Source organism: Dehalococcoidia bacterium (genome assembly GCA_030018455.1).
In the GTDB taxonomy this organism is placed as follows: Bacteria; Chloroflexota; Dehalococcoidia; order DSTF01; family JALHUB01; genus JASEFU01.
In genome coordinates, this window is record JASEFU010000001.1 from 229,174 (window position 1) to 459,859 (window position 230,686).

At 65.2% G+C, this 230,686-nt stretch carries 204 protein-coding genes, 12 tRNA genes and 3 rRNA genes (2 of these 219 running past the window's edge); 91 read left to right on the forward strand and 128 right to left on the reverse strand.

All coding sequences use genetic code 11. The features are described 5' to 3' along the window. Positions 1-837 carry the 3' portion of a DUF1015 domain-containing protein gene (locus tag QME71_01135; protein ID MDI6856911.1) on the forward strand. Its footprint begins 444 nt before the window's first position, so only the last 837 of its 1,281 coding nucleotides appear in the window; the start codon falls outside the window, past its left edge; it ends in the stop codon at positions 835-837. A 20-nt stretch (positions 838-857) separates the two neighbouring features. Here QME71_01135 and serA read toward each other — a convergent pair whose 3' ends face one another. Continuing rightward, positions 858-2,435 (reverse strand): phosphoglycerate dehydrogenase, encoded by a 1,578-nt coding sequence (serA, locus tag QME71_01140; GenBank protein ID MDI6856912.1) that lies wholly within the window; start codon positions 2,433-2,435, stop codon positions 858-860. A gap of 34 nt (positions 2,436-2,469) precedes the next feature. Beyond that, a complete protein-coding gene (locus QME71_01145) occupies positions 2,470-3,513 on the reverse strand; it encodes an alanine--glyoxylate aminotransferase family protein (protein ID MDI6856913.1) in 1,044 nt (347 codons plus the stop codon). A gap of 294 nt (positions 3,514-3,807) precedes the next feature. Here QME71_01145 and selA point away from each other — a divergent pair, with 294 nt between their 5' ends. From selA to QME71_01185, 8 genes are all read left to right on the forward strand, one after another. Continuing rightward, positions 3,808-5,169, forward strand: coding sequence for an L-seryl-tRNA(Sec) selenium transferase (selA, locus tag QME71_01150; protein MDI6856914.1), 1,362 nt, complete (start codon positions 3,808-3,810; stop codon positions 5,167-5,169). Between the two features lie 96 nt (positions 5,170-5,265). Then, positions 5,266-6,345, forward strand: coding sequence for an AmmeMemoRadiSam system radical SAM enzyme (amrS, locus tag QME71_01155; GenBank protein ID MDI6856915.1), 1,080 nt, complete (start codon positions 5,266-5,268; stop codon positions 6,343-6,345). A gap of 15 nt (positions 6,346-6,360) precedes the next feature. Further along, positions 6,361-7,737, forward strand: coding sequence for an AmmeMemoRadiSam system protein A (gene amrA / locus QME71_01160; GenBank protein MDI6856916.1), 1,377 nt, complete (start codon positions 6,361-6,363; stop codon positions 7,735-7,737). 272 nt (positions 7,738-8,009) lie between these two features. Further along, the gene (locus QME71_01165; GenBank protein MDI6856917.1) at positions 8,010-10,382 is read left to right on the forward strand and encodes an endonuclease MutS2; all 2,373 of its coding nucleotides are present in this window, start codon (positions 8,010-8,012) and stop codon (positions 10,380-10,382) included. Between the two features lie 543 nt (positions 10,383-10,925). Further along, a complete protein-coding gene (locus QME71_01170) occupies positions 10,926-11,636 on the forward strand; it encodes a hypothetical protein (GenBank protein ID MDI6856918.1) in 711 nt (236 codons plus the stop codon). Positions 11,637-11,865: 229 nt separating this feature from the next. Next, positions 11,866-12,672 carry an alpha/beta fold hydrolase gene (locus QME71_01175; protein MDI6856919.1) on the forward strand — a complete coding sequence of 269 codons (807 nt, stop codon included), beginning with the start codon at positions 11,866-11,868 and terminating at the stop codon, positions 12,670-12,672. A gap of 250 nt (positions 12,673-12,922) precedes the next feature. Further along, positions 12,923-14,251, forward strand: coding sequence for a replication-associated recombination protein A (locus QME71_01180; GenBank protein ID MDI6856920.1), 1,329 nt, complete (start codon positions 12,923-12,925; stop codon positions 14,249-14,251). Positions 14,252-14,374: 123 nt separating this feature from the next. Further along, positions 14,375-15,658, forward strand: a complete 1,284-nt coding sequence (locus tag QME71_01185; protein MDI6856921.1) for a right-handed parallel beta-helix repeat-containing protein — start codon at positions 14,375-14,377, stop codon at positions 15,656-15,658. A gap of 23 nt (positions 15,659-15,681) precedes the next feature. Here QME71_01185 and QME71_01190 read toward each other — a convergent pair whose 3' ends face one another. The 4 genes from QME71_01190 to QME71_01205 form a co-directional block, all read right to left on the reverse strand. Then, the gene (locus QME71_01190) at positions 15,682-16,275 is read right to left on the reverse strand and encodes a CoA pyrophosphatase (protein ID MDI6856922.1); all 594 of its coding nucleotides are present in this window, start codon (positions 16,273-16,275) and stop codon (positions 15,682-15,684) included. Positions 16,276-16,291: 16 nt separating this feature from the next. Beyond that, positions 16,292-16,366 (reverse strand) — tRNA-Ile (locus QME71_01195). A 63-nt stretch (positions 16,367-16,429) separates the two neighbouring features. After that, positions 16,430-18,049, reverse strand: a complete 1,620-nt coding sequence (locus tag QME71_01200) for an MDR family MFS transporter (GenBank protein ID MDI6856923.1) — start codon at positions 18,047-18,049, stop codon at positions 16,430-16,432. 76 nt (positions 18,050-18,125) lie between these two features. Continuing rightward, positions 18,126-18,611, reverse strand: coding sequence for a MarR family transcriptional regulator (locus tag QME71_01205; GenBank protein MDI6856924.1), 486 nt, complete (start codon positions 18,609-18,611; stop codon positions 18,126-18,128). Positions 18,612-18,809: 198 nt separating this feature from the next. Here QME71_01205 and otsB point away from each other — a divergent pair, with 198 nt between their 5' ends. Both otsB and QME71_01215 read left to right on the forward strand, forming a co-directional pair. Then, positions 18,810-19,664, forward strand: coding sequence for a trehalose-phosphatase (gene otsB / locus QME71_01210; GenBank protein ID MDI6856925.1), 855 nt, complete (start codon positions 18,810-18,812; stop codon positions 19,662-19,664). Between the two features lie 122 nt (positions 19,665-19,786). Continuing rightward, positions 19,787-21,331: a trehalose-6-phosphate synthase gene (locus QME71_01215; GenBank protein ID MDI6856926.1), complete on the forward strand. Its 1,545-nt coding sequence runs from the start codon at positions 19,787-19,789 to the stop codon at positions 21,329-21,331. A gap of 2 nt (positions 21,332-21,333) precedes the next feature. On the opposite strand, the gene QME71_01220 is transcribed toward QME71_01215, so the two are convergent. From QME71_01220 to QME71_01230, 3 genes are read right to left on the reverse strand one after another with little or no spacing between them, the layout of a single operon-like run. Beyond that, a complete protein-coding gene (locus QME71_01220; GenBank protein ID MDI6856927.1) occupies positions 21,334-21,825 on the reverse strand; it encodes a universal stress protein in 492 nt (163 codons plus the stop codon). Positions 21,826-21,836: 11 nt separating this feature from the next. Beyond that, positions 21,837-22,157: a winged helix-turn-helix domain-containing protein gene (locus tag QME71_01225; protein MDI6856928.1), complete on the reverse strand. Its 321-nt coding sequence runs from the start codon at positions 22,155-22,157 to the stop codon at positions 21,837-21,839. Continuing rightward, a complete protein-coding gene (locus QME71_01230; protein MDI6856929.1) occupies positions 22,111-22,554 on the reverse strand; it encodes a hypothetical protein in 444 nt (147 codons plus the stop codon). The genes QME71_01225 and QME71_01230 overlap by 47 nt, the downstream gene beginning before the upstream one ends. 190 nt (positions 22,555-22,744) lie before the next feature. On the opposite strand from QME71_01230, the gene QME71_01235 reads away from it, so the two are divergent. Continuing rightward, complete coding sequence (locus QME71_01235; GenBank protein MDI6856930.1) at positions 22,745-25,039, forward strand: sodium-translocating pyrophosphatase; 2,295 nt, start codon at positions 22,745-22,747, stop codon at positions 25,037-25,039. Between the two features lie 78 nt (positions 25,040-25,117). Here QME71_01235 and QME71_01240 read toward each other — a convergent pair whose 3' ends face one another. Continuing rightward, the gene (locus QME71_01240) at positions 25,118-25,777 is read right to left on the reverse strand and encodes an MBL fold metallo-hydrolase (protein ID MDI6856931.1); all 660 of its coding nucleotides are present in this window, start codon (positions 25,775-25,777) and stop codon (positions 25,118-25,120) included. Between the two features lie 374 nt (positions 25,778-26,151). On the opposite strand from QME71_01240, the gene QME71_01245 reads away from it, so the two are divergent. Continuing rightward, positions 26,152-27,330, forward strand: a complete 1,179-nt coding sequence (locus QME71_01245) for an HD domain-containing phosphohydrolase (GenBank protein ID MDI6856932.1) — start codon at positions 26,152-26,154, stop codon at positions 27,328-27,330. 3 nt (positions 27,331-27,333) lie between these two features. Here QME71_01245 and QME71_01250 read toward each other — a convergent pair whose 3' ends face one another. Beyond that, a complete protein-coding gene (locus QME71_01250) occupies positions 27,334-27,678 on the reverse strand; it encodes a cyclic-di-AMP receptor (GenBank protein MDI6856933.1) in 345 nt (114 codons plus the stop codon). A gap of 42 nt (positions 27,679-27,720) precedes the next feature. Beyond that, positions 27,721-27,945: a YtxH domain-containing protein gene (locus QME71_01255; GenBank protein MDI6856934.1), complete on the reverse strand. Its 225-nt coding sequence runs from the start codon at positions 27,943-27,945 to the stop codon at positions 27,721-27,723. 218 nt (positions 27,946-28,163) lie between these two features. Between QME71_01255 and QME71_01260 the strand changes: the two genes are divergently transcribed. Further along, entirely contained in the window at positions 28,164-29,459 is a 1,296-nt protein-coding gene (locus QME71_01260; protein MDI6856935.1) for a glycine--tRNA ligase, read from the forward strand. 137 nt (positions 29,460-29,596) lie between these two features. Here QME71_01260 and QME71_01265 read toward each other — a convergent pair whose 3' ends face one another. The 3 genes from QME71_01265 to QME71_01275 all read right to left on the reverse strand — a co-directional run bounded on the left by QME71_01265 (position 29,597) and on the right by QME71_01275 (position 34,010). After that, positions 29,597-31,837, reverse strand: coding sequence for a glycosyltransferase family 39 protein (locus QME71_01265; GenBank protein MDI6856936.1), 2,241 nt, complete (start codon positions 31,835-31,837; stop codon positions 29,597-29,599). After that, positions 31,834-33,477, reverse strand: coding sequence for a glycosyltransferase family 39 protein (locus QME71_01270; GenBank protein MDI6856937.1), 1,644 nt, complete (start codon positions 33,475-33,477; stop codon positions 31,834-31,836). Before QME71_01270 ends, QME71_01265 begins: the two co-directional genes overlap by 4 nt. Before the next feature lie 323 nt (positions 33,478-33,800). After that, positions 33,801-34,010, reverse strand: a complete 210-nt coding sequence (locus tag QME71_01275) for a molybdopterin-binding protein (protein ID MDI6856938.1) — start codon at positions 34,008-34,010, stop codon at positions 33,801-33,803. Positions 34,011-34,184: 174 nt separating this feature from the next. Between QME71_01275 and QME71_01280 the strand changes: the two genes are divergently transcribed. Next, positions 34,185-35,198: a DNA recombination protein RmuC gene (locus tag QME71_01280; GenBank protein MDI6856939.1), complete on the forward strand. Its 1,014-nt coding sequence runs from the start codon at positions 34,185-34,187 to the stop codon at positions 35,196-35,198. A 378-nt stretch (positions 35,199-35,576) separates the two neighbouring features. Here the strand turns inward: QME71_01280 and QME71_01285 are convergent, their stop codons facing one another. From QME71_01285 to QME71_01350, 14 genes are all read right to left on the reverse strand, one after another. After that, positions 35,577-35,864 (reverse strand): ferredoxin family protein, encoded by a 288-nt coding sequence (locus QME71_01285; protein MDI6856940.1) that lies wholly within the window; start codon positions 35,862-35,864, stop codon positions 35,577-35,579. Between the two features lie 128 nt (positions 35,865-35,992). Continuing rightward, the gene (locus QME71_01290) at positions 35,993-36,451 is read right to left on the reverse strand and encodes a cupredoxin family copper-binding protein (protein ID MDI6856941.1); all 459 of its coding nucleotides are present in this window, start codon (positions 36,449-36,451) and stop codon (positions 35,993-35,995) included. Between the two features lie 152 nt (positions 36,452-36,603). Then, positions 36,604-38,313 carry an adenine deaminase gene (gene ade, locus QME71_01295; GenBank protein MDI6856942.1) on the reverse strand — a complete coding sequence of 570 codons (1,710 nt, stop codon included), beginning with the start codon at positions 38,311-38,313 and terminating at the stop codon, positions 36,604-36,606. Beyond that, entirely contained in the window at positions 38,310-38,843 is a 534-nt protein-coding gene (hpt, locus tag QME71_01300) for a hypoxanthine phosphoribosyltransferase (GenBank protein MDI6856943.1), read from the reverse strand. The genes ade and hpt overlap by 4 nt, the downstream gene beginning before the upstream one ends. Before the next feature lie 121 nt (positions 38,844-38,964). Continuing rightward, on the reverse strand, positions 38,965-39,060 hold the full coding sequence (locus tag QME71_01305; GenBank protein MDI6856944.1) for an AURKAIP1/COX24 domain-containing protein: 96 nt from the start codon (positions 39,058-39,060) through the stop codon (positions 38,965-38,967). A gap of 92 nt (positions 39,061-39,152) precedes the next feature. Then, positions 39,153-39,332, reverse strand: coding sequence for a hypothetical protein (locus QME71_01310; protein MDI6856945.1), 180 nt, complete (start codon positions 39,330-39,332; stop codon positions 39,153-39,155). 432 nt (positions 39,333-39,764) lie between these two features. Continuing rightward, positions 39,765-42,689 carry an excinuclease ABC subunit UvrA gene (uvrA, locus tag QME71_01315; protein ID MDI6856946.1) on the reverse strand — a complete coding sequence of 975 codons (2,925 nt, stop codon included), beginning with the start codon at positions 42,687-42,689 and terminating at the stop codon, positions 39,765-39,767. A 167-nt stretch (positions 42,690-42,856) separates the two neighbouring features. After that, positions 42,857-43,492, reverse strand: a complete 636-nt coding sequence (locus tag QME71_01320) for a hypothetical protein (protein MDI6856947.1) — start codon at positions 43,490-43,492, stop codon at positions 42,857-42,859. A gap of 298 nt (positions 43,493-43,790) precedes the next feature. Beyond that, entirely contained in the window at positions 43,791-44,429 is a 639-nt protein-coding gene (locus QME71_01325; protein ID MDI6856948.1) for a haloacid dehalogenase, read from the reverse strand. A 15-nt stretch (positions 44,430-44,444) separates the two neighbouring features. After that, entirely contained in the window at positions 44,445-44,780 is a 336-nt protein-coding gene (locus QME71_01330) for a zinc ribbon domain-containing protein (protein MDI6856949.1), read from the reverse strand. A gap of 16 nt (positions 44,781-44,796) precedes the next feature. After that, entirely contained in the window at positions 44,797-45,171 is a 375-nt protein-coding gene (locus tag QME71_01335) for a zinc ribbon domain-containing protein (protein MDI6856950.1), read from the reverse strand. Then, complete coding sequence (locus QME71_01340; GenBank protein MDI6856951.1) at positions 45,172-45,915, reverse strand: PD-(D/E)XK nuclease family protein; 744 nt, start codon at positions 45,913-45,915, stop codon at positions 45,172-45,174. 2 nt (positions 45,916-45,917) lie between these two features. Further along, positions 45,918-46,310: a YraN family protein gene (locus tag QME71_01345; GenBank protein ID MDI6856952.1), complete on the reverse strand. Its 393-nt coding sequence runs from the start codon at positions 46,308-46,310 to the stop codon at positions 45,918-45,920. Further along, positions 46,307-46,954 carry a ribonuclease HII gene (locus QME71_01350; GenBank protein ID MDI6856953.1) on the reverse strand — a complete coding sequence of 216 codons (648 nt, stop codon included), beginning with the start codon at positions 46,952-46,954 and terminating at the stop codon, positions 46,307-46,309. The genes QME71_01345 and QME71_01350 overlap by 4 nt, the downstream gene beginning before the upstream one ends. Before the next feature lie 149 nt (positions 46,955-47,103). Between QME71_01350 and QME71_01355 the strand changes: the two genes are divergently transcribed. The 6 genes from QME71_01355 (at position 47,104) to QME71_01380 (ending at position 51,587) form a co-directional block, all read left to right on the forward strand. After that, positions 47,104-47,316 carry a tautomerase family protein gene (locus QME71_01355; protein ID MDI6856954.1) on the forward strand — a complete coding sequence of 71 codons (213 nt, stop codon included), beginning with the start codon at positions 47,104-47,106 and terminating at the stop codon, positions 47,314-47,316. Between the two features lie 161 nt (positions 47,317-47,477). After that, entirely contained in the window at positions 47,478-49,430 is a 1,953-nt protein-coding gene (gene ftsH / locus QME71_01360) for an ATP-dependent zinc metalloprotease FtsH (GenBank protein MDI6856955.1), read from the forward strand. Positions 49,431-49,615: 185 nt separating this feature from the next. Beyond that, entirely contained in the window at positions 49,616-50,014 is a 399-nt protein-coding gene (rplU, locus tag QME71_01365; GenBank protein ID MDI6856956.1) for a 50S ribosomal protein L21, read from the forward strand. Positions 50,015-50,026: 12 nt separating this feature from the next. Further along, positions 50,027-50,299, forward strand: coding sequence for a 50S ribosomal protein L27 (gene rpmA, locus QME71_01370; protein ID MDI6856957.1), 273 nt, complete (start codon positions 50,027-50,029; stop codon positions 50,297-50,299). Further along, entirely contained in the window at positions 50,296-50,496 is a 201-nt protein-coding gene (gene rpmE / locus QME71_01375) for a 50S ribosomal protein L31 (GenBank protein ID MDI6856958.1), read from the forward strand. Before rpmA ends, rpmE begins: the two co-directional genes overlap by 4 nt. 83 nt (positions 50,497-50,579) lie before the next feature. Further along, on the forward strand, positions 50,580-51,587 hold the full coding sequence (locus QME71_01380) for a DUF1385 domain-containing protein (GenBank protein ID MDI6856959.1): 1,008 nt from the start codon (positions 50,580-50,582) through the stop codon (positions 51,585-51,587). Between the two features lie 21 nt (positions 51,588-51,608). On the opposite strand, the gene QME71_01385 is transcribed toward QME71_01380, so the two are convergent. The 18 genes from QME71_01385 to QME71_01470 form a co-directional block, all read right to left on the reverse strand. Then, the gene (locus QME71_01385) at positions 51,609-52,001 is read right to left on the reverse strand and encodes a DUF2304 domain-containing protein (GenBank protein ID MDI6856960.1); all 393 of its coding nucleotides are present in this window, start codon (positions 51,999-52,001) and stop codon (positions 51,609-51,611) included. Further along, the gene (locus QME71_01390) at positions 51,998-52,735 is read right to left on the reverse strand and encodes a glycosyltransferase family 2 protein (GenBank protein ID MDI6856961.1); all 738 of its coding nucleotides are present in this window, start codon (positions 52,733-52,735) and stop codon (positions 51,998-52,000) included. The genes QME71_01385 and QME71_01390 overlap by 4 nt, the downstream gene beginning before the upstream one ends. 20 nt (positions 52,736-52,755) lie before the next feature. Further along, entirely contained in the window at positions 52,756-53,463 is a 708-nt protein-coding gene (locus QME71_01395; protein ID MDI6856962.1) for a class I SAM-dependent methyltransferase, read from the reverse strand. After that, entirely contained in the window at positions 53,397-54,791 is a 1,395-nt protein-coding gene (locus tag QME71_01400) for a glycosyltransferase family 39 protein (GenBank protein ID MDI6856963.1), read from the reverse strand. The genes QME71_01395 and QME71_01400 overlap by 67 nt, the downstream gene beginning before the upstream one ends. Positions 54,792-54,794: 3 nt before the next feature. Further along, entirely contained in the window at positions 54,795-56,159 is a 1,365-nt protein-coding gene (locus QME71_01405) for a glycosyltransferase family 39 protein (protein MDI6856964.1), read from the reverse strand. Between the two features lie 279 nt (positions 56,160-56,438). Then, positions 56,439-58,901: an ATP-dependent Clp protease ATP-binding subunit gene (locus tag QME71_01410; protein ID MDI6856965.1), complete on the reverse strand. Its 2,463-nt coding sequence runs from the start codon at positions 58,899-58,901 to the stop codon at positions 56,439-56,441. Between the two features lie 132 nt (positions 58,902-59,033). Continuing rightward, positions 59,034-60,782: a S1 RNA-binding domain-containing protein gene (locus QME71_01415; GenBank protein MDI6856966.1), complete on the reverse strand. Its 1,749-nt coding sequence runs from the start codon at positions 60,780-60,782 to the stop codon at positions 59,034-59,036. Between the two features lie 131 nt (positions 60,783-60,913). After that, a 5S ribosomal RNA gene (gene rrf, locus QME71_01420) occupies positions 60,914-61,030 on the reverse strand. Between the two features lie 92 nt (positions 61,031-61,122). After that, positions 61,123-61,197: transfer RNA gene (locus QME71_01425), tRNA-Met, on the reverse strand. Positions 61,198-61,244: 47 nt separating this feature from the next. Next, positions 61,245-64,250, reverse strand: a 23S ribosomal RNA gene (locus QME71_01430). A 232-nt stretch (positions 64,251-64,482) separates the two neighbouring features. After that, positions 64,483-64,558 (reverse strand) — tRNA-Ala (locus QME71_01435). Positions 64,559-64,606: 48 nt separating this feature from the next. Further along, positions 64,607-64,683, reverse strand: a tRNA-Ile gene (locus tag QME71_01440). Between the two features lie 166 nt (positions 64,684-64,849). Then, a 16S ribosomal RNA gene (locus QME71_01445) occupies positions 64,850-66,353 on the reverse strand. The 16S, 23S and 5S rRNA genes sit together here with 3 tRNA genes alongside, the layout of an rRNA operon. Before the next feature lie 210 nt (positions 66,354-66,563). Next, entirely contained in the window at positions 66,564-68,051 is a 1,488-nt protein-coding gene (gene tilS / locus QME71_01450) for a tRNA lysidine(34) synthetase TilS (protein MDI6856967.1), read from the reverse strand. A 201-nt stretch (positions 68,052-68,252) separates the two neighbouring features. Then, on the reverse strand, positions 68,253-68,612 hold the full coding sequence (locus QME71_01455) for a septum formation initiator family protein (GenBank protein ID MDI6856968.1): 360 nt from the start codon (positions 68,610-68,612) through the stop codon (positions 68,253-68,255). A gap of 92 nt (positions 68,613-68,704) precedes the next feature. Further along, the gene (locus QME71_01460; GenBank protein MDI6856969.1) at positions 68,705-69,340 is read right to left on the reverse strand and encodes a histidine phosphatase family protein; all 636 of its coding nucleotides are present in this window, start codon (positions 69,338-69,340) and stop codon (positions 68,705-68,707) included. Between the two features lie 4 nt (positions 69,341-69,344). Next, the gene (locus QME71_01465) at positions 69,345-70,034 is read right to left on the reverse strand and encodes a TIGR03936 family radical SAM-associated protein (GenBank protein ID MDI6856970.1); all 690 of its coding nucleotides are present in this window, start codon (positions 70,032-70,034) and stop codon (positions 69,345-69,347) included. Positions 70,035-70,036: 2 nt separating this feature from the next. Then, complete coding sequence (locus tag QME71_01470; protein ID MDI6856971.1) at positions 70,037-71,353, reverse strand: hemolysin family protein; 1,317 nt, start codon at positions 71,351-71,353, stop codon at positions 70,037-70,039. Between the two features lie 186 nt (positions 71,354-71,539). Between QME71_01470 and QME71_01475 the strand changes: the two genes are divergently transcribed. From QME71_01475 to QME71_01500, 6 genes are all read left to right on the forward strand, one after another. Beyond that, entirely contained in the window at positions 71,540-73,183 is a 1,644-nt protein-coding gene (locus QME71_01475) for a methylmalonyl-CoA mutase family protein (GenBank protein MDI6856972.1), read from the forward strand. Positions 73,184-73,259: 76 nt separating this feature from the next. After that, on the forward strand, positions 73,260-73,670 hold the full coding sequence (mce, locus tag QME71_01480) for a methylmalonyl-CoA epimerase (GenBank protein MDI6856973.1): 411 nt from the start codon (positions 73,260-73,262) through the stop codon (positions 73,668-73,670). Next, on the forward strand, positions 73,660-74,016 hold the full coding sequence (locus tag QME71_01485; GenBank protein ID MDI6856974.1) for a hypothetical protein: 357 nt from the start codon (positions 73,660-73,662) through the stop codon (positions 74,014-74,016). The genes mce and QME71_01485 overlap by 11 nt, the downstream gene beginning before the upstream one ends. Continuing rightward, positions 74,017-74,430, forward strand: a complete 414-nt coding sequence (locus QME71_01490; protein ID MDI6856975.1) for a cobalamin B12-binding domain-containing protein — start codon at positions 74,017-74,019, stop codon at positions 74,428-74,430. Continuing rightward, on the forward strand, positions 74,411-75,367 hold the full coding sequence (gene meaB, locus QME71_01495; protein MDI6856976.1) for a methylmalonyl Co-A mutase-associated GTPase MeaB: 957 nt from the start codon (positions 74,411-74,413) through the stop codon (positions 75,365-75,367). The genes QME71_01490 and meaB overlap by 20 nt, the downstream gene beginning before the upstream one ends. A 184-nt stretch (positions 75,368-75,551) precedes the next feature. Next, a complete protein-coding gene (locus tag QME71_01500) occupies positions 75,552-76,535 on the forward strand; it encodes a hypothetical protein (GenBank protein MDI6856977.1) in 984 nt (327 codons plus the stop codon). An 11-nt stretch (positions 76,536-76,546) separates the two neighbouring features. Here QME71_01500 and QME71_01505 read toward each other — a convergent pair whose 3' ends face one another. The 3 genes from QME71_01505 to QME71_01515 all read right to left on the reverse strand — a co-directional run bounded on the left by QME71_01505 (position 76,547) and on the right by QME71_01515 (position 81,484). Next, positions 76,547-77,221, reverse strand: a complete 675-nt coding sequence (locus QME71_01505; GenBank protein ID MDI6856978.1) for a response regulator transcription factor — start codon at positions 77,219-77,221, stop codon at positions 76,547-76,549. A 204-nt stretch (positions 77,222-77,425) separates the two neighbouring features. Further along, positions 77,426-80,080, reverse strand: coding sequence for a hypothetical protein (locus QME71_01510; GenBank protein MDI6856979.1), 2,655 nt, complete (start codon positions 80,078-80,080; stop codon positions 77,426-77,428). 75 nt (positions 80,081-80,155) lie between these two features. Continuing rightward, on the reverse strand, positions 80,156-81,484 hold the full coding sequence (locus tag QME71_01515) for an MFS transporter (GenBank protein ID MDI6856980.1): 1,329 nt from the start codon (positions 81,482-81,484) through the stop codon (positions 80,156-80,158). A 213-nt stretch (positions 81,485-81,697) separates the two neighbouring features. On the opposite strand from QME71_01515, the gene QME71_01520 reads away from it, so the two are divergent. Genes QME71_01520 through QME71_01535 form a run of 4 tightly spaced genes read left to right on the forward strand, consistent with a single transcriptional unit; the run spans position 81,698 to position 85,123 of the window. Beyond that, positions 81,698-82,375, forward strand: coding sequence for a metal-dependent transcriptional regulator (locus QME71_01520; protein MDI6856981.1), 678 nt, complete (start codon positions 81,698-81,700; stop codon positions 82,373-82,375). An 8-nt stretch (positions 82,376-82,383) separates the two neighbouring features. Then, positions 82,384-82,626, forward strand: coding sequence for a FeoA family protein (locus QME71_01525; GenBank protein ID MDI6856982.1), 243 nt, complete (start codon positions 82,384-82,386; stop codon positions 82,624-82,626). Positions 82,627-82,636: 10 nt separating this feature from the next. After that, positions 82,637-84,844, forward strand: a complete 2,208-nt coding sequence (gene feoB / locus QME71_01530) for a ferrous iron transport protein B (GenBank protein ID MDI6856983.1) — start codon at positions 82,637-82,639, stop codon at positions 84,842-84,844. Next, positions 84,845-85,123 carry a FeoC-like transcriptional regulator gene (locus tag QME71_01535; protein ID MDI6856984.1) on the forward strand — a complete coding sequence of 93 codons (279 nt, stop codon included), beginning with the start codon at positions 84,845-84,847 and terminating at the stop codon, positions 85,121-85,123. It begins immediately after the preceding gene. Positions 85,124-85,253: 130 nt separating this feature from the next. Here QME71_01535 and QME71_01540 read toward each other — a convergent pair whose 3' ends face one another. From QME71_01540 to QME71_01550, 3 genes are all read right to left on the reverse strand, one after another. After that, positions 85,254-86,153, reverse strand: coding sequence for an ABC transporter permease (locus QME71_01540; GenBank protein ID MDI6856985.1), 900 nt, complete (start codon positions 86,151-86,153; stop codon positions 85,254-85,256). An 11-nt stretch (positions 86,154-86,164) separates the two neighbouring features. Further along, entirely contained in the window at positions 86,165-87,127 is a 963-nt protein-coding gene (locus QME71_01545; GenBank protein ID MDI6856986.1) for an ABC transporter permease, read from the reverse strand. Between the two features lie 70 nt (positions 87,128-87,197). Then, the gene (locus tag QME71_01550) at positions 87,198-89,558 is read right to left on the reverse strand and encodes a CoA transferase (GenBank protein MDI6856987.1); all 2,361 of its coding nucleotides are present in this window, start codon (positions 89,556-89,558) and stop codon (positions 87,198-87,200) included. A gap of 521 nt (positions 89,559-90,079) precedes the next feature. Between QME71_01550 and QME71_01555 the strand changes: the two genes are divergently transcribed. The 3 genes from QME71_01555 to QME71_01565 all read left to right on the forward strand — a co-directional run bounded on the left by QME71_01555 (position 90,080) and on the right by QME71_01565 (position 93,555). Then, a tRNA-Val gene (locus QME71_01555) sits at positions 90,080-90,156 on the forward strand. A gap of 382 nt (positions 90,157-90,538) precedes the next feature. Next, a complete protein-coding gene (locus QME71_01560) occupies positions 90,539-92,914 on the forward strand; it encodes an MEDS domain-containing protein (protein MDI6856988.1) in 2,376 nt (791 codons plus the stop codon). Between the two features lie 167 nt (positions 92,915-93,081). Next, positions 93,082-93,555 carry a universal stress protein gene (locus QME71_01565; GenBank protein ID MDI6856989.1) on the forward strand — a complete coding sequence of 158 codons (474 nt, stop codon included), beginning with the start codon at positions 93,082-93,084 and terminating at the stop codon, positions 93,553-93,555. Between the two features lie 67 nt (positions 93,556-93,622). On the opposite strand, the gene QME71_01570 is transcribed toward QME71_01565, so the two are convergent. From QME71_01570 to QME71_01580, 3 genes are all read right to left on the reverse strand, one after another. Further along, entirely contained in the window at positions 93,623-94,303 is a 681-nt protein-coding gene (locus QME71_01570; protein ID MDI6856990.1) for a hypothetical protein, read from the reverse strand. A 313-nt stretch (positions 94,304-94,616) separates the two neighbouring features. After that, the gene (locus tag QME71_01575; protein ID MDI6856991.1) at positions 94,617-94,970 is read right to left on the reverse strand and encodes a hypothetical protein; all 354 of its coding nucleotides are present in this window, start codon (positions 94,968-94,970) and stop codon (positions 94,617-94,619) included. 218 nt (positions 94,971-95,188) lie between these two features. After that, positions 95,189-95,587, reverse strand: coding sequence for a carboxymuconolactone decarboxylase family protein (locus QME71_01580; GenBank protein MDI6856992.1), 399 nt, complete (start codon positions 95,585-95,587; stop codon positions 95,189-95,191). A 241-nt stretch (positions 95,588-95,828) separates the two neighbouring features. Between QME71_01580 and QME71_01585 the strand changes: the two genes are divergently transcribed. The 5 genes from QME71_01585 to QME71_01605 all read left to right on the forward strand — a co-directional run bounded on the left by QME71_01585 (position 95,829) and on the right by QME71_01605 (position 101,658). Then, entirely contained in the window at positions 95,829-97,307 is a 1,479-nt protein-coding gene (locus QME71_01585; GenBank protein ID MDI6856993.1) for a CoA-binding protein, read from the forward strand. A 67-nt stretch (positions 97,308-97,374) separates the two neighbouring features. Continuing rightward, positions 97,375-98,145 carry a glucose 1-dehydrogenase gene (locus tag QME71_01590; protein MDI6856994.1) on the forward strand — a complete coding sequence of 257 codons (771 nt, stop codon included), beginning with the start codon at positions 97,375-97,377 and terminating at the stop codon, positions 98,143-98,145. Between the two features lie 66 nt (positions 98,146-98,211). Continuing rightward, a tRNA-Asp gene (locus QME71_01595) sits at positions 98,212-98,288 on the forward strand. A gap of 214 nt (positions 98,289-98,502) precedes the next feature. After that, positions 98,503-100,077, forward strand: coding sequence for a carboxylesterase family protein (locus QME71_01600; GenBank protein ID MDI6856995.1), 1,575 nt, complete (start codon positions 98,503-98,505; stop codon positions 100,075-100,077). 36 nt (positions 100,078-100,113) lie between these two features. Then, complete coding sequence (locus QME71_01605) at positions 100,114-101,658, forward strand: carboxylesterase/lipase family protein (protein ID MDI6856996.1); 1,545 nt, start codon at positions 100,114-100,116, stop codon at positions 101,656-101,658. 245 nt (positions 101,659-101,903) lie between these two features. Here QME71_01605 and QME71_01610 read toward each other — a convergent pair whose 3' ends face one another. From QME71_01610 to hisF, 13 genes are all read right to left on the reverse strand, one after another. Further along, positions 101,904-102,431, reverse strand: coding sequence for an ester cyclase (locus QME71_01610; GenBank protein MDI6856997.1), 528 nt, complete (start codon positions 102,429-102,431; stop codon positions 101,904-101,906). Positions 102,432-102,785: 354 nt separating this feature from the next. Next, positions 102,786-104,039: an acyl-CoA dehydrogenase family protein gene (locus QME71_01615; GenBank protein MDI6856998.1), complete on the reverse strand. Its 1,254-nt coding sequence runs from the start codon at positions 104,037-104,039 to the stop codon at positions 102,786-102,788. 104 nt (positions 104,040-104,143) lie between these two features. After that, positions 104,144-105,346 carry an ABC transporter substrate-binding protein gene (locus QME71_01620; protein MDI6856999.1) on the reverse strand — a complete coding sequence of 401 codons (1,203 nt, stop codon included), beginning with the start codon at positions 105,344-105,346 and terminating at the stop codon, positions 104,144-104,146. A 103-nt stretch (positions 105,347-105,449) separates the two neighbouring features. Beyond that, positions 105,450-106,784 (reverse strand): ABC transporter substrate-binding protein, encoded by a 1,335-nt coding sequence (locus QME71_01625; protein ID MDI6857000.1) that lies wholly within the window; start codon positions 106,782-106,784, stop codon positions 105,450-105,452. 101 nt (positions 106,785-106,885) lie between these two features. Then, complete coding sequence (locus tag QME71_01630) at positions 106,886-108,148, reverse strand: ABC transporter substrate-binding protein (protein MDI6857001.1); 1,263 nt, start codon at positions 108,146-108,148, stop codon at positions 106,886-106,888. A gap of 133 nt (positions 108,149-108,281) precedes the next feature. Continuing rightward, entirely contained in the window at positions 108,282-109,610 is a 1,329-nt protein-coding gene (locus QME71_01635; GenBank protein ID MDI6857002.1) for an ABC transporter substrate-binding protein, read from the reverse strand. Positions 109,611-109,865: 255 nt separating this feature from the next. Further along, a complete protein-coding gene (locus QME71_01640) occupies positions 109,866-110,978 on the reverse strand; it encodes a branched-chain amino acid ABC transporter permease (protein MDI6857003.1) in 1,113 nt (370 codons plus the stop codon). A gap of 1 nt (position 110,979) precedes the next feature. Further along, positions 110,980-111,858 (reverse strand): branched-chain amino acid ABC transporter permease, encoded by an 879-nt coding sequence (locus tag QME71_01645; protein MDI6857004.1) that lies wholly within the window; start codon positions 111,856-111,858, stop codon positions 110,980-110,982. Positions 111,859-112,023: 165 nt separating this feature from the next. Continuing rightward, positions 112,024-113,253, reverse strand: coding sequence for a CoA transferase (locus QME71_01650; GenBank protein MDI6857005.1), 1,230 nt, complete (start codon positions 113,251-113,253; stop codon positions 112,024-112,026). Further along, a complete protein-coding gene (locus tag QME71_01655) occupies positions 113,250-114,476 on the reverse strand; it encodes a CoA transferase (GenBank protein MDI6857006.1) in 1,227 nt (408 codons plus the stop codon). The genes QME71_01650 and QME71_01655 overlap by 4 nt, the downstream gene beginning before the upstream one ends. 214 nt (positions 114,477-114,690) lie before the next feature. Continuing rightward, on the reverse strand, positions 114,691-115,011 hold the full coding sequence (hisI, locus tag QME71_01660) for a phosphoribosyl-AMP cyclohydrolase (GenBank protein MDI6857007.1): 321 nt from the start codon (positions 115,009-115,011) through the stop codon (positions 114,691-114,693). Then, the gene (locus QME71_01665; GenBank protein MDI6857008.1) at positions 115,008-115,466 is read right to left on the reverse strand and encodes a PaaI family thioesterase; all 459 of its coding nucleotides are present in this window, start codon (positions 115,464-115,466) and stop codon (positions 115,008-115,010) included. Before QME71_01665 ends, hisI begins: the two co-directional genes overlap by 4 nt. Positions 115,467-115,477: 11 nt before the next feature. Beyond that, positions 115,478-116,236 (reverse strand): imidazole glycerol phosphate synthase subunit HisF, encoded by a 759-nt coding sequence (gene hisF / locus QME71_01670; protein ID MDI6857009.1) that lies wholly within the window; start codon positions 116,234-116,236, stop codon positions 115,478-115,480. Positions 116,237-116,491: 255 nt separating this feature from the next. On the opposite strand from hisF, the gene recA reads away from it, so the two are divergent. The 6 genes from recA (at position 116,492) to QME71_01700 (ending at position 122,320) form a co-directional block, all read left to right on the forward strand. After that, on the forward strand, positions 116,492-117,556 hold the full coding sequence (recA, locus tag QME71_01675; GenBank protein ID MDI6857010.1) for a recombinase RecA: 1,065 nt from the start codon (positions 116,492-116,494) through the stop codon (positions 117,554-117,556). A 70-nt stretch (positions 117,557-117,626) separates the two neighbouring features. Beyond that, positions 117,627-118,256: a regulatory protein RecX gene (locus QME71_01680; GenBank protein MDI6857011.1), complete on the forward strand. Its 630-nt coding sequence runs from the start codon at positions 117,627-117,629 to the stop codon at positions 118,254-118,256. A 129-nt stretch (positions 118,257-118,385) separates the two neighbouring features. After that, the gene (rny, locus tag QME71_01685) at positions 118,386-119,918 is read left to right on the forward strand and encodes a ribonuclease Y (GenBank protein MDI6857012.1); all 1,533 of its coding nucleotides are present in this window, start codon (positions 118,386-118,388) and stop codon (positions 119,916-119,918) included. A 79-nt stretch (positions 119,919-119,997) separates the two neighbouring features. Next, a complete protein-coding gene (locus tag QME71_01690; GenBank protein ID MDI6857013.1) occupies positions 119,998-120,774 on the forward strand; it encodes a TIGR00282 family metallophosphoesterase in 777 nt (258 codons plus the stop codon). Continuing rightward, positions 120,764-121,612, forward strand: a complete 849-nt coding sequence (locus tag QME71_01695) for a PHP domain-containing protein (protein MDI6857014.1) — start codon at positions 120,764-120,766, stop codon at positions 121,610-121,612. The genes QME71_01690 and QME71_01695 overlap by 11 nt, the downstream gene beginning before the upstream one ends. 168 nt (positions 121,613-121,780) lie before the next feature. Further along, a complete protein-coding gene (locus QME71_01700; GenBank protein ID MDI6857015.1) occupies positions 121,781-122,320 on the forward strand; it encodes a hypothetical protein in 540 nt (179 codons plus the stop codon). Positions 122,321-122,676: 356 nt separating this feature from the next. On the opposite strand, the gene QME71_01705 is transcribed toward QME71_01700, so the two are convergent. The 8 genes from QME71_01705 to QME71_01740 all read right to left on the reverse strand — a co-directional run bounded on the left by QME71_01705 (position 122,677) and on the right by QME71_01740 (position 126,885). After that, positions 122,677-123,261 (reverse strand): hypothetical protein, encoded by a 585-nt coding sequence (locus QME71_01705; GenBank protein ID MDI6857016.1) that lies wholly within the window; start codon positions 123,259-123,261, stop codon positions 122,677-122,679. A 104-nt stretch (positions 123,262-123,365) separates the two neighbouring features. Beyond that, positions 123,366-123,442 (reverse strand) — tRNA-Arg (locus tag QME71_01710). A 53-nt stretch (positions 123,443-123,495) separates the two neighbouring features. After that, positions 123,496-123,581 (reverse strand) — tRNA-Leu (locus QME71_01715). Positions 123,582-123,599: 18 nt separating this feature from the next. After that, positions 123,600-123,676, reverse strand: a tRNA-Val gene (locus QME71_01720). A gap of 166 nt (positions 123,677-123,842) precedes the next feature. Continuing rightward, positions 123,843-124,658 carry a 4Fe-4S ferredoxin gene (locus tag QME71_01725; protein ID MDI6857017.1) on the reverse strand — a complete coding sequence of 272 codons (816 nt, stop codon included), beginning with the start codon at positions 124,656-124,658 and terminating at the stop codon, positions 123,843-123,845. Then, complete coding sequence (locus QME71_01730; protein ID MDI6857018.1) at positions 124,655-125,245, reverse strand: hypothetical protein; 591 nt, start codon at positions 125,243-125,245, stop codon at positions 124,655-124,657. Before QME71_01730 ends, QME71_01725 begins: the two co-directional genes overlap by 4 nt. Before the next feature lie 18 nt (positions 125,246-125,263). Continuing rightward, entirely contained in the window at positions 125,264-126,514 is a 1,251-nt protein-coding gene (locus QME71_01735) for an isocitrate/isopropylmalate family dehydrogenase (protein MDI6857019.1), read from the reverse strand. Positions 126,515-126,810: 296 nt separating this feature from the next. Then, a tRNA-Met gene (locus QME71_01740) sits at positions 126,811-126,885 on the reverse strand. Between the two features lie 93 nt (positions 126,886-126,978). Here QME71_01740 and pabB point away from each other — a divergent pair. After that, on the forward strand, positions 126,979-128,265 hold the full coding sequence (gene pabB / locus QME71_01745; GenBank protein MDI6857020.1) for an aminodeoxychorismate synthase component I: 1,287 nt from the start codon (positions 126,979-126,981) through the stop codon (positions 128,263-128,265). 24 nt (positions 128,266-128,289) lie between these two features. Here the strand turns inward: pabB and QME71_01750 are convergent, their stop codons facing one another. Beyond that, the gene (locus QME71_01750; GenBank protein ID MDI6857021.1) at positions 128,290-128,670 is read right to left on the reverse strand and encodes a hypothetical protein; all 381 of its coding nucleotides are present in this window, start codon (positions 128,668-128,670) and stop codon (positions 128,290-128,292) included. A 176-nt stretch (positions 128,671-128,846) separates the two neighbouring features. On the opposite strand from QME71_01750, the gene QME71_01755 reads away from it, so the two are divergent. Continuing rightward, positions 128,847-129,662, forward strand: a complete 816-nt coding sequence (locus tag QME71_01755) for an aminotransferase class IV (GenBank protein MDI6857022.1) — start codon at positions 128,847-128,849, stop codon at positions 129,660-129,662. A gap of 50 nt (positions 129,663-129,712) precedes the next feature. Here the strand turns inward: QME71_01755 and mscL are convergent, their stop codons facing one another. Together mscL and QME71_01765 are read right to left on the reverse strand one after the other, a co-directional pair. Next, a complete protein-coding gene (gene mscL / locus QME71_01760; GenBank protein MDI6857023.1) occupies positions 129,713-130,126 on the reverse strand; it encodes a large conductance mechanosensitive channel protein MscL in 414 nt (137 codons plus the stop codon). A 102-nt stretch (positions 130,127-130,228) separates the two neighbouring features. Beyond that, on the reverse strand, positions 130,229-130,501 hold the full coding sequence (locus QME71_01765) for a TMEM165/GDT1 family protein (protein ID MDI6857024.1): 273 nt from the start codon (positions 130,499-130,501) through the stop codon (positions 130,229-130,231). 148 nt (positions 130,502-130,649) lie between these two features. On the opposite strand from QME71_01765, the gene uvrC reads away from it, so the two are divergent. Beyond that, positions 130,650-132,488 (forward strand): excinuclease ABC subunit UvrC, encoded by a 1,839-nt coding sequence (gene uvrC / locus QME71_01770; GenBank protein ID MDI6857025.1) that lies wholly within the window; start codon positions 130,650-130,652, stop codon positions 132,486-132,488. A 102-nt stretch (positions 132,489-132,590) separates the two neighbouring features. Here uvrC and QME71_01775 read toward each other — a convergent pair whose 3' ends face one another. Then, complete coding sequence (locus QME71_01775) at positions 132,591-133,790, reverse strand: carboxypeptidase regulatory-like domain-containing protein (GenBank protein ID MDI6857026.1); 1,200 nt, start codon at positions 133,788-133,790, stop codon at positions 132,591-132,593. Positions 133,791-133,842: 52 nt separating this feature from the next. Continuing rightward, entirely contained in the window at positions 133,843-134,577 is a 735-nt protein-coding gene (locus QME71_01780; protein ID MDI6857027.1) for a DUF72 domain-containing protein, read from the reverse strand. Between the two features lie 123 nt (positions 134,578-134,700). Between QME71_01780 and QME71_01785 the strand changes: the two genes are divergently transcribed. The 7 genes from QME71_01785 (at position 134,701) to gap (ending at position 141,837) form a co-directional block, all read left to right on the forward strand. Continuing rightward, on the forward strand, positions 134,701-135,366 hold the full coding sequence (locus tag QME71_01785) for a protein-L-isoaspartate(D-aspartate) O-methyltransferase (protein MDI6857028.1): 666 nt from the start codon (positions 134,701-134,703) through the stop codon (positions 135,364-135,366). Between the two features lie 155 nt (positions 135,367-135,521). After that, a complete protein-coding gene (xerD, locus tag QME71_01790) occupies positions 135,522-136,436 on the forward strand; it encodes a site-specific tyrosine recombinase XerD (protein ID MDI6857029.1) in 915 nt (304 codons plus the stop codon). Between the two features lie 37 nt (positions 136,437-136,473). Then, positions 136,474-138,384, forward strand: a complete 1,911-nt coding sequence (locus tag QME71_01795) for an immune inhibitor A (protein ID MDI6857030.1) — start codon at positions 136,474-136,476, stop codon at positions 138,382-138,384. A gap of 38 nt (positions 138,385-138,422) precedes the next feature. Then, entirely contained in the window at positions 138,423-138,935 is a 513-nt protein-coding gene (locus tag QME71_01800) for a TIGR00725 family protein (GenBank protein ID MDI6857031.1), read from the forward strand. Next, positions 138,925-140,238: a phosphopyruvate hydratase gene (gene eno, locus QME71_01805; protein ID MDI6857032.1), complete on the forward strand. Its 1,314-nt coding sequence runs from the start codon at positions 138,925-138,927 to the stop codon at positions 140,236-140,238. Before QME71_01800 ends, eno begins: the two co-directional genes overlap by 11 nt. 224 nt (positions 140,239-140,462) lie before the next feature. Then, the gene (locus tag QME71_01810; GenBank protein MDI6857033.1) at positions 140,463-140,777 is read left to right on the forward strand and encodes a heavy metal-binding domain-containing protein; all 315 of its coding nucleotides are present in this window, start codon (positions 140,463-140,465) and stop codon (positions 140,775-140,777) included. A 46-nt stretch (positions 140,778-140,823) separates the two neighbouring features. After that, positions 140,824-141,837, forward strand: a complete 1,014-nt coding sequence (gene gap, locus QME71_01815) for a type I glyceraldehyde-3-phosphate dehydrogenase (protein MDI6857034.1) — start codon at positions 140,824-140,826, stop codon at positions 141,835-141,837. A gap of 60 nt (positions 141,838-141,897) precedes the next feature. On the opposite strand, the gene QME71_01820 is transcribed toward gap, so the two are convergent. Genes QME71_01820 through QME71_01835 form a run of 4 tightly spaced genes read right to left on the reverse strand, consistent with a single transcriptional unit; the run spans position 141,898 to position 147,972 of the window. After that, complete coding sequence (locus tag QME71_01820; GenBank protein ID MDI6857035.1) at positions 141,898-142,896, reverse strand: lysylphosphatidylglycerol synthase transmembrane domain-containing protein; 999 nt, start codon at positions 142,894-142,896, stop codon at positions 141,898-141,900. A gap of 1 nt (position 142,897) precedes the next feature. Next, entirely contained in the window at positions 142,898-144,079 is a 1,182-nt protein-coding gene (locus QME71_01825) for a glycosyltransferase (protein MDI6857036.1), read from the reverse strand. Between the two features lie 5 nt (positions 144,080-144,084). Next, positions 144,085-145,257 carry a glycosyltransferase family 2 protein gene (locus QME71_01830; protein ID MDI6857037.1) on the reverse strand — a complete coding sequence of 391 codons (1,173 nt, stop codon included), beginning with the start codon at positions 145,255-145,257 and terminating at the stop codon, positions 144,085-144,087. 27 nt (positions 145,258-145,284) lie between these two features. Continuing rightward, positions 145,285-147,972, reverse strand: a complete 2,688-nt coding sequence (locus QME71_01835; protein MDI6857038.1) for a glycosyltransferase family 39 protein — start codon at positions 147,970-147,972, stop codon at positions 145,285-145,287. Between the two features lie 310 nt (positions 147,973-148,282). Between QME71_01835 and QME71_01840 the strand changes: the two genes are divergently transcribed. The 8 genes from QME71_01840 (at position 148,283) to QME71_01875 (ending at position 156,696) form a co-directional block, all read left to right on the forward strand. After that, positions 148,283-152,992 carry a DUF2298 domain-containing protein gene (locus tag QME71_01840; GenBank protein MDI6857039.1) on the forward strand — a complete coding sequence of 1,570 codons (4,710 nt, stop codon included), beginning with the start codon at positions 148,283-148,285 and terminating at the stop codon, positions 152,990-152,992. Between the two features lie 90 nt (positions 152,993-153,082). Continuing rightward, positions 153,083-154,405: a signal recognition particle protein gene (gene ffh, locus QME71_01845; GenBank protein MDI6857040.1), complete on the forward strand. Its 1,323-nt coding sequence runs from the start codon at positions 153,083-153,085 to the stop codon at positions 154,403-154,405. Between the two features lie 46 nt (positions 154,406-154,451). Beyond that, entirely contained in the window at positions 154,452-154,733 is a 282-nt protein-coding gene (gene rpsP, locus QME71_01850) for a 30S ribosomal protein S16 (protein ID MDI6857041.1), read from the forward strand. A 22-nt stretch (positions 154,734-154,755) separates the two neighbouring features. Beyond that, positions 154,756-154,989: a KH domain-containing protein gene (locus QME71_01855; GenBank protein MDI6857042.1), complete on the forward strand. Its 234-nt coding sequence runs from the start codon at positions 154,756-154,758 to the stop codon at positions 154,987-154,989. Positions 154,990-155,059: 70 nt separating this feature from the next. Further along, entirely contained in the window at positions 155,060-155,614 is a 555-nt protein-coding gene (gene rimM, locus QME71_01860) for a ribosome maturation factor RimM (GenBank protein MDI6857043.1), read from the forward strand. Positions 155,615-155,665: 51 nt separating this feature from the next. Next, positions 155,666-155,740: transfer RNA gene (locus tag QME71_01865), tRNA-Ala, on the forward strand. Positions 155,741-155,816: 76 nt separating this feature from the next. Next, positions 155,817-156,470, forward strand: coding sequence for a hemolysin III family protein (locus QME71_01870; GenBank protein MDI6857044.1), 654 nt, complete (start codon positions 155,817-155,819; stop codon positions 156,468-156,470). A 150-nt stretch (positions 156,471-156,620) separates the two neighbouring features. Next, a tRNA-Arg gene (locus QME71_01875) sits at positions 156,621-156,696 on the forward strand. Positions 156,697-156,803: 107 nt separating this feature from the next. On the opposite strand, the gene QME71_01880 is transcribed toward QME71_01875, so the two are convergent. From QME71_01880 to QME71_01915, 8 genes are all read right to left on the reverse strand, one after another. Then, positions 156,804-157,202: a response regulator gene (locus QME71_01880; protein ID MDI6857045.1), complete on the reverse strand. Its 399-nt coding sequence runs from the start codon at positions 157,200-157,202 to the stop codon at positions 156,804-156,806. 40 nt (positions 157,203-157,242) lie between these two features. Then, complete coding sequence (locus QME71_01885) at positions 157,243-157,644, reverse strand: response regulator (protein MDI6857046.1); 402 nt, start codon at positions 157,642-157,644, stop codon at positions 157,243-157,245. Positions 157,645-157,702: 58 nt separating this feature from the next. Continuing rightward, a complete protein-coding gene (locus QME71_01890) occupies positions 157,703-158,620 on the reverse strand; it encodes a methylenetetrahydrofolate reductase (protein ID MDI6857047.1) in 918 nt (305 codons plus the stop codon). After that, a complete protein-coding gene (locus QME71_01895; GenBank protein MDI6857048.1) occupies positions 158,617-160,056 on the reverse strand; it encodes a HAMP domain-containing sensor histidine kinase in 1,440 nt (479 codons plus the stop codon). The genes QME71_01890 and QME71_01895 overlap by 4 nt, the downstream gene beginning before the upstream one ends. 226 nt (positions 160,057-160,282) lie before the next feature. Further along, positions 160,283-160,984 (reverse strand): methylenetetrahydrofolate reductase C-terminal domain-containing protein, encoded by a 702-nt coding sequence (locus tag QME71_01900; protein ID MDI6857049.1) that lies wholly within the window; start codon positions 160,982-160,984, stop codon positions 160,283-160,285. A gap of 12 nt (positions 160,985-160,996) precedes the next feature. Beyond that, on the reverse strand, positions 160,997-162,193 hold the full coding sequence (locus QME71_01905; GenBank protein MDI6857050.1) for an NADH-ubiquinone oxidoreductase-F iron-sulfur binding region domain-containing protein: 1,197 nt from the start codon (positions 162,191-162,193) through the stop codon (positions 160,997-160,999). Positions 162,194-162,220: 27 nt separating this feature from the next. Then, entirely contained in the window at positions 162,221-162,658 is a 438-nt protein-coding gene (locus tag QME71_01910; GenBank protein MDI6857051.1) for an NAD(P)H-dependent oxidoreductase subunit E, read from the reverse strand. Continuing rightward, complete coding sequence (locus QME71_01915; protein MDI6857052.1) at positions 162,659-163,339, reverse strand: 2Fe-2S iron-sulfur cluster-binding protein; 681 nt, start codon at positions 163,337-163,339, stop codon at positions 162,659-162,661. A 137-nt stretch (positions 163,340-163,476) separates the two neighbouring features. Between QME71_01915 and QME71_01920 the strand changes: the two genes are divergently transcribed. Then, complete coding sequence (locus QME71_01920; GenBank protein ID MDI6857053.1) at positions 163,477-165,210, forward strand: PEP-utilizing enzyme; 1,734 nt, start codon at positions 163,477-163,479, stop codon at positions 165,208-165,210. 70 nt (positions 165,211-165,280) lie between these two features. Here the strand turns inward: QME71_01920 and QME71_01925 are convergent, their stop codons facing one another. Beyond that, positions 165,281-165,775, reverse strand: a complete 495-nt coding sequence (locus QME71_01925) for a MaoC family dehydratase N-terminal domain-containing protein (GenBank protein ID MDI6857054.1) — start codon at positions 165,773-165,775, stop codon at positions 165,281-165,283. 38 nt (positions 165,776-165,813) lie between these two features. Beyond that, complete coding sequence (locus QME71_01930) at positions 165,814-166,998, reverse strand: acyl-CoA dehydrogenase family protein (GenBank protein MDI6857055.1); 1,185 nt, start codon at positions 166,996-166,998, stop codon at positions 165,814-165,816. A gap of 327 nt (positions 166,999-167,325) precedes the next feature. On the opposite strand from QME71_01930, the gene QME71_01935 reads away from it, so the two are divergent. Beyond that, complete coding sequence (locus tag QME71_01935; protein MDI6857056.1) at positions 167,326-168,675, forward strand: ABC transporter substrate-binding protein; 1,350 nt, start codon at positions 167,326-167,328, stop codon at positions 168,673-168,675. 103 nt (positions 168,676-168,778) lie between these two features. Here the strand turns inward: QME71_01935 and QME71_01940 are convergent, their stop codons facing one another. Beyond that, a complete protein-coding gene (locus tag QME71_01940) occupies positions 168,779-170,371 on the reverse strand; it encodes a long-chain-fatty-acid--CoA ligase (GenBank protein ID MDI6857057.1) in 1,593 nt (530 codons plus the stop codon). A gap of 216 nt (positions 170,372-170,587) precedes the next feature. Here QME71_01940 and QME71_01945 point away from each other — a divergent pair, with 216 nt between their 5' ends. The 6 genes from QME71_01945 to QME71_01970 all read left to right on the forward strand — a co-directional run bounded on the left by QME71_01945 (position 170,588) and on the right by QME71_01970 (position 177,461). Next, positions 170,588-171,070, forward strand: coding sequence for a low molecular weight protein arginine phosphatase (locus QME71_01945; protein ID MDI6857058.1), 483 nt, complete (start codon positions 170,588-170,590; stop codon positions 171,068-171,070). A 163-nt stretch (positions 171,071-171,233) separates the two neighbouring features. Next, the gene (locus tag QME71_01950) at positions 171,234-172,382 is read left to right on the forward strand and encodes a thiolase family protein (GenBank protein MDI6857059.1); all 1,149 of its coding nucleotides are present in this window, start codon (positions 171,234-171,236) and stop codon (positions 172,380-172,382) included. A 3-nt stretch (positions 172,383-172,385) separates the two neighbouring features. Continuing rightward, positions 172,386-173,558, forward strand: coding sequence for a thiolase family protein (locus tag QME71_01955; protein ID MDI6857060.1), 1,173 nt, complete (start codon positions 172,386-172,388; stop codon positions 173,556-173,558). A 19-nt stretch (positions 173,559-173,577) separates the two neighbouring features. After that, positions 173,578-174,048: a Zn-ribbon domain-containing OB-fold protein gene (locus QME71_01960; protein ID MDI6857061.1), complete on the forward strand. Its 471-nt coding sequence runs from the start codon at positions 173,578-173,580 to the stop codon at positions 174,046-174,048. Positions 174,049-174,083: 35 nt separating this feature from the next. Next, on the forward strand, positions 174,084-175,613 hold the full coding sequence (locus QME71_01965) for a long-chain fatty acid--CoA ligase (protein ID MDI6857062.1): 1,530 nt from the start codon (positions 174,084-174,086) through the stop codon (positions 175,611-175,613). Between the two features lie 318 nt (positions 175,614-175,931). After that, a complete protein-coding gene (locus QME71_01970) occupies positions 175,932-177,461 on the forward strand; it encodes a 4-hydroxyphenylacetate 3-hydroxylase N-terminal domain-containing protein (GenBank protein MDI6857063.1) in 1,530 nt (509 codons plus the stop codon). A 119-nt stretch (positions 177,462-177,580) separates the two neighbouring features. On the opposite strand, the gene QME71_01975 is transcribed toward QME71_01970, so the two are convergent. The 15 genes from QME71_01975 to QME71_02045 all read right to left on the reverse strand — a co-directional run bounded on the left by QME71_01975 (position 177,581) and on the right by QME71_02045 (position 193,284). After that, positions 177,581-178,645 carry an alpha/beta hydrolase gene (locus tag QME71_01975; GenBank protein MDI6857064.1) on the reverse strand — a complete coding sequence of 355 codons (1,065 nt, stop codon included), beginning with the start codon at positions 178,643-178,645 and terminating at the stop codon, positions 177,581-177,583. Positions 178,646-178,804: 159 nt separating this feature from the next. After that, a complete protein-coding gene (locus QME71_01980) occupies positions 178,805-179,533 on the reverse strand; it encodes an ABC transporter permease (GenBank protein ID MDI6857065.1) in 729 nt (242 codons plus the stop codon). Then, positions 179,530-180,486 (reverse strand): ABC transporter ATP-binding protein, encoded by a 957-nt coding sequence (locus tag QME71_01985; protein ID MDI6857066.1) that lies wholly within the window; start codon positions 180,484-180,486, stop codon positions 179,530-179,532. The genes QME71_01980 and QME71_01985 overlap by 4 nt, the downstream gene beginning before the upstream one ends. Then, entirely contained in the window at positions 180,483-181,394 is a 912-nt protein-coding gene (locus tag QME71_01990) for a hypothetical protein (protein ID MDI6857067.1), read from the reverse strand. The genes QME71_01985 and QME71_01990 overlap by 4 nt, the downstream gene beginning before the upstream one ends. Beyond that, positions 181,378-182,304, reverse strand: a complete 927-nt coding sequence (locus QME71_01995; protein MDI6857068.1) for an ABC transporter ATP-binding protein — start codon at positions 182,302-182,304, stop codon at positions 181,378-181,380. The genes QME71_01990 and QME71_01995 overlap by 17 nt, the downstream gene beginning before the upstream one ends. A gap of 100 nt (positions 182,305-182,404) precedes the next feature. Beyond that, positions 182,405-183,070 (reverse strand): phosphate signaling complex protein PhoU, encoded by a 666-nt coding sequence (gene phoU, locus QME71_02000; GenBank protein MDI6857069.1) that lies wholly within the window; start codon positions 183,068-183,070, stop codon positions 182,405-182,407. A gap of 12 nt (positions 183,071-183,082) precedes the next feature. Continuing rightward, positions 183,083-183,937, reverse strand: a complete 855-nt coding sequence (pstB, locus tag QME71_02005) for a phosphate ABC transporter ATP-binding protein PstB (protein ID MDI6857070.1) — start codon at positions 183,935-183,937, stop codon at positions 183,083-183,085. A gap of 7 nt (positions 183,938-183,944) precedes the next feature. Beyond that, on the reverse strand, positions 183,945-184,826 hold the full coding sequence (pstA, locus tag QME71_02010; GenBank protein MDI6857071.1) for a phosphate ABC transporter permease PstA: 882 nt from the start codon (positions 184,824-184,826) through the stop codon (positions 183,945-183,947). Next, complete coding sequence (gene pstC, locus QME71_02015; GenBank protein MDI6857072.1) at positions 184,823-185,770, reverse strand: phosphate ABC transporter permease subunit PstC; 948 nt, start codon at positions 185,768-185,770, stop codon at positions 184,823-184,825. Before pstC ends, pstA begins: the two co-directional genes overlap by 4 nt. Positions 185,771-185,850: 80 nt before the next feature. Next, a complete protein-coding gene (locus tag QME71_02020; protein ID MDI6857073.1) occupies positions 185,851-186,780 on the reverse strand; it encodes a PstS family phosphate ABC transporter substrate-binding protein in 930 nt (309 codons plus the stop codon). A gap of 111 nt (positions 186,781-186,891) precedes the next feature. Continuing rightward, complete coding sequence (locus QME71_02025) at positions 186,892-188,652, reverse strand: ATP-binding protein (protein ID MDI6857074.1); 1,761 nt, start codon at positions 188,650-188,652, stop codon at positions 186,892-186,894. Next, a complete protein-coding gene (locus QME71_02030; protein ID MDI6857075.1) occupies positions 188,645-189,325 on the reverse strand; it encodes a response regulator transcription factor in 681 nt (226 codons plus the stop codon). Before QME71_02030 ends, QME71_02025 begins: the two co-directional genes overlap by 8 nt. A 544-nt stretch (positions 189,326-189,869) precedes the next feature. Next, positions 189,870-192,029, reverse strand: coding sequence for an aryl-sulfate sulfotransferase (locus QME71_02035; protein ID MDI6857076.1), 2,160 nt, complete (start codon positions 192,027-192,029; stop codon positions 189,870-189,872). A gap of 304 nt (positions 192,030-192,333) precedes the next feature. After that, a complete protein-coding gene (locus tag QME71_02040; protein MDI6857077.1) occupies positions 192,334-192,678 on the reverse strand; it encodes a hypothetical protein in 345 nt (114 codons plus the stop codon). Positions 192,679-193,086: 408 nt separating this feature from the next. After that, positions 193,087-193,284, reverse strand: a complete 198-nt coding sequence (locus QME71_02045) for a hypothetical protein (GenBank protein ID MDI6857078.1) — start codon at positions 193,282-193,284, stop codon at positions 193,087-193,089. A 189-nt stretch (positions 193,285-193,473) separates the two neighbouring features. Between QME71_02045 and QME71_02050 the strand changes: the two genes are divergently transcribed. From QME71_02050 to QME71_02105, 12 genes are all read left to right on the forward strand, one after another. Further along, a complete protein-coding gene (locus tag QME71_02050) occupies positions 193,474-193,872 on the forward strand; it encodes a hypothetical protein (protein MDI6857079.1) in 399 nt (132 codons plus the stop codon). 6 nt (positions 193,873-193,878) lie between these two features. Continuing rightward, complete coding sequence (locus tag QME71_02055; protein MDI6857080.1) at positions 193,879-194,349, forward strand: hypothetical protein; 471 nt, start codon at positions 193,879-193,881, stop codon at positions 194,347-194,349. Positions 194,350-194,357: 8 nt separating this feature from the next. Next, positions 194,358-194,744 (forward strand): hypothetical protein, encoded by a 387-nt coding sequence (locus tag QME71_02060; protein ID MDI6857081.1) that lies wholly within the window; start codon positions 194,358-194,360, stop codon positions 194,742-194,744. A gap of 15 nt (positions 194,745-194,759) precedes the next feature. Next, complete coding sequence (locus QME71_02065; GenBank protein MDI6857082.1) at positions 194,760-195,395, forward strand: hypothetical protein; 636 nt, start codon at positions 194,760-194,762, stop codon at positions 195,393-195,395. A gap of 12 nt (positions 195,396-195,407) precedes the next feature. Further along, complete coding sequence (locus QME71_02070; protein MDI6857083.1) at positions 195,408-197,378, forward strand: hypothetical protein; 1,971 nt, start codon at positions 195,408-195,410, stop codon at positions 197,376-197,378. Between the two features lie 10 nt (positions 197,379-197,388). Beyond that, positions 197,389-197,601, forward strand: a complete 213-nt coding sequence (locus QME71_02075) for a hypothetical protein (GenBank protein ID MDI6857084.1) — start codon at positions 197,389-197,391, stop codon at positions 197,599-197,601. An 18-nt stretch (positions 197,602-197,619) separates the two neighbouring features. Then, complete coding sequence (locus tag QME71_02080) at positions 197,620-197,946, forward strand: hypothetical protein (GenBank protein ID MDI6857085.1); 327 nt, start codon at positions 197,620-197,622, stop codon at positions 197,944-197,946. After that, entirely contained in the window at positions 197,936-198,106 is a 171-nt protein-coding gene (locus tag QME71_02085) for a hypothetical protein (GenBank protein ID MDI6857086.1), read from the forward strand. Before QME71_02080 ends, QME71_02085 begins: the two co-directional genes overlap by 11 nt. Before the next feature lie 90 nt (positions 198,107-198,196). Further along, positions 198,197-198,982, forward strand: coding sequence for a nucleotidyltransferase domain-containing protein (locus QME71_02090; protein ID MDI6857087.1), 786 nt, complete (start codon positions 198,197-198,199; stop codon positions 198,980-198,982). A gap of 95 nt (positions 198,983-199,077) precedes the next feature. Continuing rightward, positions 199,078-199,368 carry a TIGR04076 family protein gene (locus QME71_02095; GenBank protein ID MDI6857088.1) on the forward strand — a complete coding sequence of 97 codons (291 nt, stop codon included), beginning with the start codon at positions 199,078-199,080 and terminating at the stop codon, positions 199,366-199,368. Positions 199,369-199,381: 13 nt separating this feature from the next. After that, a complete protein-coding gene (ruvB, locus tag QME71_02100) occupies positions 199,382-200,419 on the forward strand; it encodes a Holliday junction branch migration DNA helicase RuvB (GenBank protein MDI6857089.1) in 1,038 nt (345 codons plus the stop codon). A gap of 133 nt (positions 200,420-200,552) precedes the next feature. After that, a complete protein-coding gene (locus QME71_02105; protein MDI6857090.1) occupies positions 200,553-201,125 on the forward strand; it encodes a hypothetical protein in 573 nt (190 codons plus the stop codon). A 104-nt stretch (positions 201,126-201,229) separates the two neighbouring features. Here the strand turns inward: QME71_02105 and QME71_02110 are convergent, their stop codons facing one another. From QME71_02110 to QME71_02120, 3 genes are all read right to left on the reverse strand, one after another. Next, positions 201,230-201,436, reverse strand: a complete 207-nt coding sequence (locus tag QME71_02110) for a hypothetical protein (protein MDI6857091.1) — start codon at positions 201,434-201,436, stop codon at positions 201,230-201,232. 76 nt (positions 201,437-201,512) lie between these two features. Continuing rightward, positions 201,513-203,441, reverse strand: a complete 1,929-nt coding sequence (locus tag QME71_02115) for an ABC transporter ATP-binding protein (GenBank protein MDI6857092.1) — start codon at positions 203,439-203,441, stop codon at positions 201,513-201,515. 194 nt (positions 203,442-203,635) lie between these two features. Next, positions 203,636-205,468: an ABC transporter ATP-binding protein gene (locus QME71_02120; GenBank protein ID MDI6857093.1), complete on the reverse strand. Its 1,833-nt coding sequence runs from the start codon at positions 205,466-205,468 to the stop codon at positions 203,636-203,638. 115 nt (positions 205,469-205,583) lie between these two features. Between QME71_02120 and rimI the strand changes: the two genes are divergently transcribed. Further along, the gene (rimI, locus tag QME71_02125; GenBank protein ID MDI6857094.1) at positions 205,584-206,267 is read left to right on the forward strand and encodes a ribosomal protein S18-alanine N-acetyltransferase; all 684 of its coding nucleotides are present in this window, start codon (positions 205,584-205,586) and stop codon (positions 206,265-206,267) included. A gap of 206 nt (positions 206,268-206,473) precedes the next feature. On the opposite strand, the gene QME71_02130 is transcribed toward rimI, so the two are convergent. Then, complete coding sequence (locus QME71_02130) at positions 206,474-207,148, reverse strand: glycerol-3-phosphate acyltransferase (protein ID MDI6857095.1); 675 nt, start codon at positions 207,146-207,148, stop codon at positions 206,474-206,476. 18 nt (positions 207,149-207,166) lie between these two features. Continuing rightward, positions 207,167-207,877: a cytidylate kinase-like family protein gene (locus QME71_02135; GenBank protein ID MDI6857096.1), complete on the reverse strand. Its 711-nt coding sequence runs from the start codon at positions 207,875-207,877 to the stop codon at positions 207,167-207,169. 116 nt (positions 207,878-207,993) lie between these two features. Here QME71_02135 and QME71_02140 point away from each other — a divergent pair, with 116 nt between their 5' ends. Further along, positions 207,994-208,821, forward strand: coding sequence for an enoyl-CoA hydratase-related protein (locus tag QME71_02140; GenBank protein ID MDI6857097.1), 828 nt, complete (start codon positions 207,994-207,996; stop codon positions 208,819-208,821). An 11-nt stretch (positions 208,822-208,832) separates the two neighbouring features. Here QME71_02140 and QME71_02145 read toward each other — a convergent pair whose 3' ends face one another. The 4 genes from QME71_02145 to QME71_02160 form a co-directional block, all read right to left on the reverse strand. Continuing rightward, entirely contained in the window at positions 208,833-209,582 is a 750-nt protein-coding gene (locus QME71_02145; GenBank protein MDI6857098.1) for a type II CAAX endopeptidase family protein, read from the reverse strand. A gap of 66 nt (positions 209,583-209,648) precedes the next feature. Next, positions 209,649-210,500, reverse strand: coding sequence for an indole-3-glycerol phosphate synthase TrpC (locus QME71_02150; protein ID MDI6857099.1), 852 nt, complete (start codon positions 210,498-210,500; stop codon positions 209,649-209,651). Positions 210,501-210,586: 86 nt separating this feature from the next. Further along, a complete protein-coding gene (locus QME71_02155; GenBank protein ID MDI6857100.1) occupies positions 210,587-210,841 on the reverse strand; it encodes a type II toxin-antitoxin system RelE/ParE family toxin in 255 nt (84 codons plus the stop codon). Next, positions 210,747-211,073, reverse strand: coding sequence for a DUF6290 family protein (locus QME71_02160; GenBank protein MDI6857101.1), 327 nt, complete (start codon positions 211,071-211,073; stop codon positions 210,747-210,749). Before QME71_02160 ends, QME71_02155 begins: the two co-directional genes overlap by 95 nt. Positions 211,074-211,241: 168 nt before the next feature. On the opposite strand from QME71_02160, the gene QME71_02165 reads away from it, so the two are divergent. Continuing rightward, positions 211,242-212,051 carry an alpha/beta hydrolase gene (locus tag QME71_02165; GenBank protein ID MDI6857102.1) on the forward strand — a complete coding sequence of 270 codons (810 nt, stop codon included), beginning with the start codon at positions 211,242-211,244 and terminating at the stop codon, positions 212,049-212,051. A gap of 197 nt (positions 212,052-212,248) precedes the next feature. On the opposite strand, the gene rpoC is transcribed toward QME71_02165, so the two are convergent. Together rpoC and QME71_02175 are read right to left on the reverse strand one after the other, a co-directional pair. Then, on the reverse strand, positions 212,249-216,727 hold the full coding sequence (gene rpoC / locus QME71_02170; GenBank protein ID MDI6857103.1) for a DNA-directed RNA polymerase subunit beta': 4,479 nt from the start codon (positions 216,725-216,727) through the stop codon (positions 212,249-212,251). Next, positions 216,714-220,469, reverse strand: coding sequence for a DNA-directed RNA polymerase subunit beta (locus tag QME71_02175; GenBank protein ID MDI6857104.1), 3,756 nt, complete (start codon positions 220,467-220,469; stop codon positions 216,714-216,716). The genes rpoC and QME71_02175 overlap by 14 nt, the downstream gene beginning before the upstream one ends. 253 nt (positions 220,470-220,722) lie before the next feature. On the opposite strand from QME71_02175, the gene cobO reads away from it, so the two are divergent. Both cobO and QME71_02185 read left to right on the forward strand, forming a co-directional pair. After that, entirely contained in the window at positions 220,723-221,250 is a 528-nt protein-coding gene (gene cobO, locus QME71_02180; protein ID MDI6857105.1) for a cob(I)yrinic acid a,c-diamide adenosyltransferase, read from the forward strand. Between the two features lie 57 nt (positions 221,251-221,307). After that, on the forward strand, positions 221,308-222,105 hold the full coding sequence (locus QME71_02185; protein MDI6857106.1) for a rhomboid family intramembrane serine protease: 798 nt from the start codon (positions 221,308-221,310) through the stop codon (positions 222,103-222,105). Between the two features lie 259 nt (positions 222,106-222,364). Here QME71_02185 and QME71_02190 read toward each other — a convergent pair whose 3' ends face one another. The 3 genes from QME71_02190 to QME71_02200 all read right to left on the reverse strand — a co-directional run bounded on the left by QME71_02190 (position 222,365) and on the right by QME71_02200 (position 225,002). Beyond that, the gene (locus QME71_02190) at positions 222,365-223,528 is read right to left on the reverse strand and encodes a trypsin-like peptidase domain-containing protein (protein ID MDI6857107.1); all 1,164 of its coding nucleotides are present in this window, start codon (positions 223,526-223,528) and stop codon (positions 222,365-222,367) included. Positions 223,529-223,657: 129 nt separating this feature from the next. After that, positions 223,658-224,479, reverse strand: coding sequence for a signal peptide peptidase SppA (gene sppA / locus QME71_02195; protein ID MDI6857108.1), 822 nt, complete (start codon positions 224,477-224,479; stop codon positions 223,658-223,660). 316 nt (positions 224,480-224,795) lie between these two features. Then, positions 224,796-225,002: a hypothetical protein gene (locus tag QME71_02200; protein ID MDI6857109.1), complete on the reverse strand. Its 207-nt coding sequence runs from the start codon at positions 225,000-225,002 to the stop codon at positions 224,796-224,798. A gap of 51 nt (positions 225,003-225,053) precedes the next feature. Here QME71_02200 and thrB point away from each other — a divergent pair, with 51 nt between their 5' ends. Beyond that, positions 225,054-225,917 carry a homoserine kinase gene (thrB, locus tag QME71_02205; GenBank protein ID MDI6857110.1) on the forward strand — a complete coding sequence of 288 codons (864 nt, stop codon included), beginning with the start codon at positions 225,054-225,056 and terminating at the stop codon, positions 225,915-225,917. Between the two features lie 9 nt (positions 225,918-225,926). Beyond that, positions 225,927-227,153 carry an aspartate kinase gene (locus tag QME71_02210; protein MDI6857111.1) on the forward strand — a complete coding sequence of 409 codons (1,227 nt, stop codon included), beginning with the start codon at positions 225,927-225,929 and terminating at the stop codon, positions 227,151-227,153. Between the two features lie 26 nt (positions 227,154-227,179). On the opposite strand, the gene QME71_02215 is transcribed toward QME71_02210, so the two are convergent. Next, entirely contained in the window at positions 227,180-228,592 is a 1,413-nt protein-coding gene (locus QME71_02215) for a DUF1254 domain-containing protein (protein ID MDI6857112.1), read from the reverse strand. A 290-nt stretch (positions 228,593-228,882) separates the two neighbouring features. Continuing rightward, a complete protein-coding gene (locus QME71_02220; protein ID MDI6857113.1) occupies positions 228,883-229,155 on the reverse strand; it encodes a NifU family protein in 273 nt (90 codons plus the stop codon). Between the two features lie 135 nt (positions 229,156-229,290). Here QME71_02220 and QME71_02225 point away from each other — a divergent pair, with 135 nt between their 5' ends. Further along, positions 229,291-230,686 carry the 5' end (the start) of a DNA polymerase III subunit alpha gene (locus QME71_02225; protein MDI6857114.1) on the forward strand. 2,258 nt of this gene lie beyond the right edge of the window, so only the first 1,396 of its 3,654 coding nucleotides appear in the window; the start codon lies at positions 229,291-229,293; its stop codon lies off the right edge, out of view.

Genomic DNA, 230,686 nt, shown 5'->3' on the forward strand with positions numbered 1-230,686 from the left:
AGCCCCATCCTTGCTCTTCACCGCGATTCCGCCCGCCTGCGGGAGGTCTTCGGCGCCCTCGAACGGCCGACGATCGAGACAGAGGACGCGGCCGGCCAGCGACACCATCTCCACGTGCGGCAGGACGCGTCCGCCATCGGATTGATCACGGAGGCTTTCCGGGATGCGAGCGTCTACGTCATCGACGGCCACCACCGCTATGAGACGGCCCTCGCTTATCGTGAGGAGCGGCGCGAGCAGTCATCGCGCTGGAGCGGCGACGAGCCCGAGAACTTCGTCCTCATGGCCGTCGTCGCCCTCGACGACCCCGGCCTCGTCGTGCTGCCGTCGCACCGCCTCCTGCGCACACCGCCACCACCGCGCTTCCTTGACCGTTTGGCAGAAACGTTCCGGCTACGTGACGTCGGCGACTGGGACGAAATGCGCGCCGCGCTTGCGAAAACGGATCGGGAGGAGATCTCTTTCGGCGTCGCAACGGCCGAACGCCGCGTCATCGCCGTCATCGACACCAACAGCGCCGCGCGGCTCATGCCGTCGGAGACGCCCCGCCTGTGGCGCTCGCTCGATGCCGCCGTCCTTCGCGAGCTGGTGCTCAAACGGTTGCTGGGCATTGACGAGGAGCGGGCGGCATCGGAGCAGTCGGTGGAGTTCACGCATAACGGCGCAGAGGCGCTGCGCCTCGTGGAATCAGGAGGGTACGGGCTTGCCTTCCTTCTCAGCGCCGTGCCACCGGAGAAGGTGATCGAGATCGCTGACGCCGGCGAGCGGATGCCCCAGAAGACGACCTACTTCTACCCCAAGATACCGGCCGGCTTGGTCCTGAACCCGCTCTTCTAGCAGGTCGATTGCGCGGCCGGCTAGATTCTCGCCTGGCGCACCGCAAAGATGTCCGGCACGCCCGATATCTCCTGAAGCACGTCGTCGCTCGCAGCCTGATCGAGCCCGAGCACCATCAGCGCCCGCCCCAGCTTGTTGGCCGACACGCGCATGGAGTTGATGTTGATCTTGTGCTGACCCAGGATCATGCCGATCGCGCCGATCATTCCCGGCCTGTCGACGTTCTCGCAGATCAGCAGGTGGCCGTCGCCGGGGGACACGTCGACCCAGAACTCGTTTATCTGCACGATGTGCGGTCCGTCGTGCCCCATCGTGCCGCCCACAAGCGTCTCGCCCGCGCTAGTCCTCGCCTGCACCCGCAGCAGGTTCGTGTAAATCCCTTCGTACGAGCCCTTTCGCTCGTTGATCCTGAGGCCGCGGTGCTCGGCGATCATGTTCGCGTTGACTATTGTTACGTTCTCTTCGCTTATCGGCTCCAGCAGGCCCTTGATGACGGCGGCCTTGAGCGGCGTGACGTCGTGGTCGGCGATGTCGCCCAGGTACTCGACGTCCAGGCCGGCGAGCTGCCCCTCGCTCAGTTGCGTTGCCAGGGAAGCCACCTTGACGGCAACCTCGACATACGGGCCGATGATCGCCATCGTCTCCGGCGGCACGAGCGGAGCGTTGACCGCGTGCGTCGGCGACTCGCCGCTGAAGATAGCGAGTATCTGGCGCGCCACGTCCAGCGCCACGCGCTCCTGCGCTTCCGCCGTCGACGCGCCGAGATGCGGCGTGACGATTATGCGATCGCTCTTGAGCAGTATGTTGTCTTCAGCAGGCTCCTTGCTGAACACGTCTACAGCCGCGCCCGCTATCCAGCCTTCTTCGACCGCCTGGAACAGCGCCTGCTCGTCGACGATGCCGCCGCGCGCCGCGTTGATCAGCCGCGCCCGCGGCTTCATCATGCGCAGCTCCTTTTCGCCGATCATCCCTTTCGTCTGGGGCGTGAGACCTGTGTGTATCGATACGTAATCGGATTCGCGGAGGAGCTGCTCCAGCGGCACCATCTCTACCTTCAGCACCTGCGCCATCTCCTCGGAGACAAACGGGTCGCAGGCGATGACGCGCATCTCCAGTCCGCGGGCGCGCCGGGCCACCTCCGACCCGATCTGCCCGAGGCCGATGACGCCCAGCGTTTTCCCTCGCACCTCCACGCCCATGAAGCTGCGCCGGTCCCACTTGCCCGCTTTCAGGGTGGCGTTTGCCTGCGGGATGTGGCGCGACAAAGCCAGCATCAGCGCGATGGCATGTTCGGCGGCCGAGATGCTATTGCCCAACGGCGCGTTCACCACAATGATCCCGCGTCGTGTGGCCGCATCGAGGTCGATGTTGTCGACTCCGGCGCCCGCCCGTCCGATCACCTGCAGCCGCTTTCCCGCCTCGATGACGTCGGCGGTGACCTTCGTCTCGCTGCGCACGATCAGGGCATCGTACTCGCCGATAACGCCGATCAGCTCGTCGGGCGGTATCCCCAGCTTGACATCGACTTCGACATGCGGCGTCAGGGCGTCGATGCCGTCCTGCGCTATTGGATCTGTGACCAGGACTTTGCGCTTCACTGCCGGTCTCCTCAAATTGCTGGCGGTCTTCGCCCTAAGGCGCGGCGGCGGCGGGCGCGAAACCGACGCGCGGCAGCGCCTTTTTCAGAGCGTCCACACAGGCCACAATGTCGTCTTCCGTCACGGCGCCCAGGTGTCCGATGCGGAATATCTTGCCCTGGAGCGCCGCCTGGCCTCCCGCCAGCACCGTGTCGTAGTCTTCCCGCATGATGCGGTTCAGCTCGCGGCCGTCGACGCCTTCCGGCACCTTTACCGCCGTCACCGTGTCGGAGGCGACGCTCTCATCCGCCAGCAGCTCCAGCCCCAGCTCCTTGACCAACTTGCGCGTCAGCGCGCCGATGCGGGCGTGCCGGGCGAAGATGTTCTCCAGCCCCTCGCGGAGCATCATTTCCAGCGCAACGTCCATCGCGAAGAAGACGGAGACGGCCGGCGTCCACGGCGTTTGCCCTCGCTCGAGGTAGCTCTTCGCCTTGCCCAGGTCGAGGTAGAAGCGGGGCATCTTCGCCTCTTCGTACGCCTTCCACCCGCGCTCATTCAGCGAGATCATGGCCAGCGCCGGCGGCACCATCCAACCCTTCTGCGAACCGGTGACCACGATATCGAGGTCCCACTCGTCGACGGGGCAGGGAATGGCGCTGAGGCTGCTCACGGCGTCGACGATGGTGAGGGCGTTGTGCTTGCGCGCGACCGCCGCCAGCTCCTTGAGCGGATTGGTTACGCCGGTCGAGGTCTCGTTGTGGGTGACGAGCATTGCTTTGTAGGAGCCGCCCGCGAGAGCCTTATCGACGGCGGCGGGGTCGGCTGCCTTGCCCCACTCGAAGTCGAGCTTCGTCACCTTCGCCCCGTACGTTTCGCAGATCTGGGCGAAGCGGTCGCCGAAAGCGCCGATGGAGACGCACAGCACGCTGTCGCCGGGGGAGAGGGCGTTGATGACCGCTGCCTCCATGCCTCCGGTGCCGGAGGTTGTGAGGATGAAAACGTCGTTCTTCGTCTGGAAGACCTGCTGCACTCCGGAGGTCACCCGCCGGAGGATGTCCGCGAACTCGGGTCCGCGGTGGTTGATCATCTGGCGCGACATAGCCTCGAGGGCTTCCTTCGCACAGGTAGTAGGGCCGGGGATGCGCAAATTCATGGCGAACCTCCAGGGTGGTATGGTCAGATGTTACAGGATTAGTGAAAAAAGGATCAACGTCCTTCATCGTCGCCATGTGCTAGAATTGCAGGGCCGGACGGGTTGGCTCGACGGGCCCTGCGGCCTGCCGCACCTGCCGCATCGGCGTGACGCTGCGTCCTTCAGGGCGCGTCCTGGAAGACAACGCGTAGCGGCCGCGGGCGCAAAAGGCGCTCGCCGGTACGCTTCAGGAGCCAGGAGATGGCGAATCCCTATAGAGCGCTGCCCAGCGTCGACCGGCTGCTCGGCGATGAGCGGCTCAAGGCGCTCGTTTCCGAGTTCGGCGCCGCCACGGTCACCGACGCCGCCCGCGAAGCGATAGAAGCGGCGAGGCGCGCCATCGCCGCCGGCGAGACCCCCGCCCCATTCGATTCCCTCGTCGCCGCCGTCGCCGAACGGGCGCGTGCAACCGTCGCCGTTACCCTCCGGCCCGTGATCAACGCTACCGGAATCGTGTTGCACACCAACCTCGGCCGCGCTCCACTTTCCGACGAAGCGGTCGCAGCGATGAATGCGGTCTCGCGCGGCTACAGCACCCTTGAGTTCGAGCTGGAAGCGGGCGAGCGGGGCTCGCGCACCGCGCATGTCGAAGCGCTGCTCTGCCGCCTCACCGGCGCCGAAGCGGCGCTGGCGGTGAACAATAACGCCGGCGCCGTGCTCCTCGGCCTCTCCGGTCTCGCCTCCGGACGCGAGGTCATCATCTCCCGCGGCCAGCTCGTCGAGATCGGCGGCGGCTTCCGCATACCAGAGATCATGGCCGAAAGCGGCGCCGTCCTCGTCGAGGTCGGCACGACGAATCGCACTTATCTTTCCGACTACGAGAGTGCCGTCAACAGCGACACGGCGGCGGTGCTCCGCGTCCACACGAGCAACTTCCGCATCGTAGGTTTTGCCGCGTCCCCTTCGCTCGAGGAGCTGGTGCGCCTGGCGCGCGAGCGGCGGTTGCTGCTGCTCGACGATCTGGGCAGCGGATGCCTGCTCGACACGACGCAGTTCGGCCTGGGCAAGGAGCCGACGCCGCAGGAAAGCCTCATTTCGGGGGCCGACCTCGTTTTCTTCTCCGGCGACAAGCTGCTCGGCGGGCCGCAGGCGGGCGTGATCGCCGGGCGCGGCGATCTCGTCTCCGCCCTGAAGCGCCACCCCCTGGCGCGGGCGCTCCGCCTCGACAAAGCGGCGCTGGCCGCCCTCCAGGCGACGCTCCTGCATTATGTCAAGGGCGAGGCGCTTCGGAAGGTCCCCGTCTGGCGGATGATCGCCATGCCGCTGGCCGATATCGAGGAGCGAGCGCGGCGCTGGGCCGACGAGGTCGGGGAACCGGCAGTGGTCGCGTCGGGACGCTCGATGATCGGTGGCGGCAGCCTCCCCGAGGAGAGCCTCCCGACCGCGCTCCTGGCCATCCCAGCAGACGGACTCGACCTCGACGCGATCGCCCGCCGGCTGCGCCTCAGCGAGCCGCCGGTGGTGGCTCGCATCGAGCGCGACAGGCTGCTGCTCGATCCGCGCACCGTCGACCCTCGCGACGACGGGGCGCTCATCGCCGCCCTTAAGTCCGCCCTCCGCTGAACAACTGCCGGAAGCGCTAATCATCGTACAAGATTCTTCGATAGAGGCTTTTCTTTTTCCCCACGCGCGTTTCGAAATGCTATAATTAGGTTAACTATGCGCGAGAGACCCGCACCGGCGCGCGAAGCGCTCCTCTACGAAACACTGCCCGACGGCCGCGTCCGCTGTAACGTCTGCCGCCGCCGCTGCACCATCCCCGACGGCTCATTCGGCGTCTGCAAGATGCGCCAGGCCGTCGCCGGCCGCATCCGCCTCTACAATTACCCCGGCGTCGGCTCCGTCAACAACGACCCGGTCGAGAAGAAGCCGCTCTTTCACTTCTTCCCCGGCTCCGCCTGCCTCTCTCTCGGCTCGTGGGGCTGCAACTTCCACTGCAAGCACTGCCAGAACTGGCAGATATCGTTCGCGACCCCCGAAGAAGCGTTGAGCCAGTCCCACGACCTCATGCCGGACGACGCCGTCGCCCTCGCCAAACGGCTGGGCAGCGAAGGCATGGCCTTCACTTACAACGAGCCCGGCATCTGGCTCGAGTACGCCCTCGATTGCGCCCGCCTCGCCAAGTCCGCCGGACTCTACACCGTCTTCGTCACCAACGGCTTCAGCACCATCGAAGCGCTCGACCTCATCGGGCCCTACCTCGACGCCTACCGCGTCGACCTGAAAGGTTTCAGCGACACGTTCTACCGCCAGCTTGCGAAAGTGCCCCGCTGGCGCGAGGTGCTGGAATCGGCCGTGTACGCCAAGCGGCACTGGGACATGCACGTCGAGGTGGTGACCAACGTTATCCCCACGATGAACGACGACGATGAGCAGTTGACTGCCGCCGCCCGCTGGATCCGAGACGAGCTGGGGCCGGAAACGCCCTGGCACGTCACCGCCTTCCAGCCCCATCACGAGCTGCGCCACCTGCCGCCGACGCCGGTGAGTACCCTGGAGAAGGCCATGGCCATCGGGCGCAACGAGGGGCTGCTGTACGTCTATCCGGGCAACGTCTTCGGCCATCCCGACGAGAACACGCGATGTCCCGGTTGCGGGGCCGACGTAATCAGCCGCGCCGGTTATCGCATTGCCCTGCGCGCCCTCAGCAGCGACGGCCGCTGCGCCCGCTGCGGCGCCGATCTGAACATCCGCACTGCCAGCTATCAGCGGCGGCTTCCCGTATCGGCAGGTAGTTAGCCAGCGGACGGACTCATGGCCGGAATCGTCTACGCCTGCATCGCTCCCCACCCACCGATCCTCGTCCACGAGGTCGGCCGCGGGCGCGAGCGCGAGACCCAGCGGACTATCGATGCCCTGGGGCAGGTCGCCGCCGAGATGGCGTCGTTCGGGCCGGAGACGGTCGTCCTTTTTTCGCCTCATGGGCCCGCCGACCCACAAGACATCGGCATCCTCACCGCTCCGTTGGCCCAGGGCACCCTCGCCCGCTGGGACGCCCCCGACGTGCGCTTCCACTATCAGAACGATCTCGAGGCGGTGAAGCTGATCCGCGAGGAGGCGGAGCGCGCCGGCCTGCCGTTGATGACGATAGACGAGTGGGACGACGGCCTCGTGGCCGGCCTCGATTGGGGATGCACCGTCCCCCTGTACTACCTCCGGCCCGGCATTGCAGGCGCGAGGCTCGTCCCCATGACGCCCGCATACCTCTCGCCGCAGCGCCACTACCTTGTGGGGCAGGCCATCGGGCGCGCGCTTGAGCGCCTCGGCAGGCGGGCCGCCATCGTTTGCAGCGCCGACCTCTCGCACGCCCTCAGTCCCGGCGCGCCCGGCGGCTACAACCCCGCGGGACGCGAGTTCGACGAGAAGTACCAGCAGGTCATCGCCGATTGGGACGTGAGCTGGGTCCTGGAGGCGCAGCTCGACTTCCGCCGTCGCGCCGCCGAGGACGCCGTGCCGCAGACCGCGATGCTCATGGGCGCCCTCGACCGGCTGCGCGTCCGGCCGCGCGTCCTCTCATACGAAGGGCCGTTCGGCGTGGGCTACCTCGTGGCCGCCATAGACGTCCTCAGTCGGAAGCCTGAGCGCGAGGCCACGGAGATGAAGCAGGAGCCCACACTGCCCGACGCCGGCATGCATCCGCTCGTCCTCCTCGCCAAGCAGACGGTCGAGCAGTACGTGCGAACAGCCAAAGTGTTGATGCCGGAGCTGTCCCCCGGCATGGAAGGCCGGGCGGGCGCCTTCGTGTCGATAAAGAAGCACGGCGATCTCCGCGGCTGCATCGGCACGATCGAGCCGACGCAGGAGAACGTCTGTATGGAGATCGTGAAGAATGCCGTGGCCGCCGCCAGCCGCGACCCGCGCTTTCCGCCCATCTCCGAGGACGAGCTGTGCCACCTGACGTACAGCGTCGACATTCTAATGCCGCCCGAGCCGGTGGACGACCCCGAATGCCTCGACTGCAAGCGCTATGGCGTGATCGTGCAGAGCGGCCTGCGTCGCGGCCTCTTGCTGCCCGACCTCGAGGGGGTGGAGACGGTGCAGCAGCAAATCGAGATAGCGAAGATGAAGGCGGGGATCTTCCCCGACGAGCCCTGCCGCCTCTACCGCTTCGAAGTCCGCCGCTACACCTGATCCGGCCCTACGCTTAGGCGGTTCTCGTGCCGTCCCCGACCTCGGTCACCTCGCGTCGGAGCGCAGATGTTCGTGCAGTCGCTGCCGCAGCCCTCAACATTTGCGCTTGTCTTCCCACCTGCCTGCCGGCAGGCAGACCCTCCCGCCCACAGGCGTTTATGGAACCCAAGGGGACACCCCTTGAACCCCGACAGAGGGGAGAACCCCTCTGCACTCCCCCTTTTGCACGCGGGCAAGCCCCAGTTGCTCGCGTCTGCTACAATTGGGGCGCAATGGACGAAAAGACCCTCACCACCCTCGAATTCGACAAAATACTCGCCCGCCTTGCGGCCCACACCTCCTTCTCCGCCGGCCGCGAGCTCGCCCTCGCGCTGCGCCCCTCGGCCGACCACGGCGAGGTCGTCCGCAGGCAGCGCCTCACCGCCGAAGCGCGCCGATTCCGCGAGATCAGCGCCCGCAGGGGTCTGGGCGGCGTCCACGACATACGGCCTCCGGCGAACAAGGCCAATCTCGGCGGCGTCCTCGAGCCCACGGAGCTCCTCGATGTCGCCGCCACCCTCTCGGCCGCCCACGATCTCCGCGACGTGCTCACCCGTCTCTCGGAGCCCCTTCCGCTGCTCGCTGAAACCGCGGGACGCATCGCCGACCTCGCCGACGTCGCCGCAGACATCTACCGCTGCATAAGCCCCCGCGCCGAAGTGGTCGACAACGCCAGCCCGATGCTCGCCGTCCTCCGGCGCGACCTCCGCACCGTCCACGACCGCCTCTACGCCCGGCTCCAGGAGCTGATCAACTCCGCGGAGATGCGCCCTGTAATTCAGGAGCCAATCATCACCCTGCGCGACGGCCGCTACGTCATACCGGTGAAGGCGGAAATGCGCGGCCACCTCCAGGGCATTGTCCACGACGTCTCCGCCAGCGGCGCCACCGTCTTCATGGAGCCGCTGTCGGTGGTGGAGCTCGGCAACACCTGGCGCGAGACACAACTCGAGGAGCAGCGCGAAGTGGAGCGCATCCTGCGACGCCTCAGCTCGCTCGTCGGACGGCACGCCCACGCCATCGAGCTCAGCATCGAGGCGCTGGCCGAGATCGACCTGGCCCTCGCGAAGGCGCGCCTGGCCGAGGACATGGGAGCGTTCGAGCTTCCATACGAAGGCGAGCGCCAGCCCTGGATCACGGAAGCGCCGTCGCTGCTTAACCTCGTGAACGCGCGCCACCCGCTGCTTGCGGGTGACGTCGTGCCCATTTCGCTGAGCGTCGGCGGCAACTACTCCGTGTTGCTCATCACCGGGCCCAACACCGGCGGCAAGACCGTCGCCCTCAAGACCGTCGGCCTGCTGACGGCGATGGCGCAGGCGGGGTTGCCCGTTCCCGCCGACGCCGGCAGCCGCATGCCCGTCTTCGCTTCCCTCCACGCTGACATCGGCGACGAGCAGAGCATCGAGCAGTCACTCTCGACGTTCAGCAGCCACATGACGAACATCATCGCCGCCCTCCGGGACGCCGGGCCCAACAGCCTCGTCCTCCTCGACGAGCTGGGCGCCGGCACGGATCCCGGCGAAGGCGCTGCCCTGGCCCGCGCGCTCCTCGAGCACCTGCTTCGCATCGGGTGTCTCACCATCGCCACAACGCACCACGGCGAGCTCAAGGTGTTCGCCCACGGCACGGAAGGGATCATGAACGCCAGCGTCGAGTTCGACGCGGAGACGCTCGCCCCCACCTATCGCATCTCCATCGGCCTGCCCGGCAGCAGCAACGCCCTCGCCATCGCCGAGCGGCTCGGCCTGCCCGCCGGGATCATCGAACGCGCCCGCGAGTCCATCGACCCCGACCAGGCGCGCGCCGAGAGTCTGCTCGCCGCCATCCAGCGCGAGAAAGCGGAGGCCGCCGACGCCCGCCGCGCCGAGATGCTCGCTCGCAAGGAGGCGGAAGAGATACGCAGCGGCCTGGAAGAGAAGCTCGACGCCATCGACCGCGAGCGCGAGCAGATCATCGCCGCTACACGCGCGCAGGCGGAGGAGGAGCTTGCCCGCATACGTCAGCTTATCGCCCACGCCGGACGCCGCATCGAGCGTGCGAAGCCGGAGGCCGCCGCTGAGAAGGTCGCCGCCGCCGAGGCGCGCCTCGAGACGTTGAAGCCGCCGCCGGCGCCCAAGCGACGCCGACGTGGGGGCGACACCGTCCCGCCGGAGGAGATACAGCCCGGTGACCTCGTCTGGGTGCGCGGACTCGGCCGCTTCGGCGAGGCGCTCTCGACGCCCGACGCCAAGGGCGAGGTAAAGATACGCCTGGGCGCCCTGCGCAGCACCGTCTCGCTGAAGAAGGTGGAGAAGGTGCAGCGGGTGAAGGCGCACGGCCCCACGCTGGGCGGCACGGCCGTCCCGCCTCCCCCGGCGACCGTCGCCTCGGAGATCGAGCTGCGCGGCCGCCTCGTCGATGAGGCCCTGCCCGACCTGGACAAGTACCTCGACGACGCGTTCCGCGCCGGACTGCCATGGGTGCGGATCATCCACGGCCGCGGGACGGGGACGCTGGCGCGGGCGGTGCGACACGCGTTATCGCTGCACCCGCTGGTGCGCTCGCACGAGCCTGCCCCGCGCGAAGAGGGCGGCGACGGCGTCACCATCGCCCACCTCGCCACCTAGGCGCGACGGGCAATCGTCCGCCCGGCTAGGTCTCAGCTCGACGCACGTTTCATCCAAGCGCGCCGAATTACATATTCATAACGAAAGGGGGTAGATTTATAACATAATCCTCCCTACAATGGCACGCGACCTTGTGGGGGTGGGCTCGTTGAGTGGTGGGAACCGCGTTCGGCTTCAGAAGGGAGGACCGCAAAAGCATAGCCGGGGCATCGCCCTCAAGCCAATTAGCTTCAGGAGGTGCACCCGGTGCTCAGAAAGCGAGTCAACAGACGACGTTTCCTCGGCTCTGCCGCCATCACAGCCTTTGCATTGGCCGTCGGTCGATACCGGCCCCCGGAAAAAGACCCGCCGCCTCGATCGAAGGCCCCCCTCTCTCGCACTTCTCCCACTTCTCCAACTCCACCGCCTCCCTCTCTCACCCCACCGCCCGAACCGTCGCCTCCCCCTCCTCCACCTCCGGAGCTGCCCCACCTGGCCTGGGTATGGCAGTTCCCCGCCGACGGGAAGCCCGAAGATATCGCCCCTGTGCTGCACGAGAACTCGTTGGGCATACTCATGAAGACCCACGACGGCACCGACTGGATGTCGCGCTACGACCGCTCGCCGCATGCCATCTACGGCCCCGAGCAGGTGAACCGGCTGGCCGTGTACTTCGAGGCCTGGAAGGTGCCCTTTCACGCCTGGTACGTCGCCAAGGGGATCGACCCCGTGCGCGAGGCCCAGATGTGCTCGGAGGTGATCGATGCCGGCGCGCGCAGCATCACCGTCGACCTCGAGCCGTTCGATCTGTACTGGCGCGGCACGCCCGAAGGAGCGCTGGCGTTCGGGAATGAGTTCCGGCGTCTCAAGCCGGACGCCAAGCTCTACGTTACGGTCGACCCGCGCCCGTGGATGCTGTGTAAGACGCCTGTCGCCGAGTTCGCGTCCTTCAGCAACGGCCTCGCGCCGATGACGTACTGGGAGACGTTCAACTCGCCCGCGAACTGGCGCCTGTTCCAGCAGCACGGCTTCCCGCCCGGCCCCTTCGGCGTCACTCCCGAATACGTCCTCGACGTCGCGAAAACCGTGCTCAGCCCGTACGGTCTGCCGATATGGCCGGCAGGCGAGGGCTCGCCCAGGAACGGCGACGCGTGGGTGAACTTCGTTTCCCACGCCAACGGGCTCGGTATGCGCTCCGTGTCGGTCTGGCGGTACGGCACGGCGGACCAGCGCGTGTGGCGTCTTCTGAAGGAGATGGGGCCAAAGCCGGCGTAGAACCGGACTCCGGAAGCCCCAGGCTAGACGGGACTCAAAAGCAGCGCCTGTGGGAGGGCGGGCTTGCCCGCCGGAGGCAGGCTTGCCCGCCGCAGGCGGGCTGCCCGCCCCGGGCGGGTGGGAAGATCAGCGCCAATGTTGCGGGCAGCGGCAGCGGCCGCCCCCGGCTCGTGCGTCGCCGTGAGCTCTGCTATCATCCCTCAAGGACACCAGCGAAGGCTCAATCGCCGTGCCGAAAGCGCCCACCAACGGGATCAACACCTACTACGAGGAAGAAGGTTCCGGGCCGGCTGTCGTCCTCATTCACGGACACAGCGCCAATAGACACCTGTGGGACGGGCAATTCGCCTTCCTCCCCCGTAACGGCTTCCGCGCCGTCCGCTACGACGCGCGCGGACACGGTCGCAGCGACGCCCCGCAGTCCGGCTACACCTTCGAGAATTACGCGCTCGACCTCCGCGATCTCCTCGATCACTTGCGCATCGAGCGCGCCCACCTGGTGGGTCTTTCCATGGGCGGGGGTATAGCGCTCACCTTCGCCCTCGATAACCCGCGGCGGGCCGCTTCCCTTGCCCTCATCTCCTCCTGCCTGCCCGGCTACGCCTACTCGCCGGAGTACGAAGAGGATATCGAACGCCTTCGAGACGCGGTCCGTAGGGAGGGCCCGGCCGCGTTTGAAAAGCACTGGCTGGAGCACCCGATGTTCGCCCCCATCCGGCGTTCCCCCGAGCGTTTCGATTCTCTGCGCCGGATTGTCACAGGCTACAGCGCCGCTGACTACCTCGACGAGACGGAATACCCGCTGCCCGAGCGGCGGCCCTCCGACCGCCTGCACGAAATCGCGGCGCCCACGCTCGTGATGGCGGGCGCGCTCGACCTGCCGGACTTCCTCCTGATCGCTGAGATACTCGCCGCCAACATCCCGGGCGCCCACAGGCTCATCGTCCCCGATGCGGGAGACGTCCTCAGCCTGGAAGCGCCGGACGCCTTGAACGAGGCGCTCCTCTCGTTCCTACGCAACGCTGGCACCCGGTGAGTTGCTGTCCTCTCTCGTCAAGCCCGATGGCGCCGCGGCGCTATAGCGATTGCAGCGCCGCTGGTCTAGAATGGAATTGCGGGAGCAGCAATGGGCGCTTTCGAGCCCTTCGGACGGGCGGGCGCCTGCTTCGGCCCGCCGCGACGCCTGCCGGTCGAAAGGTGACCTACAGGGAACGATGATGCGCCACCAGGACAAGTGAGGTGACGCACACCCCGTGAAACAGCGCAAGAGGCCGCCGAACGGCGAGATGTTCGAGGAGAGCGGACGCGCCCGCATCGAACGGGAGGCGCCGCTGGCCGCCCGCATGCGCCCTCGCAACTTCGAGGAGTTCGTGGGGCAGGAGCACCTTATCGGGGAGGGGCGTCTGCTGCGGCGCCTCATCGACGCCGATCAGGTCCCATCGATGATCTTCTGGGGGCCGCCCGGAAGCGGCAAGACCACCCTCGCCCGCATTATCGCCGCCCTCACGAAGTCGCACTTCGAGCCCATATCGGCTGTCACCGCAGGGGTAGCCGACCTGCGCCGCATCGTGGAGGAGGCGCGCGAGCGCCGTGGCATGTACGGCCGGCGCACCATCCTCTTCATCGACGAGATCCACCGCTTTAACAAGGCCCAGCAGGACGTCGTCCTCCCCCACGTCGAGAACGCGACCGTGACTCTCATCGGCGCCACCACCGAAAACCCGTCGTTTGAGGTCATCGGTCCCCTGCTCTCGCGCTCCCGCGTCTTCACGCTTAACCTGCTTACGCCTCAGCAGATAGAGACGATCCTGCGACGCGCTCTGGAGGATGAGGAGCGGGGCCTCGGAGTCGAGAAGATCGAAGTCGACGACGAGACCGTCGCCGCCCTCGCCGCCAGCACCGGCGGCGACGCCCGGATCGCCCTCAACGCCCTCGAGCTGGCGGTGGCGGCCGCGCCGCGGGGCGCAGGCGGCGTCAAGCAGATCACGCCGCCAATGATCGAGGAGGCGCTGCAACACCGCACCTACCTCTACGACAAGGCGGGCGAGGCACACTACGACACGATCTCCGCCTTCATCAAGTCGCTACGCGGCTCCGACCCCGACGCCGCCCTCTACTGGCTCGCCCGCATGATCGACGCCGGCGAAGACCCCCTCTACATCGTCCGCCGCATGGTCATCCTCGCCGCCGAAGACGTGGGCCTCGCCGACCCGCAGGCGCTGGTGGTCGCGACCGCCTGCCAGCAGGCCGTCCACTTCGTAGGCATGCCTGAGGGCTTCCTGCCGATGGCCGAGTGCGCGATCTACCTCGCGACCGCGCCCAAGAGCAACAGCGCCCTCACGGCGTACCAGCGCGCCGTCGCCGACGCGCGCGAGACCAGGAACGACCCCGTCCCTCTGCACCTGCGCAACGCTGTTACCGGCCTGATGCGCGAACTCGGCTACGGCCGCGGCTACAAGTACGCGCACGACTATCCGGGACATCGTGCGGAGCAGGAGCATTTGCCGCCGCGTTTGAGGGGGCGCCGGTACTACGAGCCGGGAGAGCAGGGCTGGGAGCGGCGCATCCGCGAGGCCTACCAGCGGCTACGACGCGTTGCCGAAGAAAAGCAGTAGGCCCGCCCTTCATCCGCTGTTTCGCACTCTTGCTTGTGCGCCCCTTCTCCTTGACAGAAGGCGTGTCGCTGCAATACCTTTCACCCTTGATTGAACGCTGGCGTAGCTGGAAAGGCCGGGAGGATGCGATCCATAGTTGCGGGGCTGGTGGTGAGCCTTTTCGCGCTTGCCCTGGCGGTAGGATCGAAAACGGAAACGGCGGAGAGCATCACGCTTCCGTGCACGGTCAGACTCGCGCCGGGGGCAAGTGTGGGGAATGCGGTCCGGTCGGCGCGGCCAGGAGAAGTCATCTGCCTCGAACCGGGCTGGCACGTCGGGAAGGGGCTTGTGATCGACTCGTCGAAGCCGGGCCTGACGATCCGCGGCGCCGGAGCGGGCGCCGTCCTCGCCTCCGACGGCTCGATTGACGTGGCCATCGTCGTGAACACCCGCGGCATCGCTTTCGAGAATCTGATCATCGCGGGCGGCGGACCGGCGGGCGTCTACGTTTCCAACTCCCAGGACGTCGCCTTCAGGAACGTCGCTGTCGGGTTTAACGGCATCGGCCTTCACCTCGACTCGGGGACGGCGGCAACTGTCACCGACTCCATCATCGCCGGCAACATCCACGACGGTATTCTCGTCCGCAATGGCTCAAGCGGCACGCTCGCGGGCAATCAGGTGTTCTCGAACGGCGGCGTGGGGGTCTCCGTCGTCGGCCACACCGGCCCTTTAATGGTGAAAGGCAACCAAATCACGAACAACGTTGGCCCCGGCTTCTTCGCCGGTCAGCCGCCGTGCGCACTTCTGCCCGCCGGACAGCTTGCCGCGCCGTCCTGCTACCTGTGGGACCTGCCGGCGTACGTCGGCGGCAGCAACGTCACATTGGAGGACAACGTCGTCCGTGGAAACCGGAGCACGGGGCTCGTCTTTTTCCCCGGAACAACCGGCCTGCTGCGTCGAAACGACGTCTCAGAGAACCTCCTGACTGGGCTCTTCGTATGGGGCGCCAGGGTCGACGCCTATAAGAACGCCTTTGTGAAGAACGAAGAACACGCCATAGAGTACCGCGCCTACCCCGATCCCCTGCACTTCGGCCGCCTTCCCGGCGCTTACCCGCGCAGGGCCACCGGCATCGTGAGCGGTAACACGGTGAAAGAAACGTACCGCTGGGGGAGCATCCTGGGCGGCGGCATCCTATCGCAGGGCGCTGAGATCAAGGTGCGGGACAACGATATCCGGCGCAACGCAGGGATAGCGGTATCGTTCGTGAACCGCGCGAAAGGGGAGATCCGCTCCAACAGCATCCTCCAGAACGGAGGGTCGGCCGTGTGCCTCAGCCCAGATTCCACGGCCTCGGTATCTTCAAACCTGGTCTTCGGCAACCTGGTCAACAAGACAGGCGTGTGCGCGGAGGCCGCGCCCTGAGCCGACGGCGCCGGCGAGCGGAGTCAGTCAGAAGTCCGCAGCAGCTCCAGAAGCTGCCTGAGGATGCGCGCCGTCGCGCCCCAGATAACGTGGTCGCCGAAACGGTAAGAAAGCGCCTCCACCTTCTCGCCGTCGACCTCCTGCGTTTCCCGGATCACGTTCGCCTCGTCCAGTAAGCTGGCGACCGGCACCTCCAGTATCTCCTCCACCTCGTGCTGGGCGTGAACGAAAGGATAGGGGAGCGGCGCCTGAACGGCTCCAACATAGGGGGTGATGACGAAATTGCTGCCGAACGAGACGATGTCGTGCAGCCGGCCGATCGGCTCGACGTGCTCCGGCCGCACCCCCACCTCCTCGAACGTCTCACGGAGGGCTGTGTAGAGAAGATCGGGATCGTCTTCCTCCCGCGAGCCGCCGGGAAAGCATATCTGCCCTTTGTGGTGCTCGACCAGCACCGTCCGCCGGGTGAACAGAAGGCGGGTCTCGCCGTCGACGTCATAGAACAGCAACAGCACGCCGGCGCGAGGACGTCCCTCCGGCGCGATCAGGCGCGGCTGAAGGCGGCTCAGCTTCTCCCTTAGCCGAGGGATAAACGACTGCGACTGCAGGGGAACCATGCTCTGGAATTACGGATGGTGGGCCCGGCAGGATTCGAACCTGCGACCAACCGGTTATGAGCCGGCCGCTCTGCCGCTGAGCTACAGGCCCTCGACACGCATTATACTACAGTCCGACGCGCTTCTGAAGGCCGCGCGGCCGGCTCCGCCCTGCTCAGGTCTCGCCCCCGGCCTCTGCCTCGAGCGCACCAGGCTCGCCCGCCCACGAGTCTGAGGTACCCTTATCCGGAATGGGCGCGCGCTCCGGCGGGGCCTCGTCATGGACGCTGGTCCTCAGCGGCAGCTCCTTCAGAAACAGGCTCACGAAGAACGCGGCAATTGCTACTATCAGCCCCAGGAAGAACACTTCGGCGAGGGCATCGCCGAGGACGCCGCGCATGGATGAAATGGTCTCCTGGAAGAGGCGCGACCCGTCGCTGCCGAGCAGGCCGAACCCCGCCTCGAGCTTCTCCAGTGCCGAAGGGCTGAGCAGGATCTGAGGGTCTTCCAACCGGGCCAGCAGGTCGGCGGGGACACGGTCCTGGACGCCGGAAGGCAGCGCGCCCTTCAGGTTGTCGTGCACGTGCGTCGACATCAGCGTCCCAAAGACGGCGATGCCGACGGTGCCGCCGATCGAGCGGAAGAAGAGGACGCTGGACGTGGCAATGCCCAGGAAACGGTACGGCAGCGAGTTCTGGACAGCCAGATTGATGAGGGGAAGCGAAACCCCTAGCCCGGCCCCGATGATGATCATGTTCCGCACCGCTGCCGAATGAGGAGTCCCGGCGCCCATCTGTGACATGAACCACATCCCGACCACAAGTACGACGCCAGCCAGAATGACGAGCATCTTGTAGCGCCCCAGGCGCGTCACCGCCTGGCCGGAGAGAAAGCTCCCCGCGACCACGCCTACCATCATGGGGATCATCACCATGCCGGAGTTGGTGGCGGAATCGCCGAGCACGCCCTGCATGAACAACGGCATGAATGTCATCGCCCCGAACATGCCCATGCCCGTGAAAAGGGCGATCGCCGAGGCGACGACAAATATGCGGTCCTGGAACATCATGAGCGGCATGATCGGCTCGTCGGCAGCCTGCTCCACGCGGATGAAGGCCACCAGCATCGCGGCGGAGGCCACCAGCAAGCCGATGATCTGCGGCGACGCCCAGGGGTAGACATCGCCCGCCCATACCATCGCGAAAAGGAGCGGGACGATCGCCGCCGCGAGGACGCCGCTGCCCAGGTAGTCTATTCGGCGTTCTCCGGCAAGGCCGCGCTGCCAGGGGAACCCGATCCAGAGCACAACCAGCGCGAGGAGGCCGAAGGGCACGTTGACGAAGAAGACCGACCGCCATGTCAGGTGATCGGTAAGGTAGCCGCCGAACGTGGGGCCGATGACGCTCGCAAACCCGAAAACCGCTCCGAAGAGCCCCTGGTACTTCCCTCTCTCAGAAGGCGGAAAGAGATCGCCGATGATGCTGAACGCGTTGCCCATCATCATGCCGCCGCCGATCCCCTGGATGCCCCGGAAGACGATGAGCTGGGTGATGTTTTGCGAGACGCCGCAGAGTATGGAGCTGAACATGAATATCGCTATGCCCGTCATGTAGAAGGGCTTCCGCCCGTAGATATCGGAGAGGCGGCCCGCGAGCAGGATCACCGTTGTCGAGGTGAGCATCGTCGAGGTGAGGACCCAGCTATAGACGTTTAGGCCGCCCAGCTCGCCGACAACGCGTGGCAAAGCGGTGCTGACGACCGTCTGATTCATGGCAGAAAAGAATAGGCCGAGCATTGTGCCGGCCAGGACCAACGCTTTCGCGCGGCCGCTCAACTCATGAAGAGGGGCTGCTCCTGCCTGCAACCGTCCCTCACGCTCCAGTCTGCTGCTTCGATTCCCGCCCGAACTCCCCTGCCGTCTGCACCGCCTCAGCCGCGTCCCAGAACTCCTGCAGCAGTTCCGTCAGCTTTCTGACGTGGTCGGGCGGCAGCCTGCCCAGCACTTCCTTCAAGAACGCCCGGCCCACCGTCTCCAGCTCGTTGGTGATGCGGCGCCCTTCGTCCGTGAGGCGCAGCCGCACCAACCGCCGGTCGCACGGGTCCTCCTCCCTCGTGACGAGCCCTTGCTTCACCAGACGGTCGGTAAGGCCGGTCATTGTCGGCGGCGTCACGTGCATGCGCTCCGCGAGGGCGCCGGGAGTGGCATCGCGCTGGTTCGCGAGTATGAACATTATGCGCAACTGGGGCGTAGTAAGGTTCCGGTCGTCCCAGAAGCGGAGGCGCAGGGGATCGATTATTGACAGCGAGCGCACGTAGGCGCGCACCGCTTCTTCCAGGAGACCGTCGTTATGCTTCATGGATAGATTATACGGGAGAACGAAATCTTTAGCCAGAGGTTAACTATTCCGCCGTTTGTTGACAGGGCCGGGGCCCGTAGCTAGAATTCGGCGGGCGGCCGAGAGGTTGCGGGCCCGCCGGGCGCTGCGCTCCGTCCGCCTCCCGTCCGGCGGCGATGCCCCCGGGCTCCTTCCTGCTCTGTGAGGTGACTGAAGCCCATGATTCCGGAACGAGAAGACGCGCGACAGATCGGAGAGGCCGGCCGGGCTTCCCTGGACGCCGAGCACCTGGAAAGGGCGCTCGCCGCCTTGAGGGCGAGGCCCTCAGGCATATTTGTCGACGTCGACGGCACGCTCAGCCCCATCGTCTCCATCCCGGAGGAGGCGCAGGTGCTGCCCGCCAGTCGGCGGGCGCTGCGAGACCTGGCGTCGCTGACCGACCTCGTCGTCATTGTCTCCGGGCGACGCGTGGTCGACGCGCGCCGCATGGTCGGCCTTGACGACATTGTGTACTTCGGCAATCACGGACTGGAGAAATGGGACCCGGCTGAGGGCTATCAGAGCCGGGCCGGGCAGTACCGGACGCGCGTCCTGCGGGCGCTCGCCGTGCTGGAGCGACGCCTCGCCTCGCTCCCGGGCGTCCGGCTGGAGAACAAGGACACGGTGGTCTCCATCCACTACCGTCTGGCCGCCGACCCGGCGGAGGCGCGAAGAGAGATACTTAGAACGGCCGCGCAAATTGCCGACGAGTCGGCTCTGACGGTGACCGAGGGGAAGAAAGTGGTCGAGCTGCGACCCCCTCTAAGTATCGACAAGGGCACAACGCTGGAGACGGCGGTACGGGAGAACCGCCTGCGCGGCGTCCTCTGCCTGGGCGACGACCTGACCGATGTAAGCGCGTTCCGGGCCCTGCGAAGACTGCGAGAGCAGGGCGCAGTCGAGGGTCTCGCCATTGGCGTGGGAGGAAAGGAGACGCCGGCCGAGCTATCGGAAATGGCTGATGCGCTGCTGGACGGCCCCCGCGAGGTGGCGACATTCCTGCAACAACTGGCGAGGGCCCTGGAACGCAGGTAGGGGCAAAGGATGGCCTCGCAGATGCCGACAATCAATCAGTTTGCTTTCGTCTTCCGATGCCATATCAGCATGCCCATGTCACGAGAGACTACTGTCGAGCACGAGAAGGAACGACGCTGACCGTGCAGGAGATACCGACGCTTTCTCACACGATGCCTAGGCCCGCACCCGAGCGAAGTTCGCGCCGGCTGGTGGTGGCGAGTCACCGGGGGCCTATCGAGTACTACCGCGACCGGTCGCGTCACTTGCGGGCGCGGCACGGCAGCGGCGGCCTGGTGACGGCGCTGACCGGCCTCGCGCCCCTCGTCGACCTGTCGTGGGTCGCCGCCGCGATGACGGAGGCCGACCGTGAGGTGGCGGCGCGCCACGGAGCGCGTGCGCGCGTCTCCCTGGGGACAGGCAAGTGCTGGCTCCGTTTCGTCACCATTCCTGAAGAGACGTACGACCTCCACTACAGCATCGTGAGCAATCCCATACTCTGGTTCGTCCAGCACTCCCTCTGTGACGAGTTCAGGTCGCCGGAAATGCAGAGACAACTGCCGCGCGCCTGGGAAGAGGGCTATCTTCCCGTGAACCGTCTGTTCGCGCAGGCGGTGGCGAAAGAGCTTCAAGGATCGCAGTCGTCTCCCTTCGTGATGGTCCAAGACTATCACCTCTACATGTGCTCCTCCTATCTCCGCGCGCTCTCGCCGTCTGCCGTGGTCCAGCACTTCGTCCACATCCCCTGGCCGGCGCCGGCGGTGTGGGCCGAGATGCCCCGCGAGTACGTGGCCTCCATCTGTCGCAGCCTCCTCGAAGCGGACGTCGTCGGCTTCCAGACGCGAACAGATGCGCACAACTTCCTGGCGACGTGCCACCGCTTCCTAGGCTCCGCCCTCATCGATTTCGATCGCTCTCGCGCCCGCGTCAAGGGCCGGCGCACGCGCGTCAAGAGTTACCCTATTTCGGTCGACGTTTTGGGGTTGAGACAGAGGATGAGATCGCCTGAGGTCGCCGCCTATCGCAAGCGCCTTGCCGGCCTTCGCGCCAGGCACACCATTGTCAAGGTCGACCGCCTCGATCCCATCAAAGACATAGCCACAGGTCTCGAAGCATTCGACCTCCTGCTCCGGCAACACCCCGAGCTCATCGGTGAGATCAAAATGTTGGCCTTCCTCGTCCCCTCGCGCGAGACGGTCCCCCAGTACGAGAAGTACGCCGACGACGTCCGCCGGCGGGTGGCCGAGATCAACGCCCGGTACGGCAACGCGGAGTGGCGTCCGATCGAGGCTTTCGAGGAGAACAACTACCCGCAGGCGCTGGCGGGAATGAGCCTTTACGACGTGCTGCTGGTCAACTCCGTCGCCGATGGCATGAATTTGGTCTCCAAGGAGGGGCCGGTCGTCAACCAGAGGGACGGAGTGCTCGTGCTATCGCGAGGCGCGGGCTCCTACGCCGAGCTCCGCTCAGGGGCGCTGGGCGTGGAGCCGAGGGATGTCGAGGGAACGGCGAAGGCGCTGTGGCAGGCACTAAACATGCCCGCGGAAGAGAAGCGGGAGAGGGCGCGCCGCCTGCGGAACGCCGTCGAGAGGCACGACCTCCGCGCATGGTTGCGCGACCAGCTGCAGGACCTCGAGGAGATCGCTTCCCAACGGGAAACGGTCGCTGCGGCCGGGCAGGCAGGCTAAGATCAAGACTTTCCTTTCCCGGAACGTATGACGAGCACGGGCCCCGGCGCCTGCCGGATCACCCTATCGGCGACGCTGCCCATCACCGCGCGGACGAGGCCGCTCCGGCCGTGAGTGGCGATAGCTACCAGGCCCATCTGCTCCTCTTTCGCATAGCGCACAATCTCCGCGCCGGCGTCGCCCTGGGCCGTCACTGTGTGAACATTCGACAGGCCCGCGTTCATCAGGCGCGTCCGCACGCCCGAGAGGTATCTGCGCGCGGCCCGCGCCCGGTTCCGCACTTCCCGCTGCGCGATCTCCACGCCGGCCTGCGCCCCTGACGGCGCAATATCGACGGTGCCCGGCACGGTCTCGCGCCATATCTGATAGAAGGCAGGAACCACCCGCATGACGACGACCTTCGCCTCATAGCGCTTCGCCAGGTCGATGGCGTACGGTAGCACGGCTTCGGCGCGGCGGGAGCCGTCGAGAGGGACAAGGATCGAATCGTACATCTCTTTCTCCTTCACGAATCCCGAGACGGCCTGTCGGCAAGACGGTAACCCCGGCGGGCGACGGTCTGCAACAGGAAGGCCTTGTCACCCAGTGTCTCCATTTTGCGCCGCAGGTTCGACACGTGCGCCCTCACGATGTCCGGCCCACCGGTGCCCGGGAGAAACCCCCAGACGTTCTCCAGCAACGCGCTCACAGAGACCGCCTCGTCCGGCCGCTCCATCAAGTAGGTGAAAAGCCGGAACTCAGTCGGCGTGAGCCTGACGCTCGCGCCGTCGGCCCACAGTTCATAGCGCTCGCAGTCGGCGATGAACGCCCCCGAACGCGACTTCACGAATCGCCGCGAGGCGCGTTCGCGTTTCGTCGCGGCGCGCAAGAGAGAGGTCACCTTCTGTTGCAGTTCTGCGCCGTCGCGGCCTGAAGACGACGCCGTCAATTCCCGGCCGGAAGCGTCCCAGCGGCTTCACCCAGCGCATCGCCGGCGGCACGAGGAAGAGCACAGGGACGCGCGACCGCTCGCGGCCGGACTGCAGCCAGCCCCAGAAGTCCTCCAGGTCGCTGTCGCAACCGGTGGAGTCGAGGAAGATGACGTCGACGTCGAGCGTCGCCAACGAGCGCATCGCGGCAGCCGCGTCCGTCGCCTCAACGACCGCATGACCCGAAGGCGTCAGGGCCTGCCGGCAGAGATCGGCGACCGCGCGATCAGCGGTTATTGCCAGAACGAGCGCCATCCTCCCTCACCGCAACGCCGCAGGGCATACCTGCTACCGGTCTTATATATCGCTGCGCCCGGTTGCCGCAACCGGCGGCACAACCCTAATTCCCTTGCCCACCAAACCGCCCTTTGTTACACTTTTCGTTTGGCGAGAGGCAAGCCGGTGGAGAGAAACAGCAACCCGGACTTCTAGAGGAGCGGACGTAATGACTCTCATATGGATCGTGCCTGTGGTGGGCGTGGCCACCCTGCTGTTCGCCATGGGCCTTATTTGGGACGTATTGAGAAGGGATACCGGCACTCCCGAGATGCAGGAGATCGCAGGCACGATCTTCGAAGGCGCGATGGCGTTCCTGCGCCGCCAGTACCGGACGATCGCGATGCTTTCGGTGGTGACGGCCGTCATTATCGGCGTCATCGTCGGCTACTTCGACGAGGACGTGGAGATAGGGGTGCTGACCGGCATCGCTTTCATGTTCGGCGCCGCATGCTCCGCCATCGCGGGCTTCATCGGGATGTACGTATCGGTGAAATCGAATGGCCGCTGCGCGTCGGCCGCCACCCGCAGCCTTCGCGAGGCGATCGACGTATCGCTTCGGGGCGGCGCAGTCTCCGGCTTCCTGGTAGTCGCGCTGAGCCTCATCGGCGTAGCGACGGTCTTCGGTATCTACAGCCGGTTGCTCGATAACCCCATTGACGACACGCCGTTCCTGATCGTCGGGTTCGGCTTCGGGGCCAGCTTCGTCGCCCTCTTCGCGCAGCTCGGCGGCGGGATCTACACCAAGGCCGCCGACGTCGGGGCCGATCTCGTCGGCAAGGTCGAGGCGGGCATACCGGAGGACGACCCCCGCAACGCCGCCGTCATCGCCGACCTCGTGGGCGACAACGTGGGCGACTGCGCCGGCCGTGGCGCCGACCTCTTCGAATCGACGGCGGCGGAGAACATCGGCGCCATGATCCTCGGTGTGGCGATCTACAGGATTACCGGCGACGCCGACTGGATACTCTTCCCGCTGGTAATACGTGCCTTCGGTCTCATCGCGACGGGGATCGGCATCCTCAGCGTCCCGCTGTTCACGCGCGAGAAGCAGGACCCGATGACCCCGCTCAACTACGGCTACTACGTTATAACGGCCCTTTCAATCGTCTTTATGGCCCTCATCACCAATCTGATGATGGGCGACAAGTGGCACTGGTTCTTCTTCTGCGGCCTCGTCGGCATAGCGACAAGCGTCCTCTTCGTGTACATCACGCAGTACTACACCTCCGGACGCTGGCGGCCGGTGCGGGAGATCGCCGACGCATCGAGGACCGGCCCGGCGACGAACATCATCGTGGGGACAGCCGTGGGATTCGAGACCACCTTCACCACCGCCGTTGCCATCGGCACGGCGCTCGTGGTGTCGTTCATTCTCGGCCAGCACTCCGATTTGCCGAACGGCGGCGTGTTCGGGACGGCGGTGGCCACGATGGGCATGCTCATGTCCGCCGCGTATATCCTCTCCATGGACACCTTCGGCCCCATCACGGACAACGCCAACGGCATCATTGAGATGGCGGGGGCCCCGCCGGAGGCGCGTGAGATAACAGACGCGATGGACGCCGTAGGCAACACCACCAAGGCTCTCACCAAGGGCTACGCCATGGCCTCTGCCGGGCTGGCGGCGTTCCTGCTGTTCAGCGCCTTCCTCGACAAAGTGAAGGAGCACTTCGCCGAAGACGAGGGATCGATCTGGTTCAACCAACCGCTGGAAGATATCCCGTTCCCCGTGGATATCTCCGGTGTGGCGCCCTTCGTGGCTGCCCTTCTGGGGGTAATGCTCGTCTTCCTCTTCAGCTCGCTGGCGATAAGGGCCGTTGGACAGGCAGCGAGCAAGATCATCGAGGAGGTGCGGCGGCAGTTCCGCGAAGACCCCGGCATCATGGCCGGTACGTCGCGGCCCAACTATGGGCGTGCGGTCGACATCACGACGGCCGCTGCCCTGCGGGGGATGATGGCGCCCGGTCTACTCGTTGTGGGGGCGCCCGTCCTCGTCGGCGTTATCTTTCGCCTGCTCCACCAGTCCGACCTGCTGAAAGCGGTGGTGCCGGTTGAGGACGCCGTGGGCGCGGGCGGGCCGGAGTCGGTGGCCGCCCTGCTCATGGTGGGCACGATCGGCGGCGTGATCCTGGCCACTTTCATGAACAACGTCGGCGGCGCCTGGGACAACGCCAAGAAGTATATCGAGGCGGGGCTGCTGAAGGTGCCCGCCGAGCAGGCGCTGGGCGGCGCCTCCGGCTCGTCCCCATCAACGCCGTCGCTGAGCGGCGTGGAAGACCCGCCGGATGCTTCGTCCGGCTATGTCACGCTCGGCAAGGGCACCGACGCGCACAAAGCGGCCGTCGTCGGCGACACGGTGGGCGACCCCTTTAAGGACACGGCAGGGCCGTCACTGCACGTGCTCGTGAAGCTGCTGAGCACGGTCACTCTGGTGCTCGCGCCGCTGTTCATCTCTTCCTAGGGCTTTCGATTCCAGAAAGAGGGCCGGGCTTCAAGCCCGGCCCTCTTCTTTTCGCCTCGCCCCGGCAGCCCGAGGGGGTCAGTCAACATCGATGCCCATATAGACGCGCGGGTAAAGGAGGTACGGGTTGTGCTGCTTCTCCTGCCCTATTGTGCTCGTCGGGCCGTGCCCGGCGAGGACAACCGTCTCATCCGGCAGCGTCAGCAGCTTGTCACGGATATTCTTGTAAAGAAGCTTCCCATCGCCGCCCGGCAGATCGAAGCGGCCGATCCCTCCCTGGAATAGAGCATCGCCGGTGAAGACTACGCCTTCCCCGTACAGACAGATGTGCCCAAAGGCATGACCGGGGCAAAAGAGCGCCTTGAACCGCAGATCCCCTATCGAGAGCTCGTCGCCGTCTTCCAGGAAGGTGTCCGGTTCGGGGATGGGGCCGCCGCCGCGGCCGCCGAGCAGCATGCGCGTGAGCGCGGACTGGCCGTGGTAGGAGTCGAAGGCCTCCCGGTGCATCGCGACGGATGCTCCCGTCCCCTCCCGGACGGCGCCCAGCGCTGCGACGTGGTCGATGTGCGTGTGAGTGCAGACTATCGTCTCGATCGTCAGGTCGAGCCGCTTCACGGTGTCGAGGATGCGCCCGGCCTCGTCGCCGGGGTCGACGATCAGGCCTTTGCGCGTCTTTTCGCAGCCGACGACGTAGCAGTTCCCCTGGAACATGCCGGTAACCAGGCCTTCGAGAATCATATCCCTGCCTCCTGGCCCTTATTCTGCATGGTCGCCAGTTCGGGCACAAGGTTGCGTCGCCGCCCGCCGACCGACCGTTCGGTCTGCGGATGTCCTGGGGAGGGCCGATATTCAGATTAGGGGCAGTGCAGCGAACAGCGCTGCCACCGAACCGACTCCAACGCCTCACAGAGGGTTTTCGATTGGCACCAAAGAGATCACCTGCGGGTGAGGAAGGAATCTCCCCCAGAACAGCGAACCACCCAGACCTAGCAGCGGTACAGGGAACACTCGAAACAGCGGCTCTGCCCGCGATAAGCGCAGCCGAAGTCGTTGGTGCGCTGAGTGAGGGGCTCGACCTGGCGGAGGGCCGGCAGGCGGGCCATGCGAAGCGCGTGTGCTACGTGGCAATGAGCGTCGCGCGGGCGCTGGGCCTCCGGGAAAAGGAACAGCTTCATCTCTACTACGCCGCCCTCCTTCACGACGTGGGGGTGCCGGCCGCATCAGCCGGTCTATCGCAGCTCATCGGCCTGAACGAAGACGCCCTCTTCTCAGCTTCCCCGAAAAAATCGCCGGAAGAGCTGGCGGCGGAGTGTCCTTCCGTCCTGCCTGAGACGATAATAGGCGCTTTTCACCGGCACTGTGCCCTGGGCGAACAGGCCGCGCTCTCCCTCGGCCTCGCGAAAGAGACGGCGGAGGCCGTGTCGAACAGTCACGAGCATTGGGACGGCAGCGGCTATCCTGACGGGCTGGCGGCGAAAGACATTCCCCTGACGGCGAGGATCGTCGCACTCGCGGACTGGACGGAGTCGGTGATAAACGACCAGAGCAACTCGCTCGTTGCCCGCCGAAACACAGTCGCTGAGTTGAACGCCGTGTGCGAGACCGTGCTCGACCCCGCCCTCGTGGAGTGCATTGCGGAAATCTGCCGAAGCGACAGTTTCTGGCTGGGCCTGTACAGCGACGATCTGCCGCGGGCACTCCTGCGGATGAAGCCAAGCGAGAACGGCAGGCCCAGGCGCAACCCCGGAATTCTCGCGCTCGCGGAGGGGATGGCGAGGATAATCGATTCCAAGAGTCCATACACCGAGGGGAAGTCGCTACAGGTAGCCGAACTTGCCCAGCGCCTGGCGGAGGCCGTAGGGCTTCAGCCCGGACACGCGCTCCTGATCCGTATCGCAGCGCTCCTTCAGGACATCGGCCAGCTGGGGGTCCCCGCCCGCATTCTCGGGAAGCCGGAGATTCTGACGCTGACAGAGATGCAACTCATGCAAAAGCATGCCGGCTACTCCCGGCTGATACTGGAAGGCATGCCCGGGTTCGAAGAAGCGGCGCTCTGGGCAGGGGCGCATCACGAGCGGCCCGACGGCAAGGGCTACCCGGAAATGCTGGAGAACGATCTCATCCCTCTCGAGTCGAAGATAATCGCCGTCGCCAACGTATATGTGGCTTTGACCTCTGAGCGGCCCTACAGGGGTGCGCTCAGCCAAAGAGACGCCCTGAAGATCATGAGGGGCGCCGCGGGCACGCAGCTCGACGCCAATCTGGTGCGGGTGCTGCCGTCGATCGTCTGAGGGTCAGGTCTTCTCGAACCGCTCCACGTTTAGCACAAAGACGATGGCGCCGCTCACGCGGACCGGCATGGGGTCGGCGAAGACGCCCCCCTCGCCAAGAAACGGCAGGTTGCGCACTGCCACGTACTCCTCGTGGGCGTGGCACTCCTCCCTGACGAGCGCGAGCAGGGAATCGACCTCCCCCTCTTCAACGCCGGAGAAAATGGTCACGCTGCCCCGTCGCAGGAAGCCGCCGCTGCTGCCGAGTTTGGTGGCGGGGTAGCCACGCTCCACAAGCCGTCTGATGAGGCGGTCAGCGTCCTGATCGGACACGATCATTACGACAAGCTTGAGGTCGTTCTTCGCCAAACAGCCCGCCTCCCGCCAGGCATTTCGTCCCGCTTGCGACGGCTACTCGAACTCTTCCATCGCCTCCTGGGCCATGGACTGCGCCTTCTGGGCCCGCTCGCGCATTCGCTCCATGACCTTGGCGCGCGTTTCCGCGCCGGGCTGGGGCGCGAGCGCCAGCGCAACAGAGGCGCCGATCAGGAAACCAAGGAGAAAGCCGAAGAAGAACCGCACTGCAATCACCCCCTTGCCCACTACCTGACGTCCTGAAAACAAGAGCGGAGGCACCGGCCTTCCCTGCCTTGCCTCGCGCAACGTTGTCGGCCGCTGTCAAGAGGTTCGGTTCCTAGTCAAATGCTAACAACCCCTTCCGAACCCTGTCAATAAGGGCGGCCCTCTTTTTCGGCGAACGCCGCGCTTTGACTTTGCCCCGCAAAGCTGCTAGCTTGAAAAGTCGAAAATTCCACGAGAGGCATACGGTGACCGAACTGAGACAACGGCCCGACATGGACGAGATCGTCTCTCTGTGCAAGAGACGGGGGTTCATCTTTCGGAGCAGCGAGATATACGGCGGCCTGGCGGGAGCGTGGGACTACGGACCGCTGGGCGTCGAGATGAAGAACAACATCAAGCGCGCGTGGTGGAAGTCCGTGGTGCAGGAGCGCGACGACATGGTGGGGATGGACGCGGCGATCCTGATGCACCCGCGCGTGTGGGAGGCGAGCGGCCACGTGGAGACGTTCGCCGACCCGATGGTGGACTGCCGCAATTGCCAGTCGCGGCTGCGGGCGGACGAGATCGAGGGGGATACGTGTCCGGTGTGCGGCGTCGTCGGGCAGTTCACGGAGCCGCGGATGTTCAACCTGCTGCTGCGGACGTTCGTCGGGCCGGTAGAGGAAGAGGCGTCGGTGGTCTATCTGAGGCCGGAGACGGCGCAGGGGATGTTCGTGAACTTCGGCAACGTGCTGGCGACGACGCGGCGCAAGCTGCCGTTCGGGATGGCGCAGATCGGGAAGTCGTTCCGCAACGAGGTTACACCGCGCCACTTCGTCTTCCGGACGCGTGAGTTCGAGCAGATGGAGATCGAGTACTTTGTGCGGCCGGAGGAGGCGCCACGCTGGCACGAGTACTGGATGGAGGAGCGGCTCCGCTGGTACCTCGACCTGGGCATCCGGCGGGAGAACCTGCGTCTGAAGGCGCACGCGCCGGAGGAGCTGGCGCACTACGCCGCCGCCTGCTCCGACGTGGAGTATAACTTCCCGATGGGCTGGCTGGAGCTTGAGGGAATCGCCAACCGGACGGACTACGACCTGAAACGTCACAGCGAGTTCAGCGGCGAGAGCCTCACGTACTTTGACGAGGAGAAGGGCGAGCACATCTTCCCCCATATCATCGAGCCGTCGGCGGGGGTGGACCGGCCGCTGCTGGCGTTCATCGTCGACGCGTACGATGAGGAGGAGGTGCGCGGCGAACGCCGGGTGCTGCTGCGGCTGCATCCGCGGCTGGCACCGGTGAAGGTGGCGGTGCTGCCGCTGAGCCGCAACGAGAAGCTGGTGCCGACGGCGCGCGAGGTGTGGTCGCTGCTGAGGCCGCATTTCATGACGCAGTACGACGATGCGCAGAGCATCGGGCGGCGGTACCGTCGTCAGGACGAGATCGGGACGCCGTACTGCGTGACGGTGGACTTCGATACGCTGGAGGACCGGGCGGTGACGATCCGTGAGCGGGACTCGATGGACCAGGTGCGGGTGCCGATCTCGGGTCTGGTGGAGGCGCTGAAGGAGCGGCTGCCCGTCTGCTAGCGACCGTCGCCCCCCGCCCGTCCCGCTGCCGCGGCTGCAAGCGAGCGCCTGTCTTTCCCACCTGCCGGCAGGCAGGCCCACCCGCCCACTACTCTGTCGGGCAATCAAGGGAACACAGCACAATCGGCCGGCAGCGATTACGGGGTGGCGTTGCGGAGGCAGACGAGGTAGGGGCGGCCGGCCATCGATGGGTGCGGTTTCACGCACGCCTCCTCGGGTGACGGCGGCCCCTCGAACGTGGCGTAGACGGTGAAGCTCTCGCCGTCCGATTCGTACCAGTAGCCGTAGCGGTGCACGTCTCCTCTCGGGTCGATCAGCGTTTCCATCCCGATCCGGTCGCCGATGACGCAGAGTTTGTCGAGATCGGTGTAGGCGCAGGAGGTCTGGACGCTGCCGCCGGTGTCGGGGAAGTTTCCGGTCTCCTCGCGGTAGTCGAGCAGGGCCTCCCTGATCCGCGATAGCGCCGCCCGCCGCTGCTCGTCGCGCTCGGCGGCGGCGGGCGGCGTGTACGGCTCCTCGCCTTCCTCCGGCGGCTTCGGCGTCGCACCCGGCGGAATCAGCAACGCGACGGCAATGGTCTTGTCGGAGCCGTCGGGGTAGTGGATGTTGTGGGTCGGGGCGTCCGGATAGCGGCGGCGGAGCTCGTCGATCACGGCCTGTTTGTTGGGGACGGCCTCGATGATGAAGGCGGTCCCCTTTTCATTCGCGAGGGGCATGCCCAGGAGTTCCGTGGCGTCGGTGGTGTACGTGTAGACGCGCTGGAAGGGGTCGCCGCTGCCCTGGTAGCTGAGGTACGTGAGGGCGTCGCGCGGCCAGTTGCCGGCGGCAAGGTGGACTTCGTAGTCGGGGGCGATGGTCTTGACGTAGCGTCCCACGCGCGTCGTCTCGGGGTAGAAGCCCCACTGCGTGCGCCTGTTCGGGCCGAGATAGTCGTCGAAGGTGACGGCTCCCGCATAGACGAGGACGACGACGAGGCCGGCGTTGAAGGCGGGGGTCAAGTTCGGGTAGGAGGCGCGGAGCCATCGCCAGGACTCGACGAGGAAGACGGCGGCGAGGGCGACAGCGGGGATGACGGAGCCGATGTCGCGGTTGCCGTTGGGCTTGCTGGCGACGCCGACAAGCTGCGAGAGGACGAGCATGACGACGAGCAGGAAGTAGCCGGGGTGATGCCAGCGGACGACGGCGAGGACGAGGGCGAGCACGGAGCCGAGCACGAAGAAGACGGAGAGCGGCTGATCGAGGAGGGGCTCGCGCACGAAGAAGTCGTCGCCGTTGCCGCGGAAGTTGAACATGAGGGCGGCGGCCTTCAGGTTCTCCCACAGCGGCTCCAGGCTGCCCGCGGCGTCGATCTGGTTGCCGATCCAGAGGAAGCGGCTGCGGCCCGTAAACAGCTCCCAGTGGTTCAGCGCGTACCAGCCGAGCGGCGAGAAGGCGACGACGGCGGCGGCTGCGAAGAGGCCCCAGCGGGCGAGCTGCGGGCGCTTGAAAAGCAGTGTGCGGTCCTTCAGGACTTCGTACGCTATGTAGGCGACGGCAATGAAGGGGATGATGCGGGCGGCATCGTAGGTGTCGAGGCTGAGGCCGAGGAAGACGCCGGCGAGGACGAAGTCGCGGAGGCGCCGCTCCTGGACGGCGCGGAGCAGGAAGTAGAAGACGAGGACGTAGAAGAGGGGCACGAGTATCATCCGCCATCCGACCTTGCTCAGGGTCATGTGCCAGCCGGAGACGGCGAGGAAGAACGTGGCCACGAGGGCGAAGCGGGGGCCGAAAAGTCGTCGCGCGAAGAGGTACATAGGGACGAGGGTGACGATGCCGACGCTGATCGCGGCGAGCTGGATCGCGAACTGCGTGTGGCCGACGATCAGCTGCCAGAAGGCGATGATGTAGTGGAACATCGTCTCGCGGCCCCAGGCGGCGGGCGTGTAGGGAGCGTAGTCGATCCCCTGGGTGATGGTGATGGCGTAAAGTCCGTTCCAGGCGGCGTCATGGTTGAGGCCGGGCGGGATGTCGCCGATGCGGTAGAAGCGGAAGAGGACGCCCGTCCCAAAGGCAGCGGCGAACAGCGCTATCTCGAGGAGCCTCGGCATGGGCGGCTCGTGGGCGCCGGAATCGCGGGCGGAGGAGTCAGAAGCGGCCGGGAGACGGCGGGCGAACCAGAGCGCCGCCAGGAAGACAGCGATCGCAAGCGCCCAGAGCGCGAGACCCGGGTCGAGGCGGCGGTCCTCGACCAGGCGGTGCTGCGCGAAGAAGCCGAGGGCGACGGCCATCACGACGAAGGCGACAACGCGGATGCGCGCCGCGGCGAGGCTCTGCGACGCCCTCGACCGCTTTGCGGCGGCGGGGGAAGACGGAGGTTGCTGCGGCTCGGAGACGGTCATCGGCTCAACGTCGGGGGCGGCGCGGCTTCGGGGAAGCTGCTGCGGTCTCGCACTTCCACAAGATCAAAGGCGACTTCTCCATAGGGGTACATGATCTGGTCATGGACGACGTAGAAGTAGTCGGGCGTTTGCGACTCGGGCCGCAGGGCAAAGAGCTGTCTGAGCTGAGGATTATACCTATCGGTGGTGCCGATGACGCATCTGGGCGGTAGGCATCTGTCCAGCGTGTAGAAGTGGTAGAAGATGTCGGGGGCGTTGAAGGCAGGCTCGAGGACAAACTGGTCGTAGTCGTCTTGCACGGTCTCAAAGTACTCTATCACCTCCTGGGCGCCGTACTGCCAGCCCCAGAAGCCCGCGGAGAGCTTCGGGTACTCGTCGTGGTAGCGCTGCAGGTAGGAGGCGAAATTGTTGAGCGCGATCGCCGCGACCGCAGCCACGAGCACGGCCGCAAGCGCCGCTCCTATCGGGCGCGGTGAAGCGCGCGTTCTCCATTTTATTTTCGACAGACCGTCGACGGCCACGAACACGCCGTAGCCGGTGACGAGGGCGAAGACGAGAGAGCCCGCGATAGCGCGGCTGCTGATCGGGCTATCGACGGTGATGGCACCCGGCACGGGGTAGAGCAGCAACAGGGCGAGCACTATCGCCTTCTCGCGGCGGAGCGGCCACAGGAGGCCGAGCAGGCCCAGGAGCAGAAACGGGAGCTGGATGTAGTACAGGTTGCCGTATCCCGGCAGATAGTGTCTGGTTATCGCCCCATCATCGGCGCGATCGAAGAGAAAGCTACGCGTAAAGTAGGTGCGGTAGTGCTCCACGAAGGTCTCGGCCGTCTCTCGGGCGCTCAGGTCCTGGTTGAAGATGTTGACGTCTTGCGCCCGGTCCTCTCCCCCTGCAAGGTGCAGAATCATCGGGATCGCCACCAGCATGAATATCCATAACGAGAAAGCCGTCCATGTTCGCTGCTGCCACAGCTCTTTGCGATAGAGGATGACGAGCAGGACGACCAGCGGTGGCAGGATCGCCCAGGCGGCGCGATAGCTGTACAGGGTGATCCCCAGCACGAGGGCCGCGGCCGGCCACCAGCGCGGGTTTCGGGCGCCCATCAGGAACAGCGAGAGGCCGACGGCGAGAAAGAACGGGAAAGTGACGATTTCGAAGCCGATGCGCGAGTAGTGCACGTGCCAGGGGATGATGGCGAGGAAGAACGCGGCGGCCAGCCCGACGCCGGGCCGGCGAAAGAGCGTCCACCCCAGGAAGAAGACAGCGAGTATACTGAGGGTGCCGTACAGGGCGGTGGTCAGCCGCACGGTGAGCTCGGTGAGGCCGAGCAGGGCGATAAGCGGCACCTCGGAGTAGACGAACAGGCCGAGCTTGTACTCGCCGAAGGCGCGGAAGAAGACAGGCATGCGCACGCCGAACTCGTCCTCGCCCGTCTTGAGGATCTTGTAGGCGTTGTAGCCGAAGGACGCCTCATCGCAGAAAAAGCCGACGGGGTTCTCGGTCAGGGAGACGGTACGCACGATCGCGCCGACCGCGAGGATGACGCCGACGGCGCCGGCGAGCAGCAGCGGGCGAAGCAGGGGCTGACGGAGGAACGCGAGCCGTCGCCGCACGGAGGCGGCCGTCTCTGTCGCGCTCATGCTGACACCGATGGCGGGCGAGCGGCGACCGCTGCCAGAGACCCGCTGTGGAGCGGGGGAACCCGCCTTGGAAGGCAGCGGAGGGCGGTATACGGGAGACGCATGGGTAAGGAAGCCGCTCGTCAGTATGTATTGGCACCCCATTGCGGTGCGTTCAAGAAGTATACTTCGCGGGGGGGCTCCAACGTCAACCGGCGTGGCCTATGGGAGACGTCTTTCGGCGACGGCAACCGTTCAGCGCTGATGATGGGGGACCAGCCATCGCGGACAGCGCGCGCGGCGACGTTCGCCATTAATTGTTCCCGCCACAGGAAGGCCTGGTGTTATTCGACGGCGATCATCACGTTTGTGGCCTTGATGACGGCGTAGACTTCCTTTCCGCGGTCGAGCCCGAGTTGCCGGGCGGAGGTCTTCGTGATAACGGAGACTACCTCGACGCCTCCGGGCAGTCCGATGACGACCTCCGAGTTGATGGCGCCGTGGGTGAGTTCCTTGATGGTGCCCTTGAGTATGTTGCGAGCGCTAATCTTCATTGGCGGCCTCCTTTGCCGGCTTTCGCAGGGCGCAGCCTGTGTTTCTAGGATAGCACCCGAACCAAGGCGACATCCGGCGGAGGGCGTACGCCCGGCAGGTGCGCGGGGTTGACGTCGGTGTTAGAATACGTGTTCGTAGGAGTGAGTATTCGCAGAGACAGCCGGGGGTGAGGCATGGAAGCGATCGTAATCATTCTGGTGGTCGTGCTGGTGGGCATCGTCGCGGCGCTGATGGTCGACAGGCTGCGCGGGGAGCGCACAAACGTATCGCAGGCGCTGGAGTCGGCGCAGCAGCGGCTGGAGCAGCGCATCGAGGGGCTGGACCAGCGGCTGACGCAGAGCCTGGGCACCGTCCAGCAGACCCTCACGCAGTCTCTGACGGCGACACAGGAGACGATGCAGAACATCGGGCAGCAGCTCGGGCGGCTGGAGAGTTCGAGCAAGCAGATGCTGGAGATCGGGCAGGATATCAGCGGGCTCCAGGACATTCTCAGGCCCCCGAAGCTGCGCGGAGGCTTTGGGGAGCTGCTGCTGGAAAACCTGCTTTGCCAGGTGGTGCCCCAGAACCACGAGATGCAACACTGTTTTCGCAGCGGCGAACGGGTAGACGCGGTCGTGCGGCTCGGCGGCGGCATGGTACCGGTCGACTCGAAGTTCCCGATGGAGAGCTTCAACCGGATGCTGGCAGCAGCGTCGGAGGAAGAGAGGGCGTCGCTGCGGCGCGCGTTCCTGCGGGACGTAAAGGGGCACATAGACGCGGTGGCGAAGTATATCCAGCCGGACGAAGGCACGTTGGAGTTCGCGCTGATGTACATACCGGCGGAAGGCGTGTACTACGAGACGTTTTTCAGGGACGAGCGGAGCGATGCGGGCGACAGCGCCTGGACTTATGCGATGAGTAGACGGGTGATACCGGTGTCGCCGAACAGCTTCTACGCGTATCTGCAGGCGATTGCGTTGGGGCTCAAAGGGATGCGAGTGGAGGAGAGGGCGCGGGAGATCATCAGTCACCTGGCGCGCCTGGACCGCGAGTTCGAGCATTTTCGCGGAGAGTTCGAGACGTTGGGCACGCACATCGGGCGGGCAAAGACGAAGTACGACGAACTGGACAAGCGAGTAGGACGGATGGGCGACCGGCTCTCGGCGCCGCTGCGGGAGGAGTGGAAGGAGCTGCCGTCAGGCGAGTGAGCGAGGGCGCCGACGCCGGGTCGGACGGCGAGACCGGGGGCGACTCTGCGCATGGTGATTGGCATCGTTGCCCCACGGGCTGAAGCCCGCGGCACCTTTTCTTGAACCCTTGCCGTTCCTGCCGCCGCTCGAGGAGTGGGAAGCGTTGCCGCCCCCCGAATAAGCGGAGCCGCAGCCGCCGAGACTAAGCCCGGCCGAACGCCGTTGCGGCTCCAGCCGCTGCCGCTACTCAGAGGGGTGACGTTCTTCTTCCCACCCGCCCGCCCACAAGCGTCATACCGATCCAAGGGGACACCCCTTGAACCCCGGCAGAGGGGAAATCCCCTCTGCACTCCCCTGGGCCCGAGCACCTGTTCGCAGGCTTAAGGGGACAGTTTGCTAGGCGGGTTTGATGGCGTTTACGCGGGCGCGGACGGCGTCCTTGTCCTGGTACCAGAGCGCGTTGAGTTCGATGAACTGCTTGGAGCCCTCCGGCACGTCGTCTTCGGCAAAGATGGCGCTCACGGGGCAGGAAGGCTCGCAGGCCCCGCAGTCGATGCACTCGTTCGGGTCGATGTGGAGCATGCGGTCGGCGTCGCCCTCGTCGTGGATGCAATCGACGGGGCAAACGTCGACGCAGGCCCTGTCCTTAACGTCGATGCAGGGTTCGGTGATAACGTAGGTCATAGTGAATCGGCACCTCCATTAATGGTGGCGCAATTGTACAACGGGGCACAATCTTCAGGGAAGCCTTTTCGCAATTAGGCGCTTACTTTAGTTGCTCTTCGCCCCGCCGCCGGCACGCTTTCGCCGGCTCATTCCTCCACGACGACCTCAGCCGTCATGAACGGGTGCGGCGTGCAATGGTAGGGATACGTGCCCGGCTCATCGAAAGTCTGCGAAAAGCTGTCGCCTCTGCTGAGGTTGCCGCTGTCGAAGGCGCCGTCATCGGCGGTGGCGGTATGGACGGACGGGCCTTCGTTGGTCCAGGTGACGGTGCCGCCGGCGCGAATGGTCACTGCTGCCGGGTCGAACTCGAAGTCGCGGATCGTCACCGAAGCGCTCTCTGGCGCTTCCGTTTCTCCGGGGGTGACTGCCGTCGTGGGAGTGGTGGGAGCGGTCGCTTCCGGCGGGGGCGTCGTCGCCGGAAGCGTGCGCGCGGGCGACGGCGTAGCTTCCTCCTCGCCGTCTCCGCCACACGCCGCGAAAGCGAGCGCAGCCAGGGCCAGCGCGGACAGCCCGGCGAGCGCCAGGATACGGGTCCTCTTGCTCATCTGCATCAGGTTCCCTCCTTCCAAGTGATAAGGTCAGGACGCGCGCCCGGAACCTGATCGGCCGGCGCGCTGGGTCAATCGCCCGCGGGAGGGGGAAGGGAAGGGGACGCTCTTTCGCCCCTGCTTTGATTGTACCACCGCGTCAAGGCGGGCTAGCCGCCGAAGTCGAAGAGAGCGCCCCTGTCGACATCGACCAGGCCACGGTCGGTCAGCTTCAGCGACGGGATGACGGGGAGCGCAAGGAAGGAAAGAGCAGCGAAGGGGTCATCGAGGAGGGCGCCGAGCGAAGCGGCGGCGGCGTTGGCGGCGGCAAGGGCGGCGGCAACCATCTCCACAGGGTCGGCTGACATGAGGCCGAGCACGGGCAGGGGCACGTCCGCGAGGTTGCGGCCGTCGGCGATGACGGTCAGGCCGCCCTGCATCGACTCGATGCGGCGAACGGCCTCGAGCATGTCGTCGTCGTTCGTGCCGGCGACGATGATGTTGTGGGAGTCGTGCGCGTAGGAGGAGGCGATGGCGCCGCGCTTGAGGCCGAAGCCTTTGACGAGACCGACGCCGACCCGCCCGCTGGCGTGGTGCCTTTCGACGACGGCAAGCTTCAGTATGTCGCGCTCGATGTCGGGGACGATGCGGCCGCCTTCGACGCGCGCATCCTCCATCCTCCGGGCGGTGAAGATCTGACCGGGGACGATTTCGATGACCGGATAGCGGGGGCCGGCCGCGGGCAGGGCGAAGGAGTCGCGCGTCAGGGGGCGCATGTTGACGCTGCGCGTGAGCAACGGGTCGATCTCGGCGGGCGTGGAGAAGAGGGCGGCGCCGTTCTCGGCGACAAGCTCCCCGTTGACGTACACCTGGGCGACGTTCAGCGGCTGGAGGTCGTCGGCGACAATAAGGTCGGCCCGGTAGCCGGGGGCGATGGCGCCCACGCCCGTCAACTGGAAGCACGCCGCGGCGTTTATGGTGACGAGCTGGACGGCGCGGATGGGGTCGAGGCCGAGGGCCACGGCCCTGCGGACCACGCCGTCGATGTCGCCGTCTTCGAGGAGGTCGGCCGGCGAGCGGTCGTCGACGACGAGGAGACAGCGCGATGCGGTGCGGTCGGTGACGAGGGGAAGGAGCTCCCGGAGGTTTTTCTCGGTAGTGCCTTCGCGGATCATCACGTACATGCCGCGCCGCAGCTTTTCGCGCGCCTCTTCGAGGCGGATCGACTCATGGTCGGAGCGCGGGCCGGCGACGAGGTAGGCGTTGAGGGCGTTGCCGCTGAGCCCGGGGGCATGGCCGTCGATGAGGCGTCCCCCGGCGGCCTCAACGCGCGAAAGGACATCGGGGTCAGTGGAGATAACGCCGGGGAAGTCCATCAGCTCGCCGAGGCCGAGGGCGCGGGGAAGCCGCAGGGCCTGCCGTATCTCGTCGGGGCCGAAGGAGGCGCCGGCGGTCTCGAGCGGGGAGGCGGGAACGCAGGAGGGGGCCATGAGGTAGAGCGCCAGCGGCGTGCGGGCGGCGGCGCGGACGGCGGCCTCGATGGCGGGCAGGCCGGCAACGTTGGCGATTTCGTGCAGATCGGTGACGACGGCGGCGGTGCCGTGGGGGACGACGGCGCGCGCATACTCGGTGACCCAGAGGTGGGAGCTTTCGATGTGGGTGTGGCCGTTGATGAAGGCGGGCAGGAGGAAGCGGCCGCGGAGGTCGACGGTCCGGCGGGCCTGGTAGCCGGCGCCGATGGCGGCGACGCGCCCGGCGAAGAGGAGCACGTCGGCGGCTTCGATCTCAGCGGTGAAGACGTTGACGACGCGGGCGTTCGCGAGAAGGAGGTCGCCGGGCGCGTCGCCGCGGGCCACCGCGATCGCTTCGGCGAGGCTCATCGGTCCAACTCCAGCACGCTGATATCGGGAAGGGAGCGGTACCTCTCACTGTAGTCCAGCCCGTAACCCACGACCCAGCCTTCCTCGATCGCAAAGCCGTAGTAGTCAACGCTATCGCCGATCCGTGGAAGCTCAGCCTTGCGGACGAGCAGGGAGCAGACGCGCACGCTGGCGGGCTGTCGCCGCGCAAGATAGCGGAGGAGCGACTGTAGGCTCCTGCCGGTGTCGACGATGTCCTCAACGACGAGGACGTCGCGTCCCTCCAGCTCCGTCCGCGGCTCGAGGAGGATGCGCGCCGTCGGCGAGGCGGCGCTTCCCTTGAGGCCGTAGCGCGAGAGCTGAATGAAGTCGACCTCGGGAAGGGTCTCCATGCGGCGCGCGAGGTCGGCGAGGAACACGTAGGCGCCCTTGAGCACGCAGAGGAAAAGGGGGGCGCGGCCCGCGTAGTCGCGGTCGAGCCGGCGGGCAAGCTCTTCGACCTTGTCCGCGATGGCTTCCCTGCTAATCAGCGGCCGCAGCGATTCCCTCATGGCTCCTGATCGCAGTGTACTACGAGCGGCAAGCAAACGCCCGTTGCCTGCGCTCCAGGGCGCTGCTTTTGACAGACGGCGACGGTGCCTGATGCCTTGAGGGTAGGTGCGCTCAGGGGGACTACTTGTGCTTGCGCTGCCAGCGGGTCTTCTTGAGCATCTTGCGGTACTTGTGCTTGCGGATTTTCTTCCGCCGCTTCTTTACGACTGACGGCATACACTCTCCTCAAGTTGGACTACGTAGCGGATTATATCACGATTCCGTCAATCGAGCAGACCTTCTCAAGCGGACCGCAGCAATTCGGCCAGTCATGGGAGTCGTATCGCTCCGGGCAGAAACGCCGAAAGGTTCTCCGGGTCTTCTTCCCAGCGCGATGGGTTCTCGGCGATGTACGCCCTGGCGCGATTCATCTCGTCTTGATCGCGGATGACGTGCTCGTAGTAGTTCCGCTGCCGAAACGGGAAGACCGGGCGTGCCGCGTATCCCATTGATGCGTTTCGTGGAAACGGTCTTGAAGGCTCCCACCGATGGACCCAAGGTCTTCCGTCTTGGCCCCGTAGTAGGGGCGGTTCGCGAACCGCCCCTACGCGTCTCGTTAATTACGATTATGCCGTGCAGGTGATTGGGCATGATGACGAACGCGTCCAGGCTGACAAATGGGTATTGATGTTCGAGCCAGAGCCACGTTTCTTCGGTCACGGCGCGAAAACGAGGATCATCCGCCAGCAACACGCGATCCCTGCAAACGATCGTGACGAAGTAGGCGCCCGGCTAGGCATAGTCATACCCGGCGAGGCGGATGGAGCGGCGATGATGTTTTGCCGGGTCGTAGGTCATTTGCCTCCGTCGTCGTGTACTACCCTAAGCACCCACCGCAAAACGCGACCGTGCCGGGGCCGTCTCATCGCAGCCGCGCTTCCCTACTCGACCGCGTTCCGGCGAGACGCGCCCTTGCCGGATGTCACAGCGGGCGCCTTGAGTTTGGGGCGGAGGTAGCGGCCTGTGTAACTGTCGTCGCGCCGAGCGACCTCTTCCGGCGTCCCTTCCGCCACGATGCGTCCGCCCTCATCGCCGCCCTCGGGGCCGAGGTCGATGATGTGGTCGGCGCTCTTTATCACGTCGAGGTGGTGCTCGATTATCACCACCGTGTTGCCGCTATCGACGAGACGCTGGAGGACGCGCAGCAAGGCGTACGTGTCCTCGAACGAGAGGCCGGTGGTCGGCTCATCAAGAATGTAGAGCGTGCGGCCGGTGGAGCGGCGTGAGAGCTCGGTGGAGAGCTTGACGCGCTGCGCTTCGCCGCCGGAGAGCGTCGTCGCCGGCTGGCCGAGTCGGATGTAGCCGAGGCCGACGTCGCGCAGCGTCTCCAGCTTCGCCCTCACCTTGGGGAACGCGGAGAAGAAGTCGAGCGCCTGGTCGACGGTCATGTCGAGCACCTCGGCGATGTTCTTGCCGCGAAAGGTTATCTCAAGGGCCTCGCGGTTGTAGCGCTTGCCCTTGCAGACCTCGCAGGGGACCGTCACGTCGGGGAGGAACTGCATTTCGATCTGGATGTAGCCTTCGCCGGCGCAGGCCTCGCAGCGGCCGCCCTTCACGTTGAACGAGAAGCGCCCCGGCCGGTAGCCGCGCATCCGCGCCTCGGGAACGGTGGCGAACAGCTCTCGGATGGGCGTGAACGTGCCGGTGTAGGTGGCAGGGTTGGAGCGCGGCGTCCGTCCGATGGGCGACTGGTCTATGTTCACGACCTTGTCGATATGCTGAAGGCCGGAGATGCCGTCGCAGTCGCCGGGACGGTCGCGGGCGCCGTAGATGATTTGCGCCGCCTTCTTGTAGAGGATGTCGTTTATGAGCGTGCTCTTCCCCGAGCCGGAGACGCCGGTGATGCAGACGAACTTGCCGAGCGGGATATGGACGTCGATGTTTTTGAGATTGTTCTCGCGCGCGCCCTCGATGGTCACGACGCGCCCGTTCCCCGGCCGCCGTTGCTGCGGCAGCGGAATCTGCCGCTTGCCGGAGAGGTACTGCCCCGTTATCGACGCTGCGGCAGCCATGACGTCGTCGATTGTGCCGGCGACGACGACTTCGCCGCCCTGCTCGCCTGCGCCGGGCCCCATATCGATGATGTGGTCGGCGGCGCGCATCATCGCCTCGTCGTGTTCGACGACGAGCACCGTGTTCCCGAGATCGCGCAAGCGCTCGAGGGTGCGGATGAGGCGCGCATCGTCGGCGGCGTGCAGGCCGACGGTAGGCTCATCGCAGACATAGAGGACTCCCATGAGGCCGGAGCCTATCTGGGTGGCGAGACGGATGCGCTGCGCCTCGCCGCCGGAGAGGGTGGCCGTGCGCCGGTCCAGCGAGAGGTACCCGAGTCCGACCTCGACCATGAAATCGAGGCGGGCGCGTATCTCCTTCAGTATCTGGTGCGCTATCGCCTGCTCGCGCGCCGAAAGCGGTGTATCCGGTCCCGCCAACCGTGCGAACCACTCCTGGGCCGCCACGATGCTCATGCGCGTCGTCTCCGCGATGTTCCGGTCCCCCACCGTCACCGCCAGAGACTCCGGCTTGAGGCGGTCGCCCTTGCAGGCGGGGCACGGGCGTCCCGTCATGTAGCGCTCGATCTCGCCGCGCACGTAGTCGGAGTCGGTCTCGCGGAAGCGGCGGTTGAGGTTGGGTATGACGCCCTCGAAGGTGGTGTCGTAGTACTGGGTGCGCCCGTACTGGTTTACGTATTTCATGGTGACGAGCTCGCCGGTGCCGTAGAGGAGCCTGTCGATGTGCTGCTGGTCCAGCTCGCGGACGGGCACGTGGGTGGAAAAGCCGTACTTGTCGGCCACGGCCTCGATCATCCGGTAGTACCAGGTGGACATGGTGCCGGTGCGCGCCCAGGGCTGGATCGCGCCCTGCGCCAGCGTCAGGTTCTTGTTCGGGATGACGAGGTCGGGGTCGATCTCCAGCTTCACGCCGAGGCCGGTGCATTCGGGACAGGCGCCGTGAGGGCTGTTGAAGCTGAAGTTGCGGGGCGCGAGCTCGCCGATGCTGATGCCGCAGAACACGCACGCGAAGTGCTCTGAGTAGAGGCGCTCCTCGCCGCCCTCGATGGCGACGAGGACGACGCCCGCGCCCAGCCTGAGCGCCGTCTCGACGGAATCGGCGAGGCGCGAGCGTTCGCCGCCGGCTCCGTCGCCCTCCGCGCCGTCGACCCGCGACGCCTCCGTGACCAGCCGGTCGACGACCACCTCGATAGTGTGGCGCCGGTTCTTGTCGAGGACGATGTCTTCGCCGAGGTCGCGCACCTGGCCGTCGACGCGGACGCGGACGAAGCCGGCGCGTCGGGCGTCCTCGAATACCTGGAGGTGCTCGCCCTTGCGGTCGCGGATCAATGGGGCGAGGACCATGATGCGCAGGCCGGCGGGCAGGTCGAGGATGGAGTCTACGATCTGCTGCACGGTCTGCCGCTCGATGGGGCGGCCGCAGTTGGGACAGTGCGGGCGGCCGGCACGGGCGAAGAGCAGGCGCAGGTAGTCGTAGATCTCCGTTTGGGTGCCGACGGTGGAGCGCGGGTTGCGGCTGGCGCCCTTCTGGTCGATGGAGATGGCGGGCGAAAGCCCCTCGATGTAGTCGACATCGGGCTTCTCCATCTGGCCGAGGAACTGCCGGGCGTAGGCGGAGAGCGACTCGACGTAGCGTCGCTGGCCCTCGGCGTAGATGGTGTCGAAGGCAAGGGAAGACTTGCCGGAGCCGGAGAGGCCGGTGATGACGACGAGCCTGTCGCGGGGTATGGCGACGTCGATGTTCTTGAGGTTGTGTTCGCGCGCCCCGCGAACGACGATGGAATCGGAAGTCAATCTGCCGGCCCGTCAGATGTGAAATGGAATGCGGGCTCGTCCGGAAGCCCAACAGTAAATTGTAGCATCTGGAGAAAGGGGCAACAACGGACGTAGAGGGCGTCTGAAGCGCAGGGGCGGGCTATGTGCCCGCCCCGGGTTGCGTCATCGTTTGGTTTCTCGCTAGCTCAAGAGCGGCGCTCTTTCAAGAGCACGGCCGCCGACAGCCCAACGGCGGCAAAGCCCGCCAGCGCGAGCCACAGTGCGTTCTTCCGCCAAGACGAAGGCGAGTCGTCTGCGACGCCCGTTCGTGGCGGGCTGGGCTGTTGGGACGAGGGCGAGACCATGGTGAGCGCGGATAGGACGGAGCCTTCCGGCATAGTGATTCCGCTTCCTCTCACCTCGATGCCGACCCTCATGGTCCCTTCAAATTCCAGCGCGATGCGCAGGGCAATTTCAACGGCACCCGGACCAGGTTGATTGGGAAAGACGACATCGATTTGCCGCGCCTCGGGGAAGGCAACCGTCGCTTCAGGCCCCGCCAAGGTGGACAACGACACGAAGGACGCCGACCCTTCCGTCCACAGCAGTTTTAAGGTGGCGCCCGGCTCCCTTGGGTCTGCCACGCCTTCGTAGTCGATGCGATAGACAACAGTGTCCCCCGGATGGGCGCTGGACGGGCCGCTAATTACGTAGCGAACGGGCCAGACAAAGGGCGTGGGAGTAGGAACCGGCGTCGCGGCTTGTACGCGCAGCGTTGTCGAGAGAAGGACCGACAGTACAATTGTGCCCAGAATGGATATTGGGCGCGCGAAGAGATTCACAGCCAAGCTCCCCTTACTCTCCCCCAACGTGATCCTTCTTAGGAATAACGCGGATTGCGGCGCAAGCGATGGTCGGATTCGTTTGACCCCCGGACGCATGCAACTGGCGGAAGCATACCACAATCAAGGACGACGACGACAGTTCATACGAGAAGCAGCCGCTGCCGTGCGTGGAAACATGAACGCTCTACTTCCCACCCGCCCACCCGCAGGCTTCTTTTTGCTCTCAGGGGGACACCCCCTGAAACCCCCGGCAGAAGGGGCAGTCCCCTTCTACACATACCCCGGCCTTGCTCCGCTAGAGGCGGGACTCGAGCTGCTCGAGCTTGCGCTCGAGGTCGCGCTGGCGGACGGCGACGGTGAGGTCGCCGCGCGTGCGCTCGAGGATTCCGCGCACGGCGTCGGCTGTGCGGCGCAGGCCGCCGGTGAGCGCCTCGGGGTAATCGAAGGTGACGAGGACGCTGTAGATGTCGTCCATGATCGAGAGCAGGTTCTCGCAGCGCTCGATCTCGCCGCCGCGCAGGCTGTCGAGCAGGTGGCGCCGCAGCTCGCCCACGGCTTCGCCCATCCCGTTGAGGTAGGCGCTGTACTCGACGTCGAGAGTGTGAGGTTCGGGCAGCGGACGGCCATCGATAAGGGCGAGGGCCAGGCAGGCCTCGGCGTACTCCTTCTGGGCGTCGTGCACGAAGCCGGCGTGGAAGATGTCGGGGTGCGGTTCGAGGGCGGCCTTCGCCCGTTTGAGGAGATCGGCGGCGCGTTCCAGCGCCTTTTCAGCCGCGTCGAACTCCTCGCGGTGAACGGCGCGGATGGCGTTGGCGGAGAGGCGCAGCGCCTCGCGGCAGCTCGCCAGGCCTTCCTCGCGGGCGTGGTGCTTGGCCTCGAAATCAGCCCTTATGTGTTCGACGAGCGTCTCCAGGTCGCGCATGCGCTCTTCCAACGTACCGGCTCCGTTCTAGAGGTCCTTCAATTGAGGCGGCAGCTCGCCTTCCCGCGCGGCGTCGATCATCTTCCTCGTCGGCTCGGGAACCTCTTCGCCGTACTCGCGGAACTTGCGCTCTACCCAGCGCCCTATCTGGCGGGGGTCGCGGTAGTCCTCGAGGCGCTTGGGCTCGCCGAGCTCTTCCATGATGGTCTGTGTCGACTTGTGATAGGCGAAGCCTGAGACGGCCCGCGAGAGCTTGTCGCTACCGCAGTGCTTGCAGGCGGCTTCGTAGTCGCTGCTCTGCGTCTTGACGAAGATGCTGGTAAGTCGGCCGCAGTCTTCACACTTGAACTCGTATATCGGCATCGCTGGACTCCACGAACTAGTCTTCGTCGAACGGCGAGCATTCCTCTTCTCCACCGTCGAACTCGTCCGGCATCTCACCGGCCTCCATGCGGTCGATCATTTCGTCGAACTCGGCGTCGCCGCCCTCGCCGAAGCGGGAGCTCATCTTGCGCGCCCACGCTGCCATGCTCTTGGGATCGTTTTCGTCGACGCCGGCGAAGAGCGAGTCGTCGTTCTCCATCGACTCGAAGATCGCTTCTTCGCCGCGGACGACGGCGAATGTGGATATGAGGCGCGTCAGGTCGTTGCTGCCGCAGCGCGAGCAGGAGACGGTGGCGGGCGCGCCGACGCGCCGCTGGAAGACGCTCACGCGGCTCCGGCAGCGGTTGCAGCGGTACTCGTAGATCGGCATCTACCAGCCCTCCAGCAGTCTGCGCCCAACGATCTCCTCGCGCTGCGGGCAGATCTCCTGGTAGTCGCAGAGGGCGCAGTGCTTCCCCACTACGGGGAAGTATTCGCGTTCCGCAAGCATCTCTTCGTAGGCGGTCAGCGCCGAGGCAAGGCTCGCGTCCAGGTCGTCGCGCCGGGGCTCGACGCTCCACACGCTCCCGTCGTCGAGATAAAGATATGATGCCCTGGCGACAGGCCGACCGAGCGCCGTCTCCAGGATAATAGTATATATGTGAAGCTGTTCGGAGTCGACCTCTTCCGGCCGGCGGCCCGTCTTGTAGTCGATGATGTGCAGCCCGCGCCTGTCTTCGTCCACGCGGTCGATGCGGCCGAGGAGCGCGAGGTTGGGGTTCACGGGCGCCTCGAAGTAGCCTTCGAGGAGGAGCGGGCGGGCGGCAAGATCGTGCATCTGGGCGAAGGTGCGTATCTGGGCGAGGGCGCGCTGGCGCCAGCGCTCCTCGTCGGCGAGGTCGGTGAAGCCGGCGCGGTTGTGCTGCCAGCTTTCGAGGAGGAGGTCGACGAGGGCGTCAGGCGTACGCTGCGTCGCATCTTCGAGGGAGAAGAACGTCTTGAGGGCAGTGTGGACGTGCGCGCCCATGGTGTTGTAGGCGGTGGGCCGCGTGGGTATGCGCTCGACGTACTGGTACTTGTAGCGCCGGCGGCACTGCCGGAAGACTCTGAGCCGGAACGAGGAGAGTTTGAACATCCCTATCCGTTCGGTGCGACCGGAAGCTCGTCGCCGGAGAAGGCGTTCTCGATGTGCTCGAGGCGCAGAAGCCGGCCGTCGGGCGCAAGATCGATGGCGATCACGTCTATGCGCCTGTCCTCGGGGGCGTCCGGCTGCTCCAGGCAGTAGGCTTCCGCCGCCTCGCGGATGCGCGCGCCCTTCTCGGGCTTGAGCGACTCGGCGGCAGAGCCGGTCGCTCGCCCGCGGCGGGTCCGCACCTCGACGAAGGCGAGACAGCCTCCGTTTTCCGCTATTATGTCAATTTCGCCCTGCCGGCAGCGGAAGTTGCGCGCGCGAATCCGGTAGCCACGCGATTCGAGGTGGGCGGCAGCCAGCCGCTCGCCGAACCGGCCCAGGCGCTGACTCTCGCTCATTGCGCCGCCTCCGCGCCCGCAACCGAGAAGCAGGACGCCACAGGAGCGAAGGAGCGGCGGTGTATGGGACACGGGCCGAGCCGCGCGAGGGCGTCCAGATGGGCGGCGGTCGAGTATCCCTTGTTCCGGGCGAACCCGTAGCCGGGGTAAAGCTCCTCGTATTCCACCATCATGCGGTCGCGCTCGACCTTCGCGACGATGGAAGCGGCGGCGATGGAGGTGCAGAGGGCGTCGCCGTCGATTATCGCCTCGTAGGGCACGCAGAGGTCGGGCAGGGCAAAAGCATCGATGAGCGCGTATTCGGCGGCGGGCGCGAGAGCGTTGACGGCGGCGACCATGGCGGCGCGTCCGGCGGGCGCAATGCCGATCTCGTCGATCCGCTCCGGCGGCTCGATCCCCACCCCAACGGCTACCGCCTTCTCGCGAATGACGGCGGCCAGCTTCTCCCGCATGGAGGCGGTCAGGAGCTTGCTGTCGCGCACGTCTCGCAGCCACCGGAACCGGCAGCGCGCGGGAAGGACGACGGCAGCCGCGACGACGGGCCCGGCAAGAGGGCCGCGCCCCACCTCGTCGACGCCGGCGATGAGGCGCAATCCGCGGCGCCAGAGGACGAGTTCACGTTTGAGGGTGGGAGGCGGCTCCATCGCGTCGCGTTCTCTCTGCGTTCCGCTGCGATGCTAGCACAGCGGGATCGGGGAGGTAAAGACACCCTGACGATGCGGCCTGACCCGGCGGTAACGGAACGCGCAGCCTCTACCTCAGCTTATGCTATCATCGCAGACGTTAAACACCGCTGCAAGAAAGGAGACGGCAAATGCCGATAGTCCGTGTCGAAATGTGGTCCGGGCGCACGCACGCCCAGAAACAAGAGCTCGCCCGCGCCATCACCGAACTCGTCTGCGACATCGCCCACACCACGCCCGAGTCCACCATCGTCATATTCCAGGACATCGAGCGCGAGAACTGGGCCCAGGCGGGCATCCTTTCGTCCGACGAGCAGCCGTAGGTAGTGGCGTATCGCTGAAGACGGTCGATAATCCCATTGTCTGACGGATCGCAGCCGCGGGGCGCTGCTGCCGGCCGTTACCTTTCGGGCGGACCCCCGGTCTGTTATAATTCAAAGGGCGAGGTATTTGCTTCGCCGGGACGGATTGGACAGGAGACGCTATGGGCTCTCGCTGGATGCGTAATACATTTGTCTACCTCCTCATCGTCGTCGCTGTCGTAGCGATTGTCTGGTCTTTCCTCGGAACGCGTCCCTCGACTACCGAGAACAAAGACCTCGGCGAAGTCATTACGCTCGCCCGCCAGGGAAAGGTCGAGAGCATAGAGGTCGACGGCGATTCACTTACCGTTCACCTGCAAGGGGACTCCCAGACGTACAAGTCGCGCAAGGAATCGGGGTCGAACATCTACCAGGTGTTCCACGATGCAGGCGTCACCCCTGACCAGCTTGAGAACATCGAAATCAAGGTGAAGGAGCCGAGCCGCTGGGGCAACTGGCTTCCCCTCCTGCTGAACTTCCTGCCGTTCATCATCTTCGGCGCGATCCTCATATTCATGCTCAGACAGGCGCAGGGCTCGAACTCCCAGGCGATGAGCTTCGGGAAGAGCCGCGCCCGCATGTTCTCCGGAAACAAGCCGACGGTGACCTTCAGCGACGTGGCCGGGGTAGACGAGGCGAAAGAGGAGCTGCAGGAGGTCGTCGAGTTTCTGAAGTACCCGGAGAAGTTTGCCTCGCTTGGAGCGCGCATACCCCACGGTGTGCTCCTCGTCGGGCCGCCCGGCACGGGCAAGACTTTGCTGGGGAAGGCCGTCGCCGGCGAGGCGGGCGTCCCATTCTTCTCGATCAGCGGCTCCGAGTTCGTCGAGATGTTCGTCGGCGTGGGAGCGTCGCGGGTGCGCGACTTGTTCGACCAGGCGAAGCGCAACGCCCCCTGCATCGTCTTCGTCGACGAAATCGACGCCGTCGGCCGGCAGCGTGGCGCGGGCCTCGGCGGCAGCCACGACGAGCGCGAGCAGACCCTCAACCAGATACTCGTAGAGATGGACGGCTTCGACACCAGCACCAACATCATCGTGCTTGCCGCCACCAACCGCCCCGACATCCTCGACCCCGCGCTACTCCGTCCGGGCAGGTTCGACCGGCACGTGATCCTCGACCGGCCGGACATCAAGGGCCGCAAGGCGATCCTCGAGGTGCATGTCAGGGGCAAGCCGCTCGACAAGAGCGTCGACCTGACGGTGCTGGCGAAGCAGACGCCCGGCTTCTCGGGCGCCGACCTCATGAACCTGGTGAACGAGGCGGCCCTGCTCGCCGCCCGCCGCAACAAGAAGCGGCTGGGCATGCCCGAGTTCAACGAGGCGGTCGACCGCGTCATCGCCGGGCCGGAGCGCAAGAGCAGGGTCATCAGCCCCAAGGAGAAGGAGATAATCGCCTACCACGAGGCGGGCCACGCCCTCGTCGCGCGCAAGCTTCCCAACGCCGACCCCGTGTTCAAGGTCACCATCGTGTCCAGGGGCATGTCCGGCGGCTTCACCCGCTTCCTCCCTGAAGAGGACCGCAACCTGCGGACGCGGTCGCAGTTCCAGGACACGCTGGCCGCGACCCTCGGCGGGCACGTGGCGGAAGAGATCGCCCTCGGCGAGATGACGACCGGCCCCCAGAGCGACATCGAGCAGGCGACAAAGATCGCGCGGCAGATGGTCATGCAATGGGGCATGAGCGAGCGCCTGGGGCCGCGCACATTCGGGCGGAAAGAAGAGCTCGTCTTCCTCGGACGGGAGATCGCCGAGCAGCGCAACTACAGCGAAAAGGTCGCCGAAGAGATCGACGAAGAGGTCCGGCGCATCATCGATCACGCTTACCAGCAGGCAAAAAAGATACTGACGGAGAACCGCGGCAAACTCGACCAGATCGCCAAACGCCTCATGGAGGTGGAGACGCTGGAGGGCGAGGAGCTGGAGCACGTCTTCGAGGCGCCCCTGGACGAGGTGTTCCCACCGGTCGAGGTGCCGGGAGAGGAGCCGAAGGCGGAGCCGCCGGAGGAGCCGAAGGAAGAGGAGCCCGCCGCGGAGCCGCAGGTCGGCAAGCCGGGGCTCGTCTGGGGCAGTCAGTAACTCCGCCGCTTTCGCGACGCCACGCACGATAGGCCCCACCCGGGCCTATCTCGTTGAGCGGCGCACTCGGGCCAGCAGGCGCGTTCGGCCCGGCTGAGGGACAGCGATCAGGCTCCGGCTCGTTTGACAGGTTCCGCCGACGACGATAGACTATTTGAGTACGTCTGAATCGAGGGAGAAGAACGATTTACGCCATAATCCGTAGCGGCGGCAAGCAGTACCGCGTGGAGCAGGGCAGCGTCATCGACGTCGAGCGGCTGCCGGCAGCCGAAGGCGAGACGGTGGAGTTTGGCGTGCTCCTGCTGAACGACGACGGTCGGGTCGGCGTAGGGGAGCAGGCCACCACGGGCGCTAAGGTCATCGCCGAGGTCGTCTCGCACGGCCGCGGCCCCAAAGTGACCGTCTTCAAGTACAAGGCGAAGACGCGCTACCGGCGGAAGACGGGCCACCGCCAGGGGTACACTCGCCTAGCGATAAAGGAGATACTGCCCGCCGACGCTCAGACGGCAGAAAAGAAGGCTTCACGGCCGCGCGCCCGCAGGGCCAAAACGGAGGCGAAAGCGGAGCCGGCGGCGGAAGCATAGAGGTAAGTTGAAATGGCACACAAGAAAGGAATGGGAAGCTCTCGCAACAACCGCGACAGCCAGGGCCAGCGCCTCGGTCTGAAGCGGTACGACGGCGAGGTCGTCCTTCCCGGCACGATAATCATCAGGCAGCGCGGGACCCGTTTTCACCCCGGCCGCAACGTGGGGCTGGGCAGGGACTTCACCATCTACTCGCTCATCCAGGGCAGGGTAAAGTTCGAGCCGTACGCGAAGGGCGGCCGCAAGCAGGTCAGCGTCTACGCCGAACAGGAACAGAACTCATGAAGAAGGGAATACACCCGGAGTACGTGGAGGCGACGGTGCACTGCGCCTGCGGCAACACCTTCACCACCCGCTCAACGAAGAAGGACCTGCGGGTGGAGGTGTGCAGCCGCTGCCATCCGTTCTTCACGGGCGAGCAGCGGATAGTGGACACCGCGGGACGGGTCGAGCGCTTCAAGCGACGCTACGGAATCAAGTAGCCGGCGCAAGTCGACAGCAGGGGTGAGCATGACTCACCCCTGTTCTTTTTATGTAGCGCCGCCGATCGATTAGAATGCAGGGCATGGGACAGACGGACAGCGGCTCCAACGCAGACGCCGGCACCGGACGGGCCGCCGGCGAGGCGCAGCCTCCGCGCGGGGGCGCCTCGCTGCCGCACTACGGGGGCCAGGCCGTCATCGAAGGGGTGATGATGCGCGGCGCCCGTCACATGGCGATCGCCGTGCGCGAGCCGGGAGGCGGCATCAGGGTCAAATCGGAGCCGCTGACGGGGCTCTACGTGGGACGCCTGCGGAGCGTGCCCCTGGTGCGGGGGACGATCGTCCTCTGGGAGACGCTGACGCTGGGGATGCGCGCCCTCGTCTTCTCGACGGAGGTGGCGGCGGGGGTGGAGGAAGAGGAGGAGCCGAGCAAGGCCTACATCTGGGGCGTCATCGGCGTGGCGCTGGCGCTTGCCACCGCCGTCTTCTTCGTCGGGCCGGTGCTGCTGACGGGCTGGCTCGAATCGCAGCTCGGGAACGCGACGCTCGTCGTCTTCATCGAGGGTGTGCTGCGGTTGTTGCTGCTGCTGGCGTACATCTGGCTCATCGGCTTCCTGCCCGACATCAGGCGCGTGTTCGCTTATCACGGCGCGGAGCACCGGACGATAAACGCCTGGGAGGCGGGCGCGCCCCTCGAGGTGGACTCGGTGATGCGGTTCGGCAATGCGCACACGCGTTGCGGCACGGGCTTCCTGCTGACGGTGGCGGTGGTATCGCTCGTCGTCTTCGTCTTCCTGGGGATGCCGACGTGGTGGTGGCGGATTACCTCGCGGGTAGTGCTGATACCGGTGATAGCCGCCGTCAGCTACGAGATCATCCGTTTCTCGGCGGCGTTCTGGCGTTTTCGGGTGGTGCGCTGGCTGTTCAGTCCCGGCATCGCCCTGCAATCGCTGACGACGCGCGACCCCGACAGCGCGCAGGTGGAGGTGGCGATCGCTTCGCTGCAAGCCGTGCTGGCAGGCGATGCGGCGGGGTCTGCCGGCGAGCCCGCCGCTCGAGGCAGCCCCGCCACGGTCGACCCCGCGTCGTAATCCGCCCCGTCCTGGGCGCCGCTAGGTGGAACCCTCGCCCGTGTTGTCGGCCGCTTCGGTCAGGCCCGGGCGCGGCGGCTCCTGCTCCAGCCTCGACCGCAGAAGGCTCAGCTCCTGCGCCAGGCGGCGGCTCTGATCGGACAGCCGCGATATCTCCAGCGAATAGTGGAAGAGCATCGTCGCTACGAACGCCAGGCCGATGAAGAAGAGGATCGAGGGAGCGTAGGAGACATCGAGACGGTCGGCGATCCACACGGTAATCCCCTCGAAGGAGGCAAGGACGAGCATCGCCGCCGCAAGCAGCAGCCACAGCAGCGAATACTCTTCGCGCAGCCGCCACTTCCGGATGTAGAAGACCACGACCACCGCTATCAAAGCGGCGACCAGAATCACGAAGATGCTTATCGGTCTCATGACCCCTCTCTCCTTCCGCCCGTAAGACCGGGTTGCTCTTTGAGGGCATTCGTTATCAGGGCGAGGCTGACCTTGACCATGTAGTAGAGCGGCTGGAACCCGCCGATTGACGACGAGCCCGCCTGACGCTGCCGCATGATGACGGGCACCTCGCGCATCCGCAGTCCCTGCCGCGCGAGGAAGACGATGGCCTCCGGCTCCGGGTAATCAGGCGGGTAGTAACGGGCGAGCAGTTCGAGGGCGCGGCGGCCGTAGGCGCGAAAGCCGGACGTGCTGTCGGTGATCTTGTGGCCGCTAAGAATGGTGCAGAGGCGGGAGAGGATGAGGTTGCCCAGCCGTCGCGCTTTGCCCCCCTCGTAGCCCGTCGCCTGCAGGTAGCGCGACCCGATGACCATATCCCAGCCGTCTTCGAGGACGAGTCCGGCCAGCGCATCGATCTGGTCGGGCGGGAACTGGCCGTCGCTGTCGAACTGCACGGCCACCGGGTACCCCTCTTGCAGCGCATAGCGGAAGCCGGTCTGCATCGCGCCGCCGATGCCCTGATTGAAGCAGAGGTCGAGGACGCGGCAGCCCGCGCTGCGGGCGATGTCGCCGGTGCGGTCGGTGGAGCCGTCGTTGATGACAACGACGTCGAACCGCTCGCGCACCTCGCAGAGCCCGGCGAGGGTCGCGGGCAGACAGGCCTCTTCATTATAGGCGGGGACTATGATGAGACCCTTCGCTCCGGCGTCCATGGTCAACCTCTCAGCGTATCTTATCTGATGAAGCGCAGGAGACAGAAGACGGAGAGGGGCGCGAGATTGACGGGAAAGTGGCGCTTCTTGTCGAGACGGAGGTGGGAGCGGAGCGTGTCGGTCACGTAGCCGGCGTCGTGGTAATGGTCGGGCGGCTTGGTGTAGCGGAAGACGCGGCGCCCCAGCTCGTAGAAACGGTTCTCGGAGGGCACGTTCACAAGGAGCTCGCCGCCGGGCGCGAGCAGGCGGGCGATCTCAGCGGCAAGCGGCGGCAGGTCCCGGATATGCTCCAGCACCGATGCGGCGACAATCGTATCGAAGTGGCCGTCCGGCAGCTTTAACTGGAAGATGTCGCCTTCCATGATGTTTACGTTCGGCAGCTCGAACAGCCGGACGACCTCCCGCGCCATGCGGGCGTGAAGGTCCACGCAGACGACCTCGTCGAAGCGGGGCGCCAGCGTGGGCAGGAGGACGCCGTTGCCGCCGCCGAAATCGAGGACGCGGCGTCTGGCGGGAGGGCGCGAAAGGGAGAGCAGGCTGTCATGGCTGCGCCAGAAGAGCTCGCGCACCAGCCACCGGCGGTCGTGGTAGACGATGGGGGTATCGTCGTGGCCGTGCTCCTGGGCCAGCTTCGCCATCAGGCGCTTGTCGATGCGCCGCATCAGTCCGCCCCGCTTTCGCCGGCGCCGCCAGGCCCCGTTTTCGATCCGCTCTTCAGCCGGTCCCACACGCGCTCACCGGCGCGGACGAAGAAGACAGCGGCAAGAATGCAAAACACCGGTATCAGGGCGGAGTGGAACCGCGGCTCGCCGATGAACACGAATCCGAAGAGGAACGAGTAGTACGCGACGAGCATGATAAGAAGCAGGCGTTTGGGGTCGACGCGGCGCAACCACAGGGGAGCGCCCGCGACGGCGGCGGCCAGCACGGCGAGATAGTATGTGTTCGCGAGATCGCGCAGGCGGGCCTCCGACGCCGCGCTCAGCAGATCGCCCTTCGCCTGTATCCAGAGGAGAGGACGGCTGTCGTCGCGGTAGAAGTGGAAGAGCTTCTGCGGTATCAGCCTTAACTCGTCGGCGGGATGATTTAATGCGTACTCGATGGCGCGACGGGTCTGCTCGCGGTACACCTTTACCTCCCGTTCCGGCGGCCTAACGTCCTCGTACTCCTTCTGGACGGCGATCACGGGGACGAAGTTCCCCAGGCCGTCGGCCCCTTCCCAGTGGCCGGCGATGAGGTTCTCGGCGGAACCGGCGGAGACAACGATAGGATAACCCAGTTGCACCCAGTTCCGCACCGTCCAGGGCAGGAGCGCGACGCCGGTGGCGGCGAGGGCGACGGCGCCGAAGCGCAGGCCGGCCGGCCAAGATTCCTGCGCGACGGCCCACACCGGGACCAAGGCCAACGCGAGGAGGACGGTCTCCCCCCTGATCATCGATAGAATGCCGATGACGAGGCCGGTCAAGGCAACGCGCCCGAGGGTGGGCCTCTCGATGGTGAGCCCTATGACCAGCAGCAGGAGAAGCGTGACGGCCAGCCCCCAGATGACTTCCGTCATCAGCAGGGTGGCGCCGAAGACCTGGCTCGGGAAGAACGCCAACAGAAGGGCGCCGAGGAGGCCCACTCGCCGGTCGAACACCTTCGCGCCGAGGAAGTAGACCGCGATGGAGGTGGCGGCGCCGGCGAAGACGTTCAGCATCTTCCCCAGGAAAACGTGGTGCCCCAAGAGCTTGTAGATGACAGCGAGGATCATGGAGTAGCCGGGGGGCCAGTGGGCAGTCGGCTCGCCGTGCAGGTGAATGTAGCCCCTGCCTTCCGCCAGCCAGGAGGCGGTGCTGTCGTAGAACAGGCTGTCGTCGGGGATGCCGGCCTGCGGGTCGGGGTCGACGAGCACGATGAAGACCAGGCGGACGAGGAAGGCGAGGGCAAAGACGCCTGCCAGAAGCAGCGCCTGTCGGGACGACAGGAGGTCGAGGAGCGCGTCGGCGAAGGCCCGCTTTCGGGCGGACAGGGCCGAGACACGAGAGGCCGCCGGCCGCAAGACAGGCTGCGACATGCTCTACCCAGCGGCCTCCGTCCGCCGCGTCAAGCGCAGACGCTCGAACAGGCGCTGCAAGGCGAGAGCGGGCTTCCGGCCCACCGGGCGCAAAAGCCTGAACAGGCCCTGCAGCGTCAGCACCAGCAGGTACGCCGCGAAGAGCGAGAACAGAGGGACGAGGGGGGCGTGATAGCGCGGCCCGGGGAAGAAGATGAGGTGGGCCGCGTTCCAGCCGACAATGACGAGCACCACCAGCAGACGGTTGTAGTCTCGGAAGGATATCCAGAAGGGGATGCTGATCACGAACAGGGCCAGGACTGCGTAGTAGTAGCGGTCGGTTATGATGCGCCAGTTATTGTATTCGTCGGGGGGAAGAGGGAGCGGTTCAGGCTTTCCGTTGATCCAGCGAAGGGCGTCGGAGTCGTCGGTGTAGAATTGTCGGAACTTCTCCCCCAGGTGCTGCAGCTCCTCGGTCGGGTGGCCCCACATGTATTCGAGGCCCTCTTTCATCGCCTCGCGCTCGACCTTTACTTCGCGCTCAGGGGGCGGCAGGTAATTGTACTTCTCCTGGAGCTTCGCTTCGGGAAAGATTGCCAGAGGGTCATAGGGGTCCTCGCGATGACCGGTGAGGAAGGTGTGTCCCGCGCCGCTCGATATGGGAATGAAGGCGTCCATCACGAGGGCATTCCTCACCGTCCAGGGAGCGATCACGGCGACGGCGCCGACGGCCATGAGAGCGCCGTGCCCGAAGAAGCGTCGCCAGGAAAAGCGGGTGGCGATCCACGCTATGAATATCATCGCCAGGAGGACGGGCGCCTCCGAGCGGACGAGGCTGGCCAAGCCCGCGAGAGCGCCAAGGGCGAGCAGCTTGAGGGGCGAGACATTCTGCTGCCGTCCGAAGCTGATGGCCAGCAGAATGAGGAGCAACATGATGACGGGGAAGATGCTTTCGGTTGCGACGAGGGCGGTGAACTGGACAGCGGAAGGGAAGAGCGCGAAGATGAGCGCGCCGAGCAGCCCCGCCTTTCGATTCAAGAGTCGCGCGCCGAGCGCGTATATGAGCAGGCACGTCGCAGCGCCGGCGAACACGTTCAGCATCTTGGCGCCGAAGACGGTGTGGCCGAACGCTTTATAGATGCCGGCGAGGATGAACGGATAGCCGGGCGGCCACTGCGCTGTGGGGTAGCCGTGAAGGTGGACGTAGCCCCGGCCTTCGGCGAGCGCGTCGGCGGCGCGGTCGTAGAAGAGGGTATCGTCGAGCCGGCCGTCCTCCGGGTCGACGTCGACGTAGCTGATCCACCATACCCGCAGGCCAACGGCGAGCAGGAGCACCAACAGCAGGGCGATGGAGTAGGGATTGAACACCCACCGTCTGAGCCAGGTCATCACGCGGCTCGTCTGCGGCGCTTCGGCTGTTGCCGTGGCCCCTGACGGACTGGTTTGCTGCTGGCGGGCCGGCACGCGGGTCATCCTTTCATGTGGCCGGGAGAGTTGCCCCGCAGATAGCGGATCGGCTCACGTATGATAGCGTGAGGCGGGAAGGAACGGCAACGACCGGGGTGCGACGTCGAGTCGTGCAACGCCGCGGTGCCCGAGGCAGGTTGCGGCGCATAGGAAAAGGGCGGAGTCTCTCGGCTCTGCCCTTTTGCGGTGTTCCGCTTACGTTCAGGTGAGCGCAGGCTGCGAGACGGCGTGCACGTTTAGCCCGTCGTCGCCGACATCGATGACGACCTTGTCGCCGGGCCCGAACTGCCCCTGGAGGAGGGCCTCGGAGAGCCTGTCCTCGACCTCGTCCTGGATGAGGCGGCGGAGGGGCCGCGCGCCGAAGGTCTCGTCGTAGCCCTTTTCGCCCAGCCACTCCTTCGCGGCTTCGGTCACTTCCAGCGTGACCCCCTTGAAGGAGAGCTGGACATCGACTTCGCGCAGCATGAGGTCCACGATATCGCGGATGTGAGCGCGGGAGAGGGCGTGGAAGACCACCGTCCCGTCGACGCGGTTGAGGAACTCGGGCCGGAAGGTGTTCTTGAGCTCGTTGAGCACCTTCTCCCGCATCTTGGCGTAGCGCTGCTCGGCGGTCTTGGCTTCTTCCGTCTTGGTCGAAAAGCCGATCGTGGTCTCGCGACGGATGAGGTCGGAGCCGACGTTGCTGGTCATGATGACAATCGTGTTGCGGAAGTCGACCTTGCGTCCCTTGGCGTCGGTCAGGTGGCCGTCGTCGAATATCTGGAGGAGCATGTTGAAGACTTCGGGGTGGGCCTTCTCGATCTCGTCCAGAAGGATGAGGCAGTAAGACTTGCGCCGGACGGTATCGGTGAGCTGGCCGGCGTCTTCGTAGCCGACGTATCCGGGCGGGGCGCCCACGAGCCGGGACACGGTGTGGCGCTCCATGAACTCGGACATGTCGAGCTTGATCATGGCGTCTTCGCTGCCGAACATGAAGTCGGACAGCACACGTGCGAGGTGGGTCTTGCCGACGCCGGTGGGCCCGAGGAAGATGAACACGCCGATGGGCCGGCGGGCGTCTTTCAGGCCCGCGCGGGCGCGGCGGACCGCCTTGGACACGGCGGTGATCGCCTCGTCCTGGCCGACGACGCGGTCGTGCAGGGCTTCCTCCATGCGCAGCAGGCGCGCGGACTCCTCGCTGGCGATCCGGGCCACGGGGATGCCCGTCCACATGCTGACGACTTCAGCAATGTCCTCCTCGGTGACGACGGGCTTGGTGAGCTCGCGCTCATCCTCCCAGCCCTTCTCCATCTCTTCCAGTTTCTGTTGCAGTTTCATCTCGCGGTCGCGGAGCTCGGCGGCGTATTCGTACTGCTGCGAGGATATGGCGGCCTCCTTCTCGCGCCGTATGCTGTCGAGCCCGTGCATCGCCTCCCTGAGGGTGGGCGGCGCGACGCTGCGCGTGATGCGGACGCGGGAGGCGGCCTCGTCGATGAGGTCGATCGCCTTGTCCGGCAGGAAGCGGTCTGAGACGTAGCGGGATGCGAGCTGGGCGGCGGCAGTGACGGCCTCGTCGCTGATTGTCAGCTTGTGGTGGTCCTCGTACCGTTCTTTGATGCCCATCAGTATCTCGATGGTCTCTTCGACGGACGGCTCCTCGACGAGCACGGGCTGGAGGCGGCGCTCGAGAGCGGCGTCGCGCTCGATGTGTTTGCGGTAATCGTCGAGGGTGGTGGCGCCGACGCACTGCAATTCCCCGCGGGCCAGCGACGGCTTGAGGATGTTGGCGGCGTCGACGGCGCCCTCGGCGGCGCCTGCGCCCACAAGCATGTGCATCTCGTCGATGAAGAGGATGCAGTTGCCCGCGTTCTTTATCTCTTCGATGACTTTCTTGAGCCGCTCCTCGAACTCGCCGCGGTATTTGGTGCCGGCGACGAGGGAGCCGATGTCGAGGGTGAGCAGGCGGCGGCCCTGCAGCGTCTCGGGGACGTTGCCGGCGACGATACGGTGGGCGAGGCCTTCGACGATCGCTGTCTTGCCCACGCCCGGCTCACCGATGAGGACCGGGTTGTTCTTGGTGCGCCGCGACAGGATCTGGATGACGCGCTGGATTTCGCGGTTGCGTCCGATCACGGGATCGAGCTTGCCGGCGCGCGCCGCGGCCGTGAGGTCCATGCCGAGCTGGTCGACAGTGGGCGTCCGTGTCGGCGCGCGAGCGGCGGCGTGCGTGCCCTGGGGCATGCTCTGCGAGAGGATGCGCGTCGTCTCGGCGCGCACGCGTTCGAGGTTGACGCCGAGGCTTTCGAGAACGCCGGCGGCGATGCCTTCGCCCTCGCGGACGAGGCCGAGCAGCAGGTGCTCTGTACCGATGTAGTGATGATTCAGCCGCCGCGCTTCGTCGACGGCGAGTTCGATTACTTTCTTGGCGCGAGGGGTAAGGCCGATTTCGCCTACAGACGACCGGTCGCCGCGACCGATGATGAATTCGACGGCGGAGCGGACCTTGTTGAGTTCGACGCCGAGGTTGGCGAGCACTTTGGCGGCCACGCCGTCGCCTTCACGAACGAGGCCCAGGAGGAGGTGCTCTGTTCCAATGTAATTGTGGTTAAACCGCTGGGCCTCTTCCTGGGCGAGGGTGAGAACGCGGCGCGCCCGTTCGGTAAACTTGTCAAATCTATCTGCCATGACCGCTATCCACCAGTGCTTTCTACATTCAGGTTAACACACGACTGGAGGCTAGTCTAGGGTTCTATGGCAGGTATCAGCTAAGTCTCGCTTCCCTCCCTGGCGTCGTTTGTTCCGGCGGCGGTCTTCCGTTTACGACTCTTCGGCCGTTCCGTCTTCGGTCTGCTCCGGCTCGGGGGCGGCCTCAGTCTCGTACTCCGCCTCAGCCTCGGCGACTTCCGTCTTCGCCGTTTCTTCTCCCGTATCCTCTACCTGTCCGACTGCCTCCGTGGTCCAGGCTGCGGCCTCTTCTTCAACGGTCTCGACGGTGTCGGTCACTGTCTCTTCTTCGACGGTCTCGACGGTGTCGGTCACAACCTCTTCTTCAACGGCCTCGACGTCCCCCGCGGCGGTTTCTTCTTCGACAGCTTCCCCGGCCTCAGCGACCACCTCTTCTTCAGCCTCGGCCGCTGCAACGGCCGTCTCTTCCTCGACGGTCTCGGCCGCGGCCTCTTCCACGGCCGCTTCCGGCGCTTCGACCGTCGTCTCTTCTTCGACGGCCTCGATGGTCTCAGCGACAACCTCTTCTTCGACTGCTTCGACGGTCTCCGTCGCGGACTCTCTTACAGCCGCTTCCGGCGCTTCAGCGACGGGCTCTGTCACAGCCGGCGCTGCGGGGCCTGCTTGCGCCATGGCCGCCGCCGCCAGCTCTTCAGGGACTTCGAGGACTTCGCCGTTCTTGCCGAAGACGAAGCCCATTTCCTCGGCCTCGTCGCGCGCCTGGCGCAGGCTGAGCCCGAGCCGCTGACGGTCGCGTTCGACGCGGACAATCTTCAGGGGGACGATGTCGCCCTCTTTGACTACCTCGCGCGGGTGGGTGATGCGCCGGTTGACGAGTTCGGATACGTGTATCAGTCCTTCTACCGGCCCTTCGATACGGGCGAAGGCGCCGAACGTGACGAGTTTGGTGACCGTCCCGGTGACTACCTGCCCCACCCTGTACTTATCGACGATCTGCTCCCACTGTTGAGGTTGGGCGCGGCGAATGCTGAGGGCGATCTTTTTCGACTCCGGGTCGACCTTCATCACGTAGACGTCGACTTCCTGGCCGACTTTGAAGAGCTCTTCCGGGGCTTTGTCGCGCTCCCAGGAGAGTTCGGAGAGATGGGCGAGGCCGTCGGCGCCGCCGAGGTCGACGAAGACGCCGAAGCTGCGTATGCTGCTTATCCTGCCCCGGCGGATCTCGCCGTCCTGGAGTTCTTCGAGGAGGCGGTCTTTCTGGAGGGCGCGCCAGTCCTGGATGGCGGCGCGCTCAGAGAGGATGACGCGGTTGCGGGCGCGGTTGATTTCGATGACTTTGACGAGCAATGTCTGGCCGATGAGGGAGGAGACGGTTCCTTTTTGTTCGGCTTCTTCTTCGGCGGGGGGTTGAGCGGTTATGGCTTGTGAGTAGGGTATGAAAGCGTGGACGCCCTCGACGTTGACGAGGAGTCCTCCTTTGTTGTAGCCGCTCACCTGGACTTCGAAGCTGTCGCCGTTGTCGTGGCGTTGCTGGAGTATGCGCCAGCCTTTTTCGCCGCGGGCGCGGTCGAGGGAGAGGAGGACCTGTCCTTCGGGGGTTTCGGGTTGGAGGACGTAGACGAGTATGTGTTCGCCGAGGGCGGGCCACTTTTCGGGGTCGGGGCCAGCGGACTGCATTTCGTGGCTGGGGATGATGCCTTCGGACTTGGTACCGACGTCGATCACCATGCCGTCCCGGTCGGAGCCGACGACGACTCCTTCGATTATGTCGCCACGTCTGAGGGTCCGGTACTGGAGGGATTCGTTTTCGAGGAGTGTCGCCATGTCCTGGAAGGAGTCGGGGGTACCGGTTGGGGGTTGTGATGACGGATCGGTTGTCAAGCCACTGTCGCTCCTGTTGGATTTGGGGCGGTCAGGAACCGCTCGTTGTCTAATTCTAGCACAGGGTTATGGAAGTGAAAAGGTTGGGTCTTGGGGGAAAAGAAAGCCCACGTGGGTGGGCTTGAAGAGCGCCCTGGCAGCGGCTTATTTTCCCAGGGGGTTGCCCCCCAAGTATCGTCGGCGCTGAGGCGTTTCACTTCCGTGTTCGGGATGGGAACGGGTGGGGCCGCCTCGCTCTGGCCACCAGGACGCAAGATATTTGGTTATCGTGGGCGCCCTGGTTAGAGGGCGCCCAACGGCGAGAGTCAAGCCGGGGCTTGACCCCCACCGGTTGTTTTGTTGGTAGCGGGAGGAGGACTCGAACCTCCGACCTTCGGGTTATGAGCCCGACGAGCTGCCACTGCTCCATCCCGCGATGTTACTGAACAGGGAAGCGGCGGTATTTGCGCACAAGTATTAATGTAGGTCAAGCCCTCGACCATTAGTACGGCTCAGCTAAACACGTTGCCGTGCTTACACCTGCCGCCTATCCAGCGGGTAGTCTACCCGCGGTCTTACTCCTTCCGAGGAAGGATGGGAGGCCTAATCTTGGGAGGGGCTTCGCACTTAGATGCTTTCAGCGCTTATCCCTGCCAGACTTGGCTACCCGGCTGTGCTCCTGGCGGAACAACCGGCACACCAGCGGTCTGTCCATCCCGGTCCTCTCGTACTAGGGACAGCTTCCCTCAAGCCTCCTGCGCCCACGCCGGATAGAGACCGAACTGTCTCACGACGTTCTGAACCCAGCTCACGTACCGCTTTAATGGGCGAACAGCCCAACCCTTGGGACCTACTCCAGCCCCAGGATGCGATGAGCCGACATCGAGGTGCCAAACCTTGCCGTCGATGTGAACTCTTGGGCAAGATAAGCCTGTTATCCCCGGGGTAGCTTTTATCCGTTAAGCCACGGCCCTTCCACGTGGTACCGTAGGATCACTTTGCCCGACTTTCGTCCCTGCTCGGCTTGTTGGCCTCGCAGTCAAGCCCCCTTATACCAATGCGCTCGTTGGGTGATTTCCATCCACCCTGAGGGGACCTTTGGACGCCTCCGTTACTTTTTGGGAGGCGACCGCCCCAGTCAAACTGCCCACCAGGCACTGTCCCCCTGCTTGATCAGGGGTTAGAAAGCAGACCAGGAAAGAGTGGTATTTCAACGTTGGCTCCCCCGAGCCCGAAAGCCCGGGTTCACAGCCTCCCACCTATCCTACGCATCCCAAGCCCACTTCCAGTGCCAAGCTGCAGTAAAGCTCCACGGGGTCTATTTGTCCTGGCGCGGGTAACCCGCATCTTCACGGGTATTTCAATTTCACCGAGTCCCTCGTCGAGACAGCGCCCAGATCGTTACGCCATTCGTGCGGGTCGGAACTTACCCGACAAGGAATTTCGCTACCTTAGGACCGTTATAGTTACGGCCGCCGTTCACTGGGGCTTCGGTTTGGGCCTTTTGAAAGCCCTCCCCTTAACCTTCCAGCACTGGGCAGGCGTCAGTCCCTATACTTCCCCTTACGGGTTGGCAGAGACCTGTGTTTTTGTTAAACAGTCGCCTGGGCCAATTCTCTGCGGCCCCCAGAAGCTGCCTCAGCTTGAAAAGTGGGTCACTTCCAGGGGCACCCCTTATCCCGAAGTTACGGGGTTATTTTGCCGAGTTCCTTAACGAGGGTTCTCTCGCTCACCTTGGGGCATTTACCCCCACCTACCAGTGTCGGTTTGCGGTACGGGCACCGACGGCGCTAGCAACGAGGCTTTTCTTGCCAGCATAGGCTCAGCAGAGTCGCTTTGACTGACGTCTCTACTTCCCCCGACTCCTCCGCTTGACCCGGGGACGGATTTGCCTATCCCCGGACGCCTACGAGTCAGGGACGCGCCGTGTCCAGTGGGCGCGCTCCACCTACCTTACTGGGTCACCCCTTTGCCTTAAAACGCTCCGTCGGTGGTGCTGGAATACTAACCAGCTGTCCATCGCCTACGGCTTTCGCCCTCGGCTTAGGCCCGACTAACCCTACGCGGATTAACCTTCCGTAGGAAACCTTAGGTTTACGGTGCCCCGGTTTCTCACCGGGGTTGCGCTACTTATGCCGGCATTCGCACTTCCGTCCGCTCCACTCAGGTTTGCACCGTGAGCTTCGCCGCCGGACGGAACGCTCCCCTACCCTCTCGCCGGAGCGAGAGCCTCAGCTTCGGTGGCAGGCTTAAGCCCCGTTACATTGTCGGCGCTGAATCACTCGACCAGTGAGCTATTACGCACTCTTTGAATGGTGGCTGCTTCTAAGCCAACATCCTGGCTGTTTGGGCAATTCAACATCCTTTAACACTTAGCCTGCGCTTGGGGACCTTAGCTGGAGGTCTGGGTTGTTTCCCTCTCGTCTGTGAAGTTTAGCCCCCACAGGCTCACTCCCGGGGTGTGTACTCTGGCATTCGGAGTTTGGTTGGGTTTGGTAAGCGTCTAGCCCCCTAGCCCATCCAGTGCTCTACCTCCAGAGCATATCCCCCGAGGCTGCCCCTAAAGGCATTTCGGGGAGAACCAGCTATCTCCTGGTTCGCTTGGCATTTCACCTCTACCCACAGCTCATCCAGTAGTTTTGCAACACTAAAAGGTTCGCGCCTCCACCCCGAGACTATCGGGGCTTCACGCTGGCCATGGGTAGCTCACCAGGTTTCGGGTCTAATCCGAGCAACCTGCCCCGAAGGGCTTCGCCCTGTTCAGACTTGCTTTCGCTGTGGCTCCGCATGTTCCCATGCTTAACCTGGCTACTCAGATTAACTCGCCGGCTCATTCTTCAATAGGCACGCCGTCATCCTTCCGAGAAAGGACTCCGACTGCTTGTAGGCACGCGGTTTCAGTTCTCTTTCACTCCCCTCCCGGGGTGCTTTTCACCTTTCCCTCACGGTACTAGTTCACTATCGGTCGTCATGGGTATTTAGCCTTGGAGGGTGGTCCCCCCGGCTTCCCACAGGATTTCTCGTGTCCCGTGGTACTCAAGAACATCGGCAGGAGACGCCTGCCCTTTCGCCTACGAGACTGTCACTCTCTATGGTGGTCCGTTCCAGGTTCCTTCGGCTAGGGAGGCGTTTTGTAACTCCTTTGCGGGCTCTGCAGAACCCGCAGCCGAGTCTTGCAACCCCAGGGGCGCATAGGCCTGCAGGCCACTAAGTCGCCCCTGGTTTGGGCTTTTCCCCTTTCGCTCGCCGCTACTCAGGGAATAGTCTCTGTTCCTCGGGGTACTAAGATGTTTCAGTTCCCCCGGTACCCTCGTGTAGGCCTATGTGTTCAGCCTACCGTATCCCGGCATTACCCGGGATGGGTTGCCCCATTCGGGAATCCCCGGCTAAGCTTGCTCGACAGCTACCCGAGGCTTATCGCAGTCTTGCCACGCCCTTCTTCGGCCCATGACGCCAAGGCATCCGCCGCGCGCCCTTAGTAGCTTGACCTACATTAAGACCCGCGCGCAAAGGTGAGCCGCTTCCAGTGTTCAGTTGTTAATGTGCAAAATAATCGGCCTGATGCTTCAGGCCGAGGTTATGCCGCTTGCATCAGACGGAAATGCTATTAGGTTTTGAACTGAGCGTCAACCATGTAGTTCTCTGTTGTCCTCAGCCTTAAGTGTACCGCATGTATTATCGTTTGACAAGGGGTTTGCCGCAGTGCTGTGGCCGGTTTGCCTGGTGGAGCCGGGGGGATTCGAACCCCCGACCTCCGCCGTGCAAAGGCGGCGCTCTCCCAGCTAAGCTACGGCCCCATTCTCGGGTGACGGCCGGAGAGCCGTCTATCTCTTGTCGCTTGCTGCTGGTGGGCCATGGTGGAGTCGAACCACCGACCTCGGTCTTATCAGGACCGCGCTCTAACCAGCTGAGCTAATGGCCCGACTTGCGCCCGCGCCAACTTCCTCGACAAACGGGCACCTTAACCCTTGGATAGCGGAAGGAAAGCCGGTGGGACGGCTTTTCGGTTTGACGATGGTCCTTCCGAGGAAGGACGCACCGATCGACCTAGGATTAGCTGCTCGCCGAGGCGAGCGGCCGCTCCCTAGAAAGGAGGTGATCCAGCCGCAGCTTCCGCTACGGCTACCTTGTTACGACTTCGTCCCAGTCACCAACCCCACCCTCGGCGCCTGCCTCCCACAAGGGGTTAGCACAGCGACTTCAGGTGTTGCCGGCTCCCATGACGTGACGGGCGGTGTGTACAAGGCCCGGGAACGTATTCACCGCCGTGTGCTGACCGGCAGTTACTAGCAACTCCACCTTCATGAAGGCGAATTTCAGCCTTCAATCTGAACTGGGGACGGTTTTAAGGGATTAGCTCCGGATCGCTCCTTGGCTGCCCGTTGTACCGTCCATTGTAGCGTGTGAGTAGCCCAGGACGTAAGGGACGTGCTGACTTGACGTCATCCCTACCTTCCTCCCCGTTTCGCGGGGCAGTCTCGTCAGAGAATGCAACTGACGACAGGGGTTGCGCTCGTTGCGGGACTTAACCCAACACCTCACGGCACGAGCTGACGACAGCCATGCATCACCTGTGCCGGCTCCCCGAAGGGTCGCTCCGGTTTCCCTTTGCTACCACCGGCATGTCAAGCCCTGGTAAGGTTCTTCGCGTTGCGTCGAATTAAACCACACGCTCCGCTGCTTGTGCGGGCCCCCGTCAATTCCTTTGAGTTTTAGCCTTGCGGCCGTACTCCCCAGGCGGGACACTTAGAGCGTTAGCTTCGGCACGGAGGGGGTCGATACCCCCCACACCTAGTGTCCAACGTTTACGGCGTGGACTACCCGGGTATCTAATCCGGTTCGCTCCCCACGCTTTCGCGCCTCAGCGTCAGGTAGAGCCCAGAGAGCCGCCTTCGCCACTGGTGTTCCTCCCGATATCTACGCATTCCACCACTACACCGGGAATTCCACTCTCCTCTGCTCCCCTCGAGCCTGCCAGTATCCGGGGGCGCCTCCCAGTTGAGCCGGGAGATTTAACCCCGGACTTGGCAAGCCGCCTACGCGCTCTTTACGCCCAATAAATCCGGACAACGCTTGCCACCTACGTATTACCGCGGCTGCTGGCACGTAGTTAGCCGTGGCTTATTCGCAGGGTACCGTCAGATCTTCTTCCCCTGCAAAAGGGCTTTACAACCCGAAGGCCTTCATCACCCACGCGGCGTTGCTGCGTCAGGCTTTCGCCCATTGCGCAAAATTCCTCGCTGCTGCCTCCCGTAGGAGTCGAGGCCGTGTCTCAGTCCCCGTGTGGCTGGCCATCCTCTCAGACCAGCTACCGATCGTCACCTTGGTAGGCCGTTACCCCACCAACTAGCTAATCGGCCGCAGGCCCCTCCGAAAGCGCCCAAAGGCTTTAGTCACTCCAGCAGGCTGAAGCGACCACATGCGGTATTAGCCCCGCTTTCGCGGGGTTATTCCCCGCTTCCGGGCAGGTTACCTACGTGTTACTCACCCGTCCGCCACTATCCTGACAGCGAACCATCAGGACCGTACGACTTGCATGCGTAAGGCACGCCGCCAGCGTTAATCCTGAGCCAGGATCAAACTCTCCGTACTCTCTTTTCCTCGGAGATGAATCCCCGAGGTCAAGATTCAACGGTTGATCCCACACTTCTTCCTTCCGCTATCCAGTTGTTAAGGTGCTCTCGTCGCTCGGACACAAAAAACACCTTTCCCGCGCAACGCCTGCTCGGGAGCTGTGTTAATGTACCTTTTAACGTGTAACTTCGACGCTCAATATCATCATAACGACGGCGATTGGACTTGTCAAGGGTTGCCCGCAATATTCGTCGCACTCTCGAACGCGACTCCGATATCGAGCACGCGGCGCGTGGAGTCGACGACGCGGGCGCGCTCGGCGATGCGGTGGCCGACGACCCAGACGATGCCCGCGCGGTCGCAGACGATGGGGACGCTGTCGCGCTCGACCCGCGGGACTTTGGCGTCGACGAAGACGTCCTGAAGCTTCTTCTCGCCGGCCATGCCCAGGGGACGGAACCGGTCGCCGCGTCGACGGCGGCGGACGCCGAGGGGTAAGTCGATGGCGTCCGCGTCGAAGCGGGCGACACTTGGCGACGCGGCGGGCGAAGGCGGGACTTCCCCCTCGACGAAGCGGGCGTCGAAGATCCAGCCGTCGACGCGCGTCCGCCCGGGCACGGCGAGGAAGACCTCTTCGGAAGGCAACGGCGACGGACCGGTCTGCCCCCCGAGGGTGAGGATGAGGTCATCGTATTCGATGCGCACGCGAAGGCCGCGCGGGAGGTCGAGCTCGGCGCCGGTCGGCGCATCGAGGGCGGCGGCCATCGCTTCCCAGTGCGGCCGGCCGATGTCGCGCACATCACCGATGAGGCGGGCCCCGGCGGCGCGGAGGATGTGAACGCGCAGGCCCGGCGGCTGGGCGCGAAGTCCGCTGCGGGAGAGGCGGACGGCCCGCCCGTGGAACCGCCCGACAGCGGGCAGCAGGCCGGCGGCTATCTCTTCGAGGGCTTCGCGTTCGGCGGCAGCCGACGCCGCGAGCCGACGCAGCGCGTCATCGATGCGCGGGTTGTAGCGCCGGAGGAACGGCAGCACCTCGCGGCGGATGCGGTTCCGTCGGTAGGCGAGGGAACGGTTGCTCACGTCCTCCAGCGGGCGCACGCCCATCTCCCGGCAGTACGCGAGCGTTTCGGCCCTGGTCACCTCGAGCAGCGGGCGCACGAGGGACAATTGGGGCGTGCGCTCGTCCGGGTACGGCCAGCGGGCGAGAGGCAGCATGCCGGCGACGCCGCTGATCCCCGCGCCGCGCAGGATGTTCATGAGGACGGTCTCGGCCTGGTCGTCGGCGGTGTGGCCGGTGGCGACGGCGGCTGCCCCCATCTCGAGGGCAGCGCCGGCGAGGAAGTGGTAGCGCAGCTCGCGCGCCGCCTCTTCGATGGAGACGCGCCTTTCGCGGGCGTGGGAGCGGACATCGCCGGCGCCTCTGACGAGCTCGACGTTCGTCGAGCCCGCCAGCTTCGCCACGAAATCTCTCTCGCGACGCGACGCCCCCCCGCCGCGAAGCCCGTGATCGAAGTAGGCGGCGCTGAGATCGATGCCGAGGGCCGGCCGCAGCCGCGACAATACGAGCAGGAGCGCGGTCGAGTCGCCGCCGCCGGAGACGGCCGCTAGCACGCGGTCGCCGGGGCGCAGCAGTCCGTGCCGCTCGATGTGGCGCCGGACGCGGCGCTCGAGAGCGGGGCCGAAGGGCTTCTGCGGGCGTTCTCCGGCTGCGGCCAAACGTCAGCCTCCCATTCGTGGCGTCTCAACACCACTATATGACCGAAGGGGACGGCGTCAAGCCCGGCAGCAAGGCGGGCATTGTTGAGCGGTACCCCAGCCCCAAGGCCGCGCCGCAAGGCGCAGTCCAATGTGGTGGCCGATCTGGGGAGGCGGGACAAGGGGAGCCGGCGCGGGTTTCTCTTGCTGCGCCTAGCGTCGCTAGGGGCCGAAGAGCTCTTCCCACCAGGCGCGGTCGCCGGGCTCCGGCGTTGGCGTCCCGTCAATGGGGCCGGTTTCTCCCTGGGGCGAGGTCACCTTCACCAGCGTCTCACCCGGCTTCACGAGGCCCAGCATCCGGCGCGCCATGCCCTCGATGTACTCGTCGGAGGAGAGGTATTCGCGGATGGCGACGAGCTTCTCGTAGCGCGCTTCGAGCTCGGCGATGTCCCGGCGGGCCTTCTCTTCGTCGCCGGCGAGACGGTAGGAATTGAGGGTGGCGTTTACGGTGCTGAAGAGAAGGTAGCCCACCACAACGGCGGCCACGATGACGATTGTGCGGGGGACCCACCGGCTAAGCACCCCGGCTGCGCCTCCTGCGTCTGTTCTCACCCCGCGCTTTGCCCAAATCTAGCACAGCGACGGCGCAATTACAAGCGCGCGCAAGTAGCTCTCTAGTACAGCGGCCGCTCCGACAGCCCTGCCTCGTCGAGGTGGCACGTGTCGTTGAGGCGGAGGAGCGCGACGTGCTCGCCGTGGAAGTCGAGGACGCTGACGGCGGCGAGGTCGTGGCGCAGACGCCGGAACTCCGAGAGGGGGAGGCCGAGAGCGTGACAGAGGAGAACGTGGATGGTGAAGTTGTGGCTCACGGCGCAGACGGTGTCGTCGGGGTGACGCTGGAGGATGCGGGAGAGCGATTCGCAGCAGCGCTCGCGCACGTCCTCCAGGCACTCGCCGCCGGGCATGCGCAGGGTGGCCGCCTCAGAGGTGAACCAGCGGCGGAGAAAGTCGCCGTGGAGCTTCTGCATCTCCTCGATGCTGTGGCCGTCCATCTCGCCGACGTCCATTTCCGCCAGCCCATCATCGATGCGCACCTCGAGGCTGTGGGGCGCGGCGATGGCCTCTGCCGTCTCGAGGGCGCGACGCAGCGGGCTGGAATAGACGGCGGCGAGCGGCGCCCGCTGCAGGGAGCGCGCGAGCGCCCGCGCCTGGAGACAGCCGGTATCGTTCAGGGGTACGTCGAGGCGGCCGAGCGCGAGGCGTTCACGGTTGCCGGCGGTCTCCCCGTGTCGGACAAGGATGAGTCGCATGATGTTATGTAAACCGCCCGCGCCGCCGCCACGCCTCGTGCGCCGGCGACGACTCGGCGAGCACCAGCTTCGTACGGTGGATGCGCAGCGGCTCCGGCAGCCCCATCGCCGCCACTACTTGCTCCGGCCGGCCGCTGCCACCGCTATCGAGGCGAAGCCGCATGCCCAGGCGCAGCGACGGGCCGCCCTTCTCCAACCACAGGTGCTGGACAAGGCTGCGGATATCGTAGCGACGGGTCTCTTTCTCACGCAAGTGCTCCCAGGGCAGCGTCTCCGCCGCCAGAAAGCGCTCGATTGCAGCCCGCGCGCGTTCCGTCTCGACCGACGGGTCGAGCTCCACCTCGTACTCCCCCCAGCGCACCTCCGACTGCAACGACGGCACGCGCAGCCCGACGTCGCGCGCTTCGTGAACCTCGATCCCTTCGGGCAGTTGCTCCGAGACGCGGCGCATGAACTCGAACGGGCTTATGCGCGTGTTGAGGAAGACATCGAGCAACTCGCCCGAGCTCGTCACGCCGACGGCAAGCGGGGCCGCCAGCGACAGCCGCGCGTGAGGGCTGAACCCCTCCGAGTACGCGAGGTCGATCCCGGCGCGAAGGAGCGCGCGTTCCCACAGGCGCATCAGGTCGAGATGGGTGACGTACTTCACCGCCTCGCCGCGCGAGAACTTCACACGCAGACGTTGCACCTTCACGCTCACGCCCTTCTGATGAGAACGCGCTCGACTTTAACGCCGTCCATCTTCGATACGACCATGGTGAAACCGTCTCCGGAGACGGTCTCGCCCTCGCGCGGTATGTGGCCGAGCCGCTCGAGGACGTAGCCGGCGATAGTCTCGTAGCGCCCCTCGGGTATATCCAGTCCCAGCTCATCGTTGGCCTCGGAGACGCTCATGCCGGCGTCGACCTGGACTGTCTTCTCGTCGATGGTCTGGAACTCTTTCACGGCGCCGCGCAGCTCGTCGGCCACGGGGCCGACCATCGCTTCGAGCAAGATCTCAGCGGTCACGATGCCGGCGGTGCCGCCGTACTCGTCGACGACGATGGCCATTTGCCGGCCGGCGGCCTGCATCTCCCAGAACAGCGACCCGATAGGCTTCGTCTCGGGGATGAAGTAGGTAGGACGGATGACGGGGTCTATCGGGCTCGCCGTCGTCACTTCGCCGCGTCCGATGGCCCGGAGCACGTCCTTGATGCCGACGACGCCGACGACGTTGTCGATGCTCTCGCTGTAGACGGGGAAGCGGGAGTGAGGCGCGCGGTCGAACACCTGAAGCATCTCCCCCACGGTCATTCCCGACTCGAGCCAGACAACATCGGGGCGCGGCACCATAATCTCCTGCACCTGCCGGTCGCGGAACTGGAAGACGCGCTCCAGGAGCTCGCCGGTGCGCTCGCCGAGCACCTTCTCCTCCGTGCCGATGTCGATCATCGTGCGGAGCTCCGCCTCGGTCACGGTAGGCGTCGCGCCCGCGGCCTCGCCGAAGACGATGCGTCCGAGCACCCGGGGGACGGCAGCGATAAGCCAGACTAACGGGTATAGGGCGTCGATCAGGAGCTCCGTCGGCCTGGCGACGACGAGGGCACAGCGCTCGGTCGCCTGTGCGGCGAGCACCTTCGGTGTGGCCTCGCCGACGACGGCGAGCAGGAGAGTCGTCGCCAGGGTGCCGAGCGCAAGGCCAACTCCGCCGAAGGCATCGACGGAGAGGGCGCTGGCCATGGCGGCTGCTACGACGACAAACAGGTTCTGCAGGAGCACGATGCCGGCGAAAAAGAGGTCGCGCCGGGCGCGGAGGCGCTCGATGGCGCCGGCGGCGGCGCTGCCGCCTTCGATGAGATGGCGCAAGCGGATGCGGTCGGCGGCGACGATGGATATCTCGATGCTGTTGACGAGGGCGTAGAAGAAGACGGCCACGGCGAAGATTACCGCCGCGATTGGAGCGTTGAGGCCGCCCACGGGGAATCCCTCTTCGGCTGCGGGGGCCAGCGGGGCAACGAGCGCCTGAAAAGGCATCGGTGGGTCGAACCGCCTTGGCTAGACTGGAGTGTCTGGGCTAGCCGCACCGATCATAGCAAGGGGCGAGACGCGGTGTCAAAAGAGAAGCGGCGTTGACCGCTTGACCGGCCCCCGCTACACTCGTATCTGTTGTCTACGATTCGAGTGGCGGGTCCGTTCTGAACCACCGTTGGGAGCAGTCGCTTGTCATCGTCGGAAAACGAACAACAAAGCGGCGCGAAACAGCCTCCGGCGTCCGCGGGGAGCCGGCGCTTTGAGACAAGCTCCGGCCGCGAATTGAAAGAGTGCTATACGCCGGAAGACCTGCGTGATTGGGACTGGACCAGGCGCCTGGGCGAGCCCGGCCGCTACCCCTTCACCCGCGGCGTCCAGTCCAACATGTACCGCGGCCGTCTGTGGACGATGCGGCAGTACGCGGGCTTCGGCGACGCTGCGGAATCGAACCGCCGCTATCGCTACCTGCTAGACCACGGCCAGACCGGTCTCTCCGTTGCCTTCGACCTGCCGACTCAGATCGGCTACGACGCCGATCACCCGCGCGCCGCCGGCGAGGTGGGCAAGGTGGGCGTCTCCGTGTGCAGCCTGCTCGACATGGAGGAGCTGTTCAAGGGGATCTCTCTCGAGCGCGTGACGACATCCATGACCATCAACGCCACCGCGCCGGCGCTCCTCGCGTTCTACGTCGCCGCCGCGAAGAAGCAGGGCGCCGATCTATCGAAGCTGGGCGGCACCACCCAGAACGACGTCCTCAAGGAGTACATCGCGCGCGGCACGTACATCTTTCCGCCCCAGCCTTCCATGCGCCTGGCCACCGATATCTTCGCTTACTGCAAGAACCACCTGCCCGCGTGGAACACGATAAGCATTAGCGGCTATCACATCCGGGAGGCCGGTTCGACCGCCGCCCAGGAGATCGCGTTCACGCTCGCCAACGGCATCGCCTACGTCGAGGGAGCGCTTTCGACCGGCCTCGCCATCGACGAGTTCGCGCCCCGTCTCTCGTTCTTCTTCGCCAGCCAGAGCAACTTCCTGGAGGAGGTCGCCAAGTTTCGCACCGCCCGCCGGCTGTGGGCGCGGATAGTCAAGGAGCGCTTCGGCGCCCGCGAGCCGCGCTCGATGATGCTCCGCTTCCACACGCAAACCAGCGGCGTCTGCCTGACGGCGCAGCAGCCTGAGAACAATATCATCCGCACTACCCTTCAGGCGCTGTCCGCTGTGCTGGGGGGAACGCAATCGCTGCACACGAACGCGATGGACGAGGCGCTGGCGCTCCCCAGCGAACGCGCCGTCCAGATAGCGCTGCGCACACAGCAGATAATCGCCTTCGAGAGCGGCGTCGCGGACACTGTCGACCCGCTGGGCGGCTCCTACGTGGTGGAGTGTCTGACCGACACGCTGGAGGAGGAAGCGGAGGAGTACATCCGCCGCATCGACGAGATGGGCGGCGCAATGCGCGCGATCGAGCAGGGCTACCAGCAGCGCGAGATCCAGACCAACGCTTACCGCATGCAGCGCGACCTCGAAGAAGGGAGGCGCATCGTCGTGGGCGTCAACCGGTTCGTGAGCGATCACACGCCTGTCGAGGGGCTGCTGCGGGTCAACCCGAAGGTCGGCGAGCGGCAGGCGCGCCGGCTGCGAAAGCTGCGCCGCGAACGGGACAACGCCGCCGCGAAAGCGGCCCTCGACCGGCTGGCGGACGCGGCCCGCGGCGCAGAGAACACGATGCCCTGCTTCATCGAGTGCGCGGAGAACTACGTTACGCTTGGAGAGATGTGCGACGCGCTGCGCTCCATCTGGGGCGAACAAAAGGAGTCGATAGTCTTCTAGTGGGGAGATGGGGGCAGCGAATAGGAATGGAGACCGCAGGGCGCGAGCACTTTCGTAGCGTAGAGAGGAGCGACCGATGGCGCTTGTTAAAGGAATCGCCCACCTGGGGATCGCCGTCAGGGACCTCGACAAGGCGCTGGTCTTCTATCGCGACGCGCTCGGCCTGCCGATCATGAAGACAGCGGACCTGCGCGAGCAAGGCGTGAGAGCCGCGCTTCTACGCCTCGGCGACAGCGGTATCGAGCTGCTGGAGCCTCGAGCGGGGAGCGCGCTGGAGCGCTTTCTGGAGCGTCGCGGCGAAGGGCTGCACCACCTCGCCCTCGAGAGCGAGGACATCGCGGGCGCTCTCGCGCAGCTAAGGGAGAAGGAGGCTCCGCTGATCGATCAGGAGCCGCGCCGGGGACTGAACGGCCTCGTCGCTTTCGTCCACCCGTCCGCCCTGCACGGCGTGCTGGTGGAGATGGAGCAGCCGGAACATGAAGATTAAGGGTCTGGAATACCTGCTCATCGGCGCGGAAGACGTGGCGGAGGCGGCCGCTACCTGGCGCGAAATGCTGGGTCTGGCCGCGTCCGAGCCGTGCCCACCGGGAACCGAGTGCCTGGCGCTCGGGAACGGCGTCATACGCATCGTCGCTGACACGGACCACGTAGGACTCCTCGCGATCGCCCTTGAGGTCGAAGGGCTGGGCGAGCTGGTAACGAAGCTGCGCGAGGAAGGGATAGCCGTGTCCGACCCCGAAACCGAAGAGGACGCCATGGCAGCGGAGATCGAGCCGGCGTCGACGTACGGCGTGCCCATTCGGCTGATCGAGCACGTGGGGAAGAGGCGCTAGATGGACCAGGGACACAAGATCCGCGTGCTCATCGCCAAGCCGGGGCTCGACGGCCACGACCGCGGCGCGAAGGTGGTGGCGCGGGCCCTGCGCGACGCCGGCATGGAGGTGGTCTACACCGGCATCCGGCAGACCCCGGAAATGATCGCCGAGGCCGCCCTCCAGGAGGACGTGGACGTGCTCGGCCTCTCCGTCCTCTCCGGGGCGCACGTCGAGCTTTTCCCGCGCATCCTCGATGAACTGCGGAGCCGGGGCATCGACGACCTCCTGCTGATGGCCGGCGGGATCATTCCCGATGAGGACGTTCCCGCTCTGAAAGCGATGGGCTTTCGCGCCGTATTCGGCCCCGGCGCAGATACGCGGGATATCGTCCGTTTCGTGCAGGAGAACGCGCGTGGCGGCAGCCGCGGCTAGCGCCTCCCCTGTCGGCGACCTGACGGATCGCCTCCTTGCCGGCGACAGGCGCGCCCTCGCCCGCGTGCTCACCCTCATCGAAGACGGCACGCCGGAGGGACGCGAGGCGCTGCGAATCCTCTATTCCCGCACCGGCCGGGCGCACACCATCGGCGTGACGGGCGCCCCCGGCTCAGGAAAGAGCACCCTTGTCTACGCCCTCACTCTCGAGCTTCGCGCGCGGGGCCGCAGCGTCGGCATCGTCGCCGTCGACCCGTCGAGCGCCTTCAGCCGCGGCGCCGTCCTCGGCGACCGCATCCGGATGCAGGAGCTGGCATCCGACCGCGAGGTGTTTATCCGCAGCATGGCCACGCGCGGCTTCCCCGGCGGGATTGCCGCCACCACTCCCGGCGTCGTCGCCGCCCTCGACGCGTCGGGGAAGGACGTCGTCATCGTCGAGACCGTGGGCGCGGGCCAGGACGAGGTCGATATCGCCTCGGCAGCGCAGACGACGGTCGTCGTCAACACGCCCTCCGCCGGCGACGACGTGCAGGCGATGAAGGCGGGTCTGCTGGAGGCCGCCGATGTCCTCATCGTCAATAAGGCGGACCTGCCCGGCGCGGATGCCCTTGCGGCCCAGCTCAGCGCGGCGCTCGCCACGGCGCCCGGCGCGGCTGTGCCGGTCCTCCAGACGGTCGCCACGACTTCCGAAGGCGTTTCCGCCCTCGCCGACGCGGTGGAGGCGCACCGGCGGCGCCTGGAGCATTCGGGCGAGCTTGAGCGCTGCCGCCTCGAGCAGGCGCGCAACCAGGTGCTGGCGCTGCTCCGTCACCGCCTGCTGGACGATCTTCTTCGCTCGCCGGAAACCGCGAAGTCGCTTGAGCGGCTGATAGGGGAGGTCGCCTGCCGGCAGACCGACCCCTACACCGCAGTCGACCGGCTCATCAGCGGCAGCTAGCAGGCAGCACGCGACCTCTCGTCCGGGCAGGTCCGCTTTCCTCGGCGACGACGGCTCAGAGCGGTCCCCATCTCCTGCGGCCGTTTGCATGAGGCCATGCCTGCTCAGTCGCCGGCAGAGGGGAGTGATGGTACAGTGGGACTGAGGGGCCGGCCTCGTCGCCCCTCTCTTGAAAGAGCACGGGATGGTCTATCTTCTCTTCTTCGTGACGGCGGCGGTGATTATCGTCGCCGGGGTGGCGCTTGCCTACAACGGCGAGACGATAGCGGAACGCACGGGCCTGGGCAGGATCTGGATCGGCGCCTTTCTTATCGCCGGCACGACATCTCTTCCCGAGCTTGTCACCTCTTCGGTGGCGGTCGTTAGGGACGCACCCGACCTCGCGACGGGCGACATTTTCGGGGCGAACATGGTGAACATGTTGATCCTGGGGATACTTGGGCTGCTGTTCGGGAGGGCGTGGGAGGTCCGTCGCGAGCCGACGGGCATAGCGCTCGCGGCGGCCGTCGCCATCCTGATAACGGCGACCGCCGGCGTTTTCTCCGTGTCCGATTCGAACTTGAATCTGGGGACGCTGAGTCTGGCCAGTCCCCTGCTGGTGGCGATCGCGGTTGGAAGCGCGTTCTTGCTTCGGCAATACGAGGAGAGGATCGTTCACCCCAGCGCGGAGCGCCAAGAAATCGAGAGGAGGGCCATATCATTGCGGTCCGCGGTCATCCAGTTCGTGATAGCCGGGGCGGCGATTCTGGCCGCAGGGCCGCTCCTCATCGTGGCATCGGAGGAGATAGCGAAGGAGGCGGGCCTGAGCGAAAGCTTCTTCGGGGTAGCGGCACTGGCGCTGGTGACAACCCTGCCCGAGCTCGTCACTTCCGCCTCGGCGATGCGGCTGGGATCGATTGACCTGGCGATAGGCAATCTTTTCGGGAGCTGCATCACGAACATGGCCATCCTCGCCTGGCTGGACCTCCTCTATGTGAAGGGGCCGCTTTTCGAGACGGTGGGCCCCAGCCAAGTGGCAGCGGCGATGGCCGGGATCGCCATGATGACGACGGCGCTCATAGCCGTAAATGTGCGGCGGGCGGACCTGCGCCTTCACGTTCAACCAGCGGCGGCGGCGCTCATCGTGACGTACGTCATCGGCCTGCTGCTGGTGTACCAGGCGGACTGAGATTGGGGCGCTCAGGCGACGGAAAGCGTGCGTCTCGGGTCGATATCGAGGGCGATCAGCACTGCCCGCGTCCGATCGGAGACCTGCAGCTTCCGAAAGATGTGGCGGATGTGAGTCTTTGCCGTACCGGCGCTGATGCCCAGAAGCGCCCCAATCTCCTTGTTTCCCCGGCCCTGCGCCATCAGGCCAAGGACGTCGCGCTCTCTTGCCGTCAGGCGCTCGAGGACGCTGCCCGCCGGGCCAACGGGCGCGCTCGACTGCGGCGCACTGACGCAGGCAAAGAGCTGTGAGGTGACATGACGGTCGATGACGTTCCCGCTGGAAGTGATGACACGAATGGCCTGCAAGAGGCCCGACCCGCGGGTGTCCGCCCCCAGATACCCCTGGGCGCCGGCTCTCAGCGCCGCCCAACACTCGTCCAGGTCTGCGCGGTCGGTAAGCACGAGGACGGGCAGCGATGCGTTCCGTCTCCTGATGCCTCGAATGGCTTCCATGCGGTCAAGCCTAGAGAAGCCGTACCCGAGCACGACGACATCGGGAGGAAGGAACACGGCCCTGGCGATGGTCTCGTCGACCGTTTTGCATGCCGCGGTCAGCTCCATATCCGGCTCCGCGGATACGAGTCCGCCGAGACCCTGCCGGGCCAGGTCGGCGGAATCGGCAATCTGCACCCTGATCCTTCTCATCGCTTCCTCCTTTGGTGACGTCAAGGCCCACAAGTTCCCTTATCGACCCGCCCCCCGCGAAGTCTCTCCTGTTCCACCATCGATTTTGAATCAGGAGAGCGGGCGCGGCTATAGGGCCCCGACGTATAGGAGACGTCAACGCGCCTGATAGTCCGTGGGCGCAGCCTTTACTCCCGTTGGTAGAAGGCCATCAGGATGGGCCGGTTAAGGCTGAGAGGAAGGGTTGCCCAACCGAAGCGTACGCAAGCCCCAGGGAGGAAGGGTGACAGCGTCGACGGGCGACTCCGAAGCGAGGTCGAGCGAGCACTCCCACAGCGAAAGCGGGCCGCCGCTCTCGATGGATACCTCGCGGTCCGCGTCGGAGGGGTTCCAAATGCGGGCGTAAACACGGTCCTTCTGCACGAACAGGGACGAGAGAATGACCGGTTCCGGCTGCAAGCGGAGAAAGCTGCCCTGGGCAGGCAATGAGCCGTAGCGGGGGCTGAGGGCGGCGCCCAGGCAGGGAAGCCGGTAGTCGATTGAGGCGCGCAGCGCGTCCCATCGGGATGAGAACGGGACGACGGAGCATTCGTAGGCGTAGCCGCCCTGCAGACGCGTGAAGCGGGATCTGCCGCCTCGGACGGAGTCGTCGCTGGCGTACGGCCACCTCTCAGGGGCCCAGGCGAGCACGTTGCGCAGGACTCCCGTGCGGGGGTCGTAGTGGTATCCCGGCGTGCCGCGGTTCAGCAGCGCGACGCCGTTCTCGGAACCGTCTTCCAGGGTCAGCAGGCTTAGGGCGGTTATCCGGCCCTCGCCGGCCTCTTCTACCAGGAAGGGGGAATCGAAGAAGAGGCGCGGCAGCGGCGACGCGACGCTAAAGCAGAGCTTTTTCTCGTCCTGCAGATAGTAGGGAGCGTCGGCGCTGGAATCGGAAAGCTGGGGGCCGAAGACGGCGCCTTCGCCGAAATCGAACTCCATCCGGAAGTCGATGCGGGGCAGCGTCTGGTAGAGGGTCACCCACTGGCGAAAGCCCATCTTCCCCATCTTGCCGTCGATGCAGTAGCGGTCGAAGACGGGGCCGCGCTGGAAGAGAGTGACGCGCGCGCTGGTCTGCCGCGAGTCGTGGTACTTGCCCTTCAGCCAGACGCCGACGTGCCCACCCTCCAGGACGGTCTTCTCCCCCGCGAGAAGCTGCACGCTTCCGTTGGGATGGAGGTACAGGGAGTAGAACGGATTTCTGAAGAAGCGGGGCCCGGCGCTCAACGGCAGCGGCGATGGGGCCGGCGACTCGGGGAGCGCCCGCCTTTCGCGGATATCGTAGAGGGCGTAGCCCAACGGAGGCAGTCTGGCGACAAAGCCGAGCACGCTCTTGTTCCCCAGGCGCTGCACAACTTGGGAGGGCACTTCCGAGCCGCCACGATAGACCGACGGGGAGGTACCGGCGACGGTTATCTCGAAGTAGTCCTCGCGGCTCCAGGAGGACGGGTTGAAGAGGACGAGGGCGCGCCCTTCGGCGGCGGAGCTGTCGACGCGGGCGGCAAGGTAGGCGGCCGCCTCTTGCGCTATTTGCTCCGACGACTTGCGGGCGGCGACGGCCATGTCCTGTCCTACTTCGGCCATGGAGCGCTTGTGCTTTCGGGAGAGCCAGGGGCCGCAGAGGAAGAAATCGTGGTGCTGGGAGCGAAGGAGTCTCTTCCAGGAGTCGCTGAGCTTCACTTCGTCGCTGCGGCGGCCCATGGCGTAGGCGAGGGCGTCGAGCCGCTCTGCCAGCAGGAGCGCGCCTTCGGCCTCGGCGATGTCACGCTGTAGCCGGCCGCCGCCGAGCCCCCAGGGTATCGCGGCAGGGATATCGGTGGAGCGGCAGGTGATAGAAGGGCCGCCGTTTTTCGCGGCTTCGAAGTATTCGCCGGGGGTCACGAAGCGAAGGTCACCTCTGGCGGCGAGGGCGGAGGCGCCGGGGAGCGGGGCTTCGGCAGGATTGGGGTCGGCGAGACGGCTCAGCAGCGGACGGCTGATGCCGCGACGCTCCGCCTCGTCGCGGAAAGCTTCCAGCCTCCCGTTGTCCCAGCGGTCGAGGTCGCCGCCGAGAAGGACTCCATCCGCGAGCGCGCGGCGATGCCTTTCGGGGAGATCGTGCCCCATGAACCCGTAGCGGGGGACGACCGGGACCTCGTTGCCGTCGGGGCCCTTCCACTTGAGGAGCGACGCGTCGTGCGCGGGGTCTCTGCCGAAGGCCGCCCAGTGAGTGCGAAACACAGCGCCCGTGTAGCGAAAGGCGGAGAGGACTTGCGGGAGTTGAGGATAGAACTGGGGCTCACCGGCCATATATGAGCGGACGCGGGCGCCCAGAGCTGCCTCGATGGCGGCGAGGCCGTAGTAGAGGTGGCGAACGTTGGCTTCCCCGCTGACCGCGCGCGCAAGCGGCTGGGCGTAGGCGCCGTTAACGATTTCCAGCCGGCCGGTGGCGAGCAGTTCCCTCACGGCGGCGAGCGCGTCGGGCGCCTTCTCCGCCATCTCCTCCAGGGTCTGGCCGTCGAGCTCGAGGACGGCGCGAAGGCGAGGATCGGCCCGAAGGCGATCAAGCACGGTCTCGAAGACGAGCGGCCAGAGGAAGGCGTACCAGAGGCCGCCCCCTTTGAGGCCGATCCAGTCCCAGAAGGTGACGCTGCCATGGTAGCCGTCGATCAGGCAGACGGGATCGGCGTGGTGGGCGTGAAGCGGGTCGCCGGCGGAAGCGTGGGCCAGGCGGCGTTCCTCGCGGAGGAGGCGCTGTCGCCGGCCCCTCGCGGCGCGCTTGAGCAGCACAAGCTGCACTGCGCGCGGAAGAAGGGCCGAGATGGCCAGCCGCGCCGTCACTCCCCTGCCCGCGAGCTTCATCATCCGCGACCTCTAACGCTCCAATTAAGCAGCAAACGGGGCGCTTCCGGCAAGGGTAGCAGCATCGGCGGGTTGTGGCTAGGGTTCCGCTTCCGCCTCGGCGACGGCGAGCGGCGCCCTCGCTTCGACGGCCCTGGGCATCGGCGTGAGGATTATCGCCGGAACGGCAACCAGGGCGGCCACCGCAGTTATGAGGAATGCCGGCCTGTAGTCGCCGACAACGTCGTACATCGCGCCGACGAAGATGGGGCCGCTCACGCTGCCTATGCTCGATATGGTAAACATGAGGCCCTGTATCCCCGCAAAGGCGCGCAGGCCGAAAAGCTCAGCCTGAAGCACGGGCCTGACAGCGATCGAGGCGCCCCAGCCGGGGCTGAACAGCGCGAGATAGAAGATCACCTGCCACTGCGTCTGAATGGTAGCGATGGCAAGGATGCCGAGAGCCATGAGCGCGTAGGCGGCGGCGAGCAGCTTCTTCTTGTCTATGAAATCGGCAAGATAGCCGAAGCCGAGCCTGCCGAAGAGGCTGAGCACCGTCATGGCGGTGGCGATCTGGGCGGCGGTCTCGGAGGAAAAGCCGATCGACTCCTTGAGATACGCGACCTGGTGGACGACGATGCCCATGCTGCCGAGGCTGATCAGCGCCATCGAGATGCCCAGCAGCCAGAAGGTGCGGTTCCGCAGCGCCTGCGTCATCGTCAGGCCCTGCCGATGGATCGAGGCGGTCTCCTCAGTCACACGTGCGCGTTCGAGCGCCGTTTCGCCTTCGGCCGAGTCCGTTCCGGGAGCAGGCGCGGCGACTGCCTCGGACGGCGGCTCGCCGTCGGGCAGGAGCCCCATGTCCTCCGGCTGCTGCCGCACGAGCAACGCCAGCGGCACCCCAATGACGATCTGGGCGATCCCCACCGTAAGAAGAGCGCTTCTCCAACCGAAAGCGGCTATCAGGGCGGCAAGCACCATCACCATGACGCCGCTGGCGCCGCCGCCCAGAGTAACCAGCGCTGTCGCCCGGCCGCGCTTCTTCACGAACCAGTGGGCGATCGCTGTGTAGGCGACGGGGCCGCTCGTGGCGCCCATTCCAACGGCGATGACCGCCACCGAAAGGTAGAGACCCCAGATGGCGTTGATGCGGCTAAGAAGGATGAAGCCGATGCCGACGAGGATGATGCCGGCGATGAGCAGGATGCGCGAGCCCAGCCGATCGATCAGGTAGCCGACGACCGGCGCTTCCAGGCCGCCCATCTCGGAGCGCAGCGAGAAGGCCCCGCCTATGACCGCGCGGCTCCACCCGAACTCGTCGCTGAGGGGGTCCACGAGAGTTGAGAAGCCGTAGAAAAAGGTGCCGGTAGTGACGAACATGACCGTGGCCATGACGCCGACTATCCACCACCCGTAGTAGATACGCATCCCGCTAGATCCCTGAGCGCGAACAGGGGGAGAGGCCTGCCATAGCGAAATCGTAGCACCGCCTGCGAGTTGCACACAATTCTCCACCGCTGCGCCATTTGCGCGCGCGGCCGATAGTTATTAGGGAAGCCTAAGTCGAGGTGGGAACCGCGTTCTTATTTGACTGATGGCTGCGGTCGAGAATAGAATTAGGTGGGCCTAAGTGAGTGAATTATGGCGCCTGATCTGATTGAAGAGCGGCCTGAGGAATACCTCAAGATAATCGGCCTGGCGGCGGAGCACCGCGAGGACGCCACGACCTCGTACCTCGCGAAGCGGCTCGGCGTCTCCATGCCTTCCATCACCGAGATGCTCCATCGCCTCGCCTCGAAAGGGCTCGTCCACTACCGCCCGCGGGGCGCCGTCCGGCTGACCCCGGACGGTCAGCGGGTGGCGAACTCGCTCATTCGGCGGCACCGGCTGTGGGAAGGCTTCCTCGTGCAATTCCTGGGCTTTAGCTGGGACGAGGTGCACGAGGAGGCCGGCCGGCTGGAGCACGTCACCTCCCCGGCGCTGGAGGAACGGCTTGCCGAGTTTCTGGGCGATCTGGCCTCCTGCCCCCACGGGCACACGATACCCGGCCGGCGGGAGAAGACGGGGGCGATCCGCCCGTTGAGCGAATTCGAATCGCCGGGGGCCGCGAGGGTCGCCCGCATTCAGGACGAGACGTCCGATTTCCTGCGCCGGCTGGACCGGCTCGAGATCAGGCCGGGCTGTGTGATGGAGGTGCAGGATGTGAGCGCCGAGGACGGCTCGGTCTGGGTCCGCGTCAGCGGACGGCTCAAGGAGATCGCCCCCGACCTGGCGTCGAGCGTAATGGTCGAGAAGATTGAAGATGGTGAATCGGATTAGTTGAGGACATGGTGGACTCAAGAGATACAGTCGTACCCCTGGGTGCGCTGCTTCCCGGACAAAGAGGGACAATTGTCAATCTTTCCGGCGGCAGGGCCTTTGTCTCCCGCTGTCTGGCGCTGGGTTGCACGCCGGGCACGCGGGTAAGAATGGAGCGGAACAACGGCCGTGGGCCGGTGATCGTAGTCGTGCGGGGAGCGCGCCTGGCCCTGGGACGCGGCGAGGCGATGCGCGTCCAGGTGACGAGATAGGGAGCCGGGCATGAGCGAAAAGGAGCGGAGCCAGAGCCGCGGCCGGCGCCGCGCGCTCGGCGGACTGGCGTTGCTCGGTTTGCTAGGGCTGGCCCGGCGCCGCCGTGACCATCGCCGCGACGACCATCCTGACGAAGACTGGCGCGCGCCTGCCGGCCATAAGGAGCGTCGCTCGGGCCACGGAATCCGGAGCCGTCTCGAGGGCCACGAGACCAGGCGCGGCCGGCCGCTGACGGTTGCCCTCGCTGGGGCGCCCAACACGGGCAAGAGCACCGTCTTCAATGCCCTGACCGGCCTGCGACAGCACGTGGGCAACTGGCCGGGAAAGACGGTGGAGCGGAAGACGGGAATATGCCAGCGCGACGGCACCCTCTTCTCTATCGTTGACTTGCCCGGCAGCTACGGTCTCACGGCGCACTCTCTGGAGGAGGAGATAGCCCGCGACTTCCTCGCCAAGGAGAGGCCGGACGTGGTCGTGGCCGTTGTCGACGCCTCGAGCCTCGAGCGCAATCTCTACCTGGTCTGCGAGCTGCTTCAGCTTGGCGTGCCCATGGTCGTGGCCCTCAACATGATGGATGTTGCCCGCAGTAACGGCCTCGAAGTAGACAGCGAGGCGCTGGAGCGGACGCTGGGGGTACCCGTCGTGCCCATGGTGGCGCGAAACGGCCAGGGGGTATCGCAACTGCTGGAGGCGATAGCGGCCGCCCCCGGAGCGGCGAAGAAGGCCGACGCTGCCGGCCCGGGACTGGACCCGGCAACCGAACGACTGGTGACCGACCTCGACGCTCTGCTTCCGCCTGAACTCCGTCTCTCCTATCCGCGCCGCTGGGCCCTCGTAAAATTGCTCGAGGGCGACCCGGCGATGAGGAAGACGTTGAAGAAGACCGGCCCGCGTGACGTATGGGAACAGGTTGAAGGCATCCTCCAGCAGCACGAGCAGGCCGTCCTTGAGATAGCCGGCGGTCGCTATGACTGGGCCGCCAAGACCTACCAGCGGGCAGTGGGGCGGCCCTCGGGAGAGCGCGTCTCCCCCGGGGAGTGGGCGGACCGTCTCCTTACCCATCCTCTGGGCGGGGTCATTGCCTTCGTGGCCATGGTCTTCGTCATCTATTGGCTCATGTTCAGCGTGGCCGCGCCCGTGCAGGGCTGGCTGGATGAGAATGTAGTGGCCAGGACCGCCGGCGGGCTGGAAGACGCTCTCAGCGGCTGGCCGGACTGGACGGTGAGCCTTCTCGCCGACGGCGTTATCAGCGGTGTCGGCCTGGTGCTGACGTTCATTCCCATTTTGGCGGTGCTGTTCCTCGCCCTGGCCGTCCTCGAGGACGTCGGATACATGGCGCGGGCGGCGTTCGTCATGGACCGGTTCATGCACATTATAGGTCTGAGAGGCAAATCGTTTTTGCCCCTTTTCATCGGCTGGGGATGTAACGTGCCGGCGATCACGGGCAGCCGCATTATCGAGTCGCCGTCGGCCCGTCTGACGACCATCCTGATAGCGCCGCTGGTTCCCTGCGCCGCGCGCATGGTGGTGATAGCGCTGTTCACGGCCGCCTTCTTCCGCGGCGCAGCGGCCCTGGTCTCGTGGAGCATGGTGATGGTCAACCTGGCGGTCCTGGCCCTCGCGGCCCTGTTCATCAGCCGCTTTGTTTTCCGGGGGCAGGAGTCCTCCTTCATCATGGAGCTTCCACGTTACCACACGCCGAACGTGAGGACGGTCCTCCTGGCGGCGTGGGAGCGCGTGCGGCGGTTCGTGACGCTTGCGGGGACGGTCATCCTGTTCATGTCCGTCGTCGTGTGGGCCTTCTCAAACTTCCCCAGCGACGACATCGCGGACAGCGCCCTGGGGTACGTCGGCCGCGGCCTGGAGCCTCTCGGCGGGCTGATGGGGCTCGACTGGCGGATGATGGTGGCGCTGCTCACGAGCTTTGTCGCCAAGGAGCAGACGATCGCCACCCTGGGGGTGATACTCGGCACGGGCGAGAATGGCGGTGCAGCGCTGGAGACCAGCCTGACCGACATCATGGTGCCGGCGGCTGCGGTGTCTTTCATCGCCCTGCAGATGCTGTTCATACCGTGTGTCGCTGCGGTGGCGGCGATCCGCCAGGAGACGCGGAGTTGGCGCTGGACGGGCGCCGCCGTGGGCTACATGCTGGTGGTCTCTTTCGTGGTGGCGACGATTATTTACCAGTCTGCCCGGCTACTGGGCGTGGGGGTGTAGATGCTGAAGAAGGCGCTTGATCTCATCGCCAAAGGGCGCGCCTCGTCGCTCGACGAGCTGGCGGCGGAGCTGGAGTTGCCGTCGCTCCTGGCGGAGCAACTGGTGGAACGTCTGGTAGAAAACGGCTACCTCACGGAAGTCGACGCCGGCGAGGCGCTGAAGTCGGGCTGCGCCGGCTGCTCGCTGCGGTCCTGGTGCGAAGGGAGGACGAGCAGCCGGCTCTGGGAAGTGACGCCGAAAGGCATGGCCGCCGTAGCTGAATCCGGCCCCGCCCGCTGACCCGCGCGTCCGCCCGCGCCGGAAGGGCTGCCCGACGCGACGCGCTGTTCCCCCTTCCTCCCCAAGACGCTGCGCCCAAACCGGGCCATCCACCCGGAATCTGTCTTCTCGCGCGTGGCCGGGCCCCAGACTAGCGCATGGAGCCGCGCAGGCGGGGGTCGAAGATGTCGCGCATGGCGTCGCCGAGCATGTTGAAGGAGAGGACGGTGAAGCTGATGGCGGCGCCGGGGAAGGTGGCCATCCAGGGCGCGTGCTCGAAGTAGGCGCGAGCGTCCCCGCTGAGGTCGGCGCCCCAGGAAGGCGTGGGCGGCGGCAGTCCCAGTCCGAGGAAGCTGAGGGCGGCGCTGAGGAGAGCGATAGCGGGGATCATGATGCTTATGATAACGATGAGGGGCGCCACGACCTGGGGAAAGATGTGGCGGAACATGATGCGCGCCTGCGATGCGCCGATCACGCGCGCCGCTTCTACGTAGGCGTTGTTCTTCTCCGATAAGACGGAGCCCCTGATGACCCTCGACGTGCCGGGGATCACGCCGATTGTCAGGGCGATTATCAGCGTCCTCGGCGAAGGGCCGAGAACGGCGGAGATTATAAGCAGGAGGATGAGACCGGGGAACGCCAGCCAGGCGTCGACGATGCGCTGCATCAACGCATCGACAAATCCTCCGAGGTAGCCGGAGACAACGCCGATAACGGTGGCGATCGCGACGCCGAGAAAGACGGAGGTGAGCCCTATCGCCAGCTCGTACCTCGTGGCCTCGATGACTCGGCTCAGGATGTCGCGGCCGAGCCGGTCAGTGCCGAACGGGTGGGCCAGCGTGGGCGAATGGAGGAGGGGAAAGTCCTGGTTGGTCGGGCTGTAGGGCGCGATCCAGGGGGCGAAGACGGCAGTGAACAGGAGAAGCACGACCCCGATAAGTCCCAAGAAGCCCAGCGGGTGGTGGCGCAGCCTGAGAAGAAACCAGACGAGCGCCGACCGCTCCGGGGGCAGGACCTCCCGCGCTTCCAGGGTCTCAGCCTCAACTGCCATGTCTCGCTCCATCACGCGTACCGAATGCGGGGGTCAAACCAGACGTAGGCCACGTCGATGCCGAGGTTGACCAGCGAGTAGACCACCGCCATAAGGATCACAATGGCCTGCACGCCGAGATAGTCGCGGCCCAGGATCGATTCGAGAGTGAAGAGCCCGATGCCGGGAAGGGCGAATATGGACTCGATGATGACGGTCCCGCCCAGCAGGCCGCCGATCTGAAGCCCGATCACGGTGACGACGGGAATCAGGCCGTTCTTGAGGACGTGCCGCCACACTATCGTCGTCTCCCGTAGACCCTTCGACCAGGCGGTGCGGATGTAGTCCTGCCGCAGGACTTCGAGGACGGAGGAGCGGGTGAGACGCATGATGCCGGCCGCTCCCGGGATGCCCATGGCGAGGGCGGGCAGCGCGAACTGCTGCAGGTTCTTCGACGGGTCGTCGAAGAACGACACCCTGCCGAAGGGCGGCGTCCAGTTGAACCAGATGGCGGGGAGTAAGATGAACAAGGTGCCTAGCCAGAAGACAGGGATCGATAAGCCGAAGACGGCAGTTGTCCGCGTTACGTAGTCGAGGATGGTGTTGGGACGGATGCCTGATATTACTCCGGCCGGAATCGCGATCAGCACCATTATGATCATGGTCATGACCATGAGCTGGAAGGTAATGGGCAGGCGCTGCGCGAGTTCGTCGCGGACGGGGGTGCGATGGAAGTAGGACTTGCCGAAGTCGCCTCTGAGGAGTCCCCCTACCCACTCGCCGTACTGTCCGAAGGGGGGCTTCCAGTCAAACAGCGGCTCATCGAGGCCGTACAGGTGGCGGAACTCGGCGAGCGATTCCTCGGTGGCGTTGGTGCCAAGTGCAACCTGAGCGACGTCACCGGGCACCATGCGCATGATGATGAACGTTATGAGCGAGACGCCAATCAACACGGGAACAAGATAGATGAGACGGCGTATGATGTACTGGGTCACCTGCTATACCCCCACCCCAGGGACTCCCGTGTTCTCGCAGCCGCTAACATACTAAATCCCGGCTCTGTGTTCAAGGATCAGCCGCGATATCCGCGCCCGCTATTACGACACGACGCGAAATCAAGTCCTCGATACGGCCTCTATCGATGCCGAACGCGAGGAGGACCTCGCGGCTGTGCTGTCCGAGGAGCGGCGCCGGCCGCTCGAGCCGCATGCGGTGACGCTTCCACTTGACGATACGCCCGGTCTGACGGACAGGCCCGTTCACGGGATGCTCCGTCTCCCACCAGAGGTCGTTTGCCTTCAGGTGCCCGTCGTCGAAAAGGTCGCCGATGGCCAGGCAGGGCGCGGAGGGCACGCCGGCGGCGACCAGGTCTTTGACAGCCTCCTGCCGACAACGCATCGAGAAGAACCGCTCCAGCCCGGCCGCGACCTCGCCATGCAGGGGCGCGTCCAGCAGATTACGCGCGTTATGTCCAGTTCCGGCGGGAAGGGCTGCTCCCGCCTGCATGCCGAGAGCTTCGGCCTGGGCCTCCGTGCTGACGGCGAGGAAGAGCCATCCGTCCGAGCACTGATAGGCGCGGTAGACGGCGGAGACGCCGAGGAGGTCGGGGCCGCCCGGAGGGTCGGCGGGCCTGCCCTCGTAGCGGATGAACTCGCCTGCCTGCGCCGCCATCGCCGCCGCCGCGAGCGACGTTTCGATGAGCTGTCCGCGTCCCGTTCGCTCCCTGGCGTACAGGGCGGCGGCCACCCCATAGGCCGCCACGAGCGCGCCGACGAAATCGCACACGGCGATCTGGTGGTAAACAGGCTCCTCTCCCTCGCCTCCCTGCGCCCGCATGAGGCCGGAGCGCGCCTGCAGGAGCGGGTCGAAGCCGGGGCGGCCGGCCATCGGCCCCGAGGAGCCAAAGGGGGTGCTGGAGCAGCAGATGATGCGCGGGTTTATCGCGCTCAGCGTCTCGTAGTCGATGCCGAGCCGCTTGAGGACGCCGGCGCGGAAGTTGTCGGTGACCACGTCGGCCTTCCGCACGAGGTCGTAGAAGAGCGCCTTCCCCTCGTCGCTCTTCAGATCGAGCGCGAGCCCGCGCTTCCCGCGGTTCACGCCCAGGAAGCCGAGGCCGAAGACGCGCCAGGGATCGCCATCCGGAGATTCGATCTTGATGACGTTCGCGCCCAGGTCGGAGAGGAGCATCGCGTTGTACGGTCCGGCGTAGATGGTGCCGAGGTCGAGCACGGTGACGCCCTCCAGAGGCGCGGCGCCGTCGCGCGATGGGGACGCGGACATGGGAAGCGCTCCGGGCGCGTGGGAGGCGAGCGCATCGAGCACCTCCCTCGTATGCTGGCCGAGAAGAGGCGCGGGCCCGCGGATGGCGCTGCCCTCCATTCTGAGGGGGACGCCGATCTGTACCGTCGGGCCCACTTCGGGGTCGACTATCTCCGCGCGCATGCCGTTATGGATGGTCTGCGGGTCGTTCAGGAAGTCGTCGCGGGTGGCGACAGGCGCGACCGGCACGTCGGCCGCCTCCAGCAGATCGAGCCAGTGCCGGCGCGGCCTGGAGGCGAAAATGGACTCGATGCGGGATGACAGTTCCTGACGGTCTTCGGGAACGGGGATGCCGACAGGCGCGCCCTCGAAGCGGGGGTCGGCCAGGTATTCTTCGAGACCGGCCGCAAGGGCGAACTTCGCCCAGAAGGGCGGGGTAAGAGCGCCGAGCATGAGCCATTCGCCGTCGGCCGCCCGGTAGACGCGATAGGTTGGGAAGGGCCCTCTCGGGTCGCCGCGGCCGGCGAGACGCATGATCTCGATAGCTCCCAGCGGCAGGACGTAGGAGCTGGTCTGAAGGGCAAAGGCGCCGCCGAGGCCGGAGACTTCGATGTAGTCGCCGCGGCCGCTGCGGTAACGGTCGAAGAGGGTGGCGGCGATGGCTCCGGCGGCGAGTATGCCTGCGGCGTAGGAAGCGATCGGCGTCACAAGGTAGACGGGGTTGTCGCGGTACGACCACTGGGCGCCGGAGATGCCGCTGACGGCGGCGAGAAGGGCGTCGTCGGGCGGGAGGTCTGCCCAGGGGCCGCGCGACCCGTAGAGGGGCATGGCGCAGTACACGAGCGACGGGTTGGCGGCAGAGAGACGCCGGTAGTCGATGCCGAGGGGCCGCGTCTGTTTGGGCAAGAGGTCTATGATGACCGCGTCGGCGGTGGCGGCGAGCTGTCGGGCGAGGCGTCGGTCTGCGCGCTCCGTCAGGTCGAGGACGATGCCGCGCTTGCTGCGGTTGAGCACGTGGAAGGCGGGCCTGCCGCGGGCGCGGTCTCCGGCGGGCGGCTCGACCTTGACGACGTCGGCACCCTGCTCGGCGAGGAGCATGCCGGCGTAGGGCCCGGCGGTGCCCTGGCTGAAGTCGATTACGCGGATGCCTTCGAGAGCGCCTGCCATGTCGCGATACGGGAGTGAGCCGTGTCGGGGCGGGAAGCCGGGGGCCGCCCACAGCGCAATGATATCGCAGGCGGGCTGTAATGGGGAAACGGGCCGACGGCGGGAAGGGCTGTCGCGGAATAGAAGACGCCGCCCGGCGAGCCGCGCGGCGTCTTCGCTCTTCCCAGGGCCGGTCGACGCGAACCGGTCCCTTTTCCTCAGGCCAGGTGGGCGGGTAAAGGCAGAGCGGGCCGTCCTTTCAGCTCAGATGAGGCGGTGAAGCGGGCAGGCGGCGACGAGGGCCGCGCGATCGCGGAGACAGGAGGGAAGATCCCGAAGAGCGACAGCGCCACCATCTGTCGCGGCTCCCCCTTAGCCAGGCCACAAGAAGGCCGAAAGACGGGACGATTATACACGGGGGATAGTTAACGTGCTAGGGGTTGGGGCGCCTTTTTTCGGGATTTCGTGGAAGCACGGGGCTGTTCGTTGACGGGTGGGGCGCGCTTAGGCTACCATTGCAAATGGCCGCTTGGGAAGTATCGGGGCGATTAGCTCAGCTGGTCAGAGCGTCTGTTTTACACACAGAAGGTCGCAGGTTCGAGTCCTGCATCGCCCACCAAGTCCATCCTCCGCAAGCCCACGTTCGGGGTTGCTCATAACAAAGGCCCTCCAGCGAGGATCGGAGCCAGCCCGCCCGTCGGGGTATCTCCTATCACCCTGGTGGCAAGGGCACGTACAGCCACCGCCAGTCCGATTTGTCAGCGGCGAGTCGAGCAGCCGCCCGACGGGCCCCAGCGTCGGCGCATCTGAAATTTGACGGTTCGCGCAGGGCACGAGCATAATTGAATAGTCACAGTTTTGAAATGACATTTTGCGCGGGCGTGCTATGACAACTTCGGACGGCGTTCCCACTCAAGCCGCCGCAGCCCGAAGCGCCGGGCGCCCCCCGCCGCTAATCGCCCCGCCCTGTTGCCGCGGGTCCCGCTAGCGAAAGCAGGAACATGACTACACAGGTCCCCCGGCGGACAGGCATCGACGTCATCGGCGACGTCCCATGGGGCACGCACTTCTGCCAGTTCTACGAGACGACGCAGGACCTGATCGATACACTTGTCCCCTACTTCAAGGCGGGACTGGAAGACAACGAGTTCTGCATGTGGGTCACCTCGCCACCGCTTGCCGCTAAGGAGGCAGAGGCGGCGCTGCGGCAGGCCGTTCCCGATCTCGACCGCTATCTCGAGCGCGGGCAGATCGAAATCATCCCTTATACCGACTGGTACGTCGTGAACGGCGGCTTCGATTCGCAGCGCGTGCTCGATGGCTGGGTGGCGAAGGTGGAGGACGCGCAGGCGAGGGGCTTCGCCGGACTGCGCCTGAGCGGAAACACCTTCTGGCTGGAGAAACAGGACTGGAAGGACTTCGCTGCCTACGAGGAAGAGGTGAACAACGTCATCGGCAACTACAACTTGATGGCGATCTGCACCTATTCCCTCGAGAAGTGCGGCGCTACGGAGATCGTCGACGTCATCAGCACGCACCAGTTCGCCCTCATCAAGCGCGAGGGCCGCTGGGAGACGATCGAGAGCGCGGAGCGGCGAAAGCTCGCGGAGGAGCGCAACCACGTCCGCGCCGCGCTCAAGGAGACGGAGGAGCGATACTCGCTGCTCTTCGAGCACCTCAACGAGGGCTTCGCGCTGCACGAGATGCTCTACGACGCGGAAGGAAGACCGGTCGACTACCGGTTTCTCGCCGTTAACCCCGCCTTCGAGCAATTGACCGGTCTCAAGCGCGACGACGTCGTGGGTCGGACGGTGCGAGAGGTCATTCCCGGCGTCGAGCAGTCCTGGATCGACGCCTACGGGGAGGTTGCGCGAACGGGGGAGCCCAGGCGCCTGGAAGGGTTCGCGGCGCCGCTCGGCCGCTACTACGACGCGCTCGCCTTCAGCCCGGCAAAGGACCAGTTCGCCGTCCTGTTTCTCGACGTCACCGAGCGCAAGCGGTGGGAAGAGGAGATCAAGAGTGTTGCCCGCTTCCCGGCCGAGAACCCGAGCCCGGTCTTGCGCGTTGACAAGGAGGGGATCCTCCTTTACGCCAACCCGGCCAGCGAGGCCCTGTCCCCTGTCCTGAGGCTGGTTGTCGGAGAGCCGGCCCCGGCAATCCTGCGCAGCATCGCCGAAAAGGCGCTCTCGCAGGGGCTGGACATCACCATCAATATCGAGGCCGGAGATAAAGTGTGGTCGTTCTCCGTGGCGCCTATCGTCGAAGCCGGCTACGCCAACTTGTACGGACGGGACATCACCGAACGCAGACGAGTGGCGGAGGAGCTGCGCCAGCGCGAAGCGGACCTGAAGCGCGCGCAGGCCGTAGGACACGTCGGGAGCTGGCGCCTGGACGTGCGGCGCAACGTGCTTGAATGGTCCGACGAGGCCTACCGGATGTTCGGAGTGCCGCCCGGGACGCCGCTGACGTACGAGACCTTCCTGGGCCTTGTTCATCCCGAGGACAGGGAAGCGGTAGACCAAGCGTGGCAGGCGGCGCTAAAGGGCGAGCCGTACGATATCGACCACCGCATCGTCACAGAGAGCGGCATCAAGTGGGTGCGAGAGGTAGCGGAGCTGGAGTTCGATTCCGAAGGTATGCTGCGCGGCGGCTTCGGGACGTGCCAGGACATCACGGAGCGCAAGCGCACGGAGGAGGAACTGAGGCGGGCGAACGCCGTCAAGGACGACTTCGTCGGCATGGTATCGCATGAGATGCGGACGCCGCTTACGGCGATCCTTGGCGTGGCTTCGCTGCTGCTGGGCCCGACGCCGCTGCCGGAGGAAGACCGCCGCGAGCTCATGGAGGAGGTGCGCGCAGGCGCCGAGCGGCTGAGCAAGATCATCGATAACCTGCTGTCGCTGGCGCGCGCCGATACCCGCAGGCCCGATTTCTCGCCCGTCGAGGTGAGCGCCATCGTCGAGGAGCTGGTGGACCAGCACTGCGCGCGGCACGCGCACCGGCAGGTCCGCAAGCGCGTCGACGGCGGCGCCGTGGTGGTGGGAACGAGGGAGTACGTCCTCCACATTCTATCGAACCTTCTGGAGAACGCTGAAAAGTACACGCCTCGCGATCAGCCGATCGATATCGATGTGCGACGCGACGGGGGCGAGGTGGTCGTGCGTGTGCTCGACCGCGGGATCGGGCTGGAGCCGCAAGAGATGCAGGAGGTATTCGCCCCGTTCTACCGGTCGTCTCGGGGGCGCGCCATGTCGTCGGGCATCGGCATCGGCCTGACCGTTTGCAAGCGGCTGGTCGAGGGCATGGGCGGGCGCATATGGGCGGCGCCGCGGGACGGCGGCGGAAGCGAGTTCGGCTTTACGCTCCCCTCCGCCTGAACATCTCGGCTCCCTCTTTTTTCTTCGCTTTCCTTTCTCTTGCCGGTCAATTGGCTGCCGCTCGCGCCCACGGTCGAACATAGGGATTATCCCTAATAACGACGGGATAGGGGTCGCCGATTATGCCGGTGGAAGAGCACATTCTTAAGCCGAGGTTCCCGCGCGGAATGAAGATACTGGTGCCACTCGACAAGTCGCCGCTGGACGCCGCCGTCCTGCCTTACGTGAGCAACCTGGGGAGACGTTTGAGGGCGTCGCTGGCGCTCCTGCATGTCGTCACCCCAATTCGCTCGCTACTGCCGGGCGCTATCAGGGAGGCGCAGTCCTATGTGCAGATCGTGGCCGACGAGCTGCGCGAGAAGGGGGTCAACGCCGACCCATATTACGCGCACGGCGAGTCGGCAGACATGATCCTCGAAGTGGCCGCTGAGATGGAAGCGGACATGATAGTGATGGCGACACACGGCCGGCGCGGGATGGGAAAGCTGGTGCTCGGCAGTGTCGCCGAGGTGGTCGTGAGCGCTGCCACCGTGCCCGTGCTGCTGCTACGCGTGCCTGAAGATAACCACAACCAGCATAATCACAACCACAACCACAACCACGCCCGCAACGGGCGCTCGATCTGGTCAAGGAGCGCGTAAGCCGGCCAGGCCCGCGTCTCACCTTCTCAGGACCCTGCCGCAAGCAGCGACGAGGCGACACGTCGCCTCAAGGCAGGTCACCCACTTTGCGCATAGACTCGCCGATGTCCCGCATCTCGTCCTCACTCACACCGTACCCTTCGATGTAGTGCAGCGGGACTGCGCCGGCGTTGAGCGGAGGAGGCTGGGCGACCAGGGCCGTGAACGGCCCGTGCGGCGCCCCAGACCGCGAGCGGAAGAGCCTGGCGTCGAAATCACCGTAGCCGGCCTCGCCCACCAGTTCGCCTTCGCTGCGCGTCAGCGCCGTTGCGGCGGCGAGCCCCAGAGTCAGGCTCTGCACGAAGTAGATGCGCGAGCCGGTAGCAGGATTGACGATACGAATCTCCAGCGGGTCCGGGCCGCCCACCAGCTCGCGCTCGTAGCCGGGAGGAAGATAGGTGGGGCAATAGACGTCCCAAGCGACCGCACCGTCGATATCGCGAAGCTCGGCGGTGAGACCGGCGGCGCAGCCAACTGCTCCGGCGGCGGGCGAATCCGCGTCGCCGTTCTCCGGGAGGGCGTCGGGAAGCGTGGGGGTACCGGCAACTGGCGACATCGTGCCGAGCGCGGCGGGCGTCGTTGCCGCCGGTCGGGGGCTCGACGTCGCGGAAGCGGGAACAGCCGGCGTCCCGTCCTCCTCGCCGCAGGAAAGGAAGGTAACACCAAGCAGAAGCACTGCAAGACCCAAACCGAGATTCTGCAGGCGCATATCACACCTCCCCTGGTATGCCTCGAGCGAAAAACGGTTCGGTGTCGGGATTCTACGCTATGCAGAGGGATTCAGGCAAACGGTGTAGGGTTCCGGAGATGTGAGACAGAAGGGATGTGAATTACGTCAGGCCTGGGTCGCGGCGGCTGCATCACCGGCGGGCCAGGGGCGGCCCCCGAGCGCCGGCGGAGGAAAGCGAACATGGAGGGAGACGCAACTCGTTCCAGCGCTGCGTCTCCCCCCGTCGGACGTGTCGATGCTTTTCACGTCATTGACTGGTCAGTGCGCACAGACCTCCTTGCCCCGGCCGACGCTAGGACGGCCGCCGGCGCATCCACATGGCGACGGCGCCCAGACCGACGCCGGCCGCGGCGAGAGCAGCGGCAGCGTACAAGGTGGCGCCGCCGTCGCTACCGGAGCCGGTTCCGGTGGTAGGCGCTCCCGGGCTAGGCGTGGGCGCGACGAGAGTCGGGACCGCGGTGGCTGTCGCCTGCGGCGACGGGGTCACCTGCGGCGTGCCGGTCACTCCAGGCGTCACCGTTTCGCCCTCAGGCGTAACCGTCTGGTCTTGAGGCGTGGGCGATTGAGCGCCGACCCCTGACTGGAGGGCGAGGCCGACCAGCAGGGCCAGCGCTACACTTGCGACGAACAGTGATATCGCTCTCATGTTGGTGCTCACCTCCGTTGAGGGATTAGGAGAAGGTGTCTCTCGTGGAAGGCAGCCTCCTCTTCTGCCTCCAACGCCCACTATATTTGCCCTTTCCTAAACCGTGGGTAACGCTCCCAAATGAGGCGCTAACAAAATGATGTACAGGGTAAGGATCGCAGACTTCGCAGCCCGAGGCGCTGAACCGACCGCTGTGCCAGCGCCCAGCGGTCAATCGATTACGCGGCCCGTTTCTCCTCCATGCGGCGGATGTGCTCGACGATGCGGTCTATCTCCGACTTGAACTCGTCGAAGTCCTGCTGCAGCCCCTCGAGATAAGTGATCCACCCGGTGGTGTGCTTCGCGTAGTGGAGGGCCTCCTCTATCTCCTCGTCGCTTGCCCCCGCCAGTCTGGCGAAGACCGTGTTGGCGTAGACGCAATACCGGCAGCCCTGCGCCGCGGCGATCCCGAGGCCGATAAGGGAGCGGTACTTGAGAGGAATGCGGCCCTTTTCCATCTCCATGCGCTTGAACAACTGCCACTCGGACGCAAGCGTGTCGTCGGGCAGCATCTTCATGAAGCCCGGCACCAGGCCGCACACCTCTTCAACCTCTCTGTATACTTCATCGCGTGTCATCCGCTGCCTCCCACAGAATTACATGCCATCTAGGAATTGTCGCATGATGGGGCGCGACGCTATGTGAATGGAATTACGTTTGGCCCGAAAACCCGGCGCAGTCGGCTCCCGACAGGGATAGCATCTCATCAATCATGCGCCGCTTGCGTGCAGCAACGCCCTCCGTTTCCCCTCAAACCCGCCTTTTCTTATACTGACGGCGATATCCCATCGCACTTTCGACACCTGACGGATGCGACCCATGCGGGCCCTCACCAGCGACGTGAACGAACACCGACTCAGACAACTCGATGTCCTTTTTCATCCCCGCAGCATCGCCGTCCTGGGGGCTTCCGCCAGCCTGCAGAAGTTCGGCAGCCGCTTCCTGCAGGCCCTTATCGACTTCGGTTTCAAGGGCAAGATCTACCCCGTCAACTCTTCGGGCGAAGACGTCGGCGGGCTGAAGGCCTACCGGAGCGTGCTGGAGATACCGGGCGAGGTCGATTGCGCCGACATCATGGTGCCCGCGCGCTACGTTCCGCAGGCGCTTGAGGAATGTCTGGCGAAGGGGGTGAAAGGAGCGCAGATCTTCAGTTCCGGCTTCGCGGAGACGGGCGAGGAGCCGGGGCGTGAACTGGAGCGCAGCTTGAAGGCGCTGAGCGCGAAGGGCATCCGTATCATCGGCCCCAACTGCTTCGGCGTGTACTGTCCCGCCAGCGGCCAGACACTCCTCCCCGGCGGGCAGTTCCCGAAAGAAAGCGGCCCGGTTGCGTTCCTCACGCAGAGCGGGGGCCATGCCGTCGAGTTCGCGCGCCAGGCCGACGGCCGCGGCATCCGCTTCAGCAAGATCGTTTCCTACGGGAACGCCTGCGACGTGAACGAGGCCGATTTGCTGGAATACATGCTGCACGATCCGGAGACGAAGATAATCACGATGTACCTCGAAGGGCCGCGCGACGGCGCCCGCTTCTTCCGTTTGCTGCGCGAAATGTCGACGAGCAAGCCGGTGCTGATCTGGAAGGCGGGGCTGACGCCCGCGGGCAGCCGGGCCGTGCATTCGCACACGGGATCACTGGGCGGCGAGGCGGCAGTGTGGGACGCGGTGTTCAAGCAGACGGCGGCGGTAAGCGTCTCAAACCTTGAGGAGATGGGAGACACGGTCGAAGCGTTCCTCAGCCTGCCGCCGAACACGGGGCGGCGCATCGGCATGGTGAGCGGCGGCGGAGCGATAGGCGTGGCTGCCGCCGACGCGTGCTCTAAGGTGGGCCTGGAGATGGAGCCTCTGCCGCCGGACGTCCAGGAGGAGCTGCGGCGCGTGCTCCCGCCCGCTGGCACGGCGACGCGCAACCCGGTCGACATCGGGGCGCCGCTGGTCCACCCGCCCCTCTTTCACCGGGTGCTCGAGATTGTCGCCGGCGTCGATTCCGTGGACACGGTCATCGCTACCCAGGCGTTGTTCTACGTGTTCCGGGCGAACGGGCCGTTGCTGGCGGGCCGGGACGCGGTCGACGCGCTGATGCGGTCACCGGTGGACGTGCGCGACCGCTTCGGGAAGCCTGTAATCGTCATCCTTCCCATCGGCGGCGAAGAGGTGGAAGCGATAGATGCCGAGAGGCAGCGACGGGAAGCGCGCGACGCCTACCGGCGAAACGGCATCTTCTCGATGACCACGCTGGAGCGGGCGACGCGCGCTATCGCGAACGTTGTGAAATACTACGAGCGGGGCGGCGCGCCGCTTTGAGCCGTCCCGCCATCTCGTACGGGCCAGGCGCGCGAAGGCGCCAACGGCAGGGAAAGGAACAGGAGCAATGACAGAAGTAAACGTATCGTTCGATCTGAGCGGGAGGGTCGCCGTGGTGACGGGCGGCTCCCGCGGCATCGGGCGGGCGATAGCCCTGGGGCTGGCGCAGTACGGGGCCGACGTCGTGGTGGCGAGCCGGAAGCAGGAAGACCTCGACGTCGTCGCCGGCGAGATACGGCAGCTCGGCCGGAAGGCGTCCGCCATCGCGACGCACATGCGGAACACGGAAGATATCGACCGTCTTGTGGAGAAGACGCTGGAGGAGTACGGGAAGATCGATATCCTGGTCAACAACGCCGGGACCAACCCCTACTTCGGGCCGATCATGGATCTCGAGGAGCGCACGTGGGACCAGATAATGACGGTGAACCTGAAAGGGTACTTCTTGCTGGCGCGCGCCGTTGCGCGGGGGATGATAGAGCGCGGGTCGGGCAACATCATCAACGTCTCGTCAACGGGCGGCAGGCGGGCGTCGCCGGGCCTCGGCTGCTACTCGATAAGCAAGGCGGGCGTGATCATGCTGACGCAGGTCCTGGCGCAGGAGCTGGGTCCGCACGGCATCCGTGTGAACGCCATCGCGCCCGGCATCGTGCAGACGCGTTTCGCGGAGGCGCTCTGGGGCAACGAGGAGATACTGGCGCGCACCGTGCAGACAACCCCGCTGCGGCGGATCGCGCAGGCGGAAGAGATGGCCGGCGTCTGTGTCTGGCTGGCCTCCGACGCGTCGAGCTACGTCACCGGCCAGACGATAGTGCTTGACGGCGGGTCGTCGGCGTAAGGGAGAAGACCGCGCTCATTGACAAGGGAAGCGCGGACGCCTACAATTTGATTGGTCTGCAAGAGCGGCCCCGTGGTGTAGCGGACTAACATGCCACCCTGTCACGGTGGAGATCGGGGGTTCGAATCCCCTCGGGGTCGCCAACCGCATCAGTCGCCTTTCGCGTTCCGCCGAAAACCGTTCGCTCGCGGGTTGCCCTTCCATCGCGTCGCCGCGTCGCCCCAACAGACCCCGCCGTCCCTTCTCCCTGCGCCGTTGACAAGCAGCGCCGCGCTGACCTATCTTCTGGCCGGAGCCGGACACCCCGAAGAGGCGGCCCGCACCACGGGCTCGCCTTGAACCGAAAGGAGCTTCGACGTGCGCGGCAACAGGAAGTCCACAGGCCGGGCGTTTTCTCTTCTCATTCTTGTCTTCGCGTTAGGGCTGCTGGCGGCCCTCTCTTGTGAGGATGAGGAAAAGACATCGCTCGAGGAAACGGTGGCGGAAACGCCAGCGACTGCCGAAAGCGATCTCCTCGTCGACCCCATCAAGCTTGACACGGGCTACATCTCGGGCACGACTATCGGCGAGCCGGGCAACGAGGTGCGCATATATCGCGGCGTGCCCTATGCCGCTCCGCCCGTCGGCGAACTGCGCTGGAAGCCGCCGCAGCCGGTCGAGCCCTGGCCGGGGATCCTTGAATGCACCGTCTTCAGGGATTCCGCCGTCCAACCGGAGGTCGGATTCGCGCCGGGGCCGAAGAGCGAGGACAGCCTCTACCTCAACGTCCTGACGCCGGCGAAGAAGACCGACGAGCGCCTGCCGGTGATGGTCTGGTTCCACGGCGGCGGCTACAGCATCGGCTCAGGCAATCAGCCGCCGTACACCTGGCCCGACCTTCCCCAGCACGGCGCCGTCCTCGTGAGCGTGAATCACCGCCTGGGGCCGATCGGCCTGCTGGCGCTCCCCGCGCTCTCCGCTGAGTCGCCGAACGGCGTCTCCGGCAACTACATGTTCCTCGACCTCATCGCCTCGCTGAAGTGGGTGCAAACGAACATCGCCGCCTTCGGGGGCGACCCCGACAACGTCACGATCTTCGGCGAGTCGGGCGGCGCGGGCAAGGTCGACGCGCTGGTCGCCTCGCCGCTCGCCGCGGGGCTGTTCCACCGCGCCATCTACGAGAGCGGCGGCAACATCGAGCGCCCCGGCTACCGGCGCATCCTCACCCTGGACGAGGCGGAGGCGCTGGGGGAGCGTCTTGTCGCCAAGCTCGGAGTTCCCGCGGACGATCTCGCCGCACTGCGCGCCGTCCCCGCCGAGAAGATAGTGGAGGCGGGACTGGCGCTCGCGCGCGAGGCCGACGCCGCCGGCAGAGGGTACGCGTCGTCTGTGGACATCCTGAATGTCGACGGCTGGTTCATGCCCGAGAAGCCGGCCGACATATTCGCGCAAGGCAAGCAGAACAACGTCCCCATGCTCCTGTGCGCGAACATCGGCGAGCTGATAGCGGAGAAGAGCTTCCTCGTCGCGCCCCAGATGCTCAGAGGGTACGTGGAGCGCCTGGAATCGATGGACAGGCTCGGCAACAATGGCTACGCGGCCATATTCACCCAGGTCCCGAGCAACTGGAAGGAAGACGGCGTTCTCGCCAACCACGGGCTCGAAGTGCCTTACGTCTTCGGCGCCCTCGAGGTGCTGAAGACCCAGGTGTGGTTCGACATCTTCGAACGGCCCTCCGGCGCCGTGCAAGTAGACCCGGGCCTGACCGCGGATGACGAGAAGCTTGCGGACGCGATGATGACGATATGGGTGCAGTTCGCGCGGACGGGAAACCCGAGCGTGGAGGGGCTGATCGACTGGCCGGCGTGGGACCCCGAGAGCGACCAGTACCTCGATATCTCATGGCCGTTGCAGGTGAAGACGGGCTACTCGCTGATCGTGCCTGAGGAGTAGGCGGGGCATATTCGAAGGAAAACAAAGGAGCGGGACATGGAGCCGGAAGTCAGAACGAGCAAGGGCCGCCTCAGGGGCGTGGTCAAAGACGGAATTATTGTCTTCCGCGGCATACCGTTCGCCGCGCCGCCGGTGGGCAACCTCCGGTTCCGCGCGCCGCAGCCGCCCGAGCGATGGGACGGCGTTCGGGACGCCACGCAGTTCGGCCCCATCGCGCCGCAGACCCCAAACGAGTTGCTGGACTCCCTCTTCGGGCGAGAGCCGCCACAGCCGATGGACGAGGACTGCCTCTACCTGAACGTCTGGACGCCGGGGCTCGACGATGCGCGGCGGCCGGTGATGGTGTGGATCCACGGCGGCGGCTTCACGATCGGCGCCGGGTCGCAGCCCGTGTACAACGGGACGGCGTTCGCTTCGCGCGGTGCCGTGTTGGTATCGATAAACTACCGGTTGGGGGCGCTCGGCTTCCTGCGTGTCGAAGGTGCGCCCGGCGAGCCCGTCGCGAACTTCGGGATGCTCGACCAGGTCGCCGCCCTCAGGTGGGTGCGCGACGAGATAGCCGCGTTCGGGGGCGACCCCGAGAACGTGACCATATTCGGCGAGTCGGCGGGCGGAATGAGCGTCGGTTGCCTGATGGCGTCGCCGTTGGCCCGCGGCCTCTTCCACAAGGCGATCCTGCAAAGCGGCGCCGCGCACACGGCGCTCACCCTGAAGCAGGCGGATGAGAACGCTAAGGACGTTCTCTGGGCGCTGGGCGCGAAGCGCGGCGACGTTGAAACGCTCCGCTCATTCCCCGCATCGGAGATACTCGCGGCGCAGGCTTCCGTCGAGACGGCGGACCGCGAGCGGCTGGCCGGCGGCGAGTACACGGGGCTGCGCTATCAGCCGGTGGTCGACGGGCATTTCCTGGAAGGCATGCCCATCGACGCAATCGCGGCCGGCAACGCCAGAGACGTGGCCGTCCTCATCGGCGTGAACAAAGACGAATGGAAGCTGTTCGCGGCCGCGTCGCCGAACGCGAGGCTGATGCGCGAGGACTCGGCCATGCGCCGGCTGGCTCGCCTCTGCGGCGACGACGAAGCGCGCGCCCAGGCAATGCTGCGGACTTATCGAGAGGCGCGCGAGAGCCGCGGCGAGGCGACGGAGCCGTTCGACCTCTTCTCCGCCGCCATGACGGACTGGATGTTCCGCATCCCCGCCGACCGGCTGGCGGAGGCGCAGAGCGCCCATCAGAAAAAGGTATTCGCCTACCGCTTCGACTGGCCGTCGCCGTTCGGGGAAGGTCTGCTCGGGGCGTGTCATGCGCTGGAGATCCCGTTTGTGTTCGGCGTCCACCACATGGCGCCGATGCTCGTGGGCAGCGGACCGAAGGCCGACGCGCTGGCGAAGGCGATGGGCGACGCGTGGACCGCCTTCGCGCGGAACGGCGACCCGAGCACAGACGATCTGCCCTGGCCCCCCTTCGAGCCGACGCGGCGCCGGACGCTGGTGTTCGACGGCGAGCGGCGTGTCGAGGAGCTGCCGCAGGAGCGCGAGCGCTGCTGCTGGGACGGACTCGTCCCGCGTTCGGTCGTCGCCTGAAGGGACCGGGGCCGTAAACGCCGAGCGCAAAGACTGTTGCCGCCTCCCCACGATCGAGATCGGCTGCGACTGCAACATCTGACCCAGCGACGGCCGGATAGGAGTCAAGGACCGGGTGCGCGCGCCGCAGGGTTCCGACATCTCGAGGACGCAACTTACCGCCCCGACCGGGTGAGTAGAAGGCTCCGCGGAGGGGGCAAGAAGACGCCCGGCAACAGGCCGGGCACAATGCCGCAACGAGGCGCTTACTCGCCGTAGCCGATGTTGTCCTCGTCAGGCGGAAATTCGGGCGGCGCGACGATGTCGCGAGGGGGAGTCACGGAAGGCCGTGCGGCGGCTTCTGGGCTGAGGCGAAACTTAAGCTGTCGCGTAACCGAGCGGACGCTGTAGTAGACGGCGGCCCGTTCGATCTGTCCGTCTCTCAGGACAAACATGGTGGACCCTTCGACCCGGAACGTCCTGCCGGTCGCCGGCAATCCCCAGAGCGCTCCGGTCTGGGTGCCGCTTATCGTCCAGCGGCACAGGGCGCGATCGCCGTCAGAAGCGGGCTCCGAGGTGAGGGTAAGGGCCAAATCGGGGACGGCGTAGAAGAAGTCGGAGAGGGTGCGCTCGATCTCATCGCGTCCCAGGAAGACCTTTCCCTCGCCGAAGTCACCGTAGGAGCCGTCTTCACGAAAGAGGGCGGCGAGCCTGGGAGCGTCGTGGCTGTTCCAGCCGGACACGTATTCGATAACGACCCCGCGCGCTACGGCTTCCCGGACTTCGCCCTTCATCTCCGTCCCGTCTTTCTTCTTCGGGCTGGTCTGTCATCTTCAGCGTAAAGGGGCAATGTTCCGGGGCGATTACGCGGCGGTTAAGTTTGTGTTACGGGGAGTTGTGAGGGCTAAATTGAAGAAGCCGCTTGCTTGCGGCCGGACGCCGCTTCAGCAGAAAGACGCCGCGAGGCTGGCGGCCGGACGTTGCTTCAGCGGAGCAGCAGCGACGTCGCTTCTCGGCAGGCTGCGGGATTCATCCCCTGCCCGCCGGCAGGCAGGCGCAGAACCGCGCCACAGACACGGCCGGACGCCGCTTCAGCTATCCGCTTGTCCGTTTCCCGTCCGTCGACAGGTCGCGCTCAGCAGCCGGCCTCACACAAACGAATCGATCAGCGTACGCGCGGCGGCCAGCGCCAGCACGTCGTTCGCCCCGTCCTCGATCATCGACGCCCGGGCGTCGCGGAATAGCTTCTCGATGAGAAACTCCTTCGACAACCCGTACCCGCCGAAGAGCTGCACCGCATCGCTCGCCACCTCAAACGCCACCTGCGTGGCGTAGACCTTGGAGGCCACGCCGTACCGCGATAGCGGGGGCACGGTGACCGAGTTGTAGACCGCGACGGCGCGCGAGAGCTGCCTGGCCGACTCCACCTTTATGAACATGTCGAAGAGCTTGCGTTGCACAAGCTGGTGCTCGCAGAGGCACTTCCCGCCTTGCACGCGCTGCTTCGTATAGTTCATGGCCTCTTCGAACGCGGCCCGCGCGACGCCGGTGAAACATGCGCCCATGCCGCCGTTGGCCGTCGCCAGGATCAAGTCACCGGCAAGCGGGTAGAGCTCGGGCGGCACGAAGACGAAGTGACTCGGGATACGCACGTCATCGAAGAAGACTTCTCCCTGGTTGAGCGCCCGCTGCCCGATCTTGTTTAGCGGCTTGCCCTTGGAGACCCCCGGCAGGTCGAGCGGGACAAGGCCGATGGCCGTCGAAACCGGCCCCGCCTGGTGGTCGACGGCGAAGTGCACCATCGCGTGGGTCGCAATGGTCCCGTTGGAGACCCAGGCCGACTTGCCGCCGCTGATAATCCAGTCATCTCCGTCACGGCGGCCGCGGGTATCGAGTGAGACGGCGGGGTTGTTAGCGTACTCAGGGAGGCTGGCGACTGCCGTATCGGAGCCGTGCTGGGGTTCGGTGATAGCCCAGCAGCCGACGTACTTTGCCTCCCTGTCCTTCACGTATGGCATGACGATGTCGTCCATCAGTTGCTTGTTGCCCGTCATCTGCGCCGCCATGTATGCCATCGTGAAGGGCATGCCGCAGGCGCCGAGGCCGATGGCGAAGTCGGCCGAGCCCCATCCCATCTCCTCGCCAATGATTTGCGCATCGAGACCGGATAGATTGGCGCCGCCCAGCTCCTCGGGGAAACCAGCGAGGTGTCGTTCGAGCTCGTAGTACTTCTTGAAAACGCCCCAGAATAAATCGCTCTTAATCACGTCCTCCGGGTCGGCCAGCTTATCGAGTTCGATGCTGGCGGGTCGCGTCACCTCGGCGGCGAAGCGGTGCGTCTGTTCCTTCAGCGCCGCTTGGGTAGGGGTCAGAGCTGGGTTCAGGTCTAGGTAGGTGGTCATGTCGCTCCTCCCAATCTGTGAAATCGGTGCCGTGCTGGAATGATGGCAAAAGGCTGAGTTGAGCGCAACGGCCAAGAGGGAGAGAAGAGTGTCCGACGGTCGCGCTAGTCTACCGTGGACTCGAAGGTCACGGGCTCGCCGAAGGCGACCCACTTGCCGTTTTCGACGCGGTTGTACATTTCGGCCTCGATCGGCCTGTGGTCGGTTGGGCTCATGTTGATCGGGCCGATGGGTTCGCAGGTGGAACACCAGAAATCGCGGACGGACTCCGCTGCGTCGAGGAAGGACTCACGCGAGAGGTCGCGACCGGCTTTCTCCAGCACGTGGACTGTGAGTTCGCCGATGAAGCTGCCGTAGAGGCTGAAGTTGCTGGGGGGTTCGCCGCGGCCGTACTTCTCCATTATCTCGATGTGCTTCTTCACGCCCGGGTGGTCGGTCTGATAGATCTGTGGCCCGAAGACAACGCTTATCACGCCCTCCGCATTCTCCGGGCCGGCGAGGGCAATGAAGATGTCGCTGCAATCGACGCCGGTCACGATGATGGGGACGTCCCAGTTCAAGACCTCGCGGGCGGTCCTGACGAGGCTGGCGCCCTGCACAGGCATCGTATATGCCGCGATCACATCCACCCCGGCGTTCTTCAAGCGTTGCGTCTGCGCGGAGACGTCGGCCTCGATCGCCTCGTAGGTCTCGATGGCGGTTATCTGCACGTTGCTGCCTTTAAGCCCTTCCCGCAGCCCGCGTTCGCCCTCGTCTCCGAACTCATCGTTTTGGAGCAGGAACCCGACCTTCTTGCCGTCGTAGTTCTTCGCGATGTACTGCCCGAGGATGGTGCCCTCCGACACGTAATCGGGGTTGCCGCCGAAGCGCGTCCTAACAACCGGCTCCGTCCACTTGCGCAGGCCGGTTGAGAGGAACATGTCGGGGACGCCGCGCTCCTCCAGGTACTTCCAGACGGCATTGTGCGTTGCCTCGCCGAGGCCGCCGACCATGGCGAAGACCTTGTCCTGCTCGACAAGCTTGCGCACGACCTCGAGCGTGTCGGGCGGGTTGTAGTGGTCATCGCCGATGAGCAGGGTGAGCTTGCGGCCGTGGACGCCGCCCTGGGTATCGTTTATGTAGTCGAAGTAGGCGCGGATACCGAAGGCGATGGGGGCGTAGGCTGAGGCGGGGTTCTGGCTGAGGGGCATGTGGGTGCCGAATTTGACTTCGGTATCGGTGACGCCGGGCGTCTCGCCGGAGGGCGGCGTCTTGCCGTCTTCGCCGCAGGCGACTGCGAAGACGGCGGCAAGAAGCGCCGCTGTCAAGAGCGGCCGCCTCAACCGTGCGGCAACTGCCGCCCACTTCCAACCGCGCACCTGATATTGCGCCTTCATGATGGCGAAGGCTACCCCATCGCGCTTTATTGCGCTAGGGGACTTCCACGTACTCGGCGTCTATTCCGACTTTCGGCTGGTCCTCGTAGCCCGGAGGAAGTTCCGGTGGCTCACATTCCTTCGTGGACTCAAAGCTAACAGGGACGCCTTCGGTTATCCACTTGCCGTCCCTGACAACATTGATCACCTCGGTCTCGGAGGGACGGTGGTCGGTGGGGCTGAGGTTAACGGGGCCGAAGCCGGTGCAGGTGCTGCACCAGAATTCGCACACTGACTCAGCGGCGTCGAGAAAGGACTCGCGGGTGAGGTCGGGGCCCGCGAGTTCAAGGATGTGCACGGTCATCTCAGCCACGTACATGCCGTAGAGGGCGAAGTTGTTCAGTTCGCCGCCTGTTCCCTTCTTGGCCCAGATCTTCTGGTACTTCTGGACGCCGGGGTCGTCGCTGTTGTACACCTGATTGCCGAAGACGACGCTGACGATGCCTTCTGCGTTCTGCGCGCCCGCCAGCAGTATGAAGATGTCGCTGCAATTGATGCCGGTGGTGATGATGGGAACGTCCCAGCTAAGGGTCTCGCGGGCGGCCTTGACCAGGCTCGCGCCCTGCGGGGGCATGGAGTACATGGCGATGACTTCGGCGCCGGCGTTCTTCAATCGCTGTGTCTGAGACGTGACGTCCGATTCCACGGACTCGTAGGTCTCCACGGCGACGATCTCGACGTTGCTGCCTTCGAGGCCGCGCCGCAGGCCTTTTTCTCCGTCCACGCCCATCTCATCGTGCTGGAGGAGGATGCCCAGCTTCTTGCCGTCGTAGTTCTCCGCGATGTACTGCCCGAGGATCGTGCCCTCGGTGACATAGTCGGGGTTGCCGCCGAAGCGCGTCTTCACCACCGGGTCCGACCATTTCGCGAGCCCCGTGGTGGTGAACATGTCCGGGACACCGCGCTCCTCCAGGTACTTCCACACCGCATTATGGGTGGCTTCGCCCAGCCCACCGAGGATGGCGAATACTTTCTCTTGCTCTACCAGTTGCCGCACCACTTCCAGCGTATCGGGCGGGTTGTAATGGTCATCGCCGATGATGAGCGTGATCTTGCGGCCGTAGACTCCCCCCTGCGCGTTGATGTAGTCGAAGAAGGCCTTCATTCCGTGGGCAATGGGGGCGTAGGCGGCGGCGGGGCTCTGGCTAAGGGGGAAATGGGTGCCGAACTTAATCTCCGTGTCCGTCACTCCCGTGGTGTCGCCGCCTTTGGTCGGCTCGGCAGCGGGAGTGGAAGCGCCGTCTTCGTCTCCCCCGCCGCAGGCCGCGAACAGCAGGATGGCGGCTATCGATATTGCGCAGAGTGCGCACCGGACCAGTCTTCTGGACATCGACATGGTCTCACCCCCGATGAAGCAGATTCCTCACCGATACGCCCGCTCCACGGCCGGCGGGCCCTTCGTTTAGTCCCTCGCGCCGCGCCTCGCGGTGCCTATGGCGTCGACTCGAAGCTCACGGGCTCGCCGAAGGCGACCCATTTGCCGTCCTCGATGCGCACGTACATCTCCATCTCAAGCGGCCGGTGATCAGTGGGGCTAAGGCTCATGGGCACCATGCAGGCTGAGCACATCCAGCCGCGTATCGATTCGGCGGCATCGAGGAAACTCTCCCGCGTCAGATCGGGGCCTGCCCGATTGAGTATTTCCACGACGAGCTCGCCCATCGAGGCGCCGTAAAGGGTGAAGTTGCTGACGGGCGTGCCCTGACCGTACGTTTCCATGATCTCGTAGTGCTTCTGGATAGCCGGATGATCGGTCTCGTAGACCTGGTGCCCCATGAGGATGCTGACGATGCCTTCCGCGTTCTGCGCGCCTGCGAGGTCGATGAAGATCTCACTGGCGCAGATGCCGCTGACGAGGATGGGAACGTCCCAGTTCAGTGTTTCGCGGGCCGTCTTGACGAGGCTGGCGGCCTGCGGAGGGATGGCGAAGGCCAGCACCACCTCGGCGCCTGCGTTGTGCAGCCTTTGCGTTTGGGCTGTCGCGTCGAAGTTGATGGCCTCGTAGGTCTCCTTTGCTACGACGGTCACGTCGCTGCCCTCAAGGGCCATGTTGAGCCCCTTTTCGCTGTCGGTGCCCATCTCGTCGTTTTGCAGGAGGAGGCCGAGCTTCTTCCCGTCATAGTGGTCGACGACGTACTGCCCCAGCATCCGTCCTTCCGTCACGAAGTCGACGCTTCCGGCGAAGCGAGTGCGGACGGGAGGTTCCGACCATTTCAGCAAGCCGGCGGTGATGAACATGTCGGGGATACCGCGCTCCTCGAGGTACTTCCAGACGGCGCTGTGGGTGTTCTCGCCCAGACCGGCGACGATGGCGAAGACCTTGTCCTGCTCGACAAGCTTGCGCACCACTTCGAGGGCGTCGGGCGGGTTGTAGTGGTCGTCCTCGATGAGGAAGGTGATCTTGCGTCCGTGCACGCCGCCCTGGTCGTTGATGTAGTCGAAGTAGGCGCGCATGCCGAAGGCGATGGGCGCGTAGGCGGCGGCGGGTGACTGGCTGAGGGCGAAGTGGGTGCCGAGCTTGATTTCGGTGCCTGTAACGCCGGTGGTGTCGCCGGCCGGGGCCTGTGTGCCAGGTTCCGGTTCCGGCGTGTCGCCGGGCGTCCCGTCGTCGTCGCCACAGGAGCCCAGAAGCAAGAACGCGACCGCAAGCGCCGGGAGCGAGAGGTGCCGCAGGCGGCGGAAGAAGGACATCATGGCGCAACCTCCGTTCGCGCGCCGATCGCCTGCTGGAGGCGAGGGCCGCAGGCCTTTGCCGTGGTGCTCGTGTGCGTCCCAGGAGAGAGGCTTTCCTCACTCCTGGGACGCGGTTTGTCTCGTTGTCAGACCGTTAGCGCGGCTGGTCAGCGGCGCCGGGCGGAGGCGTCGGCGTGACGCAGTCCTCCGTGCTCTCGAATCCGAACGGCTCGCCGAACGGTGCCCACCTGAACGTCGGCGGATCGGTCGAGCGGTCGACGGTCGCCCTCACGTAGATCTCCACCTCGGTCGGCCGGTGGTCTGTCGGGCTCGTGCTCGACGGGACGAGGCAGGTGGAGCAGAGGAACTTGCAGACCGATTCGGCGGCGGCGATGAACGATTCACGCGTCAGGTCGGGTCCCGCTTGTATCAGGAGATTGACCATGGCCTCGGATATAGAGGCGCCGGTGAGAGTCAGGTTGTCGGGCTTCGTTCCGGCGGCGTATTTCGCCATCAAGTCATGATGGGCCTGGATGCCCGGCACGTCAGTCTCGAACGCCTGGTGCCCGAAGACAACGCTTACCGCGCCCTCGATGTTGTCCAGGCCGGCGAGAGTGGCGACAACCTCGACAGCGTTGACGCCGGTGATGACGATGGGGACATCCCAGTTCAGCGTCTGTCGAGTCACCTTGAAGATGCTGCCCGCCTGCACCGGCATTCCGTAGAAAGCTATAACGTCGACGTTCTCGTTCTGGAGGCGCTGGGCGTGGGCGGTCATATCGCTCTCCGCCTCGTCGTAGTAGTCGACCACGATCTCCATGTTGCCGTCGTTTTCCTCGACGCCGAGCCGCAGGCCTTCCTCGCCCTCTTTGCCGAAGTCGTCGTTCTGGGCGATGATGCCGAGCTTCATGCCCCGGTAGTTCTCAGCGATGTACTTGCCGAGGATGCGACCCTCAGTGATGTAGTCGACGAGGAAGCCGAACCGCGTCTTGGCGATGGGTTCCGTCCACTTCGTGTTGCCGGTCAGGATGTACATGTCGGGGACGCCGCGTTCCTCGAGGTACTTCCAGACGGCGCTGTGGGCGGCGGTGCCGAGGCTGCCCTGTATGGCGAAGACCTTGTCCTGTTCGACGACTTTTCGTGCCACTTCGCCGGCCACCGGCCCCGTGTACTGCGTGTCGGCAACAATGAGCGTGATCTTGCGTCCGTATATGCCGCCCTGGTCGTTAATATAGTCGTAGTAGGCCTGCATTCCCTTGCTCAATGGGACGCCCCAGGCGGCGGCTGTGGTGTTGCTCATGGGCAGGAGCGTAGCGATCTTGATTTCGGTGTCGGTTACCCCGGTGGTATCGCCTTCTCCACCGGAAGGCGCCTTCGTAGCCGTGGGCGCCCCGGGAGTGACGCCGCCTCCGTCTTCCTCTTCGTCCTCGCCACAGGCTGAGAACACCATCGTGAAGGCGAAGACTAGGGTGACCAATAGCATGGGCCATCGTTTAAGTAGCGCACGCATCTGGCTTTCTACCTCCATTCTTATTTGCCTGCACTGACGGGCAGCTACTCCTCTCTGCCCGCCGAAAACCCCTGATCTTCTTTCGCCCCGTCCTCGGGAACCAGCGATCTACTTGTGAAGCCCTCCCGTGTTCCGCTCAGGCGCCGTATAGGCCTGTGGCGAATCAAGTGCGGTGTCCGGTTGATACGTCTGATCAGCGCCAGAGAGTATACCAGACGACGAGATTTGTCAAATCTCCTCTTTCTCGCGCGCGCCTTTGACAGGTCCACGGAAGGTGAGGCGCGAGAACAGCGTTAGCAGCTTCTCGCCCAGGTGAGCTTCCTTCATGTGCTCGATGGAGCCGGCGACTCCCCGCGGAGTGAAGATGACGGTCAGGATGAGCAACGTTCCGAACAGGGCGCCCCTGCTGTACTCGATGCCGATCTGCTCTCCGGCGGGTATGATGCCGGCAATCCAGTCGGTGAGATCGTTGCGCATCGTCATGATGACCGCGGCAAAGATGCTGCCCGTAATGGAACCCAGACCGCCGAGCACAATCATCACGAGCATTGTGAGGGAGAGGAGGATGTCGAACGAGGCGGGGCCGAGGTAGCCTTCGGCAAAGATGTAGAGGGCGCCGCCCGTGCCGGCATACAGGGCGGAGAGGCCGAAGGCGGTCATTTTGTAGAGGGAGACGTTGACGCCCATCTGCTGGGCGCCTATCTCGGAGTCGCGTATGGCTACGAAGGCGCGGCCGATGCGGCTGCGCGTCAGACTCCAGGCCATCGCCGTCATGATGATGGCCGGCACCATGCAGACATAGTACAGCCATTGATCGCGGGTCATCCGGTCTCCGATCGCTTCGGGGGTGGAAGGCGAGCCAAGGCTGATGCCCATCACACCGCCCGTCCACTCTTCCACCAGATGGTGCTTCACGACCTGAGGGAGGACGATGACTATGGCCAGGGTGGCGATGGCGAGATAGGGGCCGGAAAGCCTGAGAGCGGGAATGCCGATAAGGAAGCCGATCAGCCCGGTGATGACGCCGCCGAGAAGAATGGCCGCGATAACGGGCATGCTGAAGTCGCCCTCGATGTTCACGTCGTCCATGAGTATGGCGGCGATGTATGCGCCGATGGCGACAAAGGCGGCGTGCCCAAGCGATATCTGGCCGTTATACCCGGTCAGCAGGTTCAGGCCGAGGAGGATGATAAGCCACAGCGCGAAGCGCATCCCCTGGAAGACACGGAACGAATCGAGAAAGCCATCGAAAAACGGGAATGTGTAGAGATAGGGAAAGACGAGAAGCACGGCAATAGCGAGCACAAGAAATATGAACCGCCGGTTCAACAACACTCGCACTCTAGACTCTCCCGATCGCTTTCTTGCCGAACAAACCGCGAGGGCGCGCGACGAGCACAAGTACTATCACGAGAAAGGCGAAGGCAATGTCGATATCGGAGCCGGCATAGAGAGCCGCCAGCGTCTTCACCACACCCAGGGTAAGTCCCCCCACGATCGCTCCAACCGGACTGTCCAGGCCGCCGAGGACGGCGGCGGCGAACGCGAACAGCAGCACGCCCATCATCATGTTCGTCGAGAGAGCGAGGGAAGGGGCCAGGAGCATGCCGGCCACGGCCCCCACCATAGCCGACAGCGCCCAGCCGAGGGCGAGCATGCGGCCGACAGGGACCCCGACGAGCTGGCTGGCGACGCGGTTCTGGGCGGCGCCGCGCATGGCAAGGCCTACCTTGGTGTAGTTGAAGAGAAGGTAGATGGCAATCATTATCACAACGGACATGCAGAAGACGCCGATGTTGGTGCGGCTTATCACAGCGGGCCCAAGCGTCAGCGGACCGCCCTGGAAGACCTCCGGCGAGGGGAAGCTCTTCGGCTCGCCCTGCCATATGCGGAGGGCCAGGCTGCTCAAGACGGTGAAGATACCGAGGGTTATGATAACGGCGTTCAGGGGCGGCGCGTTCTCAACCGGACGAAGAATGACCACCTCGATGGCCGCCCCCATTAGACCGGCTATGAGCAGCGTGATGAAGAAGGCTACCCAGAAGTGCGCCCCAAAGTCCAACACGGACCAGGCGATGAAGGTGGTGAACATCGCCATCTCGCCCTGAGCGAAGTTGACGACTCCTGTGGAACGGTAGATGAGGACGAGGGCAAGGGCAAGGATTGCGTAGAGGCTACCCTCGGAAAGGCCGGTAGCCACCTGCTGGATGAAGTTTTCCACGCTCTATGAACTCTCGATCTGAAGCTTTGGGGGGCCTTCCCAACGACACGCGTCGTCCTGGCGCTATGGAAGTGTACCCGCTGTGAACGCTTAAGGCAAGAAAATTACGTAGAAACGATTACAGAAACGTTTCCGCGTTGTCCTAGGCAAGGCGTAATCACCGGCTTACCATATCACGCCCTCTTCCTGGAGGCGGACAAACTCCCCTTCGTCCATCCTCAGGATGTCGCAGAAGACGTCCCTGTTGTGCTGGCCCAGCAGTGGCGCGGCCCGCGGCTCCACCCGCGCCCCCGACATCTGCCATGGCGCGCCAACGAACTCGCGCTCGCCGACCTCCGGATGATCCACGGTGACGAAGGCGCCACGCGCACGAAGGTGCGGGTCATGGGCCAGCTCTTCGGCGTTGCGCGAGGGAGCGGCAGCGATCCCTGCGGAGGCCAGGGTGTTTGCAACCAGGTCGCGCTCGCGGATCCGCGTCCACTTTGAGATGATGGCGTCGAGCTCGGCCTCGTTCGCCTTGCGGGCGGCCATGGTAGCGAACCGGGGGTCATCGGCCAGTTCAGGCTGACCAATCACCCGGGCGAGGGCCCGGAACTCTTCATCGGTCTCAACGGCGATCGCCACCCAACGGTCGACGCCCCAGCAGCGATACACGTTGTGCGGCGCAAGGAACGTGTCGGCGTTTCCCATGCGGCCGGGGCTGCGACCGTTCATCTCATAGTCAAGCAGCACCTCGCCGATCAGCGAGGAGACGCCCTCGCACTGCGAAAAATCGATGAACTGCCCCTCGCCGGTCTGCTCCCGGTGCTGCAGGGCGGCGACGATTGCGAATGCGGCGGTAGTGGCGTTCATCAGGTCGACGTCGCCGAGCGTAGTGCTGGGCGGGCCGTCGGGGTAACCCGTTATGTGAGCCGCGCCGCCCACCGCATGGTGGACCGTCGCGTAGCCCGCGTATTGCGCCTCGGGGCCGGTAGCCCCACGGGCGCTCGACGACAGCATGACGATCCGGGGATTGACGCGCCGCAGGTCCTCGTACCCCAGGCCGATCTTGTCCATCGTGCCCGCGCGCATGTTGTCGATCACCACGTCGCTGATGGCCGCCAGCCGCCTGACAAGCTCCACGCCTTCCGCGCGCTCCAGATTAATGGTTATCCCCAGCTTGTTCATGTTGATCGAATTGAATGACATCCCTTGATTGAGGGGGACTTCCCGCGGGTACGGCTCGTACAGCGGCCACACCACGACCCGGCGCATGATGTCCATCCGCCCCTCACTCTCGATCTTGATTATTTCCGCGCCGAGCATGGCCAGGAGCATCGTGGCGTAGGGGCCCGCCCAGACCCAGGTGAAATCCAGGACGCGGACGCCGGCCAGAGGCGGGGACTCTTTGTTCATCGTTCCCCTTCCTTCCATACGGCCCCACTTTGACAAAGGCGGACAAACTCCTCGCGCGAGTAACCCAGCACGTCCTCGAACACCTCGCGGTTGTGCTGTCCCAGCAGCGGCGCGGCGCGTTGTACCCGCGGCGGCGAGGCGGGCATTTTGTAGGGCCAGCCGGCATAACGGTACTTGCCCGCCGCAGGATGATCGACCTCGACGAAATAGCCGCGGGCCTGGTACTGGCGATAGTTCATCACTTCTTCAGCGTTGTAGACGGAGCCGATTGCGAAACCCATGGCCGCGCCCCTATGGTGGATGTCTTCTTTCGATTGTTCGGCCATCCAGGCGTCGATCATCGGCGCGATCTCCATTAGATGCGCGGCGCGATAGGCGAGGGAGTCCCATTCCGGCCCCGAGGCCCATTCCGGATTGCCCATCAACTCGACGAACCGCCGCCAATGGTGGGTCTCGAGGAGGAGCAGGACAACGTAGCCGTCTCGACACTTCAGGCGGCCCATGGCAGGCGGCCTTTCGGGGACACGGCTCCAGACCGAGTGGTGATAGATGGTCGAGGCGATGTTCGTCCGCACGAGGGCAAGGATTACCTCTTGCTCCGAGACGTCGATCAACCGCCCCTTCGCGCTGGTCCGCCTACCGAATACGGCGGCGGCGGTAGCGAGAGCGGCCGTAAGGCCGGCGTGGTAGCCGGTCGGGTAGCCGCCAGCCTTGATGGGAGCGCGACTTATGTCCTCAGAGCGGGTGGGAAGAAGATTGCCGAGGCCACCGGCGTGGTGAGCAGTAAGTTCAGTGCCTTTCTGGTTGGCTCGAGGCCCGGTACGCCCGTAGGGGGTAATGGAAGTAAGGATGAGGGAGGGGTTTTCCCGCTGCAATTCCTCCCAGGAGAAACCCATCTCGTCGAGGTGCCCGACCGGATGATTGTCGATGAGGACGTCTGCCCAGCGGACGAGACGGCGAAAGGCTTGGGGGCCGCCCTGCCGGCCGAGATCGAGGGTTACGCCCCGCTTGCTGGTGTTTAGATAAAGGAAGAGGCCGCTGCGCTCGGGATGGGGCTCGTCGCCGGGAAACGGGCCGCGGGCGCGCGCCGGGTCGCCGGCGGGAGGCCCCTCGACCTTGATGACGTCGGCCCCCATGTCGGCAAGGAGCTTGCCGCAGTAAGGAGCGGACACCATCGCGCCGTACTCGATGACTTTGATGCCGGTGAACGCTCCCCGCTGCAAACGTTTCTCCCCTGGAGGACGGTAGCCCACGTCCAATCGCGATGCGGGAATCATACAACGAGGCTGTCGCAAAGCGCCAACGGGTGGAGGCCCGGACGTGCGAGGGACACGCCGCGTGGGAAACCCCGCAACCGCACGCTGCGGCAGGCAAGCGCCCCAAGAGCGAGCTGGGCGCAGAGGCAGGAGCCGGCCGAGCGGGCAGAGACGCCCGACCCTACCGTGGACCCTCTTCGAGGCCGCGGTGGAAGCACGTGCGCTCGCCCGTGTGGCAGGCGGGGCCGAGCGCGCGGACGCGAATAAGCAGGGCGTCGTCATCGCAGTCGACGAGAATGCGGCGGACCTCGAGGAAGCTGCCGGACGTTGCCCCCTTGTGCCACAGCTCCTGCCGGCTGCGGCTGTAGAACCAGACCTGTCCTGTCTCGCGCGTGAGGCGCAGGGCCTCCTCGTTCATGTAGGCGAGCATGAGCACCTCGTCCGTCTCATCGTCCTGGATAACGACGGGAACAAGACCGCCGCCCTTCGCGAAGTCGATCATTCCCGCTCCTCCTGCCCGCGCTCGTCGTTCGCCGGCACTCTGACGACACGGCCGGTTGCCGTAGCCGTGGCGACAAGTTCGCCGTTCTCGGTCGCCAGCGTGCCGGCCATGAAAACGGTGGCCCCGCCGCGGTGGACGACGCGTCCCTCGCCGATGAGCGTTACGTCGCGCACCGAGCGCATGTAGCTGGTGTTCATGTCGAGCGTGGTGATGCTCTCATCGGGGGCGAGGAGGGAGACGGCGGCGCAGCCCATGACGCCGTCGAGCATCGCCGCCAGGATGCCGCCCTGGACGAACCCAATCGGGTTGTAGAATTCGGGCTTCCCCTGAAAGGAGGCGCGGACGCAGCCCGGCTCCGCGGAGAGCACCCGCCAGTCGAGCAGGGTGAGGACAGCCGGAGACGGCAGCTTGCCCGCCACGACGTCCCAGAATATGCCTTCCCTTGTTTCTGTCATCCCGTCCGCTCCTACAGGCGTACCGGTATTCCGCGTCCGGCCAGGTACTCCTTCACCTGCTGGATGGTGTAGGTGCCGAAGTGGAAGATGCTGGCGGCGAGAACGGCGTCGGCCTTACCCTCGACGATGGCGTCGTACATGTGCTCAGGGTTGCCGCAGCCGCCGGACGCAATGACCGGCACCTCGACCGCTTCCGAGATGGCGCGCGTGAGGGGAATGTCGTACCCGTCGAGGTGGCCGTCCGTGTCCATGCTGGTGAGGAGGATCTCGCCCGCGCCCAACTCGACCACTCGCTTCGCCCAGGCGACGGCGTCGATTCCCGTGGGCTTGCGCCCGCCGTGCGTGTAGACCTCCCAGCGGCCGTCCCCTATCCCCTTCGCGTCGATGGCGACGACGATGCACTGGCTGCCGAAACGGTGCGCGCAGCGCTCCACAAGCGCCGGCTCGGCGACGGCGGCGGTGTTCAGCGACACCTTATCGGCGCCGGACTCGAGGAGACGGCGCACGTCGTCCTCGCTGCGAATGCCGCCGCCGACAGTGAAGGGAATGAAGACGTGGTCGGCAGTGCGACGCACCATGTCGTAGACGGTATTGCGCTCCTCGGCGGAAGCGGTTATGTCCAGGAATACGAGCTCGTCGGCCCGCTGTTCGCTGTAGAAGCGAGCGAGCTCGACAGGGTCGCCGGCGTCGCGGAGCTGGACAAAAGACACGCCTTTGACGACGCGTCCGCGGTCGACGTCGAGGCAGGGAACTATGCGCTTGGCTAGCATCGGCACCGTCCTCATCGAGTTGGTCGCGTCTATTCTACCAGCCCCGGCGCCCTTGAGCACGGGAGAAAGCAGCGCTGTGGCGAAGTGCTCCAGGCGCAGCCGTTCCTCCTCCGACTCGAGTTGAACGATGCGGAAAACGCATCTCCGGCAGGTGACATCGCCCGCCTTGCGAGCGGTGATCGGGGGTGATATGATGCGCGTGAGAGCAGAATCTGTACAGTTTGCTGAGCATTATCGGGCTTTACGGAGGCGGGCATGACCAGCGGCGATAAGGGCCAGGCGTTGGAGCTGGCCATCGGACAGATCGAGAAGCAGTTTGGCCGCGGCGCTATCATGCGCCTGGGCGAGGCGTCGGCCCACCTTCAGATCGAGGCCATACCCACGGGCTCCATCTCGCTCGATGTTGCCCTCGGCATCGGCGGCATTCCCCGCGGCCGCGTCACCGAGATATTCGGGCCTGAGTCGGCGGGCAAGTCCACCCTGGCCCAGCACATCATTGCCGAGGCGCAGAAGCTGGGAGGGTCGGCCGCCTACATCGATGTGGAGCACGCGCTCGACCCCGTCTACGCCAGCGCCTGCGGGATAAACGTCGCCGACCTGCTGGTATCGCAGCCGGACACGGGCGAGCAGGCATTGGAGATTACGGAAGCGCTGGTCCGCAGCAACGCCCTCGATATCGTCGTGCTCGACAGCGTCGCCGCCCTGGTGCCGCGGGCCGAGATCGAGGGCGACATGGGCGATTCGCTGCCAGGGCTGCAGGCGCGTCTGATGTCGCAGGCGCTGCGCAAGCTTACCGCCGCCATCAGCCGCTCGCGCACCGCCGTCGTGTTCATCAACCAGTTGCGCGAGAAGGTGGGCATCGTCTTTGGCAACCCGGAGGTGACGCCGGGCGGCCGCGCCCTCAAGTTCTACAGCTCGGTGCGGATAGACCTGCGGCGGATCGAGACCCTCAAGCAGGGCCAGCAGGTCGTCGGCAGCCGCGTGCGGGCGAAGGTGGTGAAGAACAAGGTGGCGCCCCCGTTCCGCACGGCCGAGTTCGACATCATGTTCGCGGGCAAAGATCAGGGGATAAGCCGCACGGGCGACATCCTGGACCTGGCGGTGGACATGGAGGTGGTGAAGAAGGTGGGCGCCTTCTTCAACTATGGGGACGTGCGACTGGGGCAGGGACGCGAGAACGCGAAGGACTTCCTGCGCGAGCACCCGGAGATCACCGACGAGATCGAGAAGAGGATAAGGTCGCGCATCGATTCCGGCGCCCCTGCCGCGCCGGTCGTGGCGGCGCCGCCATCCGCGGAGCCCGCAGACCCGCTGGAGTAAGCGGCACAGGGACGTTCGACGGGGGGCTGGGCCGCGTGCCCGGCCTTCGCGCATTCAAACGGGACAAGCCGTGATTATCACAGCGCTGGAACGGGCAAGACGGCGAAACCGCTTCGATGTCTACGTGAACGGCCGCTTCGCGCTCGCGCTGGGGGTCGCCCTCGCGCAGGAGCAGGGGCTGCACGCCGGCATGGAGGTGACGGAGCAGGACCTCCAGGCGCTCCGGAAAGAGGACGAGCGCCGCCGCGCCTACGAGGCTGCCCTCAACCTCCTCTCCTACCGTCCCCGCAGCGAAAGGGAGCTGCGGCTCCGCCTCCGCCGCCGCCGCTTCGAGCCGGCGACGATCGACGAGACGGTCGAGCGGCTGAAGACGCTGCATTACCTCGACGACGCCGCTTTCGCCGAGTTCTGGAGGGAGAGCCGCGACATCGTCAGCCCCCGTAGCGGCCGCCTAATCCGCAGCGAACTGCTGTCAAAAGGGGTGGACTCGGAGACCGCGACGGCGGCTATCGAAGGGCTCGACGACGAGGACGCCGCCTATCGCGCCGCCCGAAAGCGCTTGTCCGCGCTCGCCGGTGAAAGCGAGGAGGTCTTCCGGCGGCGGCTGAGCGGCTTTCTTGCCCGCCGCGGCTTCAACTACGACGTTGTGAGACGTACTGTGGACCGATGCCTTCGGGAAATGGACGAGGGGATGGCCTGACAGCGCTTCCTCGGCGACCGGCCCGGTTTCCTTGACAGCGGTCTGCCCCAGACCTATGATGAGGTGAGAAGTCCGTTCGTCGAACTTTGATAACTCTAAAGCTGTTTAACTAAGGAAAGCGAGGTGACCATGCCCGAAGCCATCGCAATCGCCGTTGTCGGCGTTGTGGCGCTGGCGGTCGGGGCTCTCGTTGGATACAACCTACGGCTCAGGATCAGTCAGAGGCAGATTGGCGCGGCGGAGCGCAACGCTGCCCGCATCTTAACGGAGGCGCAGACAAGAGAAAAAGAGATCCTCCTTGAAGCCAAAGAGGAGGCCATCCGGACACGCAACCAGATCGAGGCCGAGTTACGGGAAAGACGGTCTGAGTTGCAACGCGCCGAGCAACGGCTTACTCAAAAAGAAGAGAGCTTAGACCGCAAGATTGAGGCGCTGGAGCGCCGTGAAGCGGGAATAATCGAGCAAGAACAAGAACTGGAGCAGGCCAGACGCGCCCTCCAGGAACTGGAACGGCAAGAGAGAGCGGAGATCGAGCGGGTCTCCAATCTGACCAGCCAGGAAGCGCGCGACATCCTCCTCGCCGAAATCGAGAAGGAGGCGCGTGAAGACGCCATCAGGCGCCTGCGCCAGGTCGAGGCGGAGGTACGCGAAGAAGGCGACCAGCGCGCCCGCGAACTGCTGGTCGATGCCATGCACCGGCTCACCACCGACGTGGTCGCTGAGTCGACCGTCAGCGTGGTGCCGATCCCCAGCGACGACATGAAGGGCCGGATCATCGGGCGCGAGGGCCGCAACATCCGCGCCCTCGAAGCCGCCACCGGCGTCGACCTTATCATCGACGATACTCCTGATGCCGTCACCCTATCCGGCTTCGACGCTGTGCGTCGCGAAGTGGCGCGCATCGCTCTTACGCGTCTGGTGAACGACGGACGAATCCACCCCAGCCGCATCGAGGAAGTGGTGGAGAAGGCCCGGCAAGAGGTCGAAGCCGACATTAAACTGGCGGGGGAGCAGGCTGCAATCGATGCAGGTTGCCCCGGCCTCCACCCGGAGCTGCTGAAGATTCTGGGACGCCTGCGCTACCGCACGAGCTACGGACAGAACCAGCTCAAGCACGCCGTAGAGTGCGCGGTGGTCGCGGGGATAATCGCTGAGGAGATAAAGGCGGACGTGCGGGTCTGCCGACGCGCCGCATTGCTGCACGACATCGGCAAGGCGCTCGACCACGACGTAGAGGGAACGCACGCGCGCATCGGCGCCGACGTTGCCCGCCGCTACGGACTCAGCCAGGCCGTCGTGCACGCCATCGCCGCCCACCACGAGGAAGAAGAGCCCCGCACGGTGGAAGCGGTGATAGTGCAGGTGGCCGACGCCGTGAGCGGCAGCCGCCCCGGCGCCCGCAGGGAAACGCTCGAGCATTACATCAAGCGGATGGAGACGCTCGAGGCCGTGGCGCGGGAGTTCAAGGGCGTCGACAAGGCGTTCGCGATCCAGGCCGGGCGCGAAATAAGGATCATCGTGAAGCCGGAAGAGATCGACGACCTCGAATCGATGCGGCTGGCACGCGACATCAGCCGCAAGATTGAGGACACGCTGGAGTATCCCGGCCAGATAAAGGTCACCGTCGTACGGGAGACCCGGGCAACGGAATACGCCCGCTAGCAAGAGGACGGGGAGCGGAGATCCGACGGCCGCATGGCTTCAGGGGCCGCTCCCTGACTGTTTTCGAGGCGAGGAAGAATTGAACGTCCTGATGGTAGGCGACGCCGTGGGCAGGCCGGGACGGCGGGCCATTGCTGCGCTCTTGCCGGCGCTGCGCCGCGAGCTCAATATCGACTTCGTTATCGCCAACGGCGAGAACGCAGCCGGCGGTCGCGGCTTGAGCGTCTCCGCTGCTCAAGAACTGATAGAGGCGGGCGTCGACGTCATCACATCCGGCAACCACATATGGGACCAGAAGGAGATCATCCCCCATCTTGAATCGGAGCTTCCCATAATCCGTCCTCTCAACTACCCTCCCGGCCTTCCGGGAGTCGGCCTCATCGAACACCGTGGCGTGACCGTCATCAACCTGCAGGGCCGCGTCTTCATGACCAACATCGACTGCCCGTTTCGGAAGGCGGACAAGGCGCTGGCGCAAATGCCGCCGAAGTCAATTGTGATCGTCGATATGCACGCGGAAGCGACGAGCGAGAAGGTGGCAATGGGATGGTACCTGGACGGACGGGTCAGCGCAGTGCTCGGCACCCACACCCACGTCGGCACTGTAGACGCGCGCATCCTCCCCAAGGGCACGGCCTACATCTCGGACGTCGGCATGGTGGGGGCGAAGGACTCCGTCATCGGAGACGAGGTCGAGGCGGTCATCCGGCGCTTTTTGACCGCAATGCCCGTGCGGCTGGAGGTCGCGCGGCGAGGCGGGCTAATCTTCAACTCCGTCCTGGTCGAGATTGATGAGGAGACCGCTCTTGCCGAGAGGATAGAGCGCGTGGACAGGGAAATCGGAGATGACAAGTAGGGCCGACTTTCACACCCACACCACGGCCTCGGACGGACGCCTCACCCCAACCGAACTCATCGACCTCGCCGCCAGCCGCGGCGTCCGCACAATTGCCGTCACCGATCACGATTCCACGGAGGGTCTCCCGGGGGCCGAAGAGGCCGCCGCGAAGCACGAAGGCCTCGTCCTTGTGCCGGGTATCGAGATGAGCGCCGATATCCCCGGCGATGAGGTGCACATCCTGGGGTACTTCCTGAACTACGCGGACGAGGAGTTCCAGAACACGCTGACCAGGCTGCGAAACGCCCGCCGCGACCGCGGACGCCTCATGGTGGAGAAGCTGCGCGAAATGGGGATCGACGTGCCGTGGGAGCGCGTGGCGGCGTTCGCCGGCGAGGGCGCGGTCGGCCGGCCACACGTGGCGCAGGCGCTGCTCGAGAAGGGCTACGTCTCGTCGTTTCAAGAGGCGTTCGAAAAGTACATCGGCCGCAACGGACCGGCCTATGTGGAAAGACTGAAGCTGACGCCCGTAGAGGCGGTAAGGATGCTGGTGCGGGTCGGCGGGTTGCCCGTGCTGGCGCACCCCTCTTCGCTAACCGATCTAGACGGCTTGCTGGAGGATCTGATAGGCGCCGGCCTGGCGGGCATAGAGGTGCACTACCAGGACTACGACGAGGCGACCAGAGCGCGACTGGCGCGGGTCGCGGAGAAGCACGGGCTCCTCAAGCTCGGCGGTAGCGATTACCACGGACTCGGTACCCCCCGCGAGCGGCTGCCCGGCGACATACCCCTTCCCGAGGAAGACATCGAGGCCTTCATGCAGGCGGCGCGTCGACTGGCCGCCCCCCACCCGTGATCCAACCGCACGCTCCACGGTCCTGTCCCGCTTGACTGCGGCCGCGGCCTGCAGCGGTTGGCCGCCTGCCGCTGCCCTCGAATCCGCGACGCGACCATCGCTCGGCGCATACGCAGGGCCGGCCGCCGGAGGCGCCGGCTGAGCGTCCTTTATGGGCGCCGGACGGTTGTGATAATCTGGACCAAGATGACGGAAGACGATACCGCGGAAGAAGTGAGCGTCAGGTGCGCCACGCACCCCGACGTCGAGACAGAACTCAGATGCGGCCGTTGCGGCAAGCCGATATGTCCCCGCTGCATGGTGTATACGCCCGTCGGCGCGCGCTGCCGCGATTGCGCCCGGCCGACCAGGCTGCCGACCTACCGCATCTCGGCGGGCTATATCGTGAGGGGAGCGCTTGCGGCGGCAGCGGCGGCAGCGGCGACAGGCGGACTGTGGGCGGCGTTGCTCTCGCGCAGGGGCGACGCATACGGTTTCCTCGTCCTGTTCCTCGGCATCGGCATCGGGTACGCGGTCGGCGAAGCGGTGAGCTGGGCGACTAACCGCAAGCGGGGCGCCGTTCTACAGGTGATCGCGGCTGCGGGCGTGGTGCTAGCCTATCTCGTGCGGAACCTCATCGAGGGGTACGGTCTGCTTCCTCAGGACGACCTGTACGGCTACGTGCTTGTGGGGCTCGGAATTGTGGTGGCGGTGGGACGCCTTCGCTAGACGCGGTGGCGCGCCCTAATGGAGGACGAACGACAGCACTACGAGAAGGGCCAGCATAGCGGCTGCGACCACCGCGATCCGCTTCAGGTCGCTTTTGACGTAGGTGAAGTCCATCATCCCCGGAAGCCGGGGTCTGGGGGCCGCTTTCGGCTGTTCCTCAGCGTTCAGAGGTATCGGCCCGACACGCGGCCGCGCCGCCGTCGCCGCACGTGCGGGAAGAGGATAGCGCCGCCCTTTCTGACGCGCCCTGCGGCCTGCCGGTCGTGATTGTCTCGCCAACTTCGCCTTCTTCTTCGTAATGCAGCCAGATTATACCTTGTCAAACAGGCGGGTTCAACGGCGGCCCGGGAGGACGGTCACTGCCTCGGAGGCGCGTTGGGACTGGGGGCCGTCTCCTCGCGCTCGACGACCAGTTCCTCGCCGTCCCACTTGTAGTAGATATCCTTGATCTGCGAGGGAAAGCCCGGCAGGTCGCCCTCTTCATAGACCGGCTGCGATTCCACGAGTTGCCCGTCCCGCAGGGAGAGGCGCACGGAGCCGGCTTCAGCCACCTTGGAGAGGATGGAGACCAGGCCTTCTTCCTGGTAGCTCAGGACGAGAAAGGCCAGATTGCCGGCCGTTCCGCCGGAGAATATGGGAACGACAGCCTCCTCCCGCCCGTCGTCCGTGAGGTCGGCGTAAAGAACATCGGCCGGGACCACTTCTCCGCCCACGCGGCGGAGCATCGCCCGTACGTCCGGCTGTTCTGTGAGGTCGACGTCCCGAATGTCCTCAGGCGGCGAAGGGGCGGTAGGGGTAACGGCGGCGACGGTGGCCGTAGGGGTCCGAGTCTGTTCCGCGTCTTCATTGTCGTCGTCGCACGACACGTTGAGCACCGCGGCGAGAGCGGCGGCAACGACAAACGAGACAGCGGCCAGCGCCGCAAGCTTTCCGATGCGCATCTTGAGGTGGAGTATACGATGCGCGGGAAGAATTGACCAGCGGAGGCGGCAGCGCGACGCCGCGAAAAAACGGCAGCGCGCGAGGTCTGCCGTTCAGCGATCGATGGTGCGCCCGGCGGGATTCGAACCCACGGCCTCAGCCTCCGCAGGGCTGCGCTCTATCCAACTGAGCTACGAGCGCACGCTGTAAACAATTGGGGGGAGCCGCGTCCCCCGTTCTTCATTCCGTCGTCATGGTGCCGAAGGTGGGATTTGAACCCACACGCCCTTTCGGACACTACGCCCTGAACGTAGCGCGTCTGCCATTCCGCCACTTCGGCAGCGTCTGCAAAGCGCGATGGTGGGCGGTACAGGGCTCGAACCTGTGACCTCTTCCGTGTGAAGGAAGCGCTCATACCAACTGAGCTAACCGCCCTTCTCGCTTGCCAACTGAATTGTATCTAAGTGCCGGATCGCCTGTCAAGGAACAAGCGCGTCACCCGATAGTTCCGTATGCGTGGAAGAGACGTCCTCTCTCTCAGCGGTTGCCTCTGAAACGTAGCAGAGGGCTTTAGCCTCCCGTTGGCCTTCGGAGGCGCACGTCAGTCGAGCGGGGCGAGAGGACGGCCCAGCCCCACGTTCGTCTTGCCCGCGATCGACGGCGTCAGCCCCATCGCCTCGACGACCGGGACGGTGGGCACCGACCCGTCTTCCTCGACCACAGAGATGAGGTCGACGGCAAAGACAGTGTCGATCTGGGACGACACGTCCCGCAGCGCCGAGAGGACGCGCGGCAGCGACGCCAGCGGCACCGTGAACTCGATGATGCAGGAGAGCACCTTTTCGTTCAGTATCTCGGGAAGGAGAGCGCCCGTCCGGACGTCTGTCATGAGGTCGGTCAGTGGGTTGTCGGGCTCGAACTTGACACCCGCGGTCGTCAGCGCTCGCGCCACCTTCTCGACGTCGCGGAAGCGCGCGCCCACGCCCGGCCGGCCGATTTCGGCGGCGACGCCCGCCTGGCCGCGCTTGTAGCGGCCCATGACGTCGTTCATCTTCATTTCGATGGTGCCGCGGCCGCTTATCGTCAACTCTTCGCCCTCGCGGTCGAGCAGGCGGCGCCGATCCATACCCCGGAGGTCGCGCTGGAAGCGGGCGATGGTACGATGCTCAAAGACGGGCGACAGATAGGGCGACGAGGGGTCGCTGAACTCCATGCGCAGGGTGCGCGGCCACTCCAGCGGCTGCGGGAAGACGGCGTCGGTGGCGCAGACGCGGGCGCGGTAACAGACGCCGCACTCGACGCACTCGTCTTCCACGATCTTCGCCAGGCCGGTCGCCTCGTCGTGCACGATGGCCGACATGGGGCAGTAAGGAAGACAGTCGAGGCAGCCGGTGCAGAGCTCTTCCCTGATGATCATCCGCCGCTCTCTTCCGCGGGTGCGCCCATCGACTCGACGAGGCCGGCCATGAGCCGCTGCGCGCGGACGTGGTTAAAGATGTCGCAGAGGCACATGCGGCGCATCTCCTGACAGGCTTCTTCGAGGCTCGTGTCGCCGTCGCGCACCTTCTCCGCCAGGCGCGTCACAAGGGCGGGCGCGACGAGGGCGTGGCCGCACATGGTCGTTATCTCCAGCACCTGCGGGCGCGGCAGCTTCTCACGCTTTCCCCAGAAGCCGAGCGAATGGTTGACGGTGTGGGCCTTCGTGCCCGCGCGCCGGCAGCAGTCGGCGACCTCATCGAACAGGCCGGCGACGACGACGCTGTGTCCCAGCCCGGCGTCGGTGAGCTCCTTGAGGGCCGCCTCCATGTTTTCCCGCCGGTCGAAGACGAAGATGTGCCAGGCTTTGGGGCGGTCGGCGTTGACGGCGCCGTGACGGGCGCAGATCTCCTTGAAGCGCTCGACCTTTTCCATTACGTGCGGCGGACCGCGATAGGGCAACGAGAGGATGACCCAGTCGTCGCGGAGGCTTTCGCGGCTGCCCTGGCGATGGTTGGTGTGCGTCATGGATGAAGGCGGACGGGATCAGCGCCCGGTCTCGAGGAGCGAGGGCCGGAGCGAGAGGAGGCCGGCCTTTGCCTGCTCCTGGTAGTCCTGCCACCTCTTCTCGAGATCGGACTCGCGCAGGGTGTCGAGAAGGTAGTCGGTGAACTCGGCGCCGGTCACGCCCGTCGGGCGGCCGGTAATGACGAGCTTCTTTTCGAAGCTGTCGCAGACGTCGAGCGCCATCTCCAGCCGCTTACTTCTATCGACGAAACCGATGTGGCTCAGCAGCATGGCGCCGGCGCGGATGAGACCGCTGGGGTCGGCGTAGTGGGCGCGCCCTTCCTCTACCATGCGGGGCGCGCTGCCGTGAATGGCCTCGAACATTGCGTAGTGCTTGCCGATGTTGGCGCTGCCGGCCGTGCCCACGCCGCCCTTAAGCTCGGCGGCCTCGTCGGTGAGGATGTCGCCGTAGAGATTGGGCAGCACGAAGACGCGGAAGGCGGCGCGCCGCTTCGGATCGACGAGCTTAGCCGGTATTATGTCAATATACCAGTCGTCCCACTCCACCTCCGGGTAGTCCTGCGCCACTATGCGCGCCATGTCGAGGAAGCGGCCGTCGGTCGTCTTTATCACGTTGGCCTTGGTGACGACGGTCAGGCGGTTGATGCCGTGCTTGCGCGCGTAGTCAAACGCCAGGCGGATGATGCGCTCGCTCCCCTGAAGGGTGGCGACGGTGAAATCGATGGCGATGTCGGGGGTGACGTGAATGCCGCGGCTGCCGAGGACGTACGAGCCCTCAGTGTTCTCGCGGAAGAAGACCCAGTCGATTCCCTGCGAGGGGATGGAAACGGGCCGCACGTTGGCGAAGAGGTCGAGGGCGCGGCGCATTGCGACGTTAGCGCTTTCGATGTTGGGCCAGGGGTCGCCGGCGCGAGGCGTCGTCGTCGGGCCTTTGAGGATGACGTGGCACTGCTGGAGCTCGTCGAGCACCTCATCAGGGATGGCCTGGAGGCGGGCAGCGCGGTTCTCGATGGTGAGCCCTTCGATGACTCTGAAGACTATCTTGCCGCTGTTCAGCTCGGCGCGGAGGAGGTTTTCGAGGACGCGTTGCGTTTGCTCCGAGATGTAAGGCCCGATCCCGTCGCCGCCGCACACGCCGATGACGAGGGGCCGCAGGGTGGAGTAGTCGGTCCACTCCTCCTGGTCCTTCATCCTCTGCACGCGCTCGATCTGCTCTCTGATGATCGCTTCCAGGTGTGCTTTTGCTCGCTCGATCTCTTGTTCGTGCATTTGCCTTCCTGCCGAATAGTACTGACGGGGGTCAAAGAACGTGCGGTTATCTGAGTATAGCAGCCGCCGCCGTAAGCGGTCAACGAGGAAATACCGGTGGCTGTTCCCGAAGGATCGGACCGCTGTCCGCCTGTCGAGGTGGTGCTCGGAGTGGCCTGTAAAAACAAGTGGTGGCAGCGGAGGCCTGCCTGCCGGTAGGCGGGGATTCGAACCCTCCACAGGCGGGCAGGCCCACGACCAAGGGCTTATGAGTCCCCTCCCGCCTCCGGCGGATACGCCGCCAATCGAGAAGACAGTGGTGGCAGCGGAGGGATTCGAACCCACGACCAAGGGCTTATGAGTCCCCTGCTCTACCACTGAGCTACGCTGCCACTCACCGATCATCGTAGCTTACGACCTAAACAGGTGTCAACAAGCCGCACCGCTGATAAAATGACCCTTGATGCCCTGATGAGCGGCCTATCATGACCACAGCCCCAATAGGTTACACCATCACCAGCGACGCCGTCGCCGAGGCCTGCCGCGAGCCCTACGGCTTCTGGCTCGATAGCGCCCTCGTCCACCCTCTCCTCGGACGTGTTTCGATTTACGGGCGGCGGCCCTACCTCGTCGTTCGCGCGAAGGGGCGCGCCGTTGAAGTGGAACGCGGGGGCGCCGTCTCGCGATGGGAGGCGAACCCATTCGAGGCGCTGCGCCGGCTGCTTCGCGAGAGCCCACCTCCACCCGGCGGCGGCGTGGTCGGCTACTTCGGCTACGACCTCAATAAGCAGATCGAGCGCCTGCCCAACACAGCGCGGGACGACCTGCAGATCCCCGACCTTTACCTCGCCTTCTATGAGGAGATCACACGGTACGACTGCCGCCTCACGTCGCCGCCCCCCGACGGACGGCCCGGCACCGCAGGCGGCGCGCCGCGCTTCCAGGCGCTGGGATCGACGTTTACTCGCAAGGGCTACTGCGACGCCGTCGAACGCGCCCTCGAATACATCCGCGCGGGCGACATCTACCAGGTGAACCTGTCGCAGCGCTTCCACGCCCCGCTGCCCTGCGAGCCGTTCGACCTCTATCTGCGCCTGCGCGAGGTCAACCCGGCGCCCTTCGCCGCCTACCTCAACTTCCCCGACCTGCAGGTGCTCAGCGCCTCGCCGGAACGGTTCCTCCGCTTCGACCCGGCGACCCGGGCGGTGCAGACGCGCCCCATCAAGGGGACGCGCCCCCGCGGGGCCACGCCCGAGCAAGACGCCGCCCTCGCGCGCGAGCTCGTGAACAGCGAGAAGGACATGGCCGAGAACGTCATGATCGTCGACGTGGAGCGCAACGACCTCGGCCGCGTCGCCGAGATTGGGTCGGTGCGCGTGCCCCACCTGGCGGCGCTCGAGGAGTTCGCGACCGTCTTTCACCTGACGACAACGGTCGAGGCGCGCCTGCGCCCCGAGTGCGACGCCGTCGACCTCCTGCTCGCGACGTTCCCCAGCGGCTCGATCACCGGCGCGCCCAAGATCCGCGCCATGGAGATCATCGACGAGCTGGAGCCCATCAGCCGGGGCGTCTATACCGGCGCCATCGGCTGGATCGGCGGCGACGGCTCGCTCGACCTGAACATCGTCATCAGGACGATGGTGGTGAAGGACGGCGTGGCGTACTTCAATGCCGGCGGCGGGATCGTCGCCGACTCCGACCCGGAGACGGAGTACGAGGAGACGCTGCACAAGGCGCGGGCGCTGGCGCAGGCCGTGCTGTCGGCGGAGTAGTAAGGACTGATTCGCTGCGGTGCGTCAGATCCGCTCCCTGAACTCCACACCTCCAGTCACAGTGAAGGGGAAGAACTCGGTGATAGCGCCCGGCATGTTTGTAGCCCCAACGCGCACCGTGATTTCCGCCTCCACCTCGCCCCTTGAACTGAAACCTATGAAAGTGAGTTGCATACCCTGCCGAACCGCATGGAGAAGTTCCACCGGCCCTCCTCCGGTAAGTACGAAATGCCCTGAGGCGCCGGGCAAGCACTCACACACCACCTGTGCCAGGTTTTTCTCTGCCTCCTCGTAAGGTCGCTTTACGTTGAAGCACCATTCGTCACCTTTCTTGATCTTCGCCAGCTCCTGCCCCTCCAGCGACACTGAGCCTCCCAGGATACTCAGCCAAGGCATCTCTTCCATGTGTCTCCTCCCTCTCAGGCTTGAAACCTGAGTACGGCCAGCATAGACGCCAGATGATGTGTCGTCAACACATATATCTCATAATCGACGCGAGTCTTGAGGGCTGGAACGCTCAGGCTCGCCCTCTGTATGATCACTGCATGCGGTACGCGTATGTTAACGGGCGCCTAATCAGCATGTCTGAAGCGGTAGTGTGGGCATTCGACCGCGGGCTGCTGCACGGCTACGGGCTTTTCGAGACCATGCGCTCTTACGGCGGCCGCGTCTTCCGCCTCGAGCAGCACTACCGCCGTCTCACCGAGGGCGCGTCGACCATCCGCCTTGAGCTTCCGCTGTCGCTCGAAGAGTTGCGTTCGGCAATCGACGCTCTGCTGGAGCGCAACGTCCTGCCCGACGCCCGCATCCGTCTGACCGTGACCGCAGGGCCTGTCCCGGAAGCAGGAGAGGCGCGTCCGACGATCATGCTGTTCGCGACGCCGCTCACCGATTATCCGCCGGAGCTTTACGAACGGGGCATGTCGGCGGTGACGAGCGCGATCCGCCGCAACGAGATGTCGCCGCTGAGCGGGGTGAAGTCGCTGAACTATCTCGACAACCTGCTGGCGCGCGAGGAGGCGCTCCGTCGCGGCGCCGACCACGCGATACTGCTCAACACGCGGGGACTCGTGGCCGAAGGCAGTTCCAGCAACGTCTTCGTCGTGGACGGCGAGACGCTGCTGACGCCCGACCTTGCGTCGGGGGCGCTGCCGGGGATAACGCGGGCGGTCGTGATCGAGATCGCGCCGCAGGCAGGGCTGGCGGTGCGGGAGACCCGGATGGCGCCGGAGACGCTATCGGGCGCGGAGGAGGCGTTCCTGACCGGCTCCGTCATGGGGGTCATGCCGCTGACGCGGCTCGACGGCGCGCCCATCGGCAGCGGCCGTCCGGGGCCGAAGACCGCGCTCCTACGCCGCCTGTACAGCGACCTCGTGGAGCGGGAAACGGCGCAGTAGGGCGCCCTCGGCGCCGCTGCGCGCGCTACGGCCGAACCACCCGCGACAGATCAGGCCGGCGGCACCTCCGACGTGCAGAACGCACAGCGGCGCGCCTCTGTCGGTATCTCGCTCAAGCATTCGGGACACTTCCGCAGCGTCGGGTCAGGAGCGGGCTCCCGCCGCGAGCGCGTGATCAGGGCGTTCACCGGCACGACGACGAAGAAGAACACCGCCGCCGCGATCAGGAGAAAGGCGATCACCTGGTTGATGAAGTGTCCGTACCTGAAGACGCTGTTATTGATCGTGAAATCGAGTGCGGAGAAGTCCTGCTGACCGCCGATCGCGGCGATGAGCGGCGTTATGAAGTCCGCGACGAGCGCCGTCACCACTGCGCCGAACGCGGCCCCGATTACCACCGCCACTGCCAGATCGACCACGTTCCCGCGGAGCAAGAACTGCTTGAAGTCGTTGACGAGGTTCATGTGACCCTCCTTGGCCGGATCCCGTCTGCGCGGGAATACTACTGCCGCCGGCGCGCCTCGGCAAGGGACCGCAAACAACGGGCCGCGAAAGAAATCGTCGGCCTACAGGATGTCGAACCAGATGAGGATGCCCATGAGGATGAACAGCGCCGCCGCGCCGCGGTGAATAACGTCCTCCGGGAGCACCTGCGACACCCCCTGCCCCACGAGGGCGCCGATCGCCGTCACAAGCACGAGGGCGATCGCCGCCCCCAGGAAGATAGGTATCGGCGCCTTGTGACGCGCCACGAGGGTGAAGACGGCGAGCTGCGTCTTGTCGCCGAGCTCCGCCAGGAATAGAAGTCCGAAGGTGCTGAATAGCAGCCGGAGGTCCATTAGCCTCTCCTGTCTTTGCAATCGCCTGACGGTCGCGCTGCGAGCGGTCGAAGGCCCTTCGCAGGCTGCGAGAGTCTATTGTACAGGCAGCGCACCTTTGCGCTCACGCTTGAGAGGCCCTCTTCGGGGCGGATACAATGGTATCGAGATGACAAAATCGTTGATGGCCCAGCGCGTGTCCGCCCTGCCCAACCGGCCGGGCGTCTACATCATGAAAGACGCCGACGGACGCGTGATCTACGTCGGCAAGGCGGCGAGCCTGCGCAGCCGCGTCCGCTCCTACTTCGGGTCGCCCCGCAGTATGGAGCCGAAGCTCCGCGCCCTCGCCGAATCGATCGCCGATTTCGATTACATTGTCACGAACACAAACCAGGAGGCCCTCCACCTGGAGGCGACGCTGGTCAAGCGACACCAGCCGTTCTTCAACGTGCGGCTCAAGGACGACAAGCACTACCCCTACCTGCGCATCGACGTCCAGAACCCGTGGCCGCGCGTCGAGATCACCCGCCGCATCGCCGACGACGGCGCCCGCTACTTCGGGCCATACGCCAGCGCCTGGTCGGTGCGCAAGATACTCGACATCGTGAACCGCATCTTCCCCTGGCGGACGTGCACCAAGCAGATCACTGGCGCCGACCCGCGCCCCTGCCTCGACTTTTACATCCACCGCTGCGCCGGCCCCTGCTCCGGCGAGTGCACCAAAGAGGAGTACGACGAGGTCATCCGGCAGGTGATCATGTTCCTCGAGGGCAAGACGGACGAGGTGGTGCGCCAGATCCGCGCGCAGATGGAGGAGGCGTCGGAGAGCCAGCAGTTCGAGCGGGCGGCCATCCTCCGCGACCAGCTCCGCGCCATCGAGAACGTGACCGAGCGCCAGGTCACGGCCTATGCGACCCCCCAGGACGAGGACGTCTTCGGGCTGGCGCGCGCCGACGGCGAGGCGATGGTGCAGGTGCTGTTCATCCGCGGCACGAAGATGGTGGGAGGCGACCACTTCGCCCTCGACGGCGCCGGGGACGAGCCCGACGAGGAGGTGGTGAACGGCTTCCTGAAGCAGTTCTACGAATCGGCGACGTACGTGCCCCGAAACATTCTCCTCCCGGTCGACGTGCCGGAGCGCCGCCCCATCGAAGAGTGGCTATCGGAGCGAAGGGGCACCCGGGTGCGGTTGCTGGTCCCCGCGCGGGGCAACAAGCGCCGCCTGGTGACAATGGCGCGCGACAACGCCCGCGAGGCGCTGGAAATGGAACGCGTGAAGTGGCTGGCCGACCGCACGCGCACGCAGGCCGCGCTCGAGGAGCTGCAGGATGAGCTCGAGCTGCCGTCGCTGCCACGCCGCATCGAGTGCTTCGACATCTCCGACATCATGGGCACGTCCGCTGTCGGCAGCATGGCCGTCTTTATCGACGGGCGGCCGCGGTCGGCGGAGTACCGTCGCTTCCGCATCCGCACGGTCGAGGGCGCGAACGACGTGGCGATGATGGCGGAGGTGCTGCGTCGCCGCTTCCGGCGCGCCGGCGAGGCGGCGGAGCGCCCGGAGCAGGACGAGAAGGGATGGGGCGTTCTTCCCGATCTCGTCATCATCGACGGCGGGCGGGCGCAGCTTAACGCCGCCTTCGAAGTGCTGCGCGAGTCGGGCGTGCCGGAGATACCGGCAGCGGGCCTGGCAAAGCAGGAAGAGGAGCTGTACGTGAAGGACCTGGCGGAGCCCATCGTCCTGCCGCGGACGTCGCAGGCGCTGTACCTGCTGCAACGGGTCCGCGACGAGGCGCACCGCTTTGCCGTGACGTACCACCGGAAGGTGCGCCAGAAGGCGGGGACGCGCTCAGCGCTCGACTCGATACCGGGCGTGGGGCCGAAGCGGAGGCGAGCGCTGGTCCGGAAGTTCGGCTCGGTGAAGGCGATACGGGAGGCCAGTGTCGACGAGATTGCGTCGACGGTGGGGTTCACGCGGTCGCTGGCGGAGCGGGTGAAGGCGTCCCTTTAGGCGAAAGTTCGCGCCGCCGGACGACGACTCCCGAAGTGAGGCTCGCAAGAGAAGAGGAGAGGGACGGCGTCCCTCTCCTGATCCTCTCTGCGTTTGCTCCGGCTAGCGTCCGAGCTTCGCTTCCAGGGCGGCGACGCGCGTCGTAAGATCGGCGACCTGCCGCTGTAGCGCCGCGATCTGCCTGTCTTTCTCCACCAGCATGTCGTTCAGCTCCTGGATGGCGGCGAAGGCGACGCCGTACGCGTCCACGACCTCGATCCGGCGATCGCTGCCGCCGAGGCCGAAGGCGGCGTAGAAGTCCTGCGCCATGGGGCCGACGTGGCGGACGCCCGGCTCGCTGATGTAGCTCCAGCTCGTGATAGGAAGCGCGACCAGTCGCCGCAGTATCTCTCGCCTGTCGACGGGGGCGAAGCCCTCCTTCAAGTTGACGTCGCTAGCGACGGGCGGGACACTGCTGTCGTAGACGGCGCGGAAGCGGAGCTGCGCCTCGAAGCGGATGTTGGCGCTGTCGGGGCCGGTGGCGTCGTTGCTGTTTATCGTCACCGTCTGCCAGGAGGTGTTCGGCGAGGGCGCTATCCAGTCATACGCGGCCGTCGAGACTACGGCGTAGGGAATGACCACGGGGGGAAAGCCCTGCTGAGTGTATACAATGAGGGTGGCCGTCACCACCAAACGGAAGTCGTCTCCAAGAACGGTGCAGGTGGAGCCGAAAGCCAGGGGCGAAGGATCACCGGGCGCGGTCGCCTGGCCAAGCTCATCCTGACACCCTCCCGCACTGGGGTCAGCGGGATCCGAATAGACGTTGGCCCTGACGACGTAGACCCAGGCGAGAATAGTGGCTCCACCCGGCACTGCAGGCGGCAACGACACGCTGTCCACGTCGACAACAGGGATCTCGACCTGGACGCGCTGCACCTTCTCGCGCACGAGCTGAAAGCCCTGCACCTCCCAGAAGCTGGAAAGGTCCGCCAGGCTCGCGTTCGCGTTGTCGTTGTATTGCATCATGCGGGCTGCGGTCAGGGGCTCGAACCCGGGCTCCGATATCTGGAAGCTGATCGGCCCGACGGCAGGTACCGGCCCGTACTTCTGATCGACCACAAAGATGCCGTTGGCATCGGTGACCGCCGAGCCCGAGGCGCCGTTTGCGTCGGTGTAGTTTACCGTTACGCCGGGCAGCGGGTTCCCGGTCTCGGCGTCTCTCACGACGCCCCACAGGCAACCGGAGAACAGGAGAGAGGCGGCGACGGCGACGGCCAGCAACGGAAGGACTCGAAAGAGGCGAGAGCGGTTGCTTCCTTTCATGGCAGCACACCTCCTTGTTATGGGGCGATACTAGGCGCAAGGGTCGGCTGCGTCAAGTAAGGAGAGACGAAAGCGTCCGGGCGTTGGCGACAGCGTAGCCGTGCGCATCGTTGTTGAAGTAGACGTAGACTTCGCGCACGTCTTCGGGCAGGTCCCGCAGGCGGTCCGCCCATCCGCGGAGCTGCCCATCGCTGTAGGAGCCGCCGTAGGCGCTGTCGCTGCCATGGAAGCGCACGTAGGCGAAATCGGTCGTCGCCACGAGCGGCGTCTCGCGGTCGAACATGTGGAAGACGCAGAAGGCGGCGTTGTGCAGCCGCAGCAGGGAGAACACGTCGTCGTCGAACCAGGAGTCATGCCGGAACTCAAAGACGTGGCGGACGTCGCTCGGCAGCAGGGAGAGGAAGTGGGCCAGGCGGTCGCGGTTCTCAGGCTTGAGGTGGAAGTTGGGCGGGAGCTGGTAGAGAACGGGGCCGAGCGAGCCCTCGAGCAGGCGCGCGCCGCCGAGAAAGCTGTCCAGCGGCTGTTCGGGGTGCGTGAGGCGCTTGACGTGAGTGATGTAGCGGCTCGCCTTCACGGCGAAGACGAAGCCTTCGGGCACCGCCTGCCGCCAGGAGCGCCAGTTCTCCTCTTTGGGGAGCCGATAAAAGCTGTTGTTCAGCTCAACGGTGGGGAAATGACGTCGGTAGAAGTCGAGCCACTTGCCGGCAGGGAGGCCCTTTGGATAGAAAGGGCCGCGCCAGTGGTTGTAGACCCAGCCGGAGGTGCCGATCCAGAAGCGCTTCGTCATCTGCCTCTCCCAGATCTACTGGCTGAGGAGATTATATCATTCGCAGACCTTGGGCTCCCTCACACCCTATGCTATCGTAGTGGTGACAGTGGCCAGCCGAAGGAGCGGAGGCACACCAAATCGATGGAGAGCGATTTCGCCGCGGCGCGCAGGGCCCTCGTGGAGGGACTCCGGCAGGAGATCAGGGACGAGCGGGTGCTGGAGGCGATGAGACGCGTGCCGCGCGAGAAGTTTGTCCCCGAGCAGTACCAGCGCTACGCCTACGACGACCGTCCCCTGCCCATCGGCCAGGGGCAGACGATTTCCCAGCCGCTAATGGTGGCGATAATGACGGATATCCTGAGGCTGGCGGGCACTGAAAAGGTGCTGGAAGTGGGCACCGGGTCGGGCTACCAGGCGGCGATACTGGCGGAGCTGGCGCGCGAGGTCGTCACCGTCGAGCGCATGGCGGAGCTGGCGGAAAGCGCGGCGCAGCGCCTGCGAGAGCTCGGATACGGGAACGTGTCCGTTCACGTGAACGAGAGGGGGCTTGGCTGGCCCGAGGAGGCCCCTTACGATGCAATCGTCGTGACGGCGGGCGCCCCCCAGGTGCCGCAGTCGCTGGTCGACCAGCTCGCGATAGGCGGGCGGATGGTGATACCGGTGGGCGGGCGGCGCGTGCAGCAGCTCTTGAGGGTGGTCAGGGAACCGCACGGGACATCCGTGACGCGCCACGGGCAGTGCCGGTTCGTGCCGTTGGTGGGCGAGGGGGCCTGGTCGGAGGAGGAGGAGAGCGAAGCGGAATACTAGTCGCGGGGGCGCCGCCGGCCACGGCAGGATCGAGCGCGGCCGGCGCTCTTCCCTCAAAAAATCTTCAACTTTCTTTACAGGATAGCTGGACAGCAACCCGCCTTGTGATAAAATGGGGGCGCTCTTCCCCCCAATACTCTTCGAGGTGATCGGTCATGGACGACCCTGTCGGCCAGTTCCTCCACTACCTGTCCGTTGAGAAGGGATCTTCCACCAACACCATCGCCGCCTACCGGAACGATCTCTCCCAGTTCCGCGGCTACCTCCAGGAGACGGGGAACCTCAACGGCGGCTCTCCCCCCTGGAACACCGTCAATCGGATGGCTGTCGTGGACTACATCGGCGAGCTCAAACGCAAAGGCTACGCAGAAGCGACGGTGGCGCGAAAGATAGCGGCAATCAAAGCATTCTTCACTTTTCTCCACCAGGTCGAGACCGCCATCGAGAGCAACCCCACCGAGAACGTAGGCTTTCGCGTCCCCAAGTCGCTGCCCAAACCGCTGTCGATCCGCGAGATCGATGAGCTGCTCGAGCAGCCTGCCCGCTCCTCGACACCCGAGGCGAAGCGCGACAAGGCAATGCTGGAGCTCCTCTACGCCACCGGCCTCCGGGTCACAGAGCTTGTCTCGCTCGACGTCGACCACGTCCACATGAACAGGCGGGCTCCACACGTCCGCTGCATGGGGAAGGCCGGAAAGGAACGCACCATCCCCATACACAGGGACGCCCTTGACGCCCTCCAAGAGTACCTCGACGAAGGACGCCCGCGGCTTGTCAGGGACAAGCACCAGCAGGCGCTATTCGTCAACCGGCGGGGCGAGCGCCTGACGCGGCAGGGCTTCTGGCTGATACTCAAAGGCTACGCGAGGGCGGCGGAAATAGCGAAGCCTGTTACTCCTCATACCTTGCGTCACAGCTTTGCCACCCATATGCTGAAAGGAGGAGCGCCACTCCGAAACGTTCAGGAACTGCTGGGTCATGCCAACATGTCGACGACGCAGGTGTACACGAAACTCACCGACGATATGCTGCGGCAAGTCTACGAGAGGGCGCACCCCAGAGCAAAGTAAGTCAGCAGCTGAAAGCAGAGGCAGCCTGATCAGACGAGTGGCTGCCTCTCTTCTTGCCCTGCTGCTGCTTCTCCTGCCCGTCGCCTGCGACGACGACGGCGCGCCCGCCACGCCGACGGCTGCCCCCACGATTGCCGCGACGCCCTCGCCGGCCGCGACCCCCACTCCCGCCCGAGACGTCTCCCTCCCTCGTCGCAACCTCGTGGAGCTGGCACGACGGCTGCGCGGCGTCACCGGCGATATTCCCACGCAGGTCAACGCCGTACCGCCCGCGTACCAGGTCGGCGACACTCACACGTTCAGCCTCCTCCACATGGCGCCGCCCGGCCAGGCAGGAGAAGTGCCGCCGACCCTGCTCGAGATCCAGGCGACGATCCGGCTGGTCACGCCCCACGCCTACTTCTACTTCGAGGATGGGCTGGACGTCGCCAAGGAAGACATTGAGCAGGCGGGGCGCGTATTCGAGGAGACGATCTATCCTACCGTTGTCAGCCACTTCGGGCAGGAGCGCAGCCCGGGAATCGACAACGACCCGCACATCACCATTCTTCACGCCGCTCTCGAAGGCGCGGGCGGATACTTCAGCGATCTCGACTGCTTTCCTCGCGCCGTCAGCCCCATCAGCAATGAGCGGGAGATGGTCTACCTCGACCTGCCGTCGCTCCGGCCGGGCGGTCTGCTCTACGCGGGCGTGCTCGCGCACGAGCTGCAACACCTCGTCCTCTGGAGCAACGACCCCAGCGAGGAGCTATGGGTCAACGAGGGGCTCTCGGAGGTGGCGGCGGGACTGGTGAGGGAGGGCAGCTCGATGGGATGGGCTTTCCTCGACGAGCCGGACACGCAGCTCAACACCTGGGACCCCCGGGGAGAGAACGCCGTGCACTACGGGGCCGCCGACCTCTTCCTTCGCTACGTCGCGCAGCGGGTGGGGGGCGCAGAGAAGCTGACGGGCCTCGTCGCTGAGCCGCGGGACGGCTTTGACGGCGTGACCGCCTTCCTCGCCGCCCAGGGGCTGGCCGCCGATTCCTTCGACCTGTTCGCCGACTGGCTCGTCGCGAACCTCCTCGACCTCTCGAACGACCCTGTTCTCGGCCACGCCGGCGTAGAGGCTGGCGTGGAGCCCGAGATATCGCTGGAGGGGACGGCCAGCGGCGCGGAGACCGTGAGCCAGTTCGGGGCCGACTACATCGAGATCGACGTCAACGCTGCCGCAGCCACCTTTGCCTTCGACGGGGAGGAGACCGTGCCCTTGCTGCCCAACCAACCCCATAGCGGCCGCGGTCAATGGTGGTCGGCGCGCGGCGACGGCATCGACACGAAGCTAACGCGTGAGATCGACCTCAGCGGCGTGTCCAGCGCCACGCTCGAGTTCTGGACGTGGTTCGACATCGAAAGGTGGTACGACTACGGCTACGTCGAGGCGTCGGCGGACGGCGGGCAGACCTGGGAGGTGCTTGAGGGGACGCACACCACTCTGGACGACCCCTTGCAGCAGGCGTACGGGCCGGGCTACACCGGCAGGAGCGGCGGCGGAGAGACCGCCCAGTGGGTGAAGGAGTCGATGGACCTGAGCCGGTTCGCGGGCGGGAAGCTGCTGCTACGGTTCGAGTACGTCACCGACCTGGGCGTGAACGCGCCCGGGTGGGCCATCGACGATCTCACGGTACCTGAGATCGGGCTTGCGGACGGCGCCGAGGCCGACGGAGCATGGCAGGCGGAAGGCTTTCAGCGCGTGACAGGCCCCCTCCAGCAGCGCTTTCTCGTCCAGGTGATCGAGCGGGGGCAGCCACCGGAGATGACGCACGTGGCGCTTGACGCGCGGAACCGGGCGTCGATCACCCTCGCGTCCGACGGCGGCGACACAGAGGCGGTTATCGTAATCGCCGGCCTTACTGAGGGCACGACGGAGAAGGCGCGGTACGAGTACACCCTGAGCCTCTCGCCCTAGTTGTCGCGCGGCCGCTTCCCCGATATGATTGACTTGAGATGATGATCTCCGTTGTCGGCGGCGACCACGCGCCCCCGGAGGCCCTCGAGATGGCCGAACAGGTAGGCCGCGAGCTGGCAAAACGGGGCTGCGCTCTCGTCTGCGGCGGCCGCGGCGGCGTCATGGAGGCCGCGTGCCGGGGGGCCCGCGCCGAGGGCGGCCACACCATCGGCATCCTGCCGACGATGGACGCCAGCGGCATGAACCCCTACGTCGAGTTCCCCATCGTCACCGCGCTCGGCTACGCCCGCAACGCCATCGTCGTCCTCTCGGGCAGCGCCGTCATCGCCATCGACGGCTCTTACGGCACGCTGTCGGAGATTGCGCACGCGCTCCAGTACGGCAAGCCCGTCGTCTTGCTGGCGAGCTGGACGTTCAGCGCCGACGGGCACGAGAGTCCCCCCGTGATACACGCCAGCGGCCCGGTCGATGCGGTCGAGAAGGCGATAGCCGCGGCCAAAGCCCCAGGGATGGGACCTGCAACGACGGAGGAGGCAGCCCGTGGAAATTGAATCGGTCCATGCGCGCGAAATACTGGATTCCCGCGGCAATCCCACCCTCGAAGTAGAGGTCACCCTCCTCGACGGCTCCTGGGGCCGCGCCGCCGTCCCCTCGGGCGCCAGCACGGGACAGCACGAGGCGCTGGAGCTGCGCGACGGCGACGCTTCGCGCTACGGCGGCAAGGGCGTGCAGCGCGCGGTCGAAAACGTTAATAAGACGCTAGCCGGCGCCCTGCTCGGCCTGTCCGCGCTCGAGCAGACGGCCATCGACAACCTGATGCGCGAGCTCGACGGCACGCCCGACAAGTCGCGCCTGGGGGCGAACGCTATCCTCGGCGTATCGCTGGCGGTGGCGCACGCCGCCGCCGCTTCGCTGGGGCTGCCGCTCTACCGCTACCTCGGCGGCCCCGCGGCGCGCGTTCTCCCCGTGCCCATGTTCAACATCCTCAACGGAGGACGCCACGCCGCCGGCTCGACGGACTTTCAAGAGTTCATGGTGATGCCGGTGGGCGCCCGCACCTTTGCGGAGGCCCTGCGCATGGGGAGCGAAGTCTACCACGCGCTGAAGTCGCTGCTAGTCGCGCGGGGCCTGTCGACGAACGTGGGCGATGAGGGCGGCTTCGCGCCGTCGCTGGAAGGGAACAGCGACGCCGTCGAGCTCGTCGTCGAGGCGATCAAGTCGGCGGGCTACCGACCGGGCCAGGACGTCGCGATAGCGCTCGACCCCGCGGCCAGCGAGTTCTACGACGGCGAGGCGAAGGAGTACGTGCTGGCGAAGGAAGCACGCCGCCTCTCGAGCGAGGAGATGGTGTCGCACTGGCAGCAGTGGTGCGGGAAGTACCCTATCGTCAGCCTGGAGGACGGGCTCGCCGAAGACGACTGGAACGGCTGGTGGAAGCTGACGGCCGAGCTCGGGCGCGACATCCAGATCGTAGGCGACGACCTGTTCGTCACCAACACCGAGCGACTGGCGAAGGGCATCCGGCAGGGGGCGGCGAACGCGATCCTCATCAAGCTGAACCAGATCGGCACGCTCACGGAGACTCTCGCCGCCGTCGAGATGGCGCAGCAGGCAGGCTGGGCGGCGGTAATCAGCCACCGCAGCGGCGAGACGGAGGACACCACCATCGCCGACCTTGTGGTGGCGACGGGCGCGGGACAGATCAAGACCGGCGCCCCCGCCCGCAGCGAGCGGGTGGCGAAGTACAACCGGCTGCTGCGCATCGAGGAGGAGCTGGGGGGCGCGGCGGAGTACGCGGGGTGGAACGCCTTCCGGCTGCCCGCCCTCCGCGAACGAGGAGCCGCAACAGACTAGCGCTTGGAATGTCCGACAACGTGCGGACGGGCATGCGCGCTGGAAAGCATCGACTGGGCTTCGGACCGGATCATCGGGGATTGGTTCAGCCTGCGGGATGAATCCCACAGCCTTTACCTGTCAGGCCCTCGCGATGGCTGAGGGTCTCAGGCCTCAGAACCGCCCCTCTGATCAGTTAACAGACAGGGCATGAAGCAGTTACCGCAGGCGCGAAAGGAGTCCACGTGATTGTCACCACTACCCCCAGCGTCGAAGGAAAGGCAATCCGCGAATATCTCGGCGTCGTAACCGGCGAAGCGATCGTGGGCGCGAACGTCTTCCGCGACATCGGCGCATCCATTCGCGACGTCATCGGCGGGCGCGCCGGCTCCTACGAGAAGGAGCTGAAGAAGGCGCGCGAGACCGCCATCGCGGAGATGCAGGAGGAGGCCGCGTCGCTGGGCGCAAATGCGATCATCGGCGTCGATATCGATTACGAGACGCTGCGGGGCTCGATGCTAATGGTGTCGGTCTCAGGAACGGCAGTGAAGACCGAATAGACAGGCGGTTCCGGGAGGGCCACTGTAATCACAGGGAGGTACGACGATGGCAACGAAGATAGGGATCAACGGTTTTGGCCGCATCGGCCGCCAGGTGCTGAAGGCGATACTCGACTTCCACCTCGACGAGCTTGAGGTGGTGGCGGTGAACGACCTGGCGCCGCCGGAGACGAACGCGCATCTCTTCAAGTACGACTCCAACTACGGCCGCTTCGAGGGGGAAGTGAGCGTGCAGGGGGACAGCCTGAAGATCGACAACCACATGGTGCGGGTGTTCTCCGAGCGCGACCCGGCCGCGATCCCCTGGCAGGAGGTGGGGGCGCAGATCGTCATCGAATCGACGGGGCGGTTCACGGACGCCGAGCAGGCGCGGGCGCACCTGCGCGGGCCGGTGAAGAAGGTCGTCATATCAGCGCCGGCGAAGGGCGAAGACCTGACGGTTGTGCTGGGGGTTAACGAAGACAAGTATGACCCGGCGTCGCACCACATCATCTCCAACGCCTCCTGCACCACGAACGGCGTCGCGCCCGTGGCCAAGGTGCTCCACGACTCGTTTGGAATCAAACGGGGGCTGATGACGACCTGCCACGCTTACACAAACGACCAGGTGATCCTCGACACCGTGCACCGCGACCTCAGGCGGGCGCGCGCCGCCGCCCTCAACATCATCCCCACGACGACGGGCGCGGCGCGGGCGGTTGCCCTCGTCATACCGGAGCTGAAAGGGAAGCTGAACGGCGTCGCCCTGCGGGTGCCCACGTCGACGGTGTCGATCATCGACCTCACGGTCGAGCTGGAGCGGGAGGCGACGGCAGAAGAGATCAACGCGGCGTTCGAGAAGGCGGCGGAAGGCCCCCTCAAGGGGATCCTGGTCTACGAGGAAGACCCGCTCGTCAGCATCGACTTCAAGGGGAACCCGGCGAGCTCGATCTTCGACCCGGCGCTGACGATGGTGATAGAGGGTTCGATGGTGAAGGTCTTCTCCTGGTACGACAACGAGTGGGGCTACTCGGTGCGCACCGCCGACCTGTGCTCGCTGCTCACGAAGAGGGGGCTGTAGCCGCAGGCCGCCGTAACCGCTGTGTCTTCGCCCGGCCGGGCTCCCTTGCCGCGGCACGCATCATCGGGACACGGGCGCCTGGCCTTGCTCGCCCTCCGTCGATGCGAGCGCCTCCCTGCGCCGCAGCCAGACGACGAGGTACGCGTACCCGGCGAGGCCGATGAGTCCCGCGGGCAGCGTCACCGTCGCGCGCAGGAGCAGCACCGCTGCCGCTGCGGTCGAAAGCGTGGCGCCCGCCTGCTCCAGGAGCGCCGTCATCGTCCAGTCGAGCGCGCCCAGGCCGAGCGGCAATAGCGAGACGATGCCGGCGACGGCCCCTGCGCCCACCGCCAGCGCTGCCTCGCGCGGCGACAGCCCGGCATCCAGCGACGCGCCGATGAGCCAGAGCTGGAGCGTCATCAAGGCGAAAATGGTCACCGTCAGGGCGGCGAAGAGCAGCCCCAGCCGCTGGTCGCGCGCGAGGATCGTTAACGCGGAGAGCGAGCGTTCCCCCGCGCCTGCCGCTCTGTCGCCGGCAAGCCGCAACCGGTTCGCCAGCCGGCCGTCGGAGCGCGTCAGCCGCTTGAGCAGCGTCCCCAGCGTCCAGGGCAGGCCGAGGAGAAGCAACCCCGCCGCCGGCACGACGGGCCTCGCGGCCGCGGGCACGACCGCCCAAAGCGCGACGAGGCCGGTTGCGACGCACAGTATGGCGAAGGAGAACCCGCGCTCGTAGACGATGGTCGCGAAGCCGTCGGCGTAGGAGACGGCGTGGCGTCCCTTCAGAAAAGGGGTGCGGATGACGTCGCCGGCGGCGCCGGGGGTGAGGACGGCGGCGATGTTGCCGATTGCCGAGACCGGCAGCAGGGCGGGCACGGAAGCGTCGTAGCCCAGCCGGCGCAGCGCCAAGTGGGTGCGCACGGCGAGGAGCGCGATCGTCGGCAGGTTCAAAAGGACGACGCCGAGGGCCGTCCAGGGGTCGAACCGGCTGAGGGCATCGCCGAGCTCCCACACCTCGACGCGCCAGAGCAGCAGCGCCAGGAGCGCCGCCGCCACCGCCGCCTGCAGCCACCACCTACTCACGTCACGTCCTTTCCGTTGCCTCGCTGGCCGCCAGCCTCGTCGAGCGCTCCTGCGCCCACGCCACGCTGTAGCGTCCGCTGGCCCAGGCGACGAAGCCGCGCAGGAATATCCACTCGTTGAACAGGGCGACCAGCGACAGGCGTCGCAGCCGCGGCCACCGCGCGAGGCCCCACGCCGCGGCCGCAAGGGAGACGGCTGACACGAAAGCGGTGCGCCGCCGTCCGAGGCCACGGGCGCAATCAAGCGCCAGCCAGACGAGGGCAGGCAGCCGCAGCGGAAGATAGTACAGAAGGTCGGAAGGCAGTATCAGCATACCGAAGAGGCCGTAACGGGGATTAAAGACCATCCGCCGGAAGCGCATCAGCTCCTGGATGCCGCCCACGGCCCGTCTCGACTTCACGGCATCGAGCTCGCGGAAGCTGGCGGAACGCGCCTCGCTGAACGACGCCTCGCCGTCCACAACCGCGCGGTACCCCGACTGCCGCAGCCGCAGCGCCACGTTCATATCGTCCGCCATCGAGTCCTCATCCACGTGCTGTACGAGCGAACGGCGGTAGCAGCACATTTCGCCGGAGAGGAAGGGCGTGGAATCGACGGCCGATTCGAGACGGCGTAGGCGGTTCCGCAGCTCCCAGAAGAGCCCTTCCTCCTGCTGGGACGTGGTCGCTTGCTCGGAGACGCGGAAGTCGCCGGTGACGGCGCCCACCGCCGGATCGGCGAAGTTCGCGACGATGTTCCGGAGCGCGCGCGGGTCGAACAGGGTCAGCGCGTCGGTGACTACGATGATCTCGCCCCGGGCTTCCGGCAGCGCCAGGTTCGTCGCTGCCGCCTTGCCGCGCCGCGTCTCTTCGCGAATGAGCTTGAGGCCGGGCAGCAGCCCCTCGCGGCGCGCCTGCTCCACGATCTCCGCCGTGCCGTCGGTCGAGCCGGAGTCGACGACGATCACTTCGATCTTCGACGGGTCGTAATCGTACCCCGCCACGTCGAGGAGGCGACGGCGGATGAGCGGCGCCTCGTTGTGAGTCGGGACGATGATCGTGACGGTGGGCTCGTATCCCGGCTGCTTGCGGACGGCGCGCCTTGATATGCGCGCCAGCGCTGCCAGGGCCAGCGGATAGCCGGCGACGGGCCACACGAGCGCTAACCCGGTGGCCATCCTGAGGACAAGACGGACAGCGGTCAAAGGCATCATTCTATATCGATGAGCGCGGTGAGAAAGCCCCCCAGGGTGACGTTGGCACCGATGATAAGACAGCTCTGGGCGATAGCCGCCATACCGGAAAGGTGCGCGCCGCCCTCGGTGCCGCTCAGCCAGCGATAGAAGATGTACCCGTCTAGCGCGATGCCGGTCAGGAACAGCGTGGCACCAAGGAGCAGTACGCGCTCCAGCGACAGGTGCTCGCGGTAGAGTCGGATTAGTCTCCCCTCCGAGACGATGCCCCTCGATTCTGCGTACAGGCTGGTTGCGACTCCCAGTATGAGCGCGTTCGAGCCGACGGCGAGCAGGATGCCGCCCGCGAAGAGGGGCTGCCAATTCAGCGACCCGAGCGGCAGGCCGGTCTGCGTGGCGACGGTTATCGTCAGCGAGACAAGCCCGACCACAAAGAGGACAAGGCCGGGCACGAAGAAGGCGTAGCCGGGAGTGTGCAGAAGGAGGAAACGCACGTGCCGCCAGGCGTCGCGAAAGGCGTGCAGTTTGCTCTCCGTGACGCGTGGGTAGTAGGAGATGGGCACTTCCGTCATCCGCAGGCCCCGTCGCGCGCTCTTCAGTATCATTTCCGACGCCAGCTCCATCCCCGTTGAACGGAGTTGCATGCGCTCGTAGGCCTCGCGGGTGAAGGCGCGCATGCCGCACTGGCTGTCGCCGAGCCGCGAGCCGGAGAACAAGCTCAGGAGCGCCGTGAGCAGGGGCGTGCCGATGAACCGGTGGCTCCACGCCATCGACCCCGGAGAGAGGCTTTTCAGCCGGTTGCCAACTACCATGTCGTATCCTTCGCCAAGGGGCGCGATGAGGGCGTCTAAATCACTGAGGTCGTACGTGTCGTCGGCATCGGCCATGACGATAACTCGGCCTGTGGACTCGGCGAACCCCCGGAGATGGGCGCTGCCGTAGCCACGCCTCGGCTCGTCGACGACGCGCGCGCCGGCCTCGATGGCGCGCTCGCGCGAGCGATCGGTCGAGCCATTATCCACCACGATCACCTCGCCTCGCACACCCGCCGACTGGCACCAGCCCAGCGCCTTACGCACGCAGACCGCGACGGTTTCTTCCTCGTTCAGACACGGCAGCACAACCGAGACGTCGACCTGCGCCGCGTTCGTGCCGGCAGTTGTGTCGCCCGAAGTGCGTTCTGAGACCAACCGCGTTCTCGTCCTTCCTGCGCTCCCCTAAAAGGGGCGGATATCCACGCCTGCCGCTGCAGAAGGGGTGGAGACTGCCAGCCGGCCGCCCGTCCAGGTGTCGCTGTCCGTTCTCAGCAACAACTCGACGCGATGCTCTCCAGCCGCCAGCTCTACCGCCGCATCGCAGACGGTGACGGCGTTGTGCGCTGCGGGGCCGCAGACAGCCTCTTGCCTACCGTCGATGACGACTTGGGCCTCTCCGCCTTCGAACCGAAGGGCGAGGCCATAAGAGCCGCCTACCCGTACGCGCCAGGTCGCGATGAAACGCTCCTCCACCAGCCGGATCTCGTCGCGATCGATGCTCTTCCCGGCCTGCGCTGCGCCTTGCGCCAGCATGCGCGTCTCTTCGAGCAGCGGCCCCAGCGCCGACTGAGCGAGGTCCGATGCCGGCCGCTGCGTCACGAATGCGCCCACCCCATCGATGGCGAATGTGCGCGCGTGTAGCCAGCCTTCCACAGGCGCGAGGGCAAACAAGTCCTTTTCCTCCAGATGGCGGAAGGCCCCACTGGGATCCTGCCAGTAAAGCCAGAACTCTCCTCCGGGCGACTCCTTGTCCAGCGTTATCTCCACCCAGTGCCAGCCCACCGCCAGCGACGGCGCGTCGGCGGAAGTGAGGAGCCCGTTCGCCACGTACGGCTGTCCGCCGTCGATCGAGACACGCGTTGGGTCGTCGCCGCCGGCGCGTAGCGACCATGTCCCTTGCCCATCGAGGAACGCGAGCCCGCGCCAGGTCACGCTGAACGGCGGCTCCGGCGCCTGCACTGCGTCCCACGACAGCCGGTGCGGCTTGTCAACGCGTTCGACGGGCGACGTTCCGTCTCCCCGGCGCGAGACGTACTCGGCAAGGAGCCCCTGCCGGCTACGTATCTCTCCGCCGGTGAGTGCGTACCCTAAGAGATAATACAGCTTCTCGGGGCCCGCCTTTACTTCGTCCGGCTCAAGCCCCGAATACGCCCAAGCAATGTCGCGCTGCACGGGCTCCACGAGGTCGGGAGCAACGACGTAGGCCAGAGTAACCGGCCCCGAGGGCTCGCCGCGCAGCGGCCAGCCCTCCAGTGGGCCCGTCAGGGCCGCGCCCTGCAGGCCATGGCATACCCATATGTGGTCGCCCCAGGCCTTTGCCTCCTGCTGGGGGGTGTCCCGCGGCAGGGCGAGGCCGAAAGCCGGACCGCGCGCGTTGAACGAATAGCCGAAGTTGTCAGGGCCGCGTTCTCTCAGATAGTCGCAAAGGGCATACCAGTAACTCTGAGGATGGGCATACGCCTGCAGCATCTTCGGTTCGTCGACCGCATCGTTGAAAAAGGCGTCAGCGTTCCACGCCCACGAGAAGGCGGCAAGTGCGGCGAGTGCAAGGGAGAACGCCTTCGCGGTGAGACGCGGCGGCAATGCTGCGCGCACGTCGTCGACGAAGAAGGCGGCCATCACCAGCCCAACGGGGAAAAGCCCGACGAACTTCCACGGCTCCCAGTTTGATAGCAGGAGGGCGCCACCCATGAGAGTTCCGAGAAACCAACCGGCGAAGAGCAGCCGGTAGGGCCGCAGAAGTGTCCCCAAAGTCCAGGCAAGCCCGACGACGATCAGAAAGGCGGACATCGGATCGATGAAGGCGCGGTCGGCGGGTGTCAGCGGCGTCCGTCGCGGGAAGTCGTCGTCACCCACCGGAGCGAAGAGCTGTGCCGACCACTTGACCTGCGTCTCCCAGTTGGGCGCGAATAGTCCCGGCGTACCGCGGTTCTCTCTGTCGGCCTCCTGCCGGTGGAGGGAGGAGAGATAGATGTCCCGTCCTAGATGTTCGCCCATCATCAAGGGAGCGGCGACGATTCCCGCTGCCACGGTGAAGGCGATCGCCGGTCGCCAGGCAGCTTTCGCCCCTGCGGCAAGCGCCGACCTCGCCTTCGCGGCCCCGCCGCTCACCGCCGCCCGGAACAGCAGCCAGAGCCCGGCGGCGGCGAGAAACCCGACGACGTAGAAGGGCACGGCTTTGAACGGCTCGTACTCGTACGAAAGCAGCCCCGCTAGAAAGCCGGCCGCTACAAAGAGAACGGCGCTGCGCCGCTGCGCCCCAGCGACCACGCATAGCGCAAGCAGGATAGTGAACAGCGCGGCGTCGGCGGTGACGCGGTAGTGGAGCGATGGCCAGAACGCGCCTGCAAGCAGCGCCGTCGCGAAGAGGGCCACGGGCACACTCACCAGCCGGCGCAACAGGAGATAGGATGCGGGAACGGCGAGCACGCCCATTGCGATGCCAGCGAAGCGCAGCCCGAAGGTGTTCTCGCCGAAGGTGGCCAGGCTGGCGGCGACGAGGTAGCGCACAGGGTAGAAGAGAGGCCGCTCCCCCTGAAGAATGCGATATGCGACACCGCCCGTGATGTGTTCCTCGAAGGCGAGGCCATCGTCGGGCGGGAATGTGCCGAGCCTGTACACCCGCATGAACACGGCGAAGGCGGCAATGGCCGCGAGGAGCAGCAGCTCAACCCTGTGCTGCGAAAGGAAGCCGCGCGCGCGCCGCCGCCAGCCCCACTCGAAATCGGGCAGGCCCCCGGCGGCGAATACGAGCAGCCCGAGAAGCGCCACGCCGTAGAGGACGAGGGCATCATCGAAGCGGAGCATCCGCGGATCGTGCAGCAGCAGCGAGCCCCATATGCCAAACCCGACGGCAACAGCAAGCCCCACCAATGAGAAAATGAACCTGAGACTTGGACGCGCGAACGGAGGAAGCATTCGCACCCGCAACCGCCGCAGCCTTCGTTCCTGCTTGACCTCCGAGTCTACCAACCGCTTCGCACCTCATTAATTCGAACCCGTCTGTCTCAATCAGCCGGAGTTTACGGGGAAAGGAAGGCCTGCTGCAACCGTTCGGCGGGCCGCTGCCGGCGGCGCTTGCGGCCTGGAAAAAGATGATTTAGACTGCCTTAGCTTTGGTTAAACGGGGAGAGGTCCGAGGGGTGCCGTCCACGCTGAGATGACGGAAGAATCTGTTTCTGTGAGGGAGGTCGAAGAGCCGTCCACGCAGCCCGGTCGCAGCGACCTCCTCGTGTCCCTGCTTGCATCCACCCGCGCGCTCACGATCATTGCCCTCGCCGTCATCATCGCCTTCGGGGGGGCGCTCCGCTTCTACAACCTCAACTGGGATTCGCCGGCGATGGTCGATCCGGCCGCGGCCGACTCGCCGTCGCATCTCCACCCCGACGAGCGCTTCATGGCGATGGTCGAAGACAGCATCGAGGTGCCGGGCAGTCTCGGCCTCTACTTCGACACGGACAGCTCGCCTCTCAACCCTTATCAACAGGAGCGCGACTACGTCTACGGCACCCTCCCGCTCTTTCTGGTCAAGATAATCGGCAACATCACCGGGAACACGGGCTACGACGAGATCACGGAGACCGGCCGGGCCGTCACCGCCCTTTTCGACACGATGACGATCCTGCTCGTCTTCCTGATCGGGCGGCGCCTCGCGGGACGGAACGTCGGGCTGCTCGCCTCGCTGCTCTACGCCGCCGCGGTCCTGCCGATCCAGCACGCGCACTTCTTCGTCGTCGACTCCTACGTGACGTTCTTCGCCGCCGCCGCCGTCTACTTCTCGATAGGGGTGGCCCAGAACGGCCGCTGGCACAACTACGCGCTTGCCGGGCTGATGACGGGGCTGGCGATGGCCTGCAAGCTGACGGCCGTCTCGCTGGTGCCGGTCGTGGGGCTGGCGGCCGCTATACACGCCTGGCCGTCTTACAAACACCTGCTTCCTTTCCGACGGGAAAGCGACGAAGGCCGGCCTGAAGGCGAAGGGGAGTCCGCTTTGAAGCGGCCCCGCCTTCGCGGCGACGTCATCGGCCTGGCGCTGATGCTCCTGCTTGCCTTTGGCGCGTTTCGCATCGCCCAGCCGTACGCCTTCACCACGCCCTCCTGGAGCGACTTCGCGATCTGGGACCGCGATGAGCGCATCGTGAACCTTCCCAACGCCTGCACGGAGAAGAGGGTAGGCGGGGAGACAGTGAGAAGCTGCAACCTGCTCGTCACCGAGGTGGCTTCCCGCCTCAACTTCAACCCCCGCTTCGTGCAGGACCAGCTCAACCAGCGGAACTTGCTGGGCGGCGACGCCATGTTCCCGCCATCGGTGCAATGGATCGGCCGCACAAAGTGGCTCTACCCGCTGGAGCAGATGGTACTGTGGGGAATGGGCCCGGCGCTCGGGATCACAGCCTGGGCAGGTTTCCTTTACGCCGCCTGGCGCGCCGTCTTCCGCTGCGAGGCGCTCGCGCTGGTGCTGCTCGCCTGGGTGGCGGGCTACTTCGTCTTCATGGGCGGGCAGTTCTCTCTGTACATGCGGTACTTCCTGCCCATCTACCCCGTCCTTGCCGTGTTCGCGAGCATGCTCCTCATTCATCTCTGGCGGAGCGTCCGCAGCCCGCCGTTTCTCGCCGGAGTGCGCGCTCTCGCGCCGCGGTCCGTTCCAGCCGCCCGCTGGCTCGGCGTCGGGGCGGTCGTCGTCGTATCGGCAGCTACCGTTCTTTGGGCGCTCTCCTACGCGTCAATCTACTCGCGCCCGCACACGCGCCTGGAGGCCTCGAAGTGGATCTTCGAGAACGTCCCCGAGGGCAGCGTCGTTACCAACGAGAGCTGGGACGACGCCCTCCCCATGAGCCTCCCTTCAGGGAACGCCCGCGCCTATCAGCAGATATCGATGAACGGCTACGGTGTGGACTCAGAGCGCGGCAAAATGGCGGAGCTCATCGACTTCCTAGACCAGGCCGACTACATCGTTCTCTCCAGCGCCCGCCTGTCCGGCACCATCCCGCGCGCGCCGGCGATCTATCCGGTCACGAGCCGCTACTACGACCTCCTGCTCGACGAGAAGCTGGGCTTCCGCCTCGCCGCGAAATTCACGTCGTACCCCGGATTGCTCGGGGTCGCTATCCCGGACGACGCGGCCGAGGAGTCGTTCAGTGTCTACGACCACCCGAAAGTCCTTATCTTCGAGAAGACGGAGCAGTACTCGACTGAGAGCGCCGTCATGTTGCTCAACCCGGCGGAAGGGGCCAACGCCGTCAGCATGACGCCGGCGGAAGCGGGCGGCAACGCCCTCCTCATGACGCCGGACGAGGCGGCAAAGCAGCAGGAAGGCGGCACGTGGACCTCCATATTCGACCCGGAAAGCTTCAGCAACCGCTTTCCTGCCGTTACCTGGCTCCTCGCCATCGAGATCGTCTCGCTGGCTCTGGCGCCGCTGGCTCTGCTCGTGTTCCGTTCCCTGCCCGACCGCGGCTATCTGCTGACGAAGCCGCTGGGGCTGCTCGCGGTCTCCTGGCTGGTGTGGCTGGGCGCCAGCCTCAAGCTTTTCGACTTCACGCGCGGCAGCATCGCCGTCGTCTTCCTGCTTATCGTGGCCGTCGGCGCCGCGACCGCGCGTCTCCAGAAGGGGGCGTGGAGGGATTATGTCAAGCGTCACTGGCGCGCCATCCTTCTCAGCGAGGCCCTCTTCCTGGGCGCGTTCCTGGCCTTCTACTGGATACGCACGCTCAACCCCGACCTCTGGCACTCCTCTCGCGGCGGCGAGAAGCCGATGGAGCTGGCGTACCTCAACGCCGTGACCCGCAGCACGACCATGCCCCCTTACGACCCCTGGCTGGCCGGCGGCTATCTTAACTATTACTACTTCGGCCAGTTCATGACCGCAACGCTCATAAAGTTCAGCGGCATCCTCCCCGAGATCGCCTTCAACCTTGCCGTGCCGACGTTTTTCGCCATGACGGTGGGCGCCGCCTACTCGGTCTGCCTCAACCTCGCCGAGGCGGTGCGACGCCGCGTCCGCCTGCCGCGCGGGCCGTTCGGCGGAGCGAAGGGGCCGGTGATGGCAGGGCTGGCGGCCGTCGTCCTGGTGGCGGTTGTCGGGAACCTGCAGGCCCTCTATCAGACGGTCGAGCGCTTTTCCGCCGTCAGCGATTGGCGTCTGGGCAGCGGCATCCCCCTCATCAGCGGGATGGTGGGGCTCATCGGCGGAGTGTGGAACGTCATCATCGGCAACGCCGGCCGACTGCCCGGGTTCGATTTCTGGGCGCCCAGCCGCATCATGCCCGGCCAGGCCAGCATCACCGAGTTTCCGTTCTGGACCTTCCTCTTCGCCGATTTGCACGCCCACCTGATGGCCATCCCCTTCGATATCACCATCCTCGGCGTCGCTCTCGCCCTCGTCCTGCGACCGAAGGCAAGCATGAAGAAAAGCGACGGCGGTGGCCGCGCGACCGGCTGGGCGGGCATCGCCGTCCTCGCGCTGCTCGTAGGCGCCCTGCGGCCGATCAACTCGTGGGACTACCCGCCGTTTCTCCTTCTCGCCGTCGCCGCCGTCTTCATCAGCGAGCGGGCCGCGGAAGGAAGGGCGAACTGGCGCATGGTGGGCGTTGCGACGGGGAAGGCGGCCGTCCTCGTCGTGCTGTCCGTTCTCTTCTTCTTCCCCTTCTGGCGCGACTACCACCTCTTCTACAAGGGCTTCCACGCCTCGACGGAGACGACGCAGCTCGACTGGTACCTCGACCACTTCGGCCTCTTCCTGTTCGCCACGGGGTCGCTGCTGGCGTTCTTCACCTGGCGGGCGTTCCGCCGCCGGCCGGAGCGGACGGCGCCGCTCTATGTCCTGACGTTCGCCGCGGTGGGGCTCGTTGTGTCGCTTGGAGTGGCGTTTAGCGGAGAGAGCCACCGCCTGCCGATAACCGTGACCGGCCTCTCCGTGTCTTCGTTCCTGGGCGACCTCGCGTCCAACGATCTGCCCGTCGTCCTCCTTTCGATGGCGGTGATCGCGCTCCTGCTGCTGCTCGCCTGGCGCGAGCTGCGGTCGTGGCGCGCCGATTCGCCGGTGCGGCTGTTCCTGTTCGCGATGGTGGGGATGGCGCTCGCCTTAAGCGCGGCCGTCGACGTTCTCACCCTCGACGGCGATATCGACCGCATGAACACCGTCTTCAAGTTCTACGTGCACGTGTGGCTGCTGTTCGCCGTCGTTTCCGCGTTCGGGTTGTGGTACCTGTTGGCGGTAACGGCGCGCCGACGGCCGCCAAAGAAGAGCGGAGCGACGGGGCAGCTCGCGGGCTGGGCGAAGGGCGGCTGGACCGCCGTGCTGGCGGTGCTGCTTGGCGCGTCGCTCATCTACCCGTTCTCGGGGACGCGGGCGCGGGTTAGCGCCGGCGAGCGCTTCGACGAGTACACAGGCCGGGGCGTCAACGGGATGGAGTATATGAAGCATGCCGTCTATCGCGACGAGTTCGGGCCCGTGGAGCTGAAGTACGATTACGATGCCATCCAGTGGATGCGGCAGAACGTGGAAGGGACGCCGGTCATCGTCGAGGCGCAGACGCCGAACTACCGCTGGGGCTCCCGCTTCTCCATCTACACCGGCCTGCCGACGGTGATCGGCTGGGGCTGGCACCAGCAGCAGCAACGGGGAAAATACGCCGACATGGTCATTGAGCGCGAGGAGCAGGTGAAGCAGTTCTACTCCACGCCCTCGGTCGACGAGGCGATCATCTTCTTGCAGCGGTACAACGTATCGTACGTGATAGTGGGGCAGATCGAGCGGGGGTACTACGGGCCGGAGGGAATGTCGAAGTTCGAGGAGATGGACGGCCAGGAGCTGCGCCTCGTGTTCAAGAACGAGGGCACGCGCATCTACGAGGTCGCCGCCCTTCCCCCAATCCTCCCCTCTTCATAGCAAGAGTATCCGCTCTGAGGAGACGCTTTTTTCGGTTCGTCCCTCCTTGACCCCCTTGGCGCGCGGCGCCTACAATTGATCTGAAGCCTCATGCTCGAAGTTCTCACCGATAAGCTCCAGTCCGTCTTTCGACGCCTCAGCAGCCGCGGCATTGTCACCGAAAAAGACCTCGATGAGGCCCTGCGCGAGGTCCGCCTCGCCCTCCTCGAGGCCGACGTCAACTTCCGCGTCGTGCGCGAGTTCATCGCCGGCGTGCGGGAGCAGGCGCTCGGCGCCGAGGTGCTGGAAAGCCTTACCGGGCCGCAGCAGGTCGTCTCCGTCGTCCACAAGCAGCTCGTCGAGGTGCTGGGCAAGAGTCACGCCGCAATCCAGCCCGCGAAACAGCCGCCGACCGTCATCATGCTCGTCGGGCTGAAGGGCTCCGGCAAGACGACGACGGCGGCCAAGCTGGCGCTCAACCTGAGGAAGCAGGGCTACAAGCCGCTCATGGTCTCCGCCGACCCGCACCGGGTGGCGGCGGGCGAGCAGTTGCAGTCGCTGGGGCGGCAGCTCAGCATCCCGGTCTTCGGCGACGGCGCATCGCCCTCGAAGCTGGCGAAGGGCGCCTTCGACGAGGCGCGACGCACGGGCGCCAACCTGCTCATCGTCGACACGCCGGGCTACATGCAGGTCGCGGGCGAGATGCTGGCCGAGGTGCGGGAGCTGCACCGCGAGTTCGCGCCCTCCGAGGTGCTGCTCATCGTCGACGCCATGACGGGGCAGGAGGCGGTGAACGTTGCCCAAGAGTTCCACGACGCGCTGGGCATAACGGGGTTCATCATCACCAAGATGGACGGTGACGCGCGCGGCGGCGCCGCCCTCTCGATACGCGCCGTGACCGGCGTCCCCGTGAAGTTCATCGGCACGGGGGAGAAGGTCGACGCGCTGGAGGCGTTCCACCCCGATCGCTTCGCCTCGCGCATCCTCGGCATGGGCGACGTCCTCAGCCTCATCGAAAAGGCGCAGGAGACGGTCGACCGGCAGCAGGCGAAGTCGATGGAGCGCAAGCTGAAAGCGGGCACCCTCGACCTGAACGATTTTCTCGCCCAGATCCAGCAGGTGAAGAAGATGGGGCCGCTAACGCAGGTGCTCGAGATGCTGCCGGGCTTCTCGGGGATCAAGAAGCAACTGGGAAACGTGCAGCTCGACGATTCGGCGTGGAAGCGAGCAGAAGCGATAGTCTATTCGATGACGCCGCTGGAGCGCCACAACCCGGAGATAATCGACGGCAGCCGGCGACGGCGCATCGCGCAGGGCAGCGGCACGAGCGTGCAGGATATCAACCAGTTGCTGAAGCAGTGGCGCGAGGCCAAGCGCCTGATGGAGGCCATAGCCTCCGGCCGGGGGCCGAAACAGTTTGGCCAACTGCGCTGACTCTGCTATTATTCCCCTTGTCCGACAACTGCCTGGAGGTGATTGATTGCTGAGAATCCGCTTGCGGCGCGTGGGCAAGAAGAAGCAGCCCGCCTATCGAATCGTCGTCGCTGACTCGCGGTCGCCGCGGGATGGCGCGTTCATCGAAATAATCGGCCTGTACGACCCGCTGACCGACCCGGCCACCGTCAACATCGATGAAGAGAAGGCGCGGAAGTGGCTGGGCCAGGGAGCGCAGCCCTCGGAGACGGCGGCCAAGCTGCTGGCCCGGCAGGGCATCATAGAGAGGAGCGAGAAGAGCGCGCCTCCGTCGCCGGCGACGGAATGACCTTTCATCCTCAGTTCTGCAAATGAAAGAGTTGATCGAGTATATCGCCAGGGCCATCGTCGACAACCCGGACGAGGTGGTGGTAAGGGAGGAGGAGGAAGGGGACCGCATCGTGTTCTACCTGCAGGTGGCGGAGTCGGACATGGGGAAGGTGATCGGGAAGCAGGGGCGGATCGCGAACGCGATGCGCACGCTTCTCAAGGTGGCGGCAGCGAAGGGCGGCGTGCGCCGCGCGTCGCTGGAAATCGGCGAATAACCCTCGAACCAAGGACAGACCGCGGCGCCGGCGTTTGGGCGGCCGGCGCGCTTCTTGTTTGATCCTCACGATGGCGAAAACCACTAACCGAACGTTACCTCCCACCGAAGGACCGTTCATCGCCGTCGGCCGCGCGCTCGCGCCGGCGGGCCTGGCGGGCGACATCAGAATCGAGCCGCTCACGGACGTGGTCGGTCTCTTCTCCAAGGGGCGGAGTCTCTGGCTGAGAGGCGAGCGGTTCGAGGTGGAGCGGGCGCAGCGGCGGAAGGGACAGGTTCTCGTCAAGCTATCGGGCGTCGACTCGCGCGAGGCGGCGGAGGCGTTGAGGGGAGAAGCCGTTGAGGTGCCGAAAAGCCTCCTCGAACCGCTGCCGGAAGGCAGGTACTACCGGTTCCAGATCGTCGGTATGCAGGTGTATGACGCGGGACGCGGCCACCTGGGCGAGATTCGTCAAGTGCTTACGACGGGCGCAAACGATGTCTACGTGGTGGAGGGAGAAAGGGGAGAGGTGCTGCTGCCAGCGATCGACGACGTGGTCAAGGAAGTGGACGTTGCGGGCGGCAGGATGACCGTCGACCTGATGGAGGGGATGCTGCCGGAGGAGCGCGAGGGGCGCGTTCCTTGACACCCTGTTCGGCCGAATCTACAATCGAATCGATGCCCCAGAGGCTCAGGTGGGGATATAGCTCAATGGGAGAGCGCGGCGTTCGCATCGCCGAGGTTGGGGGTTCGAGTCCCCCTATCTCCACCAATGCCACCAGCGCAGGACTCCTCACCCTTCTCACCCGCGGCTATCGGCGTTTCTCTGCGCCCGGACAGGCAGACCCGTGAGCACCGATGCGATTGTCGCCCGTCGCCCCATGCTGCGCGGGGTGCTGCATCTCGGCGCGTTCTTCGCGGCCATCGCGGGCATCGTCGTCATGCTGCTGCTGGCGCACGATGCTCGCGGCTATGTGGGGGCTTCGATCTTCGGCGGCAGCCTGATCCTGGTCTACGGGACGAGCGCGTTCTATCATCGCGTCCCGTGGGGCCGCCGGATGAAGAACGTGATGGGGCGGCTCGACCACTCGATGATATTCGCGCTGATAGCGGGGACGTACACGCCGTTCTGCCTGCTGGCGCTGGGAGACGCCTGGGGGATAAGCTTGCTGTCCGTGGCGGCAGGGATAGCGGGCGCGGGCGCGATCGTCCGGCTGGCGTGGCTCAACACTCCGCGCTGGCTGGCGACGTTCCTCTACCTGAGCGTCGGCTGGGTGGCGCTGGTGGCGGCAACGCAGATACTCCAGCACCTCGACGCCGCGCCTTTGGGGCTGCTGCTGCTGGGCGGCGTGGCGTACAGCGTCGGCGGGCTGATGTACGCATTTCGCCGGCCGGACCCCTGGCCGAGGGTGTTCGGGTACCATGAGGTGTTCCACTCGTTTACGGTCGCGGGCAGCTTTTTTCACTACCTGGCGATCGCGGTCTTCCTCCTGCCGGCATAGCGGGAAGGGCTTTTGCGACCGCTGCGGGAGCTTTGTGACGTCGAGTTAAAGGGGGCATACGCGCAGCGCTAGCACCCCTTCCTTTCAACTGGCGGGACGGCCTGCGAGTGCGATATCATAGGATACGGTCGCTGGACTCGCGTGTCACGTGCCCCCGTAGCTCAGAGGAAAGAGCAGCGGTTTCCTAAACCGCGTGTCGCAGGTTCGAGTCCTGCCGGGGGTACCAACCCCCTTGTTCCTGCGGGCTGCTGCCTCCGATGCTCATCAGCCCAGGGAATCGCGCAAGCCGGCGCCGGCAGCGCCTCCGCCGCGCCCCGGCGCTCCCGCTCGACGCTAAAGCCCCGCCTTTTGCAGGTGTTTTTCCACCGTGGCGAGCAGGTCCTGAGGGCTCACCGGCTTGTCTATGTAGTCTTCAGCGTCCAGTTCAAACCCGCGGCTCCGAGGAATGCCCGTCCCCGATCCCTTCGCCGCGTAGCTCGTAAGCATAAGCAGCGGAATCTTGGCAAGCTCCGGGTCCTTCTTGAGATGTTCTGCGGCTGAGAACCCGTCCTCGACCGGCATGATTATGTCCAGAAGGATTAGGTCTGGTTTCTCTTCTCTCGCTTTGCGCAAACCCTCGTCGCCGTTGACCGCGACGATCACCTCGTAAGGCTTGCTTTCCAGAACGGTCCTCGTCGATGCAACGAAATCGGCATCATCGTCGACGATCAGGATCCTGGCTTTTCTTTCCACTACAGGCGCCTCCTTAGCTCAACAGCCTAGACCGACAATGTCACGACTTCTTCCTTTTATTGATGAGCGTGCTCACCCTCTTGAGCAAAACGTCGGGGGACATCGGCTTCTCGACGTAGTCGTCGACGTCAAGCGCGAGCCCTGTCTCCAACTCGTAGCGCCGACGGCTTGCCTCCTCCCTTACCGAGGTCAGTATTAGAATCGGAATGTCTTTGTACTTCGACCACCTCGGGTCCTGAAGCTCCTTGCAGACGGCAAACCCGTCCATCTTGGGCATCATCAGGTCAAGGATCATGAGGTCGGGCTGCTCGGCCCTAAGACTGGCCAGGCCCTCTATTCCATCACGGGCAGTTATCACCTCGTACCCCTGGGACTCTAGGATCAAGGCGACGGCCTCGAGAATATCCGGGTCGTCATCAACGACCAGTATCTTGTGCGCCATAATTCCTCCCTCGGCACATTATACTTCAGCCCTGGTACGTCTTGCCGTACTGTGAATATTACAGTACAGGTCGGGGCATCAATCCAGCCTTTTCTACCAGCTCCGGGACGATCTCTTCCCAGCCCACAGCCATGATGTGTATGCCATGCACGCCGGGTATTTCTTTCAGTTGCTCTATGATTTCGAGGACTATCTTTAGCCCTTCATCTTTGGCGCTCTCCGCCTTCTCCAGCCTGCTGATTATCTCATCGGGCACGGTCACGCCGGAAACGTAGTCCCTCATGTAACGGGCCATACCCAGAGACCGGATGGGTATGACGCCGGCCAGAATGTGCACCTGCTTATCGAGGCCCCGGTCGCAGACCATCTCCATGAATCTGGCGAACCTAGGCACGTCGTAGACCGCCTGGGTCTGGATGAAATCGGCGCCGGCCTTGACCTTTTTTGCCAGCCTTCTCACGCGAAACTCGAACGGGTCGGCGAAGGGATTTGCCGCAGCGCCGATAAACAGGGGGACTTCGCCCGTGATGTCCTCACCGCAGAGGAACTTCTTTTCATCCCGCATGTCTTTCAGCATCTGAATCAACTGGATAGAGTCGATATCGAAGACGCCCTTGGCGGTGGGATGGTTGCCGAACTTCTGATGGTCGCCGGAGAGGCAGAGAAAGTTGCCGATACCGACGGCTACTGCGCCCAACACGTCGCTCTGAAGCGCTATCCGGTTGCGGTCTCTGACGACCATCTGCATCACCGGTTCCACGCCGACCTGCCTGAGGAGGACGCACCCCGCCATGCTGGACATGCGAACAATGGCCGTCTGGTTATCGGTCACGTTGACGGCATCGCAGCAGTTGCGAAGCGCTTCCCCCTTTCTCCGCACGACGGCAGCGCTCGTGCCCTTGGGAGGGCCGGCTTCCGCGGTGACCGCAAACTTGCCGCTTTCGAGTATCTTTTCCAGGTTTGTTCCTGCTTTCATCGGCGTCGTCTCCCTTTGGCATCGGTCAGCTTGGGCAGCGTGAAACTAAATTTGCTACCCCCGCTGGCCCCGGGACAGGGACTTTCCGCCCATATCTTGCCCCCGTGAGCCTCAACAATCCTCCGGCAAATGGACAACCCAAGCCCTGTCCCCCTGGTTTCCACGTTGCTTGCCCGAAAGAAGTCTTCGAAGACATGCGACATATCCGCGGGAGGAATGCCGATCCCCGTATCCACAACCTCGACCAGCAAATCCCTCTGGCGTTCCCTTGCGCATACGGTTACCGCGCCCTCCTGGGTGTAATTGATGGCGTTGTTTATCAGATTGGTAAACACCTGCTGCAATCGAGAGGAAGAGCCTTTGACCGCGGGAAGTTCATCGGGAACGTCGACAATCAGGTCTATGCCCTTTGCCTCAGCCAGGTTGCGCTGACCTTCGATGGACCCGTCGATTATCTCCCGCAGGCAGACGTTTTCCATTTCTTGAACAATCTGGCCGGTTTCAATACGCGGGATGTCCAGCAGATCGCTGATGAGGGTCAGAAGTTCGTTGATCCGGAGTGTGCTCCGCTCCAGCATGTTCCTCTGCTTTTCGGAGATTTCTCCCGCAAACCCTCCCAGCATTACCCATAGAAAACCCTGGATGGCGGTAAGCGGGGCTTTCAGGTCGTGGGCCGCAATCCCGATGAAGTGCAGGAACCGGGCCTTTTCTTCCTGGAGTTTGGCTATCGAGGTGGAGGCGCGTTCCAGCTCTCCATTCTTCTCCTGGAGTAGCGTGTCACGCAACGCCACGACTTGCCTCTGTCTCTTCCTCAGTTCGCCGGCAATAGCCGTCGTCAAATAGGCCGTGCCGTAGAGAAGGATGCCCAGAGCCGTGAGCACGGCCAGATTGTAGCTCGCGTCCTCGTATTGCGCGGGCTCGGCAAACCCCTCGAGATTGACGTGAGGTATTGCGCCTGCATACTCCAGGCCAAACAGAAACGACACCATGATGATCGCCATCGTGGACAGCAGATAGACGACCTGATAGCTGAGCCCGATGCTCGCCAGGACGACATGAAAGACGAAGAAGAAGACGAATGGGTTCTCGACGCCCCCCGTGAAGTGGAGCAGAACGATGAGGGCAAACATATCAAGCACGATGTGGATATATACGTACTGCCGGACGCGCGGTATAACCCGGTCGGCGCGCACTTTCCTCAGCGCTCGGACCTGCTGCATCAACACGAGGTTGTACAGGGCCATGAAGACGCAGACGACATAGACCGGCACGGTGGGGAAACCAATGTCAAATCCATACCTGGCTATGAGAGTGACGGCGATGACCCCGAGGATGGCAACCCACCTCATGTTGTTGAACACGCCGAGGCGCATCACCAGCGTCTCTTCTTCCGGCGTCCGCTCGATCTCCAGCCCGGGCGGAATCTTGCCGTTCACAACGCGGGGTCTCCGGCTGGGCTGCTCAATGGTCTGCCGTGCCTTCTCTGGCCTTCTCATGAGACGGAACACCGAAGGGAGTGATGGGCGGATCAAGGGACCGGACCAGCGCGTAGCGGCCTTGGGGCACGCCCGCCCTTAGAGAGCCCGTACCAGTCAAACCGCACTCTTTCGTTCATGGCGCAAAGCCTGCTGACCTTTCCGCCGTCCTCTTGCGAAAGCGAACTCAGGTGGTCTGCACTTCGGCCTTCTCGGCCCTTGGAACGACCCCGCATTCGGCATCGACATCAGCCGCCCGCGGCCCGCCGGAACTGCTGACGTCCCAGTCTTTCACCGGTTCGATCTCGTCCAACTCGTCGAGAAGCCCCATCTCCGCCAGCCGGTCGTAGATCATCTGCCAGGCGCAGGGAACGTTCTCCGATATTTCGCACTTGCCGCCGGACGACCCACCGCAAGGCCCGTTGAACAGGCTCTTGGCGCACCTGACGAGGGGACAGATGGCCGCGGTCCGCCCCAGTACACACTTTCCGCATTGCGCACAGACTTCGACAAAGTGACCGGGCCTGTCCTCGATTCCGAGAAACAGGGTATCGAGCGCCGGATAGATCGGCTTTGTTTGGTGCAGGCTGATCGTTTGCACTCCAAACGAACAGGACATCACCAGGATGCAGTCGGCGGCGGCGATGTCTTCCGATTCCTCCCGCATCGCATCTGCAACGAGTTCGTCGCAGGCGGTGGGCACGACCATCCAGCCGGTGACCTTCTTGCCGCTGGTCTCGATTTCGGCTTTCATGGCCATGACTTCGGCTTTGCCACCCGTGCGACACATGGTGGCGCAGGTGCCGCAGCCGATTATGTAGACACTCTGCCATCTCTCGATGTAACCCATGACTTCGGCCAGAGGCTTTTGTGCCGTAATTGTCTTCATGCTGATTCCGCCTCAGTTGTCTACAGCCCGCTTCTCATAGTCTTCTCTGAAGTGCTTCAGGGTATCCAGTACGGGGAACGGCGCCGCCTGTCCCAAGCCGCACAGAGAAGTGAGCATCATCGTTTCAGACAGCCCCTCCAGGGCCCTGATGTCTTTTTTCGACCCCTTGCCCCTACAGAACCTCTCCAGGGTCTCGACCATGACCTCAGTCCCCTGCCGGCATGGGGTGCACTTACCGCAGGACTCGTCCGCCAGGAACTCTATGGTCTTGTGGACGATGTCTATTACATCCCGGCTTTCATCGAACACCGTGACGGCGCCTGCGCCGAGGACGGTTTCAAAGGCGAGGGGAGTATCTATGAGGTTATAAGGCAGGATTCTTCCCGTGGCCCCGCCGATCTGCATCATCTTAACGTTGGAGGCCGAGGCCAGCTCCTCGACGAGTTCCCGCAGAGGGGTCCCCAGCACGAGTTCATACACGCCGGGCCGCGCCACATCGCCGCTCACAGAGAAGACCTTGGTGCCTTTGCTCCGCTCCGTCCCGATGCCGGAGAACCAGGCGCCCCCGTTAAGGATGATCTGGGGAATGTTCATCAATGTCTCCACATTGTTTATGATCGTGGGCTTTCGCCACAGCCCGGCCACGGTCGGGAACGGCGGCCGGTAGCGGGGTTCGCCTCGCCGTCCTTCGATCGACTCCATTAGGGCCGACTCTTCCCCGCATACGTAGGCGCCCGCGCCCTCTCGAATGGCGATGTCAAAGCCATCGAGAAGTCCCGTCTGCGTGGCCTGATCGACGGCGTTTTCCAGCAGGCCGAGCAGGGAGTGGTACTCGTGACGAAGGTAGATATAGCCCTGTCCGGCGCCGATAGCGTGGCCTGCAATCGCAAGGCCTTCGATGAGAGTGAACGGGTCGTTCTCGAGAATGTACCTGTCCTTGAACGTGCCGACTTCTCCCTCGTCGGCGTTGCAGATGACGTACTTCTCTTCGCCGGGGGATTTCCTTGCCCCTTCCCATTTTGTGCCGCAAGGAAAGCCGGCGCCCCCTCTTCCGCGCAGTCCCGACGCCTTTACCTCTTCGATTACCTGCTCAGGCGTCATCTGCCGCGCTTTCTGCAGGGCTTTAAACCCGTCCCTTTCAAGGGAGGAGTCGATGCGCGTCGGGTCAATGGACCCGCAGTTTCTCAAGACGATCTTGGTCTGCGGCACGAGAGACTCCTCATTAATGGCTGAGCTTCATTCGTAGCTCTGCAAGACCTGCACTATTCTGGACGGGGTCAGGTCGCCGTGGGCATCGCTGTTCACAAGCATCGCCGGAGCTCTATCACAGAGGCCGATGCAATTGGTCAGCTCGAAGGAGAACCTGCCATCGGCGCTGGTCTCGCCCGGCCTGATCCCGATTTCCCTCTCCACCGTCTCGATGATCACGCGATTCTCTTTGAGATAACAGGGCACGCTCCGGCAGATCCTGATTACGTTTCTGCCCGGCGGCCTCATGTTGAGGAACGAGTAGAAACTGGCGACTCCGTAGACTGCATTAACGGGGAGACGCAGGGAACGGGCGATCTCTACCATCAAGGCCGGGGACAGGTAGCCAGACTCGCGCTGCGCCTGCTGCAACGCTAGAAGCAGGTTGTTCGACGTGTCGCTGTGGAGGGTGACTTTCTTAGCCATTCATCCCGTCACAAACAGGGCCGGGCCTTTCTTCTTCTCGCGAACTTGAACCGGCTTGCTGAGGGCGCCCGTGGGACACAGCGAAATACAGACATCGCAATCGCGACAGGCCTCTTCGCTGCCCACGGACTCATCGAGCCCGTAGACAACCTTGCTGTCGAACCCCCGGTAGGCAACGCTGAACAGTTCTTGACCTTTGAGGTCGCGGCAGGCAGCGACACATCGACGACACATAATGCACTTCGACATATCGCGTACGATGTGCGGGTTCTCGTCCTCGACAGGATAGTAGTGCTTCCTTGTCCTGAACCGCGGCAGCCCGATGTCGAGATCTGCGGCGATCTTTCTCAGCTCACAGAGATTCGCCTTGTCGCAAACGAGACAGTTGTCGGGATGGCTGGCCAGCATGAGCTCGACGAGGGCGCGGCGCGCCTCGATGACTTTGGGGCTGTGCGTGTGTATTACCATGCCTTCCGCAACAGGGGTATGGCAGGAGCCGATTAGCGTCCTGAACCCCTCGACCTCGACCACGCAGAGCCGGCAGGACCCAAACGGAGGCAGACCTTCCAGATAACAGAGCGTGGGGATATGGACTCCACTCTCGCGCGCGGCCTCAAGAATGGTGCTCCCTTCGCGGACGCCGACCGGAACGCCGTTCATTGTTATGCTTACGTCAGACATGTGATAAGTATTACCTTATTGCTGCAGGATCGTCAATTCCGGAAGTTGACGGCCTATGCGCCGAGCAGGGTAACGATGCATCCAGGCCCAGGGAAAAGAACAGCTTACGATGGCTGGGGGCAAGAGAAGGAGCGGAGATGATCCCGAGAGTCTCGCCCGAGGCAGGAGAAGGAAGGCGATCTGAGTTCGACACGCCCACCGACAAGGATACGGTCTGGACCTCCGCCAACGTCCAGGAGGTGCTTCCCGATCAGTTATCGCCGATGTCGTGGTCGCTCATCGGCGATGTCCTCAACGAGGCGCGCCTCAGCTTCATGCGACGGGCGGGAATCAGGACCAGCAATCGAGACCCCTTCATCGGTCTCTTCTACGGGCGCCCCTTCTTGAACGTCTCCATGTTGCGAGAGGCTGCCGAGCAGATCAGCGGCAGCGCTCGAGAAGTGGATGAACAATTCCTAGGGATCACCGGCGAGACCGACGCACTTGCAAGGCCCAGACCCTTGCGGGAACGTCTTCGCCTCGCGGCGATCCTCCCCCGCGTTCTCTGGGTGTATTTGACGTTGCCCCGCGAGGTTCGCCGATTCCAGGAGTATGTGGAGACAATGGAGGCCGAGGAGGAAGTCAGACCGCTGGAACAGTCTGGACTTGATGAGCTCGTCACGTTGATGATTAACCGTCGTGGAGAGTCGAAAGCGAAGGCAGGAGTCCATATCGCTGTGTCCGCGGCCGCGGGTTCTGCCTTCGCCCGGTTGGGCCACCTTACCAGACGCTGGCTCGGTGACGAGACCGGCGCGTTGCGGGACTGTCTGTTGGGCGGCTGGGCGAGCGTGGAGAGCGCCCGCCCCGCGTATGATCTGTGGAACCTTTCGCGAATCGTCCTAGCGTCACCGCGGCTGACCGAGGCGTTCGCGCCGAAAGAGGGAAGGGAAATCGAACGCCGGCTGCGCACGCTCGAAGGGGTGAACGCAGAAGAGTTCGGGCGCCGCCTGAAAACGTTCCTCAAACGGCACGGACACCGCAGCGTCATGGAAGGAGACATGTCTGCGGCAACCTGGTCGGAGGACATCCCTTCTCTCCTTGTTATTATCCGCAACTACCTCGGCGCGACGGCATCCAGTGATCCTCGCCAAATTGAACAACGGCAGCGGCAAGAGAGACGGCTGGCCACCCACCGCGCCCTCAACCGCCTGAATTGGTGGCAGCGTCCTCTTTTCCGGTTTTCGTTGCGGCAGGCCCAGAAGTACGTCAGCCTGCGCGAGCATTCCAAGTCGCTCCTGATCAGGGCAAACGACCGTGCGCGCCGGGTGATGCGGGCGCTGGCGGAGAGACTCGTCCAGAAAGGACTGCTGGACGACGAGAGGGACGTTTTCTACCTGACGTGGGAGGAGGCGATCTCCCTGGCGGAGGGCAGGCTCACGCCGGAAGGGGCGGCGGAGGCGGTACGGCGCAGAAGAGCGGAAGAGGCCAAGAATCGAGACGTGCGTCTCCCGGGAACCTTCACCGGGTATCCGACACCCCTGGCCAGCGAGGCGACCGCTGAATCTCAGGGCAACGTCCTTCGCGGTCTGCCGGTGGCGCCCGGGCGGGTCACGGGTCCGGCGAGACTTGTACTCGACCCTCGGATCGATGCCGCGATCCGGCCCGGCGAAATCCTGGTTGCGCCCGTAACCGATGCGGCGTGGACCCCCCTGTTCGTGATGGCTGCGGGCATTGTTGTGGACATCGGCGGTACCCTTTCCCACGGCTCGATAGTGGCGCGGGAGTTCGGCAGGCCCGCCGTCGTCAACACCAGGATCGGCACGAAGGTGATCGAGACAGGGCAGATAATCACGGTAGACGGATCGCAGGGGCTCGTCATACTGGAGGGCTGACGCCGTCCTCCCCCATTCGCTCACGCTGCTGACGCTTGCGGCCGGCCCGGACAGCCCCCGGGGGCGCTTACTAGTAGATGATCGCGGTGTCGCGCTCGGTGGCGACCAGCTTCCCCTGCTGGTTGTAAAGGTTGGTCTCCGTGGTCAGGAAGAGCATCAGGCCGAGGCTGCCTTTTCGCTCCTGGAGGCCGACGACTTTGGTCACGCTTTTCAAGACGTCGCCCGCGCAGATGTCTTCGCCGTAGTACTCAAATTCCGTGCCGCCGTTGAGAATGTTGCGTATCTCCAGGCCCGGCAAAGCGGGAGTCCGCCTGATGGAGCTGCCGACAATCTCCGAAGGGTTTTGAGGGGTGTGGATGGCATGCCCGAGGAAGCCGGGCGGGCAGATGATGCTGCGGTGCCCCTTGCTCCTGGCATACTCCTCGTCGTAGAAGACGAGGTCGGTGTGGCCCACGGCGCGGGCGAACATGCGGACAGCCGTCCTGTCGACTTCGATGGTCAGAGGCTCCCCTTCCTTCCCGACGGCCGCGCGCAACTCGTCGGTGATGAACGACTCTTCACTCACGACACGCACCTCCTTGCGGGCAACCGCCGGCTACTCCGCTATCCCCGCGGCAGGCCTAGCCCGCGCACGGCGATGATGTTCTTCTGTATCTCCGAGGCGCCGCCGCCGACCAGCATGGCGATGGCGTACAGGTACGACTTCTGAAAGCGGCCCATGAAGAGCGCTCCCTTCGAGTCCTTTTCGAGCTGCCCGTACAGCCCCAGTATCTCGATGCCCGCGTTCGATACCCTGACGTCGAGCTCGGTGTTGTAGAGTTTGCACACGGCGGCTTCGATGCTGCCCGGCTCGCGCTTCGCGTGCAGCGACACGACGCGGTAGGTGAGATACTTGCCGACTTCGATCTCGATCGCCAGCTCCGCCAGCTTGTGGCGGACCTGAGGGTTGTCGAGCAGCCTCCTGCCATCGACCTTCGTTTCCTTGCAGTACCCGATGAGGTCGTCCAGGTTGCGCCTGGCCATAGAGATTGCCGCCGCCACGAGGCTGGAGCGTTCGAGGTCCAGGGTCATCGCGGCGATGTACCAGCCCTGGTTCTCCGGCCCGAGAAGGGCGCTGCTGGGAACGCGCACGTCCTCGAAGAACACCTGATTGAAGCTGTGCACGTTCGCCATATTGACGATCGGCTGCACGGTGATCCCTTTTTCCTTCATGTCCACGAGGAAGAAGCTGATCCCTTTGTGCTTGGCCGCCGCCGGGTCGGTGCGGGCGAGAAGGATGCACCAGTCGGAGCGATGGGCGTTGCTGGTCCAGATCTTGCTCCCGTTGATGATGTAGTCGTCGCCGTCACGCACGGCGCGGGTGGTGAGGGAAGCGAGGTCGGAGCCCGCCTCCGGCTCGGAGAAGCCCTGGCACCACACGACTTCGCCGGCGCTAATTGGAGGCAGATGCTGCCGCTTCTGCTCCTCGGTGCCGAAGAAGAGGATCGCGGGGCCGATGTAGCCCACGGCCTGCACAATCGAGCCGATGGGGGCCCGGTGGTAGCCCATCTCCTCGTTGTAGACGAGTTGCATGGCGGGGGAGGCTTCCATGCCGCCGTATTCCTTTGGCCAGGCCGGCGCCACCCATCCCTTCGCGGCCAGCCTCTTGACGAACGCCCGGCCGGTCTTCCAGGCCTCTTCGTCCTCTTCGAGAAAGACGCCCTCCCAATCGGGCGGCACGTTTTCCTGCAACCAGGACCGCAGCTCCCTGCGGAACGCCTCGTCTTCGGGACCGAAGCGAAAGTCCATGCGACCGCCCCCATGTCTTCGCAGCGGCCCGGCCTCCGGCTAGGCGACGATCATCGTCCGACGCCCGGCCCGCCGCCGCTCGCGACAAAGGCGATTGTACTCCGCCCGCGGACAACATTCCACCTCGGGCTGAACGTCGAATTGCTGAAGGGCGACCCGGCAGGACGGCAGTTGAACCAGCTACTTGACGCAGCGCGATCGGGATGTATTATTGGCACTTTAAAGGCCCATACGGCCCACCCATCGCCACGGCCGACGCTCAGGCCAACAAACGGCCGCAAGAGGCAGGACCGGCACGCTGCCGGTTGTACCACAAGGAGGACTACGATGCGAGCAGTCTTGGGCCGATGGCCCTCGCTCCTGGCAGCCGCCATAACAATAGCCCTGCTGCTGGCGGCGGGCTGCGGAGAAGGCGAAGACGAAGACGCCGTCACGCCCGGCGCGACGCCTGAAGCCACCGCCGAACGGACTCCATCCGCCGAGGTGCCCGGCGTAAGCGACACTGAAATCAAGATCGGGACGCTGCTCCCCCTCAGCCAGACCGCCGCCGCCGCCTGGGGCGTGCCCATCTCCAAGGGCATGCAGGCGTACTACGACTACATAAACGATCAGGGCGGGATCTACGGCCGGAAGATCAACCTCATCGTCGCGGACAATCAGTACAGCGGCCCTGTTGCCGGCGAGGCCGTTCGGAAGCTGGTGGAACAGGAGAAGGTCTTCGCCATCCAGGGGAGCCTCGGCACCGCCGCCCACAGCTCCGTCTGGCGGTACCTGGAGGAAAACGGCGTGCCGGACATGTTTATCCTCACAGGCAACACCAAATGGACCGAGCCTGCTGCGCGAAACCGCTTCGGCCTCCTCGTTGACTACATCACCGAGGGGCGGCTGCTCGGCAAGTATGTCGCCGAGAACTTCAAGGGCAAGAAGCTGGGCATCCTCGCCCAGAACGACGACTTCGGGAAAGAGGGCGAGAAAGGCCTGAAGATGGGCGTGGAGGAAAACGACGGCGACATGGAGTTCGTCGTCGAGTACTACGATGAAACGCAGAACGACGTCACCAACCAGATCCAGCGTCTGAAGGCGGCAAACGTCGACGTCATGGCCTTCTACACCATGCCCGTCCAGGCCGCGAGCGGTTTCAAGGTCGCCCGCGAGACCCTGAGCTGGGACGTCCCCGTCGTCATCAGCGGCGTGGACGCGGTCGAGGTCGTCGCCACCCTCTCCGGGTACGATAACATCGAAGGCGCGGTGTCGGTGGTGTTCGGACACCAGGCGTTCGAGACCGACAACCCGGGCATCGCCAAGCACCACGAGATCATGGCCAAGTATGCGCCGGGAGTCGCGGTGGACAACCTGACCCTCCTCGGCGAGTTCATCGGCGAATACATGGTGCACATTCTCAAGCAGACGGGCCCGGACCTGACGCGCGAGTCCTTCCTTGACGCCGCGGAATCGATGTGCAAATTCCAGTGTTCCGCCTGCATGGTGCCCTCGAGCATGAGCCCCACGGACCACCGGCCGATCGAGGTGGAGGTGTACCTGCGGGCCACTGTGGACCGCTCGACCGACCCGCCGACGTTCAGGTGGGAGCCCTTCGGCGAGCCGTTCGGCTTTGAGTCAACGGAAGACTGCGTAACACCGACGCCACCTCCCGGCTACGAGGAGCAACCGGAGTAAAGGATGCGCGCGGCGGTCTGGCCGCGTTCTGGGGACGGCGGCGCATGAGCGGCTCCGCTCAGAACGGCATGGGGAAACGCTGCTGCAGGGGAGACGCGGCCTCCTAGTACTTAACAGCCTTGCCGTACTTCTCGCGCAGCACCGTCTTCAGCACCTTCATCGTCGGGTTTCGCGGCAGGGCGTCGGTGAAATCGACCGACTTCGGCTTCTTGTAGCTTGCGAGGTGCTGCTTGCAGAACTCGATGACCTCTTCTTCGGTCAGAGTCTCGCCCGGCTTGGGCACCACCACGGCCTTCACCGCCTCGCCCCACTGCTCGTCGTAGACGCCGATGACGGCCGCCTCCAGGATCTTGGGGTGCCGGTAGAGCACCTCTTCCACCTCGGCGGGATAGACGTTCTCCCCGCCGCTGATGATCATGTCCGTCTTGCGGTCGACGATGTAGATGTAACCTTCCTCATCGCGTCGCACCATGTCTCCGGAATGGAACCACCCGTTCCTCATGGCCCGGGCTGTTCCCTCCGGGTCCTTGTAGTACTCCTTCATGATGTTGGGTCCCTGGTAGACGGCCTCCCCGATCTCGCCGACGGGGACGTCTCGGTCTTCGTCGTCGACCACGCGGATCTCAATGAGCGGGAGGCCCCTACCGACAGAAGCGACCTTCCGCTCGCTCTCGGAGGGCCCGATTATGGAGACGAGGGCGCCGGTCTCGGTCTGCCCGAAGCAATCGTAGACCAGAAGGCCGGGAAATCGCTCCGTCATCGCTCTGCGCGTCTGGGTAGGAAGGACGGCGGCGCCGGAAACCCATATCTTGAGCGAACTGAAATCGTACTTCTCTATGTCGGGCAGCAGCAGGAGAAAGCTGGCCATGGCAGGAATGAGGAGGATGGATATGATCTTCTCTCGCTCAATGATCTCCATGATCTCGTTCGGGTCGAACGTCTGGGTGGGCAGGACGACCGTCGCGCCGACGAGGAGATGCGCCTGGCAGTAGCCGAAGGAAGCGAGATGGTATAGCGGCGGAGGCGAGCAGACCCGGAAGTCCCACAGATTGCCCACTCCGGGCTCAGAGGTCACCTGCAAAGAGGCCAGGAGCCACATGATAACCTGGCCCTTATGGGTTATCACCGCGCCCTTAGGCCTGCCCGTGGTCCCTGCCGTGTACATGATGAATGCGGCGTCGTCCTCATCGACAAGGACGAGCGGCTCCTCTTCCGGATAGTCGCGGATCAGGGTCTCGTAGTGGAGCATCCCTTCCACCGGCTCCCTCGAAACGGATATGTATTGCCGGACCAGCGGCAGGTCCTTCGTAATCCCCTTCACAGTGTCCGCGAACTGTTCACTGATCACGACGGCCACGGCATCGGCATTGTTGACGATGTAGGTGATCTCTTCCGGATGGAGCCTGAAATTGACGGGCACCGCTACCGCCCCAATCTTGGCGAGGGCAAAGTAACACTCAAGGTACTGATTGCAGTTCGTCATGAGAAGCGCGACCTTCTCGCCCTTGCCGACACCCATCTCCAGGAAGGCGTGAGCCAGGCGGTTTATCCGGCCGTTGAACTCCCGGTAGGTGAGGCGAGTGTCGCCGAATATGAGGGCTTCCTTATCGGGGAACTTGCGGGCGTTTCGAGCTATCAGTTCTCCCAGGAGCAGCCTGCGCGCGAGTTCCTCCTGGACCGTCTGCCCAAACGTCATTGGCGGCGCTCCTTCCAGCTTCAATACTTCGCGACACGGGGCCGCGCTTCCGTTCGAGCGTCCGGCGGGTCGCGCTTCGACGGCGGCGCGCCGACAGCATTTTATCCGATCTTTTCGGGGATCGTAAGGTACCCCTTGAATCTCGCCAGTCGGTGTCGCTTCCGGCCAGGGTTGACCGCTAATGCCAACAAATGGCAACTTAGGGCAACGGATCCAATGCGCCCTGAGAAAACGATCCTGTTTGTATGCACGGGGAACACCTGCCGCAGCCCGATGGCGGAAGCGCTGTTCAACAAGGCGGCTTCCGCCGCTCAATCGAATCTACGCGCGGAGTCCGCCGGTCTCCACGCCGGCAATGGCGTCCCGGCAACCGATAACGCCTGCGCGGTAATGCGGACACTGGGCATAGACATCTCCTCTCATCGCAGCCGCCGGCTCACGAGGGAGCTCATGGACAGGGCCGACCTCGTCCTCGCCATGTCGACGGTCCAGCGGGGGCGCGTCGTGGCGTCATTCCCCGACGCGAAGGGCAAGGTCAGGGTGCTCGGCGAGTACGCCGGCACAGGCGTCGACGTAGACGACCCCTTCGGCCGGACCCTCGAAGCGTACCACCGATGCGCGGAGCAGCTCTCGCAACTGGTAGCGGCCGTCCACAACCGCCTGGCCCATTGCGATGAGACGGGGGAAACGCAGGAGTAGCTCCTCTCGCCGCCCTTATCACCTTCCGCTTTGGGGGACCTTTCGCTCCACACCGGACGGCCGCATCGCTTGACGATGTTGATGGGAATCGCTACACTCGTGCCACGTTCGATAGGGTGACACCCGCTGCATCCGCCGGCCCCTAACGCGCGGAGGGAGACGCGTGAGCGGCAGAGTATGTATCGTCGGTATCGGTCAAACGCATCACCGCGGCCCGGGCGGCGACCTCGCGTACCATGAGTTCGGCTTCCACGCAGCGAAGGCCGCCATGGAGGACGCAGGCCTGACGCGAGGCGACATCGATACCGTGCTCGCCTCCGGCTGGGACGTCCTCGACGGCCGCACCATCTCCGACATGCATCTCGTCCCCGCTGCCGGCGGCTATTTGAAAGACTCCGCCAAGGTCGCGGACGACGGCATTCTAGCCTTCGCCTACGCCTACATGCGGATCGCGAGCGGCGCCTTCGACACGGCGCTGGTGATGGGCCATGGGCACGCCGAGGCGCCCACGGAGCTCGTGAGCAACGTGGCGATGGACCCCTTCTTCTATCGCCCGCTCGGCATGAGCGCGACGCCCGCTCTCGCCCTTCAAGCCTCCTCCTACGCCTCCCGCTACGGGGTCGGCGAGAATCAGGCGGCGGCCGTCGTCGAGAAGAACCGGCGGCAGGGCGCGAACAACTCCTGCGCACATCTCCAGAAGCCGGTCACCCGGGAGGAGGTGCTTTCCTCAGAGATGGTCGCCTGGCCTCTGCATGCGCTCGACTGCGCGCCGAAATCGGTGGGCGCGGTCGCCCTCGTCCTGTGTTCTGAAGACAGGGCAAAGCGGATCAGCGCCCGCTGGGCCACCGTCGAGGGCATCGGCTGGGCCACGAGCTCGTACCACATCGGCGCCGTTGACCTCTGGCGGCTCGACGCTCTGGCCCAGGCCGCGGAGGCGGCGTACGCGATGGCCGGCATCGACGATCCCCTCGGGCAACTGGACGTGGCCGAGATACACGACGTGACCTCCTATCACGAGCTCATGACCTACGAGGCGTTGGGATGGGCCCCGGAAGGCGGCGCGGCGGCGCTTCTCGAGCAAGGGGCGACGTCAATGGGGGGCCGTTTGCCCGTTAACCCGTCCGGGGGCGCGTTGAGCACTAACATCGGAGCGGGGACCGGCCTCGTGCGGGTAGCGGAAGCGGCGCTTCAGGTGTTGGGGCGCGCCGATGGCCGCCAGGTCGAGGCGCGGACGGCCCTCGCTCACGGCGTGAGCGCCCTGACGGGGTCGGTCGCGCAAACGCACGGCGTAGTAGTCCTGAGGGGGAGGTGAGCGATGCCGCGGCGCGTCGCCATTGCCGGCGTCGGTCTGACCCGCTGTTCGAGCTGGCGGAAAGACGTAGCGTACCCTGAGCTCGTGTATGAGGCGACGAGTGCTGCCCTTCAGGACGCGAACGTTACCCCCGACGACGTGAATGCCGTCGTGTACGGCTCCATGGACCCCTTCGATGGCCTGAACGCGCCGGAGAAATGGAACGTGGACGCCTGCGCGGCCGCGGGCATGCTCGGGAAGCCGTATCTCAAGATAAGCACGGGCGGGACGACCGGCGGCTCGACGGCTCTCGCAGCCTACTATCACGTCGCTTCCGGCCTGTACGACGTCGTGCTGGCGGTCGCCTCGCAAAGGGTGGGCGAGACGCTGGAGGCGCAGCTCGTCCTCAACACCGCTGTCGACCCCGTTTACGAGCGCGGCTTCGGGATGGGCGCCATCACTGTCGCTGCCATCCAGGCGTGCAGCCACATGCACTACTACGGCACGACCGAAGAGGACCTGGCTCTGATATCGGTCAGGAACCACGAGAACGCCATGAACAATCCTTACGCGCACCTGCGCGTCAAGTTCAGTGTGCAGGATGCCCTCAGCTCGCCGATGCTGTCCTGGCCGCTGCGGCTTTCCGATTGCTGCCCGTCCTCCGACGGGGCGTGCGCCATCGTCTTCGCCTCGGAGGAGAAGGCCCGCAGGCTGGCCCCACAGCCGGCGTGGATCACAGGCGCGGGCCAGATCACCGACAACTACTTCGCCGGCGACCGCCCCTGGTACGAGGACTGGGACAGCCTGGCGATGCTGGCCCGGCGCGTCTATCGCATGGCCAAGGTGGACGACCCTCTACGGGAATTCGACGTGGCCGAGCTGTACAACGCCTTCACCATCCAGGAGATCCTCGAATATGAGGCGCTCGGCTTCTGCGAGCCGGGTAAGGGCGCGGAGATGGTGCGAAAGGGCGTGACGGCCATGGACGGGCAGCTCCCGGTATGCCCTTCCGGCGGCGTTCTGAGCACCAACGCCATCGGCGCGTCAGGGCTCGTTCGCGTGGCGGAGGCGGCGCTTCAAGTGATGGGCAAGGCCGACAAACGGCAGGTGCCCAACGTGAAGAAGGCACTGGCCCACGCGTGGGGCGCGACAATCGGGTTTCACACGCTGATGATTCTGGACCGCGAGGCCCCGTAGGCCTTCGGAGGATGCTGCCATGACCTCTCAGCAAGAAGAACCTCTGACAATCGACGGCCGGTGGGACATCCCTTACCGTCACACCGCCGGCCAGGCTGCCTCTCGCTTCTTCCGCGAACTGAAGGAGAACAAGCGCATCGTGGGAGGGCGGTGCCCGAGCTGCCGGCGCGTCCTCGTGCCGCCGAGAAGCTTCTGCGAACGGTGCTTCGTGCCCGTCGAAGAGTGGGTCGAGGTGGGCGACAAGGGCACCCTGGAGACCTTCACCATCGTCTACGCCCAGTTCACCAGCCTTCCTCCTCCACCCTATTGCGTCGGCGTAATAAAGCTCGACGGCGCGGACACCGGCCTTATCCACTACGTCGGCGGCGTTGACTTGCAGGACCTGGAGGCAGCCAAGAAGGCGCTGAGCGTCGGGATGCGCCTGCAGGCTGTCTGGCGCGACCAGCGCGAAGGGAAGATAACCGACATCGAGTATTTCACGCCGGCCTAGCGTTGCCCGGTCTGTGAGGAAGTGAGGTCCCGGCCATGGCGCTGAAAACCCCTGAGAATCTTCGCGACCTGCTCGAGCTGAACCTTGCGGAGCGGCCCGACCAGACCTTTATCTACTGGCGGGATGAGGAGGTCTCGTACCGCGCGCTCGACGAACGGGCGAACCGCGTGGCGAACGGGCTGCGCGCGCTGGGCGTGGGCAAGGGAGACGTCGTATCGGTCTATCTGCCCAACTGTCCGGAGTTCCTCTACACGTGGTTCGGCATCAACAAGCTGGGCGCCGTATTCGGGCCCGTCAACGCCATGTTTAAGGGCGACGAGGTGCGCCACGTCCTCAGCGATTCCGGCGCAGTGGTCGCGGTCACCAGCCGGGCGCTGATCGATACAATCAATGCTATCCGTGACCAATGCCCCGCTCTTCGGCAGGTGGTCTGCCTCGAGGGCGAAGCGCCGGGAGCGATGGCCTTCGGGGAATTGATGGACCAGCCTTCCACCCTCGATCCGGTCCCCCTGGCCCGCGATGACCTGGCCGCGATCGTCTACACTTCCGGCACGACCGGCCGGCCCAAAGGAGCGATGCTCTCCCATTTCAACTACGTCTGGGACACCATGGCGGCGGTCGAGGTGATGCCCCTGCAGCCGGGCAACGAGCGTCTGGGGCTCATACTGCCCCTTTTCCACGTCAACGCCCAGCTCACCACCCTTTCGCAGGTCTACGTGGGGGGCGCTGTCGCCATGTGGGAGCGCTTCAGCCCCAGCGATTTCTGGGAAACGGTACAGCGTTTTCGCCCCACCACGTTCTCGGCCGTGCCCACGATGCTGGGAATCCTGCTGGCCGTCCCGAGACCGGAAGGGCTGGACACGAGCTCGCTGCGCTACGTCGTCTGCGGTGCCGCTCCCCTGCCGCTCGACGTCTTCGAGCGGTTTGAGGAGACGTTCAATCTGCGCATAATGGAGGGCTACGGCCTCACCGAGGCGACCTGCGTCTCGTCCATCAACCCGTACTGGGGCATCCGCAAGGTGGGGTCGATCGGCCTGCCGCTGCGGGGCCAGCCGATGAAGATCGTGGACGACAACATGAACGAGCTGCCGACGGGAGAGCGAGGCGAGATTGTGGTCAAGGGGCCGAACGTCATGCAGGGGTACTACAACAACCCCGAAGCCACCGCCGAGACAATCGTCGACGGCTGGGTGCGCACCGGCGATGTCGGCTATATGGACGAGGACGGCTACTTCTTCATCGTCGACCGCAAGAAGGAGATGATCATCCGCGGCGGCGAGAACATCTACCCGCGCGAGATCGAGGAGGTGCTGTTCACCCATCCCAAGATCGCGGAGGCGGCAGTGATCGGCCGCGCCGACCCGATCTGGGGCGAAGAGGTGATGGCTGTCGTCGTGACCCGGCCGGGGGAAACGCTGACGGCCGAGGAGGTGCAAGAGTTCTGCAAGGCGCGCCTGGCCAGCTACAAGACGCCGCGCGAGGTGATCTTCCGCGACAGCCTCCCCAAGACTCTTACCGGCAAGGTGATCAAGAAGGCGCTGAAGGAAGAGCTGGCGCCCGGATAGCGCCCTCGCCCCTCGCCGACGCCCGGATGGCCGGCCGGGGAAGCCCTTCGTCCATTCCGCAGTCCTCGTGCGACCTCATCTGCTGCGGCCTCGGCTCGCTTTAGCGTCGGGGCCGACCCGAAAGCCCTGCCTCTTACAGCCAGAAACGCGTCGCTGGAAGAGCTTGTACGTGTCCGGAAGGCGGGTTTATAGTGAATCCGTGCCGCGTCCACTCTGGAACGACGGCAGGGCCCGGGGGAGTCCCGACCCGCGCGGCAAAGCCGGGTGCAGGGCTTGCGGCGACAACACTGAGGGATGCACATCAAGAAGGGAGGAGACATGAGGACCAAAGAAGAGTACATCCGCGGACTGGCCAAGATGCGGCGCAACATCTACTTCAACGGCGAACTCATCGACCGCACCGACGAGCTGCAGATGGACTGCCTCAACACTATCGGCACTACGTTCGACGAAGCGGCCAGGCCGGAGAACCAGGAACTGTGCACCGCCATCTCTCACCTCACCGGAGAGCGGATCAACCGTTTCACCCACATTCATCAGAACACGGATGACCTGCACAGGAAGCAGGACATGACCCGCATGCTCTGCCAGAAGATCGGCGGTTGCATTCAGCGCTGCATGGGGATCGACGCCACGAACGCCATCTACAACGTATCCTACGAAGCCGACAAGTCCAACGACGGCACCACCAACTACCACGAGAACTTCAAGAAGTGGCTTATCCGCTTCCAGACGGAGGACCTGGTCGGCTGCTGCGCCCAGACCGACGTCAAGGGCGACCGCATGCTGCGGCCCGCCGATCAGCCCGACCCCGACGCCTACGTCCACATCAAAGAACGCCTCCCGGACGGCATCGTCGTCAGCGGCTGCAAGCTCCACATCTCCGAAGCCTCCGTGGCCGATGAGATACTGGTCGTGCCCACGAGGGCCCTGCGCCCCGAGGACAAGGACTATGCGGTCGCCTTCGCCGTCCCCGGCGACTGGGAAGGCGTGAAGCAGGTGGTCACAATCCACAACCTCCGGCCGAGGGAGATCTACAAGCGCGGCTTCGTGCCCGGTTCGACCGACTCCTACGTGATCTTCGATAACTGCTTCGTCCCCTGGGAGCGGGTCTTTCTCGCCGGCGAATGGCAGCACGGAGGGGTGCTTGCTCTCCTGTTCGCCCTGTTCCACCGCCACTCCTACTCCGGCTGCAAGCCTGCCATCGGCGACCTGATCCTGGGCGCGGCCGCCCTCGCTGCTGAAGTGAACAACATTCAGAAGGCGCCGCACGTGCGGGAGAAGCTGGCGGAGATCATCATGACCACCGAGCTGGGGTACGCCGCCGGCTACACTGCCTCCGACCTTGGCAAGCCGGAGGTCTACATGCCCGGCGTCGGCTTCGTGCCCTACGGCCCCGGCTCCTATATCCCCAACTCGATTTACTGCAATGTGGGCCGCTGCTTGACCGGCGAGGCGGTCTTCCGCGAAGCCGAGATCCTCTGCGATATCTCCGGCGGCGTGACGGCGACCTTCCCCTACGAGCGCGACTTCGCGAACCCGGAGACCGGCGATCTGCTCCGCAAGTACACAAAGCGGAGCCCCACAATGGACGTCGAAGACCAGGCGCAGTTCTGGCGCTACCTGGGCGACATCCTCTGCTCCGCCGCGGGCGGGATCCACAACATCGGCTCCTACCACGGCGGCGGGTCGCCTGTAATGGAGCAGATTGCAATCACCACGCAGTACAACATGGAGGCGCGGAAGAAGCTGCTGCGCTACATCGCCGGGATGAGCGGCGGAGACCGCGAGGCGCTGGTAGACGCCACAACGCGGTATCAGCCCAAGGAAAAGACGCCGGTCAAGTAGCGCTGCTTGCCCTTAGAGCGACGCGAGTTCGCGTTTCTGATTGAGGAGGCTCCGTAAAGGGGGTCTCCTCTCTTATCTTGCGGAAGAATGCGCTGGCCGGGCACCCGCGGTGCAGCGGGTCAGCGCGTCCTGCGCAGGGGGGTCTCAGTGGGTGGAACAGGGCGGCGCCGCCTTGCATACCACGCGGCGGCCGCCAGCGCGGCCGCGCCGCCCGAAGCCGCCGCCGCAATCCCCGCTACGGCGGGAGCCGGCATGCCCCCGCCGTCTCCCTCAGGTGGAGCTTCGGGCCGGGGGTTGTCCACCGTCCCCCCGATGCGCGAAGGACCGGTCGGAAGACCGCGGTAGAAGAAGTCGGCCATCCAGGCGACGATCTCCTCTTTGTGGTCTGTAAACAGGCCGTGTCCCACGCCTTCCACCGGACGGAACTCCGCGGTCACCCCGACTTGCTCCGCTCTCTCAACGATCGCGAGCGCGGCGCTGTAGGGAACGAACGGCTTCGCATCGAGAGTGCCGTGAACGATGAGCGCCGGCGGCTCGCCTGTCTCGATCAGCGAGACATCGATCCAGCCTCCGACGGCGGCGCAACGCGACGTCCCCGAAGGATGGCCGGGGTTGCCGCTCTCGCCCGCGTCGCCGGCGTTGTAGTTGACAAGGAGGGCGACAGTACCGCCCGACGAGTAGCCGGCGATGACGATACGCTCCGGATCGACGCGCCGGGCGACGGCATTGGCGCGAAGCCACCTCACTGCCGCCTGGGCATCGTGCTGCGCGTCGACGACGGCTTGCGGCTCGGGCGGGTCATACGTCGGGATCTCGGGACGGATGCGGTGATTGATCGAGACGACGACGTAGCCCCGCTTGGCGAAACGGGTCGACATCTCCACGTCCAGTGCGCCCGCCTTGTCGCCGCTGTTGAAGTTCCCGCCGTGGACCCACACTAAGGCCGCACGAAGCGGTTCGATGTCTCCCGCCGGCTCGTAGAGATCGAGGTATAGGGTCTGCGCCACGCCGTGGTGATCCAGCGCCTGCCCATAAGGGATGTCGCGGGTGACCGTCAGGGACTGAAAGACCTCGTCCAGATAGCGCCGGCCGTCGGCGGCCGCCGGGTCGAGCGATGGGAACGCCACCGCAGCGAAGAGGGCGGCGACGGCTATCGCGAGGAAGACCAGAGGCTGCTTTCTCATCTCTCTGCCTTGATCAGCGTACGGCGGCGGGACGCGGAACAGCCTCATGCTATCCGGGATTAATCAGTTGGGAAACGGGCGAGGAGCCCGTCGGCCCGGTACCGCGATCTTAGCACCGCCCATGTACCCGTCAACCGAAACTGCCTGCTCCCCGTGAGGTCAGAACAGCGTCCGCGTCTCGAAGCGGTTGAGACGGCGGATGGTGAGGGCCACGACGATCGCCGTGACGAGCGCCATCAGCACGAGCGCGCCGACCCCATCCAGATTGGCCTCGAATGCGCGGACATTCGTCAGCAGATCGGCCACGCCGAGAGTGTACTGGCGGACACTGAGTATTCGCGTGCCCTCGAAAAGCTCGGTTACCAGCCCTTCCCAGATGAAGACGTATATCAGCCCGACGACCAGCGCCCGCGCCGTCAACAGGCTGAGGAGCAGGAAGACGGCGGAGTAGGCCAGCGCCCCGAGACCGAGGGCGATGACGAAGGCCGGAAGAACGCCGTACCCCGAGCCCTGAAGGGCGATGCCCGCGGAAGCCGCCGCCGAGAGGGAGACGAGGGCGGCTGCGGGGAGCCACGATGCGGCCAGCTTGGCGGTGATCACGTGCGCGCGCGACAGCGGCTTCGAGAGCAGGTAAACGATGGTGCCGTCCTCGATCTCCATCCCCAACGATGTCGTGGCCAGGACGAGCGTAACCAGCGGCAGCACCGTGGTAACGATGAGGCCGTTCAGGAGCGTGTTCGCCGTCCAGTCGACGGGATCGGTTTCGGAGTCTCCCGCTCTGAAGACGAGCGCGACCAGAAGCGGGAGCAGGGCCAGCGCGACCAGCGCCAGGGTGCGCCGCTTGCCCAGCAGTTGTCGCAGCGAAAGTATCAGTATCTCTCTGTTCATCGGTTCACCAGGTACGAGAATACGCTTTCGAGCGATTGATCGGCCGGTACCAGCTCGTAGAGCGTTACGCCGCTTTCCCTGGCGACGACCGGAATACGTAGCGTAAACGCGCCGAAATCGGAGACGCGGACGCTCAGGCCGCCATCGACCAGTTCGATCCCCCGCACCCACTGCATCTCAACGAGCGCCGCGGCGAGTCTGCGGTTATCGCTCGAACGGATCACAAACGTATGCGGACGGTCGGTCATCAGGCGTCTGATGCGGTGAAAGTCGCCCGATGCGGCAAGACGCCCCGACACGATGACAAGCACGTTGTCCGCCAGACGCTCGACCTCCTCCAGGATGTGCGACGAGAAGACAATCGTGCAGCCCGTCGCGGCGAGGCCTCGCAAGATGCTCATCATGCGCAGCCGCTGGGCGGGGTCGACGCCGTTAAACGGCTCGTCGAGCAGCAAGAGCGAAGGCTCGTGAACGAGGGCGCTGGCGAGCTTGATGCGCTGCTTCATCCCCTTTGAGTAGCCGCCCGTCGCGCGGTGCTGGGCGTCTTCCATCTCCACCGTCCGAACCGCCCGGGCCGTCGCCGCCGCCGGGTCAGGCAGCCTGTGGAGCCGGGCGTTGAGGAGAACGAACTCGTACCCGGTCAGGAACGGGTAGATCGCCTCGCGCTCCGGCACCAGCCCCGTGTAGCGGAAAAGCTGCTCGTTCCGCCACGGAGAGCGGCCGCGGACCGAGGCGGAGCCGCTCGAGGGCTTGAGAAAGCCGGCGATCATCTGGAGGATGGTGGACTTGCCGGCGCCGTTCGGGCCGAGAAGGCCGACGATGCCGGGGCCGATGGAGAAGGAGACATCGCTGACAGCGACGATGTTCCCGAACCAGCGCGAAGCGTTGTCGAGCCTGATTACAGGTTCGTCAGCCCGAGTAGCGGCCGGCGGCGTCTCGCGTTGTTCTATCACAAGCTCATCCGTCGATAGCGAAGATGCGTCATGAACAGGGCGACCCCGACCGTCAGGACCGCGGCCAACGCGTAGACAAACAGAGGCACATCGGCGAGCGCGATCTCGCTCCCAAGGCCGTCCACGGGGGGCCCTTCCGGTGTCACGCCGAAGACCCAGAAGGTGAACGCCCGAACGACATGAAAGCCGCTGAAGAGGAGCGAGTACCTGAACACACCGCCGCTGTCGGCATTGATGAGGATCGACGCCAGGATCCAGCTCACGGCGAAATAGGCGACGATCCCTCCCGATGAAAGCGGCCACCGGTCCGTCTGCGAGCCGATTGCCAGAGCGATGCCCGACCAGAGCACGGCGATCATCGCGCCGCCAGCCAGTATGGGGCCGATGTCCTGCCAGTTCTCCCGAAGGTAGTCCGACGGATCGCTCTCCGCCATGGCATTCCCTAAGAAGACCAGCGCTTCCGGCACGAGCGCCATGACGAGCAGCCCCGTCGATAGCGCCGCGAACTTGGCGAGGATGTAGTCGTCGCGCAGCAAAGGCCTCGAAAAGTAGAGGGCGAGGGTGTGGTTGCGCTGGTCCCGTCCCACCAGCTCCGGCGCGACGACGGCAACAAACAGGGCCAGCGGCCACTGCACGAACTCGTAGTAATCGTCGACGGATATGAGGTCGAAATCGATCACTTCCACCGTCGCTACCACGCCGAGCTGGATGACCGCCGGAAGCAGCGCGATGACCGCCAGGGCGAAGGGCAGTATCTTGCTGGAAGTGTGCCGGCCAAAGCCGAAGATGCCGCGGAAACTGGCGATGTAGAGGGAGAAGACGGCGTAAAGACGGCCGAGCCGCATGCCCTCGTACCCCCGGTACCCCAGATCGTAGACGCTGCCTTCGGCTTCAACTGAACGCGACATCGTCCACGTCCGCCTCTGGAGTGCGAAAGAGGTCTTCCAGGCTCTGCCGGCCCTGCTCCAGGCGAACCAGCCCCAGCCCGAGCTCGGCGATCCTGTCGCGGATCAAGTCGTACGTCTTTTCACTGTCGAGACCCACGAGGATGCGCCCGTCCTTCTGTTGAAGGGTGAGGCCGTCTCCGCGCAGCCGCTCAACGAGGGTCGACGGGTCGCCTTCGACCTCGACAACGAGGACCTGCTTGCGTTCCGTGAATGACGCGAGGGGCGCCGAACGCACGAGGCGCCCGGCATCGATCACGACGAGGTAGTTGCATACACGTTCGATCTCCGCCAGGAGGTGGGATGCCATGATGACGGCCATTCCGAACTCCTCGCCGGTCCGGCGCACGAGGTCGAGCATATCGTCGCGGGCCTCGGGGTCGAGTCCGTTCGTGGGTTCGTCCAGCAGCAGCAGGCGCGGATCGTGGACGAGGGCCTGGGCCAGCTTCACCCGCTGCTTCATCCCCATTGAGTAGCCGCCCATCTCGCGATAGCGTTCCTCGAACAGGCCGACGTGCCGAAGGGTATCGGCGGTGCGCTCCCGCGCGGCGGAGCGCGGCAGCCCGCTCATGCGCGCCATGTGGGCGACGAACTCGGTCGCGGAGACGTCTGTGGGCAGGCAATCGTGCTCCGGCATGTAGCCGACGTGGCGGCGGAGGTCGATTTCCTGGCGTGTTACGTCGAACCCCAGGAGGCGGGCCGAACCGCGGGTAGGCTTGATGAGACCGAGGAGGATCTTGATGAGCGTGCTCTTGCCGGCGCCGTTCGCGCCTACGAGTCCGATGATGCCCGGCTGCAACTCCAGGTCGAGCGAGTCGAGCGCGGTGACGCCCGAGTAGAGCTTGGTCAGCCGCTGCGTCGCCAGGATAGTCATGAGGGTATCCTAGCGCAAAGTGAGGCGGCGCGCATGGTCTACGCGTGAACCAGCGAGGGGTCGGAAAGAACGGGGCCGGCGCCTGTGCTCCGCAGTACGGCTAGTACTTGGAGACGTTGAGCTCCTCCATCTTCCCCGTCACCATGTAAACGGCGCGCTCGCAGATGTTCGTGACGCGGTCGCCGATCCGCTCCAGGTTGTGCGCCACCCAGATGATGCGCGTTGCCTGCTCAATCGTGCGCGGGTCGCCGAGCATGTACGTCAGGAGCTCGCGGTAGACCTGGTCGTAGAGGGCGTCGACCTCGTCGTCCTCGTTCATGACCGCTCTCGCCTGGTCGGCGTCCCGTTTCTTGAACGCTTCCATGCTCTCCCGCAGCATGCGAGAGGCCGCGTCCGCCATCCTGGGGATGTCCACGTAGGGCTTCAGCGGGGGCTCGTCGGCCAGCATGACGGCGATCTTGGCGATTCCCTCAGCGTGGTCGCCCATGCGTTCGAGGTCGACGATCATGTGCAAGACAGCGATGATGGTGCGAAGGTCGCCGGCCAGCGGCTGCTGAGTGGCGATGAGCTCCAGGCACCGTTCCTCGATATCGTAGCGTTTAAGGTTGATCTTGAGGTCGTCGGCGATGACCTGCCGGGCAAGCCCGACGTCGCGGCCCTTCAGCGCCTGGACGGAACGTTGAATGGCCTTCTCGACCATATCAGCCATGACGAGCATCTCGCCCTGGACTTCAGCAAGGTGGCGTTCGAATAACGTGCGAGGCATCGTTTGTCCTGTCTAGCCGAAGCGGCCGGTGATATAACCCTCCGTGCGCTTGTCGCGCGGGTTGGTGAACACCTGTCGCGTCCGTCCGAACTCCACCATCTCGCCTGCCCTGTCGGCCGCCATCATCATCACCGCCGTGAAGTCGGCGACGCGCGCCGCCTGCTGCATATTGTGGGTAACGATCACGATTGCGTAGCTCTTGCTCAGATCGCGCATCAGGTCTTCGATCCGGAGGGTCGCCACGGGGTCGAGAGCGCTGCAGGGCTCGTCCATCAGGATCACTTCGGGCTCGATGGCAAGCGCGCGGGCGATGCAAAGGCGCTGCTGCTGGCCGCCCGACAGGGTAAGGGCGTTGCGCTTCAGAATGTCTTTCACCTCGTCCCAGAGCGCCGCTTGCCGCAGGGCGCGTTCCACGATGTCGTCCAGCCGGCCGGTGTAGCCGTTGATCCGCGCGCCGAACGCCACGTTCTCGTATATCGACTTCGGGAACGGGTTGGGCTTCTGGAAGACCATCCCGATGCGCCGGCGAACGTCGACAGGGTCGACCCCTCTGGCATAGATGTCCTCACCCTCGAACAGGACGAGGCCGCCGGCGCGAAAGCCGGGCACGAGGTCGTTCATGCGGTTTAGGCAGCGAATGAGCGTGCTCTTGCCGCAGCCCGACGGGCCGATGACGGCGGTGACACGCTGCCCGGGGATGGAGAAAGTGATGTCGCGCAGCGCCTGAAACTCGCCGTACCAGACGTTGAGCCCACGGATGTCGATTATCGGTTCGCCAAGAGACGGCTCTTCGACGTCGGATCGAAGCTCGGAGAACTGTGCGGCGTAGCGCCCGACCTGGACCGCGGGTCCCTGTTCCTGGACCATCATTTGCCTACCCTCTTGTTCTCGACTGGAACCGGTTGCGCAGCACGATAGCGACGGCGTTCATGCTGAGCAACACGACCAGCAATACTATGATAGCAGCCGCCGCGTTGGTTGCGAACGCGGTCTGCGGACGCGACGCCCAGTTGAAGATCTGGATCGGCAGGACGGTGAAATGGTCAGCGGGGCTGCTCGGCACGAAGGGGACGAACGCCAGCGCGCCGATCATGATCAGGGGCGCCGCCTCGCCGATGGCGCGCGAAAGGGCAAGGATGATGCCGGTCAGCACGCCCGGCATCGCGACGGGGAGCACCTGGCGGGACACCACCTGCCATCGAGACGCCCCGACCGCGTACGCGGCCTCGCGTATCGAGCCCGGCACGGCGCGCAAGGCCTCCTGCGAGGCGATTATCACGATGGGGAGCACGAGAAGCGCCATCGTGAGGGAGCCGGCGAGGACGCTGCGGCCCAGCGCCATCGCCCGCACGAAGATCGCCAGCCCCAGGATGCCGTAGACAATCGACGGCACGCCGGCCAGGTTGGCGATGTTCGTCTGAATGACGCGGTTCAGCCAGTTGCGCGAGGCATATTCCTCCAGGTAGATCGCGGCGCCGATGCCGACGGGCACGGCGAAGGCGGCGGTAAGCCCCATCATCCACAGCGTCCCGAAGAGCGCCGCCTTAATGCCCGCCTGATCGGGGTTGCGGGAGGGAAAGCTGTTGATGAAGTCCCAGCTCAGGCGCGAGATGCCGCTCCGCGTAACGTCGGTCAGCAACACAGCGAGCACGGCGATAGCGAAGCCCGTCGCCGCGACGCAAAGCAGGAAGAAGCCGGCGGCAGTCGCTTTGCGCGCGAACAGACGGCGGCGGAACGTTGTCTCTTCCACGCTCATTCGTAGACCTCCCGAAAGCGCTGGAGCAAGTACTGACTGACGATGTTCATCGTCAACGTCATCACGAATAGGGCCATCGCGACGGCGAAAATGGTGCGGAACTCGAGGCTGCCCTGCGGCGTATCTCCCAGGCTCACCTGCACAATATAGGCCGTCATCGTTTGCACGCTCTCGAGCGGGTTCCATGTCAGGTTGGGGGTCGCCCCCGCCGCCAGGGCGACGATCATAGTCTCGCCGACGGCGCGTGAGACGGCGAGGATGAACGAGGCGACGATGCCGGAGAGCGCCGCCGGCACCACGACCCTCATCGACACCTCGAACCGGCTGCTGCCCAGGGCGTAAGCGCCCTCCCGCAGGCTGCGGGGCACGGCGCTCATCGCGTCCTCGCTCAGGGAGGACACGAGAGGGATGATCATTATTCCTACCACGGCGGCCGCGCTCGCCGCGTTGAAGATTTGCGTGCCTGGGAAGAGCCGCTGCACGACCTCCTGTGAGACGAAGGTCAGGGCGAAGAAGCCGAAGACGACCGTGGGAATGCCCGCGAGCACCTCGAGGACGGGTTTGACTATGCTGCGGAGCCACGAAGGCGCGTACTCGCTAAGGAATACGGCCGTGAGCAGGCCCACCGGCAAGGCGATCAGCGCTCCGCCCGCCGCTATCAGCAGGGTGCCGGAAAGCAGGGGCAGAATGCCGAAGTGCTGGGGTTTGAACTGCGGCGTCCACTGCGTATCGGTCACGAACTCGACGAACGACACCTCGCGGAAGAAGCCGACGGTTTCCTCGAGAAGCGTAATGATTATGGCCGCGGTGGCGCCTACGGAGAGCAGGGCGCAGAGGAAGAGGACGCCGCCTATCGCGGCCTCGCGCAGCCGTCGCCAGCGTCCGTGGAGGAGGTTGCCACGCCTCGCCGGGCTCGCGCCCAGGATGTCCGGTCCAGTGGTCATCCTTACCGTCTTTCCTCAGGAATGCGGCCCGGCCCCTCGACTGTGAGAGCCGGGCCTTCCCGTCAAAACCGCTGGTCCCCCTACGGTATCTTCGCCAGCCCTTCCTCGTACACCTCGTCGGGCGCTTCCACGTATCCGACTTCCTGTACGAGCGCTCTACCCTCAGTGAGGTAGAAGCGCATGAAGTCGGCGACCTCCGGGCGCTCGAGGGCGTCGGCGCGCACGTAGACGAAGAGCGGACGCGACAGCGGAGAGTACTCGCCGCTTAGGATGCTCTCGCGCGAGGGAGCGACGCATCCGTCGCCGTCGTCGACCGCTACCAGCTTCAGCCTGTCGGCGTTCTGCTCGTAATAGGCGAATCCGAAGTAGCCGAGCGCGTTCTCGTCGCCGGCGATGCCCTGCACGAGCACGTTGTCGTCCTCGCTGGCCTGATAGTCGGCGCGGCTGGCGTCCTCTTCGCCGACGATGACCTCGGTGAAGTAGTCGAACGTGCCGGAATCGGTGCCGGGGCCGTAGAGCCTGATCGGCCGGTCGGGCCATTCGGGGCGTACGTCGTTCCAGCTATCGACCGTGCTGCCGGGCTCCCAGATGCGCTTCAGCTCGTCGACGGTCAGGCACTCCACGAAGTCGTTCGCGGGGTTGACCATCACCGAGAGCCCGTCGAAGGCGACCTGGAACTCGACCGGTTCGACGCCGTTGCCGGCGCAGGCCTGTCTCTCCTGGTCACGGATGGGACGCGAGGCGTCGTTGAAATCCGTCTCGCCGTTGCAGAACTTCTGGAACCCGCCGCCGGTGCCGGAGATACCGACAGTCACGTCGACGTCATCGCGCGTGTTCCCGAACTCCTCCGCCACGGCCTCAGTGATGGGGAAGACGGTGCTCGATCCGTCACCGCTGACCGTCGTTCCGGCGCCTCCGCAGCCGGACAATAAGAGAGCCGCCACCACGGCGGCAACGACGGGAACAGCCGGCAGCCAGAGCCCGTGTCCTTTTCGTCCCTGTCCTGACATGTAGTCTCCTTTTCCTCTCTTTTCTTTTCTTCACAAGAAGGATAGCCGTCTTCCTTAAACGTTTAGTTAACGGCGATAAACAGGAGGTAAAAGCTGAGGGACAATATGAGGCTAGCTATCGGCGACCGGGATGGAAAAGCGGAAGGTCGAGCCCTGCCCCTCCGTGCTGTCGACGCTGACCGTGCCGCCGAAGGACTCGATGATGTGCTTGACTATCGCCAGGCCGAGGCCCGTTCCGCGGTCAACCTGGCTGCTGCCCGCCTTGTAGAAGCGCTCGAAGATGCGCGGCAGCTTTTCGCGCGCGATGCCGATCCCCGTGTCCGTCACTTCGACCTCCACCGCAGCGTCTGCGAGCCGCGCCGATACCCGCACCGACCCGCCTTCGGGGGTGAACTTGACGGCATTATCGAGAAGGTTGACGGTCGCCTGTTCGAGGCGCTCAGCGTCGCCCACGATGGTCGGCAGGCCGGGGGCGATATCAAGATCGAGGCGGAGACCCTTCCTTTCGGCCTGCGGACGCATCCGCTCTACCGCCCGACTCAGCACAGGGCCAATGTCCACCGGCTCTTTCGTGAAAGGCGCCTGCCCTGATTCGAGCCGCGACAGCTCAAGCAGTTCCGTCACCATCCGCGCGAGGTGGTCGACCTCGGCGTCGGCGCGGACGAGGAACTCCTGCGCCGCCGCTTTATCGTCGAGCGCGCCGGACTGTAGCGTTTCAATGACCGCCTTGATGGAAGCCAAGGGCGTCCTGAGCTCGTGCGAGACGTTGGCGATGAAGTCGCGGCGCGTTTCTTCGAGGCGTTTGCTCTCCGTTATGTCACGCAGGACCAGCAGCGAGACCCAGCGGCCGCCGTCCGCTATCGGCTCGACCGTCAGCAGCAACGAACGGCCGCCCGATTGCTCGACCACGGCTGTCTCGCGGCTCTTCCCCTCGCGGCTCGCCTGGACGGCCCTCAGGGCCCCGTCGTCGGGGAGCGCCCACGCCAGGGAGTGGCCCAGCAGATCCTCTTGCCTCCCCAGCAGGCGCTCGGCGGCGCGGTTCACCAGGGTCACGCTTCCTTCGGCGTCAAGCGCCACCACGCCATCGGAGCTGCTATCGAGCACAGCCCTGAGGCGGCTGCGCTCTTCGGAAAGACTGCTCATCATCTCGTCGAGGTCCTCCGCCATCTGGTTGAAGGCGTCGGCAACCTCGCCCGCCTCTCCCGAAGGCCGCGGGCTCACGCGACCCTTCAGGTCGCCGGAGCCGAAGTTCCGGGCGGCGACGGCTAGACGCTGCAGGGGCCGCACGATGGCGCTGCCGACGATCAGGCTGAGGAGAGCAGCGAGCGCGCCGGTTACGATGACCGCGGTCACGATGGAACGGGTGATGTCGGAAAGGGTGGAGTCGATGGCGGCGAGCGGCTGCGCGACGCGCACGACGACGGGCGGCCCGCCGCCGGCAAAGACCGTCCTCGCAACGTAGCTGAAATCGACTCCGAGCGTGCTGCTGTGCCGCTGGGCTGCCCCCTCGCCCGTCGCGAGCGCCTGCCGCACCTCCGGCCGGTCGCCGTGGTTCTCCATCGTGGCCGGGTCGGTCTCTGAGTCGCCGAGGACGGCGCCGTCGGCGGCGATGACGGTGATCCGCGAATCGACGCCGGCGCCGAGCCTCTTGACCAGGGCGTCGATAGCGGGCTGCGGGGCCCCGTCTTCGAGAAGAGGGCGCACGGCATTCGCCACAACGCTCGCCTGAGAGCCGAGGTAGGCTTCGGCGTTGGCCCGCATGTCGGAATCGACCTGGCGGACGACGTAAACGCCCAGCGCCGCGAAGGCGGCGACGATGAGCAGGACGAAGGCCGCTATGCGGAGCCGGACGCTGCCGAGCATCTCAACCATCGAACCGGTAGCCGGTGCCGCGGACGGTCACAAGGCGGACCGGCTTGGCCGGGACGGGCTCTATCTTCTGTCGCAGCCAGTTCACGTGGACATCCACCGTTCTCGTGCCGCCTGCGAAGTCGTACCCCCAGATCTGGTCGAGGAGTTGTTCGCGGGTGAACGCGCGGCCGCGGTTCCGCAGGAAGAACGTGAGCAAGTCCAGCTCCTTGGGCTTCAGCGAAAGGGCATTCCCGGCGCGTGACGCTTCGCGCCGCCGCAGGTCGACCGTCAGGTCGCCGGAAGAGAGGACGTCGCCGGACTCCGGCGGCGCTGCCTCCGAACGACGCAGAAGAGCGCGCACCCGCGCCAGGAGCTCCCGCATGCTGAACGGCTTGGTGACGTAGTCGTCGGCGCCGATCTCCAGCCCGACGACCTTGTCGACCTCTTCCGTCTTGGCGGTGAGCATGAGGATGGGGACCCTGCTGTCGCGCCGCAACCGACGGCATACCTCGAAGCCGTCCATTGCGGGAAGCATGACATCGAGCACAATAAGATCGGGGCGACTGTCGCGGGCGAGTGCGAGAGCGGACTCGCCGTCAGCGGCGGTAATGGCGCGATAGCCTTCGCGCTCCAGGTTGTACTTGACGGTGGCAGCGAGCGTCGGTTCGTCGTCGACGACCAGGATTGTCTTCACCGGTCACCACCCGATTTCCATTCATTATATTCGTTTCGAGAGGCTGTCACCATCGAGTGCGCTCGTCCAGATACATTCCGTACACCATAATGCCACGTGGGGAGAGGAAGATATGGAGTGCCTATGCAGGTGTACGGAGCTGTTTTACCGGGCGCTGCCGCGGTCGCCAGGTATCTTCCCGCTGCCGCGGCTCATGTTCGAGCGGAACCTCGACTTTCGGCGAAAGCGCGCCAGCGTCTGAGAATCATTCGGTGGTACGAGGATCATGGCCGCAACGCCAGGTTTACCTGCCGCCACTTCGGCATCTCGCCACCAGCGAGGGAGTCAACAGGAGGGCCTGATCAGGCGCGTACGCGCAATATGGCCTCATGATCAGACGATAACCGAACGAGATTAAGTACACAGACTCCTGGCTGGCGGCTCACGGTATCCGGAGTCGCACAGCCCGCCAGTTGCGCCTCCCCCGGCAGATGGCGGCGAGGTTAGAGCCGAGGAAATGCTGGCACCGAACACCACGGACGATTAGTGTCGCCTCCTGTCTCCCTTAGCGGCAGTCGCACTCCGCCGCTGGCTCCACCAGGTTCGAGTTCAGCGCCACGAGCACGGCGTCGAGCGAGCTCATCACTCCGTCCTTGTTTACGTCGAAGGCGGGACTGACGACCATCTCGGGGTCGGGGATAGGGTTCCCGTCGTTGGGGTCATCGTCCTGAACGCCGTGGACGCGTTGGAGGACGCGGACGTAGTCGAGGGGGCTGGCGACGCTGTCGCCGTTTACGTCGGCCACCTCCTTGTCGTCGTCACAGATGTCGTCATCCGTGTTGCGGTCAATCGGCGACGTGCCCCATCCCATGACCTCCATCGCGTCGCTGATGCCGTCGCCGTCGCTGTCTTTGACGTAGTCGCTGGAGCCGAAGAGGGCCTCGATATCGGCGGCAAGACAGTCCCTATCGTTGTCGACGATGCCGACGCACGACGGCTTGCTGCCCGGATCAAGCGGGTTCGTGCCAGCAATGACCTCGGCGCCGTCCAGGGCGCGGTCGCCGTCCGTGTCGGCGACGACGGGGCTTGTGCCGGCCGTCGCCTCGTCGATGTCGCTCAGCCAGTCGTTGTCATCGTCGTCGTCGCAGGCGTCGCCGAGCGCGTCGCCGTTGGGGACGGTGACGTCGTCGCCAGCGATGACGGGCCCGTTGGCGATGGGCAGGGCGTCCGTGTTGAGCTGATCGGGGTTGGCGACGAACGGGCAGTTGTCGGAATCGTCGGGCACACCGTCCTCGTCGGCGTCGGGCGGGTAGAGCTCGATCGGCTCGCCGGGCGTCAGGTCTTTGCCCGCGAAAGCGGGGTAGCCAGTCGCGTAGCGGTAAGCGCGGAAGACCCAGTTGGAGCCGGGCGGGTCGCCCTGATAAACGGGGCCCTGGTCGTTCACAGGGTTAACGTAGCGCCAGACGGTTTCGCCGGCGGAAGTGACCTCGAAGATGATGCCGGGGAAGCCCGAGCAGATGAACGTGTTGCCGTTTGGAAGGCGGTGCGCGCCGGATATGATGGCGGAAAAGAAATCGCTGGGATTTGGCGCGGCGTACACCCACGAAGGGTCTTGCGGCCCGTAGGCCTGGCCGGGTGTCAGGGCGTAGTTCCCGGAGCCGTCCACAGGAGGCACCAGCTCCTCGACGGACGAATACCACGTGCCCGGACGCCCGAGGCCGTTGTTGAACACGAGGATGTTCCCCGCTCCCGATAGTCCGGGCCTGATCCACTGCGCGTCATGCTGGACCCAGAACTTCTGATCGTCGGCGTCTCCGGCGTCGTAGGACTGCGGGTTGCCCCAGCGGTAGAGGAGGTCGCCGCCCTTGCCGCTGTTGCCGCCCGAGTGTCCGGCGGCTTCCGCGGTCGTTGTGCTGTGATCGATCACCCAGATCTCGCTGAAGTGGCGGACGCTGAGCATGATTTGGTCGAGTTGCGGGTTGTAATCGACGGCGTTCATGTGCAGCCAGTCGGCGTACCCGGTGTAGCAGGTGAATGAGCACGAGAAGTTGAGGTCGATCAGCTCGGGATGGTCGGCGACGACGCCGTAATTCTCCTTCGCGGGGTCGTAGTCCTGCACCAGGTGGTCCCACACGTGCCATTCCCAGACGACGTTGCCGCCGGAGGGCAGCACGGGCTCGACTTCGATGATCATCTCGGAGTAGATTTTGCCGTCGATGAGGAGATCGAGGTCTCTACCCGCGGCGATCGCTTCCGCCTCCGTCTTGTACTCCCAGGCGATGAGAAGCACGTTGCCGTTCGGCAATACGGTGAAGTCGTGGTGCATGAGGTGCTCGTCGCTCGGGTATGTGTACTCCCAGAGCAGGGTGCCGTCCCAGTCGTACTCCTGGATCTTGACGCCGTCGGCGCCGTTGAGGGGCAGACCGGGGTCGATGCTTTCCGTTGGCCGGGCGAGGCGCATGAGATGGCCGTTCTCCAGCAGACGGGCGGTGCCCCCGGGAAGCCAGTCGTGCTGCCAGGAATGGACAAGCCGGCCCTCGTTGTCGATGAGATACGTTGTGTCGTAGGACATGGGGGCGAACAGGGTGTAGCCGGCGAAAGAGCCCTCTGCGTTCAGGAAGAGGCCGACGGTCTGCTCCTGCCCCTGGAGGGTCGCCGGGCCTAGCCCGGCCCCGAGTACCAGCGCTGCCAGGACCAGAAGCTGCGCTATTCTTGGAGCGCGCACAAACACCTCCCGGACGCAGTACGCCATCGACCAAGGGCGGGGGGATGGCGCTCATTATATCAACAACGGGGATGCTGTCAATTCCTTACAGCGCGCGAAGCAGGTATCGCCGCACCGCGGTGCGCTGGAAGGCGAGCGCGTGGCCAGCCGGGAGACGAAGGATGTTGGAGGCGCGTATCCAAGTGGTACTGCTCGGTGGCGCTGTTCAATACGCTGAAGCTGGCCAAGCTCATCGGCGCCCGTAGAGACAGGCCATCTGCTGGCAACCGCGGTGCCCCTCAGCGAGGGGCCCCGCGGCTTTACATCACCACCACATTAGCCATGTGCTGATCCAGCTCCAGTCATTGGGTTGAAAGGAGCCACCGGGGGAAGCGAGCACCGCGACCAGAGGACCGTAACCGGATGCATAGTCCGGCGGGTCCCACAGTTGACTCGTACCAAACCATAGCTGATTGGCCGGAGCCTGGGCGAATACGGGCTCGCAACCCCTGGGCGGAACCGACTGACACTCAGCGGAACCCGGCGCGTAATAATGGTTGTTGAACGCCATCCACATGGCGCTGCCCAGAAAGTTCCAGCCGTTCACGACCTTCGCGTCGGGGCCGGTCTTGTAGATGGTCCAGTACTCCGCGTACGGATAGCCGCCCACGTTCTCCTGAAAGCGCACCGAGGCGCCGCGCTTGCAGTTGTTCGTCCCCTGACGGTTGTCCCCGCTAGTCGCAGTCCATGGGCAAGGGGAATCCCTCAATGACGCCGCAGTTCCAGGCAGCAGCAACGATAAGGAAAGGCCAAGCTACCAGGCCAATCAGGAAGAGTGTGCCTGCCACGGTGCCGCGCGGGGAACCACCCAGGCGGCGGGGCTTGTGGTGATAGAAATGGGCCGCACACACGTTGGAGGTGTGCCGCGGGGCGTGCAATCACCGTACACCACTGTGATCATGTCTGAAGTTGGCAGCGACACCCCCTTTGGGTGTTCATAGTACAGGCGGCTGACATGGGTTACGGGAAGGCCCTCGAACTCCTCCCCCAGCCAATACACGGGATAGCCGTCGAACGCCTAGACATCCGCAATGCCCATGTTGCCCGTCATGTCGCCAGCCGACGCTGCGGGTGCGACGTCGCTCATGCCTCTATCGGCAAGCGCGGCAGTTCCACTCAAGACACCCCAGCAGAGCACGAAACCTATGACAGGCGCCATGAACCAGACGACAAGCCACACGGTGCCAACTCGCCGCAACTGTTTCCCCAGCCTCATCCGGCACCTCCTTCTGCGCAACTACTGCTGCCACCAGCGTCCGAGAAGGAGCCATATTCTACCGTTCGCGAGCAGTTTGTCAAGCTTCTTGTCTTGACAGAAGATACATGTGCCACTTTTCGGTTGACGGTGTTAGAACACATCTTCTAAGCTCTGGCCATTCTCCAACTGATAGCACAGGTGACGCGAATGGTTGACGTACGGATCGATACGAGGGGCGTGCCCAAGGCTCCCGTCTACGAGGAGGCGCAGACGGTTCACCACCGTCAGTCCCTCGCCGCGCCCGATGCCGCAGACCCCGAGTCCGCGGCCGTCGGCGTCAATTGCGCCGGCTACCGCCGCGTCCGCTTCGACATCGACACCACGGGCAGCAGCGGCCTCACCGCCCTCAAGGTGCAGATACTCAACTGGAACGCGGCCGCCGGGAAGTACTTCCGCGGCGCCGAACGGGAATTTAGCGAGGCGGAGCTTGCCGCCAACCCCGTGCCCGCCCTCGAAGCGGAGGTGCGCGGCGCCACCGTCTTCCTCAAGGTCGTGTCGGCGACGGCGACCGCGCTGTCGCTGAACGTGTACGCCACGCCGAGCTAGGAGCGCATGATGGGGCGGCTGCGTCTTTTCGGTGAGCTTATCGAAGCGGGCGGCGCTATCGAGGGCGTCGTCGGCGAAGGCGGCGGTGGCCACCAGATCGCGCGCGTCGTCCGCACGAGCGGCGACTACCAGACGAGCAGCACGTCGTTCGTCGATATCGACACCGATAACCTCGCTATCAACCTCACCACCGGCGATAGCTGGGTCATGCTTGTCCTCGCGGGCTCCCTCTACGTGAGCAGCATCCAGTACGCGTGCATCGACTTCACGATTGACGGCGAACGCGTGGGAGGCGCGAAGGGCGTGCAGCAAGCGCAGGCGGCGTACATGCAGTCGGCGCACTTCGTCTGGCTGGCGCAGGTAGCGGCGGGGGGCCACGTCTTCCGGCCGCAGTGGCGGGTGACCGGCGGCTACGCCAACCTGCGCGCCAGCGACGCCGAGACGCCGCTCCTTTTCGCCGTGATAGAGATGCAGTAGGAGACGAGATGGAGATCAGGGTCGAAAAGCCGCTGCGTTTGGACCAGCTCACCGACGAGGTGCAGAAGGCCCTCCCGGGCGAGGACGTCGACTCCCGCATTCACGGTCTCAGCGCCCGTTTTCTCGACGACGGCGGGCGGTTGCTCCTCATCCACACGGCGGGCGCGGATCTCGACGCCGGAGAGGAAGCGACGGCACGGCAGGTCGTCGACGCGCACGTGCCCGACTCGAAGTGGGGGCTGAGTGCCGATCAGAAGGCGCTCGCGGCCATCCTCGAGCGGCCCGCAGGCACTCTTTCGACGGCGGAGGTCGAAGCCGCGCTGCGGCTCGCGGCAAGAACGTTGCGGCTGACGGAAGTCCCGCTGTCGCCCCCGGCCTATGACCAGCCCGTCTAGCAGGAGCGAAGAACAGTGAACCTGACCGAAATGAGAACTATGGTCCGCCGCGACCTCCACGACGAAGACCCCGCCGACTACCGCTGGTCGGACGATGAGCTCGACCGGCACATCGCGCGGGCGCTGCGGGAGTTGAGCCTGGCGATACCCCTGGAAGCGATGGCCACGCTGACGGCCGCGCCCGACAGCCGCGACGTCTCGCTGGCGTCGCTGGCGGACCGCGTCTGCGTAGAGGCGGTCGAGTACCCCGTGGGGGAGTATCCGCCAGCGTACGTCGGCTTCTCGCTGTGGGGCGACACCCTCACCCTGCTCGTCGATTCGCCGCCGCTCGCCGCGCACGACGTCAACGTCTTCTATGGAAAGCTGCATACGCTTGACGAGAGCGGCTCGACCCTGCCGCCGAAGCTTGAGGAGATCGTCGCGACGGGTGCGGTCGCCTACGCTGCCCTGGAGTGGGCGAGCTTCGCCGTGAACAGGATCAACGTGGGCGGCAGCGACGTGTGGCGCAGCTATCACCTCCTGGGCCAGGAACGGCTCTCGGCGTTCGCCGCCGCCCTTGCCCGGCACGGACGCCGCAGCGGCGTGCGCAGCCGCCGGCTCTACAGCGCTGCCCGCGCGCTCGAGTCCCAAACCGATTTCGCCGGTTCCTGAGTCCGTTAATCGATGCGTTATCTCAGCCCTTCCCTGCTCGCCGCGCAGCAAAGCGCAAGCGCCGTCCCCCACGTGCGGGTGGAGGTGCGGGAGCGTATCGCGAATACGGCGCGTCCGGCGTGGGAGCGCCTCTACGCGGGCGACGAGCCGGACCACCATCACGCCGCCGCCATGCCCGGCGACGGCTCGCTCGTGCGGGCGCGGGTCGACCCTTCGACGGGCGCCCTGTACCTTCAACGGACGGTTGCCCCGGGCCCCGGCTCCGACTTCGAGGTGTGGTCGTATCAGGCCACGGTCTCCGCCTCCGCCGGCATCTCGGCGACGGCCGCAGGCGCGAACGTCCTCGTCTTCTACGTCGATACGGACGGCACGACCGTGAAGTGCATAGAGAGCACCGATTACGGCGCCTCGTTCGGCGGGCCGGCGACGGTCGTCGCGGCGGGGAGCGCCGTGGGCTGGATGGCGTCGGGCCTCAAGAGCGACGGCGCCGCCCTGCTTGTCTACTCCGTCGGCGCCGTGGTCTACGCCGTGAAGCGAAGCGGCGGATCCTGGGGGACGCCCACCGCCTGGAGTAACAGCGTCGCTTCCGTAACGGGCCTCGCCTGCTGCCGCGTCGTCGACTTCGACGTCGTCGTCGCCGGCGCCGATGCCGCGGGCTCAGCGAAAGTGTGGACAGCGATGTACGGCGACGGCTTCAACCGGCCTCCCGATACTTGGTCTGCCCTCAGAGAGATCGCCCGCGCCGATAGCGGCTCCTCCGTGGAGTTTCGCTGCCCTTCCCTCGACCGCGCCGACTGCTACCGCGTGTCTTTCATCGAGAAGTACAGCGGCAGCCAGGCCTACTCGCGTCCGTTGTGGTCGAACCTCCCTCCCCTGGGTGACCTCGTCGCCCACACATGGCGCGAACCCGTCCCTTTCGACCTGAGCAGCGAGTACGGCGTCGCCATTACTCACGCGGGCGACTACGCCTGGCTTTCGACGCCCTCCGGCGTCTGGCGGGCCCCGCTCGTCACGCCGCCGCTCGACCTGACGGACGACGTGCTCGACGTGCAGATGGAGTGCGGCCCGTTCGACGGCCGGCTGAGGGTCGTCCTCAGGAACGACGATAGCCGCTACTCCGACCTGTCGCCCACCATAATCAAGAGGGGATCGCAGGTCGACATCAGTCCCGGCTTCGTGACAAGCGCCGGCGCGGAGGTCTCCGAGGGACTTCGCTTCTGGATCGAGGGATGGGAGCACGCGAGCGCGCGCGGCGGAGCCACCTTAACGCTGTTCGCCCGCGACGGCTGGTCACTGATCGAGGGCTGGCGGGCGCGGCGTGAGTACGCCTGGGCCGCGGGAGACGCCAGCGTCTATCAGATACTCAGCTTCGTTTTAGCGCGGGCCGGCCTCCAGTACGGTTGCCGCACCAGCAGCGATACCCTGGGTTCGTTGCGGCCCGCCTTCGCCATCCACCCGGGAGAGGACGGACGGACAGCGGTGCGGCGGCTGCTGGCGATGGTGCGCGACGTAGTCTTGATGTCGGGCGAGAACGCCGTCGGCATCGACCCGCTGGCGGACGACGACGCAGTCTACTCCTACGGCGGCGGGCACCCGGTGATCAGCGGCCGCTACGCCGTCCGCACGCCCGGCCACAACCGCGTGCAGGTGTTCGGGCGCGGCGTCATGATCGATTCCCTCGACTGGGCTGGCGTCGCCGACATCTACGACCGGTTGGCGCAGGTGCATGACGTCAACCTGACGACGGTGGACGAGGCGCAGGAGCGCGCCATTGCCGTGAGGCGCGAGGCGGAAATGGCGTCACTGGCAGGCGAGGTCGTTGTGCCCGTGAACTGCGCCCAGGAGCTGTACGACGTCGTGACGGTAACCGCCGCCGCCGCCGGCCTCGCCGCCGCTCGACGGCGCGTGATGGGCGTGGCGCTCCGTTATTCGAGGAGTGGACACGCCGTCTATGAGATGCGCCTGGCTCTGGGCGCGCCGTAGGAGGAGTGCGATGCGCGTACGCAGGGCAGAGATAAAAGCTTTCGATTCCGGCGCCCACACGGCGACGGTGCAAATGGCGGGCAGCCTCTCCGTGTGGCTGTCGAGCGTCCCCGTGGCCCGAAACATCGACGCCGCGGAGGTCATCGTTGGGCGGAAGTGCGCCCTCATCTTCTTTGATGACACCAACCCCGACGACGCCGTTATCGTCGCGGTCTACACCTAGCGTTGAGGAGACCAGACCATGGCCGAGCCGATATTCGCCGTTCTCGCCCTTGCCTTCCTGGCGGAAAGCCTCACCGAGTACCTGTTCGCGGGGCCGCTCTCGGCGCTGCGCATGCCGGCGGCGGTCACGCGATACGTGGCGGTGGCGGTCGGCGTGTTGCTTGCGTGGGCGTATGACCTCGATATCGTGCGCGACCTGCTGGGGCTGAGTCCGCGGCCGCCGCTGCTGGGCGTCGCGCTCAGCGGGGTGATACTGGGGCGGGGCGCGAGCTACGTGCACGACTTCTACTCCAGCTACCTGCGGCCCGCGGAGCCGGATCGGGAGGAGGCGAAGGATGCGCGCTGACAGGGTCCGTCGGGCGCGGCGCGCGCCGTCGCGGGCGAGGCCGCCGTCGGACAAAGCGCCGCCGCCGCTGCAGGACGACGACGTGGTGGAGGACGAGCGTCTGCGGGGTGTTGTGGTGCGCGCCGGCGCCGAGATTGCCGCCGCCCTCTGGGAGGACTGAGTCCGCCCGTCGTTCTTGGCTCATCATTGCCCGTAATCCCCTCGCGCTATACGCTACGGGAAATTCTGCGCCATGGCAGGGGGGATGGGGATGAGACCGCATCACGAAAAGGCGATACAGAAGCTGGTAGAGCACTTCTCTAACGATGAGACGTGCCTCGCTATCATCGTCGGCGGCTCCGTCGCCAAGGGGCTGGCCCAGGAGGGTTCGGATGTCGACGTCATGCTCGTTGTCACCGACGAGGTGTTCCGCGAGAAGTGGGAGCAGAACAAGCTCGTATACTTCTCCCAGGAGTTCTGCGACCACCCCGGCTGCTACATCGACGGCAAGATCGTCAACCTCGACTACCTGCGCGCGGTCGCCGAGCGCGGGAACGAGGTGACAAGGGCGGCGTTCGACGGCGCGTTCATCGCCCACTCAAAGATCGACGGCCTCGACGAGATAATGAGCCGGATACCCATCTACCAGATGGACCAGCGGCAGGAGAAGATACAGGCCTTCTACGCCCAGTTCGAAATCGCCCACTGGCTGGTCGGCGAGGCGGAAAAGAGGGACGACAGGTACCTGCTTGACCGCGCCGTGTCCGACCTCATCCTCTACGGGGGCAGGCTCATCCTCGCCCACAACTGCGTGCTGTACCCCTACCACAAGCTGTTCATGGTCGCGCTCTGGAACGCCCCCGAGAAGCCCGACAACCTGATGGCGCTGGTCGACGCGCTCCTCAAAGAGCACACGGCCGAGAACGCGAGGGCGTTCTACGAGGCGGTCAAGAACTTCCGCTTCTGGAACGAGGCGTGGGAGCTGCCCGCCCTCCGCTTTATGAAGGACACGGAGCTGGCATGGCTTGAGAACCGCGCCTACATCGGCGACATCTAGCGCTGCTGGCTTGTCCTCTTCCGCGTTGACACCCGCTGTTGCCTGACGTACGCTTGCCCTCGATAGACGGCAGTCTCATCGCAAGGAGCGTGCGTATGGCGACGGAACGGCAGTACCCCAAGGTCGGATTCAAGATCATGGCCACGGTCAAGGGCGTCAAGGGCACGTGCTCCGCCGGACACAAGCCCGGCGACGAGTTCGAGATAAGCGCCCACAACACCGGCGGCCTTTGCGGCTTCTTCTACCACGATATCTTTCCTTATCTCGTCATGCTCCAGTTCGGCGGACAATTCCCGCCCGAATGGGGCGGCGGCGATACCCTCACCCTCCAGTGCATGGACCGCTACAACGAGGTCAGCCTCGAGCTGCGGCGCGTCCGCGAATAGGCAAGGAGGCAGATTGCAGGAACGGATCCTCTCCGGCAGGCCGCGCGAGGAAGACGTCGCGCTGGAGACGTCGCTGCGGCCGCGGCGCCTCGACGAGTACATAGGACAGGACAGGGTCAAGGAGAACCTGCGCATCGCCATGGCCGCCGCCCAGATGCGGCGCGAACCGCTCGACCATGTCCTCCTCTACGGCCCGCCCGGGCTGGGCAAGACAACCCTCTCCTACATCATCGCCGCCGAGATGGGTGTGAGCGTCCGCGTCACCTCCGGGCCCGCGATCGAGCGGCCCGGCGACCTGGCGGCGATACTCACGAACCTCCACCGCGAGGACGTCCTCTTCATCGACGAGATACACCGTCTCGCCCGCGCTGTCGAGGAGATCCTGTACCCGGCGATGGAGGACTTCGCGCTCGACCTCGTGCTCGGCAAGGGGCCGGGCGCGCGCAGCGTCCGCCTCTCGCTGCCGCCGTTCACGCTCGTCGGCTCGACGACGCGCTACGCGATGCTTAGCCCGCCCCTGCGCGACCGCTTTGGCGCCGTCTACCGCCTCGATTTCTACGATGTGGCGGCGGTCTCCGACATCATCCGCCGCAGCGCCCGCATCCTCGACGTCGAGATCGAGGAGGGCGGCGTGCGTGAGATCGCGCAGCGGGCCCGTGGGACGCCGCGCGTGGCCAACCGGCTGCTCAAGCGGGTGCGCGACTACGCGCAGGTGATGGCGGACGGGGTGATCACGGAGAGCGTCGCCGTCGACGCCCTGGCGCGGCTCGAGATCGACTTCCTTGGCCTGGACGAGGTCGACCACAAAGTGCTGCGGACGATAATCGAGAAGTTCGACGGCGGGCCCGTGGGGCTCGACACGATAGCCGCCTCCATTTCGGAAGAGGCGGACACGATAATGGACGTCTACGAGCCGTACCTCATGCAGGTGGGCTTCCTTCAGCGGACGCCGCGTGGCCGCGTGGCGACCCGCCTCGCCTACGAGCACCTGGGCCTGCCGCCGAAGGGCCCGGCGCCCTCTCCCCAGGCCGCCCTCTGGGACTCGCCGTAGCTTGTCGGCGGCGGGTCTCGCTATTCCCTTAAGTGACAACCCCAATGTCCGGTCCTCCTGATCGCGTCGAAAAGCCTGTGTGAGAATACGCGTCGGTAAGGATATCGCCGCCGCAGGTTGCGGAGGGCAGTAGTTGGTTGACCTGAACAACCTCGGGTTCTCTCTGGTCGAGATCGTGACGCAGACGTATGTCGTGCAGGGGCGCTGTGGCGGCCTCACCGAGTACCAACGCCTCGTCGATCTGTTGAACAATGCCGACTACACCCACCTCCAGATATTCGCGCCGAAGATAAGGCCGTTCTCCGAGAGCACACATATGGAGGTCAGGGGCAACCACCTCTTCCTCGACAAAATGCGCATCTTCTTCGCCGTCACCCTCGAATCCGCGGAAGAGGCGTCGCGGAGGGAGACGCTACACAGGCTGGACCGGGTGGAAAAGGACAGGCACGAGGTTCTTGTTTTCGCCTCGCCGTTCCGCATCGAAGGCTATGCCTATGTGGTAAAGGGGGCTGACCCGACGATAGCGCTGCCAAAGCTGTTTCACAGCTTCGTGGCGATAACAGGCGCGAAGGCCGTCCATCAGGACAACCCCGAGCTCGTGTGGGAGAGGGAGTTCGTGGTGGTGAACGGCCGCTGCATTGAGATGGTGTGCTCACTCGCCGCGAAGGAGCAACCGCGGACAGAACTGCCGAAGAGAGCCGCGTAGAGACCGGCGGTGCGATAGTCCCCCGGGATTCCTCCAGGAAGCACGGGGCCACACGGCGTTCTTCGGACGCCCGGAGTGGGATCCGGTCCGAAGGCGGACAAAAGCTAGAGCCGCATTACCAGGAGCTCGCGCTCCAGCTCGCCGCCGGAGAGGCGCAGCGTGACCGCTATCACCCGCACCTTCATTGCCTTTTCGCTGCCGTCGATGAAAAGCTCGTCCTGTCGCTCTATCCGATAATCGCTTTCGAAGGTTGCAAGGAGCTTGCCCTTGCGGCTGGTAAAGGGGTCTGCCTCGTATATTTCCGTCCTCAACTTCCCTCCCTGAGCAATTAGCTGAATGATTGCGGTCTCTATTCTCTTATCGGTCAGCCGGCGGCCGGCAAGCGCGTTACGACGGCGCGAGTTGCCCGCTGTCGGGCTGCGCCGGGCGCTCCCCGTCGCCGCGCTCCGGAGCGCTCTCGTACGTCATGCGGTAGAGGTTGGCGTACAGCCCATTGTTTGCGAGCAGCTCCTCGTGCCGCCCCATTTCGGCGATCCGCCCGTCTTGGAGCACGACGACGCGGTCGGCGCCGCGCACGGTCGATAGCCGGTGGGCGATGACGAACGCCGTCCTGCCCTTGAGCAGCTTCTTAAGGGCGCGCTGGATGATCATCTCCGTGCGGCTGTCGACGTTCGCCGTCGCCTCGTCGAGCACGAGTATGCGGGGCCGCGCCAGCACCGCCCGCGCGAAGCTTATGAGCTGCCTCTGCCCCGCTGATAGGTTCTGGCCGCGTTCGTAGAGCTCGGTATCGTACCCCCTGTCCAGCCGCCGTATGAATTCGTGCGCGCCCACCACTTTCGCCGCCTCCTCCACCTCCTCGTCCGTGGCCTCCAGCCGGCCGTAACGGATGTTGTCGCGCACAGTGCCAGAGAAGAGAAACGGCTCCTGGAGCACAAGGCCGAGCCGCCTGGTGAGCGACTGACGCTTGATTTCGCGGATGTCGTGGCCGTCAATGAGGATGCGGCCGCTCGTGACGTCGTAGAAGCGGCAGAGCAGCGAGGTCAGGGTTGTCTTGCCGGCGCCTGTCGGCCCGACAAGCGCCAGGGTCTCGCCCGGTTTCACGTGCAGGTCGATGTCCCGCAGCACCTCAACGCCGGGCACGTAGGCAAAGGTCACATTCTCAAAGCGCACCTCGCCCTGTATATCGTCCGGGTCGGCGGCACCCTCGGCGTCGACGATGTCGGGCTGGGTGTCCAGCACCTCGAAGATGCGCTGTCCGCCGGCCATGGCGCGCTGCAGCTGCGTGTACTGGAGGACGAGGTCGCGCACGGGGTCGAAGAAGCGCTGGATATAGAGGGTGAATGACAATATGAAGCCGACGCCGACCACAGGGTCGAGGCTGCCGCCAAGGATACGGCGTCCGCCCACCACGATGACCGTTGCCGTGGCCGCCGCCGCCAGTATCTCGACCAACGGCATCACTACTGCCTGGAGACGTCCCGCCTGGATGTTCACGCTGAGATTGGCGAGGTTCACGCTGTCAAAGCGGCGGAGGTTCTCGCCTTCGCGCGACAGCGCCTGCACGACCCGCACGCCGGACACGTTCTCCTGGAGGTCGGCGTTCACCACCGCTATCGCCTGGCGCACCTCAAAGAAGGCGCGCCGCGCCCGCGCCTGCCAGACGACCATCGCCACGACGAGCACGGGCACGACCAGTATTGTCAGGAGCGCGAGCTGCACGTCCTGGATGAAGAGGAAGAAAACGATGAGCGCTAGCCCGACGATGTCGGCGAGGATGGTGAGGATGCCTGTCGTCAGCAGGTCCTGGAGGACGACCACGTCGCTCGTGAGGCGCGACATTATCCGGCCGACCTCGTTATCGTCGTAGAAGCGAAGCGACAGCTTTTGCAGGTGGTCGAACATCTGGGTGCGCAGCGTGTAGAGAACGCGGTGGCCGATGTAGCCGGTGTTCGCGAGCTGGAGGTACTGGGCGCCCCATCCGAGCAGGGCCAGGGCGACGAAGGCGATGCCCAGCATGTTGAGTCCCATGATGTTGCCCCTGGCGATGAAGCGGCTGAAGGCGATGCCGATGAGCAGCGGCTGGACGTAGGACGCCGCGGCGAAGAGGAGCATCCCCAACAGGGCCAGCGCCGCCTGCTTCTTGTAGGGCGCGAGGTAGCGGGCCAGCCGCGCGACGACCGCGTGATCGTAGACCTTGCCGAGCTCGTCCTCGTCCCAACCATCGATGCTGCGGCGCAGGCGCATCGAGGCGGGGCCGCCCCGTCCGATGACGGGGGCGCTCCAGCCGCCTGCCATACCGCCGCCCCAGAAGCCCATGTCAGCCCTCCGTTGGTGCCCCGTCGCGGAGAGGCGCTGGCCCGCTTCCGAGGGCCAGGACCGGACGCTGCGGGTGACGCCCCTGCCCTGCCGGCAGGCGGGTCCGCACCCCCGCCAAAGCGAGCGTTCCCTCCCCGGACTCCCACCGGCGGCGCAGATCAAGCCCGTCAAGCGTCATTTGCACACGCGCGCTCCTATGTCGTCTTTTCCTCGAAAGCCGGATGCAGTTCTTCTTCCCGTCGCGTGCGCGCCAGCGCCTCCTCCTGGTCGCGCAGCTCGAGGTCGTATATCTGGCGGTAGAAGCCGTCGCGGCGCAGCAGCTCGTGATGGCGCCCCCGCTCGACGATGCGGCCCTCCCGCAGCACCAGTATCTGGTGGGCGTTCTTCACCGTCCGCAGCCTCTGCGCGATCACGAAAGTCGTCCGTCCGCGCATCAGCTCTGCCAGCGCCTGCTGGATGAGGTACTCCGTCTCCGTGTCGACGCTGGACGTGGAGTCGTCGAGGATGAGGATGCGCGGGTCCATAAGCAGCGTCCGCGCGATAGCGATGCGCTGCTTCTCCCCGCCCGAAAGGGTGACGCCGCGCTCGCCCACCCACGTATCGTAGCCCTCCGGCAGGCGCGCGATGACGTCGTGGATGCGGGCCGTCCGCGACGCCGCCTCGATCTCCTCTTGGCTCGCGCTTACGGCGCCGTAGGCTATGTTCTCGCGGATCGTCGCCGAAAACAGGAAGACGTCCTGCTGCACGATGCCCACGTTGCGCCGCAGCGACGCGAGCGTCAGGTCGCGGATGTCGTGCCCGTCGATGGTGATGCGGCCGGACGTCACGTCGTAGAAGCGGGGAATGAGGCTGACCACCGTCGTCTTGCCGCTGCCGGTGGGGCCCAGCAGGGCGACGACCTCGTTCGGCCGCGCCTCGAATGAGACGTCGTGGAGGAGGGGGCTGACGGCGTCGTAGCCGAAGGAAACGCCCTCGAAGCGCACGAGTCCCTCCACGTCCTTCAGCTCAACGGCGCCAGGCTTCTCTTTCACCGCCGACTCGGCGTCGAGGATCTCGTAGATGCGTTCCGCCGCTGAGGCCGCGCGCGCGAACAGCATCACGATCCAGCCCAGGGCGCGGATGGGCACCTGCAATATCGTCAGGTAGAGCATGAACGACGTCAGCTCGCCGATTTCCATGCGCCCCTGCGTGATCTGCCAGCCGCCGAACCAGATGGTGGCGACCATCGCCAGCATCCAGAGTCCGGTCATCATCGGGGCGTTAAAAGCCGATATCTGCGTCGTCAGGTATGAGTGGCCGAAGAGGTCTTCCGCTTCCCGCGCGAACTTCCGGCTTTCGTACTCCTCGCGCGAGAACGCCCTGACCACCCGCACGCCGGAAAAGTTCTCCTGCATGACAGCGCCCAGGCGCCCCAGGCCGTCCTGTACCTTCATCCAGATCGGCGAGAGCTGCGCCGTCATTACGCGCGAGCGCCAGATGACGACCGGCAGCAGCGCCCAGGCCACGAGCGTGAGGGACCAGTCGGAGATCAGCATGATGCTGAACACCATGAGCAAGACAACGAGCAGGTAGATCATCCGCAGGACGCCGAAGCTGATGTATAGGCGCATCGCTTCGACATCTTGCGTGGCGCGCGACATGAGCTGGCCCGTCTGCGCCTGGTCGTGGTAGGCGTGGCTCAGGCGTTCCAGCCGCTCGAAAATGGCGTTGCGCAGGTCGTAGGCCACCCACTGGGAGACCCACTCCGCGAGGTACGTCTGGCCGTACGCGAAGGCGCCGCGCAGGAGGGCCGCCGCGATGATGGCGGAGGCGGCTATCACGAGGGTGCGCGTGTTGCCGAGGGCGACGTGCGTCTCGTTGCCGTTGAGGTTCTTGATCTGCACGTCGAGCCCGGTGTCGATGGCCCAGCGGATAAGCTGCGGCGTGGCAAGGACGAAGGCGCCCGCGCCGAGCACGCAGAGCCAGGCGAGCGCGACTCGCATCTTGTACGGGCGGAGGAACGAGAGAATGCGAACCAGCGGCGGCACGTCGGTCTCCGGGTACTCCCAACCTGATTCTATCTCAAATCAGGCGTCGACGCTAAGGTAGGCGGCGTTCGCCTGCCGCTCTTCGTCCCCGGGCCTGTGATAGAATGAGTTTGGAATGGCACGGACAGAGCAGATCGAGCAGGCCGGCGCGCCCGGCGAGACCTCCCGCTTCGTCGTCCGACCCATGACCGCCGCCGACATCCCGCAGGCGATGGATATCGAGCGCGAGTCGTTCCCCACCATGTGGCCGCAGACGGCTTATGCCCGCGAGTTGAAGAACCGCCTGGCGCGCTACTTCGTGCTCTGCGAGGAGGGGAACCGGGGCGTGACCGCTGAAGAATCAGCACGACCGAGCCCCTGGCGCCGCGCGATGGGCCGTTTCCTGCGAAAGGAGCAGGAACCGGAGCCAACGCCGGAGCTGATAATCGGCGTCATTGGGCTGTGGATGATGGTGGACGAGCTGCACATCGTCACCATCGCCGTGCGCGAGGCGTTCCGGCGGCAGGGCGCGGGCGAGGCGCTGCTCATCGCCGCCATCGATTTCGCGCTCGCGAACAAGATGGACGCCGTGACGCTCGAATACCGCCGCTCGAACGAACCGGCGCGCGCCCTCTACGACAAGTACGGCTTTCTCAACGTCGGCGTGCGCACGCGGTACTACTCCGATAACAACGAGGACGCCATCGTGATGACGACGCCGCCCCTGCTATCGCGGGGGCAGCACCAGTTATTCCTGCGTCTCAAGGAGGAGCACCGCCGGCGCTGGGGTGGCCGCTACCTTCTCCCCGATTCCCTGTGAAGGCGCCCCGCGCGGAAGCTTCCCGGTCCCGGCCCTTCTGCGGAACGGCGGGCAAGATGCCTGCCCAATGGGAAGTCACATCCATTGCAGAGGTGGGACTGAATCCCGGCCGGGCGGGCACCCCTGCGAGGAGCGGCCTGCGTCCGAGTTTGCCTGTCCGTTGACCATGCGTCGACGGAACGGCGGCTGCAGATTCCGCCCTGCCGTTAGCGGCGGGCCTCCCCGTTCAAGCCGCGGCGCACCCACTCGTCGCGGTCACGGATGTCGCGGTCGAACAGCAGCCGGTTGACGATCACCTCGCGACGGTCCGGCCCCTGCGGCAGCCTGCGGTCGTTGGCGAGCGCTCGCTTCAGGAAGATCATCGCCGCCAGGGCCAGGCAGCCCGCCGCCACCGGTCCCGCCCCCTCGAAGACCAGCGCCGAGACGGGCGACGCCGCGATGCCCAGTCCCACCGCCAGCGGGACGCCGCGCAGCGCCACGCCGATCAGCGAGATGACGACAAATACCACGAGCGTCGCCGGCGTCAGGACCAGCAGGAAACCTATCGAAGCGCCGATGCCGCGTCCGCCCCTGAAGCCGAGGAAGACCGGCCAGGCGGCTCCGCCCACAGCCGCCAGCCCCGCCAGCACCTGCACCCCGAGCGGCTGATCGAAGAGCTTCGCCAGCGCGACGGCGGCCATCCCCTGTCCTATCTGCAAAAGCCCCACCGGCACCACCGCCCAGCGCGCCACGGACTGGTAGACGTTCGACGCCCCCGCGGTCGCGCTGCCCACCTGCCGTATATCGATCCCGCGCAATAGCTTTCCCGTCAGGTAGGCGATGGGAATCGATCCCAGCAGATAGGATGCGAGAACGATTGCCGGCGACAGAGCGGCGTCCATCGCGTCACGACCTCAGCGTTACTTTGGGGAGCGATGCCGGTACAGCGCCGCCAGCAGCGCGATCGCCTCGTCGAAGGAAAGGCGGCCGGTATTCAGTACGATGTCGTAGAGGTGCGGGTCGTCTGGGTCGACCTTGAAGTACTTGTGGTGGTACTCAATCCGGCCCTTGTCGCCCTCGTGCACGCGGTGCTTTGCGTCCTCCTCGTTCAGCATGTCGCGCTGCATGATGCGGCGAACGCGCCATTCGAGCGGAGCCGTGACGAGGACGTGGAGGCAGCCGGCGCAGTCCTGGAGGATTGCCTGGCTCCCCCTGCCGACGATCAGCACCTTGCCCCGCGCGGCGACACCGCTGATGATGGAAGTGATAGCGTCCTTGTAGCGAGAATCGGTCAGCTCGTGGGCGGCCCGCTCAGGCAGAGCAGCCGCTTCGCCGTAACTTGTCGCCATCAGCACCTCGAGGCCGCCCGTGCCCATCAGGGGGTCGGCCGCGCCCGCCACCGCCGATCTCTCGAGGAACTTCTCGAACAGGGAGCCCAGCCGTTCCATGATGGTGGGCGGCGGCGCCGTCTCGTCGCGATGCTCCACGGCCGCGACTGTCACCCCGAGCGTTCGCGCCGCCTCCGCCAGTATCTCGCGGTCCACGTAGTCGAGCCCCAGCTCCTCCGCGGTGCGCCGCGCAATCTCCAGCGCGCCGCTGCCCGTGCTGCCGCTGATCGTAATAACCGACATCTCGCCTCCCGATACCGGAAGTCTCCTACGCTATTCTATGCCGCCCGCAGACAAATTGCCATAGTGATACGCCACGCGGGTGCCCGCGAAGCCGGTTTTCGCCTATGATTGGCCCGATGGGCAAGAGCAGCAGCCAGGAGGAAGACATGTCGACGGTGCTCTACGAGAAGCGCAACCGCGTCGCCTATATTACGATCAACCGGCCCGAGGTGATGAACTGCGTCGATCCCGACACCGCGGCGCGGCTCATCGAGGCGTGGGAGGACTTCCGCGACGACGACGAGACGTACGTTGCGGTGATCACCGGCGCCGGCGACAAGGCGTTCTGCGCCGGCTTCGACCTCAAGCAGGTGGGGCGCGCCCGCCTGCCGCGTTCGCCCCACGACATCCGCCGCTTTATCTACAGCCACCCCGGCTTTATGGGCTACACCCGCCGCGCCGACATCTTCAAGCCGATAATCGCCGCCGTGAACGGCTACTGCTTCGCGGGCGGGCTGGAGACGGCCCTCTGCGCCGACATCCGCATCGCTGCCGAGCACGCCGAGTTCGGGGTGCTCAACCGGCGCTGGAACGTCGGGCTGGGCGACGGCGGCACGCAGCGGCTGCCCCGCGTCGTCGGCCTCGGGCGCGCCCTCGAGCTCATCATCACCGGGAGGCGGATCGACGCGCAGGAGGCGTACCGCATCGGTCTTGTCAACGAGATCGTGCCGAAGGAGCGGCTGATGGCGCGGGCGACGGAGCTCGCCGAGGCGATATGCGAGTTCCCGCAGGGCGCCATCCGCACCGATAAGGAAGCGGTGATGCGCGGCATCGGCGTGCCACTGGAGGAGGGCTTCCGCATCGAAGGGGCCACGTTCATGACGCTTATCGGCCAGAGCGACTTCTACGAGGGGCCGAAAGCGTTCGAGGAGAAGCGCAAACCCGTGTTCAAGCAGGACGACTAGAGCAACACGGGCTATTCCGCTACTCCTGCCAGCGCGGCGAGGAAGCTGATCAGGTTGAAGATGAGGTGCGCGGCAATCGCGCCCCAAAGCGAGCCCGCCGCCACGTACGCCCACGCGAACACCATCCCCACGACTGTGAACGGAACGAGCGTCGATGGCTGGCCGTGGGCGAGCGCGAACAGAAAGCCGCTGATGACGGCCGCCCAGATGAAGCCAAAACGCTTCGTCAGACCAACGAAGATAAACCCTCGGAAGAACGTCTCCTCCGCGATGGGCGCTGTGATCACCGCCAGTATGCCCGCCAGTATCACCAGCGCCCTGTGATCAAAGACGTCTTCTTCCAGCGTGCTCTGAGGCAGCAGCTCGTCGGCGCCGATCAGGTCGATGAGCAGGGTGTATACGGAGAGCACCACGAATGTGCCGACGACCGTCGCGATGGGGACCCAGATCCTGTCCGCCCTCGGGATGAGGAATCCGAGCGCGCGCCAGCGAAGGCGGAACTTCCATACTGTGAAGCCGGCGGCGAGCCCAAAGAGCGCGATGTCCAGGACCAGGGTGCCGGCTATGCTGACCCCCAGCATTTCGGTATCGGAAAGGGACGCGTCGCTGGCCGCTACCAACAGCCCGGCGATGCCGATTACGAAGATGACGCCCGCCAGCAGCAGGCCGATTGCCTGGAGAATCTCCTTGACCCCCCACGGCGGCGCGGGCAAAGGCGGCGGCTGTTCCGTGTCGTCGGCTTCCGGCAGGGGAAACGTCATTCGATAGAAGGTCCCTCTCCGTGTATTATGCGGTACGGCGCAACCCCCCGACAACCGGGCCCGCGCTTACACCATCATCTCGCGCGCCTTGCGTTTGACATCGCGGGCGGTGATCAGCGCCTCGCCCACCTTGACCGCGTGTACGCCGAGGTCCGCCAGCCGCTCCACGTCCGCCGTGTCGACGATGCCGCCGCCGCTGACAACCACCTTCTCGGCGGGTATCAGCGGCCGCAGCCGCTCCGTCTTCTCCGCGTCGACCTCGAACGTGCGCCAGTCGCGGTGGTTTATGAGCAGCATGTCGGCGCCGGCGGCAAGCGCCCGCTCGACATCCGATTCGTCCTGCACGTCCAGCAGCGACTCCATCTTCAGCTCCGAGGCCAGCGCCATCAGGTCGCGTAGTTGGGTGTCGGAGAGTATCGAGACGATGAGGAGCACGGCGTCGGCGCCGAAGGCGCGCGACTCCCATATGTGGTAGGGGTCGAAGAGGAAGTCCTCGCGCAGTATGGCGGGACGGCCGCCGGGGTAGTAGCCGTCGAGGATGTTCCGCGTCTCCAGCAGGAACTGAGTCTGGCCCATGAAGCGCTTCGGCTCAGTCATGACGGAGATGGCGGTGACGCCGCTGTGTGTGTAGGCGCGGGCGAGGCCCTGGCGCTCGGCGTCGGTGATGATGCGTCCCTTCGTGGGCGTTGCCTTCTTTATGTCGGCGATGAGCTGGACGCGCCTGCCGCCGGAGAGGGGCCCGCGCGGCCCTTCGAGGATGGCGCGGCGGAGGCTCCACTGCTCGGCGCGTCCCTCCTGCTGCTGCTCGAGCTGGCGGATGCGCCGCTGGAGCGATTCCATCGGCTCCTTCTGCTGGCGGAAGGGCAGGTCCTCTCGCTTCGCCGCGAGTATGGATTCTAGGATGTCTTCACCGGTCATAGCGATTCCCCACAGGCGATTCCCCACAGGTGGTCCGCCGCCAGTATCTTGCAGACACCGTTTCCAGTCGAGGGGGCGAGCGAGGATTAGAGGCGGTACGTGTCTTCTCGTCGCTGCAGGATACAGAGGATCACGACGAGGCGGGCGCGGTCGGAAACGGTGAAGATGGCGCGGAAGTCGCCGATGCGCAGCCGCCAGGCTGGTGCGCTTCTTCCCCGCAACTTCCGCGTCCCACGAGGTCTAGGTTCAGTCTTTAGAACGGCCAGCGCCTCGGCGATACGACGGACGTCTTCCCTCGGCAACGCGGCCAGGTCGCGCTCGGCCCGGGGACTCAGCTGCACTCGATAGGACAATTCCCCGCTTCTCCAGGTATTCGTCAAGGGTGATTGCCGCGTTGGGATTCGAGGCGTACTCTTCCAGCGCTCGCTCCGCTGCGGCGATGTCGAGCTCGTCCTCAAACGTCTTGTCGACGGCGTAGCGTATGAGCGCCGCCATCGACGTCCGCTTGCGGAACGCGAGCTGGCGCAGGTCCTCGTGCGTCTCGTCGTCGAGGTAGACCATCAGCTTCTTCATCGCGACCTCCACAACCGATATTATGACATCGATATGTCATAGTGTCAAGATAGCATGATGTCAGCCGAAAGAGCGTGGCCCGCGGGGCAAGACGCGAGGCGCCGTTCGCCTTTCGCCGTCCTTGGTGTAAGATGATCGGACGGAATTCAAGTCAAGGGAGGCAGAAGAATGCCCACAGCCACCGTCAACGGCGTGCGTCTCTACTACGAGCTTCACGGCGAGTCCGGCGAGCCGCTCGTTCTCGTCCACGGTTACACCGGCGATATCACCGACTGGCGCTTCCAGATCGACGAGTTTGCGTCCACGCACCGCGTCCTGGCGATGGACCTGCGCGGACACGGCCGCTCCGAGGCCCCCGCCGACCGCTCGTCATACACCATCGACACGATGTCGCGGGATGTGGAGGAGCTGGTCGACGGCCTGGGACTGGGGAGGTTTCACCTCGTCGGCCACTCGATGGGAGGCGGCATCGCCCAGGAGATCGCCCTGCGCAGTCCCCAGAAGCTCCTCTCGCTCACCCTCCACGATACGTCGTGCAAGTTCGAGATGAACGATCCGGTGATGGTGGAATGGCGCCGCCAGCGCATCGAGACGGCGGAGAAGCAGGGGATGGCCGCCGTCGCCGCCCTGGCGCCGCCGATGCCGCCGCCTCCGCACATGCCGCCGGAGCGCTTGCAGGAGACGGCCGTCCGCCTGGCCAACATGTCGGTGGACGGGTTCATCGGCGCAATGGCTGGCCTGCTTGAATGGAAGGGAACGGTGGAGCGGGCCTCCGAGATAACGGCCCCCACGCTTATCATCTACGGCTCACTGGACGGGCCGGCGCTCATTAAAGGGTGCGAGCACCTGGCCAAAGTGATCCCCAACGTGACGGTGGAAGTGGTACCGGAGTGCGGCCACTCGCCGCAATACGAGCGGCCGGAGCTGTTCAACCGGGCGCTGCGACGGCACCTCGAAGCGAACAGCGCGTCCGGCTGAGCAGTCTGCTTCTGCAGGACGCCCCGCTCGCGCGCCGGGATGCAGTTCATTCTTGGGTGGGCCGCCCTACCGGCAGACAGGCATTTCGCCCGCCACCCGGCAGGGCGCGCCGGAGGCTGGAAAGCCTCGGCTGTGCAGACCGAAAAAAGAAGAGGGCCGGTCAGACCGGCCCTCGCTCGTTGCGTTGTCTTCAGAAGCTAGTCCAGCTCCTCCTCTTCCTCTTCTTCTTCCTCTTCGTCGAAAGGTGTTTCCTCTTCCTCCTCGGGCTCGGCGATGAAGCTGCGAAGGATCCCCTCCTCGTCCTCGGCGGTCTCCGTCGCGGAGGGGGCTCCCGCCCCGGGATAGGCCTCGCGCATGAGCGCCTCGAGTGCTTCGCCGATGTCTTCCTCCGGCTCCTCCCCTTCCACAGGCAGTTCCGCGTACTCGCCGCGCTCCGGCAGGAAGAACTCGCGCACCGGTTCCGGCGGCAGTTCCACCTTGGCCCGCGCCGGTATCAGCTTGCCGATTATCACGTTCTCCTTGAGGCCGAGCAGTCTATCGGTCATGCCGCTTATCGCCGCCTCGGTGAGGACGCGCGTGGTCTCCTGGAAGGAGGCCGCGGCGAGGAAGCTTTCCGTGCTCAGGGAGGCCTTGGTGACCCCCAGCAGAACGGGCACGGCCGTCGCCGGCTCGCCGCCCTCCGCGAGAACCTTGCCGTTCTCTTCCTCATAGCGGAAGCGATCGACCAGCTCGCCGGGGAGGAACTCCGTGTCGCCCGGCGTGTCGACCCTGACCTTGCGCAGCATCTGGCGGATTATCACCTCGATGTGCTTGTCGTTGATGTTCACGCCCTGCGACCGGTAGACTTTCTGCACCTCTTCCACGAGGTAGAGTTGCACCGCTTCCGGTCCGCTGATGCGCAGCACGTCCTGCGGGTTCAGCGGCCCATCCGTCAGTTTCTGGCCGGCGTGCACCTGCTCGCCGTCCTCGACGAGAATGCGGGAGATCGCGCCCACGGGGTACTCGCGTTCTTCCCTCTCCTCGTAGATGACTGACAGGCGGCCGTCTTCCACGCTCACGTGCCCGGCGACGTGGGCCGTGATATCGCTGACCGGCGGCACCCGCACCAGGGCCGTCTCCGCTTCGCCTTCCGTCTTTTCCGCCTCCTCGGCGGGTTTAGGCACGCGCGCCAGGACCGTCCCCTGATCGACCCACTGGCCGTGCTCGACCATAAGCTCGGCGCCATCCGGCAGGTCGTACCGGTCAGTGTAGAACTCCGAGCTTGTCACTTTGACCCACCGCGACTCCCCGTCGTGCGTGATCTCGGCCACGCCGTCGATCTCTGAGATGATGGCGTGACCCTTAGGGACGCGCGCCTCAAACAGCTCTTCGACACGCGGGAGGCCGCTGGTGATGTCGACCCCGGCAACGCCGCCGGTGTGGAACGTCCTCATCGTGAGCTGCGTCCCCGGCTCGCCGATGCTCTGGGCGGCGATGATGCCCACAGCCGCGTTCTGGTCGACGAGCTCACCCGTGCCGAGGTTGCGGCCGTAGCACATCCGGCAGAGCCCCTGCCGCGCCTGGCAGGTCAGCGGCGACCGCACGTATACGCGCTCGATCCCCGCCGCTTCTATGCGCTCCGCCTTCTCCTCGTCGATCTCCTGGTTCCTCTCGACGATTATCTCGCCTGTCCTGGGGTCGGCCGTGTCCATGGCTGCCCAGCGGCCGATGATGCGCTCACGCAGCGATTCGAGCACGCCCTTGTCCGACGGCTCGGATAGCCATACGCCGGCCACCGTGCCGCAGTCCTCTTCGAGGATGATGACGTCCTGCGCCACGTCGATGAGACGCCGCGTCAGGTAACCGCTGTCGGCCGTGCGCAGCGCGGTGTCGGCGAGGCCCTTGCGGGCGCCGTGCGTGGAGATGAAGTACTCCAGCACGCTCAGCCCCTCGCGGAAGCTGCTGCGGATCGGCAGGTCGATGATGCGGCCCGAAGGATCGCTCATGAGGCCCCTCATGCCCGCCATCTGCCGTATCTGGGCAATGTTACCCTTGGCGCCGCTGGTGGCCATGAGGTAGACAGAGCCGTAGCGGTCGAGGTGCTTCTGGATCGCCTCCTGTATCTTCTCCGTGGTCTCGTTCCACACCGCCACCGACGCGTCGTAACGCTCTTGCTCGGTGATGAGGCCCATATCGTACTGGTCTTCGATCTCGGTGATACGGGCGTCCGCTTCCGCCAGCAGCCGGTCTTTCTCCTCCGGCGTCTTGATGTCGTTGATGGCGATGGTAGTGCCCGATTTCGTGCAGTACTCGAAGCCGATGCGCTTGATTTCGTCCACCACCTGGGCGGTCCGCTCGCCTCCGAGCTGCTTGTGGCAGCGGGCGACGAGCGCCTTCAGCGCCCGCTTGTCCATCTCCTCGTTGTGGAAGCCCAACTCGTCGGGCAGGATCTCGTTGAAGATGATCCGTCCCACGCTTGTCTCGACGAACTCCCCGTTCGTGCGCCGGTCGCGCACCTTCACCCGCGCCTGCAGGTCTACGAGGCCGAGATCGTACGCCAGCTTGGCCTCCTCAAAGCTGCTGTAGACGCCGTGCGGCGGCACGCCTTCTTTGTATTCGCCCTTTACGCCCGGCTTGATCATCGTCATGTAGAAGCAGCCGAGCACGATGTCCAGCGTCGGGGCGACCGTCGGCTCGCCGCTGCTGGGCAGGAGCAGGTTATGCGTCGAAAGCATCACCTGGCGCGCCTCCGCCACCGCCTCCCGCGAAAGCGGCACGTGCACCGCCATCTGGTCGCCGTCGAAATCGGCGTTGAAGGCGGCGCAGACGAGGGGGTGTATCTGGATGGCGCTTCCCTCCACGAGCACGGGCTCGAACGCCTGAATGCCGAGACGGTGCAGCGTCGGGGCGCGGTTCAGCAGGACGGGCCGCGTCTTGATGACCTCGTCCAGCACGTCCCAGACCTCCGGCCGGGCGCGTTCGACGATGCGCTTGGCGCTCTTGATATTGTGCGCCATGTTCCTGTCGACCAGGGCGTGCATGATGAACGGCTTGAACAGCTCCAACGCCATCCGCTTTGGCAGACCGCACTGGTGGAGCTTGAGGTCCGGCCCCACGACGATGACCGAGCGTCCGGAGTAGTCTACGCGCTTGCCCAGCAGGTTCTGGCGGAAGCGGCCCTGCTTGCCCTTAAGCATGTCGGAGAGCGACTTCAGCTTGTGGTTGCCCTGCCCGGAGACGGCGCGTCCTCTGCGGCCGTTGTCGATAAGGGAGTCGACGGCCTCCTGGAGCATCCGTTTCTCGTTGCGGATGATGATCTCCGGGGCGCCGAGGTCCAGCAGCCGCTTAAGGCGGTTGTTGCGGTTGATGACGCGGCGGTAAAGGTCGTTCAAGTCGCTGGTCGCGAAGCGCCCACCGTCGAGCTGCACCATGGGACGCAGGTCGGGCGGCAGCACAGGGAGGACGGTGAATATCATCCATTCCGGCTTGTTGCCGCTCTTGCGCAGCGCCTCCACCACCCGCAGCCGCTTGACGGCCTTCTTCCGCCGCTGCCCGCTGCTCGACTGCGTTTCCTGCTGCATCCGCTCGCGCAGCCTGTCCAGGTCGAGCCGCTGCAGGATGCGGTAGACCGCTTCCGCGCCCATCCCCGAGGAGAAGAAATCGCCGTACTTCTCCTGCAACTCGCGTATCTGGGCGTCGGTCTTCAGCGTAATGTGGTCGTGGAGGACGGGGTCCCTGATCTCCTCGAGGGCCTGAATGCGCTCCTGGTACTCGGAGGTGAGCGCGTCGCGCTCCTCCAGCGCCTTCTGGCGCAGCGGCGCGATCTCCGCTTCGGCGCGCGCATGCTGCTCTTCGATTGCCGTCTGCGTGCTCTGCTCAAGCTCAGCCTTCTTTTCGAAGGCCTCGCCTTCCAGGGCAGATACTCGGTCGCGCACGGCCTCCTTGAGCTTCTCGATGGACTCGTTTGTGATCAGGTCTCCTTTGGCGATGACGACCGTGTCTTCGAGCTTGATGTCTCTGGGCGCCGCCTTGCCCATAGAGCCGCTCAGCTGCTTCTCGAGCGTGGCCGCCCGTTTCATGACAGCGTCGACGCTCTTCGCGAGCTGCGCGTCGAGGGCGGCGAGGCCCTTGTCCCGCTCGCGCTGCAACTTTTCGACCGCCTCGTCGCGCGCGAGTTCGATCTCCGCTATACGGTCGACGTGCTGGCGCTCGCGGGCCTCCGCCTCGCGCTCCAGCTCCTCCTGCAACCGCTCGATGGCCCGCCGCTTGGCGTCCTCGTCGACCTCGGTGATGATGTGCTGCGCGAAGTAGAGGATGCGCTCCAGGCTGCGCGGCGACACGTCGAGCAGCAGGCCCAGGCGGCTGGGCGTGCCTTTGACGAACCAGATGTGGCTCACCGGCGACGCCAGCTCGATGTGACCCATGCGTTCGCGGCGCACCTTGCTGCGCGCCACCTCCACGCCGCACTTGTCGCAGATGATGCCCTTGTAGCGGACGCGCTTGTACTTGCCGCAGTAGCACTCGAAGTCTTTCGTCGGACCGAAGATCTTCTCGCAGAAGAGGCCGTCCTTCTCCGGCTTCAGGGTCCTGTAATTGATCGTCTCGGGCTTCATCACCTCGCCGTACGACCACGAGCGGATCTGCTCCGGCGAGGCCAGAGCTATACGGACGGCATTAAAATCGTTAACTTCCAGCACTTAGCAAATCCTCCCCTTCGAATCCCTGCAAGTTGATCCCCAGCTCGGGAACATCTGCCGGTTCTTCCACGAAGGTTACTCTTTCTTCGTCCTCGTTGAGCACTTCCACCGCCAGGCCCAGGCTCTGGAGCTCCTTCACGAGCACTTTGAAGGATTCGGGGACGCCCGGCTCCAGCACGTTCTCGCCCTTGACGATGGACTCATAGGTCTTCACGCGGCCCACTACGTCGTCGCTCTTGACGGTGAGCATCTCCTGCAGTATGTGCGCGGCGCCGTAAGCTTCGAGCGCCCACACCTCCATTTCGCCGAAGCGCTGCCCGCCGAACTGGGCCTTGCCGCCCAGCGGCTGCTGCGTGATCAGCGAGTATGGACCGGTGGACCGGGCGTGGATCTTGTCCTCCACCAGGTGCACCAGTTTCATCATGTAGATGTAGCCGACGGTCACCGGCTGGTTGAACGGCTCGCCGGTGCGGCCGTCGTAAAGGGTCTGCATGCCGAAGAGCGGCGGCGGTGTCCCCTTCTCGCGGAACACGGTCTCCGCCTTCACGCTCAGTTCGTCCAGCGGGCGGCCCCGCACGTTCTTCTTGCCCATCTCCTCCAGCCACAGTTCGAGACAGGCGCGCTTGGCCGCCCCGACCACGTTGTCGTCGAGGATCTCGCGGGCGTTGTAGCCGCGCTCCGCCAGCCACTCTTCCAGCTTCGACAGTTCGATCTTGCTGCCGTACGGGTTGTGGTTTTCGTCGACGTCCGAGTCGGGGATGACGGCGCCCGCCTTGATGGCGAGCCACGTGCGCGCCAGGGCGTCCTCAATCGTGCGGTCGTTGGCGCCATCGAATACCGGTGTGATGGCGCGGAACCCGAGGTTCCGGGCAGCCCAACCCAGGTGGGTCTCGAGCACCTGCCCCACGTTCATGCGGCTGGGCACTCCGACAGGGTTCAGTATGAGGTCGACAGGCGTGCCGTCTGCGAGGTAGGGCATGTCTTCCACCGGCAGGATGCGGGCGATGACGCCTTTGTTGCCGTGGCGGCCCGCCATCTTGTCGCCCTCCATGATCTTGCGACGCTGGGCGATGGCCACCCGCACCAGCTTGCTGACACCGGCGGGCAGCTCGTCGTGGTCTTCCCTTGAGAAGACTTTGACGTCTATTACCTTGCCCTTCTCGCCGTGTGGCACGCGCAGCGAAGTGTCTTTCACGTCGCGCGCCTTATCGCCGAAGATCGCCCGCAGCAGTTTTTCTTCGGCGGTCAGCTCCGTCTCCCCCTTGGGGGTGATCTTGCCCACAAGGATGTCGCCGGGGCCGACTTCGGCGCCGACGATGATAATGCCGTCTTCGTCGAGATTGCGCAGGCTTTCTTCTCCCACGTTGGGAATGTCGCGCGTTATCTCTTCCGGGCCGAGCTTCGTGTCGCGGGCCTCCACCTCGTGCTTCTCGATGTGGATGGAGGTGAACTTGTCCTCCTGCACTATCCGCTCGGAGATAACGATGGCGTCTTCAAAGTTGTAGCCTTCCCAGCTCATGAAGGCGCAGAGCACGCTCTGGCCCAGCGCCAGCTCGCCGCCGGCCGTCGATGAGCTGTCGGCGAGGGGCTGTCCCGCGGTCACCCGCTGTCCCCTTTCGACGATCGGCCGCTGGCTGATGCAGGTCCCCTGGTTGGAGCGCACGAACTTCAGCAGCGAATATTGCCGTTCGACGCCGCTGTCGTAGCGGACGACGATCTCCTTGGCGCTCACCGACTCGACGACGCCGTCGCCGTCGGCGGTTATCACCTGTCCGGAGTCCTGCGCCGTCTGACGCTCCATGCCCGTCGCCACGAGGGGCGCTTCGGGGAGGAGCAGGGGCACGGCCTGGCGCTGCATGTTGGAGCCCATGAGGGCGCGCGGCGCATCGTCGTGCTCCAGGAACGGTATCAGCGAGGTGGCCACGCTGAGCACCTGCTTGGGAGACACGTCCATGAACTGCACGCGCTCCGGCGGCTCCATGTGGAAGCGGTCCTCGATGCGCACCTCTACCCTGTTCTCGATGAGGTGGTTGTCCTCATCCAGGAGCGCGTTCGCCTGCGCGACCACGTACCGCTCCTCTTCGTCCGCGGACAGGTACACGATCTCGTTCGAGACGAACGGGCGCACGGCGATCATACGCGGCGCCAGCTTCTTGAGCTGCGCCGCCACCTGGGGCGTTATCCTGCTGCCGGCCTCTACAATCACCCTCCCGGACCTGGAGGTGACGGGCTCACGAGCGATGCGTCCCACCAGCGCCGGCGAATCGGATGGCAGTTCCTTCACCACTTTACGGTAAGGCGTCTCGATGAAGCCGTACTCGTTGATGATGGAGTAGGTGGCCAGGCTGCCGATGAGGCCGATGTTGGGGCCTTCCGGCGTCTCAATGGGGCAGATGCGCCCGTAGTGGCTGTAGTGGACGTCGCGCACGTCGAAGCCGGCGCGGTCGCGGGAGAGGCCACCAGGGCCAAGGGCGGAAAGCCGGCGCTTGTGCGTCAGCTCCGCCAGCGGGTTTGTCTGGTCCATGAACTGCGACAGCTGGGAGCCGCCGAAGAACTCCTTCATCGCCGCCACGATGGGGCGGATGTTGACGAGGGCGCTCGGCGTCGCCTGGTCGGGGTCGGTGATTGTCATGCGCTCGCGCACCACGCGCTCCATGCGCAGCAGGCCGATGCGGAACTGGTTCTGGATGAGCTCGCCGACGGCGCGCACACGCCGGTTCCCCAGGTGGTCGATGTCGTCGGAGTGGCCGAGACCGTTCGTCATGCGGATGAGCTCGGCGACGATCGCTTTGAGGTCTTCGGGGAGCAGGGTGCGCGTCTCTTCGGGCACTTTGAGACCGAGCCGCTTGTTCACTTTGTAGCGGCCCACGCGCCCGAGGTCGTAGCGGCGCGGGTTGAAGAACAGGGAATTGACGAGGCCGCGCGCGTTTTCCGCCGTGGGCGGGTCGCCGGGGCGCAGCCGCTTGTAGAAGTCCAGCAGCGCCGAGGCTTTGTTGTCCGCAGACTCGCGTTCAATCGTCGCGGCGATGTAGCGGTGGTCGGGGTGGTTGTCGACGTCGGCGAACTGGGCGAGGATGCGCTCGTCCGTGCCAAGCTGGCTTTCGTCAGTGACGCCGTCCTCGCTGTCGATGGCGCGCAGCAGGGTGGTGACGGGTATCTTTCGCTTGCGGTCCACCTTGACGGAGATGACGTCCTTGCTGCTGACCTCGAATTCAAGCCAGGCGCCGCGGTTGGGTATGAGCTTGGCATAAGCGAGTTCGCGGCCGCTGGCAGGATCACTCTCGAGCGTGAAGTACGCCCCCGGGGAGCGCACGAGCTGCGAGACGACGACGCGCTCCGCGCCGTTGATGATGAACGTGCCGTGTGCCGTCATCAGGGGGAAGTCGCCCATGAAGAGCTGCTGCTCTTTCACTTCGCCCGTCTCCTTGACGGTGAGCGACACCCAGACCTTCAGCGGGGCGGAGTAGGTCATGTCGCGCTCGCGGCATTCCTGTTCGGAGTACTTGGGCTCTCCGAACTCGTAGTCGCCGAACGTGAGCTCCATGCGGGTGCCGGTGAAGTCCTGGATTGGCGAGATCTCGTCGAAGAGCTCGCGCAGACCCTCTCTTTGGAACCAGCTGAAAGAGTCGAGCTGCACCTGGATCAGGTTGGGCATATCGAGGACGTGGGAAATCCTGGCGTAGTTCTTCTCAACGTACGGGAGCATAGCACCAGCACGGACAATGTCCCTGGAAATTGTCATAGAATTCTCCTCAAGATTCTGCTTCGGAGCTATTGCGGAAACGTTACCTACTGCTCGATTTTTGGGGAACGAGAAACAAGGGGGTTTCTATCCAGCCTGAGTAAAGTATAGGGGTTCCCCCGGGAAAAGTCAACCACTAAGTATATGACAGCCAACCACTTATCGCAACTATTTTGCTTGATAGCCTTGCTCTCTCGCTTTCTCCCTTGCGGCGCTGCTAGAATGCCACTTAGATGACTTTGGGGATCTGTTTGTGAGTCCTGCCGAACGATCACTTTTCATCGTGTTCACCGGCCACGGCAAAGGAAAGACGACGGCGGCGCTGGGCGTGCTCCTGCGCGCCTGGGGACACGGTCTGCGCGTGGCCATGATATCCTTCGTTAAGGCAAAGTCCGGCAACTGGGGCGAACAGAAGGCGGCGCGCAAGATGGGTGTGGAGGTCATCGCCAGCGGGCGCGGCTTCACCTGGTTGTCGAAGGACTTGCAGGAAGACAAGACGCTCGCCGAAGACGGCTGGCGGCTGGCACAGGAAAGAATATCTTCCGGTCTGTACGACGCCGTCATCCTCGACGAGCTCACGTACCCGCTGTCCTACGGCTGGCTGCCCCTGCCGGAAGTGATTGACTTCCTGGTCAACCGACCGAGAGGCGTTAGTATTATCGTCACCGGTCGCGACGCGCCGCAGCCCCTTATCGATGCCGCCGACCTCGTCACCGAAATGCGGGAGGTGAAGCATCCGTTCGAGGCGGGCGTTAAGGCGTTGCCCGGCATCGACTTCTGACGTGGCGCTCTCCCTGCCGGCGGACGCTGTCAGCATCCTCACTCGGGGGCGCGAAGGATGATACCCGTCGGCGATTCCGTCAGGTCGCGCACTTTTCCCTACGTGAACCTCGCTATCATCGCGCTCAACTTCCTCGTCTTTTTCTATGAGGTCGCTCTCCCCGAGATGAGCCGGAACGAGTTCCTCTGCGACTGGGGCGCTATTCCGCGCGAGATCCGCGATTACGTTGCGCCGCCGCCCGAGCCGGAGCTGGCGATCGGGCCGTGCGGCCTGTACACTTCCGACGCCGGCGCGGGGGTGCTGTTGCGTCCGTTTACCGCCATGTTCATGCACGCCGGCTGGCTGCACATACTCAGCAACATGCTCTTCCTCTGGATCTTCGGCGACAACGTGGAAGATTCCCTTGGCCACGTGAAGTATCTCCTCTTCTACCTTCTTGCCGGGCTCGGCGCCGCCGCCGCTCACACGCTCCTTAACCTGAACGATCTGTTACCCGCGGTCGGCGCGAGCGGCGCCATCGCAGGGGTGATGGGGGCCTACCTGGTGCTCTATCCCAGGGCAAACATCGCCGTGCTCATACCCTGGCTGATAATGCTGGGCGCTTTCTACGTGCCCGCCGTGTTCCTGATCGGGCTTTGGTTCCTGCTGCAATTGTTCAGCGGCGTGGCCGCTATCGGCACGGCGACGGGTGGCACCGGGGGCGTCGCGTGGTGGGCGCATGTGGGCGGCTTCGTGACGGGGATGCTGCTAGTCACTCTTTTCAACCCGCGGAGACGCGGCTATTATCAGCCGCCGCCGCGTCGACGACGCGATTTCTGGGATGAAGACGACGAAGATTTCTTTCGCGGCCTCTAGCGCTGCGACGTCACGATGGAGATGGCTGGCGCTGCATGTGGCTGCGACGTGTGGCGCCGCAAGCGCCGGAGGCGCTTAGAGGCTGCCGCCAGAGGCGGCAGCCTCGCCCGCTTCGCGGGCGCGGCGCCACCAACAGACGGATCGCTCCGTGCGCCTGCCGGGCGCGGCGCCACCAAGAGGCAAGCCGATTCGTCCTCCCGTCTGACGCGTCGATCGCCCAATCGACGCCGGCCGGACGTTCCCGCGCCATCAATTAGCGCTACGGCAGCTCCCACTCCTGCAGCCGCGCCTGCAGCGTCAGTTCCTCGCCGTCCCGCACCACGTGCAGCGTAACAGTGTCCCCCACGTTCTTCGACTCAATGTAGCCGGCGAGCTCCTCGAACGTGTCCACCTCAGTGTCGTCGATGCGGACGATGATGTCGCCGCCCGGCGGAGCCGCGAGAGGATCGGAGGGGACCGCCCCGCTCGCGCCCCGTACGCCGGCCTGCGCCGCCGCGCCGCCCGGGTCCACCTCCACAACGTAGACGCCCCTATCGACGGACAGATCGAGCGTCTCGGCGAGGCCCGGCGTCACCGTGCGTCCGGCGATGCCCAGGCGCGGATGCGTGACCCTCTCGCCGGCGCGGAGCTGCGGTAGGAAACGTTGCGCGGTGTTTATGGGTATGGCGAAACCGATGCCGATGAACACGTTCTCTCCCGTCGGGTTCTCGATCGCCGTGTTTATGCCGATCACTTCCCCTTCGAAATTGACGAGCGGACCACCCGAGTTGCCGGGATTGATTGCGGCGTCGGTCTGGAGAAGCTCCCGGATCGGACGCTGCCCCGTCTGGCTGAGCGTGCGGTCGCGGCCGCTGATTATCCCCTGCGTCACGGTGCCCTCCAGCCCGAAGGGGTTGCCGATTGCGAGCACAGGCTCGCCGATAACCACGGCATCGGAATCGCCCAGCGGCGCCGGCCTGATCAGGTCGCTTGGAATGCCCGCGCGGATCAGCGCGATGTCATTGCCGGGATCAGTCCCTACCACTTCCGCCTCAGCGGTCGTGCCGTCGGCCAGCGTTACCTGTATGCGTGCGGCGTTCGCGATGACGTGGTAATTCGTGAGGATGTTCCCCTCCTCATCGATCATGAACCCGGAGCCCAGACCCTCGGTGGCGCCGAAGATGCCGCGCGCGCCGGTAGTGACTATCTGGACGACGGATGGACGCAACCTCTCGTAGATCTGAACCGGGTCGCCCGCGGGCTGTCCGTCGCCGCCGTCGCCATCTTCCGGCGTGGCCACCTGTGTGGGGGCCGGCGTCTCCTCCTCCTGCTGCTGCGCCCCTGAGTCCGACTCGCAGCCCACGATGACGGTGACCGTGAGGGCCACCGCCAGGGCCACCACCACGACGATAAGAAAATTAGTCAGCCAGATGCTCTTTCTCATGACGTTTCAACCTTCCTTTGCGGCGCCGGTGGCCGCTTTTCCCATCTTCGCTGTGAAATAAGCGATGTTGCTGGGGAGAGTATGCCTGAGAAACATTAAAGAGAGATTAGAGATGGACGATCGGCCTCTTCACCTGAAGCGGTAGTAATCGACGCGGCCGCGGACCGCGGCATCGAGCTGGGCGCTCAGCTCCTCGACGAAACCGCCCATCATCCGCGACATCAACATGGCGCGGAGGCCGCGCTTCGGCCGCACATACGTCACCCTTCGCGGCGCCTTGCCCAACTGCATCGCGAGCTCGATGGCGGCGTCGAGGTCACCCAGTTCATCGACGAGGCCCAGCTCCTTTGCCTTCGTCGCCGTGAACATCTCGCCCGTCGCCAGCTTTCGCACGCGATCCTCGCTCATGTCGCGCCCCTTCGCGACGGCGGCGATAAAGTGATCGTAAAGCTCATCCAGAAGCGCCTGCTCCTTCTCCCTCTCCTCCTTCGTCGGCTCCCGCAGCGGCGACCACATGTCCTTGAGCCGGCCGCTCTTCGTGATCGACACCTTGACACCGATGCGGTGCAGCAGCTCGTAGAGCAGCGGCCGCGCCGATATCGCCCCTATGGAGCCGACGAGCGCCGTGGGCACGGCGATTATCTTCGTCGCGGCGCAGCTTACCATGTAGGCGCCGGAAGCGCCCGCGCCACGAATAAAGGCGATGACCGGCTTCTTCTCCGCCAGCTTCCTCACCGAGCGGTAGAGGTAGTCGGAGGCGGTGGCCGAGCCGCCGGGCGAATCGATATCGAGGATGACGGCGCGGACGGCGGCATTCTCCGCGAGCGACTGGAGGGAGCGGACGTACTCGGCTGTGCGCGAAGGCGACCCTATGGCGCCGAACAGCTCGAAGACGGCGATGCGGTGCGGGTTGAAGAGGCGTCCCAGCATCTTCTCGCTTCCCTCGCTCAAACGCTCTTTCTATTTACGTTATCGCACGGGATTAGCGCTGTCCATATCAGGGAAATGACAAAACGGTGCGGGCGGCCGGTCAACGGACAGGAAACGGACAAACGGATGCGCGAGCGGCTGCGAATGAGTCAACACATTAAAGCTCCCAGCCCCGGATCGTCGTACCGCGCCCGCAGGTACGGTGGCTGCCGCGCGACCTGGTGGTCCTGCAGCTCGCCCGTGAACCTGTAGGGGTTCGCAGACGTGCCAGTGCGCGACTTCACGGCCCCAAAGGCGTCACAGGTGTACGTGTCCGTCACGTTGCCGCCCGCATCCGTCAGCCCCGCCTGCCTGCCGGTAGGAAGGTCGTCGAGCCGAGGCCGTCGTAGAGGAAGTAGCTGCTCGCACCATTATTATCGGTCGCAAACAGTAAATCCAGCCCATAGACGTAGCTCGTGGTCGCGTCATTCAGCGCACTTGCGGGGCTGATCGGCAGACGGATGGACAGATTGTCCCTGTTCACCGCGGATGCTAACATGAACATCGCTATTACTCCCTGGTGACCGGTTTGTCTCCGCAAAGAGTCTCGCTGCGCGTGCCTGCCACCTCGGCTAACCTCGGGCCGGGCTTCGATTGCCTCGCCCTCGCCCTCGACCTGTGGGCCGAGTTCACCCTCGAGGCAAACGACTCACCTTTTCCCGCGCCCGAAGACCCGCTCCTCGCCATGGTGCTGGACGCCGCGAGCGCCTGGTACGCCGCCCACGATGAGGAGCCGCCGAAGGGCCTTGCGGCGGCCTGGCAGGGCGGCATCCCCGTCGCCCGCGGCCTCGGGGCCAGCGCCTGCGCCCGCGCCGCCGGACTCGTGGGGGCGAACGCCCTCTCCGGCCGCCCCGTCGACCTCGAAGCGGTGCTGACGCTCGGCTCGAGGCTGGAGGGCCACGCCGACAACATGGCCCCCGCCCTCTTCGGCGGGTTGCAGGTGGTCGTGATCGATGGCGATGTCACACTGCACGCCCCCGTCCGTCTGCCGCCGGGAATCCGCGTCGTCCTCCTCGTCCCCGATCAGCCCATGCCCACCGACGAGAGCCGGCGGGCCCTGCCCTTACAGGTGTCGCGCGAGGATGCCGTTCATAACATCGGGCGGGCGTGTCTGCTTGTGAGCGCGCTGGCCGCAGGCCGCCTCGACCTGCTGGCTGCCGCCACCGACGACCGCCTCCACCAGCCGGTGCGGTCGCGGCTGCTGCCCGGCATGTACGAGGTCATCACGGCTGCCCGCGAAGCCGGCGCCCTCTGCGCCTATCTCTCCGGCGGCGGCTCGACCATCGCCGCATGGACGATGGGAAATCAGGAGAAGATCGCGCAGGCCATGCTCCAGGCGGCGCAGGCGGCAGGCACGGCCGGCAAGACGATGTTCACCGCGCCAACCCAGAGCGGCGTCCAAATACTAAGAACAGAATAGGTGAAGACAATGGGCATCATCGTCCAGAAGTACGGCGGCAGCTCGCTGGCCGACGGCGAAAAGATCAAGAACGTCGCCCGCCGTGTCGCCGCTCGCAAAGAGCAGGGCAATGAGATGGTTGTCGTCGTCTCCGCCATGGGCAAGACGACCGACCAGTTGATCGAACTTGCGCACGAGATCACCGACTCGCCGGAGGACCGCGAAATGGACGTGCTGATGTCCACCGGCGAGACCGTCTCCAGCACCCTCATGGTAATGGCGCTGCACAGCCTGGGCCACGACGCCATAAGCCTCAGCGGCGGGCAGGCCGGCATCCGCACCGATAAGGTGCACCGCAAGGCGCGCATCCTCGCCATCGACCCCAGGCGCGTGCACCAGGAGGTAGAGAAGGGACGCGTGGTCATCGTCGCCGGCTTCCAGGGTCTGACGCAGGACGCCGACGAGGACATCACCACCCTCGGCCGCGGCGGCTCCGATACGACGGCGGTGGCTCTGGCCGCCGCTCTTAAAGCGGACGCTTGCGAGATCTACACAGACGTCGAGGGCGTGTACAGCGCCGACCCGCGAATCGTTCCCGAGGCCCGCAAGCTCGACGAGATAAGCTACGAAGAGATGCTGGAGCTGGCGAGCGTCGGCGCCAAAGTCATGCACTCGCGGGCGGTCGAGCTGGGCCAAGTCTACGACATGCCGATCCTCGTCGCCTCCAGCTTCAAGGAGGCGCCGGGCACCCTAATTCACGGAGGTGTTTCTGTGGAGCAGTTCAAGAAGGTCCGCGGCATCGCCCACGACCTCGATGTCGCCAAACTGACCATCCGCGGCGTGCCCGACAGGCCCGGCATCGCCGCCGCTATCTTCGAGCCGCTGGCCGACGCTCACATTTCCGTCGACACCATCGTCCAGAACGCCAGCGAGGACAACCTCACCGACGTGACGTTCACGATATCGCGCGGCGATCTGCGGCGGGCGGTGCCCATAGTTGAAGCGACCGCGAAGGAGATACACGCGCGCGAGGTGGTGGCCGACGACGCCCTCGGGAAAGTAAGCATCGTCGGCACGGGAATGCAGAGCGGCCCCGGCTACGCGGCCCTCATGTTCCGCACCCTTCACGAGAAGGGGATCAACATCGAGATGATCTCGACCAGCGAGATACGTATCACCTGCATCATTCGCGAGGACCGCGTGAAGGACGCCGTGCGGGCGCTACACAAAGCATTCGCCCTCGAGACCGGCGAGTAGCACCGCGACCGGCGGGGAAACTCGGATCATTCCGCAGGCATCACGCCGGGAAGCTGATACGTGCCATCCAGGACGGTGGGCTCGGGAAGAAAGATGCGCATGATGAGCACAAAGCTTCCCGCGGGGGTGGGCAACCAGTTCGACTCGCGACCCGGCGGTGGGCTCTGCTGCAGGTAGATGTCGAGCGACCCGTCCGCGTTAAGCTGCAGGCCCGGCGTGCGGTCGCCGATCGCGTACACTTTGGCGGGGTTCTCGACCAGGAACATGTCGGGCCCGTACAAAGTTAGAGACCAGAACGCCTTCGCCGGCGGAAGCTCGCCCGCATCGAAATGCAACACGTAGTCGCGGGCGCCCGAGTAAGCCTCTCCATTTGCGTCTTCCCGTGACGAGAAGTACATTGCTTCCTCGCGGATGTTTGCGCCCCAGCCTGACTCGGCGATGGCGGCGCGGAGGAGGAAGTCGTCGCCGTAGCGTCCGAGGTCGCGGGCAGTATTCCAACCGTTGACGCTGATTGTCGATGAGGCGATCTCCTCCTTGATGCGCCTCGCTCCGTCGGTGACGCCCTTTTCGAGGGCGGCGCGCTCTTCCGGCGTCCCGTCCGCCGCGGGGTGAAGGCCGGGGCCGACGCCGATAGCCGCGAACCGCTCCAGCGCGGCGCGGTCCGCTTCGCTTGTCGGCGGGTTCACAGCCAGAATATCGCCCAGCTCATCGAAGAACGCCGCGCCTGCCTCCGCGACCTGCTGCGGGGCGCCCGGAGCAGTGCCCAGTGAGGATGGGGCGGGAACCGGCTGGCCGGGCGTCAGCGGCTCAAGGCGTACCTGCGCCATGACGTCGTGCGCGGCAGCGAGATCGTCGGCGCCGGACACGAGGAACCGGCCCAGGAGGAATACCAGCGGAGTCGGCGCGCTGATCAGCTCGCTACCGGCAGGCAGCTCGCCGTCCCACCCCGGCGGCGCGATCACCCACGACCCGGCCTCGCCCCCGGTGGCGCGGGCGCCGACGTACGCGAATGCCTCCGTGTAGATGTCGAGGAACTGGAAGGCGTAGTAGCGGTCGCGGATCTCCGGGACCGTCAGCACAAGAGGGCCATTGCGCAGGTCGATCATTGCCACGTCGTACAGCGTGTCGACGTTGGGCGCGACGACAGACCGGCTTGTCGGATCGGACAACTGCTTCTGTGGGAAGAGCTGGTTCACGCCCGTGGCCGGCGCGAGCGTCTGCATGGTGCGCATCGTCACCACGGCCGGCATGCCCCACACGTAAGCGTCGGCTGCGATTGCCGCTGCGTCCTGCGGCGCAGTCGTGCTTTCCGCCGGCGGCGTAGGCGAAGACGCAGGCGCAGACTCGTCCTCCCCTTCGCAGGCAGACGCCAAAACCGCCGTCGTAAGCAGCAGCCAGAACGCCCCGTGCATGCATCTTCGAACCTGACGGAATGCCATGGCAATCTACTCCTTTTCGCTGGCTTACCACTCATCGGCGCGGCTTCCGGCATTATGCCATCCGCCGAGTGCGCGCTCAACAGCAGCTCGGCTAGGGTCCGCAATCCGGGGACAGTCGGGAGAGCAGCATCGAGAAAGGCGTGATTGTGAGGACGTGTTCCGCGGCGGCGTCTCCCGGACAACCCGCCGGGTTACTCGCGTAAGAAGCCGGCGATAAAATGAGCGCGGGCCCGGGGGAACCCCCGGTCCCGCGAAGTCCTGTCTGGAGGGATAAAGCCGGCGCTGGTCCGCTACTCGAAACGCGACCAGTCTACCCCTTCGAGCCCCACGGCCTCGACGCCGGCGAGGCCCGGCACCTCTTCCACCAGTATGCGCTCGATCCCCATCTTGAGGGTAATCTGGCTCATCGGGCAGCCGCCGCACGCGCCCTCGAGCTGGACGCGGGCGATGTTATCGGGCGTTACCTCGACGAGACTGACGTCGCCGCCGTGCGATTGCAGCGAGGGGCGTATGAGTTCGAGTATCTCCTCGACCCTGGTCTTAAGCTCTTCTGCCACCTTCATCTCCGATCCTTGCCTGACTTCCCCTTCAGGCTAACATGCCGTCTTGGCGGGCGTCAAACAGCGAACGTCGGGCCCGCGCCAAAAACGGCGGCACTGAACATAAGAAGCGCGTGGTGAGCCGCGGGCGCTGGTATAATGCAGACGGCCACACCCATGTTCGCGCACCTGCACGTCCACACCGAATTCAGCCTGCTCGACGGCCTCGCCCGCATCCCCCAACTCATGCAGCGCGCCCGCGAGCTCGGCCAGGAGGCCATCGCCCTAACCGACCACGGCGCCCTCTACGCCGCCATCGACTTCTACAAGCAGGCGCGCGCCTGCGGCATCAAGCCTGTGATCGGCGTCGAGGCGTACGTCGCCCCTGATTCCCGCTTTAACCGCGACCCGAAAGAGAAGCGGCCGTACCATCTCACTCTCCTCTGCCGCAACATGACCGGCTATCGCAACCTCCTTACGCTGGTGACGAAAGCGAACCTTGAAGGCCACTACTACAAGCCGCGGATGGACAGGGAACTCTTCGAGCAGCACAGCGAAGGGATAATCGCGCTATCCGGCTGCCACGCCGCCGAGCTGCACCGCCTGCTCGTCGACGGACGCCGAGATGAAGCGCTGAAGACCGCCCTCTGGTACCGCGAGAGGTTCGACAACTTCTACCTCGAACTGCAGGAGCACAGCATGCCGGAGCTGACGGCTGTGAACCGCCAGCTCGTCGAGATATCGCGCGAGACCGGCATCCCCCTCATCGCCACTAACGACGTGCACTACGTCTACCAGGAGGACGCCCCAACGCACGATATCCTCCTCTGCATCGGCACGAACTCGTCCATACTTGACGACAAGCGCGTGCGCATGCCCGACGACTCCTACTACCTGAAATCGGAAGCCGAAATGCTCGCGCTCTTCCCCGACCTGCCGGAAGCGATCCAGAACAGCGCCCGCGTCGCCGACATGTGCGAGCTCGACCTCCGTTTCGGTGAGCTCCACCTGCCGGAAGCGGAGGTGCCGCCCGGCAAGACCGCCGACGGTTACCTGGCGGAGCTCGCCTACGCCGGCCTCGCCGAGCGCTACCCCCTCGGCTCCGACGACGCCCGCCGCCGCCTCGACTACGAGCTCGGCGTTGTGCGCGAGACCGGCTTCGCCAACTACATTCTCGTCGTGCGCGACTTCGCGGAGTTCGCCCGCGGACGCGGCATTGCCATGGGCGTGCGGGGCAGCGCCGCCGGCAGCATCATCCTTTACTGCCTCGGCATCACCGACATCGACCCGCTGGCGCACCGCCTCGTCTTCGAACGCTTCCTCAACGTCGAGCGGCGCGAGATGCCGGACATCGACATGGACTTCGCCGACGACCGCCGCGACGAGGTGATCCGCTACGTGGCCGAAAAGTACGGCTATGACCACGTAGCCCAGATAATCACCTTCGGAACGATGGGCGCTAAAGCCGCCATCCGCGATGTCGGGCGCGCCCTCGGCATGACCTACGCCGACGTCGACCGCATCGCCCGCCTGGTGCCCAACGCCCTCAACATGA

Coding starts and splice junctions, on each gene's coding strand:
- QME71_01515 (MDI6856980.1), bottom strand. CDS start 81,484: ATGCGTATCTACTACGGGTGGTGGATAGTCGGCGTCATGGCCACGGTC.
- rpmA (MDI6856957.1), top strand. CDS start 50,027: ATGGCACACAAGAAAGGAATGGGAAGCTCTCGCAACAACCGCGACAGC.
- QME71_01350 (MDI6856953.1), bottom strand. CDS start 46,954: ATGGAGCCGCCTCCCACCCTCAAACGTGAACTCGTCCTCTGGCGCCGC.
- QME71_01330 (MDI6856949.1), bottom strand. CDS start 44,780: ATGCCGATATACGAGTTCAAGTGTGAAGACTGCGGCCGACTTACCAGC.
- QME71_01635 (MDI6857002.1), bottom strand. CDS start 109,610: ATGCTATTGGTCACCCTAGTCTTCGCCTTCACGATGGTGTTCTCAGCC.
- QME71_01755 (MDI6857022.1), top strand. CDS start 128,847: ATGTCTGAAGCGGTAGTGTGGGCATTCGACCGCGGGCTGCTGCACGGC.
- QME71_01265 (MDI6856936.1), bottom strand. CDS start 31,837: ATGACCGTCTCCGAGCCGCAGCAACCTCCGTCTTCCCCCGCCGCCGCA.
- QME71_01705 (MDI6857016.1), bottom strand. CDS start 123,261: ATGCGCATCGGAAAGCTTGCGGCGCTGGCCGCTGTCTCGTTTGTCGTT.
- gap (MDI6857034.1), top strand. CDS start 140,824: ATGGCAACGAAGATAGGGATCAACGGTTTTGGCCGCATCGGCCGCCAG.
- rpmE (MDI6856958.1), top strand. CDS start 50,296: ATGAAGAAGGGAATACACCCGGAGTACGTGGAGGCGACGGTGCACTGC.
- QME71_01500 (MDI6856977.1), top strand. CDS start 75,552: ATGGTCTATCTTCTCTTCTTCGTGACGGCGGCGGTGATTATCGTCGCC.
- QME71_01185 (MDI6856921.1), top strand. CDS start 14,375: ATGCGATCCATAGTTGCGGGGCTGGTGGTGAGCCTTTTCGCGCTTGCC.
- QME71_01385 (MDI6856960.1), bottom strand. CDS start 52,001: ATGAGACCGATAAGCATCTTCGTGATTCTGGTCGCCGCTTTGATAGCG.
- QME71_01535 (MDI6856984.1), top strand. CDS start 84,845: ATGCTGAAGAAGGCGCTTGATCTCATCGCCAAAGGGCGCGCCTCGTCG.
- rny (MDI6857012.1), top strand. CDS start 118,386: ATGCCCGAAGCCATCGCAATCGCCGTTGTCGGCGTTGTGGCGCTGGCG.
- QME71_02200 (MDI6857109.1), bottom strand. CDS start 225,002: ATGTTCATGTTAGCATCCGCGGTGAACAGGGACAATCTGTCCATCCGT.
- QME71_02140 (MDI6857097.1), top strand. CDS start 207,994: ATGGGCAAGAGCAGCAGCCAGGAGGAAGACATGTCGACGGTGCTCTAC.
- QME71_01910 (MDI6857051.1), bottom strand. CDS start 162,658: ATGGCTAAGAAAGTCACCCTCCACAGCGACACGTCGAACAACCTGCTT.
- QME71_01190 (MDI6856922.1), bottom strand. CDS start 16,275: ATGGTTCCCCTGCAGTCGCAGTCGTTTATCCCTCGGCTAAGGGAGAAG.
- ade (MDI6856942.1), bottom strand. CDS start 38,313: ATGAGCCTCGCCGAAGCGATCGCGGTGGCCCGCGGCGACGCGCCCGGC.
- ffh (MDI6857040.1), top strand. CDS start 153,083: ATGCTCGAAGTTCTCACCGATAAGCTCCAGTCCGTCTTTCGACGCCTC.
- QME71_02145 (MDI6857098.1), bottom strand. CDS start 209,582: ATGACGTTTCCCCTGCCGGAAGCCGACGACACGGAACAGCCGCCGCCT.
- QME71_01575 (MDI6856991.1), bottom strand. CDS start 94,970: ATGAGAGCGATATCACTGTTCGTCGCAAGTGTAGCGCTGGCCCTGCTG.
- QME71_01695 (MDI6857014.1), top strand. CDS start 120,764: ATGACAAGTAGGGCCGACTTTCACACCCACACCACGGCCTCGGACGGA.
- QME71_01605 (MDI6856996.1), top strand. CDS start 100,114: ATGGAGCCGGAAGTCAGAACGAGCAAGGGCCGCCTCAGGGGCGTGGTC.
- QME71_01890 (MDI6857047.1), bottom strand. CDS start 158,620: ATGAAAGCAGGAACAAACCTGGAAAAGATACTCGAAAGCGGCAAGTTT.
- QME71_01305 (MDI6856944.1), bottom strand. CDS start 39,060: ATGCCGTCAGTCGTAAAGAAGCGGCGGAAGAAAATCCGCAAGCACAAG.
- amrS (MDI6856915.1), top strand. CDS start 5,266: ATGCGCGAGAGACCCGCACCGGCGCGCGAAGCGCTCCTCTACGAAACA.
- QME71_02075 (MDI6857084.1), top strand. CDS start 197,389: ATGCGCGTACGCAGGGCAGAGATAAAAGCTTTCGATTCCGGCGCCCAC.
- QME71_01560 (MDI6856988.1), top strand. CDS start 90,539: ATGACTACACAGGTCCCCCGGCGGACAGGCATCGACGTCATCGGCGAC.
- QME71_01610 (MDI6856997.1), bottom strand. CDS start 102,431: ATGAAGGGCGAAGTCCGGGAAGCCGTAGCGCGCGGGGTCGTTATCGAA.
- mce (MDI6856973.1), top strand. CDS start 73,260: ATGGCGCTTGTTAAAGGAATCGCCCACCTGGGGATCGCCGTCAGGGAC.
- pstA (MDI6857071.1), bottom strand. CDS start 184,826: ATGAGCGTGGAAGAGACAACGTTCCGCCGCCGTCTGTTCGCGCGCAAA.
- QME71_01650 (MDI6857005.1), bottom strand. CDS start 113,253: ATGAACAAAGAGTCCCCGCCTCTGGCCGGCGTCCGCGTCCTGGATTTC.
- QME71_01460 (MDI6856969.1), bottom strand. CDS start 69,340: ATGCGACTCATCCTTGTCCGACACGGGGAGACCGCCGGCAACCGTGAA.
- QME71_01270 (MDI6856937.1), bottom strand. CDS start 33,477: ATGAGCGCGACAGAGACGGCCGCCTCCGTGCGGCGACGGCTCGCGTTC.
- QME71_01580 (MDI6856992.1), bottom strand. CDS start 95,587: ATGACACGCGATGAAGTATACAGAGAGGTTGAAGAGGTGTGCGGCCTG.
- phoU (MDI6857069.1), bottom strand. CDS start 183,070: ATGCCTCGCACGTTATTCGAACGCCACCTTGCTGAAGTCCAGGGCGAG.
- QME71_01665 (MDI6857008.1), bottom strand. CDS start 115,466: ATGACAGAAACAAGGGAAGGCATATTCTGGGACGTCGTGGCGGGCAAG.
- QME71_02190 (MDI6857107.1), bottom strand. CDS start 223,528: ATGAGAAAGAGCATCTGGCTGACTAATTTTCTTATCGTCGTGGTGGTG.
- QME71_01965 (MDI6857062.1), top strand. CDS start 174,084: ATGGCGCTGAAAACCCCTGAGAATCTTCGCGACCTGCTCGAGCTGAAC.
- QME71_01750 (MDI6857021.1), bottom strand. CDS start 128,670: ATGGAAGAGATGCCTTGGCTGAGTATCCTGGGAGGCTCAGTGTCGCTG.
- QME71_01565 (MDI6856989.1), top strand. CDS start 93,082: ATGAAGATACTGGTGCCACTCGACAAGTCGCCGCTGGACGCCGCCGTC.
- QME71_01920 (MDI6857053.1), top strand. CDS start 163,477: ATGATCCCGAGAGTCTCGCCCGAGGCAGGAGAAGGAAGGCGATCTGAG.
- QME71_01990 (MDI6857067.1), bottom strand. CDS start 181,394: ATGTCGCGTTCAGTTGAAGCCGAAGGCAGCGTCTACGATCTGGGGTAC.
- QME71_02210 (MDI6857111.1), top strand. CDS start 225,927: ATGGGCATCATCGTCCAGAAGTACGGCGGCAGCTCGCTGGCCGACGGC.
- QME71_02115 (MDI6857092.1), bottom strand. CDS start 203,441: ATGGGCTTCTGGGGCGGCGGTATGGCAGGCGGCTGGAGCGCCCCCGTC.
- QME71_01970 (MDI6857063.1), top strand. CDS start 175,932: ATGAGGACCAAAGAAGAGTACATCCGCGGACTGGCCAAGATGCGGCGC.
- selA (MDI6856914.1), top strand. CDS start 3,808: ATGGCGAATCCCTATAGAGCGCTGCCCAGCGTCGACCGGCTGCTCGGC.
- rimI (MDI6857094.1), top strand. CDS start 205,584: ATGGCACGGACAGAGCAGATCGAGCAGGCCGGCGCGCCCGGCGAGACC.
- QME71_01470 (MDI6856971.1), bottom strand. CDS start 71,353: ATGCCTTTTCAGGCGCTCGTTGCCCCGCTGGCCCCCGCAGCCGAAGAG.
- QME71_01200 (MDI6856923.1), bottom strand. CDS start 18,049: ATGCTCGGCCTATTCTTTTCTGCCATGAATCAGACGGTCGTCAGCACC.
- QME71_01400 (MDI6856963.1), bottom strand. CDS start 54,791: ATGTCGCAGCCTGTCTTGCGGCCGGCGGCCTCTCGTGTCTCGGCCCTG.
- QME71_01525 (MDI6856982.1), top strand. CDS start 82,384: ATGGTGGACTCAAGAGATACAGTCGTACCCCTGGGTGCGCTGCTTCCC.
- QME71_01885 (MDI6857046.1), bottom strand. CDS start 157,644: ATGGCGCACAAGATACTGGTCGTTGATGACGACCCGGATATTCTCGAG.
- QME71_01240 (MDI6856931.1), bottom strand. CDS start 25,777: ATGATTCTCGAAGGCCTGGTTACCGGCATGTTCCAGGGGAACTGCTAC.
- QME71_01615 (MDI6856998.1), bottom strand. CDS start 104,039: ATGACCACCTACCTAGACCTGAACCCAGCTCTGACCCCTACCCAAGCG.
- QME71_01220 (MDI6856927.1), bottom strand. CDS start 21,825: ATGTACGATTCGATCCTTGTCCCTCTCGACGGCTCCCGCCGCGCCGAA.
- QME71_02175 (MDI6857104.1), bottom strand. CDS start 220,469: ATGACAATTTCCAGGGACATTGTCCGTGCTGGTGCTATGCTCCCGTAC.
- QME71_01230 (MDI6856929.1), bottom strand. CDS start 22,554: ATGGCGCTCGTTCTGGCAATAACCGCTGATCGCGCGGTCGCCGATCTC.
- hisF (MDI6857009.1), bottom strand. CDS start 116,236: ATGCTAGCCAAGCGCATAGTTCCCTGCCTCGACGTCGACCGCGGACGC.
- QME71_01585 (MDI6856993.1), top strand. CDS start 95,829: ATGCGGGCCCTCACCAGCGACGTGAACGAACACCGACTCAGACAACTC.
- QME71_01955 (MDI6857060.1), top strand. CDS start 172,386: ATGCCGCGGCGCGTCGCCATTGCCGGCGTCGGTCTGACCCGCTGTTCG.
- QME71_01765 (MDI6857024.1), bottom strand. CDS start 130,501: ATGGACCTCCGGCTGCTATTCAGCACCTTCGGACTTCTATTCCTGGCG.
- QME71_01855 (MDI6857042.1), top strand. CDS start 154,756: ATGAAAGAGTTGATCGAGTATATCGCCAGGGCCATCGTCGACAACCCG.
- QME71_02095 (MDI6857088.1), top strand. CDS start 199,078: ATGGCGACGGAACGGCAGTACCCCAAGGTCGGATTCAAGATCATGGCC.
- QME71_02055 (MDI6857080.1), top strand. CDS start 193,879: ATGATGGGGCGGCTGCGTCTTTTCGGTGAGCTTATCGAAGCGGGCGGC.
- QME71_02020 (MDI6857073.1), bottom strand. CDS start 186,780: ATGTCAGGACAGGGACGAAAAGGACACGGGCTCTGGCTGCCGGCTGTT.
- hpt (MDI6856943.1), bottom strand. CDS start 38,843: ATGAGGGAATCGCTGCGGCCGCTGATTAGCAGGGAAGCCATCGCGGAC.
- QME71_01335 (MDI6856950.1), bottom strand. CDS start 45,171: ATGCCGATCTACGAGTACCGCTGCAACCGCTGCCGGAGCCGCGTGAGC.
- QME71_01280 (MDI6856939.1), top strand. CDS start 34,185: ATGGAAGCGATCGTAATCATTCTGGTGGTCGTGCTGGTGGGCATCGTC.
- QME71_01410 (MDI6856965.1), bottom strand. CDS start 58,901: ATGGCAGATAGATTTGACAAGTTTACCGAACGGGCGCGCCGCGTTCTC.
- QME71_02025 (MDI6857074.1), bottom strand. CDS start 188,652: ATGGTTGAGATGCTCGGCAGCGTCCGGCTCCGCATAGCGGCCTTCGTC.
- QME71_01800 (MDI6857031.1), top strand. CDS start 138,423: ATGATGATCTCCGTTGTCGGCGGCGACCACGCGCCCCCGGAGGCCCTC.
- QME71_02085 (MDI6857086.1), top strand. CDS start 197,936: ATGCGCGCTGACAGGGTCCGTCGGGCGCGGCGCGCGCCGTCGCGGGCG.
- QME71_01945 (MDI6857058.1), top strand. CDS start 170,588: ATGCGCCCTGAGAAAACGATCCTGTTTGTATGCACGGGGAACACCTGC.
- rimM (MDI6857043.1), top strand. CDS start 155,060: ATGGCGAAAACCACTAACCGAACGTTACCTCCCACCGAAGGACCGTTC.
- QME71_01915 (MDI6857052.1), bottom strand. CDS start 163,339: ATGTCTGACGTAAGCATAACAATGAACGGCGTTCCGGTCGGCGTCCGC.
- QME71_01380 (MDI6856959.1), top strand. CDS start 50,580: ATGGGACAGACGGACAGCGGCTCCAACGCAGACGCCGGCACCGGACGG.
- QME71_02130 (MDI6857095.1), bottom strand. CDS start 207,148: ATGGACGCCGCTCTGTCGCCGGCAATCGTTCTCGCATCCTATCTGCTG.
- QME71_01590 (MDI6856994.1), top strand. CDS start 97,375: ATGACAGAAGTAAACGTATCGTTCGATCTGAGCGGGAGGGTCGCCGTG.
- QME71_01520 (MDI6856981.1), top strand. CDS start 81,698: ATGGCGCCTGATCTGATTGAAGAGCGGCCTGAGGAATACCTCAAGATA.
- QME71_01930 (MDI6857055.1), bottom strand. CDS start 166,998: ATGGACTTTCGCTTCGGTCCCGAAGACGAGGCGTTCCGCAGGGAGCTG.
- xerD (MDI6857029.1), top strand. CDS start 135,522: ATGGACGACCCTGTCGGCCAGTTCCTCCACTACCTGTCCGTTGAGAAG.
- QME71_01960 (MDI6857061.1), top strand. CDS start 173,578: ATGACCTCTCAGCAAGAAGAACCTCTGACAATCGACGGCCGGTGGGAC.
- QME71_02090 (MDI6857087.1), top strand. CDS start 198,197: ATGAGACCGCATCACGAAAAGGCGATACAGAAGCTGGTAGAGCACTTC.
- QME71_01290 (MDI6856941.1), bottom strand. CDS start 36,451: ATGAGCAAGAGGACCCGTATCCTGGCGCTCGCCGGGCTGTCCGCGCTG.
- mscL (MDI6857023.1), bottom strand. CDS start 130,126: ATGAACCTCGTCAACGACTTCAAGCAGTTCTTGCTCCGCGGGAACGTG.
- QME71_01285 (MDI6856940.1), bottom strand. CDS start 35,864: ATGACCTACGTTATCACCGAACCCTGCATCGACGTTAAGGACAGGGCC.
- amrA (MDI6856916.1), top strand. CDS start 6,361: ATGGCCGGAATCGTCTACGCCTGCATCGCTCCCCACCCACCGATCCTC.
- QME71_01995 (MDI6857068.1), bottom strand. CDS start 182,304: ATGACTATCCTGGCGACGCAGCGGCTGACCAAGCTCTACTCGGGCGTC.
- QME71_01735 (MDI6857019.1), bottom strand. CDS start 126,514: ATGCACGAACAAGAGATCGAGCGAGCAAAAGCACACCTGGAAGCGATC.
- QME71_01505 (MDI6856978.1), bottom strand. CDS start 77,221: ATGAGAAGGATCAGGGTGCAGATTGCCGATTCCGCCGACCTGGCCCGG.
- QME71_01510 (MDI6856979.1), bottom strand. CDS start 80,080: ATGATGAAGCTCGCGGGCAGGGGAGTGACGGCGCGGCTGGCCATCTCG.
- QME71_02215 (MDI6857112.1), bottom strand. CDS start 228,592: ATGGCATTCCGTCAGGTTCGAAGATGCATGCACGGGGCGTTCTGGCTG.
- QME71_01540 (MDI6856985.1), bottom strand. CDS start 86,153: ATGGCAGTTGAGGCTGAGACCCTGGAAGCGCGGGAGGTCCTGCCCCCG.
- QME71_01775 (MDI6857026.1), bottom strand. CDS start 133,790: ATGAAAGGAAGCAACCGCTCTCGCCTCTTTCGAGTCCTTCCGTTGCTG.
- QME71_02070 (MDI6857083.1), top strand. CDS start 195,408: ATGCGTTATCTCAGCCCTTCCCTGCTCGCCGCGCAGCAAAGCGCAAGC.
- otsB (MDI6856925.1), top strand. CDS start 18,810: ATGATTCCGGAACGAGAAGACGCGCGACAGATCGGAGAGGCCGGCCGG.
- QME71_01980 (MDI6857065.1), bottom strand. CDS start 179,533: ATGAACAGAGAGATACTGATACTTTCGCTGCGACAACTGCTGGGCAAG.
- QME71_02050 (MDI6857079.1), top strand. CDS start 193,474: ATGGTTGACGTACGGATCGATACGAGGGGCGTGCCCAAGGCTCCCGTC.
- QME71_01625 (MDI6857000.1), bottom strand. CDS start 106,784: ATGTCCAGAAGACTGGTCCGGTGCGCACTCTGCGCAATATCGATAGCC.
- QME71_01935 (MDI6857056.1), top strand. CDS start 167,326: ATGCGAGCAGTCTTGGGCCGATGGCCCTCGCTCCTGGCAGCCGCCATA.
- QME71_01405 (MDI6856964.1), bottom strand. CDS start 56,159: ATGACCTGGCTCAGACGGTGGGTGTTCAATCCCTACTCCATCGCCCTG.
- QME71_01345 (MDI6856952.1), bottom strand. CDS start 46,310: ATGAGCGAGAGTCAGCGCCTGGGCCGGTTCGGCGAGCGGCTGGCTGCC.
- feoB (MDI6856983.1), top strand. CDS start 82,637: ATGAGCGAAAAGGAGCGGAGCCAGAGCCGCGGCCGGCGCCGCGCGCTC.
- QME71_02150 (MDI6857099.1), bottom strand. CDS start 210,500: ATGACCGGTGAAGACATCCTAGAATCCATACTCGCGGCGAAGCGAGAG.
- QME71_01275 (MDI6856938.1), bottom strand. CDS start 34,010: ATGAAGATTAGCGCTCGCAACATACTCAAGGGCACCATCAAGGAACTC.
- recA (MDI6857010.1), top strand. CDS start 116,492: ATGACCAGCGGCGATAAGGGCCAGGCGTTGGAGCTGGCCATCGGACAG.
- pabB (MDI6857020.1), top strand. CDS start 126,979: ATGACCACAGCCCCAATAGGTTACACCATCACCAGCGACGCCGTCGCC.
- ftsH (MDI6856955.1), top strand. CDS start 47,478: ATGGGCTCTCGCTGGATGCGTAATACATTTGTCTACCTCCTCATCGTC.
- QME71_02060 (MDI6857081.1), top strand. CDS start 194,358: ATGGAGATCAGGGTCGAAAAGCCGCTGCGTTTGGACCAGCTCACCGAC.
- QME71_01260 (MDI6856935.1), top strand. CDS start 28,164: ATGGACGAGATCGTCTCTCTGTGCAAGAGACGGGGGTTCATCTTTCGG.
- QME71_01780 (MDI6857027.1), bottom strand. CDS start 134,577: ATGACGAAGCGCTTCTGGATCGGCACCTCCGGCTGGGTCTACAACCAC.
- QME71_02080 (MDI6857085.1), top strand. CDS start 197,620: ATGGCCGAGCCGATATTCGCCGTTCTCGCCCTTGCCTTCCTGGCGGAA.
- QME71_01310 (MDI6856945.1), bottom strand. CDS start 39,332: ATGGGATACGCGGCACGCCCGGTCTTCCCGTTTCGGCAGCGGAACTAC.
- QME71_01340 (MDI6856951.1), bottom strand. CDS start 45,915: ATGTTCAAACTCTCCTCGTTCCGGCTCAGAGTCTTCCGGCAGTGCCGC.
- QME71_02185 (MDI6857106.1), top strand. CDS start 221,308: ATGATACCCGTCGGCGATTCCGTCAGGTCGCGCACTTTTCCCTACGTG.
- QME71_01390 (MDI6856961.1), bottom strand. CDS start 52,735: ATGGACGCCGGAGCGAAGGGTCTCATCATAGTCCCCGCCTATAATGAA.
- QME71_01490 (MDI6856975.1), top strand. CDS start 74,017: ATGGACCAGGGACACAAGATCCGCGTGCTCATCGCCAAGCCGGGGCTC.
- QME71_02165 (MDI6857102.1), top strand. CDS start 211,242: ATGCCCACAGCCACCGTCAACGGCGTGCGTCTCTACTACGAGCTTCAC.
- QME71_01165 (MDI6856917.1), top strand. CDS start 8,010: ATGGACGAAAAGACCCTCACCACCCTCGAATTCGACAAAATACTCGCC.
- uvrC (MDI6857025.1), top strand. CDS start 130,650: ATGACAAAATCGTTGATGGCCCAGCGCGTGTCCGCCCTGCCCAACCGG.
- pstC (MDI6857072.1), bottom strand. CDS start 185,770: ATGACCACTGGACCGGACATCCTGGGCGCGAGCCCGGCGAGGCGTGGC.
- QME71_01975 (MDI6857064.1), bottom strand. CDS start 178,645: ATGAGAAAGCAGCCTCTGGTCTTCCTCGCGATAGCCGTCGCCGCCCTC.
- QME71_01785 (MDI6857028.1), top strand. CDS start 134,701: ATGGAGAGCGATTTCGCCGCGGCGCGCAGGGCCCTCGTGGAGGGACTC.
- QME71_01485 (MDI6856974.1), top strand. CDS start 73,660: ATGAAGATTAAGGGTCTGGAATACCTGCTCATCGGCGCGGAAGACGTG.
- QME71_02160 (MDI6857101.1), bottom strand. CDS start 211,073: ATGAAGAAGCTGATGGTCTACCTCGACGACGAGACGCACGAGGACCTG.
- QME71_01145 (MDI6856913.1), bottom strand. CDS start 3,513: ATGTCGCGCCAGATGATCAACCACCGCGGACCCGAGTTCGCGGACATC.
- QME71_01570 (MDI6856990.1), bottom strand. CDS start 94,303: ATGCGCCTGCAGAATCTCGGTTTGGGTCTTGCAGTGCTTCTGCTTGGT.
- QME71_01940 (MDI6857057.1), bottom strand. CDS start 170,371: ATGACGTTTGGGCAGACGGTCCAGGAGGAACTCGCGCGCAGGCTGCTC.
- hisI (MDI6857007.1), bottom strand. CDS start 115,011: ATGATCGACTTCGCGAAGGGCGGCGGTCTTGTTCCCGTCGTTATCCAG.
- pstB (MDI6857070.1), bottom strand. CDS start 183,937: ATGGTCCAGGAACAGGGACCCGCGGTCCAGGTCGGGCGCTACGCCGCA.
- QME71_01180 (MDI6856920.1), top strand. CDS start 12,923: ATGTTCGAGGAGAGCGGACGCGCCCGCATCGAACGGGAGGCGCCGCTG.
- QME71_01900 (MDI6857049.1), bottom strand. CDS start 160,984: ATGAAGACAATTACGGCACAAAAGCCTCTGGCCGAAGTCATGGGTTAC.
- QME71_01725 (MDI6857017.1), bottom strand. CDS start 124,658: ATGATCATCAGGGAAGAGCTCTGCACCGGCTGCCTCGACTGTCTTCCT.
- QME71_02135 (MDI6857096.1), bottom strand. CDS start 207,877: ATGTCGGTTATTACGATCAGCGGCAGCACGGGCAGCGGCGCGCTGGAG.
- QME71_02220 (MDI6857113.1), bottom strand. CDS start 229,155: ATGAAGGTGGCAGAAGAGCTTAAGACCAGGGTCGAGGAGATACTCGAA.
- QME71_02045 (MDI6857078.1), bottom strand. CDS start 193,284: ATGAGGCTGGGGAAACAGTTGCGGCGAGTTGGCACCGTGTGGCTTGTC.
- QME71_01730 (MDI6857018.1), bottom strand. CDS start 125,245: ATGACGCACACCAACCATCGCCAGGGCAGCCGCGAAAGCCTCCGCGAC.
- QME71_01550 (MDI6856987.1), bottom strand. CDS start 89,558: ATGGCAGGCGCTCTCGAAGGCATCCGCGTAATCGACTTCAGCCAGGGC.
- QME71_01630 (MDI6857001.1), bottom strand. CDS start 108,148: ATGATGTCCTTCTTCCGCCGCCTGCGGCACCTCTCGCTCCCGGCGCTT.
- QME71_01205 (MDI6856924.1), bottom strand. CDS start 18,611: ATGAAGCATAACGACGGTCTCCTGGAAGAAGCGGTGCGCGCCTACGTG.
- QME71_01235 (MDI6856930.1), top strand. CDS start 22,745: ATGACTCTCATATGGATCGTGCCTGTGGTGGGCGTGGCCACCCTGCTG.